The sequence below is a fragment of the Caballeronia sp. DA-9 genome (assembly GCF_051615025.1).
In the GTDB taxonomy this organism is placed as follows: domain Bacteria; phylum Pseudomonadota; class Gammaproteobacteria; order Burkholderiales; family Burkholderiaceae; genus Caballeronia; species Caballeronia sordidicola.
In genome coordinates, this window is the sequence record NZ_CP195132.1 from 626535 (window position 1) to 857220 (window position 230686).

Sequence of the window (230686 nt, forward strand, 5' to 3'; positions counted from 1 at the left end):
ATCGGCTTGATCATCTTGCCGTCCGCGGTCAGCGTATCGTCCTGCGGCTGGAAGATGCTGGTGTAACTCGCATAGACCGAATACTGCGAATTCAGGTCGTACACCAGGCCCGCGTAGCCGGTGAACTTGCCGCTGTTGTTGAGTGAATACGGCGTATAGCCGTCATAGTTGAAGACCGAGTCGGGCGAGAGCTTCGACTGATACCAGGACACGCGCCCGCCCACGATCAGCGACAACGGATCGGTAATCGAGATCTTGGTCTGGCCATAGAAGCCGAACTGGCGTGTGTAGGTGTGCAGCACGTCCGTGTCGGTGGGCAGGTTGAGCCAGTTCGGCAGCGGATAATTGATGTTGCGGACATCGACGGGCTGGATGAAGAAGTCGTCGCCATCCGGGCCGAAGTTCTGCTTGTTCATGTCGTTCATCTTCGCGTAATTCAGCCCGATCACCGCCTGATGCGTGCGGCCGAACAACTGGTACGGGCCCGCCGCGGAAAGATCGAAGTTGTACTTGCTCTCGGCTGCATGGTTGTTGGTCGCGGCCATGTTGCCAATGAACGTCGTCGGATCGATGCCGCCCACAATGTTGGACTGGAGGATCGATGAGCGGTCGTACTGATAGTCGAAGACGGCCTTGGCGCTCCAGCCGCCAGCGAGTTTCTGGTGGACTTCGGCGAACACGTCGGTGCTCGAATAGCGATCCTTGTTCCAGCCGGCGCCGTAATAATGGTCGACAGGCAGGTCGCCGTGCGTGCCGTTCGTATAGACCGGCCACAGCCATGGGTCGCTTGTCGTGCGATCCTGATAGCTGATGCCCGCGCGCACGAGCGTGGTGTCGGTGACATCCGCTTCAATCGTGCCGTACAGCACTTTGCTGCGCGAATGCGTGCTGTCCTGAACGCCGTCGGCGCCAGTGTACGACCCCACCACCCGGCCGCGCAGCGTGCCTGCCGCGTTGAGCGGGCCACCCACGTCGATGGTTGCGCCGTTGTTGCCGCGCGTGCCGCCCGTCAGTTCGGCCGTGGCCGTGAACTCTTTCTGCGCGTGCTTGCGCACCAGGTTGATCGCGCCGCCCGGCGAACCAAAGCCGTTGAACAGGCCCGAAGGACCGGTCAGCAATTCGACGTTTTCATAAAGCGCGAGGTCCGGCGAGAACGTGGTCGCCGACGAAGACATGCTGTTGTTGAAGATCGTGGGCGTACCATCGATCAGAAACGAACCAACGGGGAAGCCGCGCGCATAGTATTGCGTGCGGCTGGAATCGCTCTGGAACACCGTCACGCCCGGAGCATAGTTCATGGCCTCCTTGAGCGAGTCGAAGTGTTGTTCCTGAATACGTTCCTGCGGAATCACGCTGACCGACTGCGGCACCTCGCGCGCTGTCACCGGAATTTTCGAGCCGACTGTCGTCTTCGGATTGAGCGCTTCCGCGACCGGATCGCGCTGCGCCGTCACCGTGACTTTCGGCAGCGTTGCACCATCGCCGCTGGTGTCCTGCGCCGCCGGCTGCGGCGATTGCTGCGTCGTGTCCACTGGCGTGGCCGGCGTTTGCGCGTATGCGTGCCCCGCCATCTCCGACAACACGATGCCGGCAATCGCCACGGTCAGGCGACGCGGCCTCAACGAAAATTTGACTATCCCCGGCACTCTCCGATGCTTCGCCTTCATTGTTCACCACTCCCCTTTGATTTGTCGGTGTGTTTCTTGGCGGAGGCGCCCTGCCCGGTGACTGCACACAAACCCGTCTTGACGCGAGTACCGCGAAACTCGCAAATAATACAGTAAATGCGGATCATTCTCATTCACAATTCGCTGTTTTTTTAACAATTGTTGAAGCATCGATACCGCTGCCATAAGGTCACGACGATGCAGGGACATCGGCGCCGGCCGCCTGGCTGCGTGCTTTCGCGAGCAGTGCGGCGCGGGCTTCGGGCGACATCGCGTCGAGTTTCATGCGTGCTTGCGCCATGCGCTCGAGCGCGCCGGGAGCCGCTTCAGCGCAGCGCAACGCCTCTGCCAGCGCGCGCACGTTCGGATTGGCGAAGACCATTCCGGGCAGCACTTCAACGCGCAAACGCTCGGTGATGCGCGAGACGAACCGGATGACCAGCAGCGAATCGCCGCCGAGCGCGAAGAAATCGTCTGTGACGCCGACTCGCTCGCGCCCGAGCAAATCGGCGGCGACTTGCGCAAGCACGGTCTCGACGCCCGTCTCCGGCGCGATTTCTTCGCCGCCGGTTGCGTCATTGCCGGGCGGCGGCAGCGCGGGCCTGTCGATCTTGCCGTTGGCCAGGCGCGGCATTGTGTCGATGACCATTACGTGCGATGGCACCATCGGCTCCGGCAACGTCTGCTCGAGGGCGCGTCGCAACGTTGCTGCGTCCAGTTTCGCGCCGGCAATGGCGACGATATAGGCAGCAAGCCGCCGCGTCTCCGCGTCTCCGACCGCGATCACGACCGCTTGCGCCACGCCCGGTACGTTGAGACACGCGGCCTCTATCTCGCCGGGTTCTATTCGATAGCCGCGAATCTTCACTTGATCGTCGGCACGTCCGAGCCATAGCAGACCGCCATCGGGCAGCCTTCGCGCAAGATCGCCGGTACAGTAGAAGCGCTCGCCGGATGCCGCGTCCGCGACGAATGCAGTCGTGGCGCGATGGTCCAGATAGCCCGCGCTCAACTGCCTGCCGCCGATGCACAGTTCGCCCGCCGCGCCGACCGGCGTGGGTTCGCCATCGGCGTGAAGGAGGCGTACCACGCAGTTGGCGAGCACGCGCGTCAGCGGCAGGCCGTGCGTGGCATCTGCGTCGGACGAAGCGTGCGCGGGCACTTCATGGATCAACACGCCGATGGTCGTTTCTGTCGGTCCATAGTGGTTGAAGATGCGGACCTCGGGCGCAGCCGCCCGAAGCTTCCGGAGCAGCGCGGGCCGCGCTGCCTCGCCGCCGAGGATGACGGTCGCGGGCACGGCCATGGGTGTATCGCCGAGCAATGCATCCAGATGCGATGGCACGAACTTCACGCAATCGACTCGCCGCGCCGACAGGAATCGCGCGAACGCAGCGGCATCGGCGGTATCCGTTCGCGATGCAACCGCGAGACATCCGCCCGTATAAATAGCGCCATAAAGCGCGGTGTTGCCGAGATCGGCGGCGACCGTCGAGGTCAGCGCGAAGACGCGGCAGCGGTCCAGCGCCGCCGCCTCGCTTACCGACGCCGCGTAGTTGAGCAGCGCGCCGTGCGTGATGGGTACGCCTTTGGGCGCGCCCGTGGAGCCCGATGTAAAGATCGCATACGCGCGGTCGTCCGCCGATATCGGCGGCAACGGTTTATCGCTTATATGATTCGCGCCGTGATCCAGGGCATCGATCACGAGGCGCGGTTTCGCGCTCGCGATGATCGCTTCCCGCCGGGCGTTGGGCCATCCGGGATCGATCGGCAGATATGCGGCGCCAGCGCGCATTGCCGATAACAACGCGAGCACCTGACGGCCCGAGCGCGGCATGGCAATGCCTACAATATCGCCCGCGCAAACGCCTCGTGCGGCCAGATTTCGCGCCCCTGTTTCGATAGCGGCCCACAAGCCGGCGTAATCCAGCATCAGGTCATCGGCGGCAATGGCTGGCGCTTCCGGCGTCTCGCTCGCGTGACGTTCGAGCGCGGCGAGCACGGTTGTGTCGTTGAAGTCGCGGTCGGGACCTCGCCAGGCGATTGATCGCTCGCGTGATGTATCGTTTTCCAGCGGCAAGCGCGCGATGCTCGCGTTCCCGTGCGATGGCAACCGCGTGAGCAAGGTTATGTATTGATCGAGCAGCACGCGCACGGATGCTTCGTCGTAGCGCGATACGTCATACGCCAGCGAAAAATCGATGCGATCCCGGGTCGTATCGGTGCATACGAACATCGCAAGTTCGCACGGGCTGCCCGCGGTGTCGAAGCTCGCGATCTCGCCCACCGGCCACGCTGGCGCGTCGACGCTTTCAAAGCTCGCGCGAAGAAATGGCTTGAATGAACCGGCGTCCGCAGGGCAACATTCCTGCCACTGGCGATGAGCATCGAACACGCCGGACCATTGCGTCAGCACCGATTCGAGCGTTGCATCGCGTTGAAGTTCAAGCGACACAGGCAGCACGCGACGATACGCACCGAGCGCACCCGCGAGCGGCTCGTAGTCGTCGCGGCAATCGTGGACCGCGCCCACAAGCTGGCGGCTCTGGCCGCTGATGCGGGCGAGCAACATCCACCACGCGCATTGCAGCGCGTCGCCGGCATGGTTGCCTTTCGCGCGGCAGAAATCGAACCAGCGCGAGGCGTCTGCGCCGGTGAGTGATGTGCGGACCTTCATGGAATTGCTGGCAGGCTCCGAGACGATCGAACGCCGATAGGGCAACGCCACTGCGTCGTCCGGGTCTGCAGACTCCACGTAGTCGCGCCAATATGCGATGCCACGAGGCCTGTCCTCGTCGTCTTCCAGCGACTCTCGCCATTCGAGCAGTTGTCCGTATTGGAACGGTTCATCATCACGGGCGATAGCATTACCTGTCGCGCGTGTCAGCGCCTCGGCAACGATTGCAGCCAGGCTGGCAGCGTCGAGCCGCAACGGCGATGCCTTGACGGTGAGTCTGGCGTGAATGTCATCCACAGCGTGCCAATGCACCTGCAATGGGACATTGAGCGGTGCGTCGTCGTCGCTCATGCGCCACTCGATGGCTTGCGCTCCGGCGTCACCGTCCTGGAGCCATCGCAAGCCGCGAAAACCCGCGGCGCTTGCGATGCGCGCCGTGAAGATATCGTGACCGTGGCAGGTTTCATCGAACGCCTGACGCAATACGTCCAGCGCAATGGACGCGGGTATCACTATCGCAAGCGACAACGGCGCGCGCTCCGTGACACCGTCGAATTGCAAACGTTGTTCGGCGGATAGCGGACGGCTGTCGCCATCCATCCATGCATTGCTTGCATCAGACATCGGACGCTTCTCCCGCAGAGGCCAGTGCATTCGCCCTTGCCTTTTCCACATTGATTTCGACCACGCGACCCGCGCTGTCGAGCTGATACATCTCGGCCATCGCCACGACGATCCGGCGCGGCTCTTCGTACGGATCGCGCGCATGAGCCGCGAGCATGTTGTCGACCATCAGCACGTCGCGGCGCTGCCAGTCAAAGCGGATCGCACAGCGCTCGTAGGTCTCGCCGAGCAGCTTGACGCTGGCTTCGTCAATGGGCGTGCCGTCGCCGTAGCAGACATTGCGCGGCATGCGCGAGACGCCAACGAGATTGAGCAGGTCGCGGCGCACGGCCGGGTCGAGGAAGTGCGGGTGATGCAACTGGATCTGGTTGAACAGCACGCGCTCGCCGGTGAACGGATGCGTGATGATCGCGGGCGCCCGGGTGCGCGTCTGCAGCACGTCGCCGAACCATTCGAAGGCCACGCCCGAAGCGCGGCAGCGCGCTTCGACCTCGGCCGCGTCGCGGGTCTTGAAGAAGTCCTGCCACGACACATCCAGGTCGGGCGTAAACGTCCGGATATAAAGCAGGCCCTTTGCCGCGAGCTTCTCGGCGAGCGGCGCGGGTAATTCGCGCAGCATGTCGCGCCCGTCGGCGACCGGCGTCGCGCCGCCCGACTTCGACGGCAGTTCGCAGTAGAACCATTGCTTGTACGGCCAGCGTCCCGTGTGCGAGCTTTCGTTGTGGTACAGGATCATTTCGCGTTCGGGATACGGCGTGGATCGATACGTATTGCGGCCGCCCTCCTTCTTCGGCAGGTCGCCATACGCGCCATAGAGCCTCGGCGACATGGCTTCGACAAATGCTTCGAACTGCTGCGGATCGTCGAGCGCAAATCCACGGAACAGGATTGCGCCGTGCTTGCCGAGCAGCGTATCGATCCGCGCGCGATGTGCCCCGGCCCAAGCCGCCGGATCAAGATCGCGGCTCAAGGGTTCGACCAGTGCGGGCAAGCGGTTCCCGGGTTTCAATTCGCCGATGCGGACTTGCGCGCGAGCGCCGGCCGGCTTTCCGTTGGATGCGGCTTCTGGCGAACGGCGCGCGCTGAGCGCCTTGAGTTTGTCGAGCTTGCTTGCGCCAGTGCGGACCGGGGCCGTGCCGCTCTCGCCAGCTTGTATGACCGGGGCCATCACGGTGCCGAGCGCCTTGTCCGGATCGTTCACGAGATTCTCCAGAAGTTGGGTCCACGCAGCCAGATGACGGGCGATGACCACGCGGTCGAACAGCGATGTCGCGAACACCCATTCGCCACGCCAGATGTGCGCGCCGCGATGGATGAACAACGCCATGTCGAACTTGGAATGGTGCGTTGGCACGTCGAGCGTGCGCACGTTGAGGCCATCTAGCGCGAGTGTGTCGGATGGTGTGTTCTGCAACACGAACAAAGCCTGCACCAGCGCGTTGCGCGACGGATCGCGCCGCACGCCCGCTGCTTCGACAATGCGGTCGAACGGCAGCGCCTGATGCGCGAATACATCCAGCACATCGCGTTGACGCCGATGCGCATATTCGCCGAAGCCGATCGTGTCGCTGCTTGCGGGCGAGCGCGAGCGCAGCGGCAGCACGTTGACGAAGAACCCGAGCATCGACTCGAATTCGATGCGGTCGCGGCCCGCAACGTCCGTGCCGAGCAATAGATCGTGCATGCCGGTTGCGCGATGCAGATACAACTCGAAACTCGACAGAAGCGTGGTGTAGGCGGTCACGCCGTGGCGCGCGGCGAACGCGTCGATGCGCTGCGAGAGCAGTTCGGGTAACGCGAACGCAAGCGCGTCGCCTTCCTGCGATGCCACCGCGAGCCGCGGCAGCGCGTCGGTCCATTGCAGCGCGCGCGGCGCTCCGTTCAGGTAATCGCGCCAGAAGGTTCGCTGTTTTTCACCTGAAGGGCCACGCAGTGTTGCGTCCTGCCATGCGGCGTAGTCGGCATATTGCAGCGCCGGTGCAGCAACGGGAGATACCGCGCGATAGCGTTCGGCGAACGCGTTGACGAGCACGCTCATGGACCAGCCATCCGAGATGATGTGATGCGTGGCGAACGTGATCACATGCCGTTCTTCCTCGCGCTGTAAGACAGAGACCGCGAACAGCGGACCTTCGGCAAGCGAGAAACGCGTGTTCTGGCTTTGCGCGATGGCTTCGGTCACGCGGACATCGGCTTGCGCGACCGTCAGCCTGGCAAGGCTTACGAACGAGACATCGACGCGTGCGGCGTCTGCCGGTGCGATGCGTGCATAGGGCACGCCGTCATCGTCGAGATAGGTCGTTCGCAGGATTTCGTGCGTGGCAACCAGTTCGTTGACCGCGCGACGTACGCGCTCGATCGACAGCGGGCCCGCGACTTCCACCGCTGCTGCAATGGTGTACGACGCCGATCCGGGCGCGGCAAGCCGCTCGGTCAGCCACAGGCGATACTGCGCGGGAGACAGCGGCATGCGCGGCTGGCGTCCGACCGCTTGCAATGCGGGCGCGGCATGCGTAACGGTGTTCGCAATGTGCGGCGCTATTAAGGCGACCGTTGGTGCGGTGAAAATCGTACGCAGCGGCGGCGCATCGCCGAATACGGCTCGCAGTCGCGACACGACCTGCATCGCACGCAACGAGTCTCCGCCGAGGGCGAAGAAGTTATCATTGCGGCCGATTTGCTCCACACCGAGCACGTCGCGCCATACTGCCGCCAGCTTCTCTTCGACGTCGCCCTGCGGCGCTTCATACGATGCCTGCGCATACTCGGGTTGCGGCAACGCCTTGCGGTCGATCTTGCCGTTGGGCGTCATCGGCAATGCGTCGAGCATCATCACGACGCTCGGCACCATGTAGTCCGGCAACGCTTGGGCGAGCACGTCGCGCAACTGTTCGCCGGTTACTGCTGTGTCTGCTGTCACGTAGCCGATCAACCGCTGACCACCGCCGCTTCCCTGCGTCGATACCACCGCTTCGCGAACGCCTTCCTGCGCGAGCAACTGCGCTTCGATCTCGCCCAGTTCCACCCGGAAGCCGCGCAGCTTCACCTGATGATCGATCCGCCCCGTATACTCAAGTTGCCCATCTTCACGCCACCGTACGAGATCACCCGTGCGATACATGCGCCCGCCGTTCGTCGCGAACGGATCGGGCACGAAGCGCTCCGCTGTCAACGACGCGCGATTCAGATAACCGCGCGCCAGCAGGTCACCGCCAATCGCCAGTTCGCCGATTGCGCCAGCAGGCATCAGCGCCATGTCGGGAGAAATAACGTACAACGATCGGCCGCCTAACGCAGTGCCGATTGGCACGAGCCCCGGCAAGCCTTCGAGCGCCGCGCTTGAGCCCTCGAACGCGGTCGCGGTGATCGCGGCCTCGGTTGGGCCATACGTATTGAGCAAACGCACCGGCGACAAAGCCGCGCTCTCGCGCCAGCGGCGCAAGCCTTCGAGCGACATCGCTTCGCCCGTTGCATGGACTTCGCGCAAGGTGTGCATCGGTTGATCGCTGTTGGCAAGCGTCTGCACGAGCAGATGCCAGTACGCCGTGGGCAGATCCGCTACCGTAATACCATGCCGGTTCACGCGCGCGACGAACGCCTCGCTGCTCCACAGATCGGGGCCTCGCAGCACCACGGCCGCGCCCACGCACAGCGTTGGAAAGAGCTGTTCGATGAACCCGTCGAAGTTGATGGTGGAAAACTGCAGTACGCGATCGGCGCTCGTCAGTCTGGCGAAATCGATGGAGACCTGGGCATGCCGCGCGAGCGCATCGTGCGAGATTGCGACGCCTTTGGGTTTGCCTGTGGAGCCCGATGTGTAGATCACGTAGGCGAGTTGTTCATCGTGCACACGGATGTGCGGTGCGTGAGATGGGCCATCAGCAGCTTCAATCAGCAGCGTCTTCACCTGCGTAACAGGCAGCTTCGGAAACACATGCGATTGCGTGAGCAGCAACGCAATATCGCTGTCCTCGATCATGTAGGTGAGGCGTTCGGCGGGATATTCCGGATCGAGCGGCACGTATGCACCGCCCGCTTTCAGGATGGCGAGCAGGCCCACGACCATGTCGATGGAACGCTCGACTGCAATACCGACGCGCGTTTCGTTCACCACGCCCAACGCGATCAAACGATGCGCGAGACGGTTTGCACGCGCATCGAGTGTTGCGTAGTCGAGTACTGCATCGTCCAGGATGACCGCTGGCGCATTTGGCGTACGCGCGGCCTGTTCAGCAATCCACTCGTGAACCGCAGCATGACGCTCAACATCGTATGCACGGCCTTGTACTAACAGCGCCAACACATCCCGCGAATCGAGCAACGGCACGGCACCAACCGCTATCGACGTATCTCCGGTCATCGCCTCAAGCAGCGCGACGTAATGCTGCATCCAGCGTTCGACGGACTCCGCCTTGAACAGCGAACGCGCGTAGCTCATCTCGGCTACGAGCCCGTCCGTTTCCGACTCGGTGATGTTGAGCGTCAGTTCGAACTGCGCGTCGCCGTCATCGACTGACAACGCTTCCACTTCCAGCCCCGGCCATTTCGATAACGCGCGGTAGTCGGTCTTCTGATGATTGAACATCACCTGGAACAGCGGCGTGCTCGCGAGGTTGCGCTCGGGACGCAATGCTTCGACCAGCGCTTCGAACGGCAGGTCCTGATGCGCCTGCGCACCGAGGGCGCGTTGCCGCGTCTGCGCGATCAATGCATCGAGCGGCGTGCGTTCATCGAGCGTCGCGCGCAATACCTGCGTGTTGACGAAGAAGCCGATCAACGGCGCAACCTCGGGCCGTTCGCGATTCGCAACCGGCACGCCAACGCGAATATCGCGCTCGCCTGTATGCCGGTAAAGCAGCGCCTGGAACGACGCGAGCAGCACCACGAACGGTGTCGTGCCGCGTGCGGTGGCGAGCGTGCGAACCTTGTCGAGCAGCGGCGCCGGCAGCACCTTGCGCACGCGCGCGGCACGTGAATCGGCCAGTGTCTGGCGCACTGAGTCGGTCGGCAAGGTCATGACCGGATGTTCGTCGCCGAGCGTCTCGCGCCAGTAATTCAGTTGACGCTCGCGTTCGCCGTCCTCGAGCCAGCGGCGCTGCCACACCGCATAGTCGCCGTACTGTACGGGCAGCGCGGCCACGTGTGGCAACGTGCGCGTAATTTGCGCCCGATACAGCTCGACCACTTCATCGAGCAGCAGTTGCACCGACCATCCGTCGGACACAACGTGATGCATCGATACAACCAGCACATGGCATTGCGCAGCTTCATGGACCAGACCCACGCGCAGCAGCGGGCCGCGTTCGAGGTCGAACGGATTGGATGCGAAGTCATCGACCGCGCGTTGTGTCTCTCCCGCTTCGATAAACCGGAACTCCGGCGCAAGCGCCGTGTGCACGATCTGCCGTGGACCTTCGCCGTCGATCTCTCGCAGCGTGGTGCGCAGCGCCTCGTGACGCGCCACGACTTGTGCGAACGCCTGGGCCAGCGCATCGGTGTCGAGTTCGCCACGCAAACGCAACGCACCGGCAATATGATAAGCACGGCTGTCGCGCTGCAAATTCCACAGGAACCACAAGCGTTGCTGCGCGTGAGACATGGGCAGCACGCGCGCGCCGGTGGTGTCGGAAAGCCGCGTGATAGGCGGCACGTCCGGCGCTTCGATGCATGCGCGCGCCAACGCGGCAACGCTCGGATGCGCGAACACCATGCGCGCTGTCACCGGCAGACCCGCGGCCGCCGCTTTCGCCACGACCTGCAGGCTCAGGATCGAATCGCCGCCGAGCGCGAAGAAATGATCGTGGCGACCGATGCGTTGTGCGCCCAATACCTCATGCCAGATGGCAGCAAACGCTGTTTCGACTTCGCCACGCGGCGGCTCGAAAGCCGTGCTCGCTTCGCCGGACGCAGGCAACGCCTTGCGATCGACCTTGCCGTTCGGCGTGAGCGGCAATGCGTCGAGCACGACGATCGCGCCCGGGACCATGTAGTCGGGCAGGACTTTCGCCAACGCGCCGCGTAAGCGCGCGACGTCAGGCACGCCCTCGCCCTGTCCCGTCACGAAACCAACCAGGCGCATGCCGCCCGGGCCTTCACGCGCCACTACGACCGCGGACGCCACGCCTTCGCACGCAAGCAGCGTGGCCTCGATCTCGCCAAGCTCGATACGGAAGCCGCGAATCTTGACCTGCTGGTCGATGCGGCCCAGGTATTCAAGCGAGCCATCGGCACGCCAGCGCACGAGGTCACCTGTGCGATACATCCGCGTACCATCGCCCGCAAACGGGTCTGGCACGAAACGTTCGGCGCTGAGCGCGGCGCGGCGCCAATAACCGCGCGCAAGTCCTTCGCCACCCAGATACAGTTCCCCCGCGACACCGGCCGGCACCGGTTCGCAATCGGCATCAAGCACATAGGCTTGCGTGCGGGCCATCGCGCGGCCGAGCGTGGGCGACGCTGCATCGATCACGGGGCCGAGCATCGACCAGATAGTCGTTTCTGTCGGTCCGTACATGTTCCACAACGTAACGCCGCGCGCGAGCAGCGCCTGAGCCAGATCGGGCGGCAATGCTTCGCCTCCGCACAGGCCCTTGAGCGCAGGCCACGACGCGCCGCTCGCAAGCAGCATGCGCCAGGTTGCGGGCGTCGATTGCAGGACGGTCGCTTGCGAACTGCCCAGCAGCGCCGCCAGCGCAACGCCATCGCGCGTGGTCTCGCGCGGCGCGACGATCAAGGTCGCGCCCACCGTCAGCGGCAGATAAATCTCGAGCGCCGCAATATCGAATGAAAGCGATGTCACAGCCACCCATCGATCGCTCGATGAAAGCCCCGGTTGTTCCGCCGTGCTCGACAGAAAGTTTGCGAGCCCGCCGTGGCGCACCATCACGCCTTTTGGTCTTCCGGTCGAACCCGAGGTGTAGATCACGTAAGCAAGGTGCTCGCTGTCAACAGTAAGCTTGGGCGCATGGGCGGGCAGCGCGGACAGGTCGAGCGCATCCAGATCGATGCTCGCCACATGTGGCGGGACGGGCAGATCGACTGCGCAGGTTGTGAGCACCCAACCGAGTTCGCTGTCGCTGATCATGTACGCAAGCCGCTCAGCCGGATAATCGGGATCGAGCGGTACATAGGCCGCGCCTGTTCGGAGAACGGCGAGCAAGGCCACGACCATGTCCATCGAACGCGTGAGCGCGATGCCGACACGCGTCTCCGGTCTCACGCCCTGCGCCATCAGGTGATGTGCAAGACGATTGGCGCGCGCTTCAAGTTCGGCATAGCTCAGCGAATCGACGCCGAACCTGAGCGCGATGGCATCGGGAGTAAGACGCGCTTGCGCCGAAATGCGTTCGTGCACCGGGGTTGTCTTGTCGCCTTTGGGTTCTCCCCGTCCCATTGTCAGGAGTGCGGTTCGTTCGCGCGCCGGCAACGCGCTTGCCGTTACAACCGGACGCGATGCATCGGTAATGAGACCGCGCAGGATTTCGCCAAAACGCGTCAGCAGTCCAGCCGCCTCGTCTTCGCCGAATGCATCGGTCAGATAGCTCAGGCGCAGCCGCAAGGTATCGCCGTGCAATACGGTCAGCGTCAACGGATAATGCGTTTCCTCCTCGTTGACGTAGTTCGCGAATGCGAGGCCGCCGGGCGCGGACGATTTCAGCACGGCGTCGACCGGGAAGTTTTCGAACACCACGATGTTGTCGAACAGGCGCGCATGTCCGCCCGGCGTCCAGCGCTGGATTTCGGCGAGCGGTGTGTGATCGAATTCACGGGCTGCGAGCGCGCGCTGTTGCATGGCGCGCAACCACTCGGCCACCGGCATGGCCGACGCACGCGTGCTGACCACGGGCAGCGTATTGATGAAGAGACCGATCATTGTTTCGGCGTGCGCCAGTTCGCCCGGACGGCCGGCGACGGTCGCGCCGAATGTGACGGTGTGCTGGCCAGTTTGCTGATGCAGCAACTGTGCCCATGCGCCTTGCACCAGCGTGTTGACGGTGATCCGTTCACGCGTGGCGAACGCGGTCAGCTTCGCGACGAAATCGGTATCGAGCGTTTCAACGCGCTTGCCGAACACGGACGTGGCCGATGTGGGCGCGATTTCGGCGCGTGCAAGCCGCGTTGGTTCATCGACTGCGGCGAGCGCGTCGCGCCAGAACGATTCGCTGCGCCGCGCGTCTTGTGCGTCGAGCCACGCGATGTAGTCGCGAAAACGCCCCCGCGACGCGGGCAAGGTTTCGCCCGCGTAAAGGCGCAGCACTTCGCTCATCAGTTGCGCCGCGCTCCATCCGTCGAGCAGCAAGTGATGGCTGGTCCAGATCAGGTGATGACGGTTCATGCCGGTTCGCGCAAGCACGAATCGTTGCAGCGGGGGACGCGTCAAATCAAAACCGGCTTTTAGCTCACGATTTGCGATGGCGTCCAGCCGGGCATGCGCATCTGCGCATTCGAGCGAGTCGATATGCTCGAACGGCACTGCGGCACGTCGCGATACCCATTGCAGCAAGCCACCACTGCGTTGCAGGAAACCGGTGCGCAAAATGTCGTGGCGAGCGGCGACCACGTGCCAAGCGTCTTCGAAACGCGCGGGATCAAGCCCGTCTATGTCGACGCGCGCCTGATTCATATAGACCGCGGCCTGTGCGTCGAGCATGGTATGGAACACCATGCCCGCCTGCATTGGCGACAATGGATAGACATCTTCAACTTCACGCCACGGCAGCGCAAGCGCTTCGAGTTGCGTGGCATCGAGTCGGGCAAGCGGGAAATCGGATGGCGTTGCGCCGCCTGTGGAACTCAGACATGTGGCGATAACCGCGCGCAGTTCCGTCTCGAAGCGCTCGGCGAGCGCCTGCATGGTCGCCACGTGATGAAGCGCCGCGCTGTAGCTGAAGGCTACAGACAGCCGCCCGTTCGTCACCTTGCAGTCGACGGAAAGCGCGTGCGTCATCGGTGCACCGGCGGCCTGCGTCGCACCAACGGATTCATCGGCCAATGCCCAGCCGTCGCCGGCCGTATCGAATGCGCCGTCGAACTGCCCGAGATAGTTGAATACGACTTGCGCACGTGGTGCGTTGGCCAACGCGGCGCGGTCTTCGTCGCAACCGAGATGACGCAGCAGTCCCGCGCCGATTCCCCGGCGTGGTACGGCGCGCAGTGTTTCCTTGACGCGCTTGATTGCCGATGCGTGGTTGCCTTCCGCGTTGATTGCGACCGGGAAGATGCTGGTGTGCCAGCCTACCGTGCGGCTCAGGTCAACGTCGTCGAATAACGGCTCGCGGCCGTGTCCCTCGATATCGACAAGCACCGCATCCTTGCCCGTCCAGTTGCACAGTGCGCGGCCGAGCGCCGTCAGCAGCAGGTCGTTGACTTGTGTGCGGAATGCGGCGGGGGCATCCTGCAACAGTTGGCGGGTCGAGTCGGCGTCGAGTGAGCGTTCGATGCGCGCGCCATCTCCCGCTGTGCAGGAACCGTTGGGTGCATCGACGGGAGGGTCTGCGGGCGCATCGACCTTGAGCCAGTATGCGAGTTCTGCGCGAGTCTCGCTGGATTGCGCGTGGTCTTTCAGGCGTCGTGCCCAGGTGCCGAACGACGAACCGCGCGGCGCGAGCGGCCGACCCGAATAGGCGCGCCGCAAGTCATCGACTATCACGCGCCACGACACGCCGTCGACCACGAGATGGTGCGCGGTGAGCAGCAGTCGATGACTGCCGTCCGGCAAGTGAACAAGCATCGCGCGCAGCAAAGGACCATTGGCGATACAAAGGCTCGCGTGCGCCGTCTCGCAGAGTGCCGCGAGTAATTCCGGATCGGTAATTTCGCGTTCCCACAGCGTGTCTGTAGCATCGGCGTGTGACCCATGACTTTGCGTCCAGATGCCATCGCGTTCGGTGAAACGCAAACGAAACGCGGGGTGATGCGCGATGACGGCATCGACCGCCGAGCGTAAGCGGGTTATATCGATAACGGGCGGCGTGCGCAGCAAGATCGCCTGATTCCAGTAGTGGCGATCAGGCACGTCCATTTCGAGGAACTCGCGCTGGATAGGCAGCAACGGTATTTCGCCGGCTGGCGCATCGTCGGCTATCGAATGTGTGGTGGCTTTCGTTGCGACTTCGGCAAGCAGCGCCACTGTCTGCGCTTCGAACAATTGCCGCGGCGTGATCGATAAACCAGCCTGACGTAGACGCGCCACGATTTGCAGACTCAGGATGGAATCGCCGCCGAGGGCGAAGAAGTTATCATTGCGGCCGATTTGCTCCACACCGAGCACGTCGCGCCATACTGCCGCCAGCTTCTCTTCGACGTCGCCCTGCGGCGCTTCATACGATGCCTGCGCATACTCGGGTTGCGGCAACGCCTTGCGGTCGATCTTGCCGTTGGGCGTCATCGGCAATGCGTCGAGCATCATCACGACGCTCGGCACCATGTAGTCCGGCAACGCTTGGGCGAGCACGTCGCGCAACTGTTCGCCGGTTACTGCTGTGTCTGCTGTCACGTAGCCGATCAACCGCTGACCACCGCCGCTTCCCTGCGTCGATACCACCGCTTCGCGAACGCCTTCCTGCGCGAGCAACTGCGCTTCGATCTCGCCCAGTTCCACCCGGAAGCCGCGCAGCTTCACCTGATGATCGATCCGCCCCGTATACTCAAGTTGCCCATCTTCACGCCACCGTACGAGATCACCCGTGCGATACATGCGCCCGCCGTTCGTCGCGAACGGATCGGGCACGAAGCGCTCCGCTGTCAACGACGCGCGATTCAGATAACCGCGCGCCAGCAGGTCACCGCCAATCGCCAGTTCGCCGATTGCGCCAGCAGGCATCAGCGCCATGTCGGGAGAAATAACGTACAACGATCGGCCGCCTAACGCAGTGCCGATTGGCACGAGCCCCGGCAAGCCTTCGAGCGCCGCGCTTGAGCCCTCGAACGCGGTCGCGGTGATCGCGGCCTCGGTTGGGCCATACGTATTGAGCAAACGCACCGGCGACAAAGCCGCGCTCTCGCGCCAGCGGCGCAAGCCTTCGAGCGACATCGCTTCGCCCGTTGCATGGACTTCGCGCAAGGTGTGCATCGGTTGATCGCTGTTGGCAAGCGTCTGCACGAGCAGATGCCAGTACGCCGTGGGCAGATCCGCTACCGTAATACCATGCCGGTTCACGCGCGCGACGAACGCCTCGCTGCTCCACAGATCGGGGCCTCGCAGCACCACGGCCGCGCCCACGCACAGCGTTGGAAAGAGCTGTTCGATGAACCCGTCGAAGTTGATGGTGGAAAACTGCAGTACGCGATCGGCGCTCGTCAGTCTGGCGAAATCGATGGAGACCTGGGCATGCCGCGCGAGCGCATCGTGCGAGATTGCGACGCCTTTGGGTTTGCCTGTGGAGCCCGATGTGTAGATCACGTAGGCGAGTTGTTCATCGTGCACACGGATGTGCGGTGCGTGAGATGGGCCATCAGCAGCTTCAATCAGCAGCGTCTTCACCTGCGTAACAGGCAGCTTCGGAAACACATGCGATTGCGTGAGCAGCAACGCAATATCGCTGTCCTCGATCATGTAGGTGAGGCGTTCGGCGGGATATTCCGGATCGAGCGGCACGTATGCACCGCCCGCTTTCAGGATGGCGAGCAGGCCCACGACCATGTCGATGGAACGCTCGACTGCAATACCGACGCGCGTTTCGTTCACCACGCCCAACGCGATCAAACGATGCGCGAGACGGTTTGCACGCGCATCGAGTGTTGCGTAGTCGAGAACTGCATCGTCCAGGATGACCGCTGGCGCATTTGGCGTACGCGCGGCCTGTTCAGCAATCCACTCGTGAACCGGAGCACGATGCTCGACATCGTATGCACGGCCTTGTACTAATAGCGCTGACGCTTCTTCGGCATCGAGCGCAGCGATATCAACCAGTCGTGCAACGTCCCCGGCCAATTCCGTCAACAGGCGAACGAATCGCGAAGCAATGGCTTGCGCCTGATCGTGCCCTACACGCGCGGCATCCACGCTCCACTCCAATGTCAACGCAGGCTGCGTCGACATGGTGAGTGTCAACGGATAATGCGTGCGCTCGAATGCCTGTGCCGACACCACATGCAAGCCGTTTTCGTTGCCGCGCAGGTTTGCATCGACGGGATAATTTTCGAACACGAGCAGTGAATCGAACAACTCGCCGCCCGTGCGCCCGAGCCACTGCTGCACCGAGGATAAAGGCGCATGTTCGTGCTCGCGCAACGCCACGTTTTCAGCCTGCAGCGCGCGCAGCCACTCGCCCGTCTCCATGTGCCGCGGGACAGTGGCGTAAAGCGGCAGGCTATTGATGCACAGGCCAAGCATGCGTTGCGCGCCCGCCAGAGTGGCCGGGCGTCCGGACACCGTGACGCCGAACACCACGCGTTCGCGCCCTGTCGATTGCGCCAGCAACAACGCCCACGCACCTTGCGCCAAGGTGTTGAGCGTCACTTGATGACGTCGTGCAGCGGTTTCCAGCCGTGCCGTGAACGCTGTATCGAGCGTGTGTTCGAAGACAAACGTCCCCTCGGCGCCCGACCGTGCAGCAGGCCCTTCCGTGAGCATGCCGCACGCATCGATATCGCCACCCTGCTTGACCCACCATTCGCGCGATGACGGCTGTGCATCGAGCCACGCTACATAGCGCGCGTACTGCACCGGCGGCGGTAGATCGCACGCTTCGCCGATCAATGTCGCGCGATACCCCTCCATCACCTCGCTCATCAGCAATGCACTGCTCCACCCATCTGTGAGTGCGTGATGTCCGGTCCAGACCAGATCGTGTGCCCCATCGGGACGTGCGAACAGGTTCACGCGCAAGAGCGGTGCACCTTCGATGTCGAAGCCGGCTCGAAGGTCATCGCGCAGCCACTCGGAGAGCGCGGCCTCGTACGCCGCTTCGTCATGTGGAAAATCCTCATGCGTGAAAAACGGCAAACGAGCTTCAGCCAGGACGATCTGCAATGCAGGGCCACCGTGACGCCATTCAAAGCGCGTGCGCAAGACCTGATGCCGCGCCACGGCCGATTGCCACGCGCCCTGCATTGCAACTGCGTCCAGCGGACCCGCGAGCGTGATGCGCTTCTGCGTCACGTACATGCCGACATCGGGTTCGGACAGGCCGTGGAAGATCAGCCCCTGCTGCACGGGCGTAGCCGGATAGATGTCCTCGACCGCTTCGCTCGCGATATCAAGCCGTGCCCATTGATCCGGTGTCAGGCGCGCGAGCGGAAAGTCCGACACACTCATTACACGCGCTGCCGTGATCAAGTAATCGAGCGATGCGCGCAACCGTGCATCGAAACGCGTGACGATCTCATGCGCGAGCGTGTCGTCGATCACGTCGGGATCGTAGTCCCACGAAATCGACAGCGCGCCGTCCTGCACCCGCGCGTTCAGATCGAGCGCGAACGGCGCAGGCGCGGCCGCCGACATCTCGCCGCAATCCTCGCTCGCCAACGTGAACCCGCTGTGTGACGGCAGCGTCTGGTCAAGATTGCCGAAATAGTTGAAGCCGATACATGGGGCCGGCAGCGCGGCTGCCGCCGCGCGCACGGCGGGGTCGCGCGAATGCGCAAGCAGGCCCCATTCGAAGCCCTTGCGAGGAACGGCCCGCACGCGGTCTTTCGTATCGAGCAGATTCCGCGCGATGTCGCGATGCGCTGCAAGGCGCACCGGATGACGCGTCGTGAACCAACCCACTGTGCCGCTCGTATCGAGTTCAACGGGCAGCGACTCGCGGCCGTGGCTTTCCAGAGCGATGAGCAACTCAGCGTCCGGTTCACCCACCGCATAGGTCAACGCGGCAAGCAGCACTTCGTCGAGCGACATGCGGCAAGCACGCCGCGCTTCGTCGGCGAGTTGCTGGGTGGCTTGCGCGCCAAGCGTGCTCGTCAGCGAACGGCGCGGCGCGCCACGCGAAACGCCGCGGAAAGGCGATACCGGATGTCCAATGGCGTCGCGCCATGCATCGAGCGTCCCCGTCACCGTGTCCGACGCAGCATATTCATCAAGCGCCTCGACCCACACGCTCCACGGCGTGCTTGCAGGCAATGTCGCCGCGTCACCGCGCAATGTACCGCCATAGACATGCTGAAGTTCATCGAGCAAGATGCGCCACGACACGCCATCGACTGCGAGATGATGGATCGTCAGCAACAGCCGTACGCCATCGGGCACCTGGAAACAGGCGACACGCATTAGCGGTCCATCACCCAGATGCAAGCTGCGATGCAGGCGCGTCGCCTCACGCGCGAGCGTTGCACGCCAATCCGGATCGCCGCGAAGCTCGAACGTGTCGAGCAACGCATGCGGTTCATGCGCGATCACACGTTGCTGCCATCCTGTAGCAGTGCGCTCGAAGCGCAGACGCAACGCGTCGTGACGTCTCACCAGCGTATCGATTGCACGGCGAAGCGCAGGCACGTCGAGCGACGCCGCGCGCAACAGCACCGCCTGATTCCAGTGTGCCTCGCCCTCTGGATGCCGCGCAAAAAACGTAGCCTGTATGGGCGTAAGCGGCAGCGGATCGTGACGTTCCTCAATCGATGCCGCGCGCACCGGCACAGCCAGTGCAGCAAGGCGCTCGATATCCGGCGCATCGAAAATCTGTCTTGGCGTGAGCTTGAGTCCGGCTTGCGCCGCGTGCGCGATGATGCGCAGGCTCAGAATGGAATCGCCGCCGATCTCGAAGAAATTATCGGTGACGCCGATTGTTTCGCGGCCCAGCACTTGCCGCCATACTGCGAGCAGCGCCGCTTCGTTGGCGGTACGCGGCGCCACGAGTTCGCGGGTCTGCGCGTCCTGCGGTTCGGGCAACGCGTTGCGGTCGGTCTTGCCGTTCGGCATCACCGGCATGGCGTCCAGATGCACGAATACCGAAGGCACCATATGCAAGGGCAACTTGCCTTCGAGTTCACGGCGCAGCGCAACGTCGGCCACGCCCCTTGCATTATCCGCGACGATATAACCAACCAGGCGGCTGCCCTCGCCCGCGCCGCACAGCGCGACCACGGCTTCGCGCACGCCCGTGACCTGACGCAGCACGGCTTCTATTTCTCCGAGTTCGATGCGCAAGCCGCGCAGCTTGACCTGCTGGTCGAGCCGCCCAAGGAAATCGATGCGTCCGTCCGCGCGCCGCCGGCACAGATCGCCCGTGCGATAAAGGCGCGCGCCGTTGTTCGAGAACGGATCGGGAATGAATTTTTCCGCCGTGAGTCCGGGCCGCGCGAGATAGCCACGCGCAAGCGTCTCGCCGCCGATCACGAGTTCGCCGAGCGCATCGACCGGCGCGATCTGGCCGTATGCATCGATCACATGAACTTGGCGCGACGCATAAGGCACGCCAATCGATACCACCGCGCACTCCACGTCCGACGCACGCGTCTCGCGATACATGCAGGCAACGGTGGTTTCGGTTGGACCATAGAGGTTATCGAGGCGAATGTGTGCGAGCGGTCCATCGCGCCACTGGCGCAATGCGTCGCCGGGCAGGCCTTCGCCGCCGACCGTGATCTGGCGCAGCGCCGCCAGCTCTTCCGCCGGCGGCGGATTGCGCAGCCATTGCTGCCAGTACGCCGTGGGAATGCGCGAGAAGGTCACGTGTTCATCGGCGAGATGGCGGCTGGTGGTTGCAAGGTCCCACTGCTGCGCGCCGCGCATTTCCACTTGACCGCCACGGCACAGCGCGGGAAGCATCTCGTGCAGCGCCACATCGAAATTGATGGTCGACGACTGCAGTTGCTTGTCGGCTGAAGTGATTCCATATGTATCGATGAAATCATCGAGGTGCAGGCTCAGGCTGTGGTGACTGATCGCCACGCCCTTCGGACGGCCGGTCGAACCCGACGTGTAGATCACATACGCGAGTTGCTGCGGATGGACTGTTGCGCACACCGGCGCGGTCAAACCGTGGGACGCCATCGCGAGATCATTCGCGATGCCGACTTCGATGACATCGAGGCCTTCGAGCACGTCCGCGAGCGCATGTGCCGTCGCCGTATCGGCGAGCACGCGGCGCACGCCCGCGTCTTCCATCATGTATGCCAGACGGTCGGCGGGATACGCGGGATCGAGCGGCACGAACGCGGCGCCCGCCTTCAACGTGCCGAGCAAGCCCGCAACCAGCGCGCCAGAACGTTCGATGCACAAGCCCACGCGTTCGTCCGCCCGCACGCCGGCCGCGATCAGCCGATGCGCGATGTGGTTGGCGGCTGCATCGAGCGCGCCGTATGTTAGCCGCTCGCCTTCGCAGTGCAGTGCTTCGCGCAGAGCATGCAAGGCGGCCTGCTCGGCGATGCGCTCCATCACCGGACGAAAATCATGTTGCACGATGCCGGTCGTGGTTTCTGCGACAGGCAACCTGATCTCGCCAACATGCAGGGTATCGCGTTCAGCCGCGGCAGCAAGTTGCCCGAGTATCGCGCAATAAGCGTCGCGAAGCTGCGCGACAGTCTCGGCGTCGAGCCGCGAACGCTGGTATTTCCATCGCAACGTCGGCGTGTCGCCGGGAAGCACGGCGAGCACCAACGGGTAATGCGTTTGTTCTATCGTGGAGAAACCGACCAGTGAAAGCGTTGCGTCGTCGCGGCGGATCGCTTCGTCGATAGGGAAATTCTCCAGCGCGAACAGGCTGTCGAAAAGCGCGTCGCCGCTGCGCCCAGACCATTGCTGGAGATGATGCAGCGGCGTTGCCTCGTGCTCGCGCAACGCGCTGGCGTCGTTCTGCAAGGCGCGCAACCACTCGCCAACGGGCATTCCGGCAGGTACATCGACCCATAGCGGCAGGCTGTTGATGAACAACCCGAGCATGCCGTCGATGTTCGCCAGATCGTTTTCCCGGCCCGAGAGCGTGACGCCGAACGATACCTGCTGGCGGTTGCCATAGCGCGACAACAACAGCGCCCACGCGCCCTGCAACACGGTGCCGAACGTCACGCGATAACGCTGCGCCGCGTGGCGCAAGTGCTGCGCGAGCGTGGAGTCGAGCACGTCGTCATACTGGCTCACGGCCGGGCCTTGCGTCGCGGCCGCCATGTTGGGCAAGGGCAAGCTCGCGGTCAACGTGGCGGGGTCGTCGAGCGTGCGCAGTTTCTCGCGCCACCACGGCTGCGAGTCGGGCCGCGCGGCGAGCCAGTCAACATACTCGCGATAAGGCGTCGCAGCCGGCCGTTCCAGCACGCGTCCCTCGACGCTCGCGCGATACGTCTCCAGCACCTCGCCAAAGAGCTGGGTCGCGCTCCATCCATCGAGCAGCACGTGGTGGTCTGTCCAGATCAGGTCGTGGTCGCCGTCGGGCCGTGCAAACACATTGATGCGCAGAAGCGGCGCATGATCGAGATCGAAGCCGCGCGCGAGGTCTTCACTGAGCCACGCGTGCAGCCGCGCGTCGAATGTGGCCTGTGGTCCCGCCGACCAGTCGTGCGCGGTGTACGGTGTATCGATCACACGGCGCACCACTTGCAACGCGTCGCCACCATGTGCCCAGGTGAAATGCGTGCGCAATATCGCGTGACGCGCGATGGCCGCTGCCCACGCAGCGCGCATGGCCGCGTGATCGAGCACGCCGCGCAACGTCAGCCGTTTCTGGTTGACGTACACACCGCGTCCGGTCTGCAGCAGACTATGGAACAGCATGCCGCCCTGCAGGGGCGTTGCCGGATAGATATCCTCGATATCCGCCCACAGCAGATCCACGCCATCGCGACGCAACGCGGCGATATCGAAAGCATTTCGCGTGGACGTTTCTTCGAGCGCGGGCTCGGCAACGGCAGCAAGGGAGGCCACCGTCTGCGCTTCGAACAACTGCCGCGCGGTAATCTTCCAGCCGGCACGGCGCAGTCGCGCCACGACCTGCAGGCTCACGATAGAGTCGCCGCCCAGCGCGAAAAAGTTGTCATGCCGGCCAACGCGCGGTGCTTTGAGCAGCGCGCACCAGATATCGGCCAGCGTTGTTTCGACTTCGCCTTGCGGCGCTTCGTATTCGAGTGCATCAACGGACGGCGCGGGCAGCGCCTTGCGGTCGATCTTGCCGTTGGGCGTGAGCGGGAAGCCATCGAGCGCAATGATCGCGCCGGGCACCATGTAGTCGGGCAACCGCGTGGCAAGCGCTGCACGCAGCGCTTGTGCATTGGGCACGATTTCACCTTCGCCGACCACATACGCAACGAGCCTTTTCCCCGAAGGACCGTCCTGCGCTGCGACGACCGCCTGCGCCACGCCTGTTTGCGCCGCAAGCGCGGTTTCCACTTCCCCCAATTCGATACGATGACCCCGAATCTTCACCTGATGGTCGATACGGCCAAGATATTCAAGGGTGCCATCGTTACGCCAGCGCACCAGATCGCCGGTCCTGTACAACCGCGCGCCATCGGCGGCGAACGGGTTCGGTACGAAGCGCTCGGCGCTCAGCGCCGCACGGCCGAGATAGCCGCGCGCGAGCCCTTCGCCGCCCAGATGCAACTCGCCCGCGACGCCTTGCGGCGTGAGATTGCAAGCGTCGTCGAACACATAGGCGTCGGTGCGCGCGATCACGCGACCCAGCGACAACGCGTCGGCGCTGACGCGTCCGAGCATCGACCAGATGGTCGTTTCTGTCGGACCGTACATGTTCCACAGCGTCACGCCGCGCGCGAGCAGCGCATGAGCGAGATCATGCGGCAAGGCTTCGCCGCCGCACAGTCCCTTGAGCGCGGGCCATGAAGCGTCGCTTTCAACAAGCATGCGCCATGTCGATGGCGTTGCCTGCAAGACAGTCGCGCGTGATCGATCGAGCAGCCGCGCGAGCGCGTTGCCGTCGCCTGCCGTGTCCTTGCCGGCGACGATCAGTTCGGCACCCGCCATCAGTGGGAGATAGATTTCGAGCGCGGCGATATCGAAGGAAAGCGACGTCACGGCGATCCAGCGATCGCTTGCTTCAAGACCCGGCTGGTCTTTCATGCTTGCCAGGAAGTTCGACAGGCCGCCGTGGCGAACCATCACGCCCTTGGGCTTGCCGGTCGAACCCGATGTATAGATGACGTATGCAAGATCATCGGCATGCAGGGTCACGGCAGGCGCGCTCAGTGGTTCGGTCGCGAGATCGATCGAATCGAGATCGATGATTTCCGTGCCTTCGGGGGCTTGCAACGTTTGAGCCGTTGCTCCTTTCGTGAGCAGCAGCGCGATGCCGCTGTCGGCCATCATGAACGCGAGACGATCGGCGGGATATTCCGGATCGAGCGGCACATACGCAGCGCCGCTACGAAGCACCGCAAGCAGCGCGACAATCATTTCGATCGAGCGCTCCGCCGCCACGCCGACGTATGCGCCGGGACCCGCACCAAGCGCGCGCAAGCGGTGCGCGAGGCGATTCGCTGTGGCGTCGAGTTCGGCGTAGGTCAGCGACCTCGTATCACATCGGACGGCTACCTTCGACGGCGTAGCGGCGGCCTGCATGCCTATCGCGTCATGCACGAAATGCGCGGCGAACTCAACACGATCGTTCGCGTTCGCGGGACGGCCGAGCGCGAGCAATGCATCGCGCTCCGCCGTGTCGAAAAGCGCAACGTCGCGGACCGCAAGCTGATCGTTTGCGACGAGGCCATCAATCATCGCTACATAGTGGCGGCCAAAGCGCGCGATGGTGCTGGCATCGAACAGCTCGGTCGCGAATGTCAGCGACGCAGACAACGCGCCATCATGTGTTTCAGTTGTGTCGAGCGACAGTTCGAACTGTGCGCTGCGCGCGCCATTGTCCAGGCGCTGGACGGCCAAGCCCGGCAGTTGCGCGAGCACGCGGTCGTCGGCCTTGTGATGATTGAACATGACCTGAAACAGCGGCGTATGGCTCAGGCTGCGTTCGGGTTGCAGCGCTTCGACCAGGACATCGAACGGCAATTCCTGATACTGCTGCGCGGCAAGCGCCCGCTCGCGCGTGGCGTCGATCAGCGTGGACAGTTTCGTTTCCGGCCTGACGTCCGCGTGCAGGACCTGCGTGTTCACGAAGAAGCCGATCAAACCCACCACCTCGGCGCGTTCGCGGTTACTGACGGGCACGCCGACGCGAATCGCGCGCTGGCCGGTATGCCTGTGCAGCAGCGCCTGGAACGCGGCAAGCAGCACCACGAACGGCGTGGTGCCGTGCGTCTGCGCGTAACTGCGCACGCGCTCGGCAAGCGCAGCAGGCATGTGGATATCGTGGTGCGATGAGCGGTAGTCAGCCACCGCGCGGCGCGGATGATCCGCGGGCAGCGTCAGCACATCGACTTCGTCCCGCAACGCTTCGCGCCAGTAAGCGAGTTGACGCTCGCGCTCGCCTGCGGCGAGCCACTCGCGCTGCCATACGGCGTAATCGGCGTACTGCACCGCAAGCGCGGGCAATGCCGCTTCTTGATTTGCAAGCGCCGCACGATAGCCAGCGACACATTCGTCGAGCACGATATCGATAGACCAGCCGTCGGACACAATATGATGCATCGACATCAGCAGCCAGTGTTCACCGCTGGCGAGTTTCACGACCGCGATGCGCAGCAACGGACCTGCGACGAGGTCGAAGGTGTCGCGCGCAAATGCGTCTGCGAAGGTGTGTGCTTCTTCAATGGACGCCGCTTCGAATTCGCGAAAACCATAAGCCAGCCGAGCGTGGATGACCTGCTCGGCCGTGCCGTCTTCCGTTCTGCGGAACGTGGTGCGCAGCGCCTCATGGCGCGCAACGATGGCGTCGAACGCGGCGCGCAGCGCGGCAATATCGAGTGAACCCTTGAGCCGCAATCCACCGGCAATGTGATACGCGGTGCTCTCGGGCTGCAGGTTCCACAGGAACCACAGCCGCTGCTGCGCATGCGAGAGCGGCAAATGATCGCGAGCTGGAAGTGCAATAAGCGCTGGCGAATTCACTGCATCGCCGTCCGCAAGCGCCTCTGCAAGCGAGGCAATCGTCTGATGCTCGAACAACTGCCGCGGCGCGAGCGCGAGTCCTTCGCGCGAGGCGCGCGCGGCTACCTTGAGAGTGAGAATCGAATCGCCGCCAAGCGAGAAGAAATTATCGTGACGGCCCACGCGCGTTGCTGAAAGCGCATCGCGCCAGATCGTCGCGAGATGGGCCTCCATGCCGTCGAGCGGCGCTTCGTAGGTCTCGGCTTCGAATACCGGCGCGGGCAGCGCGCGCTTGTCGATCTTCCCGTGAGCGGTGAGCGGCAACGCGACCATACGCACGATAGCGCCCGGCACCATGTAGTCGGGCATGGAACGCAACAAGGCCGCGCGCAATGCCGATGGCTGCGCGTCACCGCTGACATGCGCGACCAGGCGCGAGCCCGCGTCACTTTCGTGAACCGTCGCCACGGCCTCGCGCACGCCAGGCTGCGCGAGCAATTGCGCTTCGATCTCGCCAAGCTCGATACGATGCCCGCGAATCTTCACCTGATGATCGATGCGCCCGAAGTAATCGAGTTCACCATCGGCTCGCCAGCGCGCCAGGTCGCCCGTGCGGTACAAACGGCTGCCGTCATGAGCGAAAGGATTGGGCACGAAGCGGCTGGCCGTGAGCGCCGCGCGGCCGAGATAACCGCGTGCGAGGCCCGCGCCTGCCACGTGCAGTTCGCCGGTCACGCCGATGGGCGCGAGTTCGCCATGCGCATCGAGCACATACAGGCCGAGGTCGGCGATCTGCCGCCCTACCGGGCTGCGATCGTTATCCATGTCAGCGTGCGTGATCCGTCGATACGTCACATGCACGGTGGTTTCAGTGATGCCGTACATGTTGACCATGCGCGGTGTCTCGTCGCCGAAGTGCGAGAACCACGGCCGCAGTGTCGCCGGCTCCAGCGCTTCGCCGCCGAATACGACCACGCGCAGCGCGAGGTCATCGGCGCTGAACAATGCGGGTTCCTGCGATAGCTGCCGGAACGCCGATGGCGTCTGATTGAGCACGCTCACTCGCTCGCGGCGCAGCAACGCCAGGAACTCGGCGGGCGCGCGGCTCACGAGATACGGCACGACGACCAGCCGGCCGCCGGAGCACAGCGCGCCGAACATCTCCCAGACCGAGAAATCGAACGCGTACGAGTGGAACAGCGTCCAGGTGTCGTGGGCGCCGAACTTGAAATCGGACGCGGTTGCATCGAGCAGGCGGCCGACGTTGGCGTGCGTGATCAATGCGCCCTTGGGCTGACCGGTCGATCCCGACGTGTAGATCACGTAGGCGAGATTGGCGGCCTTCACCGTGACATCGGGATTGGCGCTGCTTGAGTCCGCATGGAGTGGCGCATCGATATCGAGCACTGCAACGGCGGCCGGCACCGGCAATGTATCGCGCAAGCCGGATTGCGTAAGCAGCAGCGTCATGCCGCTGTCGGCCATCAGAAACGCGAGGCGCTCGGCGGGATAACGCGGGTCGAGCGGTACGTACGCACCGCCGGCCTTGAGGATTGCGAGCGCGCCAATCACCAGTTCGGGCGAGCGCTCGACCGCGAGGCCAACGCGCGTTTCGGCGGTTACGCCGCGTGCAATCAACGTGCTCGCAAGCTGGTTGGCGCGTGCGTTGAGTTCGCCGTAGCTGATTTGCGTACCTTCATGCACGAGCGCAACGGCTTCCGGATCGCGAGCCGCGTGTGCTTCGAATCGGCGATGCAGCGGCAGGCCGCCATCGAAGTGCGCTTGCTGCGCGCTCCATCCGAGCAGCGTGGCGCGCTCCGCTTGCGCGAGCATTGCGACATCGCGAGGGGCACGCCCTGCATCGCCCGAAAGCGCTGTCAGCCATGCGACCAGATGCATGCCGAAACGTGCGACCGTCGCGGCGTCGAACAATGCATCGGCGTAGATGAAGCGCACGTCGAAACCGCGCAATCGCGATTCCTGCACGTCAAGCGTGAGATCGAATTGCGCCGTGGCGGATGGCAGCATATCGGCGCGCGCGCTCAGACCGGGCCAGTCGTTGAGCGAGGCGGCGTCGCCATGCACGTGATTGAACATCACCTGAAACAGCGGTGTTTCATCGAGTGAACGGCTTGGCCGCAAGGCGTCGAGCAGCACGTCGAACGGCAGGTCCTGGCGTGCCTGAGCCTCGGTCGCCGTGCTGCGAACGCGGCGCAGCGCATCGGCGAGCGGCGCGGCGTCGTCGAACGTCATACGCATCACGAGCGTGTTGACAAAGAAGCCGAAGATATCGCCGGTGCCACGATGATGACGGTTCGCCACCGGAATGCCGACGCGCACGTCGTCGCCGCCAGTATGGGCACGCAGCAGCAAACCGAGTGCGGTGAGCAGCAACATGGAAGGCGTGACGCCATGCGCGGAGGCCGCGTTGCGGATAGCAGCGTCGAGGCCGGACGGCAAGTCGATGCGATGATGCGCCGCCGTGCGCGCGCCATGCACGCGGCGCGGACGATCAGTCGTCAATGCGGGCGCTGGTTCGGTGCCGAGCGCGGCGCGCCAATAGTCGAGTTGCGCGGCGTGTTCCGCGGTTTGCAACCATGCGCGCTGCCAGGCCGCGTAATCGGTGTGGCGCAGCGTTATTTCGGGTAACGCGGGTGCACGCTGCGCAAGCCACGCCCGATACAACTCGCCGAGTTCATCGACTAACCGCTGCATCGACCATGCGTCGCAGACAATGTGATGCAGCGCCAGCACGAGTTGATAGCGCGTATCGCCGAGTGTGAGAAGCGCCGCGCGCAGCAGCGGGCCGCGCTGAAGGTCGAACAGCGTGCCGGCGAAACGGCGCGCTTCGTCATTCGCTGCGGCCTCTATGTCAGCGGCGTCGCGCAGATCGCGCCGCACCATTTCGATGGAAACATCCGCATCGATAATCTGGACAGGCTCTCCGTTGGCGTCTTCCGCGAACCGCGTGCGCAGCGCCGGATGGCGTGCGACGAGCGCAGCAAGGCCATGCGCAAGCGCGGCGGAATCGAGCGCGCCGTCGAGCGTGAGCGTGCCAGCCACGTGATAGGCGGTGTCTTTCGGATCGAGACGCCACAGTGTCCAAAGCCGCCTTTGCGCATGGGTCAGCGGCGAGGTGGTATCGAAGGCGGGTTGCCGTTGGACGGCGAGCGGCTCCACGGCGTTCGGACGATTGTCGCCGCGCATCCCGTCGATGCGCGCGGCCGCCTCTGCAAGACGCGGCGCTTCGAACAGATCGCCCACGCCATAAGCGGGCGCCAGCGTTTCGCCGATGCACGCCACCGCGCGCACGGCCTGGATCGAATTGCCGCCGAGCCGGAAGAATTGCGCGTCGCGCGTGGTCACGGTGCAGCCGAGAACGTCTGTCCATATCGCTGCGAGGGCGCGCTCGGTGTCGGTCGCGAGAGCCGATGATTTCACCGGTTCCACGGCATCGGACCGCAACGTCTTCCCTGTTTTAGTTAGTATGCCTTGCGACCAGGTCGCCCAGGCGTCCAGCATTCCCTCCTGCCAGCCGCGCCGCACAGCCGCGCGTTGCAGCTTGCCGCTCGACGTCTTGGGCAGCGCGCCCGGATTGAGCAGGACGACGACCGCCAGCGCCTCGCCGTACATGGGCGACACCAGCGAATCGAGTTCATCGATGATTGCCTGCGGCGGCACGAGCGCTTGGGTGCGGATAGCAATTTCAGCCGCGATGCCAATTCCCTCGCGGCCGTCGATCTCAACTGAGAACGCCGCCACGCGGCCCTTTCGCACGAGATCGAGTTCGGCCTCCACGCGCTGCTCGATATCCTGCGGATAAACATTCAGGCCGCGCACGATGATCATGTCCTTCACGCGTCCCGTGACATACAACTCGCCGTCGATGATCAAGCCAAGGTCGCCGGTGCGCAGCCAGCGCCGCCCAAAACGCTCGACAAACGCGGCATCGGTTGCTGCCGGATTGCGCCAGTAACCGCTCGCAATGCTCGGGCCGCTCACCCATATCTCGCCGGTCCCCCCTCCGACAACCAGCGTGCCGTCTGCTGGCGCAACGATGCGAAGTTCGTGCGATGAAGGCGCGTGACCGCACCCGACCAGCCGCTTGCCGCTGTCGGCAGCATCGGTGTCCGCCGTAGACACCAGACCGCGCCCACGGTCGCCGCCGCTCACCATCAGCGTTGCTTCGGCTAGGCCGTAGCACGGGTAGACCGCGCCCGCATCGAAACCATAGGGTGCAAAGCGCTCGACGAAACCCGACAGTGTGTCGAAGCGCACCGGTTCGGAACCGGAGAACGCCACGCGCCAGCTCGACAGATCGATGTCGCGCAGTTGCGCGTCGCGGATACGCTCGCTGCACAGCCGGAACGAGAAGTCGGGACCGCCGGAAATCGTGCCGCGATGACGGCTGATCGCGGCGAGCCATCGCGCGGGTTGCTCAAGAAAATGATTGGGCGACATCAGCACGAGCGGAATGCCGCTGAAGACCGGTTGCAGCAGCGTGCCGATCATGCCCATGTCATGCGGCAGCGGCAGCCAGCTCACGAACACGTCGTCCGCGCCCACGCCCAGCAGCTCGCGAATCGCGATTTCGTTGGCGATGAGGTTGCCGTGCGTGACCATCACGCCTTTCGGGTTCGAGGTCGACCCCGATGTGTATTGCAGGAAGGCAATGTCGTCATCGTCTAGTGCGATCACGACGTCGCCCTCGTAGCGCAGGCCAGAGTCGACCACGACGATCTGCGGTCGCGAAGGCATGCCCTCGAGCAGCACGCGCACCTTGTCCTCGAAGGCGGCGGTCACGAGCACGAAATCGGCTTCGGCATCTTCCAGGATGAGGCGCAGCCGCGATGCATAGTGTTCGCGTGCGCGATCTGGCGGAAACGCGGGCACGGCCAGCACGCCGGCATAAAGGCAACCGAAAAACGCGGTGAAGTAGTCAACTCCGCTGTCCATCAGCAGCAACGCGCGCGCGCCCTTGTGAACGCCTGCGCCTAGCCGCGCGGCGATCGCGTGAGCGCGCCGGTCGAGTTCGCGGTAGCAATACGGCGTGTCGCCGTTTTCGTCGACGCAGATCAGCGCGACATCGTCAGGACGTGAATGCGCGAGTACCTGCAGGCGCTCGGCCATGTGATTCGGAGTTTGGAACATCGGTATGCCTATCGATCAGTACTTTGGCGCCATGCCTTGAGGCATCGGCAAAATCAATCGCGTCCGCGATCGGAATAGTCGCGCACGACAAGCACGGCGGAATGCGCCGGTTTGTGGCCGCGCTCGCCGGCTCGCGGCCCCTGCGGCGCACCGTGCGCGACGGATGCCGTAACCGCTTCCCCGCCCGTCTGCGCGCGCGCGGGCTCGCGGCGCTGGCGTTTCAGGAACGGGCATTGATCGGCGGCGGGCTGGCTGGCGTCGGCGAGAAAGTACTGCTTCCATTCGAGATTGCCCGCGTCGCCATAGAACCCGAGGTCCGGATGCGGCGGCACGTCGTCCCACTTGCGCAGCCGCTCGCGGACCTGATTGCGCGCCTGCCGTCCGATCACCTTGTTGGTGATGGTGTCGACAAACACCGCGCGCGGCTGGAACAGCAGCACCATGCCGGGCCCGAGATTGCGGCTGTGGCGCCGCGCAAAAGACGGGCATGCGCAGACCACGAACATCTGAATGCCGCCGAACGAAAACTCCCAGGTTTCGTCGGACGGCGGCGGCTGATCGTCGGCGGCGGGGTCCGGATCGACGTCGTGCAGATGTTGCAGCGTCGCCCAGAAGCGGTCGTGATAAGCGTCGTGCGTGAGCGGCTCGGCGTCGGACTCGTAGAAGATCGCAATGTTGTTGCGGCGGAACTCGGGCCGTGACGCCAGCCGCGAAAACGTCGTCATGGTGGCCGCAAGCTGGCGCTCGTCGCGGCCGTTGACGAAGCTATAGAACATCTCGCCACGCCGTTCGGCAATAGTGCCGAAGAAGCACGGATAGTCTGGATGCATCACGTGGCTGCGCAAGGTCTCGTAGCGCGCCGGCAGCCAGGCAGGCAGGTCGACACCGCCAACCTGGTCGCCAAGGATGACGCGGGATTGCCAGGTACTCGGTGCGGCCTGGGCATCGGGGAGATCGGGCTGCATGGACTTCTCCATCGGACTGCGTGTGCCGGGCAAGGCCGGCCGGGGTCGAGGCGTCGCACCGCAGGCGCGCAGGCCCCGGAACTGACGCACATGGATAAATTCGGCATGCTAATCAAGCAGGGAATTTCGATTGCATGCAAGGTATGATGGCCGTTAGCGCAGGCGGGTTGCGGGCGGCCACGCCCCCCGCGCGAGTGTCCAGATCAAGACGCAACCACTGTGGCGGACGTTCGGGAATCGGTGGATGATGCCTGCAGGGCCTCGATCCATTCGTTGGGAATGATCGGCTGGTGATAAGTGCATTCCTCCGATACAACCGTGGAGCCGTGCAGCCGGCCATCGGGAATCAGCACGCTGTCGCCCTGCTTCATCTTGTGCTGCATGCCGAGGTTGCCCCAGAAGATCATGTCGCCCGACTCGATCACGACCAGCCGGTGATCGTTGTGTACATGCGTTGTCGAACACATCTCGCGCGGCTCCACAAAAGTCTCGCGGTCGATCCCCGGGCATTCCGCCTCGATGCGCCCTTCGACGTGCTTCGCATGCGCGACGTAGCTATCGATAGCGGAGAGCCAGCTCAGTTGCTCCCCGAGATCCCAGCGTGCGCGTGCGGCAAGCTTGACGCCGGCGCCCCAGCCCTGACCGACGCGATACAGCCCGTGCGATCCGTATTGATCCTGAACCTGCCCGAGCGCGCGTTCGAAACGCGCGCTGAGTTGACACGCACGCTCTTGTCCGCTTGTGACGCTCTCGCCCTTTGCGACCAGATGCGGACAGGCTTCGGCCAGCGCTTCGGCAAAGGCGATCGATTCCGCCTCGGTCGCGTATGCTGCGCCGAGCAGCGCAAACGCGCGATCCGGACGCGCGGCAAGCGCATACAGCAGGTTGCATTTCGCCAGACTGGTCGGCAGATAGAACTGCCAGTAGGAATGTTCGCGCCGCGTCAGCCCGACGAATTGCGCGACTCGCGCGAGCAATGCGTCGTCGGATGGATGCGAGAGCGCCGGCTCGTCTGCTTGCTCGACAGCGTCGAAGTAACCCGACGCTGCCGCACGCGACACAGCCATCCTGCGCGAAGGCGCGAGGCTCCATCGCTGGATCATGATGAAGCGCAATCCTTCCACCAGATAGTCGTTGCGCACCAGCAGCGCGAACATCTCGTTCCAGAATGCTTTTTCGTCGGCGATCAACGTGGCGAGGCTGGCGACGTAAGCAGCAATGTCGTCACGCCCAGACGCCTCGTTGCCAAGGAACGCGAACGCATAGTGTTCGAGGTAATTCCGGATGCGTGCGCCCAGCACCTGATTGCGTTCGCCATAGAACGCATCGAAACGCGCGAATTCCTCGGCGGTCGCCGCGCGCGGCATACGCGCCACGCCGGCCTCGTTCAGGCTCAGCAGCATGCGCTGCGACGCAAGCGCCGGCAAACGGCTCACTGTTTCCGCGCGCACCGGTTTCTTGAACTGCAGGAATTCGAGGTCTTCGGGCCGCAGCGGACGGCGGTAAAAATCTTCATCGAGTTCGAGTTCCTCGACCACGGCGCTGCGAAAACCATCGTGCGCGGCGAATTGCCGGATCAGGGGAAGCACCTCTTCCCTCTGCTCGAGATAAGGCGAGAAATCGAATAGCAAGGGCGACTTGTCCACGAGATAAACCTCCTTTAAACCGGTGCCGGATTACACGGCGAGTTGCTGTTTCGCGGGAGCTGGCATGCGCTTCGAACTCACCACGTCATAAAGGCTGCCGATGACCAGATCGATCACCGCTTCACGTTGCGTGTTGATGAAAAAATGCCCCGCCTCGATCGATCGCAAGAGAAACGGCCCGGTGGTTTCCCGCGACCACGCGGAAACGTTCAATGGCTTCTGGCTGATCTTGTCCGTCGTGCCCTGGATCGCGAGCAGCGGACAACGCAACGGCACGCGCGCCGGGTATTCGTACGAACCGCACAAGTGAAAATCCGCGCGCAGCACCGGCAGCACTAGCTCCATGAAATCGCGATTCGCGAGCAACTCCTCGGGCATGCCGTTGAGCGCACGAACCTCGGCCAGGAACGTGTCTTCAGGACAGCTAAGCCAATGCAATTCCCGCACGCGCTGCGAAGGCGCGGTGCATGCCGACGCGCCGAACCAGACCGGCTCCACGCCATGTCGCGTTCGCAGCGCGTGCGCGAGTTCAATGCCAATGAGCGCACCCATGCTATGACCGAAGATCGCAAACGGTTGCTCGAGCAGCGGTTGCATATCGTCTACAAGCAGATCGAGTAAGGCATCCCAGCGATGCACCGGCGCCGCCTGATTCCTGATGCCGCGCCCCGGCAAATGCGGGGTGACCAGATTGATCCAGTCCGGCAGGCGCGCCGTCCACTCGCGATAAACCGCCGCGCTGCCGCCCGCATACGGCAGGCAAACGAGGTTTAGCTGCGCGCGCGGATCCCTGCCCTGATCCGCGCCGGATGCGCGATGCCGGTTCATTTCAATGCAGCCGCGGCGATGCCGCGTTGTCAGCGTCCATTGCCTGGCGAAGGCTCAGCGGCCGCATGTCGGTCCAATGCTCTTCGATGTAGGCAAGGCACTCCGCCTTGTTCCCCTTCTTGCCGGCCGCACGCCAGCCACCGGGAATCGCCTTGTAGCTTGGCCAGATCGAATACTGCTCTTCATGATTTAGTACTACTTCAAACTCGGCGTTGTCGTCGTCCCAGCTCATCGTTCACCTCTCCCAAGAAAACCGGATGAAAATCGGGCGCGCAATGCGCCAGAGTGATGCGGCTTGATTCGCCCAATATCACAGCAGCGAATAAGGTCATTCATTTTTGATGAATGAGAATTATTACTATCTGGGGCAGGAAGTTAGGCGTTGCGATTCAACTTGTCAAGGTTTTTACGGAACAGCGCCACCTGATTGCCAATCCGTCAGATGCCCGTCACATAACCCTTCCGCGGGTATTGGCATCGTTGAAAGACGTCTCACAAGCAAGCCCACAAAGGCTTTCCACCGGACTCCCGCGTCATTGATGCGACGAATCGAGCTATCGCGTAAATGAGAATCGTTTATACTTCTACGCGGGTGACGAAAAGCCGTGTTGTGTTGACCGATAGTAGAAAACGAACATGACGAGCGCGTTACCGACGCGTAGCGATGGAGATTGAATAGGTTGGCTGATAAACCATCGCGTGATAACCGACAAACCGGCTAGCGCGCGATTTGATGATTCGTTCAGAGCGCTTGGCGGAATCCGCTCTTTACCTGATTCAATGAGTGGACCGCTGTCATGCCCGCGTTGCAGCGCAAGCCCTGTCCACCGTCCGCACTGAAGCACCGTGCCACTGCGCCGCGCTGTTTTTGCCGCCGCTCGTAGCTCACCTCAAACGTTGCGATGACAAGAATTTTCGGAAGACACCGCCGCTCTGCTGTAGTCGTTACTTTGCTTCTACTGTTCGCCTTGATCGTGTGGGCGGCGTTTTTCCGCACGATCGAGCGTGTCGATACGGTCACGATCCACCGGGCCGACATTGAGGCCAGCGTTGCCGCACTCGGCACGCTGCAACCGCACAGCTATGTGGACGTCGGCGCGCAGGCGTCGGGAGAAATCCGGCGCATTCATGTGCGTCCCGGCGATATAGTGACCAGGGGCCAGTTGCTGGTCGAGATCGATCCGAGCGTGCAGCAAGCCAAGGTCGACGTGGACCGCTCCTCGCTGCTGAGCCTGCGCGCCCAATTGACCGGGCAGCAGGCGCAATATGCGCTTGCTCAGCAGCAATACGACCGGCAGCGGCGCATGTCGCTGGAAGGATCGACGCGCGACGAAGACCTGCAGAGCGCCTACGCCGCGCTTCTTTCGGCGCGTGCGTCGATTGAAAACCTGCGGGCGCAAATTGACGGCGCCCAATCCACGCTCAAGGGCGACGAAGCGCAACTGGGCTACACACGCATTTATGCACCGATGTCCGGCACGGTCGTCACGCTCGACGCCCGCGAGGGACAGACGCTCAACGCGACGTACCAGACGCCGACCATCATGCGGATTGCCGATCTCTCGACCATGACGGTGTGGACCCAGGTGTCCGAAGCCGACGTGCCGCGCGTGAAGGCCGGCATGCCGGTTTATTTCACGACGCTGGGCGCAAGCGAACGCCATTGGAACGCCACGGTCCGGCAGATCCTTCCCGCCCCGCCCAATCCCGCCGTGCCTGCGGACGGCCAGCAAAGCCCCTCGGCCAACGCATCGAGCGCGGGCAAGGTCGTGCTGTACACCGTGTTGTTCGATGTAAAGAACGACAATGCGCAACTCTTGCCGCAAATGAGCGCGCAGGTGTTCTTCGTGGTCGCGAATGCGAAGGACGTGCTGGTCGCGCCGCTGCCTGCCATGACGCCAGTCGATAGTCATCCTGACCTTTTCAAAGCCCAGGTCCTGGTCGATGGAAAGATCGTTTCGCGCACGGTCCACACGGGCGTACGCGATCGCCTGAGCGCCGAGGTGCTGTCGGGACTGAGCGCTGGCGAGCGCCTCGTCACGAGCATCAGCCGCGTTCACGCCGCCGACGGGAGATTCCAGTGGTAGCCGCGCCGCTGATCGAGTTGCGCGCCATCTGGAAGTCGTATGGCGGCCGCGCGGCTGTCGATGGCGGCACGGCAGCGCCTTCGGTTGATGTGCTGCGCGGCGTAAGCCTGCAGATCGCGGCCGGAGAATTCGTTGCGATTGTCGGCGCATCGGGTTCCGGAAAGTCGACGCTGATGCATATTCTCGGCTGCCTCGACAGACCAAGCGCAGGCGAATACCGCTTCGCCGGCAAGGACATCGCGAACTTCAACGCCGACGAACTCGCGTGGTTGCGGCGCGAAGCGTTTGGCTTCGTGTTCCAGGGATATCACCTGATCGCGACAGAAACGGCGCGTGAAAACGTCGAGATTCCTGCCATCTATTCAGGTGTCCCAACGCAGGAACGCGCCGAACGCTCCGTCGCATTGCTGAGCCGGCTCGGGCTTGCAGGACGGCTCGATCATCGGCCCGGGCAATTGTCCGGCGGACAGCAGCAACGGGTATCGATAGGCCGTGCGTTGATGAACGGCGGCCACATCCTGCTCGCCGATGAACCCACGGGCGCACTCGATTCCCGCAGTGGCGCGGAAGTCATGGCGCTGCTGCAGGAACTGGCCGCGGCCGGGCATACGGTCATCCTCATCACGCATGATCGCGAGGTCGCCGCATGCGCGCATCGTGTGATCGAAATCCGCGACGGTGAAATTGTCAGTGACTCGGGCGTAGCTGCAGGCTTGGGCGCTGGCTCACGCACCACAGCGCCCGCGTCGCTGGATGCAGCCGCGTTCATTGCATCCATGGCTGAAGGCGTCGCGCACACGGCGTCGCTCTTCACCGACTCGCGCGAGGCATTGCGCGCCGCGTGGCGCGTGCTGTGGATCAACCGTTTTCGTACCCTGCTGACGCTGCTTGGAATCATTATCGGCGTGGCGTCGGTGATCGTCATGCTCGCCATTGGAGCGGGCACGGAGCGCGAAGTCATTGCAAAGATGGCGAGCTTCGGCACCAACCGCCTGTATGTGACGCCGGGCGGCGACAACACGCGGGGACCGGGCGGCACGCTGTCTACGGCGGACGCGCAGCAAGTGCGCGAAGTGCCCAACGTCACGGCCGCGATGCCCTTTCTGCAAGGACATGTGACGCTCCGGTACAGCAATGTCGATGTTCAGACCACGCTGTGGTCCGTCACCGACGAGGCATCGCGCGTACTGAACTGGAAGCCGAGCCGCGGAACGTTCTTCAGCGCCGACGATGAACGCGATCTCGCTGCCGTTGTGCTGCTTGGCAAGCGCGTCAGCGAAAAGCTGTTTGGCGATGCGGACCCCGTTGGCCACTATGTGCTCGTGAACAACGTGCCTTTCGAAGTCATTGGCGAACTGGAGGAAAAAGGGGCGACATCCGGAGACGCGGACGACGACAACGTCGTGCTCACGCCTTTCTCCACGGGCAGCCGGCGCGTGGTGGGCACGACCAATCTGTCGTGGATATCCGTGCTCATAGACCGGCTCGATCTCGCCGATGAAACCGCAAAGCAGATTGGCGATGTCCTCGCGGCTAGCCACCATATCCGCGACTTCCAGGTCTACAACCGGGCGGCTTCGGTCAAGGCGCAGACGGAAACGCAGAATACGCTCACGGTCATGCTTGGGCTCATCGCCGCCATATCGCTGCTCGTGGGCGGTATCGGCGTCATGAACATCATGCTCATGACGGTCAGGGAACGCACGCGCGAGATTGGTATCCGCATGGCGACAGGCGCGCGGCAACGCGATATCTTGCGGCAGTTCCTGACCGAAGCAACGCTCGTGTCCGGAATTGGCGGCGTGCTGGGCGTGGCCGCCGGCTTGCTGATCGGCGCCGCGCTGATTGCAGCGGACGTGGCCGCCATCTTCTCGGTTCGGGCCATTGCTGGCGCTTTCGCCTGCGCGTTGCTGACCGGCCTCGTGTTCGGCTTCATGCCGGCGCGCAAGGCGGCGCGGCTTGATCCGGTCGTCGCGCTGGCGAGCGAATGACGTCATGAAAAACTGGGCTATCCTCGGCGCGTTGCTGGTGTTGTCGGGTTGCGGTTCAACACCGCCCCGGCAGACGTCAAGCGTGGTTCCTCCTGACGCATGGCGCTATGCATCGGGGCCTGTCCATCGCGATGAGGTCAAGGCCGACTGGTGGCGCAGCTTCGGCAATCCGGAACTCGATACGCTCGTCACACGCGCGGCAGCCGGCAGTTTCGACGTCGCGGCCGCGATCGCGCGGGTCGAGCAAGCCCGGGCGTCGGCGCGGATTGCAGGTGCGGCGCTGCTGCCGACCGTCACCGGTTTCGCCGATGCCAGCCGTCAAGGCGGATTGCTCGTCAACAATACGGGGCAGCAAGGTACAGGCTTCGACCTTGGTCTCGCCGCGAGTTTCGAACTCGACTTCTGGGGACGCAACCACGCCCTTCGCGACGCTGCATCGGCGAATCTGCGTGCTTCGGTTTTCGATCGCGATACGGTCGTCTTGAGCGTCACGTCGGATGTCGCGAACACGTGGTTGCAAACCGTGGCGCTGCGCGAACGCAGCACGATCGCGCAGCAGAATCTGGCGGCAGCGCAGCGGGTGCTGGCCACCATAGAGTCGCAGTTCCGCGCGGGTGCCGCAACCCCGCTCGATCTGGCGCAGCAGCGCGGTCTGGTTGCAACTCAGCGCCGTAACGTTGCGTTGCTGCGTCAGGCGGCCAACGACAGCGAGGCGACGCTTGCCGTGTTGCTAGGCGTGCCGCCGTCGGGTTTTGAACTCGCGACTACATCGCTCGACAATTTGCAGATACCGCGTATCGATGCAGGCGTTCCGTCGGCGTTGTTGACCCGGCGCCCCGATATCGCTTCGGCTGAGGCGCAGCTCGAAGCCGCGAACGCCAATGTCGCAGCTGCCCGCGCCGCAATGCTGCCAAGCGTCACGCTGACCGGTTCCATCGGCTCGGGCAGCGACCGGCTCAGCGGACTTTTCGATCATTCGTTGTACGGCATTGCAGCAGGGCTCGCCGCGCCGGTCTTCAACGCGGGTTCTCTTGCGGCGGGTCGCGATCTGGCTATCGGGCAAAAGGAAGAATTGCTGGCGCGATACCGCCAGGCGATCGTTGCATCATTCGCCGATGTCGAGCGTGCGCTCAACGCAGTGGCCGGCGCGAACGCGCAGCGGGCCGCGCAGGACGAAGCGCTCGCAGAAGCACGGCGTGCGTTCGCGCTCGCGCAAAGCCGCTATCGCGCGGGCTCGGAGACGCTGCTGGTCGTGCTCAATGCACAGCAAACCATCTATGCCGCCGAGGATGACGCGGTACAGGTCCGGCTCGGGCAACTGCAAGCGGCTGTGTCGCTGTATCGGACGCTTGGCGGAGGCTGGCGGGATGGCGATGGCGTGGACGCGGCTCATGGGGTGAGCCAGATCTCGCGTCGGTGATCCTGTGCGGCGGGTCATCGGCGACGCCCTTGTTCGCCTTGAACATGGCGGCGGCCCTCGCCCACGAATCGATCACAAATGAATGGTTTGAGCCTGCTTCAGGGCGAGCCATACCATGCCTTCGCGCAGGCCGTCGAGCACCGCCTCGCGTTCGCTCTTGAAGGTTTGCCAATGGCGAAACCGATGCTTGAACTCGCCGCTCGCGCCGCCATGCTCAACCTGGACGTCGCACGAAAAACCATCCGCGATGGTGACCGTATCCACCGAGACGCTCCAGCCCTCTCCGCTGACCTGACCTTTGAGTGTCATGTTGCCGCTCGCCTCATACCGCGTTGATGACGACCTTCAACGCATGGGTATCGGCGGCTTGACCGAACGTTTCGTAGGCCTTCAGCATGTCGTTGAGACTGAAACGGTGCGTGATCAGCTTGTTGGCTTCCAGCTTGCCGGCACGCACGGTCTTGAGCAGCATCGGCGTGCTGACGGTGTCCACCAGCCGCGTCGTGATCGATATGTTGCGATCCCACAGGCGCTCCAGATGCAGGTCGGCTTTTACGCCATGCACGCCCACGTTGGCGATCGTGCCGCCGGGCGCGATGATCGCTTCGCACATTTCGAAGCTGGCGGGCACGCCGACCGCTTCGATTGCGCAGTCCACGCCCACGCCTTCGGTCAACTTCATGATCTGCTCTACCGCGTCTTCCTGGCTGATATCCACGCACGCAGTCGCGCCGAAGGTCCGCGCAATCTCAAGCCGGTTCGCATCGCGATCGATCATGATGATCTGCGCGGGCGTGTAGAACTGCGCGGTCAGCAATGCGGCGAGCCCGATAGGACCCGACCCCACGATAGCCACCGTGCTGCCCGGCTGCACCCGCCCGTTGAGCACGCCGCACTCGAAGCCGGTAGGAAGAATGTCGGAGAGCATGACGAGGGCTTCTTCATCGGCGTCGGCGGGAATGGGGTACAGGCTCGTCTCGGCGTGCGGTATCCGCACATATTCGGCCTGTGTGCCGTCGATCCGGTTCCCGAGTATCCAGCCACCGGTCGTGCAATGCGAATACATGCCGCGGCGGCAATATTCGCATTTGCCACACGACGTAATGCATGAAATGAGCACGTGATCGCCCGGTTTGAACGTCGATACCGCGGCGCCGACTTCCTCGATCACGCCCACGCCCTCGTGCCCGAGAATCCGGCCGGGTTCGCAGGTCGGAACATCGCCCTTGAGGATATGAAGGTCGGTGCCGCAAATCGTCGTATGAGTGACTTTGACAATGGCGTCGGTTGCTGAAACGAGTTTCGGCACAGGCCGCTCGTCCAGCGATTTCTTGCCGGCTCCGTGGTACACGAGTGCTTTCATCGTCAGGCTCCTGAGGGTGAGTGAACGGTGCGTCCAAGCCAAACTCTATGCGCGCAAGCGGTCTTCCGGTTGACCTGAATCAAGTAATCGATACGGCGTAGCCCTGCATGCGTTGGGCCGCTCCAATTGACTTGCATCAACGTTTCATTCGCCGGACGCTTCATAGTCGTTCAAGCAGCACACTCAGTATTTCGCGGGGAAGCGTGGCTGCTTGCATGACGAATGAAAGGAGCGAACTTGGATATTCGCCGCGAAGGCACTCGAATCGAAACGTCGCCCGAGGCTGCGCCAGACACGCGCGGCCCGGAATCCAGCGCGCGTGTAATCGCGGTGAGAGGCGCGATCGTGGACGTCGTGTTCGAGCATGGCGACCTGCCGCTTATCGACGAATCCCTGACGATTCTCGCGGACCAGGGGCCACCGGTCACAGCCGAGGTCCAGGCGCATCTGGACGAATACACGGTGCGCGCGCTCGCGCTGCAAGCCACGAACGGGCTGCGGCGCGGCACGCCGGTCCTCGCATCGGGCGGTCCGATACAGGTCCCGGTTGGAGAAGCGCTGCTCGGTCGTCTCGTCGATGTCACCGGCACGCCGGGCGATGGCGGAGCACCTTTCGCGAGCGACGTGCCCCGGCGTCCGATTCATCGCCTGCCGCCGTCGTTCGCGTCGCAAAGCGCATCGACGGAAATATTCTGGACGGGCATCAAGGTCATCGACCTGCTGACGCCGCTTGCACAAGGCGGCAAGGCGGCAACGTTCGGTGGCGCAGGCGTCGGCAAGACCGTGCTCGTGATGGAGTTGATTCACGCGATGGTCACGCGCTACGAAGGCATCTCGGTTTTCGCGGGCGTGGGCGAGCGTTCGCGCGAAGGCCACGAGACGCTGCTCGACATGCGCGGTTCAGGAGTCTTGCCGCGTACCGTGCTGGTGTATGGGCAGATGAACGAGCCGCCCGGCGCGCGCTGGCGCGTGCCGCTGACCGCGCTCACCATCGCGGAATATTTTCGCGACGAACGCCGCCAGAACGTCCTGCTCCTGATGGACAACGTGTTCCGGTTCGTCCAGGCGGGCGCCGAAGTGTCGGGCCTGCTCGGACGCCTGCCCTCGCGGGTCGGTTATCAGCCCACGCTTGCGTCCGAGGTCGCCGCGCTGCAGGAGCGCATTGTGTCGGTTGAAGGTGTGTCGGTCACGGCAATCGAAGCGGTCTACGTGCCGGCGGACGATTTCACCGATCCCGCCGTGACGACGATCGCGGCGCATGTGGACAGCATGGTGGTCCTGTCGCGATCGATGGCGGCCGAAGGCATGTACCCGGCCATCGATCCGATCGCATCGGCCTCGATCCTGCTCGATCCCGATTTTGTGGGCGAGGAACATGCCGCGGTCGCTATCGAAGTGCGCAAGGCGATCGAGCATTATCGCGAATTGCAGGATGTCATCTCGCTCCTGGGCGTGGAGGAACTCGGTGTCGATGACCGCCGCATTGTCGGGCGCGCGCGGCGGCTGCAGCGGTTCCTCACCCAGCCGTTCGCCGTGACGGAGGCGTTCACTGGCGTGCCGGGGCGCTCGGTGCCCATTGCCGACACCATTGCCGGTTGCCGCGCGATCCTTGCCGGCGAGTGCGACGACTGGCCGGAAAGCGCGCTCTACATGATCGGTTCGCTCGACGAGGCACGCGCGCATGAAGCCGCAGCCGCGAAGGGACAAGCCGCATCCGCTGCGGGCAAGTCATGAGCGCGACCCTGCACCTGAGCATTGCCACGCCCGCGAGCGTGCTGTTCGACAGCACGCAGGTCGTCGCGCTACGCGCCGAGGACGAAACCGGCAGTTTCGGCATCCTTCCGGGTCACGCGGCGTTCCTGACGGTGCTTATTCCCTGCGTGCTGCGCTGGCATGCCGCGGACGGCGTTTCACATTTTTGTGCGATCAAGAAGGGCGTGCTGCGCGTATCCGCCGGGCACGACGTGACGATCGCGTGCCGCGAAGGCGTGCTCGGAGACTCGCTCGAACTGCTGGAGGCGCAGGTTCGAACAACGCGCGCAGAGCAGCTCGATGCCGTGCGGCGAGCCCGTGTCGATGAAACCCGGCTGCACGCCCAAGCCGTGCGCCAGTTGCTGCATTATCTGCGCCCTTCCACTGAGCCTGCCCGTCATGGAGGGAACACGTCATGACGGAGCGCTTGCGCCAGGATCACGGCAGCGACCCAGACGGCATCACCAGCGCGGTCCGCGAAGCCATGGAATCGGAGCGGCGCGCGCGAGAAACGCCGGAACCATCGCTTGGAAGCCGGCTCGGGCAGATAGGAGTGCTCGGCTGGTTGATCGTCGTGCCGACGCTGCTTGGGCTCACGCTTGGCCACTGGCTCGACCGGCGCTTTCATACCGGCGTGTTCTTCGCGGCACCGCTACTGATGGTGGGCGCGGGCATTGGATTGTGGTGCGCATGGAGATGGATGCATCGGCAGACACTCAAGGACGACGGATCATGACGCCGTATTCAACACTGAGCATGCAAATCCCGGCGGGCCTGGGTATCGGTCTCGTGTATGGATGGGTTCATTTCTGGAGCTTGCGCGGCAACGTGCGCCTGATGACAGGCGGCGCGCCGGTTAAAGCGTTCATGGTGCAGCTCGTGCGCCTTGCATGCGTTGCAGGCGTGTTTTTCCTTCTGACGAGGCTCGGGCCGTGGGCGTTGCTGTCGGGTGCGCTCGCGCTGCTGCCTGCCCGCCTTGCCGTGCTCCGGCAAGTGAAGCGCACATCGGGAGTGTCGCCGTGACCAGCTCGCCGCTTGAAACCCTCGCGCTGTTTCATATTGGACCCGTGGCGGTCTCGCAGCCGGTCGTGACGACGTGGATCATCATGGCGCTGCTGTGGGCGGGTGCTGCCTGTTTCACACGCCGCCTGACGCTCGTGCCGTCGAAGGTGCAGACCGTACTCGAATTGATCGTAGGCACGATCGACCAGCAAATCCGCGACACGATGCAAGCCGATCCGCAGCGGTATCGCGCGCTGGTTGGTACGCTGTTCCTATTCATTCTCGTGAGCAATGCGTCGTCGCTCGTTCCCGGCGTCGAGCCGCCGACCGCGCACATTGAAACCGACGCCGCGCTGGCCTTGATCGTCTTTTGCGCGACGATCTTCCACGGCATTCGCACCCGCGGTCTGGGCCGTTATCTCGCAACGTTTGCCGAGCCTACCTGGATCATGATTCCGCTGAATCTCGTCGAGCAGATCACGCGGACTTTCTCGCTGCTGGTGCGTCTGTTCGGCAACGTAATGAGCGGCGTATTCGTGGTCGGCATCGTGCTGTCCCTCGCGGGATTGCTGGTGCCTATCCCGCTTATGGCGCTCGATCTGCTTACGGGCGCGGTACAGGCCTACATCTTCACCGTGCTCGCGATGGTGTTCATCGGCGCGGCGGTGCTTGAAAACGCTCCCACTCCTTCAACCACGCAAACCGGCCCGCAATAAACACCATGAACAACCTGATTCAGATCGTGAGTATTCTGGCAGCCGCGCTGGCCGTGTCTTTCGGCGCAATAGGACCCGCGCTTGCCGAAGGCCGCGCGGTTGCCGCCGCCATGGACGCGCTCGCGCGCCAGCCGGAATCGGCGGGCACGATATCGCGGACGCTTTTTGTAGGCCTCGCGATGATCGAGACAATGGCGATCTACTGCCTCGTCATCGCGCTGCTGCTGCTGTTCGCCAATCCGTTTGTGAAGTGAAGCAGAAACCATCATGCATATCGACTGGTGGACGCTTGGTTTTCAGACCATCAACGTGCTGGTGCTCGTCTGGCTGCTTGCGCACTTTCTGTTTCGTCCGGTGTCGAAAATCGTGGCCGAGCGCCAGCGCGTGGCTGCCGCCCTGCTGGACGATGCAAGCGCCGCCAAGACCGCCGCGCTCGACGAACAAAAGAAGCTGGTGGAGAAAAACGCCCAGTTCGCCACCGAGCGCGGCCGCCTGATGGAAGCGGCGGCGGCCGAAGCCGCCCAAGTCAAGGCCACGCTGGAAGGCGCCGCACGCGCCGAAGCCGAGCAGATACGCGAGTCCGGAACCGCCGCGCTCGAAGCCGGCCGCGCCCAGGCCGCCGCCGCCAACTCGGACAGGGCGACGCAACTCGCGCTGGATATCACTTCGCGTTTGCTGGACCGCCTGCCTGCTGAAGCGCGGATCACGGGTTTTATCGATGGACTGGCGGCCGAACTGGAAAAACTGCCGGAATCGGCGCGCAGCGAATTGACCGCCAATGACTCGCCGCCCCGCCTGCTCGCGCCGCGCCCGCTGACCGAGGAGGAACTCTCGGCCTGCCATCGGGCGTTTTCCCGCGCGCTTGGCCGCGACCTGAATGTGCTTGTGACGGTCGAGCCCGGCGTGATCGCCGGACTCGAACTGGACGCCGCGCACACCACAGTGCGAAACAGCTTCAGGCACGACCTCGCCCGTCTCAAACTGGAATTCATGGCTCATGACGCCCACGCGACCTGACCCCGACACATCGGCCCCCGGCTGGCTCGCCGAACGCCGCGCCATTGTTTCGCGCACGCGGTTCGCCGCGCAGACCGAGTCGCTTGGGCGCGTAGAGCGCGTGTCCGATGGCATTGCTTCGGTCTCCGGTCTGCCCGACGTCCGCCTTAACGAACTGCTGCGCTTCGAGGGCGGCCGTCTGGGCTTCGCGCTCACGCTCGACGCCGACGCCATCGGCGCGGTGCTGCTTGACGAAGGCGACGCCATTTCAGCGGGCTCGCGCGTCGCAGGAACAGGACAGGTCCTGGAAGTGCCGGTCGGTCCCGGCCTGCTCGGCCGCGTGGTCGATCCGCTCGGCAGGCCGCTTGACCGCGGCGAGCCGGTGCAAGCGGCCACGCACCTGCCTATCGAGCGGCCCGCGCCGGCGATCATCGACCGGGATCTTGTGACGCAACCGGTCGCCACGGGCATTCTGCTGATCGATGCGCTGTTCGCAGTTGGCCGGGGCCAGCGCGAGCTGATCATTGGCGACCGGGCTACCGGCAAGACCTCCGTGGCGGTCGACGCGATCGTCAACCAGAAGCACTCCGACATGATCTGCGTGTACGTGGCGATCGGTCAGCGGGCAACGGCCATACAGCGCGTAATCGATACCGTGCGCCGCCACGGCGCGCCCGAGCGCTGCGTGTTCGTGGTTGCTCCCGCCGCGACGCCTCCAGGCCTGCAATGGGCCGCTCCATTCGCCGGTTTCTCCATTGCCGAGTATTTCCGCGACCGTGGCGAGCACGCGCTCATTGTGATCGACGACCTGAGCAAGCACGCGACGACGCATCGCGAACTTGCGCTGCTGACGCGCGAGCCGCCGGGCCGCGAGGCTTATCCCGGCGACATCTTCTATTTGCACGCGCGCCTGCTGGAGCGGGCGGCAAAGCTGTCCGCTCCAGCAGGCGGCGGCTCGCTCACGGCACTGCCGATTGCGGAAACCGATGCGGGCAATCTCTCGGCGTATATCCCGACCAACCTGATCTCGATCACCGACGGCCAGATCGTGCTCGACTCGGCGCTGTTTGCAGCCAACCAGCGGCCGGCCGTCGATGTTGGAATGAGCGTCAGCCGGGTGGGCGGCAAGGCGCAGTTGCCGGCATTACGCGACGTCTCCGGCCGGTTGCGGCTCGATTACTCGCAGTTCCTGGAACTGGAGATGTTCACCCGCTTCGGCGGCGTGATGGAGCCGCGCGTGAAAGCGCAACTCGTGCGCGGCGAACGCATCCGCGCGCTGATTACGCAACCGCGCGTCACGCCCTTGCGTCCCATCGATGAAATCGCGCTTCTGGCCGCCCTCGCCGACGGCGTATTCGACGCATTGCCCGCATCCACCGTAACGGCTGTTCGGGCGTCTCTCGCCGCGCATCTCGATGGCAACGGCGCGGCGCCCGCAATCGCGCAACTGGCCGCGAACGGCAAGCTCGAAGCGGGTGTGCTCGTGGCGCTTGTCGATGCCGTGCGCAGTCTTGCGACGCGGGTTGCGTCGGAATTTGCCCCGCAAGCTGCCTCGACATGACCGACAAACTCAGTCAGGTCCAGGCGCGAATCGCGAGCGTCCAGAGTCTGGAGTCGGTGGTCGGCGCCATGCGCGGCATTGCGGCGGCGCGTTCTCGCGAAGCCCGCGATCATCTGGCCGGGATCCGGGCATGTGCGCAAATGGTCGGTGCGGCGATTGGCGCGGCGCGGCGCCTCACTGAAAATCATACCTATGCCGAACCCGGCGGGACGCGCGGGGATGTGGCTCTTTTAATTGTGCTGTGCGCGGAACAGGGGTTTGTCGGAACCTTCAACGAGCGGCTGATCGACACGGCGGCCAAGCCGGAAACGGCCGCGCTTCCGGCTACGCGGGCAGAGTATTTTGTGGTTGGAGATCGAGGCGCGGTGATCGCGGCTGAACGCGGATTGTCAGTCGGCTGGTCTGCTTCCATGGTCACGCACGCGGGCGAAGTTCCGCTACTCGCGGATCGCGTAAGCGACGCGTTGTACGAACGTCTGCATGACGGGAACATCGCCAGCGTGGTGTTGATTCACGCGATGCCAAACCCGGCTTCCGGGATTGCCGAGCGCATGCTGCTGCCGTTCGATTACAGCGCTTTCTCGAAGGCATCCGCGGATGAGTCCCCGCTCCTTGCCGTGACGCCCCAGCGGCTCCTGGCGCAGCTTGCGGAAGAGTACGTCTTCGCACAGCTTTGCGAAGCAATCATGCTTTCGTTCGCCGCTGAAAACGAAGCACGCATGCGCGCGATGGCTGCCGCGAGTGAAAACGTCCATGACACGCTCACCACGTTGACGGGCGATTTCCGCCGTCTGCGGCAGGACGAAATCACCTCGGAAATCGTCGAACTGTCGGCGGGAAGTCTTGCGGTGGGCACGCCTTCGCCCGGCCGCGGAAAGAAAACAATGCGCGGCGAATGATATGGATCAAGGGTGCCGATTGTCGTACCCGGCACATTTAACATTCCTGATTGTTTTTCCTCAACGGAGAACGCCATGCCCAGAACAGCACTTGTGACCGGCGGAGTCAGTGGAATCGGATCGGCCACCGCCGTATCGTTAAAAGACGCGGGTTATGCCGTGATCGTCAGCTACTTTGGCAACGACGCCGAAGCAGAGGAGTTTCATGCGAAGACGGCAATCCCCGTATTCAACTGGAACGTGGCCGACTTCGAGGCCACGCAGGCCGCCATAGGCGGGATCGTCGCGACATCGGGTCCAATCGAGATACTGGTCAACAACGCCGGCATCACCCGGGACAGCATGCTGCACAAGATGACGCTCGATCAATGGAGAAGTGTTATCGACGTAGACCTTGGCGGCTGCTTTAACGCGTGCCGCGCCGTCATATCGAGCATGCGCGAACGACGCTTTGGCCGGATCGTGAACATCAGTTCCGTCAACGCCCTTTCCGGACAGTTCGGGCAGACCAACTATGCAGCGGCAAAGGCGGGAATTATCGGATTCACGAAGGCGCTTGCACTAGAAGGCGCCTCGCGCGGCATCACCGCCAACGTGATAGCGCCGGGGTACACCGACACGGGAATGGTGAACCGTCTGCCCGACGAGACGCTGCGGAGTATTGTCGAAAATGTTCCTGCGAAGAGGCTCGCCAGCCCGGAAGAGATCGCCCGAGGCGTGCTCTTCCTTGTGGCCGACGATTCTTCGTTTATCAACGGGGCCACGCTTTCCATCAACGGCGGAAAATATATGGCCTGAGATAGGGCTTGAGTTGCGTTCCGAGGATGTGGGCGAAACCCGCGGGTGCGCGGCGCAGGATTTTCGCTATTTCGTCATGAGGATCGTGGCGAGCGCGGCCGCGCGATTGACAACGCTTGATGCAGATCAACTGGGGGCCGCGCCGCTGGCGCAGCATAAAAACACGCTGCGCGCTGCGTGGCGGTGAATGCTCCATCGGCAAAGCTTTAGAGGAGGTTCCATGCGCTTGACCATCGAACTGAATTCGTTCAAAGACGTCGGCGAGGCTGCGTTCGCCTCCGTTTGGCTCGACACGGCGATGCTGCGCTGGTCGCGTGAAAGCCATGAACTGCTCGACCTTCCGAAATGGGGAATCGTGGTACCGGCCACTGGTGAAACGAGGTTGTGCGACCAATCGGAAACTGCCCCGCATCTGATTGCCTCCCTGGAGCAGCTCGACCTGGACGAACTTGCGAAGTCGCCGCACACGCACGACTGTAACGAGCCGCCTGGACCTCATGACCGGTCGAGAGGCCGTGCATTGCTGCATGGATGCAACGAAACGAAAACGTCCGTGGGCAAATGGAGGATTCTTTTTATCGACCGAGAAACGACGACGGCCGAACACAGCAATTTCGCGGACGATGCTGGTTAAGACTTGGACGTGCATCGATGCAAGACGGCTGCCGCTGTGAACCTTGAGTTCAGAATCGTATCGGCGAAGCATCAACCCAGATGGGAGTCAGCATGCGTATCACCATGCATATCGATACCTTTGACCGCGTCTCTCCTTGCGGCTATGCCATCCTCGAGATCGACAAGGACACCCGGCGCTGGGTCTTGTTGTCCCAGTGCGGCGTGACGCTTCCTCACGAAGGTTCTCTGATTGCGGGACCGAATGGCACCGTGGTTTGCGGTCCTTCAGGCGCACAGCATCTATGCGTGCTCGAGGGCCTTGATACAGCTTCCGCCCACGGCCCGTTCGAAGGCGAGACCGGTGCGGCGATGTGGTACGCGGATCTTGGTATCCAGCCAGTCGCGGGCCATTGGCATGTTGAACTCACCGAGGACTGTGAAGGTCCACTCGGATCGAGCGCCGCGAACAAACCGCGATGAACCGATCGAGGCAGACCGGGGGCAATGCAATGAAATCCGATCTGGACGGTGCGCGCCGTGTGTCAGCATCGCCCGCTTCGCGGCGGCGTATCCTGGCCTTCAACACGCCCATTCGATTTCCTTGACGTGCTCCAGCTTGCGGCTAAGCCGGTCACAGAAAACATCGAGCAGGCGCACACTTGCATGATCCCTCAGGTCATGAGCATCTATCTTGCAACGGGCGACGGGCGACGGGCGACTTGCCGCTCAGCCGAACCATCTGTTCGAATACGGCATTGGCGCCGCTGCCTCCAAGCGTGCACAGAAACGCGACCCGGTGCAGGCGATTCCGATACGCGCCAAGCCACGTGCGTACAGGTGCCGCCACATGATGTGCCCAGACCGGCGTGGCGATCACCACGATCGAATAGGATGCGGGGTCGTGCGCGGCCGCGCCGATCGGGATGGATCGTTCCGCAAGCGCGTCGATCATCGACCGGACAAATCCGGATGGGCCCGAACGGTCGGTACGATCAACGATCTCCTCAATGTCGGCGCCCAGTCGGCCAGCAAGCCGGGTTGCCATCTGCGCGGTCACGCCCGTGCGGGAATAGTAGACCACCAGGATTTTTGCATTCGACATCGTGAACCTCCAATCCGCACTCCCGTTTCAGTTCTCCTGCAGCTCCGGCTAAAGCGCCAATCGACATAACCGGACCCGCAGCGCCAGGCGCGCGGCTCGCGTGCCCGCAACTCAACTGATCTGCAGATGCTTTTGCTCGGAGTGCGCCTTCTTCGACAACGTCAGCGAGAGGACGCCGTCCTGATACTGCGCCGTGGACGCAGTTTCATCTATATCGCTTGCAAGCGAAAACGAACGGCTGATCGCCCCCGAATAGCGCTCCCGGCGAATGATGCGCTCGCCGTCCCTGGACTCCTTGTCACGCTCTACCTTGGCGCTGATCGACACGACGTTGCCGTCGATCTTCACGCTGATATCCTTCTTGTCGACGCCAGGAAGTTCCGCCTTCACCTGATACGCCTGGTCAGTCTCGGAGACGTCGATCTTCATGTCGGCAAGCGGCGCGTCGTCCGTGCTGATCATGCTGCGCAGTGGCCGGAACAAGCCATGGAACATGTCCGAGACCGGCTCGATCGAAAACGGGTCATAACGGGAAAGGTTGCTCATTTTCCTGCTCCTCGATGAAAGTACTACTACACAAGTCCGCCACATCTCGTGCGCCGGAACCGATGAACCGACGCGTCCCTATCAAAACTTTAGGCGCGTGAGACGACGCTCGCTTGACCTGAATCAAGCAATGAAATACTGCGCGGGCTGGCGTGCGCCGCGAGCAATACGGCCAGCGCACATGACGCAAGGCGCGAGGCGACCGAGTCCGCACGGCTCGTCAGCACAACAGGCACGCGAGCGCCGAGCACGATTCCAGCACTCGCTGCGCCGCCCAAAAACTCCAGTTGCTTCGCAAGCATGTTTCCCGCTTCAATATCGGGCACAAGGAGAATGTCCGCGTGTCCGGCCACGGGCGAAACAATGCCTTTCATCAGCGCGGCGCTTTCGGAAATGGCGTTGTCGAAAGCGAGCGGCCCATCGACGGCCGCGCCGGTCAATTGCCCTCGCTCCGCCATCTTCGACAATGCGGCGGCGTCGACGGTCGCGCGCATCCGCGCATTCACCGTCTCTACCGCGCAGAGTATTGCAACGCGCGGCCGGGCGACGCCAAGCACGTGCGCCAGGTCAATGGCGTTTTGCGCGATCGCCGCCTTCTCATCGAGATCGGGCGCGATATTGATCGCGGCATCGGTGATGATGAAAGCCCGTTCGTATGCGGGCGTGTGCATCAGGAAGCAATGTGAAATACGCTTGTCCGTGCGCAGGCCGGAGCCTGGCGCCATGACCGCGCTCATCAGTTCGTCGGTATGCAGGCTGCCCTTCATCAGCGCGCTCACTGTTCCATTCGCCGCGAGTTCCGCGGCACGCGCCGCTGCCGCGTGACTGTGCTCCACATGTTCGATCCGGATGCCGTCGAGCGCGATTGCACTGGCTGCCGCGACGGCCTCGACCCGAGCGCGCGGCGCGACGATCAACGGTTCGATCAAACCCGCCAGTTGCGCGTCGCGCATTGCCACGAGACTGGTCTGGTCGCACGGATGAACAATGGCGATTCGCAGCGCGGCGTGAGCGCGAGCAAGTTCCAGCAACCCGGGACGGCCGGCTGTTGCGCCCGGCAAGATGCCCGGCAAACGAACGCCCGGTTGCGGCACGGCGCCGATGTGATCGTTCATGATTGACGCACGTACGTGCCGGGCGCATCCGGCAGCGCGTCATCCAGCAGGCGCCGGGGCACCGGGACGTCCGACTGCTCGTGCAGCCATTGCGACCAGCGCGGCCACCAGGATCCCTCGGTGGGCTCGGTTTCGTTGAAAAAGGCATGCCGGCTGCGATACGAAGCGCCAGCCGAACGCGTGCCGCATCGATAATGCCGTCCCGCGTGACCCGGCTCGGAGACGATCCCCGCGTTATGGCCGCCGGCCGTCAGCAGGAAGGTCAGCGGATTGTGTGTAAGCAAGTGCAGCTTGTAGACGGAGCGCCACGGAGAAACGTGGTCCTGCTCGGTTCCGACCACGAACATCGGCTGCTCGATGTCTGACAGGGCGACCGGACGTCCATCGACGCAATACCGGCCCTCCGCCAGATCGTTGCGCAGGAAAAGCTGAGTCAGATACTCGCTGTGCATGCGGTAAGGCATGCGCGTGGTGTCGGCGTTCCACGCCATCAGGTCGTTCGGTTTCGAACGGCGTCCGAGCAGGTACTCGCTCATGAGCCGCGACCAGATCAAATCCCGCGCATTGAGCAACTGGAATGCCGCCGCCATTTGGGAACCATCCAGAAAGCCCTGTTCCCACATGAGTGCATCGAGCGTGGCGAGTTCGCTTGCGTCGATAAAAAGCCCGAGTTCTCCAGGTTCGGTGAAATCGGTTTGAGCGGCAAGCAGCGTCACGCTGCGCAACTCATCGGCGCGCGCGTCACGCGCAAGCATTGCCGCGGCGATCGAAAGCAGCGTGCCACCCAGGCAATAGCCGACCGCATGCACCGGCGTGGCGTCGCAGCGCTTTCGGACTTCGGCCAAGGCGTCGAGCACGCCGCGCGATAAATAGTCGTTCAGCGCGAGATCGCGATCTTCCGGGCCCGGATTTCTCCACGAAATCATGAACACCGTAAATCCTTCCGAGACCAGATAACGAACCAGTGAATCGTGCGGGCTCAGGTCGAGAATGTAGTACTTCATGATCCACGAAGGCACGATGAAGACAGGCTCGCGGGCAACCGTGTCAGTGGACGGCGAGTACTGGATCAACTCGCACAGATCGTTTCGATACACCACCTTGCCCGGCGTGATGGCGACGTCGCGCCCAGGCATGAAGGCCTGCGCGCCGGGCTGGCGCTTGCCCGGCGCGCGGGCCAGCATCGCGGTCAGGTCCTCGATCCAGTGTTGACTGCCCGCCACGAAATTGGCTCCGCCGGTTCGAAGGGTTTCCTCGATCACCGCCGGATTGGTCAACACGAAATTGCTTGGCGAGAGCGCGTCCAGCATCTGCCTGAGCCCGAAGCGCACGACGTCTTCGTGATGGCGCTCGACGCCTCTCACGCCAGTCGTTGCGCTTTCACACCATTGCTGCAAGCGGAGAAAACCGTCGCGCCAGACGCAATAGGGCCAGCCATTCCACGAAGCGGCAGCAAAGCGCGGATCGCCGGAAACCGGAAGCGGCGCGGTCGTGTTGTCCTGCGCAAGCTGCGCCGTGAGCTCGATCCATTTGCCCGGGGCCAGCGCAAAGTGCTGCGCCCAGTCGAACACGGCCAGGCACAAGGCAGCGGGCGACAAGCCGCCACTCAGCCGCGCGAGCGCGGCATGGGCCGCACGGTCGAGAGACTCGCGGCTGTCCGGCGCTCGGGAACAATCGGCCACGAATGCTGGCGGTTTGTCGTACGTCGTCGTAATGGGATCGCGTTTCATCGGCTCACGGTATGTACATGCCACTCGGGGCTGCCGCGCGTGCATCCGCATCGGTCGCAGGCGTCTTGCCGGAGGACAAGCGGATCACTGGTGCGGGAAGCCCGGCATCCGGCCGCGCGGGTCATGGCTGCAACGCGCTCAAGCCGCATGACGATCCGATACCGGCGCGGCGGCAGCCGGCTGAGCGCCCGGTGGACTGGTTCGCACATTAGGAAACGCCGCGCCGAAACCGCCCAGCCAGACCGGCGCCGTGGTTAAACCGGAGGATGGCCGCTGAAAGCCGGCGGTCCACATCGATTGCCAGTTTCTGATTGCATCGGAAACGGCTTCGCCCCACGCGCCCTGATTACGCATGGTGACGCCCGCCGCTTCCTGCCAAAGGTTCGCCGTTTTCTGAAGATAGTTCCGCAAGGCATCCTGTGAAGCCGAAGCCAGCTCGCTGATATCTTTTGCATTGGCAAGCGCGTCCCGTTCCCGGTGTATGGCGTCCAGATCGCGTTCGATGCGCTTTTCCTCCAGTCCGCACATCTGCTGCCGGTATTCCCCGGCCACTGTCAGCAAGTGCAATGCGAAACGAAGGTTGTTCCTGCCAAGATCAAACGGATCGATTAAAGGCGCGGACATGGCCAATTCCTCCTGCATGTGTAGGGCGCGCTCGCGCGCCGGCTGTCGGCTTAAATGTATGCGCGACAGCCGGCCGATCCTTGACCTGGGTCAACTCAAGTAGCGGCTCGAACGCCGTCTCGCACGTTTGATCTACGTCAATCCACGGAAAGCGTCGCCCCATAGACTGGGTCTCATGACCTCGCGGGCGGATCGATTCCAGTGCCCGTCTTCCGAGCGATCCATCAACGGAGCCCTTGCCATGAGCTATAAAAGTATCGTTGTCCAACTCGATACAAGCGGGCGTGCCCATTCGCGCCTCGAATATGCGTTGCGGCTCGCCAGACAGTTCGATGCGCACGTCACCGGCGTGTTCGCCATCTTCACGCCCGATCCAAAGTCGTTCCGCGTGATGGAAGGCTCGGCCTACTACTACGAAGCGCACCGCAAGCTGCGTGACGAACGGCATGGCGCGCTCGAGCGCTTGTTTCACGCAGAACTGGTACGGGCCAACTTGTCCGGTCAATGGATCGACTCGCACGAATACGCGAACGACTTCGTCCCGCGCGTTGCCCGCTGTGCCGACCTCGTGATCGCGGGCCAGGATGATCCGAACGATCCCGAGTCGTTCATCTCGGATCATTTTCCTGAAACGCTTGTGATGTCTGCTGGCCGGCCGGTGATACTCATTCCGTACACGGGCGTGTTCACGACGTTCGGCACGAACGTAATGGTTGCCTGGAACGGCAGCCGCGAAGCGACCCGCGCGGTTCATGACGCCCTGCCGCTGCTCAAGCGCGCAAAAAAGACCACCATCGTGACGCTCAATGGACTGAAGGATGAACTCCCCGGCGAGCGGCTTCCCGGCGCCGATATTGCGCTGGTGCTGGCGCGGCACGGCGTGCAAGCCGATGTCCTGGATCTGGATGGCATCGACGACGTGCCGGCCGGCGACGTCCTGCTCTCGCGCTCGACCGACCTTGGTGCGGATCTCTTGGTGATGGGCGCCTACGGCCACGCCCGGTGGAGAGAACTGGTGATGGGCGGTGCAACGCGCACCATGCTGGCTTCCATGACGGTACCGGTCCTGATGTCGCACTGAATTCGAGGAGACCACTCATGTACAAACACATCCTTGTGCCAATCGACGGCAGCGAGACATCGGCTCGCGCATTGGACGCCGCGCTGTTGCTGGCGCGCGAAAACCACGCCGAGCTGAAGCCTGTCTATGTGATCGACGTGCCACCGACCCTGTACGCCGACCCCGCTTCCGATCCGTCGCACGCGCGCGATGTTTTCGTGAGAGAAGGTGCTCGCGTGATTGCAGAGGCCGTTGCCAGGATGCAAGGCGAGAGCGTGCAGGGCTCGCCTCAAGTGCTGGAAGTCGATCCTGTCGGCGACGACATCACACAGCAAATAAGCCGTGCGGCCAAGGCGTTCAACGCCGACCTCGTGGTAATGGGCACGCATGGACGCCGCGGCTGGCGGCGGCTCGTGCTTGGCAGCGTCGCCGAACGGTTCCTGCGCATGTCCAGTTGCCCCGTGCTGCTCGTCCCCTCGCACGCCGGCGAGCAAAAGGCGCCGCACATCCTGAGCGCGCCAGACATTGCCGGAGCATGGCTATGAACTACGCAACCATGCTCGTTCATATCGACGACAGCCTTTGCAGCGACGCGCGAGTTGACTTCGCCGTCGAACTTGCCCGCAAACACAATGCGCACCTGATCGGGCTTTATATCGTATGCCAGGACCTCCTGCGTCCGATGTTCAGGCCGGACGAAAGCCTGGACCTCGCGACCAATGAGAAGCAGGCTGCGCAACGGCTGGCCCGCGCACGCGATTACTTCACGGAGGCGGCGCGCCGCGCGGGAATCGCCTCGGAATGGCGCGCGCCGCCCGGGCCTGCTGTGGAGACCGCGATCCTGCACGCACGGCATGCCGACCTCCTGATTTACGGGCAGCGGGATCCGGCCGATCCGGCCGCTTATATCGCGAGGAATTTTCCGGACGATGTGCTACTGGAAAGCGGCCGGCCAATGATCCTGCTGCCGTACGCTGGAAATACGGAGCGCTTCGCCGGAACGGTGCTGATTGCGTGGGATGGCGGCCCGGCCGCCGCGCGCGCGGTAGCCGACGCCCTTCCCTTCCTCCGGCTTGCGAATTTCGTGGAAATTGCGGTTGTCGAGCAGCACAACCATGAGACCGTCGCGACGGGCATGGAGCTCGCCGCGTACCTCGAAAGACATCGGGTTCGCGCAGGTGTCCTGACCTTGCCCCGCGTGTCGGGCGTCAGCACGGGCGCGACGCTTCTCAACGCGTTGACCGATACTCACTCGGACCTGCTGGTGCTCGGAGCTTATGGTCACGCGAGGGTCCGGGAAATCGTGCTTGGCGGCGTCACCCGGACGATGCTGGAAAGCATGACCACGCCGGTGTTCATGTCGCATTGATTGCCAAAGGGCTTATGCGATCGTTCGATTATCCCGTCCGACAGGCACGCTCCGAAGCGCCCGCAAGCCGGGCGCTTTTTATGCGTTCGCGCGGCTAGTGCTCGCACGCGTCACCGGAAGAATTGTCGCGAACCATGAGCACCGGAACGTGACTCGAACGCAGGATCGTTTCCGCGACACTGCCAAGCAGATGCTGGCGCGCGATCCTGTGCCCGTGCGTGCCCATGGCAATCAGGTCCGCTCCGGCCGTCAGCGCCGCCTGCATGATTGCGGCCGGCACGCTCGCGCCGTGGGCGTCGATGACCCAGATGCGCGCAGGGACCTTGTGGAGCTTGCACAACTGGCGCGCGTGATCGAGACGTTGCCACGCGGCTTTTTGCGCGGCTTCATCGATGGCGTTCGTTTCGGTGATTCCCCGGGACGAATCGATGATGGGAACGGTCGCCACCATCAACGTCGCTTCGCTGGCCCGCGCGAGCCTAAGCGCTTCTTCCAGCGCCCGATGTGCGCTGCGGCTGCCGTCTAGGGCCGCGAGAATTCGTTTGTACACGGCAAGATCCCCCGATGTCATGCGCTTTAGTGTCTGCGCATAGGGCCGGACATCATTTGACTCATATCAAGCGGTGCGATCGGCGCAGGGACACAGGAGCTTGCTGGACTTTGGCGCATCGGGTGTCAAGGATTTGCCGCCATGCCGGGTTGTTCCCGGATCGGAAATTCATGGATTCCGTGCGTAGCTGCGGGTAAGTTTTCCGACTCTCGGGTCTTCAATTGAGGAACTTGGCGGACAGGACGCGAGCACAAAGAACTGCGTACATCGGTGTTGCGTTGCGCAAATTTTATCCGTAAAATCCGCGGTTCTGGAGATGGCATTCCTCCAAACAACCGCCGATCCTTCGGCTGATGATGCCTACGAGTTCCTGGGTGCAGGAGGTCGTAGGCCGTCCGTGCGACGCCCTGTCGCCCAGGTTTGATGTTCTTTCGAACCTGAAAATCATGAAACGTCTCAAGTCTGTCGAACAGATAGCCATGATGCCGTATCTCGCGCGCTGGCTGCTGCTTTCCTCCGTGCTGGGCGCCCTCGCCGGGTCTGCGTCCGCGCTTTTTCTCTTTGCACTGGACCGTACCACTAATACGCGGCTGGATCATCCATGGCTCATTTGGTTACTGCCGGTTGCGGGGTTCCTTACCGGCTGGATCTATCACCGCATTGGCAAGAGCGTCGAAGGTGGCAACAACCTGCTGATCGACGAGATTCACGATCCGCAGAAGATCGTGCCAAAGCGCATGGCGCCGCTCGTGCTGGTGGCCACTGTGGTCACGCACTTGTTCGGCGGCTCCGCGGGCCGCGAGGGCACTGCGGTCCAGATGGGCGGTGCGCTGGCCGACCGGGTCACGCATCTCTTCGATCTGGGTCGCGAGGACCGCCGGATTTTGCTGATGGCCGGCATCGCGGCGGGCTTTTCGTCGGTGTTCGGCACGCCTCTCGCGGGCGCGATCTTCGGCCTCGAGGTGCTTGCGATCGGCCGCCTGCGCTATGACGCGTTGCTCGCGTGTCTCGCGGCTTCAGTCGTGGCAGACGCCGTATGCCGTCTCTGGGGTATTCACCACACGATGTATGCGATCCCTTTCGTGCCGCCTGTCACGGTTCTCGGGTTTGGATCGGCGACCATCGCCGGTATTGCATTCGGTGTTGTGGGGATGCTCTTTGCCGACTCGACGCATGCGTTGTCCGCCCTAATCAAACGCAAGATATCCTATGCGCCCTTCCGGCCTGTCCTTGGCGGCGCGGTGGTCGCGATCCTCGCTACCGTTCTGAACGTTCCGCAGTACCTGGGTCTCGGGATACCGACCATCGTGCAGGCCTTCAACGGTCCGTTGCCGGTCTATGACTTTGCCGGCAAATTCGGTTTCACCGTGGTCACGCTTGCGTCAGGTTTCAAGGGTGGCGAGGTGACTCCGCTTTTCTATATCGGCGCAACACTTGGCAACGCGCTGGGTCACATCCTCGCGTTGCCCATACCTGTGCTTGCGGGGCTTGGCTTTGTCGCCGTGTTCGCTGGCGCGGCGAACACCCCGATCGCGTCGACGGTAATGGCAATCGAACTCTTTGGCCCTCAGATTGGCGTGTATGCGGCTCTCGCGTGCGTGGTCAGCTACCTCTTCTCTGGTCACACGGGAATCTACCGCGCGCAACGGGTCGGCCACGCAAAACATCCGCTCATTCCAGCCGGCATGCGACTGGCAGACATCCCGGCCTGGCGCCGCGCACGCCGCAAGGCCGCGACTGTCGCCGCACAACCCTGAACGCTTCGAAGACCTTACTGCTCAACGTCATGACTCAACTGATTTCGCTTCGCCTTTATTTTCACCATTCCGAAAGGGCTCGTCCGACACGCCTCTGGCATCGCGTATCGCGACCGAGCCTTGCCTCGCAATTACTTCGCCATGCGAAGGAAGCTGGGATCGAGCAGGCACTCCTGCATCGCGTCCATGCGGGATATTTGAAAGGAGACCGCCTGCATCACGAACACATCGAGATTGCGCATCACCGTTTCCCGCATTGCATAGAACTCATTGACCTGGATGCCAAAGTGCGTGATTTCTGGCGCACCCATGGCAAGGGGCTCGACAATGTCCGGGCGATTTTGCTGCCATGCGAATTGCCGGGACACGGGGCTTGATCAACGGCCGCGGAGGCCGAGTCGAAATAAAATCACCGACCACGCCGCGGCTGACAGGGATGTTCACGCTGCTGGCATTAGCGGTGCTGGTAATACAAGCCACGGCTTGGCTACTGTCCGCGCTGGTGAATTCAGCAGTTCAACCGTTGACGATGCATCAGAAGTTACCGATCCGAAGCCATTCAATGGCAGGATGCTCGCCGGGAACGGTTTGCGGTACGACCGCATGGACCAGTCTCAAGCCTTGGGCGGAATTAGCGAACCAGACGACCGCATCCTGCGTTGCACGGTTGGCGAGAACGAACGCCCGGAAACCCGGGCTGTTTCCCCAGTGAAAAGAAGCAACCCTGGAAGGGCTCCAGGCCCCAGCCCAACCCCCACGCTATGTTCAGATCAGGCGGGTTGTGACCGATAAGGTCTTCGGCATCGTCGCCTTGTCGCGTATTGATGCGTGGCAAAAACCATTGATCATGAGTTGCGGATGCCAAGCCCCGGCGAGCCAGTACATGCTGAATAAAGCTGATGTAGTCGGATGCCGTCGTGAGGAGCGACCATGATGCCTGCGCCGTTTGCACGCGACGCTTGGGTACCGGCTGGCCTTCCCACTCGTGGCCCTGCGCGTGGTTGACCGCGAAGCGCTCCTGCCATTCCAGGCTCGAATGATGCATGCCCAACGGCTCGAATATGCGCTCTCGTGCCAACGTTTCCAGCGGGCGTGCGCTTACGGCCTCCATCGCGCGCTGAAGCCACGCAAATGCGCTGCTGCCGTAGCTGAATCGCTCGCCGGGGTTGAAATACGTGCGCAGCGGAGCTGTTTCGCGGACAATATTTGGAAGGCCGCTCGTGTGTGTCAGCACATGAACGGCGGTTATCCGCCGAGCAGTTGGGTCGCCGGGTACGTACTCTCCGCATATGTCGTACAGGGGTCTTTGCAGGTCTAGCAGCCCCTCTTCGGAAAGCTGGAGCGCGATGTACGCGACGAGCGGTTTGGTGAGAGACGCAGCCTCAAAGACGGTCGCCGCATCGACACCGGCGAGATCGTGTGCACCGCGAACGCCGAAGTAACATTCGGTACTGCGCATCCCCGCGCGAAGAGTGGCAAGCGAAACGCCAGGAATCTTGCCGCTGGCAGTCGTTTCTGCGAGAAATCGATTGAGGTCGATCATCGGTCTATGCATCGGCTGGATATGTGCCGGATTGTAGCGGCTGCGACGTGGGTGACGTCATCCGGCGTGGTTCGGCTCAGCTCGGCTATTTGGTACGCACGTATGGTCACCGACATTGCGCTATATCGGCCTAGGGAATAAGCGCGCTGGAGGTAATATGTCGCTCACAAAATTGCAATTGAAGATGAAGGCGACTTGCGAAGGAATCCTTTTTCCAACGAATACCAGCAACCGCAAGGTAAGTTCATGCTCGAACATCTGCAACGCAACGTCCGCAAGTTCGGGACCGATGCAATCATGCATTTTGGAAGACCACTGACAGTCCACCTTATCGAGACCGGCCGATGGCTCGAGAAGCGGGGCAGTTCGCCGGCCCTCGTCGCAGCCGGCGCCTTTCACAGCATCTACGGAACGGAAGAGTTTCGAGTAAGTGCCGTCTCGTTAGAAAGGCGCCCCGAGGTGCGGCAGATTATCGGCAAAGAGGCTGAGGCACTCGTCTATCTTTTCTGCACGGCTGATCGCGGTGCCCTCTTCTCAGGGCAGACGGCCGCACCCTACTCTGTTCCTCTTCCATCCGTTGCGACGCGCGCGAATCTTGATGAGGCGACATTTGCTGCACTTCTCGAACTGGAAGCGGCGAACATCGTTGACAGCGCGTTGCATCAACCGGACGCTCCACCTACTGCGGGGCAATTCTGGTTAGCTCGGTTCGAGTCAGTCAAAACTCGGCTCTCGGACAGCGCCTACGAAACTGCTCGTGATGTCTTGACGAACTGGAACGCGGACATGGTTCGTGAGCGCATGAGAATGGAGGGATGGTCACGCGATGACGAGCAGTAAGGCGTCGGGGTGATGTCAGTTGGCGGCCATGAACCGTCGTTCGCTCACACCGCTGCTGGGACGTCCAAATGTCGGTTCGACTCAGGAACCGGCCATTCAATTCGCCATGCCGATATTTCGCCGGTTGGCCGGAGCAGCCGATCGCCACTTCGGCTGCAGCGCACGAAGAATTGGCGGATAAACGAAAGACTCAGCCGCCGAGTTTCGAGAACGCCCCGAACGTTTGAGACCGACGACTCGCGAATGCGCATCGCAAGAATGAAAGGTACTCGCTCGTCGTTGATGTCACTAGCAACACCGCCACCAAACACGGTTGTCGTAATTCGTCGCGTTCAGATGTCCAGATGCTTGCGATCCAAAGTGTCTCCATCATTTCGATTGTAATTGACTATGCTCAGTACAGGAGTCGGTGAGCCGCCGCCGTCCCTGACCGAAGACGAGGATAATATGGCAAACGATCCGGACGAGGTGGACCATGAAAATCTTCGAAAGCTTGAAAAAATAGCGATCGACAAAGCGTTGGAAACGAAAGAGATCGGCGATATTGAAAAGTCTGTGTCGATCTCAAAAACGATAACTGATCGGAATAAGACGGCTCGTGATTACCGGAATCAGCGCGTCGTCCTCCGGTTTGAATGGTACAAGACATTTGCGTCTGCCATTGTCCCGCTCCTCACGCTTCTGACGCTCGGTTTTACAGTCTGGATTCAAATCAAGCAGTTGAACGAGACCAATATTGCAAATGCAGATGCTGGATGGCGAGATACAGCTCAGAAAGTATTGTCTCAGCTACGACCTTCCGGGACGACCGGCAGGACCGCCGGGATGGTCGACGGCCAATTGACCATTCAGCTACTCCGCCCGTATTTTTCAGATCCGCGCCACGGGACGGAGGCAATGGACATTGGGATGCTTGTAGTTACGCGAACCGGCGACCGAAACGCGATCGAGAACTTTTATGCATTCCCCGATATTAAGGTTACAGACTCGAATGTCAATGTTTTCCTGTTCCGCGCACGTGACTTGGAGTCCCAACTTGCCGCGCTTGACGACGAGAGCCAGCTTCAGACTCTACCTGTTGAAATTGCCCGGAACGCCGACAAATTTCGCGAGGCTCTTTCGTATAACTTAAGGCTCATATGTGGAAAGATAAGTGAATCCCTCCAACCGGTCCCTAGAATAAATTTCCCTGACCATGTCGATGGAATCCATTTTCTCGATTGTAGTTTCGCCAACGTGAATCTGAGAGGCGCGATAATTAAAAAAAGTCACTTCGAGAGAGTTGATTTTCGTGGTGCGGATTTATCTAATGTTCGCGCATTTGAGCAATCTGCTTGGGAGGGAAGCAATTGGTGGGACGCCAAGAGGATAAATGGGCCGCTGCTCTTTTACTTACTTAAAAATTACTTTCCGTATGCCGACGGAAGTAGATCATATTTTCAACAGCCTCCGATTGAAGCGGCATATAAGAACAAGGTGAGGGCGCTTTGTGGCACTGCGCGAGTCGACTGTCCCGATAAATTGCTTCGATTTGGTCCCCAACTTGATTCGCGGCTGAAGCCTATTTTGTCTAATTTGTCGCCGGATGACCTAATTTTCGTTGCGAAAAATGACCTTTCCCCAGGTCGGTATCATGGAATAACTGGAGACGACGGTAAGGAAGAACTGATAGTCGCGAAAGAACTTGTTGCCGCGCACCTCTGTGATGAAGCCCCCGATCTTGATGTACGGGCACATGAGAAAGCTCACAACGACCCTCCCGGATCATGGCTGAGTGAAGTTTCTTGTAACGACGACTACACTGAGATCCGTAGATACCTTCTTACCGCCATCGTGCCGGAATATCTTAGCCGTCTTGCACCAGGTGTTGGCACGTCAGAGGAGGCGGGCGCTGATAAGCCAATACAGATCAAGGCTGCTTTGTCATCCTTTTCATCCAACGGCCTAGCGGTTTTGCTTTCCAACACCGCGTCGACGAGTTGGCCTAAAACGGCGGCTCCAACTATCGAGGAAAGAAAGGGAGTGGGTGAGCTTGCAGCTGCTGGCGTTTGTAGTATAGATTCCCCTAGCGAGATGAGACAAAATGAAGTAGATGCGGGGATTCAAGCGAATACCATTGTTTTTGCCATGACATGTTCTTCGCTATTTAATGACGTTGCAAAGGTTGTTAAAGAACTGGTTATCCCGCAATTGATTAAAGATGCGAAATCGACGTAGAGAAAAGAGCCGCGTAAGGTAAATGCCGCTTTGGCCGATGCCTTGTCCTCGAGTGACGGCCCAGAATGACCGTTCAGCTTTGATACCCGTCCTTGGAATAGCCACGGCTCAAGCGTCAGTGACGTGCCGCGTGCTGCCGACCACCACCGTCGATGAGCAAAGCGCGAATATGCGATTGCATCCAACAGCACCCGGCCACTTGCGGACTCTAGCGAACGCCGTTAGCCGAGCCTTCGAACGTCCGCTTGCCTAAGCACACAATGCCACTGCACAGAAGGATGTAGTGCGGCAGAACCAATCCGTTCTTTCGGAAGGCGACGCATTCATTTACGATATAGCCCACCAGATCTGAAACATGTCAGACCCCGGGGGCGGAATATGCAACAAGCATATAGCTTGGTTAGCGTTAACCAACAGGAATGGCGCGCACTTCTGCGATCAAGCGTCGACTTTCCCAGAGAAGACTTTCAAAGTGTGCTCGACATCGCTTATCGATGGATAGGTCATGTCTATCGTAGATCGTTTGGCATCACTATCCCCGGACGCTTTGCAACTTCCTCAAGAAATGAATACGAGCCACCCGGTCATACCTTTTCTTGGGTGACCATCGACAATCCTGCATCAGAAATAAAAAAATTATTTTCGGCGAAGATACAACACCCAGATCAACGCGAGCCTTCAAGATTTTGGGTGACGGAATTCGAGATTGCAGAGACGAACTCTAAGACTATCTTCGGATTGCGATTAGCCGCCTTTGGTCGCGATGTGGATTCGATTATTCCTGCTGTCCCGAAGCTGTTGAGGCAACTTGCTGAACGAGGTGCTTCGCAAGGGGGTCTCCTGTGCAATTGGAACGGAAAGGTTGCCGCTAACGAGTCAGATGTTCGTTTGCTTGCAGATTTTGTGTCGACCAAGGACCGTGTACTCCCTCTGGTGGTTGTATCGGAAAGGTTAGATGATGACGGCGTATGGCAGCAGTTATTGAACCGCCTCTCAAAGAGGCTTGGAGGCGTAGCGATCATAGTCGGTTTGGATAATTCTGCGACATTCGAGTGGGCTAGATTGTTAGGACCACAACTGCATGTCTTTCAAGGTGCCGTCCGAGTCTACTTGCCAAACACAGGTTCTGAGACATTCGCCCCCTTGCTTCTGCACGGTCGCAGCATTGATGGCCAAACCCTTTCGCCTGAGGACTGGGTAGCTCGGTGGGTTTTTCGGTCTTCGGTAAATTCGCGAGCGTAGGTGGATCGCCATGCGTTTTATCAAACGGCACGGCAGATATTGATGCGTCAAGACCTTAAAGCGCATCTGGAGAGCGCGTCGGCAGCCGAGCAATCAGTAGCCATGGTTGCATATTACGAGAAGGAGCTCGACACGCTGAAAATACAGCTGGATACAGAAAGAGCAGAAAATCGAAACTGGGTTGCAGAAATTGAGAAATTAGAGGAGCAACTAGATGAATTAACCGATGACAAGCGTCGCCTCTTGTATAAATTGAATGTCTCAGGTCGGCAATTCTCCGAAAAAAAGGTTGAAAAAGAGACATCCGTCGTTCCCACGGATCTGGAAGGGGTGCGTGACTGGTACGAGGACTCGGCGATTAATCAACGTCTCTTTATCGCAACCCGCGCTCTTCGAGAAGCCCAGCAAAGCCTTTATCATGATCCAAGCGCAATATATAAAGCTTTGCTATATCTGGCTGATGAGCACCGTGATATGCATCTCCACGGCACGGCTGAATCAAGGGATACTGCGATCGCCAAGCTGCAAGAGATCGGATGGCAGTGCGAAGGAGCCGGCGGGGAAACAACGCTGACGAAAGATCAGTATCGAGTTCTCTTTAATGGCCGTTGGTTGACAACCGAGCTGCACCTAACCAAAGGCGGCGGCAGAGATCCCAGATTTAACGCCCGAATTTATTTCACTTGGGACGATACTTCAGGCATGTGCGTCGTCGGCTGGCTTCCCACACATCTGGAAAATACGCTTACATGATTGCCGCAGTTAAACCCTGTTGCCGAATGGCCGTTTCAGTGTTAGTAACTGCCGTCGCGCTATACGAACAGTAAAAGTCCGCTCAGGGTCGAAAGCGGCCATTGAGGTCGCGCTGGACCAGGTGACCAGTTGGATCAACTACGGTCAAATAATGCCGACTCATTTTGGACGCTGAAAGATTCGTCCGCGTGGACTGGTCTCATCGAGTCACCGGAAACCGTCAACGCACTTCCCATCGCCGCCAGTAAGCAAGCGCCCACCCCATCAACCCCGCACCCGCAGCACCGCGGCTCCGTGCACCCTTGCATCGCGCAGATCGCCGAGTGCACGATTCGCATCGGCAAGCTCGTAGGGTGTCGTCGCCACGTCAAGCTTCGATTCCCCTGCAATGCGCATGAAATCACGGCCGTCCTTGCGTGTCAGATTCGCCACCGATACCACCCGTCGCTCGCCCCAAAGAAGCGCATAGGGAAACGATGGAATATCGCTCATATGAATGCCGCCGCACACCACCGTGCCGCCTTTCGTCACCGCCTGCAACGCCTGCGGAACCAGCGCGCCGACCGGCGCGAACAACAGCGCCGCGTCCAGCGGTTCCGGCGGCAGGTCCGCACTGCTGCCAGCCCAGCACGCCCCCACGCGCAACGCGAGCGCCTGGGCCTCGGTGTCGCCTTCACGGGTAAATGCGTACACCTCGCGCGCTTGATGCCGTGCGACCTGCGTCACCAGATGCGCCGCCGCGCCAAATCCATAAATGCCGATACGCCTTGCATCGGCCGCCATTGCCAACGTGCGATAACCGATCAACCCGGCGCACATGAGCGGCGCCGCTTCGGCATCCGTGTAGCACTCGGGCACATGCAGGCAATACCGGCTGTCGGCCACCACGCGCTCGGCGTATCCGCCATCGAGCGTGTAACCGGTAAAACCGGGCTGATCGCAAAGATTCTCGCGCCCCGAACGGCAAAACGGACACGCTCCGCAGGTCCGGCCGAGCCACGGCACGCCTACCCGATCACCGAGCGCGAAACCGAACACGCCCGCACCGAGCGCCGACACTCTGCCCACAATCTCATGGCCCGGAATCACCGGCCGTTTCGGCTCCGGCAACTCGCTGTCGACCAGATGAAGGTCGGTTCGGCATACGCCGCACACATGGACATCGATAAGCAGTTGCCCCGGTCCCGGCTCCGGATCGGGCACATCCTGCGCTTGCAGCGTCGGAGAGTTTCCGTCAAATACCATCGCGCGCATGTCGCCTCCTCACGTCGGTTTCCACATTCATTGGACACGATGAAGCCCGCTCGCGGTTGATTTGCGTCAATGCTTTTCCGCTCAAGACTGACACGATCAAAGCACGCTCCATCCGACTATGGTGATACAAAATGCCGACGCCTTCAGTTTGGGACATCGACGAAAACCGCCTGGCGCCAGACGCTCCCGCGGAGGCCCGGGCGCGCTTTGCCCTGAACTATGCGGTTCTGGCGCCTTCCAGCCACAACGCGCAACCGTGGCGTTTTATCGCCGATGGCAAGACGATCATCCTGTGCGCCGATCGTACCCGGGCGCTCCCGGTGGTCGACCCATTCGACCGCGAACTCGTCATCAGTTGCGGCGCAGCGCTTTTCAACCTGCGCGTGGCGCTCAGCCATTTCGCGCTCGGTTACGCGATCACGCTTTTTCCTGCCGTCGCCGACCCTGACGTGCTGGCAATCGTGCGTGTGCTGCCTGACGGCGCCCGCGATACCCACGCGGCATCGCTTTTTGACGCCATCCGGAAGCGCGTAACCACACGCGAGGCGTTCCGCGCCGAGGCCATCGCACCGGAGGATCAGGAGCGCCTGCTACTGGCGGCCGACGCGGAAGGCGCGGAAGCAGTCTGCATGGACGAACTGCACCGCCGTGAACAGATCGGAAACCTTGTCGCTGAAGCAGATGGCATCCAGTTTCGCGATCCGCGTTTCCGGCGCGAACTGGCCAGCTGGATTCATTCGCGCCGCGCGGCGGACGGCATGCCAGCCTACGCTCCCGACGTGAACAAACTGCTCGATTTCGCCGTCCCGCTGACAGCATCGATTATTCGCACCTTCGATCTTGGCGAAGGGCTTGCCGCCGCGCACAAATCGCTGGCGTACGGGTCACCGGTCCTCTTATGCATCGGCACCGCGACGGATGACCGCGAAGCGTGGCTCGTCGCCGGACAGGCGCTTGAGCGGGTGTTGCTGACGGGCGTGCAACTCGGGCTGACAGCCTCTTATCTGAATCAGCCCATCGAGGTGGAATCGCTGCGTAACGCGCTGGCCCAGGTCACGGGCATGAGCGCCTATCCGCAACTGCTCTTGCGCATGGGCCGCGGGCCACGTGCCGGGCACTCGCCGCGCCGTGCGCTCTCCGATGTGGTCTCCTGATCTTCGCGGTGCGCGCCGCGTTTGATGCAAGTCAACGGTGCTGCAATCCGAAAGCGCAGCATGGTGTATCGGCGCGAAGGCGCTGCATTCAACGAGACGTCGATGAAACCCCTATTCACGCTCGGCAACACGCTGCTCAAGGGCGTCAGGCCCCGACCCGTGAGTGGCGATGCGTTGCCCAGGATCGCGTTGCCCGCGCCGGGCCGAAGCGGTGGCCGGCCGCTCATGGAAGCTTTCGCGTTGCGCCGCACAAGGCGCGAGTTTGCATCGGCGGAATTGCCCGATGTGTTGCTTGGCGATCTGCTTTGGGCGGCCAATGGCATCAATCGCCCGGACGAGGGCGGCCGCACGGCGCCGTCGGCTCTGGGCGTGCACGAAATCGATATCTATGCTGTTCTAGCGCGCGGCCTCTACCGGTATGAGCCCAGGGCGCACGCGCTTGAGCTGGTCGCGGCGCAGGACCTGCGCGGACTCACGGGCTATCAAGACTTTGCAGGCGAGGCACCGCTTGATCTCGTGTACGTTGCCGATGTCTCACGCATGCGCGAAATTCCAGCGTCTCAACGGGACATCTTTGCAGCGGCGTGCGCCGGCGCGATCGTGCAAAACGTGTACCTCTTCTGCGCGTCGGCCGGACTTTCGGTGGCCGCGCGTGGCTGGTTCAACCGGAGCGTTCTCGCCGAGCATATGCGCCTGTCGCGCGAGCGTCTGCCTGTGCTTGCGCAAACCGTAGGCTATCCCGCTCATCCAGACGCCTGAACCGGGCCGAACTGCGCCTGAGTTGCATCACAACCACGGACGATCAGCCAGCCTAGCCTGTTCGAATGCCCTGATTTCATCCACGAACGATAACGTCGCGCCGACTTCATCAACGCCCTGAAGAAGATTCGTGCGCAGCACTTCGGGCACGTTGAATTGAAAGCGCTCGCCGTTCGGCGCGTTCACTTCGCACCTGGTCAAGTCGACGCCCAAACGAAAGCCCACTATGTCTTCCACCGCTTGCCGCAGCGTCCTGATTTGCGCCTCTTCCAGGACGACTGGCAAGATGCCGTTCCTGCAGCAGTTGTTGAAGAAGATATCGGCGAAACTTGCCGCTATCACTACGCGAATCCCGAATTGATACAGCGCCCAAGGCGCGTGCTCACGGGAACTGCCGCATCCAAAGTTCTTCCCCGTCAGCAGGATCGACGCATTGGCGAAGCGCGGAAAATTGATTGGACAATCCGGATTCGGCGTGCGCCCGGACAAGGGTTTTCCGTAATACCCTTCGTCCAGGAAACGCCACTCGTCAAATACATAGGGCCCAAAACCGGTTCGGGCAATCGACTTCATGTACTGCTTTGGAATGATCGCGTCGGTGTCGATGTTATCCCGGTCCAGCGGGACCACCACGCCGGTATGTTTGGTAAAGGGCGTCATTTATGCGATCTGCGTTCTTGCAATAATGCACGGACATCGGCGAAGCGCCCTTTCAGTGCAGCTGCGGCCGCCATAGGCGGACTCACGAGATGTGACCGGCCGCCAGCGCCCTGCCTGCCCTCGAAATTGCGGTTCGACGTGGATGCAACACGCTCGCCTCGGCCAAGGCGATCTGCATTCATCGCCAGGCACATTGAACAGCCGGCTTCGCGCCACTCGAATCCGGCAGCCAGAAAAATCTCGTGTAGCCCTTCGGCCTCAGCCTGACGTTTAACCGATGTCGATCCCGGCACCGCAAGCGCAAGCCTGATATTGGGGGCAATCCGCCCGCCGACGCTAGCCAGCACCTCTGCCGCGGCACGCAAGTCTTCAATGCGTCCATTGGTGCACGAACCGATGAATATCTTGTCCAGTTCGATTGAAGTCATCGGCGTTCCTGCTTCCAGTCCCATGTAGCGAAGCGCGTTGGCATAGGACGCGCGTTTTGGGTGATCTCCGGTCGATGCGGGATCCGGGATACAGCCCGTCACATCGGTGACCATCTCGGGAGAGGTTCCCCAAGTTACCTGGGGCGAGAGCGCTGTTACGTCGATATGGACTTCCGAGTCGAATACGGCGTCGTGATCCGAATATAGATGCGCCCATTCGCTCTTTGCACGCTCCCAGTCCTCACCCTTCGGTGCCTGGACGCGCGTTGCGCAATAAGCCAGCGTGGTTGCATCCACCGCTATGAGGCCCGCTCTCGCGCCGGCCTCGATCGACATGTTGCACAGGGTCATTCGCCCCTCCATGGACAAGCCGCGAACCACGGGACCCGCGAACTCGATTGCATGACCCGTCGCGCCGTCCGTGCCAATGCGGCCGATGATGGCGAGCGCAACGTCTTTTGCAGTGCAGCCAACGGGCAACACGCCATCGACCGTGATACGCATGCGTTTGCTGCGCCTCGTCACAAGCGTCTGCGTAATGAGGACATGCTCGATCTCGGACGTTCCAACGCCAAATGCCAAGGTGCCGAATGCACCGTGCGTGCTGGTATGAGAGTCGCCGCAGACAATCGTCATGCCTGGCAGGGTGCTTCCAATCTCCGGCGCAACCACGTGAAGAATGCCTTGTCGCGGATGGTTCATGCCGAAGTGTCGAATACCGTTCGCCGCGGCGTTGTCTTCCAGCGCGATGACCTGCGTGCGGGAAGTTGAATCTTCGATGCCCCTCGTGCGGTCCGTCGTGGGCACGTTGTGGTCGGCGACAGCGAGGTTCGCAAGCGGACGCCAGATCGCCCGGCCTTCCATGCGCATCGACTCGAACGCTTGCGGACTTGTGACCTCGTTCACGAGATGGCGATCGACATAGAGCAAGACGGTGCCATCTGGCAGGCTTCGGACAACATGCGCGTCGAATATCTTGTCGTAGAGCGTACTGCCCATTCGAGGCTCCTAATTGCGCGCGGCGTGCGCGCCATGGGAATCGAGGTCTTCAGGCAAGCCAATGTCCCTTGTTTCCGGAAGAAACCAGGGAAGGATCATGCCGATGACGTACACGGAACCGAACACCAGTGCAGCGTGCGAGACACCGCCAAAGGATTTGATCATCGAGCCGGAAAGAATCGGGAAAATCCAGGCAATCAGGCGGGCGGAGTTGAAGACAAAGCTGGTCGCGGTCGACCGCACGGACGCATTGAATAATTCTGCCGGGTAAATGGCAAGCCACGCGAACGTACAACCGAGCGTAAAGAACCCGTTGATTGCCGCGACGGCCAACATGCCTTCCACGGTACTGATCCAGCCATAGGCCAGAATGGTGGTCGCCAGCGAACCCGCGAAGGCCAGAAAGAGAAACCAGCGACGGCCCACGCCATCGATAATGAAGCCGGAAAGCATATAGGCGAGAATGGCGCCCACCGTATAGACAATCGATACCGACGAGATCCAGTGAGCTGCATTGACGACATGTTCCTGTGCCGCCAATTCCGCTGTGCGGGCAGGCAGCCAGCTTGAAACAGCCCACCAGCCCACGATTGTGACGATCGAGAGTATGGTCGTAAGCACAATGCGGCGAACGGACTCGCGCTCGCTGAAAACCTGTTTCAGCGTAAAGGGACGCTTGGCCGAGAGGTTGCTCTCGTCGCTGGAGCCGGTCGCGCTCCACTGCTTGTTGCGCACCGCCTGCTGCCATTGCTCCGATTCATCGACGCCGCGCCGGATATACAGCACGAAGAACGCGGGCAGCGCGCCGACGACAAACATCACGCGCCAGTTATCCGCGCCAAATGGATCGAAGCTCGACAAGGCATACCAGATCACGGCGGCAATGAGCGTTCCCCAGCCAAATCCCGATTGAAGAAATCCAGCACCCTTGGCTCTCGCTTCGCGGGGCCACGTCTCTGCAATGAGCGCAATACCCGTGCTCCATTCGCTGCCCATTGCCAGGCCGGTCAGGAAGCGCAAGACGCACAGGTAAATCAGGTTGCCCGAGAACGCCGTGCACCCTGTCAACAGCGCGTACAACAAGACGGACCACATCATCATCGGTTTGCGCCCGACATAGTCGGCAAGTACCCCGCCGATCAGACCGCCGATTCCCCATCCGAGCAGCGTGATGCCGATCACCAGTCCGGCGTATAGCGGCAATGAAGTCATCTGCCCGGCCGTCAGCACCGAATGCATCAACGCCGGTAAAACCATGATCAGCGCAAGCGCTTCATATCCGTCGAAGATCCACCCAAGAAATGCGCCATTTAGCGTAAGCCAGTGTTTTTTGGTCAAGCGCGCGTACCACTTGTATGACGGCACGGACGGAGAATGGGATTCGTTTACTATGTCGTTCATGACGCTATCTCGATATTATTATCTGGAGCTCCGCCCAGGCGTTCGTTCGCCGTTCCGAAGGCTGCGCGCCTCACGCCACGTGGGACGTCGGCGGAGTACAAGGTGTTTTGGCGAGGCTAGATCATAGTATTGAGAGCTCGCGTCAACCATTGTTTTCTCGCGAAACTAGCCATCGTCATTGGCGATGGGTGGCGCCACTCCATCTTCAAGCCCCTCATGCGCATCGATATAGAGTCCCTTCGGGTTTTTATGGCTGTCGTGGAAGAAGGAAGCATTGCCACGGCCTCGCGGGCGCTCCATCTGGTCGCCTCCGCCGCGAGCAAACGGATCTCGGACCTCGAAAAAGATGCCGGTTCGGCGCTTTTCTACCGCCATAGCCGGGGTGTGCTGCCCACGCCCGCAGGCGATGCGCTTTACGGTCACGCCAGGCAGATTTTTGAGCAATTCAGGCAAATCGATACGCTGTTGAGCGAATATTCCGGCGGTATTCGCGGGCACGTACGGCTGTCGGTCACGTACACGGCCATGGTGCATTACCTGCCAGACGACTTGCGCCGCTTCACGAGCGAACATCCGGAGCTCAAGATCGAGCTGGTCGAAAAGCCCAGCGACGTCGTGGTGCGAATGGTCGAAAACGGAGTAGTCGATTTCGGTATATGCGCTATGCCGGACCCTTCGCTGAGGCTCACCTGTTTGCCATACAGGGTGGATCGGCTGTTCCTTGTGGTGCCGGTTGGTCATCCTTACGCATCGCGCGAATCGATTGGTTTCGAGGAAACGCTCGATCACGACTACGTGGGGATGCAAGAAGGCGCGTCGATCCATACGCTTTGCACCCGCGCGGCCGAAGCAGCCAACAGGCGGCTTAAGCTGCGTATCCAGGTGACGAATTTCGAGGCGGTGCGCAACATGGTCGCCGCCGGCCTGGGAATCGGCATCTTGCCGGAAGTGGGCATACCGGCACACGAAAGGTCACGCCTTGTGAGCGTTCCCCTGGCTGAACCGTGGTCCGACCGGCACTTGAATATAGTGTGCCGCGAACTTGAAAACATGCCCGCGCCTGCCCGCATGATGGTCGAGCAACTGACGCAATCGAACACGCCGAAGCGACTTCTGCAAAGCTGATCGACCCCAGGCCGATCCTGCATGCGCACGCGCGGGCCGTAATCATGACACTCGCAGTTCACAATAGCGCGGCACATGTTTCCGATGCAAAATCCCATCGCTGGCGGCTTGCCGCGCGTCGATCCGCCTTGAATCGAACTGTCTGTTGCCTGGTGGCTTTTTGATGAGGAAACCATACGAACGTATGGTCAAGCCTGGAATCGGCTTCCTGAATCCGCACTGGAACCGCCCTATGATCCCCTCTTGTCGCTACCTGCTTGCGTTCGTCGTGAACGTGGCCCTGCCCGCTGCGGCATACAGGGTCGCGCTCCACTACACAGGTCTCAGCGAGGCCCTGTTGATTTCGATGCTGCCGCTGCTCGCTTGGATGTGCGCCGACTTCGCATATCTCCGGCACTTCGATGCACTCAGCGCACTCGCGCTTGCAGGGCTTGCACTGTCCGTGCTCGCTGTGATCTTCGATCCCACGCAGTGGCTTCGTGTCGCCCGTGCGCCCGTGGTCAGCGGCGCGATAGGCATGCTGTTTCTTGGCTCGCTTGCGTTGCGCCGGCCGCTGGTCTTTTATCTTGCGCGTTCGACTCTCGCGAGAGAACGGCAAGGCCGGGAAGTCGAATTTGAGCAAATGTGGCGCACGCGCCCAGCGCTCGTACGTTCGATACGTCTCATGACCGCCGTGTGGGGCGCAGGGCTTGTAACGGAGAACGCCGCCCGGCTCTGGGTGATCTATCGACTTGCTATCGACGATCCCAAGTTCCTTTCCTCCTGGATCGGCGTTGCCGCATACACCGGCTTATCCGCCTGGACCATCCTGTACAGACGCTACTGCATAAAACGACAGGCCGCAGCTTCAGGCGCAACGTGAGCTTGTCGGGCGTGCTTGTTTGGTGTGCCTTGTTATCCGAATGACGGGCGCGACCGTCGGCGTGCTTACATTCGCTATCCGCGCTTTGATCTGACAAATGAGTGTTGCCGCACCGAACGACTCACGGGCGCCGCTTAAATTGTCGCTACACCGGGTCCGCGCCTCCCGACGGCAGATTGTTTAGTCGGGCGGAGGCGATCTTGAGGCATGATCTTGAGGCGATATGGCACTTGTAAAAATTGCGGCGCATGAGCTTGCTCTCGACAAACCCACGGGCTTTCGAGTCTATTCGGCGGCCGGCAAGCTGTTACTCAGCGAAGGTCATCTTCTGCGCTCGGAGACGCAACTCGAGCGGCTTCTCACGAATGGAGCCTTTCGCGAAGACAACCCCCGAGGGGCAAATCCGGACAAGTCATGCACCGGCCATGCGGCATTGCTGTCGACAGCAAGCCATACCACACCCCGGGCGAATCCTGCGTCCGCAGTCGTGACCTGCTTCCCGGTCATGCCCACCAGCGTGGAAGTGTTCCATCTCAGTCCCTCTGGCAACGCGGACGTGTCGTTTCGCGCGGACTATGTTGGTGCAGTAAAGGACCGCGCTCTTCTTGTAATCGCCCCGGATTCCGCCGCAATGCTGCAACCGGGAGCGGAACTGGAAGCAAAAGTCATTTGCGGGCGAGAGGTTTATTCCTTCCACACCCGGGTGGCCGGACGCGACGCATTGTTTCCCGGCGTAATCAGCCTCGATTATCCGGCCGAGGTCAGGAAGCGCACGATCCGGCAACACCTGCGGCTACAGACGCACATGTCGGCGCGCCTGATCCGGAACGACGTTGTCGCGACTGGATTCGATGCCGAAGTCCTGAACATCGGTGCAAATGGCATCGGCTTCTTTCTTCCCGATACCACGCTTGAACGCGGCGAGCATTTCAAGCTCGCGCTACGCCTGAAGGTGGATCGGCGCAATCATGCACTCATGCTGAACTGCATTGCGCGCAACGTTGCGCCGCTGAAGGGTGGCATGAAGGTCGGCGCAGAGTTCGGAGCGCTTACTGACGACGTGCGGAGCGTGGTGCAGCGCCATATATTCGAACTCGCAACTGGCGCATCCCAGTAACGCTGAACGAAGGCTGCCCGCCAATCTTGCAGCCGTCAAATCCTGGTGGTTTCCCACGTCGACGGATGAGACACGTCATGCACGGTGAGCAGCCGTTTCGAGAGTCCTTGGGAGTGGCGAATGAGCAGGAAGTCTCATTGAAGAGAACGTGTGTTTCGCGACCGTCTGACGTCATCGCGGATAATGCCGTGTCCTGCTCGCAAACCACCAAGGAAGCCGAACACCATGACAACACTGGGCGATTACGAACCGGCCATCGACACCGACTCTCTCTTGTTGAAGTGGATCAGGCGCGCCCGCGAGTCGCAGATGAGCCACTACGACATGGCCAACCTTTTGGGAAAACGCAGCCGCGGGCTCGGTGTGTCGGTCATCGCGATCACGTCGCTGATCGGAACTACCGCCTTCCTCTCGATGATCGCCACGGGCGTCTCGCCCTGGGTAAGAATCGTGATCGGACTGGTCAGCGTGCTTGCGTCGGTAATGGCGTCGCTCCAGACCTTCCTGCGTTATGCGGAACGGGCCGAGCAGCATCGTGCGGCAGGCGCGCGTTATGGCGCCATCAGGCGAAGGCTGGAGGCAATCTACGCGCGAGCACCGGACACACGTGCGGCTCACGACTTCATCGAGATCAGGGAAGAGCTCGACCGCTTGGCGCAAGAGGTCCCGAACGTACCCACGGCCGTGTTCATGAAGACCCAGCGTGACTTGTCGGAAGACGATCGCGGAAGCTCGAGGTGAACGGTCAGCCGGCCGCACTGTTCATCAGCGCGCGCACGTGCACGGTCGTGCCCGCGGCCAGCGCTTCGAGGCTATAACCGCCTTCCAGGATCGAGACGATGCGGCCTTCGCACGCGGTATCGGCAATGCGCACGAGTTCAGTGGTGATCCACTGAAAATCGCTGTCCTCGAGATTCAGGCCCGCAAGCGGATCAAGCCGATGCGCGTCGAAGCCCGCCGAAATAATGATGAGCTGAGGATCGAAATCGCTTATTGCGGGCAGCATCCCGGATTCGATGCGCGCCCGGAAAAGCCCGGAATCGCAGCCGCGCGGCAGCGGGACATTGACAATGTTGTGATCCACGCCTGTTTCCGACGCCGCGCCCGTACCGGGGTACAAGGGCGACTGGTGGCTCGACGCATAGAACAGTTCGGGGCGGTTGAAAAATGCGGCCTGTGTGCCGTTGCCATGATGAACGTCGAAATCGACGACCGCAACGCGTTGGAGTTGATACGTGTCCAGCGCGTACGCTGCGGCGATGGCGGCCTGGTTGAAAATGCAGAAGCCCATCGCCCTCGATGGTTCGGCGTGGTGGCCGCACGGACGTGTCGCGCAGAACGCATTGCGGGCATGCCCGTTCATCACGGCATCGACACCGGCGCACGCCGCGCCGACGCAGCGCATGACGGCTTCCCATGATCCCGGCGACATGATTGTGTCGCCGCCATCCAGCGGTACGTAGCCGTGGCTCGGCGCCATCTCCGCGATTTCATCGACAAATGCCGGATCGTGGATCAGTTGCACGTGTTCCACCGTGCCGAGTGGCGCATCAAGCCACTCAAGCGCTGCAAACTCGGGCGAGCGCAGTGCATGCAATACGGTTTTCAATCGTTCCGGAGACTCCGGATGATGCGGGCCGGGACGATGTTCAAGACAGGCGGGATGGGAAATGATGATCGTGTTGTTCATTGCAAGTCGTACGCCTCACGGATCGCTGCAATTAAACAGGCAAGCTTAAGGCCACGCCGGCCGTCACGATAATCAGAGATTGTTTAGAGGATCATAGGTCATGGCTTATGCATGCGCCCGCGCGTCATTCCTTCGCGTTGGCCTGCATCGTTTCCGCGGGTTTTATTCCGGGCACCGATGTGTCGCTTAAAGCGCTTGCAGCAAGCGGAGTCGACGCAACGGCGCTTGACGCCCCGGCGGTATCGGCCAGTTTTGGCCCACCGCCCCGGTAACTGGCGACCCAGACGAGCGCGGCGACCGTCAGGCCAATCAGTATGGGCACGATCACCACACCGCCGGATTTTCGTCTCATCGATTTCTCCGCAAAAGCGGCCGGGCCTATTCGCCGAAATAGTTGATCACGAGCCGCCGGGCGCCCCACTGCGGCTCCGAAACCCTGATTTCATCGATACGTCTTGCACGGACATCGCTCAACAGCCGGTCCATTCCTTCCACGGAGTCACAACGGTAACCCTCCGTGGAGACGTCGACAACGCGGCCCGAGCCTTTGACGAGATCAGCCCGTATCCGGACGAGTTGAGACATGACCGATTGCAAGCCAGTCACGAATATATACGGTTCATCCATGTGGCGAAACGCGTTCTGGTTCGGGTCTGGCCCCGCCTGCGCGTCTGGAACGGTACCTCACGCAGCGGGCCGCGAGTCCGAACTCGGCATCGCGCTGACATCCGCGCGCAATCCGTGCGCCGTGAGCAGGCGATACAGCGTGACGCGCGAAATGCCCAGTTCCTGCGCGGCGTCGCCAAGACGGCCCCGATGGCGCAGCAATGCAAGTTCAATCGCCTGGCGCTCCGCAGACTCACGCGCTTGTGCAAGCGACACCGGCGCGACTTCCACATATTCGGCGAGTTCCAGATCGCCTGCGCTGATCTGCTGCCCTTCCGACATCACAATGGCGCGACGGATGCGGTTGATCAGCTCGCGCACGTTGCCCGGCCAGCCATAGTTGTGAATAGCAGCGATAGCATCGGGCGCAAAACCACGCAGCCTTCTGCCCGCTTCCTTCCTGAAACGATCCAGCATGTGTTTCGCCAGCAATTCGATGTCCTTGCCCCGCGCCCGCAGCGGCGGTTCATCGAGTTGCAGCACGCACAAACGGTGATACAGGTCGGCACGAAACCGCCCTTCCATCATGGCCGTCTGCATGTCCACGTGCGTGGCCGAGATAATGCGTACATCCACAGGCGTGGAGCCGTGTCCGCCCAGCCGCTCGACCTTGCGCTCCTGCAGGAAACGCAGCAGGCTCGCCTGGCTTTCGAGCGGCAAGTCGCCGATTTCATCGAGGAACAGCGTGCCGCCATTGGCCGCTTCCACGCGGCCGATCTTGCGCTGGTTCGCACCGGTAAAGGCACCGCGCTCGTAACCGAACAGTTCCGATTGCAGGAGATGCGCGGGAATCGCGCCGCAATTGATCGCTACAAACGGCTGGTCGCGCCGTACAGAACGCTCGTGAATGGCGAGCGCAGTCAGTTCCTTGCCCGTTCCGGACTCGCCCGAGATGAAGACCGGAGCGTCGGTCATGGCGACCTTGCGGATAGCGCGGAACAGGCTGAGCATGGCGTCGCAGGAGCCGACCATCTCGCCTTCCGGATGCCCGTCGCGCGCGTCCTTGCGGGCATCGTTTGATACGCTCACTTGCAACGCGGCCATGCCGTATGCGTGTCCGACCGCGTCGACCACGCGCTCGTCCGACGCCGGCAGCGTGATGTAGTCGAAGCAATAGTCGCGAATCAGGCCGCGCACGGTTGCATCTTCCAGGTTTTCGCGATGGCCCACAGCCACCCAGCCCGTCAGCGCATTCGCCAGCACCTCATGTAGATATCGAAGGTCGGCAGGAAACTCGAGCGAGGAAAAGTCCAGAATGCCAGCCGATGGCTGCCTGGGCGCGACTTTCGGCACGGTGCCGGGTTCAAGCACCGCGACTTTCCACGAACGCTCCTGCAGACGCGCCTGCAAAGGCGCACTCAGCGTTCGGCCGACGTAATAAAGTGCTCGTTTTTCCCCGTGCATGGTTTTCTCTCATTGCTTTATTTGTATGAAGCAGTATGCACTTCGAGAGACGGTCCGAACATCCGTGGCAAACGTTAAACCGGTTTTGATTCTTTAGATCAATTTATGGAAGCTGATAAAGGAAGTTGCCGCACGTATTGCCGCTGTTGTCGGCATTGCACGGAAGAAGAGGAAAAAAGTGCGTAAACCAGAGCACGATTTGGCCCCGGAAAAGCAGCAGACGCAAGCTTTTCCGAAGCCATTGAGCGTAATGCGTGACACTTACCGCGCCACAGGCACTGGCGCATTTGCCGCGATTAATCCGTCCTGTTTGAGCAATGCCCACAGATCGGCTGGAACGGGCGCTGCGGCCAGCGCAATGTTTTCGCTGATGCGCCCGGGACGGCTCGCGCCCGGAATGATTCCCGCAACCGCCGGATGCGCGAGCGAAAATTGCAGCGCCACCGCCTTGATATCGACATTGAAGCGCTCGCAAATCCGCTTGATATGCTGCACGCGTTCAATCATCGCGGCCGGCGCCTTTTGATATTCGAAGTGATCGCCGCCCGCAAGCAAGCCTGAGTTATACGGACCGCCAACCACAATACCCAAACCGCGCGCCTCGCATGCCGGCATCAGCTTCGACAACGCCGCTTCATGGTCCAGCAGGGTGTAACGGCCAGCGATCAGGAAACCGTCGGGGTCGGCCTGTTCCATCGCGAGTTCGCAGGGTTCCACACGATTCACGCCCAGGCCCCAGGCCTTGATGACGCCCTCCTCGCGCAGGCGTGTGAGCGCCCTGGCCGCGCCTTTCATGGCGGTATTGAAGACAGATAGCCATTGCTCGCCGTGAAAGTCCTGCGCGGGATCGTGAATCCACACATAGTCAAGGCAATCGGTCTTGAGACGCCGCAAGCTGTCGTCGATGGAACGCAGCGTGCCGTCCTCGCTGTAGTCATAGACGATCTTGTTCGGCAGCCCATGCTCGAACAAACCGCCCTTCTCGCCGAGATCGCGCGCGTTGGGCGCCTCGATTTCATCGAGGATCAGGCGGCCGACCTTGGTTCCAAGCACATATTCGTCGCGCGGATGAGCCTTCAGCGCCTCGCCCAGGCGAATCTCGGCGAGACCTGCGCCGTAGAGCGGCGCGCCGTCGAAGTAGCGAATGCCCGACTGCCATGCAGCCTCGACCGTATCCAGCGCTTCCTGCTCTGGAATCTCGCGGAACATGTTGCCAAGCGGCGCTGTGCCAAAGCCAATACGGTTTGGAATGGTGATGCGCATGATGCGGCTCCTTGTAGTCGATGCATGGATGCATCGGTTCGAAGGTCGCCAGTTTCCCCGCTCCGCTCTCTTTCAAAAACCCCGCGAACGGCAGAAGACTCTTGAGCATGAGTCAAGAATTGCCTTGCGCGGATGGTTCGCGGATTCGTCCTGCTGACTATGCGACGCGATTTCCAGCCAGGAAGGTCGCGCGCGGTATCGGCAAACGATCGGCCATCGCCACCCGTACGAAGTCGGCCCTGAGGCCAACCGCTATGGCGCCGCGATCCGTCAGGCCCGCCGCGTTGGCCGGCGCCGACGACACCGTGCGCATGGCTTGCGGGAGGGTCCAGCCGGCTTTGTCGACGAGATCGAAGACCGCGGTGAGCAAGCTCGACGGCACGTAGTCCGACGACAGGATGTCGAGCAAGCCCGCCTTCGCCATGTCCAGCGCGGAGACATTGCCCGAGTGCGATCCGCCGCGCACGATGTTCGGCGCGCCCATGATGGTGGAAATTCCGCGCTCGCGCGCTGCTTGCGCGGCCACGAGCGTAGTCGGGAATTCAGCGAGCACGATGCCGTCTTCCGCCGCTTCGAGTACGTGTTCTATCGACGTGTCGTCGTGGCTCGCGAGCGGCAGGCCACGCGACTTGCAGCGCGCAACAATTTCCGTCCGATGCAGCCGCGAATAACGCTGCTGGTCGCTCGTGAGTTCGGCGAGCATGGTGCTCGCGTGCTCGTCGGTCCACTTGCCGTGGCGCTCCTGATACTTGCGCCATTGCACGGGGTCATGCCACTGGCGCTGTCCCGGCGTATGGTCCATCACCGAAACGAGCCGCAGCAGAGGATGCGAAACGAGGTTGTCGAACACTTCGAGCACATCGGCGGCCGCGATTTCGCAGCGCAGATGCAGGAAGTGATCGACGCGCAACAGGCCCTGCGCCGCCAGCCGTTCAATAGAGCGCGCGTTGTTGGTCTGCAGCTCCTTGCCGCGCACGCCCACGCCGCCTCGCGAGCCAATGCCGAGCGCATCGAAGACGGTCGTGATGCCTGCGCTCGCCACCTGTGCGTCGTGCACGACAATGGCGGCGTCGGAATTCCACAGCACGCCGGGACGCGGCGCGATATGTTTTTCGATGTTGTCCGTATGCAGTTCAACCAGCCCCGGCAAGAGATAGTCGCCTTCCCAGTCTTGCGCGCCGCTGGCCGAAGTCGTACCCGGCGCGACTTCGGCAATGCGTCCATCGGCAATGCGCACGACGCCTGTGAACTCTTCGTCGCGAGTGACGATTCGCGCGTTCTTGATCAGCATGTCTGCAAGGTTTCCGTAGTCGTTGCCGCCTGTGCGGCGGGCGCGTTGAGTTGGATCAGACGAGTCGCGACGCGTTCACGCGTGTCCTCGTCGTGGAAAATGCCTACGATCGCCGCGCCGCGCTCGCGCGCTTGAACGATGAGATCGGCGACCACTTGCCGGTTCTCGGCGTCGAGCGATGCGGTGGGTTCGTCGAGCAGCAAAAGCGGCTGCTCCGCAATCAGGCCACGAGCAATGTTGATGCGTTGCTGTTCGCCGCCCGAGAACGTGGCCGGCGCGAGCGTCCATAAACGGCGTGCCACGTTCAGGCGTTCGAGCAGGACGCCGGCCCGCTCGCGCGCTTCGTCTTCATCCATGCCGCGAGATACGAGCGGCTCGCTGACGAGATCTATCGATGACACCCGCGGGATCGCGCGCAGGAACTGGCTGACGTAGCCCATGGTCGTGCGGCGCAGGCGGATCACGTCGTGCGGCTCGGCGCCGGTGAGCGACAGATAGCCGGCGGCGCGGCTGTCGTCGCGAATGGCGACCGTGCCGCGCGTCAGCAGATAGTTGCCGTACATGCAGCGCAGCAAGGTGCTCTTGCCGACACCCGAAGGTCCCGACAACACCACGCATTCGCCGCGTTCCACATCGAGCGACACGCCGCCCAGCGCTGCAATGCTCACGCCGCCCTGCTGATGCAGCGTGAACGTTTTTTCGACGCCGCGCGCACGCAGCATCAGCGCGCGGCGTTCGGCGAAGGCGACGTCGTCGGCAAGTTCCTTGAAGCTATTGGCGTTCATTCTAGGCTCTCAGGCTGGCAGCACGGACGCAACCAGCGTCTGCGTATAAGGATGTTGAGGGTCGTCGAGCACCTGATCGGTCAGCCCGCTTTCCACCACGCGCCCGTCCTTCATCACCATCAGGCGGTGCGCGAGCAGGCGCGCCACGCCAATATCGTGCGTTACGATCAGCGCGGCAAGATGAAGCTTGCCTGTCAGCGTTCGAAGCAGGTCAAGCAGGCGCGCCTGCACCGATACATCCAGCCCGGCGGTCGGTTCATCCATGAAAACGAGGCGCGGTCTGGTGACCAAATTGCGCGCGATTTGCAGCCGCTGCTGCATGCCGCCTGAAAATGCGGCAGGCAGTTCATCGATACGCGCGGCATCCAGTTCAACCTGGCTCATCCAGTCCGAAGCCGTTTCGCGAAGCTTGCCGTAATGACGCGCGCCATTCGCCATCAATGGCTCGCCTATGTTCGCTCCCGCCGAGACACCATGACGCAAGCCATCGCGCGCATTCTGATGCACAAAACCCCAGTCGGTACGAGCGAGCTTGCGGCGACGGGGCATGGGCAGCGTGAACAGGTCCAGAAGCTCGTGCTCCGCCGTGCGATACGTCAACGTGCCTTCGTTCGCGGGCGTGCGCAACGCAAGCGCGTTCAGCAAGGTCGATTTTCCCGAACCCGATTCACCGACGATGCATAACACTTCGCCCGGATAGATATCGATGTCCACGCCGGCGCAGCCGCCGCGCCCGTTGTATCGCTTGGTGAGTCCGCGCGCGCTGAGCAAAGGCACTGCAGGAATCGAAATACTCACGCATCCTCCTGTTCGTTTTCAGCGCGGCGTTCCTGACAATAGTCGCTGTCCGAGCAGACGAACATGCGGCGGCCTTCGTCGTCGACGATCATTTCGTCCAGGAAACTTTCGCGCGATCCACACAGCGCGCACGCGTGTTCCCAGTGCTGGATGCTGAACGGATGATCCTCGAAATCAAGGCTCTTGACCTTCGTATAGGGCGGAATGGCGTAGATGCGCCGTTCGCGGCCCGCACCGAAAAGCTGCAGCGCGGGGTTCATGTGCATCTTCGGGTTGTCGAATTTCGGAATCGGCGAAGGCGACGTCAGATAGCGGTCGTTCACCAGCACCGGGTAATCGTAGGTTGTCGCAATGCTGCCGTGCTGCACGATATCCTCGTAGTACTTCACGTTGATCAGGCCATAATCGGCCAGCGCGTGAAGCTTGCGGCACTCGGTCACGCGCGGTTCGAGCCTGTAGAGCGGCTCGGGCATGGGCACCTGATACACGATGATCTGCTGGTCCGTCAGCGGCGTTTCGGGAATGCGGTGACGCGTCTGGATGATCGATGCGTCCACCGTCCGCGTGGTCGTTGCAATACCCGCCGTGCGCGCGAAAAAACGCCGGATGTTGACCGCGTTGGTCGTTTCGTCGGAACCCTGGTCGATCACCTTCAGCGTGTCGCTACGCCCGATGATCGCAGAGGTCACCTGCAATCCGCCTGTTCCCCAACCGTAGGGCAAGGGCATTTCGCGCGACGCGAACGGAACCTGATGCCCCGGGATGGCGACGGCCTTGAGCAATGCACGACGGATCATGCGCTTGGTCTGTTCGTCCAGGTAAGCGAAGTTGTAGCCTTCCGCAATGGCACTTTCCTGCATACGCGCGTTCATGCTGCGTTCTCCTGCTGCTGTTCTTTTTCAAGGCCCGCGCGCAGCCGGCGCAGCAACTCGAGCTCCGACTGGAAGTCTACGTAGTGAGGCAATTTCAGGTGTTGCACGAAGCCCGATGCTTCCACGTTGTCGCTGTGATACAGCACGAACTCGGCATCCTGCGTCGGCGAAGCAACCGTCTCGCCTAACTCGGGCGCGCGCAGTGAACGGTCGACCAGCGCCATTGCCATCGCCTTGCGCTCGGAGTGTCCGAACGCGAGCCCATAACCTTGCGTAAACGTCGGCGGCACGTCGCCGCTGCCGGCGAACTGGTTGATCATCTGGCACTCGGTGACTTCCATGTCGCCAATCTCGATCGAAAATCCCAGTTCCTCGATATCCATTTCCACGGCGACCGTGCCGTTGCGGATCTCGCCCGCGAATGGATGCGTGTGCGCATAACCGCGCTGTGTCGCGTAGCCCATTGCAAGCAGGAAACCTTCGTCGGCGCGCGCAAGATTCTGCAGGCGAACCGGACGATCGACGGGAAACGCCAGCGGTTCGCGCGTGATATCGCCGGGTTCGGAAGCGTCCGCGTGCGCCCTCTCCTGCTCGATCAGACCTTCCTTGTCGAGCATGGCGAGCACGCGCGGCATGGCGTCCTGCACGGGCGCGGCTGCGGCAATTTTCTTGCTGGAACCCGATGCGGCGCCTTCCGCCAGCAGCTTGAAGTCAAGCAGGCGCTGCGTGTAGTCGTAGGTGCCGCCGAGCATCTGGCCACCCGGAATGTCCTTGAATGCCGCCGAGATCCGCCGCTCGACGCACATCTCTTCCGTATCGATGGGAAGCGTGTAGCCGAATCGCGGCAACGTGGTCCGGTAGGCCCGCAGCAGGAAAATCGCTTCGACCAGATCGCCCGCCGCCTGCTTGATCGCGAGCGCGGCGAGTTCTTCGTCGTAGACCGAGCCTTCCGTCATCACGCGCGCAACGGCAAGCCTGAGCTGCTCGCGAATCTGGCTGACGCTGAGTTCGGCGAGGGTTTCATCGCCGCGGCGCTTCTCTGCAAGCAGGTCCCAGGAACGCTCGATCGCGCGTTCGCCACCTTTCACTGCGACGTACATCAGGCCACCTCCACGCGCGTTGTCCGGGGCAAGCCGATTACCGAACCACCGTGCACGAAGTAACAATCGACGCCACACGGGAAGTCGCCCGCAAGCTCCGCGCGCTCGTGCCAGAACGAAGCCGGCACGCCGGCCACGCAGACTCTTTCCGACTCGCGAATGCCGGGACCGCTCCAGGTCGTGGGCGCACCGCTCGTCAGCGAGTCCACGCAGATGAACAACATGGCGGCGGTCTCCGGCGTCTCGGGCTCACCCAGCGAAAATGCGGCGAGCGAGGGCATTGAATGCGCGTTGTCGAGATAAGCGAACACGGCTTCGGAACAATCGCTCGTCACGGGCGCGCCGGTATGAAAGCGCAGCGCGTCGCTCAATGAGCGATGTTCGTGCTGCAGCAGCACGGGCGTGGAGTAATCGGCGAGCGCAAGCAATGCCGCGTAGGCGGCGAGCGGTACGTGCGCCTCCTGCCTGTTCGCCAGATCCGGCACCACGGCGTCCATCGATACGATCTTGCCTGGGCGGGACAATGCATCCAGCAGCGAGCGAAATACGCCCTGGGAGTCATGGATGGTATCGGTGAAACCGGGGGTAAGCGTGGACAGGTCGATGCCGCCCGCACTCGTGTCCCGCGCGCCCGCCAATGAGTTATTGCGTTGCATCAGTCACCTCTCACCATCGTGAAGAATTCAACTTTCGTGGCCGCTGCACGCGCCCGATTGTGCAGGCGGTTTTCGTCGATGCGCGCCGCCAGCGGCGCGATCACTTGTTGCTGCATGCGCGCTTCGAACGCCGGAATTTGCAGCAGCGCGTCCGCAAGCGCGGCCAGTGTGGCGCGCTCCTTGTCGCGTCCCATGTGAACCGCCATGCCGACAACCGCGCGTCCAACGCCCGAGCGAATCCGCAGCGTTGCACGCGTCACGGTCACCTCGCCGAGATTGAACGCGTCGCCCGTACCGCCGACGCGCCCGCGCACCATCGCAAGGCCGATATCCGGCGCGCGCAGCCAGTCGAATTCGGGCGCGCTGTCCGCCCCGAGCGCGGCGTCCATTGCTTGCTTCATGCTGGCGTGCGGCGAGCGCGCCAGGACCGCCAGCCATTCGCGCCGGGTGGCCGGTTGCGCCAGGTCGGACGGCCGCGCATATATGTTCATCGTCAACCTCGTGATTTGAATGCTGCCGTAAAACCCATACCCTACTAGAATAGTCATCTGGTCGTCTAGACGTTTACAGGTACAGACACAAATTGATGCCGTTTGCCGCGCTTTCACATTTCCATCATCGGCGGCGCACTACAATGCCAATGACGATATTCAAACCGACAGGAATGACACCACCATGACATCGAACGAAACGGGGACACCGGGGCTTGCGGTCGAGCGCGGCGCGGGCGTTGCCGTGTGGCGCCAGATCGAACAGATCCTTTCGGCGGAGATTACGGCGAAGAGCTTCGGCGAAGAGGGGCGCCTTCCGAGCGAGGCGGAACTCGCGCGACGTTTCGACGTCAACCGCCACACCGTGCGCCGCGCCATGCTGCGTCTGGCGGCAACGGGTCTCGTGAGCGTCGAGCAGGGACGCGGGACGTTCGTGCAGCCCGGCGCAATCGACTATCAGATTGGACGGCGCACGCGTTTCACCGAAAATCTGCGCCGCAATAACCAGTCGTCGGCGGGTGTGGTGTTGTCGAGCGACAAGGTCAAGGCTGATCCGGTCGCGGCGAAGGCGCTCGGCATTCGCGCCGGCACGCTCGTGTACGAAATCGAGACGCGTCACGACTCCGAGGACGTACCGCTGACCTATGCACGAAGCTGGTATCCGGCCATGCGGTTCGCCGATCTTCCGGCGGTGCTGGCGGGCAAGCAAGGCGTGAGCGCGGCGCTCGCCGAATATGGCGTGACCGATTACACGCGCAAATGGAGCCGTATCGGCTGCGTCTTGCCGAGTTCCGAGGTCGCGCGCCGCTTGCAGATCAATCGGCAACAACCGGTCATGTGGGTCGAAAGCGTCGACGTGGATGAAGCCGGCGTTCCCATCAAATATGGCATCACGCACTTTGCCGCGGACCGTGTGCAATTGCTGGTCGAGGACGGCGTATGAGCGCGTGGACGCCCGATGCACGTATTGCGCTCTACTACGCACCGCCGTCCACGTCCCCTTGGTGGCATGCGGGTTGTGAATGGCTTGGCCGCGACGCTGAAACGGGCGAGGTCATGGAACCGCCGGTTGTTCCCACGCTGGCGCAGCCGGTTGCGTCGCTGACGGCTGCGCCCAGCCAATATGGATGGCATGGCACGCTCGTGCCGCCGTTTCATATCGCCGAGGGTCATGAGGCCGAGGATGTGCTTTCGACTGCACTGGAATGGGCGAAGCGGGTTTCCCCCTTCAGTGTCCCGCTTCAAGCCGTCGAAATGGGACGCTTCGTTGCGCTTCGCGCGGAGCAACCCGCGCACGATGAAGCTATCCGCGACATCGCGGCAAGCGCCCTGCACGCCCTCGCTTCGCTGCGTGCGCGTCCGCCGGCCGAGGATATCGAGCGGCGGCTCGCATCCGGTCTCACTCCAAGGCAACGCGCGCTGTTGCACGAATGGAGTTACCCCTACGTGCTCGATGAATTCCGTTTCCACATGACATTGTCCAACTCCATCGATTCCGCACCGCTGCGCGCCAAGATCAGGTCGTTTTGGCAAGCACGCGGCGAAACGCTCGGGCCGCTGCCTTTTGATGGCGCGGCTCTGTTCGTCCAGGCACATCGGAAAGCGCCCTTCTCTCTCTGGAAGCGCCTGCCGTTCGCTCATGCGGGAGTCCTCGCATGAGCGCCGCTCAAGGCAGATTGATCTACGTGATGGGACCGTCGGGCGCAGGCAAGGACTCGCTGCTCGGCTTCGTGCGGGAACGCATTGGTTCACAGGTGATGTTCGCGCATCGCTACATCACGCGGCCTGTTTCGGAAGGCGAAAACCATGTCGCGCTGACGCACGATGAATTCGCCGCCCGTCTGGCAAGCGGCGTGTTCTCGATGCACTGGGAAAGCCTCGGGCTTCACTATGGCATTGGCGTGGAGATCGATGCGTGGCTCGCGCGCGGCCAACGGGTCGTCGTGAACGGTTCGCGTCAGCACGCGCCTGCCGCGCTCGAACGGTACCCGCACACGCAGTTCGTCCATATCCATGCGAGCCCGGCTGTGCTTGCCGCGCGTCTCGAGCGTCGCGGCCGCGAGGACTCCAGGCAAATGGAAGCGCGTCTCGCGCGCCGTCCGGCGCTTGCATTGCCGGAAGCGGCGCGGGTGACGACCATCGACAATTCGGGCTTGCTGGCCGATGCCGGACAACAACTGCTGGCCGCGATCGATCAATCGCTCAAGCCGGCTTGATATTCGCTTGATACCCGCGTGAAACAAAACCGGCCGGTACACGCTGCGTACCGGCCGGGTTTTTAAAACGTCTTTGACCGTCAGATCACGCGCTCACGAAGCCACGCCGAGCCCAGGTCGATCAGGCTCACGATCACGATCACCATCAGCAACACCGCTGCGGTCTGCGCATAATTGAACGAGCGAATCGCCTCGTACAGCACCACACCAATGCCTCCCGCGCCCACCATGCCGACCACCATGGCCGAGCGCACATTCGATTCGAACCGGTACAACGCGAACGATATCCATAGCGGCATGACCTGCGGCAACACGCCGTAAAGCACTTCATCGAGACTGCTTGCGCCGGTGGCGCGCACGCCTTCGGCAGGACGTGCGTCGATAGCCTCGACCGCTTCCGCGAACAGCTTGGCGAGCACGCCGGTGGTATGCACCCAAAGCGCGAGCACGCCGGCGAACGGCCCAAGCCCGACCGCCACGATGAACAGCATCGCAAAGACCATCTCGTTGATTGCGCGACAGGCGTCCATCACGCGCCGCACGGGCTGGGCAATCCACATCGGCGCAATGTTGTAGGCCGAAAGCAGCCCGCAAGGCACCGCGAAAACCAGCGAGAGCGCCGTGCCCCACACCGCCACGGCAAGCGTCACGATCATCTCGTGAACATACGTGCGCCAGTCGTGAAAGTCCGGCGGGAAAAAATCCCGGCCAAACTGCACCATGTTGCCCGGATCGGCGAAGAGATCGAGCGGACGCATGTCGGCGCTATGCCACGACAGCCCGAGAACGGCTATGAACGCGACCCAGCCGAACATCGAGAGCCAACTGCGCTTGGGTACATGCAGTTCGGGCTTGATGATTCGTGGGCGGGCCTCGGCGCCGTCGAAGGAATAAGCGTCGACAGGATGCTTCACTTCGCCGCCACCGTGTCCAGTTGCGCCAATTTCTGGTCGAGTGCGGCGATCTGCGCTTTCTTGTCTTCATCGGACATATGCGCGTCGTTCCGGATTTGCTCTTTCTTCTGGAACAAGGCCATCTGACGGATGGGAATCAGTTGCGCGTCGGTAGAATCCGCAAAGCCCGACAAGCCCGTGATGGCTTCCATGATCGCCTTCTCGTGCGGATCGGTCTGGGCGTAGTGATCGAAGAAGTTACGCAGCTTGTCCTTCGTCGCTTGCGGCAGGTCACGGCGCCAAACGAGCGGGTCCGAAGGAATCAGCGGCGACTTCCACAATATGCGCACGCGCTGCAGCAGTTCGGGATGCTGTTGCCTCAAGGTCTCCACCATGTCGGTGTTGTTGGTCGCGATGTCCACGCGGTTGTTCACCACGGCCAGCATGTTCGCTTCATGGCTCGATGGCAATACGCTCTTGAAGTCGCTGCGCACCGAGATGCCGTTCTTCGCGAACAGGTAATACGAGGGCACGAGCGTGCCCGACGTGGAGTTCGGATCGCCGAAACCAAGATTGATGTCGTGCGGGTTCTTGAGCACCTGGTCGACGGTCTTCCACTTGCTGTTCACGTTCGTGATCAGCAGCGAGTAGTACCCGGCTTCCCCGCTTTTGTACTTCACCTTCGCGAACACTTCGCCGTTGCCGCGATCCACCGCTTCAATGGCCGACGCATTGCCGAAGTAGCCAATCTGCACCTTATTAAAACGCATGCCTTCGATAATCCCGGCATAGTCGGTGGCGAAGAACGGTTTGACTTCCAGGCCGGTCTGCTTGTTGAGGTCGTCTATCAGCGGCTGCCAGCGCTGCTTGAGCGCTGCGGAATTGTCGGTCGAGATAATCCCGAAGTTGATGGTTTCGGCAAGCGCTGATTGCGAGGCGAAACATGCGGCAAGCGAGGCGGCGCATATCGCGCCGGCCAAGATAAGACGGGTTGATTTCATTGAATGGATCCAGGTTTGGAAAGAAGCAGGAAGTCGTGCAATCAGGAACTTGCCGCCGACGCAAATGCCGCAGAGCGAGCCGACGCGCCTTCGGGCCGCGCTGCAGCGCGCTCCATGGCGCGTTCCATATGACGCGATGCATCGGTAGCGGTGTTGGTATCGTTCAGCAGTTCTTCGGCCGCCGCACCATACAGATCGCGCAGCAGCGCCGGCGTGAGATGCGCGGAAGGGCCGTCATACACCACGCAGCCATTGCGCAGCGCGACCGTCCTTGCGCAATACTTCATCGCGATATCGATCTGATGGAGCGACACCACGACCGTCAGTCCATGGTCTTCGTTCAGCGACTGCAGCAACTCCATCACGCGGCGCGAAGACTCGGGATCGAGCGACGCGATGGGTTCATCAGCGAGGACAATACGCGCTCGCTGAACCAGCGCACGCGCCAGTGCCGCGCGCTGTTGCTGCCCGCCTGACAAGGTGCTGGCGCGTTCATTGACATGGTCGCCAATGCCCATGGCGGAGAGCGAAGCCATCGCCAGTTCCTGCTCGGCGCGGGGAAACCGGCCGACCAACCGCCGCCACAGCGGCACGCGTGACAGCGCGCCGAGCAGCACATTCGTACGGACCGTGAGACGCCCAACGAGATTGAATTGCTGGAACACGAAGGCGACATCGCGGCGAATCCTGCGGACTTCACGCGCCACCTTGCCGTTCTCTTGAATAGGCCGTCCAAGCAGCGTCACATGCGAAGGCGCCGGGTCGGACGCGGTAAATCCCGCAATGTGCCGCAGCAGTGTTGACTTGCCCGAACCGGACGCACCGATCAGCGCGACCATTTCACCTTCAGCGACTCGCAGGTCGATGGAGTCGAGCGCCTTGCGGCCGTTGTTGAACGTCTTGCACAGGCGTTCGATGCGAATTGCATCCATGATGTCCTCACTATGACGCCTGAGATTTGCAGCGTCGTACGGATTCTAGGAATGCAACATGACGACGCGGTGACGCTAGCAAGTCGTCTAGATGAATACACAAGTTCAGGCGCTGAAACACCGCATGGAGACCGTCCAGGACACGTCAGCTTTTCAATATCCATTTAAAAATCTAGAATGGCTCGTCCCTTGCATTTCATCTTGCGGGAGCGCGGCGTGCTCCTGAAGCCCTGACAACGCTGCGCTAGTTCAACATTTGTCTTGAGCGTGCTGGCGCGGCGTAAGACAATCCATTTCGTCTGATGAAATTATGGACATGTGATTTTCAGCTTCGGAAGTTCAAACAAATAAATCGGCCCCGGACACTGCAACCACAGCCGACAGCCTTCACTCGCACGAATGAGACTGCTAAAACCGACCGCCGACATGCTTACATCCCTGCTTCCGCCGCCCGTTACATCCCCGCTTCGCCAGCGTTTTCACCGCCGTTCCATGGAACAGCAAAAGCCGCTCTCCACGGTCACCATGGCTTTTACCGTCGTCGCTTTCCTGATTTTCGTGGTCGCACGCGCTCATGTGACGGGCATCGAGCTGCCGCTCTGGCCACGCCTGATGTGCGCGCTCGCGTTGTCGCTGCTCGTGGCCGCCATTCCCAGAGCGCCCTCCACGTTCGTGTTCGGCCTGATCGGCGCGGCCTACGTGGTCGTGCTGCAGATTGGCGTGATGATCAACGTGACCGGAGTCGAACAGCCGCTCTACTGGATGCTGCCTGCCGGCATGGTCGTGCCCATCTGCGCGGCACCGCTGTGGCTGACGCCACGGCATTTCGTGCTCGGCACGATCGCGTTTTATCTGGCCGGCATCCCGTTTGTGTTCGCGGTGCCGTTTACGCACGACGACTGGGTGTTGTGCGCGATGTGGGTCGCCATTGGCATTCCGACCGCGACGACATTTCATTTCGGCTTCTACTGGTTCCGGCTCAATCACTTTCTGCTGGAAGAAAAGCTCACGGCGCAGGCGGCAACCGATCCATTGACCCAGTTGCTCAACCGCCGCGCGTTTCTGGAGCAAGCCGAGCAGATGCTTGCCAGGCCACGTACCGGCGGCGAGATCGTCAGCGCCATTTTTCTCGACGTCGACCGGTTCAAGTCGCTCAACGATCAATACGGCCACGCGCGAGGCGACGACGCGCTGATGCAGGTCACGCAGGTAATCAAGGACGCAATCCCGCCGGAAGCGATTGCCGGCCGGCTTGGCGGCGAGGAATTCGCCGTGCTTGTTCCTGCTGCCGGACCTCACTACGTAACGGAGCTTGCAGACTCCTTGCGAATTCGCATCGCAGGCATTCTGCGACCGGACGGCTTCCTGACCGCAAGCTTCGGCGTAGCGCATCGACGTGATCACGAGAGCGCCATTTCGCTTCTGGACCGCGCGGACGAAGCGCTGTTGCGGGCAAAACATGCCGGACGCAATCGTGTGTTCGTGGAGCGCGCGTGCAGCGTCGCGCGCGTGCGGGCAACCGCTATTGACGAAGACATCGATACGAACCCGCATGGGGCGAACGATCTCGAAGCCGGGGGAAACACCGTCAGGCAGTGGGGCGCGTTTGAACTTTCCACGCATTTCCAGCCGCTCTACAGCTTGTCGCATCAGAAGCAGGTGGGCTTCGAAGTGCTCTTGCGTGGCCACGATCATGAAGGCAAGCCCGTCGAGCCTGGCGTGCTGTTCGCTCCACAGTCGAACCCCGATGTGACCGAACTTGATTCGCTTACACATCACCTGCACTTCGACAATGCACGCAAGCACCTGCCGCGCGACGCGTGGCTGTTCGTGAACGTCGCGCCCTCTACCTTCATCCAGGCCGGCTACGAGCAGACGCTTTCGAACATGGCGGTCGCAGCGGGACTCAATCCCGGCAGTATCGTGCTCGAGATACTGGAATCAGATGGCGTGAGCGTGGAAGAACTGGCGCTGGCCGCGTGGCGATATAGGGGATGCGGATTTCTGATCGCTGTCGACGACTTCGGCGCGGGCCATTCGAACCTCGACCGCCTGCTGCGAATCCAGCCGGATTTCGTGAAGCTCGACGGCGAATTGATCCGCGCGAAAAGCCGTGCGTCCGATCAGCCGTTGCTCTCGACCATTGTCGCGCTGCTGCATCGCGCGGACATGCTCGTGGTCGTGGAAGGAATCGAGACGACCGAGGAACTCGTGCTCGCGGTCGAATCCAACGTCGACTTCGCTCAAGGGTTCCTGCTCGGCAGACCCAGCGCGAGCATACCGGTCCCGGACGCGGTGATGCGGCGCATCGACCACGCATTCGATGTGATCGCCGAAGGCCGCAGCGCCCGCGCAAGCCGGTTCGACGCGCAATTGTCCCCGTACCTTGCGATGGTGAAGGCAGCGGCGGCGGCGTTATCGAATGGCGCCGCGATTGGCGACGCCATTGCACCCATGACCGCGCTCGCGCTCTGCAAACGCTGTTTCGTGCTCGATCATACGGGCCGTATCGTGGGCCAGGAGTTTGTGGGGCATGCAGCGCCGAATGGCGATTTCAGGCTCGGCCCGTTGCTCGCCACGCAATCGGCGCGCTGGGATCACCGGCCTTACTACTGGAAAGCGGTGGCGAACATGGGGACGGCGGTGTTTTGCCAGCCGTACCTGTCGCTTACGAGCGGCCGCGCTTCGGTGGGCGTGACAATGGCCTTGCTGCGCGACGGCAAGGTGATGGTCGTTGGCAGCGAACTCGACTGGACCTCGCCGCACCTTGCATGGCCGGCGGTTGAGTGAAGGGCGTCGGGAAGAAGACCGCCGCGAAGGCTCATGTGCCTGGCGCATCAGGGCTAACACCCGCCGCCTGGCGATGGTGCCCCGGGCCGCAGGTCTGTATCCTCCGGATATCGTGAAGGGAACGGCTGGAATGAATCCATAACGCCAGCGTCCTTCATTAGGCATTGACAGGGTGAATAACGACACGGTCCCGTTCACCCGAATCCGGCAGATACAGCCGATCCTGGAACGTATTAAAGCAATGACTGACTCGACCCTCAAGCGCTTTTCCGACCCTGAGACTGCAGGGGTGTATCGCGCGATCCACGAGCGCCGCGACATGCGGCATTTCATCGATACCCCCGTCGCGCCCGAACTCATGGCGCGCTTGATCGACGCCGCACATCACGCGCCGAGCGTCGGTTTCATGCAGCCCTGGCGCTTCGTGCGCGTGACCGATCGCAGCATGCGTCTCGCGTTGCACGACATCGTGGAAACGGAGCGCCGGGCAACGGCCGCGGCGCTCGAGGAACGCAGCGATGAATTCATGCGGCTCAAGGTCCAGGGCATCCTGGACTGCGGCGAAGTGCTGGTAGCGGGCTTGATGGAAAACCGGGAGCGGCATATCTTCGGCCGCCGCACCCTGCCGGAAATGGACCTTGCGTCGGTGGCGTGCGCGATCCAGAACATGTGGCTCGCGGCTCGCGCGGAGGGACTTGGGCTGGGCTGGGTATCCCTGTTCGATGTAGCGGCGCTTCAACGCTTGCTGCATATGCCGGCGGATGCCAGGCCGGTCGCGATCCTCTGCATTGGCCATGTGCAGCATTTCTACGACGAACCCATGCTTCAGGCCGAGGGCTGGGCGAAACGCATGCCCACGGCGCGGTGTATCGAGGAAAACCGTTGGCCTAGCGCGGCGGATCGGGAATAGTCCAGCCCGCTCAATGCATCTTCTTGCTCCCGATCAATCGTGCGATGTAATATGACGTCTGATAACGTATGAGCTTGCCGCATACTCAGGTTTTCCAACTCAAACCGCATTCAAGCGATTACGCAAGAGGAAGCCCTCATGACAGCGCCTACGCCCAACCTGTCGCAACCGCCGCAACCGCCCCGCTCGTCCTTGTCGTCGTCCTATCAGTCGCTGCCCAACACGTTTCGTCAGTCGGTCCTGAAACAGGAGACGCAGATCGGCTGCTGGGCGTCGCTCGGCAGCCCGATCACGACCGAGCTGCTTGGCATGCTGGGCTTCGACTGGATCCTGCTCGACGCCGAGCACGCGCCCAATGACGTCCTCACGCTGATTCCACAACTGATGGCGCTGAAAGACAGCCGCAGCGCGCCCGTGGTGCGCCCGCCAGCCAATGAGAGCGTGATCATCAAGCGGCTGCTCGACAGCGGTTTCTTCAACTTCCTGATCCCCTTCGTGGACAGCGCCGCCGACGCCGCCCGCGCGGTTGCGGCCACCCGCTATCCGCCGCAAGGCATTCGCGGGGTCTCGGTGGGTCATCGGGGAAATCGCTACGGCACCGTGCCCGACTACCTCACCACGGCGAACGACAATATTTGCGTCATCGTGCAGATCGAAAGCCGCAAGGCAGTCGAATCAATCGATGAAATCCTGGCGGTCGATGGCGTCGACGCCGTGTTTCTCGGACCATCGGATCTGGCGGCGTCATATGGACATCTCGGCCACGCGAATCACCCAGACGTGCAGCAAGCTATCGCGCACGTGTTCGAGCGCGCCCGTGCCGCCGGCAAGGCAAGCGGCACGCTTGCGCCCGTGCAGGCGGAAGCCGAACGCTACCTCGCGATGGGTTGTCAGGTGATCGCCGTATGCGCGGACATGGGGCTGCTGCGCAACGCGGCACAAGCCGTGCAAAAACATTTCATGCAGAAGTAGCATGACCGCACACCCGCATTTTCCTGGAGGATGACATGCAAAAAGCAGGCTTTATCGGACTTGGCATCATGGGAAAACCCATGGCCGAGAACCTCGTCAAGAACGGCGTCGCGCTCGCGGCGTTCACGCGCAGCGGCGTGCCGGCCGAACTGACTCAGGCCGGCGCGATTGCTTGCGACAACCCCGCCGCGGTCGCCGCGCAAGCCGACGTGCTGTTCATCATGGTGCCCGATACGCCCGACGTGGAGCGCGTCCTGTTCGGCGAGAACGGCGTGGTAGCAGCATTGCGCCAAGGCCAGATCGTGGTCGACATGAGCTCGATCTCGCCCATTGCGACACGCGAGTTCGCGGCCAAGGTCCGCGAGCGCGGCGCGGAGTATCTGGACGCGCCGGTATCGGGCGGCGAAGTGGGCGCGAAGGCGGCGTCGCTGACCATCATGGTGGGCGGATCGCAAGCCACGTTCGATACCGTCAAGCCGCTCTTCGACATGATGGGCAAGAACGTCTCGCTGATTGGCGAAGTGGGCGCGGGACAGGTCTGCAAGCTGGCGAACCAGGTGATCGTGGCGGCGACCATTGAAGCAGTGGGCGAGGCGCTGCTGCTGGCATCGAAGGCGGGCGTGGATGCCGAGAAAGTCCGCCGTGCGCTCATGGGCGGATTTGCGTCGTCGCGCATTCTGGAAGTGCACGGCGAGCGCATGACCAAGCGCACGTTCAACCCGGGCTTTCGCATCGAATTGCATCAGAAGGATTTGAACCTGGCGTTGTCGACCGCGCAATCGCTGGGCGTGTCGCTGCCGAATACCGCGACCTGTCAGGCCTTGTTCAACGCGTGCGCGGCGCATGGCGGCAAGGCATGGGATCACTCGGGCATGGTGCGCGCGCTCGAGTATCTCGCCGATCACGAAATCGGCCAGGACGCCGCCGGCTGATTTTCCGGCGCATAAAAAAGGGCATCGCGTGGTGTTTCGCGGCGCCCTTTTCTACGTCATTCCCGCTCAGCCCTTCGTCACGCTCGCCGGCAAATCGCGGCCGTGGTACTTCTTGTAGATCGTGTTGAGGTTGCCGTTTTTCTGGTTTGTGCTGACCCAGTTGTTGACCCATTCTTTCAGTTTCGGCTCGTCCTTGTTCATTGCAATGCCAAGGTCGAAATCCTTCTGCGCGAATTTCAGTTCGAGGTTGCGGTTCGGGGCGCGCTTGACCATCTCGCTCAAGTTCGACGGCGTGCTGGAGAACAGGTTCACCTGCCCCGTCACCACCGAGGTAATCAGCGTGGCGTCGTCTTCATAACGCTGGATCTGCGCGCCCTTCGCCTGTTGAGTCGTGAGCGTGTCGTTGACGGTGGCGCGCGTCAGGCCAATGGTCTTGCCATCGAGATCAGCGTAGTTCTTGACGTTCTCGCTTTTCGTACCGCCCACGATGATGGTGATGACCGCATAGGGAATCGAGAAATCCACGACCTTCGCGCGTTCCGGCGTGATCGAGAGATCGGCGATCACGAGGTCGGCGCGCTTCGCCTGCAAGGTCGGCACGCGTGCGGCGTTCGTGATCTGCACGAGTTCTAGTTTCACGCCCAGGTCTTTTGCAAGCGCTACAGCGGTATCCACATCCGAGCCCGCGGGTTGCAGGTTGGCATCGGCGAAACTGAAGAGCGGCGTGCCCATTGCAATGGCTACGCGGATCTTGCCCGCCTTCTTGATGTCGTCAAGCTGGTCCGCCATGGCGCTGTGCGCCACGCCTGCGAGCAACAAGGCAGCCACGCAGCCGCGCATGAGGAATCGGTTGGTTTTCAAAGCAGTCTCCATTCTTATGGTCGGTCAAAAGGTTTGTGTGAGGCTGACGCTAAAACTACAGGCCGTTGTTCAGGAACGTGCGCAATTCAGGTGTCTTCGGCGCGTCGAGCATCTCGCCGCTGCCGACTTCCCATACCTTCCCCTGATGCATATAAATGATGCGGTCCGCCACGCGCTTGGCGAACGCCATCTCGTGGGTGACGAGCAGCATGGTCATGCCGCCCTTTGCAAGATCTTCCATCACGCGCAGCACTTCGCCGGTCAGTTGCGGATCGAGCGCGGAAGTCACTTCATCGAACAGCATGACCTTCGGCGACATGGCAAGCGAGCGCGCAATCGCAACCCGCTGCTGCTGGCCGCCAGAAAGCTGCTCCGGATAGGCGCCGGCCTTCTGGCCCAGGCCCACTTGTTCGAGCACGCCCATTGCAACGCGGCGGGCTTCGTCGCGGCTCATCTTCTTCACGTGGCGCAGCGCCAGCATGATGTTTTCTTCAACGGTCAGATGTGCGAACAGGTTGTAGCTCTGGAACACGATGCCCACTTCGCGGCGCAGTTGATGCAGATCGACCTTGGGATCATCCACACGAATGCCGCACACTTCAATGGTGCCGCGATCGATCGTTTCGAGCCTGTCGATACACCTGAGCGCCGTACTTTTTCCCGAGCCGCTCGCGCCGATCACGGCGATCATCTCGCCCTTTTCCACTTCCATTGAAACGCCCTTGAGCACCTGGTTCGAGCCGAAGCTCTTGTAGACCTCTCCGAGCTTAACGATTGCCGACATTGAGCTTTTTCTCCATCGATTGACTCCAGCGCGAGAGCGGATAACACAGCGCGAAATAGAAGACCCCGACCAGCCCGAACACCAGGAACGGCTGAAAAATCGAGTTGTTGATGATCTGGCCGGCGCGCGTCAATTCGACAAAACCGATGACGGATGCAAGCGATGTCATCTTGATGACCTGCACCAGAAAACCGACTGTGGGCGGCAACGCAAGCCGCAGCGCTTGCGGAATGATCACGAGGCGTAAGGTCTGCCAGCGCGTGAGCGACAGGCACTCGGCGGCTTCCCATTGCGGTTTTGGCATGGCGTCTATACACCCGCGCCAGATGTCGCCCAGATACGCGCTCGTGTAGACCATCAACGCGAGACCCGCCGCCACCAGCGCCGGCACTTCGAAGCCATACACCGACAACCCGAAGTAGACGATGAACAGCAGGATCAGCAGCGGAATGCCCTGAATCGCCTCGATATAGACCATCGCCGGACGGCTCAGCCAGCGGCGTTTCGAAATGCGCGCGAGCATCACCCCGAAACCGCCGATACTGCCCAGCACGAAAGCAAGCGCGGACAACACGAGGGTCCACCAGATGGAATGTACGAGATAGAACAAATGTGCCGTGGTGAAGCCGCTGTTCATGCCGCACCTCCGGGAATCACGGTATCGATCCGGCCTTGATCGGGCACGGGTTTGCCCGCCCGTTCGGCGGCCTTGCGCATGACCCGCTTGCGCTTGAACGCCACTTCGCCAACCGCCCACGCCGCGAGCTTGATCAGGAGCGACAGCGCCAGATACAGCAGCGCCACCACGATATACGTCTCGAGCGAGCGGAAGGTATCGGACTGCACGGTATTCGCGGTCGCGGTCAGTTCTTCAGCCGAAATCTGCGAAGCGATAGCGGACGCCTGCATCATCAGCAGGAACTGGCTGGTAAGCGCCGGATAAACCTTTTCGATGGACGGCTGCAGCATCACATGCCACCCGATCCTCCAGCGCGACAACCCAAGACATTCCGCCGCCTCGATCTGGCCGCGCGGCACGGATTCAAGCCCCGCGCGAATGATCTCGGCCGCATAAGCGGCTATGTTGATGATCATGGCGAGCGCCGCCGCAGTGAAGGTCGGCATGCGCACGCCGAAACTGGCGAGCCCGAAATACAGCAGGAAAATCTGCACGAGAAAAGGCGTGTTGCGCACGGCCTCGATATAGATCGAGCACACACGCGACAGAAACGGGTTCTTTCCGCGCTTGGCGAACGCGACCAGCGTGCCGGCAATTACGCCGAAGAAAACCGCTACCGTTGTCATCTTCAGCGTGAGCCACGCGCCTTTGAGGAACACCGGCCAGTACGGAAGCAACGGACTGAAATCGAGATGGAAATTCATCGCAGCAATGTCTTTGGTTGTGACGAACGCGGGTTGTGGCACGCCGCTCGCGCCCGGCTCACGCGTTATTGCGCCGGGCTTGTTTTAGGTCTTCATACGGCAACAACACCCGGGCATGGCGGTTTATTCAAAGGGCCCGGTCGTGGTGAACGCCCCGCCCTGCAATATGGCCACGGCGCTCCCGGGCGCGGGCGCCGGCTGCGCTTCGACCTTCTCGCGGAACGGTTCCGACGAATCCCGCGGGGCAAATCCCAGCTTTCCCGCGTATCTGTTATCCCACCATGTGACCAAGTTGTCGGACATCCCATATACGACAGTATGACCGACGTCCGGCGTAAAAAGACTGCGTTGTAGCAGGTCGAGCAAATCGTCATAGCTCAGCCAGCTTGCCATCATGCGGCGGTCTTTCGGCTCCGGAAAAGCCGAGCCAATGCGAATGCTGACCGTCTCTATGCCATAGCGGTCGAAGTGGAACTGCGCCACGTCTTCGCCGAACGATTTCGACAAGCCGTAATAGCCATCGGGACGCCGCAGCGCGCGTGCATCGATCTTCTCGTCCTGTCGGTAGAACCCCGTGACGTGATTCGAACTGGCAAAAATAATCCGCTTCACGCCGTGCTTGCGAGCCGCTTCGTAAAGGTTGTAGACGCCCTTGATATTGGCTTCCAGCACTTCCTCGAAGGGTCTTTCCACCGATACCCCGCCCAGATGGATCACCGCGTCGCAGCCCTGGACCAGTGCATCGACAGCCTGCTTGTCCGACAGATCGCAAGCGATGACTTCTTCGTTGGAAGCGGCTTCGGGCGGCAGCGCCGCGGCAAGATCGGAGACCCGGATGGTTTGCGCGAAAGACGCCAAGCGCGGGCGGATAACTTTGCCAACGCCGCCGGCGGCGCCGGTCAGCAGCAAGCGGTGGAAAGGACGAAAGGGGCGAATGTTGTCTTGGTCGGCCATGTGAGCCTGTCTCCGTTAAGCGCGGCTGATTGGAACGTGAAGAACTCCGTTGCAATCGCATCAGCCGCCTAAATCGTATCTCATTGTACGTTGTCATATGACTATAGCGTGCATATAATCATCCGCACATGCGTTTGTCAACGATTCGCGAACATTATCCCAATCGAGGTCGCCGTGCTCAGATCGTCCAATGCGCTTTTCGAACCGTCGGGACAGCCTGCTGCGAGGCGAAGTCTGACAACAGAACTCGTCGATGCGATACGCCTTCAGATCGAATCCGCGGAACTGCGGGTGGGTGACCGCCTCGCGACCGAGGCGGAGATGGTCCAGCTCTTCAACGTGAGCCGAACGGTCGTGCGCGAGGCGCTGTCGAAACTGCAGGCGGCAGGACTCGTGGAAACCCGGCATGGGATTGGCACGTTTGTCGCCGAAACTCAGCCGCGATCCCTCTTCCGGCTCGATCCCGAGGATGTGGCGGGTTCCATCGACGCCCTGGCCGTCCTGGAACTTCGGATCAGCCTGGAAACCGAGAGCGCGGGACTGGCGGCGGCCCGATGCGATAAAACGCAGATTGCCGAGATGCGGCAGGCGTTGGTTGAATTTGAGCACAACGTGGGCCAGGCAACCGAGACCATTTCGCCCGATATCCGCTTTCACCTTGCGGTCGCAAACGCGACGGGCAACCGTTATTTCGTGGAGATCCTGACGCACCTCGGCATGCACATGATTCCGCGCACGCGGATCACACGAACGCAGATTCCGCCAGCGCAATACGCCGAATACCTGACGCGCGTGAACCGCGAACACGAGCAGATTTGCGACGCCATAGAACGTGGCGACGCCGACTCGGCGCGTACCGCCATGCGCCTGCATCTGATCAACAGCCGCGAGCGCTTGCGCCGTGCGCAGGAAAATAGCTGAGGGCGCTCAACGCTTGGGCGGCGCGGCCATCGACGCACGTTGAGTGAGCGTCACGGGAAACTCGCGATAGATAGGATAAGACGTCCCATAGCATGTGTTCAGCAGCCAGCGGACGGCGTTCTGCGTGAGGTCGGCCGTTGGAATATGAACCGATGTCAGACCCGGCGCGGAAAACGCGGCCGAGTAGTCGTCGTCGTAACCCACCACCGAGACGTCATGCGGCACCGAAATCCCCGCTTGCTGCAGGCATGACAACGCGCCTATTGCCATTGTGTCGTTGGCGCAGAACAAACCCGTGAAGCGCCTTTTCGAAGCCAGCAGTTGCCGCGCCGATTCATATCCGCCCTCTGGCGAAAAATCGGATTCGATCATCTGCACGTCGTCCCGGCCAATCCCATGGCGCACCAGTTCCTCGAAGAATCCGGCAAGCCGGGCCTGGTTGTCGAAGGCCATGAAAGGCCCCGAAATCACGGCGATCTTCTTGTGCTTGTGTTCAACGAGCGCCTGCGCCGCCAGCGTCCCGCCGCGATGATGATCGGGACAAAACGATGCCTCCGGCATCTGCGCGAAATCGCGGTTGAGGAATACCATTTTCGGATGCATGCGATGCAGCATGATGAGGTCGTCGTCATGCAGGTCATGGCTCGTGACCACAACCCCGTCGCAATCGCGGCCGATCAGGAACTGCACGGCATCCACTGCCTGATCGCGCGGGGAATCGTCGCCGCAGCCCGTTGCCACCACCACATGCCGATGCACCTTGCGCAGTTCGGTATCCGTTTGCTTGAGGATCGTGCCGTAGTACGGACCGTGGAACGACGGCACGAAAATGCCGATCATGCCGAGCGATTGCGTGGACAACGCCCGGCCTATGGATGACGGCCGGAAATTGAGTTCCGCAATCGCCGCCTGCACGCGCGCGAGGGCGGCGGCCGAGACGGGTCCGCGCCCTGAAATGGCGCGCGATGCCGTTGACATGCCTACGCCGGCGAGAACGGCGACGTCCTTCAGGGTTGCCACTTTGACTCCGTGAAATAAGGCTATAACCGGTCGCCGCCGGTTTCATCGAAAAGCGAAATGCGCTCTTTCTGGATCGAAAAACCGGTGATGTCGTCGACCGCCGCCGTCGCGGATTCCTGCGCAATGGAAGCGATCTGGACGCCATGATAATCGAGCCAGATTACCCGGTGGTTGCCCATGGGTTCGACCAGCGACACCGTTCCTTTATGTTCGAACGCGGTATCGATCAGGACATCTTCGGGACGCACGCCGAGCACACATGGCTGGTTTTCGCGCGGGGTCGCGGCGAACACATACGACGAAACGTCGATATCCATATGCTCGTTGCGGAACCGGATGCCGCGTGCATCATCGTGAAGCGTGCCCTTGAGCAAGTTCATTCCCGGCGAGCCGAGGAAGGTCGCAACAAACAGGTTGTTCGGGCGCGCATAGACTTCCGCCGGCGTGCCGATCTGCTGGATCACACCGCCGCGCATCACGGCCATGCGGCTTGCGAGCGTCATGGCTTCCACCTGATCGTGCGTGACGTAGATCATGGTGGCGCCGAGGCGCTTGTGCAGTTGCTTGAGCTCGCGTCTGAGTTCGGTGCGAAGCTTGGCATCGAGATTGGAAAGCGGTTCGTCGAAGAGGAACACATCCGCTTCACGCACGATCGCGCGGCCGATCGCCACACGCTGACGCTGGCCGCCGGATAGCTGCGCAGGCCGGCGCTTGAGCAACGGACCGAGTTGCAGCATCTCGGACGCGCGCGTCACGCGCCGTTCGATTTCGGCCTTGGGCGTGCCCGCTATCCGCAAGCCAAACGACAGGTTGCGCTCCACGTTCATTGTCGGATACAGCGCATACGACTGGAAAACCAGGGCGATGCGGCGATCCTTCGGGTCGGCCCAGGTCATATCCTGGCCGCCGATTTCTATGCTGCCGCCGCTCACGTCGATCAACCCCGCAATGCTGTGTAGCAAGGTCGACTTGCCGCAACCGGACGGTCCAAGCAGCACCAGGAACTCTCCGGGTTCAACCTCCAGATCCAGTGATTCGATGATTGTGTTGGTCCCGAGCCGGATCTCCAGATCGCGGATGGAAACATTCGCCATGGCGTTGGATGCGTTAGACACGTGTGTAGACATGAGCCGCCTTGGACTAACCTTTGACCGCGCCGGAAGCAATGCCGCGCACGAACCAGCGCCCCGACACGAAGTAGATGGCGAGCGGCACCATGGAGGTGAGAATGGTCGCTGCCATATTGACGTTGTAGAGACGCTCGCCCGTTGTCGTATTGATGATGTTGTTGAGCTGCACGGTCATGGGCAGGTTCTTCGTACCCGCGAAGACCAGGCCCAGGATGAAGTCGTTCCAGATGCCCGTGACCTGCATGATGACGGCGACCACGATGATCGGCGTGGACATAGGCACCATCAGTTGCAGGAAGATGCGCCAGAAGCCACCGCCGTCCACGCGCGCCGCCTGGAACAGTTCGTGAGGCAGCGCTGCATAGTAATTGCGAAACAGGAGCGTCATGACGGGCATGCCGAAGATCGTGTGGATCAGCACGATACCGGGCAACGAGCTGAACAGATGCACCGTCGCCAGCACGCGGACCAGCGGATACACCATGACCTGCACTGGAACGAACGCGCCCATCAAGAGGATCGCGAAGAGGGTGCCCGCGCCACGCGGTTTCCAGAACGAAAGCGCGTAACCATTCACCGCGCCCACGAGAATGGACAGGATCGTGCTCGGCACCACGATGCGTACCGAGTTCCAGAATCCGACCTGGATGCCCTTGCAATCGAGTCCTGTACACGCGGACTGCCATGCTTCGCGCCATGCATCGAGCGTGAAATGCACGGGGAACGCGAGAATGTTGCCGAGCCGGATCTCGGTCATCGGCTTGACCGACGTCACGAGCATCACATACAGCGGCAACAGGAAAAACAGTGCCGACGTCAGCAGGAACGCATACACGCCGAGGCGCGCCGGCGTAAAGCGCGGCTTGCGCCGCAACGGCTGGCGTAGCGTATTCATCGTGCATCCCTCAAGCGCAACGCGCGGCTGCGGACATAGAACACGGGCGCAAGGATCGCGAGCACGGTGACGAGCAAGATGATCGACGCGGCCGACGCCAGTCCGAGATTCGCGCGTCCGAACAGATAGTCCATGATGAATTTCGCAGGCACTTCGCTCGCGGTGCCGGGCCCGCCCTGCGTCATTGCGACGACCGCGTCATAGAGCTTGATGACCATTACGAAGAGCAGGATGAACGCGGTCGAAATCGATGCACCCAGCATGGGAATGACAATGCTCACATAAACGCGCCAACGCGGAATGCCGTCGATGCGCGCCGCCTTCCAGATCTCTTCGTCAATGCCGCGCAAGCCCGCGAGCAGCAACGCCATCACGAGCCCCGAGGCTTGCCAGACGGTTGCGATCACGAGCGTATAGACCACCTTGTCCTGATCGACAATCCAGTCGAAGCGCGCATGCGTAAAACCGATCCGGTGCAGCACTTCCTGAATCCCGAGTTGCGGATTCAGGATCCACTGCCAGACAAGACCGGTTGCCACGAACGACATGGCATACGGATATAAAAACACCGTGCGCAACGCGCCCTCGCCCACCACCTTCTGATCAATGAACACCGCCAGCAGCAATCCAATCGCTAGGCACACGACGATAAACAACACGCCATAGATCACGATGTTCTGCAGCGAGAGCATCCACCGGTCGTTATTGAAGAGCCGCAGGTACTGCGAGACACCCGCGAAGCTTGTCGATGCGAACGTGCGCGAGTTGGTGAACGACGTGCGCAAGCTCCACAACATGGTGCCCAGATATGCGAACACGACAGTCAACGCAAGCGGCACGAGCGCAACGTACGCGGCCAAGGGAAACCGCTTCCTGAGCGGTTTCCTTGTAGCGCGCCTCCCGGCCGGGCGCAGCGCTTGGTCGCCAGGCGTCACGGCCATCAGCTTTTCAGTCCGCTGGCGAAGGCCTTTTGTGCATCCTCGACCGACTGGTTCTTGTTCCAGAAGTTGGTGATGACATCCTGCAACGCGCCGTTGATATCCGGCGGCGTCAGCATTTCCGGATTCGGCAATTGCCGCGACTTGTCCTTCATGATCGCAATGCCCATCTTCGCGCACATGTCGAGACTCGAATCGTCGATGTCCGAACGAATCGGAATGGAGCCCTTCTTCGCGCTGAACGCAACCTGCGCGGCCGGCGAAGTCATCACGGTCGCCAGCAGTTTCTGCGCCTTGATTGCATTGGCGTCGTCGGTCTTGGGGAACACGAATGCATCGCCTGCAACCAGATAGGGCGAATGCGGACCAAAGCCCGGGAAGCAGCCGAAGTCCTTGCCCGCCGATTGCTTCGCCGCGACGAACTCGCCCTTCGCCCAGTCGCCCATGATCTGCACGCCGGCCTTGCCGGAGATCACGAGCGCCGTTGCGTCGTTCCAGTTGCGTCCCGGCGAACCCGGATCAACATAGTTATGCAGACGCTTGAACTGCGTCAGCACTTTCTTGAAGGCGTCGGACTTGACCGCGTTCACATCGCGATCGCGATACACCTTCAAATACAGGTCCGGGCCGCCGACATTGGCGAAAACCGCATCGAACGTGATCTTCTCCTGCCATGCCTGACCGCCGAGCGCGAGCGGAATCACGCCAGCCGCTTTCAGCTTGTCGAGATCCGCGATGAATTCATCGTACGTGGCGGGCTCTTTCGCGATGCCGGCTTTCTGGAACGCCGGCTTCGAATAGAAGTACCACGCCGGCATGTGGATATCGACGGGCGCGGCATAGAAATGGCCGTTGGACTTGATGCTCTCGATGATCGATGGCGGGAAGGTCTTGTCCCAGTTCTCCTTGGCGGCGACATCGTCGACGTTGTTGAGCAGCCCCTGGTCGATGATGTCGTGGAACTGCTTGGACGTATTGAACTGCGCGGCGGTCGGCGGATCGCCGCCCATGATGCGGTTGAGCGCTGTCGAACGCGCCTGGTCCGCGCCGGCGACGGCGTTGTCGACCCACAGGCCGCCGGCCTTGTTGTAGGCGTCGGCGAACTGCTTGATGGCGGCGGACTCACCGCCCGAGGTCCACCAGTGGATCACGGTGGCTTTCAGCGGATCGGCGTGCGCCGCGCTGCTGGCCGCGACGGCGGCAATGACGCTGACAACCAGTTTCTTCATGCGGTTCATTGAGTCTCCTCCAGGCTGTCTCGCCCATGTGGTCCAACGGAATCGGCATTGATGCTTCGGTTAGGTCGTTACGCGCGTGCGTTGCGCTCCTCCAGGAACTTCGCGATCAGTTCGGCGCTGCGCTTGAACGTGCGTTCCTGCGTTTCGTAGTTCACATGAATCACGCCGAAACGGCGCTCGTATCCGTAGGCCCATTCGAAGTTGTCCATCAGCGACCAGATGAAATAGCCGCGTACGTCCACGCCCGCCTTGATCGCGCTGTCGACGGCGGCAAGATGGCGCTTGAGAAACGAGATGCGCTGTTCGTCCTCGACACGGCCATCGATCACCTTGTCGTCCGACGCCATGCCGTTCTCCGTGATGTAGATTGGCGGCAGTGATGGATAGGTCTTGTTGAATCCGGTCAGCAGGTCGCGCAGTCCGTCGGGATACACCTCCCAGCCCATTTGCGTGCGCTCGACGCCTTGCAGCGGCACTTCGGTGAAACCATGCGCACCATCGCTTTTGACGTTAGTGCGAAAGTAGTAGTTGATGCCGAGAAAATCCAGCGGCGTGCCGATGGTGTCCATGTCGCCTTCTAGCACCAGCGGTTCCGTACCCGGCCACAATTCGAAGAGATCCTGCGGATACGATTTTTTCAGCAGCGGATCGAGCACCCATGCGTTGTGCTGGACCTCGAACAGATGCGCGGCGTGGGCATCGGCGGCGCTGCCGGTGTCGGCCGAACCTTTCCCCACGTTCGCGACAATGCCCTTCAGCGACCCGGGATCATTCGCGCGCAACACCTCGACCGCACGGCCATGCGCAAGCAGCAGATGATGCATTGCTTGCGTGGCATACCGGCCGTTCGCGAGTCCCGGCGCGTGATGGCCGTTGCCATAGCCAAGGAACGCCGAGCACCATGGTTCGTTGAGCGTGGCCCACGCGTCGACCTGGCCTTCGAATTCGCGGCTCATCAAGTCAGCGTATTGCGCGAAGCGATAAACAATATCGCGATTCAACCAGCCGCCACGGTCTTCCAGATACTGCGGCAGGTCCCAGTGATACAGCGTGACAAAGACCTTGAGGCCCTTCTCCCTCAGTCGCGCGACCAGCCGCTTGTAAAAGTCGATGCCCTTGCGGTTCGGCCGGCCCGCTTCATCCATCACGCGCGGCCATGCAATCGAAAGACGATAACCGTCCACGTTCAGCGCCGATAGCAGATCAAGGTCCGACTCCCAGCGATGATAGTGATCGCAGGCGAGTGCGCCGGTATCGCCCGCGAGCACTTTGCCGGGCGTGGCTGAAAACGTGTCCCAGATCGACGGGAGGCGGCCGTCTTCATTCACGGCCCCTTCGATCTGATACGAAGCGGTTGCGGCGCCCAGGAGGAAATCTCGTCGCCAAAGGGTGGAATCGGCGGGCGGGGAAAACGGATCGCTGGAAACAACGGCTGCGTCGAGTGCCACGGAAACTCCTGTAGATCGGTGGAGTGGAAGCGCTTCCACAAGCGCTTGCGAACGATAGCAGCGCCGATTAAACAGGGACAATCCGGGTTTGTATGGATGCAGGAACAGATGAAGTTGTTGAAGCGCGATGGCCACGAAAAAGCAACCGCTCTCGACGTGCAAGACGCGTCCGGTAACTTCCGCCCTATACCGTGTTTCGCGACCCGACGTGAGCCTCTACCAGCGGCGCGACGCCAGCGGTTGCGCCGCTTGTGCAAGTATGGACACGGGCGTTTCATCCAGGCCGGCTCCGGCACGGCGCCGCCCTTGCTCCGCCTCGTCGGCCAGCCGGCTTGCTTCCCATTCGCGCTGCCATTGCTCGACTTCCTGGCGCCGTTCGATAGCGAGCCGCGCCTCCTCTTCCTCGTCGATCCACGCGGAGAACGTGACAAACGCACGTTCTATGGCTTCATATTGGGCTGCCGCACCGGACACCGTGAACAGCAACCGCTCGCCGTGGCCGGGATGGGTCCAGTAGACCGCGATCTCGTGCCCGGCAGCGACGTGTCCGCTTGCCGTGGATGCAACCGGCAATGCCGGTGCGAAATCGCTCCAGCGCATCATTTCGTCAGTGGTTGCCTTGAACTGCGCCGCGCCGGACGCGATCCGCTTTGGCGCGGCTTTTTCTCTCGCGACGACTCGGACCGGCCAGTCGAAGCTGCCGGAGCGCAAGCGCTGAAACTCGCCGGGGGCATCGCTGGAAATGAATTCCTTCGATACCCGGCTCACATTCAGCGTGCGCGACGACAGCCGCAAATTCAGGTCGATACCGCCGCCAAGCACGCGGATACGGCGCTCGTCGTCGCGGATTTCAGCCACGCATGGCGACGAAACCTGCGACTCGCGCCGGTCGTCCATGTAGCCATGCACCCACAGCGCCGCGAGCACGAGCAACGATACCGCGACTGCAACATCGGTCTGCGGCGCAAGAACGAGCCCGACAAAAAGCATGGCAAGGGCCACGGCGAATGTGCTGATCTTGATGAACCGTCCAAAGACGGTGTCAGCCTGGAAAAAGGCAAACAACCACATGAATTTCCCCGGAGTCTTCTTCTCTTTGTTTTGACTTCACTTCCACGGCCGGCGGGCGCGAATAATGGTTTTGCCCGGACTGCGGAAGGCGCGATGCTTCGCTTGGCGTACATCTGCATACGCTTGCATGTACTCATAAACCGTCAGGAAAACGCTGCGGAAACCCCCGTTACCGCAGCGCCCCTCTCTCTCACACACGGCCCCGCCAGTTTCGGCAATGATGCGCGCAGTGCGTGGCACCGCACACCCATTGCGTCCGCTTTTTCCACCCATTTCGTTCGCGTTCTTCCGGCGTTTTCCAATCCCCGCTCGAGCGCTCAAGGCCTGTCAGGCGTGCAGCGCGCGCACGCGCGCCGCGGTTTCCGCACCGATGCTGCGCGCATTGCGCATCGATCCCGCGTTCGCCGCTGTGCGCAAGCTGGTCACGCTGTTGGCAACACGCCGCGCGCGGGCGTCCGTCGGCGTGCACCCGAAGCGCTCCTTGAATGCGCGATTGAACGTCGATTCGCTCATGAAGCCGACCGCGCATGCAATTGCGCCAATCAAATCGCGGCTGTGCGCTGGAGATTCGAGCCGGCGCATGGCTTCGTCCAGGCGGCGCGCGCGGATGTATTCCGCTACGCCTCCCATCGGCTCGAACAGCGCGTACAACGCCGTGCGCGAGACCTTCAGTGCTTCGCGCAATCGCGCCGGACCCAAACCGGGATCGGCGAGATTGCCTTCTATATAGCTGCGCGCCTGCGCCCGGATCACGGGCGTAAGGCGCGGATCGCCAGATTCTTCACGGCGCTCGGCGCGGCGCAGCACGCACGCAGCCAGGAAGTCGAGCGTGGCTTCGCCGGCCACGCTCGATTCCTCGTCGTCCATGGACGTCGCAACATTCGCGAGACTGCGCATGTGCGAGGCGACCAGCCGTCCGATCGGGTCCGTCGCTTCCCAGGACAAACCGTGCATTTGCAGCAGTCCGCCCGTGCGCCGGTCGATCGCCTGACGCGGAATCATGAGGGTCAGCATGGGCGCGTCGCGCGTCACGCCGATATTTTCGACCGCCAGATCGCGCACGACCACGGAGCCGAGCGAAACCTCGTGCGTGTCGCGTCCGAATGTGGACACCATTCTTCCGTCGAGCAGGCAATGCACGAGGTAATGGTCCACGCCGGAAGTCGCGATCTTGCGCTTCGTGCGCTGATACACGGCTTCGCCGTGGGTAATGTGCGAAGTGAGCAGCATGCCGCCGAGCGCCCAGCTTTCCTGGCTCGCCCGGAACGGCGCGGGAGGATTGGTCGGGCGCTGGATCTCGAACATTGCGTCGAGCCCTTCGCGCCAGATTTCCTCGGCGTCCTTTTCCGCGAACTCGGCGCTGTCGAATTTCAGGACCAGTGGCATCGCTTTACTTTGCCTTTTATAAACTGCGATAAACCGCGCTGATTTAACCGATTACCGGATCTTCCCGTTTATTCATTATCGTTACGCAACCATGCATATAGGGATTAACGGCTTTCATCGATAAAACTTTAGCACGCGTTTAAATCGCGGAACGAACCGTTAATGGCGCCGGAATGCAATCCAGTCAACGCCCCGATAAAACCGGCGACGCCGGCATGCGGTCGAAACTGCGCCGCACCAGATGCCAGCGCACGCGTTCTTGCGATTCGTGATCGAGTTCGGTGAGAAAGCGTGTTTTCCCCGCTATTACCGCGCCGACTGGAACACCATCGCGGAAAAGCACGCGATTACCCGGCATGGCGGGCACCTTTTCTCCCGGCAATAACGTGCCCGCCACATTCAGCGGGTCGACGGCGCTGATCGCGATCATGCTGCCATCGGCGGGACGGTTGCGCATGGTGCGCAAGAGCGGCACGGCTTCGGGCAACGCAAACTGTTCGCCCGGCAAACCGGCGACAAAGCGCCCGCCGCGAATCTCGCCGCGCGCTTCGAGCCGGTGATATACGCGCAGCAGGTCGCGCCACGGCGGCAGCCAGTCTGCTTCGCGTTCGAGCAGACGCCAGAAAACCACGCCGTATCGGCGCAGCAAGGTGGTGGCGACGTGTTCCAGCGCATCGCTCGCGGCTGTTTCCGAGCGGCGCAGCAGCACCCAGCGCCCTGCATCGTCCATTCCGCCGATGAACCGCCCGCCTCGCCGCGGCCTGCGGCTACCGAACGCATTACGCCGCGAAGCCGGCGCGATCAAGGCGCGCAGGCCGGCGAAACTATCGGCGTTCACCAGTCCCATCGATACCAGTTCGCCCAGCGCGGTCTCGAGTTCCGTGTCGAGCAGGCGCACGTCGGTGCGCAGTTCATCGAAGAACATTGCGCCGTGTCTGGTCAGCGCGTCGAACACCAGTTGCGCCCGCGATGAAGGCTCGGCCGTCTGCACCGGCTGCATCAGCGCGTTCCACGCGGGCAGGTTGCGGCGCGGCAGCAGGACAATCGGCGTGGTGCGCACCGGGCCGCCCGAACTTCGTGAGCGCACGCCGGGCCGGCTCCAGACGACCTTGCCGGCGCGGCTCAGGTCGTCGAGCCAGGACATCGAATATTCGCCCAGGCGGGCGGGCAGGATTTCGTCTTCCCACGCGACGGCGGGCGCTTCATAACCTTCAAGTTGCTCGATGACCGACATCAGCGCGTCGTGGCCGTCGGCGTGCGGATCGGCTTTGGAATCCGCGCTCAGGTGCTGCCAGTCGAACTGGAAGCGCATAAAATCCTGCAGCGCGACCGGCTCGATCTCGCGACGCAGACGGCGCACGGTGTATCGATGAATACGCGCCAGCAAATGCCGCTCGCACCATTCTTCCTCGGCCGCGCCCGGCGTGAAGCGCCCACGCATGACGTAGCCTTCGGCTTCGAGCCGCGTGAGCGCCAATGCCACCGGCGAGGCCGGAACCACGAGAGCGCGTGCGATCGCCGGCATGGGCAGTGGCCCGAAACCGCTCAACCGCGCCCGCACGATTTCAACGAGCGCGTCGTCTTCGGTCCAGGTTTCATCGAAACCGGGAAGCGGCTTCAAGTGCGGCTGCATGTGCGCGACCGGATGAATCGCGCGCACGCACGTGAGGCGCTCGACCGGCACCCACAACCCCTCCTCCGGCGTCACCTGCATACGCGTCGCACGGCCCGACTCCGCCAGCGCGCCGAGCCATGTCAGCCAGCCTTCGTTGGTTTGCGCCTCGGCGTCCGTGACGCACGCAAGCGCGGACAACGCCTCATGCATTTCGTCGGCGTTACGCGCGGACGGCCACGCCTCTTCACGCACGCCGGCTATGGCGTCGGCATCGAGCGCGCCCAGGTCGTCGGCCGATTCGGGATCGGACCAGCGGCGCGCCAGCACGGCTTGCGTGCGGCGCTCCTCGATTGGAGCATTGTCGAGAAACGCATACGGACGCGCCGATAAAACCTCCGCCGCCAGCGGCGACGGCGCGGGCAGGTCGCGCGTCACGAGCTTGATATCACCACTTTCGATACGGCGCAGCAACGCAAGCCACGCGTCGCAATCCATGGCTTCGTGCAGGCAGTCGTCAATGGTCTGGTCCACCAGCGGGTGATGCGGCACCTCGCGCTCGCCCACCACGTTTTCAATACACGCCACCTGATCCGGAAACACGGCCGCGAGCAGATCGTCGCTTTTCATGCGCTGCAATTGCGGCGCGACGCGCTTGCCTCCCGCGTATCGAGGCAATGCAAGCGCGTTGGTCGCATTCCAGCGCCAGCGCACGCCAAAAAGCGGCGCGTCGAGCAGCGCCTGGATCAGCACGTGTTCCGCCGTGGCCGAGCGCAGATAACGCCAGACTTCATCGAGCGGAAAACTGTGGCTTCCCGTCAGCGATAAAACGATGGCGTCTTCGGTCGCCGCCGCCTGCAATTCGAAGTTGAAAGTGCGGCAAAAGCGCTTCCTCAGCGCAAGGCCCCAGGCACGGTTGACGCGGCTGCCAAACGGCGTGTGGATGACAAGCTGCGTTCCACCGGAGGCATCGAAGAAACGCTCCATCACGAGCGTGTCCTGTGTCGGCAAGACCGAAAGCGCCGAACGTGCGCGCGCGAGGTATTCGACTATCTGCCGCGCCGCCGGATCTCCCATACCCGTGTTTTCATGGAGCTTCGCGATCGTTTCTTCAACCGTGAATGCGGCAAGCCACGCGTCCACCTGCTGATGCAAGCGCGCAATGGCAGCCGATAGTTCGTTGCTGCGTCCCGGCGCTTCGCCGAGCCAGAACGGAATGTTCGGGGGCTGGCCGTGCGCGTCCTCGACCCGGACACGGCCGCCCTCCACGCGCAGGATCTTGTACGACGCGTTGCCGAGCTGGAACACGTCGCCGGCAAGACTCTCGACCGCAAAATCTTCGTTGACCGTTCCAATCTGCAGGCCTTGTGGTTCAAGCAGGACGGCGAAATCGGCGTTGTCGGGAATCGCGCCGCCGGAGGTCACCGCGGTCAGCCTGCCGCCGCGCCGGCCGCGCAAGGTGCGCGCCACCGCGTCCCTATGCACATACGCGCCGCGCACGCCGGTCCGGCCTGTGTAGCCTTCAGCCAGCATCCGCAACACTGCGTCGTATTGCGCGCGTTCGAGCGCGGCGTATGGCATTGCGCGGCGCACAAGCGCGAACAGCGCGTCTTCGTGCCATTCGCGGCTCGCCACTTCGGCGGCGATCTGCTGCGCAAGGACATCGAGTGGCGCATTCGGAACGTGCAGCGCATCCAGTTCGCCGCGCGCGACGCAATCGAGCAGCGCCGCGCATTCGATCAGATCGTCGCGCGACTCGGGAAACAGCCGCCCTTTTGGCGTGCCGCCGACCTGATGGCCCGAACGCCCCACGCGCTGCAGAAATCCGCCAATCGATCCCGGCGAGCCGAGTTGGCAGACAAGCTCCACGTCGCCAATATCGATACCCAGTTCCAGCGACGCCGTCGCAATCAGCACTTGCAACTCGCCGCGCTTGAGCCGCTGTTCGGCGTCAAGCCGCTGCTCCTTCGCAAGACTGCCGTGATGCGCGGCGACCGCATCACGGCCAAGCCGTTCCGTGAGATGGCGCGCGACGCGCTCGGCCATGCGGCGGGTATTCACGAACACGAGCGTGGTGTTATGCATGGCGACGAGTTCCGCGAGCCGGTCGTAGACCCGCTCGCGCACATCGTTCGACATGATGGCTTCGAGCGGCACGGGCGGAAGTTCAAGCGCGAGATCGCGGTGGCGGACATGACCCACATCGACGATGGCACATGGCCGGTTCCCCGTCAGGAATTGTGCGACGAGTTCTATCGGCTTTTGTGTCGCCGATAACCCGACGCGCACCGGCGTCGCTTGCCGGCTTTCCATGCACAACGCGTCCAGCCGTTCGAGGCTGAGCGAAAGATGCGCGCCGCGTTTGTTCCCGGCGACCGCATGGATTTCATCGACGATCACCGTGCGCACGGTGGACAGCATCGATCGGCCGGAGTCCGAACTCAGCAGCACGTAAAGCGATTCCGGCGTCGTCACCAGAATATGCGGCGGCCGCTTTTTGACCGCGTTGCGCTCCTTCGGCGTGGTATCGCCCGTGCGCACGGCGGCGCGGATTTCAACGGGCGGCAAACCGAGCCGCTCCAGTTCCGCCGAAATCCCGGCGAGCGGTTCCTGCAGGTTCACGCGGATATCGTTGGAGAGCGCCTTCAGCGGCGAGACGTAGACCACGGCGGTCTCATCGGGCAACGGCCGAGCGCGCTCGACGCTCTCATGCACAAGTTGATCGATGGCCGCGAGAAACGCTGTGAGCGTCTTGCCGGAACCCGTAGGCGCTGCAACCAGTGTCGAGCGGCCGGCCTTGAGCAGCGGCCACGCGCGTGCCTGCGCCTCGGTGGGTGCGGCGAAATGCCGGTTGAACCAGTTCGCGACGGCGGGGTGAAAGCCTTCGAGCGGTCCGGAAGACAACGTGTTGGCTGCGGTCATTCCACTAGTTTATGCGTGGCAGGAAAAATGCGTCCGGTTGGGCTGTACGCCGTCAACGTCAAAATGATCGAACCAATCATCCGAACGATCGATTTGCGCATTATCGAGATACGGACTACACTTCATTTTGATCATTTCAATCAAACATATGATCGATTCGAGCATTCGACTCGAGATCGCCCTCACACAGGATCAAAACGGAGACCCGCATGGCCCAGTTACCTATCAAGCGTTCTATCGAGCGCGTTCCCGGCGGCATGATGATCGTGCCCCTGCTGATCGGATCGCTGATCGCGACTTTCCTGCCCGGCATGCCGAAGTTCTTCGGCTCCTTTACCAACGCGCTCTTCACCGGCGCATTGCCCATTCTCGCGGTGTTCTATGTGTGCATGGGCGCGAGCATCGACGTCAAGGCAACGCCGTATCTCATCAAGAAAGGCGGCGCGCTGTTCGCGGCGAAGATTGGCTCGGCGATCGTGGTCGGGATCGTGCTCGGGCATTTCCTGGGCGAACAGCCGGTGTCGTCGGGTATCTTCGCTGGCATTTCGACCCTTGCAGTCGTGGCCGCGATGAACGACACCAATGGCGGCCTGTATATGGCGCTGATGGGCCAATATGGCCGGTCGGAGGACGTGGGCGCGTACACGATCATGTCGCTCGAATCCGGCCCGTTCCTGACGATGGTCACGCTTGGCGTAGCGGGTTTGTCGGCATTTCCGTGGCCCACGCTCGTGGGCAGTATCCTGCCGCTCGCGGTCGGCATGCTGCTTGGTAACCTGGACCGTGAAATGCGCGACTTTCTTTCGCGCGCCGTGCCCGTCATGATTCCGTTCTTCGCGCTGGCGCTCGGTGCAAGTCTCGATCTGCATAAGGTCTGGCAAGCCGGATTGCTCGGCATCGGCCTTGGCCTGGCGGTTGTAGTTGTCACCGGTATTCCGCTCTATTTCACCGATCGCATGACGGGCGGCACCGGCGTGGCAGGCGTCGCGGCGGCGAATACCGCGGGCAACGCGGCGGCCGTTCCGGCGTTGATCGCGGCGGCGAATCCGGTCTATTCCGAGGCCGCAAAAAGCGCCACGCTGCTGGTCGCGGCCTGCGTGGTGGTGACGGCAATCGTGTCGCCCATTCTGACCGCCGCGGTCGCCAAACGCGCCAGCGCCCGTGCCGAGGAGCGCCGCGTCCTCGCCAAAGAGGCCACGCGATGAGCGCACTGAACCCCCGCAGCCTGCTGATCATCGCCGACGACCTTTCCGGCGCCGCCGATTGCGCCATTGCGTTCGCCGGCGCGGGACGGCGCACGATCGTGACGCTGGACGCATCGAGCGCGTTGAAAGCCGGCGCCGACGCAAACCCCATCGACGTGATTGCCGCCGATACCGACACCCGCCGCCTCGCGCCCAAGGTGGCCGCGCGCCGCACCGCCGATGCATTCAGCACGCTGAACGCGCCCGGACGTCGGCTCTACAAGAAGATCGATTCGACCTTGCGCGGCAACTGGGCTGCCGAGGTCGCGGCGCTGCAACCGCGCGCCGGTCTCGCGATTGTCGCGCCCGCGTTTCCCGCGACTGGCCGCACCACGAATCGCGCGCGCGTGCTGGTGCATGGCGAGCCGCTTGAAAGCACCGATACCTGGAAGCTGGAGAACGCCGACCGGCCCGCGAACGTGCAGACCATGCTGGAAGACGCGGGTTTGCGCTGCGATTCGATCAATGTGGACACGCTGCGTGGAGACGCCGATGTGCTGCGCAACCGCATTCGTGCAACGACGAAGGAACGCGTCGAGGCGCTGATCGTCGATGCCCACACTAGCGACGATCTCAAGCGGCTCGCCGAGATCACCTCGCAGCTTGACCATGAGCTTTTCTGGGTCGGATCGGGCGGCTTGGCGCGTGAACTGGCGGCGCTTCCCGCGCTCTTCAGCAACCCGCCGAACCGGCCGCTCGTCCATGAGAAACAGGATGGGGCGATCCTGGTGCTGGTGGGCAGTCTGTCGTCCGTGTCCGAGCGCCAGTGTGCGATGCTGCGCGAACGCGCGGGCGTCGCCGAGCTGATCGTGCCGCCCGCCATATTGCGCGCGGGCGATGCTCACCACGACTGGCGCGAATGGCAAGGGAAGATCGGCGATTTTCTCGTGAAGCGAATCGATCTGCTGGTTCGTATCGGTCGCGACGATGCCTTCGATCCGGCCGAGGGCGCGCATCTGTCCAACGCGTTGGCCGCGCTGGTCGCGCCGCATTTCCAGCACGTCGGCGGCCTGATTGCGACCGGCGGCGAAACCGCCCGCGCGATGCTGAGCGCCACGGGCATCGGCAGTCTCGATCTTCTGGCGGAAGTCGAAGCGGGCGTTGCGGTCGCGCGTCCTTCAGCGCCGCTGCCTTCGCGCCCCGCCATTGTCACCAAGGCTGGCGCATTCGGCAGCGAGCACGCGCTGTTCGGCGCATGGGAACACTTGCGGCGGTTGCCCTCGTCCGCTACGAAAACGGCTACAGCTACAGCTACGATCCCAGCCACGAACACACACTGATTCAAGCGAGCGCGAATCTGAAAGCGCCCCACATACACGGAGCAATACCTTAGATCATGAGCAACTATCTTCCCGTAATCGGCATCACCATGGGCGATGCAACCGGCGTCGGTCCCGAGATCATCGTCAAGAGCCTGACGCATAAAGTGGTCTACGAGCAATGCCGTCCGCTCGTGATCGGCGACGCGCGCCGTCTTGAGCAAGCCAATGAAATCGTTCATGGCAGCGCGAAAATCCGCCGCATCAAGGACGCGACCGAAGCGAAGTACGAACCGGGCACCATCGACTGTATCGACCTGAACCTGATTCCCGACGACTTGCCCTTCGGCCAGTTGTCGCCGATCGCGGGCGACGCCGCGTATCAGTACATCGCGCGTGCGGTACAACTGGCTGAATCGAAGCAGATCGACGCCATCTGCACGGCGCCGCTCAACAAGGAAGCGCTCCACGCAGGCGGCCACAAGTATCCGGGCCACACTGAAATGCTCGCGTACCTGACGGGCGTGAAAGAAGTATCGATGATGCTCGTCGCGCCGCAGTTGCGCGTGATTCACGTGACCACGCATATTGGCATTATCGATGCGATCAAGAAGATCGAGCCGGGCCTCGTGCAGCGCACGATTGAACGCGGCAACGCGACGCTCATCAAGGCGGGTATTGCGAAGCCGCGTATTGGCGTGTGCGGCATCAATCCGCATGCCGGCGAGAATGGTTTGTTCGGCTATGGCGAGGAAGAGGAAAAGATCATTCCCGCTGTGAAAGTGCTGCAGGAACAAGGCCTCGACGTCACCGGTCCGCTTCCTGCCGATACACTTTTTTTCCGCGCCGGCCGTGGCGACTTCGATCTCGTGGTCGCGATGTACCACGATCAGGGACACGGCCCCGTGAAGGTGCTGGGACTCGAAGCCGGCGTGAACGTGACGGTTGGGCTGGAAGTGATCCGGACCTCGGTGGATCACGGCACGGCGTTCGATATCGCGGGCAAGGGCATTGCCGATGAACGCAGCCTGCTCGAAGCCTTGCGCCAGGGCGCGGAACTCGCGACCCGGCGCGGCTGATGGGTTTCAGTCGTGTAACATCGGCGGCCTTGTTCTTCGCATGAGCCCATCACGATGAAAGCCGCCGACCGTCACCGCGCCATCCTCGATCTCGTCCTCACTCGCGACGCCAATGTCGAGCAGTTGAGCGAGGCGCTGGGGGTATCGGAGGCAACGGTGCGGCGCGATCTCACCATGCTCGCGAAGGAGCGGCGGCTGGTGCGCACCTACGGCGGCGCGACGGCGCTGGTCGGCGCGCACGAGCCGGAGGCGTCGCTGGAAGAGCGCAAGTCGGCGCAGCGCGAGCAGAAGGAAGCGATTGCGCAGGCGGCGGCGGTGCATGTTCACGACGGTGACACCGTGTTGCTCGATGGCGGCACGACGTGCGCGGCGCTTGCGCGGCAGTTGAGCGCGCATCGTGATTTGCATGTGGTGACGAACAACCTGCTTGCCGTGATGACGCTGGCGAATGCGCCGGGCGTGAGGATCACGCTGATCGGCGGGGATTTGCGGGCATCGAGCATGAGTACGCTCGGGCCGCTCGCGGAACTGGTGCTGAGCCGCTTGAGCGTGGATGTGGCGTTTCTCGGCGCGGACGGCGTTGCAGCGGATTTTGGCTTGTGCGAGGCGACGGCCGAGCAGGCTTACCTGAAGGATTGCATCATCCGGCGCGCGGCAAAGCTGATCGTTCTCGCCGATGCCGACAAACTCGGGCGCGCGAGGCAACAGCATTGGACACCGCTTGAGCGGGACTGGACGTTGATTACGACCGGGTTGGCAAGGGCGGAGCAGTTGGCGCCGTTCAAGGCGTTGAAGGGGGTTGTCGTGGAAGTGGCGGGGGTGGTGTAACTCTTCCCCGCTGCAACTTTTTGGCTCATGAATTCTCTTCCAACGCTTTTCCGCGGTAATCGCGCCCAATGACAACGAGCGCGATTTCATAGCGGATTTCCCGCATCGCCATCAGGTAGCGGCATGGCAGCGTGTTTTGCGGCCTCACGCGCGGCCTTTGGCAACGGCGGCGGATTCGCGCCACTGCCCTGCAACGTCGCAAGCGGTTTATCGATGAACATTTGGCTTGGCAACCTGAAGCCTTTCAGCGCGAGCAGTTCGAGCGGCCCTTTTCCCACGTCAGTGCGCATGAAATAACTGAGTGGATAAATCAGATTCGCGGGCGCGGCGGTAAGCGGCGGCTGGGTGACAAGGCGATCCAGCGACGCATGGCCGGGCGATTCATCGTCCACAAAACCGCTCCAGTCGTCGGCGCTGCGAGACGTCGGCGGCGACGCGTTATGCGGACTCGCGGCGGCAGCCCTGGCGACGACTTGCACCGGTCGCGTATCCGGCTCGGCCTGCCACGTCAGTTGAAACGTTGCGCCATCAATGGGCTCGACCTTGGCGCGCTCCAGCATTCGAACAAACGCCCAGCGTCCACCAAACTCAAAATTCTTGCTCATGCCCGCCGTTTCGGTTTGCCATTGCAAACGCGTGCCGGCAACCTGCGGATCATTCGAAGGCCATTGCAAACCCTGCCAGCGTTCGCGCTGGTTGTAGTAATGCAGTTTTTGCGCGTCCAGCGTCAATACCGTGTCCGTAATGCCCGGAGTCGGAATCGGCTTGAAATCGAACCGATACTGCGGCTCGCCCTGCGGCATCAAATGCCCCGCGACTCGCTGCAATATATTCACTGCTCTCAGAAATGCCGGATCGAACTGCAGTGTGCCGCCGCGCGAACTGACTTCAACCCATTGATCGCCTTGTAATTCCAGCACCCCTGCAAGTTGCGAACCGAGAAACGAAGCAATCAATCCGCCTTGCGGTCTGATGAACCGCGCGAGTTCGGGGATGGACGCGTCGTTGTCGGTGTTGTCGAACGGATAGCGGCCTGCGAACGACTTGTTCCAGTGGGCAGCGATGGACTGATGCCACGTATCGTTCAAACTGGCTTGCGCGGGTTGCAGGACGATTTGCGTGGCCTGGGCCACGGGACGCACGAACAATGCTTCGCCCATGCCGGACCATTGTGCGCCGAGACTCGCAGAAACGAGTTGCGCGTAGGCCTGAGTATCGGCGAGTTCCGACGCTTTGCCCTGGAACAACGCCTGCGCAAGTTGGCGCGCCTGAAGGTCGGCATCGCCGCCGTTGGTGATTTGCTGGAGCTTTAGACGCAGCGCGATGATGCGATCAAGGTAGCGTTGCAGACTGACATCGCCGGTGGATGCATTGCCCTTGCCGGCCGTGTCGCTCAGCTGCCCGGTAAGCCTGAGCACCGGGCCGAAAGCTGTCGACAACGGCCCGGAACTGTTCGCGACCGCAGCCGTTTCGGCGCCGTCCTTTTTTCCAAACAGGTTTTGCGCCCTGGCGACCAGCGTATCCGATAGCGATGCCTGATGCATGCCCGCGTTAGCTTGATAATCGATCGACTTCATCAAGGCGATGACCGGCGACTGACGCGCGTCGGCAAGTAGTTTCATCTGCTCGATGGCGGCCGGAATGTTCGGCGCCGGCTGCCATTGCAACGCGTTCATAAAGCTCTGCCAGTGCTCGGCATAGTCGTTGAAATATTGCGCGGTGAGGGTCTGCTCAAGCGTGCTGGCTGAAGTCGCGGGCAGCGCATGATCGGTTGTGTTGGCTAAGACCCAGTCACGTCTCACGTCACGGTTCTTCGTCGCTTCGGTAATTGCCGCTGCGACATAACCTTCATAAGCCTGGCGGGTGTAGATGCCCGGCACTGTCGCGTTGGTGCGGATCAATCCGCGTGTGTCGGTGCCCGCGGTGAGCGATGCCAGTGTCTGATCAGGGTATTTGCTGCCGGCACCGGCCAGCACGCTTTGGTAGACCGTGTCTTCCGAATTGCGCACGCCAATGACCGAAAGCAGTGTCTGACGCGACGCGTTCACAAGTTCCGCGCGAGGCTGGATGCGCCACGCATCGTGCGTTTTCAGATGCTGCGCGTAAAAGCCAAGCAAACGTTCCGACATATCCAGCTTCGCACCAATGGAAACGTTCGCGTTCGTGGACCAGTAATGCATGAGTTGCGGCGTGATGAATCCCGCATCGACGCGGCCGGGTTCGGCAAGCATCAAATAGGCTTTCAGGGCTTTGTGGCCATTGGCTGCGGCTGCGTTCCCGGTGTCATCAAGCGTATCGGTTGGCATCTGGCTCAAGTCCACCAGCGTAGCTTCCAGGTTTTGCTGAATCGGTGTCACGAGCAGCGACTTACTCGCATCCGCATACGCCGGCCAAAGCGCGGCGAGAATTGGCGCGTCCTGATTCAAACCGAAGCGCGACCATAACGGCGGCTGATGAGCGATGCGTTCTTCGTATTTGCCAATCCTTTGCTGCAACGCGAGCAAGGCTTGCAGACGCGCCGCGGCATCGGGTGCCGCCTGCAACGTTTTGATGGCCGCTCGCGCTTGTGCTACGTCCCGGCCGTTGGTCATACCCGATAACAGCATGCCTGCCGTCCCTATGCCAATCACACTGAGCGAGATCGTTGAAAACACGGTAACCGGATGGGCGCCCATGCGCTTGCCCCGCTGCTTGCGCGCGGTCGCGGCAATATGTTTCCAAAGCGGAAGATCGGCGGCGGTGAGTACTTCGGGATTGCGCTCTTCAACCGGGTCAGTGGTTAGAGGATAAGGGGCGAAATATGCGCCACTTACCGGTTGATGCCGGGCGCCGCGATTTGCCAATGACGCGATCAATGCAGCCAGCGGCGCGCTGCGTTGATCGAGCCGTTGGGACAGTTTCGCCCCATATTTGTCCTTGCGGTTTCGAATCAGTTGCCCAACGCTTTCGTTACCCGCGCGGCTGCACAACGCGAGCAGCGTCGATTCAATTGAACGCTCATTGGCATCGGCCCGAAACTCACAGCCAATCAGCGCAGTTCTGCCGTCGTTGAATGTGTCGGTTTGCGCCACGTCGAGCAGATAGACCGGTGCGGACCAATGCAGGACTTCGGCAACACGCGTGAGCGTCACGCTGTTCGCGTGCGTGCCCCGACGCGGCAAAGTCGTGCTGGCGTTGCCGTCGAGCGTCAGGATCACGGCATCGACCGGGCGGCGACGGCGCAGCATATAGATCTGCCTGAGCCATGCGTCGTCGGGACGGCCGTCTGAATCGGACGTGTTCAAGAGCAACAATGCGTCGCCGGTGCCTAACCATCCATGCAGGGTCAGTTCCGGCAGGAACCGGTGGACAACGGAAGGGTCGCCGGTGACAAGCAGTCTGGGTTGACGGCGCAGCGCGCGATCGCGCAATGCAAACTTGAGGCTATCGAGTTGGGACGCCTTTTGCTTCGCATTTGAATCCGAGTCGTCCTGGTCGAATTGATCGGGTGCGGCGTCAATGTTCTCAGGCTCCCGTGTCCCTGCGTCATGAGGTCCGGCGATGTGCGTCAGTTCCTCCCAAGCGTCTGCAATGGGACCGTGAAAGCTAATAAGCAGCGCGCAGACAACACTAATCAGCGCGATCCATGCAACCCGCTCCGATACCAGCGACAGCGACGGCGTGCCGCTGAAATACACCGCCGATGCCGCAGCCACGCCGGCCATCACAACTAAGACGGCATATTTCACACTGAAACGGATAGTCATTTAATGATTCACCTGGATTTTTTTTAGGCCCGTCACGGTGCCATGAGGCAATACCCCGAGCACGTCAGCGCGCTTCGTAGGCGAAAGCACGTGAGGTTTGCTTGAGCGTCCATATTTCCGCGCAGACCTGAACCACGACAAGCACGGGAATGGCGGCGATCAATGCAATCTTTAACGGATCGCTCAAGCCATCGGGGAGCAATATGCAGAAGAGGCAAGCGGCGAAGGCGATGATCATTGCCAGAAACGGCCACGAGAAATAATTGATTGCCGGATGCGCGGGCCTTGGCACCGGAGCGGGATTCGACGCCACCAGATTCCACGCAACGCCGCTCGCGTGGGGAACCGCGATGAGTTGCGCGCCCTGCCCGTGCTGAACCATTTCAGCCGCAAGCGCCTGCGCGAGCCAGCGGTTCGCCGGGCCTGCCTTGCCAATTGCAGCATCGATTTTGTGATGCTCAAGGTCTATTCCGGAGTTTTTTACGGCGGCGTCTACTGCGTGGCTGGTGATTTTGTTGAGGTGACTCGTCCAGAAATGGCGCAGTTTCTCGACCGGAGTTTGTTCGGCGCTCAAGAGCGTTTTTAATGCGTGCTCCGCGGTGCTGAAATCGGCGGTGATCGGCCTGAACAAGGATGCTTGCGGTCTGATCTTCGTGCGCGCGGCGAATTTTGCCGTGGTCAAAAGCAAAGCGACGGCTACTTCGGAAAATTTGGGAGCGACGTCGGGTGTATGCAACTGGCACGCGAGGACAATCCGGCACTCGGGCGGCCGTATGGCGAACCACGGACCGGTTAGCGGAGAATCCGTGTCAGGGGCAAGCCAGTGGAACGTGGGGGTGAGTGGTAACTCAAAACGGTCCCACGCAGCGCGCAAATGGACCACGTCGATTTCACGTTCGGTTTGATAGACAATTTCCACTTTGTCCGCGCGTCTCATGCGGGTGAGCGTTGGGAGAAATGGCGTCAGCAGTTGATCGAATACTGCCTGAACGCGCGATCCGGCTTGATGCGTTTGCGGCACTGCCAGGATCATCGTTTTATCCGGATTGTCGGGGAGTTTTCCCTCAAGCTTCAGCATGCGCTCGGCGAGATCGGGTTCTGGTGACAGTACAACGCTATCAACAACCATAATTCGTGTTTGTGCCCACTTGCGCCAGCCTGTGAAGTGTTCGTCGGCGAGGTAGTTCCACCAGAGGACGCGGTTCTGATCCTGAATGTATGCAAAGAACAATGCACCGCACACGCCCAGCCAAAAAAGCCATGGAATCACAATAAGACCAATGAGGAATTCCGGCACCATGACGGGTTGGCTTTTGGGCCAGGTGTAGACGCGCAGCGCGGCTCCGATAGATTGAATAACAATGAAAAGCACCGCGAGTAACCACACCGGCGGCGCGAGCGCATGAGCTTGACGCGGAACGCTGGATAACGACCATTGCCGGTTCATTCGATCGACATGCCCGGGTTACCCGCAATAACAAAGCTTCCACACTGTGTGCGGCAGTGATCAAGCACGAGGTTTTGACCGTGGAAGCTGAAGCCCGGGCCATCTTCAATAATCGGATTGTCACCGTGCTCCGGGCACGAGACGATATCGCCCTTGATGGCGGCTTTACGTCCATTCAGATTAAACGCGGAAGAGGCGGTTTTTACCTGGCCGCCGTGGCTTGTAGGGTCGCCTTCACAGACTGGTTTTTTCATGGGTTCTCTCTCGGTGAATTTGTTATGGGTAGTTGCTAGTTACGGCGTCTTCGGCTGTCCGGCCGAGCGGATAGAGGCATCGCAGGTGAAGTGATCTTGACCCGATGGCGTGCGAAGACCAACAGGAAATGGAGGCGCTTCGTCACCCGTTTCCCACCGTCCTTTCCGTTCATCCAAGTTAGTGAGGTCTACCATCGGGTACAGCGGTCCCTTTCGAACATATGCACCTTTGCTATGCTCTAAATTGACAGCGTCCGCTTTGACAATATATAAGGCGTTTGCTGTCACTGCGATCTTGTACTTTTCGGAATCTTCGGATGGGTGAGAGCTATATTGCTTATAGTCAAGCCACTTAAACGTGCGACCGCTGTCAGTCGAGTATGCAAGTGAGTTAGTACAACCTCGATCACCACATGTAGTATTTTCAGCCGTTGGCAGGACGATATTCAACCCTGATGGGTCATCAACCACTACACGCCCGCGATAATCGGTCGGAGAACCTGTCCAAACTTTTTGGTGAATGCCTAACCGGGTGTCGTTGTAGTAATTGTCGCCATAGCATTTATCGTAATTTTCCAACGAAACGAACCTGTGGTCATCAATGCGATACGTCACCTGTACAGGTGCATCCGGATCTGGTTTATACGAGTATGTGCTCCCGACGTGGCTGTACGCGACTCGCTGAGCCGGGGTCATATCTTCGTAGTCAGTCCGGCATCCCGCAAGCGGGATTGCTGCGATTAGCACGCTCATAACAGTGATACGCGTCATGCCTTTCTCCATTTCTTACGGCGTCTTCGGCTGTCCGGCCGAGCGGATAGAGCCATCGCAGGTAAAGTGATCTTGACCGGACGGAGTGCGAAGACCGGCAGGAAGTATTTTCTTGTTCGCTTCCCATGCGCTATCTGAGCGCAACCCAGACGGGTAAGGCTTGTCCAACTCGATCTGAGAAGTAAGAGGCAGCTTCGTTACGTGCGTGTCATATTGTGATTTATCAGCAATATAAATTGCGTCCTTCGTCACAGCGATCGTGTATTTCTTCGAAGCCTCAGACGGCAGACTCGTGTATTTCAGATAGTCAAGCCACTTAAACGTACGACCACTGTCAGTCGAGTACGCAAAATAGCTGGTGCAACCTCGGTCACCGCAAGACCTATTTTCGGCAGTCGGAAGCACAACATTCATACCGGAGCGATCATCAACTACTACGCGTCCTCGATAGCCTCTCGGGTCTCCTGTCCAGACCTTTTGATGAATCCCCAGCGTGGTGTTGTTGAAGTAGTTGTCACCATAGCAGCGATCATAATTTTCAAGCGTGAAGAACCTGGAATCATCAATTCGGTAAGTCACTTGAATTGCTGCGTTCGGATCTGGTTTGAAGATATAGGACATGCGCGTTCTGGTGTATGCAGAGCGTTGAGCGGCGGTCATATCCTCGTAGTCCGTCTGGCATCCAGCCAGCGTTAAGACTGCGATTAGTAGACTCATAAAAGTAATGCGCTTCATGCCTTTCTCCATTTCTTACGGCGTCTTCGGCTGTCCAGCCGAGCGGATAGAGGCATCGCAGGTGAAGTGATCTTGACCCGATGGCGTGCGAAGACCAACAGGAAATGGAGGCGCTTCGTCACCCGTTTCCCACCGTCCTTTCCGTTCATCCAAGTTAGTGAGGTCTACCATCGGGTACAGCGGTCCCTTTCGAACATATGCACCTTTGCTATGCTCTAAATTGACAGCGTCCGCTTTGACAATATATAAGGCGTTTGCTGTCACTGCGATCTTGTACTTTTCGGAATCTTCGGATGGGTGAGAGCTATATTGCTTATAGTCGAGCCACTTAAACGTGCGGCCGCTGTCAGTCGAGTATGCAAAATAGCTGGTGCAACCTCGGTCGCCGCATGAAGAGTTCTTCGCTGTGGGAACGACCACGTTCACGCCTGATGGGTCGTCGATCACCAAGCGTCCTCGATACCCGGTTGGAACTCCTGTCCAGACCTTCTGATGAATGCCAAGCCGGGTGTCGTTGTAGTAGTTGTCGCCATTGCACCGGTCGTAGTTCTCCAGCGTCATGAACCGATTCTCATCGATCCGATAAGTCACCTGGACTGGCGCGCTAGGGTCCGGTTTATACGAGTAGAGGCTACGTGTCTGGCGGTTATATTCATCGCGTTGGACCGTTGTCATATCTTCGTAGTCAGTCCGACATCCAGCCAGCGTTAAGAGCGCGACTAATAGACTCATAGCAGTAATACGCTTCATGCCCCTCTCCATGTTTGTTGTTCCTGATCGGCTTTCGTTACGACTTCCGCGATCGTCTCGGCGTCGATTGTGGATGGCATCGCCGGAACCGACAGCAAGCCGTCGGCGTAGTACGGATCAGCCATCTGCGTCCAGTCGGCGTCTTGCATCAAGCCATACCAAAACTCTTTTGATATCTCGTAAGCATCACAAAACCCGATCGGCAAATCGTACGCAACAACACGGCTCATAAACGCATGGTGCTTCGGCAACGTGCTGTGATTCGTTGGCATGGGCTGGTATTCAGCGATGCGCTTGTGACGTTCTTGCTCAGTCTCAAGCTCACGGCGCTTGCCAGTGTTCGAATACATGTCTTCTCGTTCCATCCAAAGCTGGCGGTCGTAGATCGAGTCCAGATAGAGATAGCCGTCGTCTTTGTATTGGCCCGTTAAATCTTGCGCCGCCAACATATCCTGATCGCGGCGAGATTCGTCGAAATAAACTTGGCGCACGTCCTCGCCTTTCTTGGTCACAATATCTTTCTGATATGGTTTCGACATCTCTTCCGCCGTGATCGGTTCGGGCACCTTCTCGGCGTTAATCGTCACCTTTTGATTTCGGTTCGGCACCGTCCACAACAGCGTCCCGAGCACGCGACGATTGCCGTTCCAAAAATCATCTGGATTTACGCCCGCCTCGGGATCGGAAATAGGCGGCAGCGATCCGAAACTCCGTACACCGGGATCGTCGCCGCATGCCATGCCGCGTGCGAGCATGCGCTGTTTGACGGTGTCACCCAGTTCGGCAAGTAAGTGATCGTCTACGCCCTGCCAACCGATGCTTTGAAGTGGCGCGGAACCCATCACCCGGTCGTGCGGGTTGAAGTAGACATACAACCGCCCGTGGTTATCCCGCTCAGGCAACCCGTAATGCAGCTTTAAATCCGGGCGCCAAAAGTTCATGTCCTCGCTCGCCCCAACCTGCAATTGCCGCATGAGTTCTTCTGTATAAACCTGCTTGTCCGATTTGATCCGCTGCGCGATAGCCTTGAAGGTGCGTACGCGCGCGCCCGTAGTGGGCCGTTCGTTGCCGCATGTGAGCGAATCGGTGAACTTGTCCTTAAGTGCAAAAGGCGAATTCATCACAATCAACGCATCGGGCGCTCGGGTCTTGCACAGTAGCGTCGCGGCCATTGCAACCATCGTCCCCTGGCTGTGAGACATGATTGTGATGGTGTCGCGTGGAGAGTTTTCGCGGATCTTGTCGATCATGTCGGCAAGGCGCTGCGCAGCGTGAGCACCGTAGGTGCGTGGCGGCGCATCGTGGACTTCACGATCCCATTCCGTGTTGAACGCCTGCAGGTTGATACCCGCGACATGCTTGCGAAACCCCGTCTTGCTCCACATCTGCTGCAAGTTGTTCGTGCCGTTTTGAAAAGGACCGCCTCCCCAGCACCATGGTCCGCGGTCACCCTCTTTTTGCTTCCAGAAGTCAGCACCGCGAACATTGCGCATGGGGATGCGCCATTGTTCTTCTTCACCAGCTTTCGCGCGGTAACCCCAATAGAAGCGGATTACGGGGGAACAATTCGCCTTATCTAAACGTCTTTTTGCAGTTTTGCCTTCAGCGTCAGTCGTCTTGTACTCGTTGGCCTTCAGATCTCCACGATTCAACCGCTTGTTCAACCCATCACATAACGCCGCCTCTGCGTCGTCATACCATTCGCCCTGCGAATTCACCCCGTGCACAAAGATAACAATCCCCGGCAGATGAGGTGGAATAAGTGCCTCAGCGCGCACTTCGAAACTCGCGGGCGTATGAAAGGATTCCCAATACATTCTTCCGAACGCATCAATCTTCATGGGCACCACTCGCGTCGCGTGTTTATGCTGATAGCGCCCGCTTGAGGTATCTGCTTTGGCCGTGTTCGCATCCGCGTTTGTGTCTGGCGGCGTGGGAGACTGCTTTGAATCGTCGTTCATATCAATTTTTCTTGAATTGGGTGAACAGCTTCATGCCTTGCGCAATATCGGCCTTGGAAAGCGACGTTTTGCCCTCGTCGCTGGTAACACCGTCAACGATCTTTCCGTCTGCAAGCTGTATCTTGTAGGGGCGCTTAACGAGTGGACGCCCGGTCACTGTGTCAGTGAGGGTGAACATCTCGTCATGGCGAACATCCACTTGCTCAAACTTCGGCAACGGCAGCGACAACCCGCCCGGACCCACCAGCGTCACCTCGCTAAAATGCAGATACAGCTTGCCCGCGCCGCCCATATGAACGTCGTCGCCGCTAACCTTCACGTATGCCGTGCCGCCCCCGCCCAGAACCACGCCATTGGCCGCGTTCGCGGTGAGCGTGCCTTCGGCGCTCGTGAGGTGCATGTCCTTCGCAGCCACCATTTCAATGGCGTCTGACTGCGCCTGAATCAGCACCTTCCCGCGCGCCGCGAACAGTTTTATGCCGAGCTTGTACGCAAACAAGGACAGCACATCTCCCGCTGCAATCGCCACATTGCGAAGCGCGCTTATGCCAACGCCCACGCTCGACGTCACGTTCACATCTTTACCGGCAGCAACCGACACCCGATCAGGCGTCGTGATGGCAATGCCCGCGGGAGCGGACAGCACCATGACCGCCTGCTTTAATTCCGCGACGCTTTCTTTTAACCACTGGCTTTCGGCCTTCAACGCGGCGATCTCCGCTTTCGCAACCACTGCGGCGTCGGCCAACCCTTGCGCCTGAGCATTGGATACCTGCAACTGCCCCATGGCCGGCGTCATGTCGAGTTGCTTGCCCCGAGCCTTTATCTGCGCGTCGGCGGAAAGCAGCAGCCCCTTGCCCGCGCGCACGCTGCCGTGGTCGTCCGTCCTGAGCTCGAAGCCGCCCCCGCGCTCTTCGCGCGTGGCGTTGACCATGTGGCCCAGCGTCAATTGCGATTTGCCATACTCGGTCGCAATCTTGACGTGCTGCTGCCCGTCCCAATCCTCCATCCGTATCTTGTTGTTGCTCTGCGTTTGAATAACATTGCGCGACATCCACCGGTCCTGATTGTGGATCAGGTCCGACTGAATGCTGTTGTGATGGAACTGCGAAATGAAGAGCTTGTTCGGGTCGCCATCGCGGGCCATGATGACCGCTTCCGTGCCATCGAGCACCGGAAAATGGAAGCCCGTTCGCAGCCCGCCAGCGAACGGTTTTGCCATGCGTAACGGCACGCTTTCGCCGCCGGGATTCCACTCATCGAAATCGAGGTCGAGCCGCACGGGGTAGTGCCCCGCCTTCGTGAGATACGCGTAAGGATATTTATTCGGCGATGTCACACGCGCACTGAGCGCGCCGTGAATCTTCGGCCACTTGCTCTCGTCTATCTTCAACCGGAACCGGCGATCCGATGGAATTGCCGTGTACGAATTGCTATACGCCACGCCTCGCCCGCCCGAGTGCGTGACTTCAATGATCACCTGTCCGCTGGGTGCATCGGGCAAGGGCTCGTCAATGCGTAAAATGCGACCCGGTCGCAGTTCCAGCACATTGCTTTGCCCGTGATACACGACCTGCCACGCAATCGCCGCTTCATGCCGCAACTGTGCTTCCCACCGCGCGCCGTCCTGACTGAGGTGATGGGTGCCGTACACGTACGGCTGACCATAAGTCGTCTCGTCATCGATTGCGACGTTCGCGTCGTCCCTGAAGCGTTCCCATGCAACGAGCGGGTTATAGTCCGCGACGCGCACCGACTGCGGCACCACGTCAGCGTGCGTTTCAAGCGCGAACACAGCTTCAATGCCCGCTTCAAGACCCGCATTCTCACGATACGGCACCTTCAGTTCGGGCGTATAAACGTAGTGATCGATATCGTCACCGAACACAATCACGTCACCGTGCTTGCCTTGCTCGGTGTAAAAATACATTCCTTCCTGCTCACAGATAAGCCGGATGTAGTCGAGATCGGAAATCTGATATTGCAAGCGAAACAGGTGGACCGGATATTTACGTCTCAGCCGGAACACAAACTGATGGTCCATGAACCTGTCGCTCAGCAGAATCGATTCAATGATCTGCGGCCCGCTCCGATGCTGATACACACGGGACCTGTGTAAAAGGCCCAGACGCTTCATCTGCGACGCAACAACAATGGTGTAGAGGAAGAAATCCTTGGTCTTCCTGAGCCGTTTGAACTGCGTGACAATGCCGCAATACACACGCGGCTCTGCGCTGTCCTCGGCGGTGATTGTGAAGTGCCCGTCACGCCCGAGGTAGTCGGCGCGCGAGAGCGAATCAGGATGCGTGCACTCGATCGTGATCTCATAGGGCGAGGCCATGCCCTCACGCGCGGAATACGAGACGACCGAAATATCCTTGGCGTTCGCCGCGCTCGGCACATCAAGGTGGTATGCCTGACGGCCAGTTACGTGTTTCTTGCCCGATCTGTGGAATTCGTCATGTTGAGGTCTCTCTCGCATTTTTTGTGGCCTTGAACTCTCAGGCGAACCGTCCACACAACGTGTGTTGGAGATTCTTTTATTGGAACAATCTGCCTCATCGTTGCAAGATAAGACGTGGTCGTGAATCATCGGCCAACGTTGCGCAAAAGGGCAAGTGGCGACTGGAGAACCGCGAGGAATTCAGATTTATCTGAGAAGTGTTTCGGCAGACGGTGAAGTCTGCATCGGGAAGGCGATAGACAAGCTCATGGCACGCGTTTTACGTGCCGGGCGAAATGGATGCTTGTTTTGATAACTGACGTGCGCCGATCGTGGTCGGTCAGACAGGCTCACTAACCGATAATCCGAAAGGGGCCTCAACGCTTGGCCCGCTCCAGCAACAACTCCCGCTCCCTCGCATTCCTGGTCATCGCCGCGGCCCGCTCGAACTCCGTGCGCGCTTCCTCGAACCGCCCGAGCCTGGCAAGCAAATCCCCTTTCACGCTCGGCAACCAGTGGTAATTCGCCAGCGCTGCATCGCGCTCCAGCCGCTCGACAATTTCCAGCCCCGCCGCCGCGCCGAACGCCATCCCGACCGCCACCGCGCGGTTCAACTCCACCACAGGCGAAGGCGCCACCACCGAAAGTGCATCGTACAAAGCCACGATCTGCGCCCAGTCCGTATCCTCCGCCCGCGGCGCGCGCGCATGGCACGCCGCCAACGCGCCCTGCAACGCATACGGCCCGCGCATTCCATCCAACGCCTCGGAACGTTCCAGCGCCGCCAGCCCGCGCCGGATCAACAACGGGTCCCATCGGCTCCGATCCTGGTCCATCAGCAGGATCGCCCGGCCGCTGGCGTCAGTGCGAGCATGAATCCGCGATGCCTGGATCTCCATCAGCGCGACCAGCCCGTGCACCTCGCTTTCGCCAGGCGCGAGACCGGCCAGTATCCGCCCCAGGCGCAACGCGTCATCGCATAACGATGGCCGCATCCAGTCGTCGCCGGCCGTGGCCGAATAGCCTTCGTTGAAGATCAGGTAAATCACTTCGAGCACGGACGCGAGGCGCGCCGCGCGTGCCTCGGCATTAGGCACTTCGAACGGCACGCGCGCCGCCGATAACGTCCGCTTCGCGCGCACGATGCGCTGCGCAATGGTCGGCTCGGGCTGCAGGAACGCACGCGCGATTTCATCGGTGGTGAGGCCGCCCAGAAGGCGCAAGGTCAACGCCACGCGGGCATCGAGCGACAACACGGGGTGGCATGCGGTGAACACGAGCCGCAACAGGTCGTCGCCTATGTCGTCTTCACGCGCGGCATCGAGCGCATCGACGAAATCCGGCGTGACATGCTCCTCGCGCGCATCCATGTCGAGCCCCAGTTCCTTATGTTTGCGCTCGTGCAACGCATCCTGGCGCAACCGGTCGAGCGCACGATGCTTCGCCGTGGTCATGAGCCACGCGCCCGGATTGTCCGGCACGCCATCAACCGGCCAATGCTCGAGCGCGGCAATCAGCGCGTCCTGCGCGAATTCCTCGGCAAGCGCTACGTCACGCACCATTCGCGTGACCACCGCGATAACCTTCGCCGCCTCCATCCGCCAGACGGCTTCTATCGCGCGATGGGTCGCGTGCTGCGCCCCCTCCTGCCGCGCGCCCGGCGTCTCGCTCACGGAGCGCCCGCGGCGTTCGGGTCCATATGCACGAACTCCCACGTATGGCCGTCGATATCATCGAAACCATGGCTGTACATGAAGCCGTAATCCTGCACGGGACGTGGCGTGCTTCCACCGGCACGCACGGCCTGGGCGACGATCTCATCGACTTCGGCGCGGCTTTCGCACGACAGGCATGTGAGCGCTTCCACATGCGTACTGGCATCGATGATCATTTTCGCCGTGAACCCCTGAAAGAACGGCCGCGTGAGCAGCATGACAAAAATGTTCTCGCCAACGATCATGGCTGCGGCCTGGTCGTTGGTGAAGCGCGGCTCGAAGGTGAAACCCAGTTCGCTGAAAAAAGCCTGCGACTTCTTTAAATCGGTCACCGGCAGGTTCACGTAGATTTGCTTGTGCATTTCAGGTCCTTGCTTGTTCTCGCAATAGGGATGGGCGTTTCAACGCCGGGCCGGCCCAGGTTCACGGAAGCGCTCCGTCGCGTCTCCCGAACCCGGTTCGTCGAGTTCATACAACTGCCGCACTTCTATTTCGCCGAACTCGCGCTCGCCCATCGGCGCGGGAAAGCGGCGCACCCATTCCATGGCTTCTTCGCGCGAACGAACCTGGATCAGCGTGTATCCAGCGATCAGTTCCTTTGTCTCGGCGAAAGGCCCGTCCATCACCGTGCGACAGCCTTTGTCGTAATACACGCGCCAGCCTTTGGCGCTGGGCTGAAAACCGCTTGCATCGAGCAGCACGCCGGCTTTGGCCAGATCTTCGTGATACGCGGCCATCGCCTTGATCAGCGCGTGCCCGGGCGGTGCGCCGGCTTCTGTCTTTTCGGTCGACTTGACCATGATGATGAATCGCATCGCCGCTGTCCTCGTGGTTCAAAGAACGCGAGAACGCGATTGCGCGCCCTCATCCCCACGACGATTCACGATTCACCGAATCGACATTGCCTCGATGACTACGGGTAAACACCCGACCCAGAGCCAAGCGCCGGTCACACCCAGCACGGCGCGATCTTTCTGACCTCGACCTCGCACCACTCCGCTGCCGGGCACGCGGACGCAATCTCGATGGCTTCTTCCTGCGTCTCGCAAGTGAGCATGTAGAAGCCGCCGATCATTTCCTTGGCTTCGGCGAAAGGCCCATCGATCAGGCTCGCCTTGCCGTTGCGCTTCTTGACCCGCACGCCGTCCGATGCCAGCGATTCGCTTGCGACCAGCAGTCCGCGCTCCTTCAGCCCGGCGCCAAACTCGACCATGCGATCGTAGAGAAACCGGCCTTCGGACTCCGTGCGTTCGGCACGCTGACCAACCGGCTCGGCGATGAGCAGCATATAAGGCATGACGTCTCCTGACTAAGTGTTGCGATGAAGGTTTGCGCCGCGGGTTCAAGGTAACAAGTCTGCGACGGGCGTTCAATCCGTTCAATCCATCGATTTACCGGCGGGGAATCGCCCGCTTCGTGGGCAACCCGTTAAGCTGTCGGCCTTTCAACCGCCGCACGCCGCGCTGCGCATTTATTTATTCATGGCTGATCTATCTGTCTATGGCGGGCTCTTTGCCGTCGCGCTCGTCGCGGCGACGCTTTTTCCCCTCCAGTCCGAAGCCTTGCTCGCCGGGCTGCTGATTGCCCACAAGCAACCTGTGTGGATACTCGTGGCGGTTGCAAGCGTCGGGAACGTGGCGGGATCGACGATCAACTGGGCGCTCGGACGTTCTATCGAAAAGCTGCGCGACAAACGCTGGTTCCCGATCAAGCAGCGCGCGCTCGACCGCGCGGAGAACTGGTACAAGCGCTTCGGCCGATGGACGCTGCTGCTCAGTTGGACACCCGTCGTGGGCGACCCGCTGACAATGATCGCCGGCGTGCTGCGCGAGCCGTTGTGGTCGTTCCTGCTGATTGTCGCCATTGCCAAGACGGCACGCTATGCGGTGATCGCCGCGCTGATCGCCCTGTAACGCGGTACGCACCACAGCGAGCCGAACCATCGCGAGAAAACCACGGGGCAGACCGTATTTAAGGCTGCTAATCAACTGTCAAAACATTGCTGCTCTGGTTAACGCTGACATCCAAATCACTCGCTCAAACGTAGTACCTCACACCATCCATTCAAGCTTGATTAAACTGACGAAAGAAATCGATGCTTTAACGTTTGCGCGCCTCAAGCCCTTCTACATACCCTAAACAAAACGGTCTTTTCCCCTTCTATTTGCGGCTTAAACCACAAAACTTTTTGCTAAGGTGCGTTAAGTGGCAAAAACAAATCGGCTTGAAGTAGACTCCCGGCTTACTGGGTAAGCCGTACTGAAACCATTGCTTGCCTATAAGCAACTACAAGTAATAAATACTGGTTTCAACGGCTGCCAAGAACATTAACTTCCTAGTGACCACTACGCCGCATTCTCCCAACATCATGGCTATGACTCTGGACTATCTGCTGGACCGGCAAATTTCTTCGCAATGGCGTGGGGTTCTCGTCGCGCTGGCAGAAGAGTTCGACACGCAGATCGGCCGGGACGAACTGCGCCAGTTGATGCAGCGCGTTGGCCGCCGCTTCGCGGCCGCCCATCCGCTGCCCGCATGCAGCAACACGCCTGAACTGGGCGCTGCATTGAACGCGGTCTGGAACGACGTCGATTGGGGATTCGTGGAAGTGGCCGACGAGCCGGAGTATCTGCGCATTGTCCATTGCTGCCCGCCATTGCTCGCCTTTGGCGCGAATGCGCTGCCGTGGACGCCGGCGTTTCTGGAAGGCGCGTATCAGGAATGGCTAAGCGCGCTTGGCGCTGACGGGCTCGCCGTGGTGCAGGCAGGAGAATTCGACGAAACCGCTGCAGTCGAGTTCAGGCTCGGCCGTTATACAAGCTAGGAAGCGAAATCGGCATCAAGACTTAAGCGGTAGATCAAGCATTACCTATATAGGCGCCAAAAGCGCGACGGTCGCCGGCCAGCGGCCGCGAGGGTAAAGCCCAAGGTAAAACCAGTACGAGGATGCAGCACATGAACCCTTCGCGCGATATTGAAAAGCTGTTCGACCAGTTTGGCGGCGACGCCGGCAACTATCAGGAGATCGGCCGGGAGAACGAGGCGAGCCACGCGCGTACCCGGTGGCCGCTGCTCGCGACGCTCGACCTGTCGCAGCCGTCGATCCCCAACATCGCGCCGAATCGTGAGTCGCTGCTTGCTGCGGCGCAGGACCGCTCCGAGGAACCGCGCAGGAAGCCTTGGGGCGCGCCCGCCGATAGCGCGACGTCCGATGAAGTATCGGCGTCAGGCACGCTGGCAAACGCTTCGGGGAAACCGCCCGTCGCCACGCCCTTCACCCGCGAAACACGTCCGCGCCTCTTCTCGCGCCCGAACCGCAAGACCATTCCCCCGGTCGAGAACGTGGCGTTGCCGGGCTCGCCTGTCGGCGCTGCACGCTTCTCGGCGCTCATCGACGCGGTCGAAGGTGTTTCGAACGTCGATGAAACGCCAGCGGCGCCCACGCAAGCAGCGGCGGCAACCGCAACACCCGCTGCACCCGATCTCATCGCGCGGCTTCAACCGCAGCCTTCTCAGGCTCAGCAGCAGCAACAGCCGCAACATCGGCCGTCGCTGCCACGCTCCCAGCCGCTCTCCACGCCGGAAAAGCTGCCCGGTTTTGCAAGCGTGTTCCAGTCGCAACGGCCGCAACCCGCGGCGAAGCCTTCCCTGCCCCGCGCTCAACCCGCGCAACCTGTTCCCGAGTCCAAGACCCAGTCGATCCTCGGCAAGCTGTTCCGTCCACAAGGCCCGAGCCAGGCAGGAGGCGCACAGCAGACCGGCGCGCCCCATCCCGACTCGCTGCAATCCATGTTCGAGCGTCTGCGCGGACCGGCCGCGGTATCGACGCATGAAGCGCCTGCCGCACACTCGTGGCTCGCGAAACGCACGTCAAGATCATGAAAGTCGTCACCGTGGTGTCCGCCAAGGGCGGCGTGGGTAAAACCACGCTCGCCGCGAACCTGGCCTCGGTGCTCGCCGCGCGCGGGCGTCGCGTGATTGCGCTCGACCTCGATCCGCAGAACGCACTGCGCCTGCACTTCGGCATTCCGCTTGACAGTATCGACGGAATCTCGCGCGCCACGCTTGCCGCCGACGCATGGCAAACCGTGATGTTCGACGGCGTGGACGGCGTCACCGTGCTGCCCTACGGCGCGGTGCTGGAAGACGACCGCCGGCGCTTCGAGGCGTATGTGGACCGTGAGCCGCAATGGCTCGCGCAGTCGCTCGACACGCTCAAGCTCGACACCAACGATATCGTGATCGTCGATACCCCGCCGGGTTCCTCGGTCTACACGCGCACGGCGCTGACCGCCGCGAATTTCGCGCTGAACGTGGTGCTGGCCGACGCCGCGTCTTACGCGGCCATCCCGCAGATGGAACGCATGATCGAGGCGTACGCCACGCCGCGCGCGAACTTCGCGGGCACGGGATACGTGGTGAACCAGGTCGACCAGACGCGCCAGTTGACCAAGGACGTGCTCAAGGTCTTGCGCAACATGCTCGGCGGCAAGATGTTCCCGGGCGTCATTCATCTTGACGAAGGCGTGAGCGAATCGCTCGCTTGCGACACCACCCTGATCCATTACGATCCGCTGAGCCAGGCCACGGCGGATCTTCGCGCATGCGGCGAATGGCTCCTCAATTCAGTCGACGCCATGCCCGTCACGTCGAGGAACGTCGCATGAACAAGCCCCGCGCACGACGCCTGTCGGAAGCCGACGAAATTCCCTCGCGGCTCGAACGCCTGGTCGATTCCGGCATCTGGAGCAGCCGGATCTTCACGGGCCTCCTGACAGTATTCGCCATCGCGACGATGTATTTCGTCTGGACCGTGCCGCTGGTCGCAACCCAGCAGCTGATTTTCGCGTGCTGCTGCTTCGGCTTTGCGATGGCGTTCAGGCGTCTGCGCGGACAATACGCCACGCTCGTGATGATCATGCTGTCGGTGACGGTGACCGGACGCTATATGTTCTGGCGTCTGACGGAGACGACCTACTGGGAACGTCCGCTCGATGCCGCCTGGGGCCTGCTGCTGGTCGCAGCCGAAGTGTATTCGGCGATCGTGCTGATGCTCGGCTACTTCCAGACCGCGTGGCCGCTGCAAAGACGGCCCATGCCGCTGCCGCAAAACCGCGACGAGTGGCCGACCGTCGATGTCTTCATTCCGACCTATAACGAGCCGCTCGGCGTGGTGAAGCCGACCATCTACGCGGCGCTCGCGATGGATTACCCGAAGGACAAGATCTCGATCCATGTCCTCGATGACGGCCGCCGTCCGGACTTCAAGGCGTTCTGCGAGGAAGTCGGCGTGACGTGGACCATCCGCACGCACAACCGGCACGCGAAGGCCGGCAACATCAATGAAGCGCTGAAGATCACGAGCGGCGAATATCTCGCGATCTTCGATTGCGATCACATTCCCACGCGCTCGTTTTTGCAGATCGGCCTTGGCTGGTTCCTGAAGGACAAGCTGTTGTCGTTGCTGCAAACCCCGCACCATTTCTTCTCGCCCGATCCGTTCGAGCGCAATCTCGGCACATTCCGCAAGGTGCCCAACGAAGGCGAACTGTTCTACGGCCTCGTGCAGGACGGCAACGACCTCTGGAATGCAACGTTCTTCTGCGGTTCGTGCGCGCTGCTACGCCGGTCGATGGTCGAGGAGATTGGCGGCATTGCGGTGGAAACGGTGACGGAAGATGCGCACACGGCCTTGAAGCTGCATCGGCTGGGATATACGACCGCGTATCTCGCGATTCCGCAGGCGGCGGGGCTTGCCACGGAAAGTTTGTCGGGGCATATCGGCCAGCGGATTCGCTGGGCGCGTGGCATGACGCAGATTTTCCGTATCGATAACCCGCTGACGGGCAAGGGGCTCAAGCTCGGCCAGCGGCTCTGTTATCTGAACGGCATGATGCACTTCTTCTATGGCATTCCGCGCCTCGTGTTCCTGACCGCGCCGCTGTCGTATCTGTTCTTCGGCGCGCACGTGATCCAGGCGGCGGCGGGCACTATCGCCATCTACGCGCTGCCGCACATGATGCACGCGAGCATCACGAACTCGCGCATGCAGCGCCAGTTCCGCCATTCGTTCTGGGCGGAAGTGTACGAGTCCGTGCTGGCTTCGTACATTACCGCGCCGACCTTGCTCGCGCTGATCAACCCGAAACTCGGCAAGTTCAACGTGACGGCCAAGGGCGGCCAGATCGCGAAGGATTATTTCGACTACAGCATCTCGCGGCCGTACCTGATCCTGCTGGTGCTGAACCTGCTCGGGTTCATAGCGGGACTCGTGAACATCTACATTCACTGGGACGTGACGAGCGAGGTAAACACGGTGCTGCTCAATCTCGCGTGGACCACGTACAACATGCTGATCCTCGGCGCGAGCGTGGCGGCGGCGAGCGAACGCAAGCAAGTGCGCTCGACCCATCGCGTTGAAATGAAGATGCCCGTGATGCTCAAGTTTTCGACGGGCCGCACGCTCGCCTGCGAAACCATGGACTACTCGGAAGGCGGCGTGGGCGTGAAGCTGCCCGGCGACCTGCAGGTGCCGCTGCACGAGAAAGTCACCGTCTCCCTCTTTCGTGGCGATGAAGAATACGCGTTCCCCGCCACGGTCGGTTTCAGTGCTGTCGGCCGCGTTGGACTGCGGTTCTCGGCGCTGACCCGGGAGCAGGAATTCGAGTTCGTGAAGACCACGTTCGCCCGCGCCGATGCCTGGACCCACTGGTCCGAAGGCCGCACGCCGGACGCGCCGCTGCGGGGCTTGCGGCATGTGCTGACGGTGGGCGTGGGCGGTATCGGCGCGTTGTTCGAACATCTTTTCATCGACGCGCGGACGTGGGTGGTCACGCGCGCCCCGGGCGCCAAAAAATTGAAGACTAAAGACTGACATGGGTAAGGGAATCACGATGCCGCGCCTTGATAACGGACGAGGCGAACAAGATCGGGCTGTGCCCGCGCCCTTGCGCTCCCGCCCTATTCCTCGTGCGCTGATGCGCGCGCTTGCTTGCTGGATGGCGTTGCAAACCGCGCTCGCGGTGCCGCTGGCTTCGCTTGCCAATGCTGCGGCGGCCTCCAGTGCGAGAGAAGCCTCCGCTGCAGGGACGCTTGCCGCGCCCGCGCCAACCGCCTCCAATGGCGTGCCGCTTCCCGGTCCTGCCGCACCGTACAACAAGGCAACGATCGACCAGCCGCCGTTCGCCGTGGCCGTGCCTGCATTCGGGCAAGCGGCGTCGGGTGCGGTGGGTGCGTCGGCGGTGCCCGCAGTCCGCTCGCTTGCATCGAAGACGCCGACGACCGCCGAGCCCGGCACGCTGGTTCCAGGCGGACGCCGCCAGACGCTGACCTTTGCCGATCTCGGCGCGCTCGATCCGCTGCAATTGCGCGGCACGGACGGCCAGAACGGCGTGCCGTTTTCCGTGCGCGGCGACGAAGTCGTGACCGGCGCGGTGCTGCATCTGATCTATAGTTATTCGCCTTCGCTGCTACCGTCGATATCGCAACTCAAGGTGCTGGTCAATGGCGAAGTCGCCGCGACCTTGCCCGTGCCGCGCGATCAGGCCGGTATCCTGGTTGCGCGCGATGTGTCCATCGACCCGCGGTTCATCACCGAATTCAACCACCTGAACGTGGAGCTGATCGGCCATTACACGCAGCAGTGTGAGGACCCGTCGAACTCCACGCTGTGGGCCACCGTCAGCAATGCGAGTTCGCTCGACCTGACGTATGCGTCGCTTGAAAGCAAGCCCGATCTCGCCGCACTTCCTGCGCCCTTTTTCGATCGCCGCGATGTCCGCCGTCTCGAATTGCCGTTCGTGTTCGCGCAGAAGCCCACGCCCGCAACGCTCGAAGCTGCGGGCACCGTCGCGTCGTGGCTCGGTTCGCTGGCGGGTTATCGCGGCGCGGTGTTTCCGGCGCAGATCGACAACGTGCCGCTTTCGGGTAATGCCGTGATATTCGCCACGCCCGACCAGCATCCGGCCGGCGTGCAGATGCCGGATATTTCCGGCCCGACCATTGCCGTGCGCGATCGCGAAGGCGGCGCACGCGGACGTCTCCTGCTCGTGATGGGCCGCAACGACGCCGAGCTGAAAACTGCCGCGAAGGCGCTGGGCATTGGCCAAAATTCGTTTTCGGGACCGAGCGTGACGATCACGCAACTGAACGATTTCGCGCCGCGCAAGCCCTACGACGCACCCAACTGGCTGCCGACCGATCGCCCCGTGCGCTTCGGCGAGCTGGCCGAAGCACGCGACCTGACCGTGAGCGGTTACAACGCCGACGCCGTGCGCGTGAACCTGCGCGTGCCGCCCGACTTGTTCATGTGGCAAACGAAAGGCGTGCCGATCGACCTGGGTTATCGATACACCGTGCGTCCCGCGCTCGACCGTTCCACGCTGAACATCAACGTGAACGACGGCTTCGTGCAGTCGCTGCGCATTCCGGCCGTGGCTACGTCGACCTTCGATCTCGGCCGCTATTTCAACCGCGTGCTGCCCGATAAAACCGCTGCCGCGCGCCATCAGATCTACGTGCCGCCGCTGCTGCTCACACCGCGCTCGCAATTGCGCCTGCACTTCTTCTACGACTACCCGAAAACCGGCGAATGCCAGGGCCGCGTCCTCGACAACGTGATTGGCGCCATCGATCCGAACTCGACCATCGACCTGTCGGGCTTTCCGCACTACATGGCGCTGCCCGACCTCGCCGCGTTCGCCAACGGCGGTTTCCCGTTCACGCGGATGGCGGACCTGTCGCAAACGGCGGTCATCATGCCCGACGATCCCAGCTCCGCCGACTACAGCCTGTATCTGCTGGAAATGGGACGCATGGGTGCATCGACGGGATATCCCACGAGCGGCGTGACCGTCGCGCAGGCCGACCAGGTCGACAACCTCGCCGACAAGGACCTGCTGATCCTCGGTTCGCCCGGCCGTCAGCCGCTGTTGCAGCGCTGGTCGAAAAACATGCCCTTCTCGGGCGACGCCGATTCGCGCAATTTCGAAATCACCGACGTCGCTTTCAAGGTCGTCGACTGGTGGCACGGCGAGCACGGAGTGGAGCGCTTGCCGGCGCGCGCCGACCTCACGCTCGTGAGTTCGAACGGCGATGCGCTCATCACCGGTTTCAAGTCGCCGTTGAAGAGCGACCGCAGCGCGGTTGCATTGATCAGCGCGGCGGGACAGTCGGATGCGGACTTGTCCGCGGCCTTGCTCGACAACGACATCCTCCCGGAAATCCAGGGCGCCATGGCCGTGATCCACGGACGCGATGTGACGGTGACATCGAATGGACAGGCGTATTACGTCGGCCGTCTGTCGCCATTCGAATACATGCGATGGGCGTTGTCGTCACATCCGCTCCTGCTTGTCTTGAGCGGCCTGCTCGCTGCCATTATCATCGCGGCACTGTTCTACCGTGCACTGCGCGCGATCGCCGCGCGCCGTTTGAGGGATTGATATGCAGGCTGGTTTCAGGCGTGGATCGAAGACTGCAATCGTGGGGCTGGCGCTGACCGGCCTGGGACTTACTTTTAACGCTCAGGCGTCCGGGACCGCTGCAAGGGAATGCACGGACTGGAGCGCGTACAGGACGTTCGCTTCACGCTTCATTCAACCCGATGGCCACGTGGTCGACTATTCCACGCAGGTGCAGCAGACCACGTCGGAAGGCCAGTCGTATGCCATGTTCTTTGCGCTGGTCGCCGGCGATCGCGCGATGTTCGACCGCCTCCTGAACTGGACCCGCGCGAACCTCGCGGGGAACCAGTTCGATGCGGGCAACATGCGCCTGCCGTCGTGGCAATGGGGCCGTGGACCGGATGGATCGTTCGGCGTGCTCGATCCGAATTCCGCAGCCGACTCCGACGTATGGATCGCCTATGACCTGCTGCAGGCCGGGCGTCTCTGGAACGAGCCGCGTTATACGCGTATGGGCCAGGCGCTCGCCGAACAGATCGTCAGGCATGAAGTGAGGAGCCTTGGCGGCATTGGGCCAATGTTGCTACCGGGTCCGCAAGGTTTCCAGAATGGCGATGTGACACGCCTGAATCCGAGTTATTCGCCGCTGCCGGTGCTGCGCGCCCTGGCTCACGCCATGCCCGATGGCCCCTGGAACAAGCTTGCGGAGAACGGCTACAAGCTGGTTTCGGTAACGTCGCCGCGCGGCTTCGCGCCTGACTGGGCCGCGTACAAAGGCGGCCAGTTCGTAGTCGATCCGCAAAACGGCGATACCGGCAGCTACGACGCAATCCGCGTGTATTTGTGGGCGGGCATGGCATCCAGCGCCGATCCGCTCAGCAAGCCGTGGCTCGCGGCCCTCGGCGGCATGCGCCAGGCGGTCGCGCAGACGGGGATTCCGCCGGAGCGCGTGGCGGTATCGACAGGTGTTGGCAGCGGTGAAGGACCGCTGAGTTACTGGGCGTCGCTTGCGCCCTACTTCAAGGCGCTCGGCGACGAACGCGGCCTGGGACTTGCGCGCACGCATCTGGCCGTGCTCGACGCGCCAATCGGATCGCCAGCCGCCGCAAGCCGCGAGCCGGTTTATTACGACCGGGTGCTGGGCCTGTTCGGCGCTGGATTCATAGAAGGCCGATACCGCTTCGACGAAGCCGGCCGACTCGTTCCGAGTTGGAGAAGCGGATGTTGAAACGGTCCTTGTTGCCACTGACTACGAACGCCGGAGCGCGCGCGATTGCGCTGAGCGTGGCGGCGGGATGCGCCGCGACCGTGCCGTTGACCGCCTTCGCTCAAGCCGCGAGCAGCGCTGCCGGTGCGAATGCCGGTGTGAGCGCCAATGCGCCGCTGACCGTGTTGATCGATCAGGGCCGTTACTGGCAATCACACCGGCGCGGCGACCTCGCCGAGCAGGCGTGGCAGAAGGTGTTGCGTATCGATCCGAAGCAGCCCGATGCGCTCTACGGCATGGGCATCATCCTCGCGGATCGCAAGGACGGCAGCGGCGCGCAGCAATATCTTTCGCGCTTGCGGCAGGTGGCGCCGCAGTATCCGAATATCGATGAACTCGGCCGGCGGCTTGGCGAAACCAGTCCGCGCGACCAGACCGTAAAAGACGCGCGGCGTCTCGCGCAAAGCGGCCAGAGCGCCTCGGCGGTGCAGGAATATCAGCGCGCGTTGAGCGGCAAGCCCGCCACGCCTGAACTCACGCTCGAGTATTACCAGGCGCTCGCCGCCACGCCGCAAGGCTGGGATCAGGCGCGCCAGGGCCTCGCGCAACTCGCGAAAGACAATCCCAACGATCCGCGTTACGCGCTCGCGCTGGCCCAGCATTTGACTTATCGCGACACCACGCGGCGCGACGGCATTGCACGGCTCGCGCAGTTGAGCGGCGACAGCACGGTGGGCGACCAGGCGAAGAAAAGCTGGCGTCAGGCGTTGCTGTGGCTGGGCGCGCGTGCATCGGATGCGCCGTTGTATCAGGCGTATTTGCAGGCCTCGCCGGACGATCCCGCCGTCAAGGCGCGCTACGACTCGATGGTCCAGCAGGACAAGCAGGCGCAGGAACGCTCGCAGGCGAGTGCGGCAACGGACGCACGCGGGCGCGCGGTCGCCGAGGGTTTCGCGGCGCTCGATCGCGGCGATATCGTCACCGGCCGCGCGCGCTTTTCGGCGGTGCTGGCGCAAAGCCCGAACGACGCCGATGCGCTCGGCGGCATGGGCGTCGCTGCGTTGAAGCAGGAAAAATTCGATGAAGCGCGCACCTATCTCGAACGTGCATCGCGCGCAGGAAACCCCGCGCGCTGGAAAGAGGCGCTGAACAGCGCAACGTACTGGAGCTATACGAGCGCGGGTATCGGCGCACGCAGCAACGGGGAAACGGCGAAAGCGAAGTCGATGTTCGAGCGCGCGATTGCATTGAATCCGTCGGACACGACCGCGCAGACCTTGCTCGGCGAAACCTTGCTTGGCAGCGGCGACCCGCGCGGCGCGGAAGAGGCTTACCGGATGGCGCTGCGCCGTCAGGCCGACAACCCCGATGCCATTCGCGGCCTTGTTGGCGCCCTCGCCGCGCAAGGCCGTGGCGAAGAAGCGCTGGTGTTCGCGAACCAGTTGAACGCGGAGCAGCAGGCGAAGGCCGGCGGCATCAACAAGCTGCGCGGCGAGGCGCAAGCGGCGCAGGCCCGCGCGGCGGAAGCCCGCGGCGATTTGGGCGCGGCCCGCAGCCTGTTCGAAGACGCGCTCCTGAACAATCCCGACGATGTCTGGATGCGCCTCGACCTCGCGCGCATTTATGTACGCCAGGGCGCGGTCGGAAACGCGCGCAGCATGATGGACGGCTTGCTCGCGGCGCACCCCGACATGACCGACGCGCTGTACGCAAGCGCCTTGTTGTCCGCCGAGACGCAGGACTGGGCGACGGGTTTATCGCAGCTCGAGCGCATTCCCGTCTCGCAGCGCACGCCGGCGATGACCACGTTGCAGCATCGCCTGTGGGTGCACGTTCAAGCCGATACCGCAAGTCGCATGGCGCGCGCCGGCCAGACGCAGCAGGCCATCTCGATCCTGCAGGCCGCCACGCCGGTTGCACAGAACAGTCCGGAACTGATCGGCGTGCTCGCGACGGCTTACCTTCAGGCAGGCGATACGGGCCGCGCCATGTCGCTCGTTCGCGGCGCGATGGCAAGCGCGCCCACCGATACCGGCCTGCTGCTACAGTATGCCGGCATCCTGACCGCGATTCCCGTGCCGCAAGGACAAACCAGTCCGCAGCAGGACGCCGAGTTGAGCGCCGTGATGCGCAGGCTCGCGGCGTCTGCGCTTACGCCGCAGCAGCGTATCGATTTCAACAACCTGAATGTCGGTATCGTGGTGAAACAGGCCGATACCGTGCGGCAACGCGGCGATCTCGCGGGCGCTTATGACGTAATCGCGCCGTGGCTCGCCGCGACGCCCGATAACGCCGACCTGCAAGCCGCACTGGCGCGTCTCTACACCTCGGCCGGAGACGACAAAAGCGCGCTCGCGAGTTATCGCGCGGCACTGGCGCGCCGTCCCGACGATATCAACCTGCAGGTCGCCACGATCGGCGCCGCGTCGGGCGCGAAGGATTTTTCGTTTGCCGAAGCGACCGCGAACCAGGCGTTGCTCGCCTCGCCTGACGACCCGCGCGTGCTCGCCGCCGCAGGACGCATGTATCACGCTGAAGGCAAGTTGTCGCTGGCGTCGCGATATCTGCAGCAGGCGTTGATCGCGGCGAACACGCCTGTCAGCCGGACGCCGAACGTGCGTCAAGACGGTCAGCCGGCGGTGCCGCGCGGGTGGGAATCGGCGATGCAGCGCATTGGCTCGGCACCGTTGCCGGGCACGAATCCATTTGAAGGCAAGACCGCCGTCGATACCGGCGCCAACCCCGCCGGTACGCCTACAGGTCCACTTGCAGGGCTGTTTTCACGTTCGTCGGATCCAGCGCCGGGATTGCCTGGGTATTCGCAGCAGCAGCCCTATGCTCAACCTCGCACGCAGCAATACTCCCAGCCCTATTCACCGACGCAAAACGTGCCGAACTACTTGCCTCCTCCGCAGCCCGCGTCGTATTCGACACCTTATTTGGCGCCGTCTGTAGCACCCAACGCAGCTCCGTACCCGGCGCCTTATCGCGTACCGGCTAACGGCGCGCGTCCGGCAACGGGCGGCGGATATGGTCCCGATACCTACGGTTCAAGCCAGTCCGGCGCGCCTGCCGCCGCGCCGCTGCAGCCGTATCCGGGACAAGGACCCGCTCAGGACGCCGGGCAATATCAAGCGCAATATCAGCAGCCTTATCAACAGCCTTATGCGCAGCAGGCTTATCCGGCGCAGCAGCCTTACCAGCAACCGTATCAGCAGCCATATCAGCAGCAGGACCCGGCAATGAGCGCCCCGTGGCCCATGTCGCCCGCCGCGCGCGAGGCGCAGACCAACGCGCAGTCACAGCAGCGCGTGTATTCGAGCACATCGACCGCGAGGCCGAAGCGTACAGCCAAGTCGACGCAAGCTGCTTCGCGTCAGGCGACCCAGCGCTACGCGCGTCCCGCCGACGAAACCGACTACACGCAACAGCAGCCTTACGCATATCCGCAGCAGCAACAGCCTCAGCCGTACTACTCGAACCAGCCCTATATTCCTCAGCCGCCGGCGGGCTACGCGCAGGCGTATGTCCCCTCGCCAACGGCGCAGGTCACTCAGCCGGCGCAACAGTCCTATCAGGGCAATATCGCGAACGCCCAGACGCTCGGTGTCGCCGATGAACTCGCGCAGATCAACCGAGCGCAGTCGAGCACGGTGACAGGCGGCGTGGTGTTTCGCAGCCGCACGGGCGAGGACGGACTGTCGAACCTGACCGATATCGAGGCGCCTGTCGAAGGGCGGATTCGTGCGGGCAATGGTCACGTCGTGGTCACGGCGACGCCTGTTACGCTCGATGCCGGCACCGCGCAGGAAACCGCCGATACGCTCAAGCGCTTCGGCTCGGGACTCGGTGCGCGCAACGTCTCGAACCAGTATGGCAACCAGACGGCGAGCGGCGTGGGTTTGTCGGTGGGATATGAAACGAACAGCGTGAAACTCGATGTTGGCACCACGCCGTTGGGCTTTCGCGAGGAAAACATCGTGGGCGGCGCGCAATACAAGGGCGCCGTCACCGACAAGGTCTCGTACTCTGTCGCCGTCGCCCGCCGCGCGGTCACGGACAGCTTGCTGTCGTACGCGGGCGCGCGCGACGCGCAAGCGGGCATCACGTGGGGCGGCGTGACGTCGAACGGCGGACGCTTCGACCTGGGTTGGGATGACGGTACGAATGGCGTATACCTGAACGCCTCGTTCCAGTACTACGACGGCCATAACGTTGCAAGCAACACGGCGGAGAAAGGCGGCGGCGGTTTCTATACGCGCCTTTATTCAGACGCCAACCAGACATTGACCGCAGGCGTGAACACCACGCTCATGCACTACGACAAGAACCTTTCGTTCTTCACATACGGCCAGGGCGGTTATTTCAGCCCGCAACAGTACGTGATCCTGAACTTGCCGGTCGAGTACATGGGGCGCAGCGGCGCGTTCACCTATGACGTGAAGGGGTCGATTGGCGTGCAGCATTATCGGCAGGATGCGTCGGACTATTTTCCGACCAATGGCAACGTTCAACCGGTTGGCAGCAGCGGACTCATAGCCGCGCAGGGCGGAACCTACGGCGGCCAGACGAAGACCGGCGTTTCGTATTCATTCAGCGCCACGGGCGAGTATCAGCTCGCGCCGCAGTTGACGGTGGGCGCTACGGCGTCGCTTGGCAACGCATATCAGTATCGGGAATATCTGGCGGCTGTTTATATCCGCTATAGCTTCACTAAGCAGAATTCCGTGCAGCCGTTCCCGCCTTCGCCACTCAGTTCGCCTTACGTATCGATGTCGAACTAGCAGGGATCATGAAGCCCCCGGAGCGTTGTGAGTCCGGGGCTTCATGTTTTATACCAGCACGTCTCCGCCATCCACCACATAAGTCTGGCCTGTCGCGAAACCGCTTTCCATCAGGAACAGGTACGCCGCGGCGACATCGCGTGCTTCGCCCACGCGGCCTGCCGGCAGATGCTTGCCGGTTTGCGCGTACATGTCCGAGCGATCTGCTTCGGACATGTTCTGCCACAGGTTCGTTGCAATCAATCCCGGCGATACCGCGTTCACGCGCACCGGCGCAAGTTCGACGGCAAGGGCACGCGCCAGCGCTTCCACCGCGCCGCATACGCTTGCCCCAAAGGCCCAGCCGCTACGCGGACGCAGTGCTGCAATGCCGGTCGTCAGCACGATCGAGCCGCCCTTCGCGATATGCGGCGCGCCATGTTTGACAGCGGCGAGCGCGCCCCAATAGCGGATATCGAACGCGCGCCGCGCCTCGGTCAAGTCCGTCTTTGCAACCTCGCCAAGACGCAACGAATCGCCGGCAGTGAACACCAGATGATCGAAGCTGCCGGTTGAGTCGAAGAACGCCTGGACCGCGTGTTCGTCGGTGAGATCCAGTGCACGGCCTTCGGCTTTTGTTCCGAGCGAAGCTGCCGCGGCCTCCACCCGTTGCGCGTTACTCGATGCAATCACGACGTGCGCGCCTTCCTGCACCGCGTACTCCGCGACGGCATGACCAATACCCGATGAACCGCCGAGCACGACGACCTTCTTGCCTTTTAGCCGGATGCCTGCGGTATTCGTTTCACCATGACGCATGGTTTTGGCTCCTTCAATTGAGTGCACGGGCAGTTTTCAAGAGGCTTTTTCGATCAACGATTGCAGCACGGTATCGAGCGGAACGCGGCCACGGCGCACTTCGTTCGTACCGCCTTCGAAGCGGATCCATTCTTCGTTGAAACCATCGAGCATCTGCATGCGCGGCAGCGGATTCTTCATGCCCTGTGAGCGGAACACGTCTTCCCACGTATCACGCGGAACGCCATTCATGCGCACATCGCGTCCAAGCAAACGCGAAAAGCTCGCCGCGATCATGTCAGGGGATACGCGTTGCGGTCCCTCCAGTTCGATGATCCGGCGACCCGTCCATGTCTCGCGTAAGAGGTCGGCCGCGACCCGGCCGATATCGGCGGTGGCGACCATGGGCACGAGTTTGTCGGGCGGCTGGAGGAAGCTTGGCACCCTGCCGGTTTCTCGAGCGGGCACCACGTCCCAGGCGGCGTTTTCGATGAACCATGCAGCGCGCAGGAACGCGACCGGCATGGGCAACGTGCCGAGTTCCTGCTCCATGATCTGTAGCTGATTGAGCAGGTTCGGCTGCGTGGCCTGTGCACCGATGGTCGAAAGCACCACGATCTTTTCCGGCGCGGCTGCAGCGAGTGCGGCGCGCAACGAAGCGATTGTCTTGCGGGCTTCGGGGAAGCCCGGTGCCGGATCGAAGGTCGGCGGCAACAGGACGAATACGCCTTCCGTGCCTTCGAATGCGCGTTGCAGCGCGTGTTCATCGTTCATGTCGGCGAGCGCGACTTCGCAGCCCTCCTTCGCCCACGCCTCCCCTTTGGCTGCATCGCGCACGACGGCGCGGACATTGTGACCCGATGCAAGCAGCAAGCGCGCGACGACCCCGCCGACCTGGCCTGTAATTCCGGTGATGGCAAACATGGTGTTCTCCTCAAGAGTTCCGCAGCAGGTGCTGCGTTGAGAAGAAGTGTGGGATCTCGCCATGTATCTGGCGATGACCTGGCGGTCATTTAATTAATGACACCACGGCATGAATGCGCTGCATCCGGATGCTTTTAAAGCAGACGAAAAAACCGTTCCAGCGCGCGCCGGAACGGTTTTTAAGGGTGCAAGAACAACGCTTACTGGCGCACGCCTTCAGCTTGAATATGCAGTGTCGTCTTCATCTTGAAGCCGTAGGTCTTGCCATAATCCACGCCGAAATCGCCACGATCGAACGTCGCCGTCGACTCCGTACCGCACACTTCCTTCTTCAGCATCGGGTTGGTGAAGCACTTGAACGACTCGATCTTCAGGTTCACCGGCTTCGTCACGCCGTGCAGCGTCAGTTCGCCGATCACTTCCACCGGCACGTCGCCCTTGAACTTCATCGACGTGCCTTTGTACGTTGCCGTCGGGAATTTCTCGGTATCGAAGAATTGCGCGCTCTTCAGTTCGCCGTCGAGCTTCTCGTTGCCAATGTTCACCGAGGTCATGTCGATGGTCGCCTCAAGCGTGCCCTTCTTCGCTTCCCGGTCGATCGTCACCGTGCCGCTGCTTTTGTTGAACTTGCCGCGCCACACCGAGATGCCGCCGAAGTGATCGGTCTCGAAGCTCGGGTACGTATGGCTCGGATCGAGTTGATACGTGACTTCCGCTGCCATTGCGTTAGCCGATGCCGCCACGAACAACGCGCCTGCTGCCGCGATCAAAAGGTTCTTTTTCATGTGTTTTCCTGGATGAATGACGAGTGTTGAAGACCGTTTATTTCTTGAGCGCGACGAGATGGAACTTGATCACGACTTCATCGGCGACAACCGATGTGTCTTTCCACTCGCCCGAGCCCACGTCGAACTGCGTGCGTTTGATGGGCAATGCGCCATCGAAGGTTTGCGTTGCGCCTTGCTGCGTGACGGTGACCGGCACGGTCACGTTCTGCGACTTGCCCTTGATGGTGAGTTTGCCGGCGACGTTGTACTTGTTGCCGCCGGCCGGCGCGATGGAGGTCGAGGCAAACGATGCGCTTGGGAAATGCGCGACATCGAACCAGTCCTTGTCTTGTGCCTGCTTGTTGTAGCTGTCGTCGCCGAGATCGTAGCTTGCGGTATCGATGGTGATGCTGGCGTTGCCGGCAGTGGGCTTGGCGGGATCGAAGTCGAGCGTGGCGGTGAACTTCTTGAACTTGCCATCGACGGGCACGTTCATTTGTTTGGACGTTGCGGTGACGGTGCTTTTGGTTGTATCGACCTGGGCTTGGGCGACGGTCACGAAAAGCGTGACGGCGGCGCCTGCGAGCAGCCATTGGAAACGGGAAGTATGCATAGCGAGTGAAGATGAAGATATCGTTTCGATACGGCATGGTAGGTGAGCTTGTGCGCGACACATAGCCGCGCCAAGACAACACATTGTCCTGCCGGTGAAACTAATCGCGTGCGAACCAGCGCAAGCGTGAACTTGCCCGAGAGCGCTGGTGGCGAAGCGTGTGGATGTAGGGATACGGAGGGGAAGGGTTTCAGCTGACGGTGGTTATGGCGGCAACGGTTCTTTTGAAGTCCCAAGCAGATGAAACTGCGCGCTTGGGACACTTAAGAATTAGCGGTTGAAAGGCGTTTTCTTTGCTTCTGTTTCTATTTCGCCGTTGGAAAAAGAAATGAAGTCCCGCCACGGACAGTGGCTAACAGTGCTAAAAAATCATTAAAAACAAACTGCGAGAAGGCTCAAAAAGCAGGCAACCGAAACCCAACTCTCCCTACGGCTGAACCCCCGCATAAAACCGCGCTGCGGCATCGATCTCCTCGGCGGTCATATTCCTCGCGACATTCCGCATCTGCTCGCTGATATCGTTATGCCGGGTGCCATCGGCAAAAGCCTGCAATTGCCCTTTCGTGTAGGCATAAGGCATCCCTTCGAGCCAGGGCGTTCCGGCTTTATGATCGATCCCGCCATGACATGAAGCGCAAGAGGCGATATTACGCATGGGCGCGCCATGCGCCACAATATCCGGCATGGAAACAGGCGTCTGCGCATTCGATCGCGAAGCAACTGGCTTAGGCAAATAAGCATAATAGGCGCTTAGATCGCGCATTTCCTGATCGCTAAGATTGGCGACCATTGGCGACATGACCGCATTGCGTCGCGCCCCGGACTGAAAGTCAAGCAACTGCTTATAGATCACCGAAGAAAACTGACCAGCGAGATTCGGCGTATTGGCGTCGCTCACGCCCACTGCACCATGACACATCGTGCATCGCAGGGCCAGCGTCGCGCCACGTCCAATGGAAGCGCTGCTCGGTGCGCCAAGCAATTGCGGCGTCATGGCAACAAGACTTGTCTGCGTCAAAGGCACGGGAGTCGCCGCCGAGATGCGCAGCCATTGTTGCGGCACGCCTGCCGCGCTGCAGATCGCATTCCAGACGCCCTGGAACGGCTGATCCTTTTGCGCCGACGGCAACCAGATAAACCCGATGCCGGCAGACAGCAAGACAAGCGCCAGCATGCCGCCTACGGTGACGGTGAACCAGCGATTGCGTAACGAGAAGAGGCGTTCTTCGTTCATCGCTGCGGCCCTCCAATCCGAATTGCGGGCACGGACGTGTCCGAGCGCGACACGAGCGATGCTACCGGATAGCCGTAGTTGAAAAGCGTCAAGCCGATCATCAACGCGAGCCACAAGCCGAAGCTGTTCAATGCGACTGGAATGGTCTTCGATTCATGCACCGCCGCGCTAAAGCGAAACTCTTCCACCACCACACGCGGCCCGCGATGCGCACGAATCAGCACGACGAAAAACATCACCGCCGACACCACCAGGATCAGCCCGCCGATAGTCGATATGATCACCGACATGGCCTGCGCGGCAAGCTCCGGATCGGTGTAATCGAAGAAGGCCATGCGCCGCGGCATGCCGAGAATACCGGTGAAATGCCAGGGAAAAGTCAGCACGATCATGCCGACGAACCACAGCCACAACTGCCAGCGCATCAGCTTGAGTTGAGTCATTGCACGCCCGGTCAGATGCGGCCAGAGATCATAAGCAATCGCAAAATACATGATGACGATCGCGCCTGCGAAGATCAGATGAAAATGGCCCGTGACCCATTGTGTGTTGTGAACGGTCGAATCAAGCTGGTAGCTCATGTTGATGATGCCGCCCGCGCCGCCAAAACCCAGCATCACGAACGAAAACGCGAGCGCAAGCATCATCGGATTTTCCCAGGGCAGCGCCTTGAGCCAGCCAAAAGTGCCGCGCCCACCGCGCAAGCGCGCCGCAATCTCCACCGACGCGCAGATGGTGAACACCGTCAACAAGGTCGGCACTGCAACAAGCGCTGTGAACACCGAATGCATGAACTTGAAGCCGGAGCCCACTTGCGGATCGGCAAAAAGATGGTGAATGCCGATTGGCATGGAAACCACGAGGAACAGGATGAACGAGATGCGCGCCATTGAATCGCTGTAAAGGCGGCCGCCGATTGCACGCGGCATGATCGTGTAATACGCAATGTAGGCCGGCATCAGCCAGAAGTAGACGATGGCGTGCAGCGTCCATGAGAAGAACACACGGGCAAGCCCGGCGTCGATGGTCGTCTTGAAGCCCAATGCCACGGGCAGGATCTGGAACAGGATCTCGATGGCCGCGCCCACGGCGGTCCATCCCCACAAATAAGCGCCCGCAACGCTCGCGAACATGGCGAGTGGCACAGGCACGCCACGATTTTCACGCTTCCACGCGATCAGGTTGACCGACATCAGCGCGACCCAGATCCACGAGCCCACGACCACCAGCACAATGCCGATATAAAAGAACGCGTTGGCGATCATCGGCGGATAGAACGTATAGAGCACGGACGCCAGTCCCATGGCGACCGGGACCATCGCGGTGACAGTGCCAACTGCAACGAGAATGAAACCGGCCCATGCCCAGCGCACGCCGATCAACGTTTTTTTCAGCGAGAGTTCGGTCACCGCGTAGCCGAAACCCATTGCGATCAGCGTGGGAAACACATAGCCCATCGCCGAACCGTGCGCCGTCACGGAGCGGTAATAAAGCTCAGGATTGTGCAGCCAGGGATGCAGCGGACTGCGCACCCACATCTGCCATGCGCCGAGCAGCAACGCGCCGCCGAAGCTGATGAAGCCGAGCCAGAAATGCGCGAGAACGAGTCGCTTGCTATTTAACACAGCTAAGTCTCCGCGAACCGTTAGCGTTTGCCATCTTGAGGAAAGCCGTTTTATCGATGACCTTTACATGCGCCCACATGCCCTGATGCCCGGTGCCGCAGAATTCGTGGCACGGCATCAGATGTTCGGCGGGTTGCGTGAACGTGGTCTTGAAGGTCGAGATATAACCAGGCTCGAGCATTGAATTAATATTGGTATTAGTGATCAGGAAACCATGCACGACATCCGCGCTCGTGGCGCGAAACGTGATGGGGGTATCGGCTGGAATCAGCAGGCATTGCGGCGTGAACGAGTACTGTTGCGCGACGACCCGCACCGTCACCGAGCCATCGGCTTCGACCGCGCTGCCCAGATTGCTCTCGATAAATTCGCCGCTTACATTGAGCGTATCGGGCTGCACGGTTTCAACGCGCGAAGGCGGCATCATTGCCCAATGCAGTCCCGTGAAAACCGTCATGGCGACAAGCACGCACAGGATGATTGCCACGAGCAGCGCCCACTTGCGCTCGATACGCGCGGCGATGTCCGCCGATGCATGCGGCTGGTGTTCATTGCTCATTGGATAACGCCACGCGGCAGGAAGACCAGGAAATAAAACGCGAACCACAAGCCGATCACAATGGCCGTTGCAATGCCGGCAAGCGCAATGGCGCCGTGCGGGCCGTCACGCACGATTTCATCGACGGCGGCATCTTCGTTTTCTGAATCAGTCATGACGTCCTCAATAAAGTGGCGCTGAGCGCAACACGTTGACTTCTTTCGCACTCACCGGCGTGCCGTGATTTCCCCAGGCTGTGCGTATATAAGTAACCACGGCTGCAACTTCCACATCCGAGAGCGATTGCGCGAAAGGCGGCATACCGTAAGGCATGGGGTTTTTCTTCGTGCCGGGCGCATAACCACCATTGAGCACCATGCGGATCGGATTCACCGACGACGTCATCTGGATGGACTGGTTCGCGGCAAGCGGCGGGAAATGCGGCAGCTTGCCCTGCCCTTGCGCCGCGTGACAGACGGCGCATTGCGCGTCGTAGATCTTCTTGCCGAGCGGCGACATGGTGTTCTTTTCTTCAGCGAGGGCCGGCGTAGGCGGCGTGATCTTTTCACCGGCGCGTGATGGCAGCGTCTTCAGGTACACCGCAACCGAACGAATGTCTTCGTCGGTCAGATACTGGAAACTGTCGTACACGACTTCCGCCATGGGACCGTACACGGCGCCCCGGTTCGACACACCCGCCTGCAGCAAATCGGCAATATCTTCGATACTCCAGTCGCCAAGCCCTGCTTCCTTATTCGATGTCAGGGACGGGGCATACCAGTTCTGGATCGGGATCAGGCCGCCTTCGAATCGCCTCGAGGCCGAGTTGCCACCCAATGCATTGATCGCGGTATGGCACATCGTGCAATGACCAAGACCTTCGACCAGATACGCGCCACGGTTCCATTCAACGGACTGCGTGGAATCAGGCTGGTATTCCCCTGCACGGAAATACAGGGTGCGCCAGCCGTACAGCAGGGAGCGCTGGTTGAACGGAAACCGCAACTCATGCGCGCGGTTGGCCTGCTGGATGGGCGGCGTGGACTGGAGATACGCAAAGATCGCATCGGAATCGGCGCGCGTGACCTTGGTATATGACGCGAACGGCATGGCGGGATAAAGCAGCTCGCCGTTGCGCGACTTGCCGGTGTGCATCATGGTGTAGAACTCGTCCGAGGTCCACTTGCCGATACCGCTTTCCTTATCCGACGAAATGTTTGGCGTATAGAGCGTGCCGAATGGTGTTTCCATCGGCCGGCCGCCGCCAAAGAGTTTGCCGGCGGGTACGGTATGGCACGCAACGCAGTCGCCCGCGCGCGCAAGATATTCGCCGCGTGCGACGACTGACGGGTCTGCGGCTTGCGCAGCCGACACGACAACGAACATGCAAAGAAGCATCAGGGCCCGGAAACTGAACACGTCGATTTCCTCGCCTTATGGGTTGGGGACGGTGCCGCAAGCAAGCGGCATCTTGAGCGAACCGGCTGCAACCGGCACAGGGTTAGCGGGCGCCGGCAACGACGCCAGATAGGCTGCTATGGCCGTGATGTCGCGCTCGGCCAGTCTGGTGGTTATGTCATGCATGCAATCGGGCGCAAGCGTTTTACGGGTACCGTAGCGCCACGCGCCCAACTGCGCGCTGATGTAGTCGGCATGCAAACCGAGCAGGCCGGGAATAGCGGGCTCCATGCCGGTAAGCGCCGCACCGTGGCAAGCGGCACATGCGGGAATCTTGCGCGACGGGGCACCGTTATTCACGAGCGACTTGCCAAGCGCCAGCGTCGCCGGGTCGGCGGTGACGGGCGCAAGCACAGGAAATGGCGGCCGCTCGCCGGCAAAATGTTCAGCGATCTGACGTAGATAGGCGTCGGGCAGATAAGCCAATAAATAATTCATTGGCGGGTATTGCCGGCGGCCGTCTCTAAAGGCGAGCAACTGGTTGTAGAGATAACCTGCGGGTTTGCCCGAGAGCCGCGGATAATAATCGTTGCTGGTGCCTTCACCTTGTGCGCCGTGACACGCGGCGCACGCCAGGACACGTGCCTGCATGGTGTCTGGCGCCTTTTCAGCGGGCGGCTCGCCGGCGGCGAATGCACCGACGCTTGAAACTGCGAGCAGCACTAGTGTGATGACGACGCTGCGAATGCCCACCGTTGTGTCCTCTATCGGGTTTTTGTATCTGTAGTCATGTGCTACAGCGAATTCTTATACGACGTACTGTGCTGGCAGTTGGACTTGATTTTGCCAGCCGCGGCGTGCGGCTTGATCGAAGCTTAAAGCACTTAAGCCATTTTGCCGAGCGCCAACATCCACATGACCTGGCGAATTATTAATCAATTGAGTAATGATTCAAAAGCTCGAAACGAGGAGCTTTGACGTTCAATGATCGAGATCAATAAATAACGGAAATTTCATTTCACGTACGCAGTTCCTTAAATTAATTCTTTAGCGAAAACCCAATGGGGCAAGCGCGGGGAACCGCTAGGCACCCGTGGCTTAAGCGATATAGGTATGAGCAAAATCTTTATTTCAACCCTAAGCGCCTGGCGAGCCGGTTAAGGTTGGCCCGATCCAGTTGCAGTTCGCGCGCAGTCGACGCCCAGTTCTGGTTGTTGCGCACAAGCGCATCCTGCAGCACGGCACGTTCAAACGATATGACAGCGCTGCGGAAATCGGCTGCGGCGGCTTCTGGCCTGGTGGCACCGGCAGTAGCACTTTCGTTCCGGGCATCGTCCAGTCCAAGATGGGCGGCGGTCAGTGTAAGAATACGGGGATGCTCGGCTTGCGCCGCGAGCGCTTTCAACGCACTGCGGCCAATCAGATGTTCAAGCTCACGCACATTGCCGGGCCATGCATAGCCGAGCAATGCAGCTTGGGCGTCGCTTGCAAGACGCAGACTCGACAACCCCAGCCGCGAGCGGTTTTCTTCAAGGAAGCTCCCGGCGAGCATCAATACGTCGCGTCCCCGCTCGCGCAATGGCGGCACCCGCAGCGGATACACGCTAAGCCGATGATAAAAATCCGCTCTAAGCCGCCCTGCCTTTACTTCTTCCACGAGATCGCGGTTGGTTGCCGCGATCACGCGGACATCGACGGAATGATCGCGATCGGAACCTATGCGCTGAAGCTGGCCATTCTGCAGGACGCGCAATAGCTTTGCCTGCACGCCAAGCGAAAGTTCGCCGACTTCATCGAGGAAGAGCGTCCCGCCATGAGCAAGCTCGAACTTGCCGCGCCGATCCGCCAACGCACCCGAAAATGCACCCCGTACATGACCAAACAATTCGCTTTCTACCAGCGTGTCGGGCAAAGCCGCGCAATTCAGGCTGATCAGGGGTTTGTTCGCGCGCGGCGACGCCGCGTGAATCGCGTTGGCAACAAGCTCCTTGCCAACGCCCGTCTCCCCGGTGATCAACACGGTCAGGTCGCTCCCAGCAACAATTCCGATCTCCTGCATCATGCGCTTATGCGCCTTGCTGTTGCCAATCATCGTGCGGCGGTTTTGTCCGTGAGCTTGCCTGTACGCTTCAGCGCGCCGGCTTTCCTCCTCACCGGTGCGAGCCAGCGTATCAATGCGTTCCACCACGCTGACAGTGGCCGCGGCGAGGCTCAGGAACGCACTGAGCGACGCCATGTCGATGCCGTCGAAACGCGCCGGATCGAGTGCGTCGAGCGTGAGCAATCCCCACGGCCGTCCGTTGATGACGAGCGGACATCCAAGGCAATCGTGCACTTCGAGATGGCCCGATACCGCCTGGACGAGGCCGTCGTAGGGATCAGGAAGATCGGAGTCCGCAGCAAAGCGCGTCGGCTCGGGATTGGCAAGCAGTTGCACGAAACGCGGGTGATCCGCTACACGAAAGCGCCGCCCGAGCGTATCCACGCTCAACCCTTCAATAGCCAGCGGCACCAGCGTATCGCCTTCCAACCGCAGCAACGCGGCAGCGTCGGCGGGGAATACCGTACGCATGGTGTGCAGCAGGCGCCGGTAACGCTGCGCGTCGGCGAGATCGCGCGACAAATCCTGCATGAGCGGCACTAAGGCATCAAGCAAAAGGCTTGGAGTCAATTTGACTTCGGTACGAGTCTTTTTGACCAGAGTCGATTTAACCATTCAAATTCATAACCCATTGATTCAAATAGGATGAAAGTGTGGCACGAATCGTGGATAAAAAGGTACAGCAATCGCTTAACTCCGCGCAACTCAACCCACGACAAGGAATTCCAACATGCTTTCCGCAGAACACCGTGCCATCGTCAAGGCAACCGTTCCTCTTCTCGAAAGCGGCGGCGAGGCGCTGACCACGCATTTCTATGAGCTATTGATGACTGAGCACCCCGAGGTGCGCCCCTATTTCAACCAGGCCCATCAGGCGAGCGGCGCTCAACCGCGTGCGCTCGCCAACGGCGTGCTCATGTACGCAAAGCACATCGATCGGCTCGATCAATTGGGCGGTCTGGTTTCGCAGATCGTGAACAAGCACGTCGCGCTCAATATCCTGCCGGAACACTATCCGCTCGTTGGCGCATGCCTGCTCCGGTCCATTCGTGAAGTGCTCGGCGCAGAGGTCGCCACGGACGCCGTGATCGAAGCATGGGCCGCCGCTTACGGGCAACTTGCCGACCTGCTGATCGGCCTCGAGGAATCGATGTACGCCGAACGCGAAAACGCACCGGGCGGCTGGCGCGGAACGCGGTTATTCCGGGTCGCGCGCAAGGTCGTGGAGAGCGACGAGATCACGTCGTTCTATTTGCGCCCGGATGACGGCGGGGAATTGCTCGCCTTCCACCCGGGGCAATATATTGGCGTTCGGCTAGTGCTCGACGGCGAAGAACTCCGCCGTAATTATTCGCTATCGGCGGCGGCAAACGGACGTGAATACCGCATCAGCGTAAAGCGCGAGGCCAACGGACGAGTGTCGAATCATCTGCATGCCAATCTCAAGGAGAACGACAGCATTGAACTGCTGGCGCCAGCGGGTGACTTCAAACTCGAACCCGGCGACAAACCGCTCGTGCTGATCACGGGCGGCGTTGGCATCACGCCTGCGCTTGCCATGCTCGAAGCAGCACTAAGCACAGAACGGCACGTGTATTTCATACATGCGGCGCGCCATGGCGGTGTCCACGCATTTCGCGATTTTGTCGATGCACAGGCGGAAAAACATCCGCAATTAAAGCGCTTCTATTGTTATTCCGAGTCACGTGCAGGCGATGCGCCAGCACATGGCACGGGTTATCTGGATGAAGCGCGCCTCGCGAAATGGTTGCCGCAAACGCGCGATGTCGACGCTTATTTTCTAGGTCCGCTGCCATTCATGAAAACGATGAAGCGGACCTTGAGGGCGCTCGGTGTGCCCGAAGCGCAGACTCGTCATGAATTTTTTGGTCCGGCGGCGGCGCTCGAATGAGCGTGCCTGCATGTCGTACCGGGTCTTGTGCTCGCTAGCCGCTTGATGCTCGCTCGGCTCTCGCTTGAGGGGATGTGATCGGCGCTCCAGCCTATCCGCATCCGCTCAAGCGAGCGCCCTTTCGTCGTTCCTGAACACGTTGCCACTTACGAACCTGCATAGATATTGCAGAAACTAACGGGGCCGACACACGTATCATGACCTTGCGTTCCACCCATTGGCATACGCGGTGCGCTCACGCTCGAGCCCGAAGCCACGCCGCCATACGCAGCGGAATTTTGCTGGCGCTTGGCGAACTGGTTTTGAAATGCGGGGCTGATATCCGGATACGATGAATCAGTGACGTACTCCGAACCATTTTGCTGCGCTTCCACGAGTTGCTGACGCACTTCGGCGCGGGTGAGGCCTTGTGCGAATGCACTCGATGAGACGAGGACAGCAGCGGACAAGGCAAACAGGGCAAGCTTCTTCATTTTTCGACTCCAGTTGATTGAAAGAGGCCAACGTGAATTCATGCGGTTGGTACAAGGGCTAACCCCTCTCTCACTGTTTTTATTCCTGGAATTTTCGAAAATATCATGAGTTTGTCTTATGCACGTCACGCGCTTTCGTCGTGCTGACGAGCCGCTTGAATTTCGCGCGGAATTGCAAGCATCGGAAATATATAAGGACTCGCAAAAAAGCCGCTGGAGGGCTTATCCTCCAGCGGCTTAGGACACGCGTGACCTGGCAGAAGTTGTTATAGCGCCTGCACTTGCACCGGCGCTCCCGGCATGCCCGACACTTGCGGAGCGATCACCAGGTAGCGCCGTTTATCCACGGATGTATTGGCGCCAGGCGCGACCACCTGCCTGATCTGGCCAATCGCGTTGACGATAGCGGACCCCGCAGGATTGGTCATGAATCTGGCCAGCGACTCGATCTTGCCGCTGCCGTCGGGGTTGTCGGAGAGTCCGAGTACGTAGGGGGACTTCGGCGTGAGACCGGTTGCGGACGCCTGCAGCACCTGCAGCAATCCCTGGTCAAACAGCGCGACGCTGGTAGGCGCGCTGCCATTCGTATTGCTGCCGCCCACTGCGACCATGCTCAGGTGTGCCGTCTCGCCCGCAAGCCCAAGCGGCTGCGTGTTCTGCGTGCCATCGCCTTCAGGCACTGCATTCGGCACATAGGTGACCGCTTGCGGCGCCTGCCCGATCGGAACCGTTGCAATGACCTTGTTGGTCAGCGTGTCGATTGCCGTGATCGCGTCGGCGTTTTCCAGACCTACATACACACGCGTGCCGTCGCCCGATGGCCAGATGCCATGCGGCAAGTTGCCAACCTCGATGGTGGCGACCTGCGAGAAGTCATCGGTGCGGAACACCTTCACCTGATTCAATCCGCCGACAGTGACATATGCAAACGTGCCGTGAGCGTTATGCACGATGTTCACGTGATTGGTGATGGGACCCGTGTCGATCACCTTGAGCGTAGCGAACGGCGGGCGCGCATCGAAGACCTGCGTCTTGCCGGTGTCCTTGAGCGTGAACCACACCTGCTTGCCATCGGGCGTGGCCGCGATGTTCGGACAGAACGGGCTCGTCTGCGTGACCTTCCCGACAATCGTGTGATCCGCAACCGACACTACGTCGACCTCCGGATTGAACGATGAACACACGTAGCCGTACTTGCCATCGGGCGAGAAAATCTGCATGCCCGGGCCCGCGGGCGTCACAATGCGGGTCTTTTCCTCGTAGGTGTGTCCGTCTAGCACAGACACATAGTTTTCACCGCGCACGGTGACCCAGACTTCATTGCCATCCGGCGTGAAGAACGCTTCGTGCGGCGCGCGCCCGACGTAGGTCACATGCTTGACCGCGTTGGTCTGGGTATCGATGAAAGAAACCGAGTTCGAACCGATCGAGACCACCGCAATCGTCTTGTGATCGGGTGAGAAACCCATGCCGTGCACCAGCACCTGGCCCTTGTATAAAGGGCTGAAATTGCCCGGTGACGGATCACCGAGACGAATCACGCCAACGAGTTTGTTATCGGCCGGGTCCGTTACCGAAACCGTGTTGGAAAACTGCTCGGCGGCGTAGACGCGGTCGTGATGACTGATCGCCACGTCAGGCACCGATGCAAGACCGGGCGCCTGACCTGCAAACGCAAGCGATGAAACCGCGGACAGCACTGCGGAAAATAAATAAGCTCGTTTCATTTCGACTCCTGTTTCATGCGCATGGACGACATGGGCATGGTCATTGTTGTGCTTGAAGATGCTGCGGGAGGAACTGCGTGGGGTGACGCGGGTGAAGACGGTGGTTGCGCCTGATCCGGGGCCGGCGCCGAAGGCGGCAACGGCTGACCGAGCGCGAGCCGCATCGCGATGATTTCCTGCTGTTGTTCAACGACGATTTCCTGCGCGATGCGTCTTAACTGCTCGTTGTGTCCATAGCGCAATTCGGCCTGGGCCATGTCGATGGCGCCCTGATGATGCGGAAGCATCATGCCCACGAAGTCATGGTCGACATCGCCGCTCGGCTTGATCGACATGGCGTCCATCATGCGCGTCATGGCTTCGTCGTTCTCCGCAAGGAACGGAGCTTCAGGGCCTGCATTCGAAGGGCCGGCCGCATGCGCGAGCGAGACACCCATGCCTAGCGACATCGCAACAGGAAAGACCGCGGCAGTAACAAAGCGGGCACGCAAGGCAGTAAGGGAAATGGAAGGCATGGCATGCACCTCGTGAAGGACTTGAAAGGACGGCAATGCCAGCGCTAACCACTCCGCCCCATGCTTTATTCCAGAATATTTTCTTTAAACGATCGGCGCGGAACGCCTGGCGATGAATTCAGCGGAATTCGCCGGAATCTTGTATAAGAATCTGCGGTTGAGGCAAACCAAAAATATCCCCACGACAACTGGAGTTGCAGATGACGACCCTTTCCATAAACGGCGAATCGCACACGGTCGACGCCCCGCCCGACATGCCCTTGCTTTGGGTGCTCCGCGATCTGGTGGGCCTCACAGGCACCAAATTCGGCTGCGGCATAGCGCAGTGCGGCGCGTGCACCGTCCACCTCGACGGCGTCGCCGTACGATCCTGCGTGCTGCCGGTCGCAGCCGTCGGGGCCCGCAAGGTGACGACCATAGAAGCGGTCAGCGCCACGCCCGCCGGCAAGAAAGTGCAGGACGCCTGGGTCGCGCTGGATGTCGTGCAGTGCGGTTACTGTCAGTCGGGTCAGGTGATGTCGGCGGCTTCGCTCATTGCCTCGAACCCCAATCCCTCCGACGCGGATATCGACGCCGCCATGGCCGGCAACATCTGCCGCTGCGGCACCTACAACCGCATTCGCGCCGCGGTCAAGCACGCCGCCAAGGGGGCGTGACATGTCGCGAGGACTGCTCGAAGCACAAAATCGCCGCGCGCCCGATGGCGTGAGCCGGCGTACATTCCTGAAGCTAGGTGTGTCGGTAGGCGCTGCAATAGGCGGCGGCCTGATGCTCGGCTTCAGCGTGCCCGCTGCGAGCCAGGGCGAAGCGCCCAAGGGCAAATCCGTGATTGGCGGCGACGCCAGCGAGACGCCGCAAAGCGGCGTGTTCCAACCCAACGCGTTCATCCAGATCGATGCCAGCGGCAAGGTGACCCTGGTGATTCCCAAGGTGGAAATGGGCCAGGGCATCTACACATCCATCCCCATGCTGATCGCGGAAGAACTCGAGGTGCCGCTGGACAGCGTCGTGATCGATCACGCGCCGCCTGACGAAAAACTCTTCACGGACCCGTTGCTCGGTGGCCAGCTAACCGGCGGCTCGACGTCCATTCGCTACGCATGGGAACCCATGCGCCGCGCCGGTGCAACGGCGCGCGTGCTGCTGATCTCCGCTGCAGCACAACAATGGCAGGTCGATCCGGCGACGTGTCACGCCGAACGCGGCGAAGTGGTGCACGCCGCGACCAGCCGGCGAATCGGCTACGGACAACTGACCGACGCCGCTTCGAAGCTTCCCGCGCCGGAAAAAATAACGCTCAAGGATCCTAAGGATTTCAAGCTGATCGGCACGGCGTACAAGCGCCTCGATTCGCCGGAAAAAGTCGATGGCACGGCGGTATTCGGCCTCGATGTCCGGCTGCCCGGCATGGTGTATGCCGCGATCGTGAACAGCCCGGTGTTCGGCGGCACGCTGGTTTCGGTCGACGACACAAGTGCAAAGAAGATTCCGGGCGTGCGTCAGGTGATTCGTTTCGACAACGGCGTGGCCGTGGTCGGCGATCACACGTGGGCCGCCAAACGCGGCGCGGCGGCGCTCGATCTGAAGTGGAACGAAGGCCGCAGCGCCGGCTTTTCGACGGCGAAGGTCGTTCAGCAACTCGCAGAGGCATCGAAGCGCGATGGCGCGGTCGCCCGCAAGGACGGCGATACGAAGAAAGGCTTCAACGACGCCAAGACGCGCGTCGACGCCATATATCAGCAGCCCTTTCTTGCACACGCCACCATGGAGCCGGTGAACTGCACGGTCTCGGTGCGCGCCGACGGTTGCGACATCTGGGTCGGTACGCAAGTGCCCACGCGCGCCGTCGATACAGCCATGAAGATCACCGGCCTTCCCGCCGACAAGATCACGGTGCACAACCATTTGCTCGGCGGCGGTTTTGGCCGGCGTCTGGAGACTGACTTCATCGCGCAGGCCCTGAAGATCGGCAAGCAAGTCGGCACGCCCGTGAAGGTCACGTACACGCGCGAAGAGGACGTGCAGCACGACATGTATCGCCCGTATTACTACGACGTCATTTCCGCCGGACTCGACGCCAATGGAAAACCGGTCGCGTGGCAGCACCGGATTGTCGGGTCATCGGTCATGGCGCGCTTTGCGCCGCCCGCTTTCAAGAACGGGCTCGATCCGGACGCGGTCGAAGTCTCGGCGCAACTGCCCTACGATTTGCCGAACCAGTTCATCGACTACGTTCGCCAGGAGCCAATGGACATTCCCACCGCGTTCTGGCGCGGCGTGGGTCCAACGCGCGGCACCTTCGTGGTGGAAAGCTTCATCGACGAACTTGCGGCCCAGGCCAAGATCGATCCGGTTAAGTATCGCCATGACCTGCTCGGCAAGACGCCGCGTGCGCAGAACGTGCTCGACGTTGCTGCCCAGAAAGCCGGCTGGGGCAACACGCCGCAGAAGGGCCAGGGACGAGGTGTATCGGTCATGCACGCGTTTGGAAGCTTCTTCGGCATGGTGGTGGACGTCACCGTGAACGGCGACGGCGAGGTCGCCGTCAACCGCGTGGTGTGCGCAGTCGATTGCGGCATGGTTGTGAATCCGAATACCGTTGAAGCACAGATTCAGGGCGGCATTATTTTCGGCATCACGGCGGCGCTCTATAGCGAGATCACAATCAAGGACGGTCGCGTCGAGCAAGCCAATTTCACTGACTACCGCATGCTGCGCATCGACCAGACACCGCCAATCGAGGTGCATATAGTCAAGAGCAGCGAGGCGCCCGGCGGGATCGGCGAACCGGGCACGGCAGCGCTCGCGCCCGCGCTGACCAACGCGATCTACGCCGCTACCGGCAAACGTCTGCGGCAATTGCCCGTGGGCCGTCAACTGCTGAGCGCGTGAGGAAACCCATAATGATCAAACAACTTGTTTCCGCGATCGCTCTCACGCTTGGCGTCCCGCTGCTTTCACTGGCCGCCGCGCCCGCCGACGATGCACTTGTAGCCCGTGGCGCATATCTCGCGAAAGCCGGCGATTGCGTGGCGTGTCATTCCGCGCCCAAGGGCAAGCCGTTCGCGGGCGGCCTGCCCATGAACACGCCCATGGGCAGGATCTACACCACCAACATCACGCCGGACCCGGAGACGGGAATCGGCAAATGGACCGAGGAGGATTTTGAAAAGGCGGTGCGCCAGGGGGTGTCGAAGGACGGACACAACCTGTATCCGGCCATGCCCTACCCGTCCTACGCCAAGGTCCGCGACGACGACGTGAAGGCGTTGTACGCGTACTTCATGAAGGGCGTGGCGCCGGTGAACCAGGCAAATCGTCCATCGGATATTCCGTTTCCGCTGAACATGCGCTGGCCGCTCAAATTCTGGAACATGGTGTTCCTCGATAAAGGCGTCTACCACGACAAGGACGGCCATGACGTGGCGTGGAATCGTGGCGCGTACCTGATTCAGGGACTCGGCCATTGCAGTTCGTGCCATACGCCTCGCGGCATTGCATTCCAGGAGAAGGCGCTCGATGAAAGCGGCAGTGCATGGCTTACGGGCGGCGTGCTCGACGGCTGGTTTGCGTCGAACCTGACTGGCGAGCAAAACGTCGGACTGGGACGCTGGTCCGACGCCGATCTTACCCAGTTCCTGAAGACCGGAGCGAACGCGCACGCAACGGCGTTCGGGTCCATGACCGACGTGATCAACCACAGCACGCAAGGCATGAACGATCAGGATATTGCGGCCATGTCGGCGTATCTCAAGTCGTTGCCGCCAGCGGGCGGCACGCGCGCGCCGGCTTATGCGTACGATCCGAAAGCAACCACGGCATTGCTCGCCCATCCCGCCAACGACGCCGGCGCGAAAGTCTACACCGCGTATTGCATGCATTGCCACGGCGTGGATGGCAAGGCGTTCGCCCCGCTGCTCGCGCCGCTTGCGGGCAATCCGAACCTGCTCGAGAAAGATGCTTCGTCGTTGATCAACGTCACGTTGAACGGCACGCAGGATCTCGTGATCCAGGGCATTCCGGCAGCTTACCCGATGCCGAAATACGCGCCGGTGCTAAGCGATCAGCAAATCGCCGATGTCCTGACGTTCATTCGCGCCGGCTGGAACAATGGCGCGCCGGCGGTTGCGCCAAGCGATGTTGCGAAGCTGCGAAAGTCGACGCAAGCCGCGCAGTAGCCGATAAAAAAACGGCGGCGCACTTTCAGATCCGCCGCCGCTTTTTATTTTTTTAATTACTCCGATGCCACTTTCAACAACACCGGCTGATCCCTGTAAAACGCCGGGTACAGACGCTTGAGGTTTTCGACCTTGGGCAGGTCGTTGATCGCAATATAAGGCGCATCCGGATGCAGCGTCAGGTAATTCTGGTGATACGACTCCGCCGGATAAAAGCCCTTGAGCGCGTCCGTCCTGGTGACAATAGGCGCTGGAAACACATGCGCTTTATCCAGTTGCGCGATATAGCTTTGCGCCACGCGCTTTTGCATGTCGTTGGCCGGAAAGATTGCCGACCGGTATTGCGTGCCGCTATCCGGACCTTGCCGGTTCAACTGGGTCGGATCGTGCGCGACCGAAAAATAGATCCGCAGCAATTGCCCGTAAGTCACCTTGGTTGGATCGTAGGTGATCTGCACCGACTCGGCGTGACCGGTCTGCCCGCCGCTCACGGTGTCGTATTGCGCGGTATTGGCCTGGCCGCCCGCATACCCCGAGACGACTTTCGTCACACCATTGACGTGCTGGAACACGCCCTGCACGCCCCAGAAACAGCCGCCTGCCAGCACGGCAGTTTCCTGATGCGTGGCGCCGACGGGTTCATCGACCACGGGCGGCGCCAGCATGACCGCGGCTTCGGAAGAATGCGCGACGTGCATCGACAAGAACAGGACGGTCGCGCCCAGACTGATTGCACTTAGCAGGCCGACGCCGCGCGAGCGGACAACGCCCAGGGTTTTTTGCTTAGGGACATGCATGATGAGCCTCCGGGTTTCGGAACGCCTTGCGTGCGGCGCAAGCCGCGCGCAAGGCTCCTTTCGGCTTATGTTAGCGCGCCCGGCGAGGCTTGGACGATTGATGACAAAGATGTCATCGAGTGGTCAGAGAAAGGTCCGTAAATCCCGGCGCCAGTCAGGCTGGACTCAACAGATCGGCAAGCGCTATTGCGATGGTTTGGGTCGCCACCTTCAGGTCTTCGAGCGCCACCCGTTCGTCCGCCCGATGTCCGTTCGCCTCGAGCAGCGTGCGCGGCCCCGCGCCATAAATGACGGTCGGGACGCCCGCTTCGCAGTACAGGCGGGCGTCGGTATAGAGCGGCACGCCTTCGGTCGGAATGTCGCGCTGCAGCGTAACCCTCGCTGCGCGCTGCAACGCTTGCGACAGGCGGTCGGCTCCATCGAGCGAACGCAGCGGAGAAGTGACAAGCACTTCCTCGATATCCACGCTGATTCCCGGCAAACCCTCGACCGCAGCCACGATCAACGCCTTAAGCTGATTTAATACATGCTGAGGATTTTCCTCGGGCACCACCCGGCGATCGAGCCGCAACGCGACCTTGTCGGGCACCACATTGGTATTGATGCCGCCCTTGATCAGGCCGACAACCAGCGTGGGATGATCGATGCCCGGCGTATTCGAATGAATATCACGCAACGCAGCGCGATGTGCATACAGCGCATTGAGCACCGCGGTTGCGGCTTCCAGCGCATCATGGCCGGTGTCGGGCCGCGCCGCGTGAGCCGACTTGCCGCGCACGGTGACTTCGAGGTGGATTGCGCCGTTGTGCGCGGTCGTGATCGCGTATGAAAAACCGGCGCATATTGCGTAGTCCGGCTTGACGATACCTTCCCTCAGCAGCCAGCCGGGTCCTATCAGACCACCGGTTTCCTCGTCGTACGTGAAATGCAGTTCGACCGTACCCGCGAGCATCGCGCCGCTATCGATCAAGGCTTTCAGCGCAAACGCATAAGTGGCGAAGTCCGACTTCGATACCGCCGCGCCCCGGCCATACATGAAGCCATCGCGGATTTCCGCGCCGTAGGGCTCCGCGCTCCAGCCATCGCCGGGCGGGACCACATCGCCATGCGCATTCAGCGCAATGACCGGCCCAGCGCCAAAGCGATGACGAATCACCAGGTTCGTTGCACTGATCATGCCGGCGCGGTGAACGTCTTCAGTGGGAACCGCGTGCCGCTCGACATCAAAGCCCATTTGTTCAAGCCATTTTGCAGCCATTTCGGCGTGCTCCGCGCAGTCGCCGGGTGGATTGTCCGAAGGCTTTTGCACAAGCGCGCGAAGGAACGCGATCTCCTGGTCGAACTGGCTGTCGACGTGGGCGAACAAGGTTGCAGCTAGGGTGTCTTGTGTCATGTGCTTGAATCTGGCGTGGGTGTGGAGGCTTGCGGCATGTGTCGTCGAGGCTCGTTCGTTTGAGCAGATCCGATGGCCAATCGAGCCGTAAGCTTAGCGGACTCGAAGCGCGGCCAGCTAAGCCAGGCCGAATTCCTCGCATAACGGAACGCTTCAAACTTCTCTTTGATCAATGCCGCTTTGATCGCACATTATTGCAAAGCCCGGCAGCAATCGCGTTTCTTTTGCAATCAATTAACGGCCATTCTGGGCTAAGCTTTTACCTTCATCAATAGCGTCAATGAGCACTTCAATGAACCACCGAGACAATGCCGCGGCGCTCGACCGCGACGACCCGCTAGGCCCTTTGCGCGAACAGTTTGCGCTGAACGACGGCGTCATCTATCTGGACGGTAATTCGCTTGGCGTGCCGCCGAAAGCGGCGGCATCGCGCGCGGCAGCAATCATTGCGGGCGAATGGGGCGACGGGCTGATCCGCTCGTGGAATACGGCAGGTTGGTTCGCCTGGCCCAAGCGTCTCGGCAATAAGCTCGCCCCGTTGATTGGCGCGGCGGAAGACGAAGTGGTCGTCACCGACACCATTTCGATCAACCTTTTCAAGGTGTTGTCCGCCGCGTTGCGAGTGGCGAACGAGCGCGATCCCAAGCGTCGCGTGATTGTTTCGGAACGCTCGAATTTTCCCACGGACCTCTACATTGCACAGGGTTTGATCGAACAACTGGATCGCGGTTATGAACTGCGCCTGGTCGATCACGCGTCGGAACTCGCGGGCGCTATCGATGAAAACACCGCGCTCGCCATGATCACGCATGTGAACTATCGCACTGGCGCAATGCACGACATGGCGGCGCTCACGCGCGTCATTCACGAGAAAAGCGCGCTTGCCGTCTGGGATCTCGCGCATTCGGCAGGCGCTGTTCCGGTCGACCTCAACGGCGCGAACGCGGATTATGCCGTTGGGTGTACGTATAAATACCTGAATGGCGGACCGGGGTCGCCCGCTTTTATCTGGGTGCCAAAGCACCTTCAAGAGGCGTTCTCGCAACCGCTTTCCGGCTGGTGGGGCCACAAGAAACCGTTCGACATGGTTCCCGAATATCGCCCGGACGACGGCGTCGGCCGCTTTCTATGCGGCACCCAGCCCATCATTTCCATGGGATTGATCGAATGCGGCCTCGACGTTTTCGGGCAGACCAGCATGGCGGCGCTGCGCCGCAAGTCGCTTGCGCTGAGCGATCTTTTTATCGATCTTGTCGAGACGCGATGCCGCGAATTCCCCTTGCAACTCGTCACGCCGCGAGCGCATGCCGAACGCGGATCGCAGGCGAGCTTCGAGCATCCGCGCGGTTATGAAGTCATGCAGGCGCTGATTGCGCGAAACGTGATTGGCGACTATCGCGAGCCGCGCATCCTGCGTTTCGGCTTCACGCCGCTCTATACACGCTACGTAGACGTCTGGGACGCGGTGGAAATCCTTCGCGACGTGCTCGCAACCGAAGCATGGCGGGCACCCGAATACGCCGAACGCGGCGCGGTAACCTGAGCCCGGGAGCACGCGCGATGACTCGATCAGACGACAAGCAATCCGGTACGTGCCCGATGAGCCAGGGCGCATCCGCCGACGCAAACGCAAACCCGCAAGGCTGGCACGACGCCCAACTCGACTTCGCGCATTCCATGAGTTACGGCGACTACCTGTCGCTCGGAACGCTGCTCTCGGCGCAACATCCGTTGTCGCCGGATCACAACGAGATGTTGTTCATCGTGCAGCATCAGACAAGCGAACTGTGGATGAAGCTCGCGCTTTACGAATTGAACGCGGCGCTTGCCGCGGTGCATCGCGACGAACTGCCGCCCGCCTTCAAGATGCTCGCGCGCGTATCGCGAATACTCGATCAGCTTGTGCAGGCGTGGAGCGTGCTCGCGACCATGACGCCTTCCGAATATACCGCCATGCGGCCGTATCTTGGGGCATCGTCCGGGTTCCAGTCGCACCAGTACCGACAGATCGAGTTCCTGCTGGGCAACAAGAATGCGCAGATGCTCAAGGCCCATGCGCATCGGCCGGATGTGTTCGCCGAAGTAAAGGCGACGCTGGAAGCGCCCTCTTTCTACGATGAAGTCATCCGCCTGCTCGCGCGCCGCGGTTTTCCGATTGCGCGGGAAAGGCTTGAACGCGACTGGACGCAGCCCACTCAACCCGACGCGAGCGTGGAAGCCGCATGGCTCGACATTTATCGAAATCCGGGCGAGCACTGGGATCTGTACGAGATGGCGGAAGAACTGGTTGATCTCGAAGATTCATTTCGGCAATGGCGCTTTCGCCACGTGACCACGGTGGAACGCATCATAGGTTTCAAGCAAGGCACCGGTGGTACGAACGGCGCGCCTTATTTGCGCAAGATGCTTGACGTGGTGCTGTTTCCTGAGCTTTGGCATGTCAGGACGGTGCTCTAGCGTCAGCCGGCGTGCGGGTTGCGGGTTTGGGATATTCGGGGGGGCGGCGCGCGCCGGTTCGCCAGCGCGCAGCGCGTTGCGCGACTTTCCCCGATAATGACCCGCATGAAAACACTCCTCCCGACCTTTCACGCGCGGCGCCTGCTGCTCGCGCTGCCCGCGGCACTGCTGCTGGCGTCCTGCGCGACGCCTGACGCGCCCGCATCGGCTTCCCTCGATACCGCCATCGCCGCGCCCTATCGAGGCCAGAAAGCACAGGCTCGCGATGTCTACCGGCATCCAAAGCAAACGCTGGAATTCTTCGGCGTCGCGCCAACGCAAAGCGTGCTGGAGATCGCTCCGGGCGGCGGCTGGTACACGGACATCCTGGGCCCCTATTTAAAGGACCACGGGACCTTGTACGAGGCTGAATACGTTGGCGTGCCCGGCTCGCTGCCGGAAGCCGAGGCCCGCAGCAACGCTGCATTCGAGCAGAAGCTCGCAGCGAACCCGGCGATCTACGGCCACGTCCCTTTCGGCACGTTGCAGTCCGGGCAGTTCACCGGCTTGCCTGCGGGGCTGCAAGTGGATCGCGTGCTGACCTTCCGCAATATCCATAACTGGATAGAAGACGGTCAGATCGACGCCAACCTGCGGGCGTTTTATTCGGTGCTCAAACCCGGCGGCGTGCTTGGCGTGGAAGAACATCGAGCGAAGCCGGGAACGCCGTTGCAACAGATGATCGATACAGGCTACCTCACCGAAGCCTATGTGATCCAGCACGCGCAAGCCGCCGGTTTCAGGCTCGCGGCGAGCAGCGCGATCAACGACAATCCGCGCGATACAAAGGATTATCCCAACGGTGTCTGGTCATTGCCGCCGACGTATCGCGGCGGCGACGTGGATCGCGCGCGCTTTGCGGCTATTGGCGAATCGGATCGCATGACCCTGCGCTTCGTCAAGCCTTGAAGCTGCCAATGTCACGCCGGACCGGAAGGCCCATGCAAAAGCCCGATGCCGTCACAAGACTGACGCCTGCCCGCTTGCGGCAGGCGTTGCTGACGCTCGCCACGATCGTTCTCATTGCGGCCTGTACAACCAAGACCCAGTCCGCTGAACCTCAAGGTGCAGGCATGGCCCATCACACGGCTGACGGTTATCAGAACAATTATTCGCCGCTGCCGCGTGCGTCGCTTTTAAAATGGCAATGGGAGCGCTTGATCAATGGCTTGCCGAAGCCGCCGGCCAATGGCTATCACTTCCCGGTGGATCATCCGGATATTGCATGGATCAAGGCGAACCGCACGGAGACCACGCTGACGTGGATCGGTCACGCAACCGCGTTGTTGCAAATGAATGGTGTGAACATCGTCACCGACCCAATGTTCTCAAAGCGTGCCTCGCCGTTCCAGTTCATCGGGCCCGAACGCAAGGTTCCGCCCGGAATTGCGCTTGCCGACCTGCCGCATGTCGATATCGTCCTGATCTCGCATAATCATTACGATCACCTGGACACCGCGAGCGTAGAGCAGTTGAACAAGCAGGCGGGCGGTCCGCCGCTCTTTCTCGTGCCGATGGGCATCAAGTCATGGATGCACGACAAGGGCGTCGACAACGTGCAGGAACTCGACTGGTGGAACGAGACGCACGCAAGTGGCCTAGATGTGTTTTTCGTTCCCAGCCGCCACTGGTCAGCGCGCGGTCTCGGGGACCGGGCGAAGACGCTTTGGGGCGGCTGGGTCGTCAAGACGCCGGCGGGCAACGCACATCCGTTCTCTTTCTATTTTGCAGGCGACACCGGCTATTCCCCGGACTTCAAGGACATCGGCAATCGCTTCGGCGGTTTTGATCTATCGCTGATTCCGATTGGCGCGTACGCGCCCGAGTGGTTCATGCGCCCGCAGCACGTCAATCCTTTTGAAGCCGTGCAGATCCATCGGGACGTACATTCGAAGAAATCGATAGGCATTCACTGGGGCACCTTCGAGCTAGCCGATGATCCGCTCGACGAAGCGCCGCGGCTGTTGAAGCAGGCGGTCACGGAAGCAGGCTTGCCGGAGGATGCGTTTGTAGTCTTGCATCATGGACAGATGATCAATCTTGGCGATGACGCAAATACCGGAAAAACATCGGCCAGATAAGCTTCACCCGATGTCTAATGCGCTCGCCTGTGATTGAGCGCAATGAACACGGCCATCAGGATCAGGAATGCGAGCACCAGCAAGGTCGCATTGAGCAACACATGCGGATAGCCAAGCTCGCCTACATCGATAAACGGATAAGGATAAAAATCCGACGTGCTGCCGCGCCACAACGTGACGCAAAGATAACCGAGCGGATAGATCAGCCAGAGCAGCGTCTTGTGCAAGGTCAGGTGAAAGCGCGGCACGAATAGCACCCAGTACAATGCGGATAAAACCGGCACCACGGTATGCAGGCACTCGTTCAACACAGCCCGATAACCCGAAGGTGTCCATAGGTATCGAAGCAGGAGGTTGTACGCGAGCCCCACGAACACGATATAAACCACGACCGCCGTGACGACCGGAGGCTTGCGGAAAAAACGTCCGATGGGCGAACCCGCTCTCGCCGCCACGCAGGAAAAGCAGAGGGCAACCGCGAAGATCGTGAGGTTGGTCAGATAGCTGCTCAAGCGTTCGATGCCATCGAATACGCTCAGGCCGCGTGCAAGCATGCGGTGGACGGTGATGTCGGTTTGCGCGGCCAGCGCCAGCCACGCGATGGTCGCTATGCAGGCCGCCAGAAGCAAGGACGCCGTACTCGGCGTATGCAATGGCAACTCGTGCTCCGCTGGCTGCTGATGTGGCAGATCAGGCGGCGAGGATGAGTGCGAGGAAGTGAGCTTCGACATGCCACGATTTTATACGTGGCGAAAATACACTGCTGGCGCGGGAATACTCAGGCTTCGACAGCCCGGCTCAGGATATCTTGAAGAGGTTCTGCGAGCCCCGTACGTAAAGGCTTTCGGCCTTCAGAAGTATGCGCTCGCGATTAAGGTCGAAGGCCGCGAGCACGGCGGATTCGCCCGAACCCATCTGTGGATTGAAGATGGACAGTGCGGCGTTGTCGATCTGGAACGCGATTTCCCGCGAACCGTCATATCCCCAAAAGCACACGCAATGACGCGACGTATCGTACGAACGGCTTGGGTTGGGGAAATTGAGTTTCATACGCCATCGTAGTCTCTTTCACGCAAACGGCGCGACGCCCTTTTTCATAGTGATTACCCTAGCCGCGCATTGTTTTCTGACTTGAGCACATCGATGATCGTGTTAGCCGTACGGATTTTGTAATGAGCAGACACGTCCGCGCTTCAAGTAGACTTTCATCCCACGCATTCGATTGACACCACCACGCCAGCCCTTGTGAAACCTGTCAACTTCCGCCTGACTGCCGCCATTGTCGCGAGCGCCCTCTTTATGCAGAACATGGACGGCACCATTGTTGCAACCGCGTTGCCGTCCATGGCGCGCGATCTTGGTGTCGATCCGGTCCACTTGAGCAGCGCGATCACGGCCTATCTGGTTGCGTTGACCGTCTTCATTCCCGCGAGCGGCTGGGTCGCCGACCGCTTTGGCGCGAAACGCGTCTTCATGTGGGCAATTGCCTTGTTCACGGTGTCTTCCGTCGCATGCGCAGCCGCGGCAAACCTGCCTCAACTGATCGGCGCGCGTATCGTGCAAGGACTCGGTGGCGCAATGATGGTCCCCGTCGGCCGCCTGATCCTGTTTCGCGGCGTCAAGCGCGAAGAACTGCTGCAAGCGACCACATGGCTGACAATGCCTGCGCTCATCGGCCCGTTGATGGGACCTCCGCTAGGCGGGTTTCTGACCGATGCGCTGTCGTGGCGCAGTATCTTCTGGGTCAACGTGCCGGTGGGTATCGTGGGGATTCTTCTGGCGTGGCGTCTGTTGCCCGCCTCGCCCGCCGAGCGTCCGGTGCCGCCCGACCTGCGCGGCATGATGTTGATTGGCGGATCGCTGACGCTTTTCATGATCGGCATTGAATGCGCCGGGCGCGGCGTGCTTCCGCCGTTCGCGGCGCCGGCTTGCATTGCGGCGGGCGTGCTGGTTTTCTGGCTGGCGCTCAGGCATTGCCGGCGAGTGCCGGACCCGGCCGTGGACTTTTCGCTGCTCGCCATTCCGACCTTCCATGCCGCGACCGTTGCAGGAAGCCTCTTTCGCGCAGGCGCGGGCGCATTGCCGTTTCTGGTGCCGCTGACACTGCAAGCCGGGTTCGGTTATAGCGCGTCCGCCAGCGGACTCGTAACCTTCGCGAGCGCATTGGGATCGTTCTGCATGCGGCCGATGACGTCGACCGCCCTGCGGCATTTTTCCGTGCGCACGGTCCTGTGCGCGGGCAGCGTTTCGTTTGCCGCCATGCTGGTCGCGTGCTCCTTCATGTCGCAAAGCTGGCCGGCGATCGCCATCTTCCTGTTGCTGCTGTTCGGCGGATTGTCACGCTCGCTTGGTTTCGCCACCATGGGCGCGCTGGCCTTCGCCGATGTCCCCAAGGACCAGCTTGCATCGGCCACGTCGTTTCAAGGGACCGCGCAGCAGTTGATGAAAGCCGTGGGCGTAACCGTGGCCGCGGGCACGATCCAGGTGACCATGATCCTGTCGCCGGGGACGCATGCCGAGCGCTGGCAACTGGCTGCGGCGTTCATTGTCACGGCACTGGTTGTCCTGGCTTCCTATCCGATGTTCGCCCGCATGCCGCCGGAAGCCGGCGAAGGCATCTCTGCGGCTCGCGGGCGCGGACGCGGCGCCGCGGCAGAGTTGAAGTAATCAATCACGCGCCGATCAGCACGCCCGTCCTGAACGGAATTGCGCCGGTGACGCGGCCAAGCGGCGCGCCCGCTATCACGAAGCGAATCGCGCGACGCATGTAGAAAATGCCATCGTTCTTCGTGGTCAGCGTAGTGACTTCGTCCGTGATTGGATCGACGATATCGAAGACCGGATCGCCCGCCTTCAGATGCGCGCCAACCGCCGCGCGGTGCACCAGCACACCGCTGACAGGCGCAATGAACTGCTCGCTGCCGGCAAGCGGCGTAGCGGGATGATTGAGCGGCGGCAACGCGCGCGCTTTGCCTGCAATCACACCCCGATGCGTCAGGTAATCGAGGATCCCTTCCGCGTCCTGCTCGGCGAACTCGTACGTCACGTCGCGCTGTCCGCGATGCTCGACCGTCAATGCAACATTGGGCGCGGCGAGCGGCGCGGTATCGCCAAGAAGCGCGCGCACTTCGTTCCACAACTGCGTGTGGACTTCATCGAATGACTGGCCGCCCGAGTCGGCTGCGAGCAGCACGCCGCTTGCACCCAAATAACGCGCGAGCGGCTCGACGGCCGGCCAGCTCGCCGGACTCGTGTACAGATGCATGGTCGCTTCGAGCGAGCAATGCAGGTCGATGATCAGATCGGCGTCAGCGGCCATCACCATCATCTCGCGGCGCAGCGACTCGAACTCGTTTTTCGGCTTCACTTCGGCGAGCATCTCGCACACCGCGCGGCGCAGCAAACGGGTATTGGTGTCGGCATCCTGAGTCCATTGCGTGCCGATGCGCTCCATCAACGCGCCCGCTTGCGGCAGCGGAAAACTCCGGTTGAAGTTGTGGCCGCTGTTCAGTTCGAAACGTCCGAGGAACTGTCCGAGCACATGCTGCGAAAGCCCGATCGGATTTGCAACCGGCACCAGGATGACCTCGCCTTGAATGCGCCCCGCGTTTTCCAGTTCGATCAGGCGATGCTTGAGCCGCCACGCGGTGAGCATGGCGGGCGTTTCGTCGGCATGCAGCGACGCCTGCATGTAGACCTTCTGCCCCGCACCCGGCGTGCCGAAGTGAAAGCTGACAAGCTCGCGATGAGTGCCTATGGAAGTGGACACCAGCGGCGTGCGTTGAATATGCATTTGATGCTCCTGCAAAAACCATGAAAGACGGCGCGGTCGGCAGCTTAGCTGCCGCTTAGTTCCCGTACACGTCGAAGTCGAAATACTTGCGCGAAATCTTCTGATAAGTGCCGTCCGCGCGCATGCTCGTTATGGCCTGGTCGATCTTCGCCTTGAGCGCCGTGTCGTCCTTGCGCATGCCTATGCCCGTACCGTGATCGCCCATTTCCAGCGGGCCGCCGACAAACCCGAAGCCCTGGCCTCTGGACGTCTTCAGGAAGCCGTGCTCCGCTTCAACCGACCCGAGCAGCGCCGCGTCGAGACGGCCCGATGTCAGGTCGTTGAAGACGCCTTCCTGACTCTGGTACGCCACGACCTCCGCGCCGGCCGGCTGCCAGTTCTTCTGCGCATACGTCTCGAACTGCGTGCCGCTCTGCACGCCAATGCGCTTGCCGCGCAAACCGTCCGCGCTCACTGTCATGGGTGCGCCGGCTTTAGCGATCAGCCGCGACTTGAACTGGAACAGCTTGGTCGAAAACGCGATCTGCTGCATGCGCTTTTCGGTAATCGCCATCGACGAAATGATTGCGTCGATCTTGCGCGCCTGAAGCGCCGGGATCATGCCGGAGAATTCCATTTCGACCCATTCGCAATGCATCGCAATGCGGCGGCAGATTTCATCGGCGAGATCGACGTCGAAACCGGCCACGTGACCATCAGGCGTCTTTACGTCCATGGGCGGATACGTCGGATCGATGCCAAGCCGCAATACGTTGGCGTCCTTGGCAGAGGCTGGCATGGCGAAGGCCATTGCCGCCGCCATGGCGATCGCGGCGGCGGCGCGCTTGGGGAAGAAAGTTTTCATCGGCGCTCACTTCGTAGGTGATTGCAACGGGTTGTCGGGAAGCTGTCCGAATAGTAAGAGTGCAAAATGCCCTCAAACAGGGCCGATTTACTTATCATGATCACTTTTACATATCACTCGATTCATATCACTTAACCGGGCGGTGCATGTGGAACTGACCTTGACCCAACTTCGCGTGTTTGTCGCGGTCGCGCAAGCCGGCAGCCTGCGCGCAGCGGCACGCCGCCTTGGCATTGCGCAAAGCGGCGTGACGCAGCAATTGAGAAAGCTCGAGATCACCGCTGGCGGCCCGCTGTTCGAGCGCGGGCATCGCGGGGCGCGGCTGACCTCCATTGGCGAGCGGCTGAGAATTCGCGCCGATGTCATTCTCGGCGAATGCGCGAGGACCGAGGAAGAAATGCGTCAGTTGCGCGGCGAACTGACGGGACAGGTCTCGCTTGGCGTCGCGGCCGAGGCCATGATGCGCCTGTTTCCCGCGCTGCTCGCGAGTTTCCGCGAGCGGTGTCCGCGTATCGACGTGCATCTGACGAGCGCAACGTCACGCGTATTGACTGCGTGGGTGCGGGACGGAAGTCTGGATTTCGCGCTGGCGCTGGTGGCGCAGGAGGCCGATATTCACGATCTCGACGCCACCACGTTGTTCGAGTCGCCGGTCGCGGTGATTGCGCGGCGTGATCATCCCCTGGCAAAGGCCAGGTCCCTGCGAGCCTTGCGGCACTGCAACTGGGTCAGCACGCGGCCACGTCATCCGGGCGACGTCGCCAATCGCTTGTCCGTCCTGTTCGACGATGCGGGGTTCGAACCGCCGAACATTGCAGCAACTACAGAAGCCGTATTCGATACCCTGCACTGCGTGGCAAACAGCGATTATTTATCGCTCGAACCCGTGCGCCTCGCCGAACATCCGTTCTTCCGCGAGCATGTATCGGTGGTGCCGATCAAGGAGCGCGTGCCGAGCACACGCGTCTGCCTGCTCAGGCGAGCCGGCGTTCCATTGACACCGGTTGCTCAGGAACTCGCCTCCATGGCGGTATCGTTTGCGCGAATGGTGCCGGGACCGCACAAGAATGCATGATGAAACGCACGCGCTTGTGCGCGGAACCCTCGCGCGAAATATCGCGCGTTTTACCGGCTATCATGTCGATCCGGACGACACCTCCGGCTTTGGGACACTTTCATGACAGACAAGAAATCATCAGACGCCGCGCCACGCGAGACCACGGCCATGCTGCGCCATTGGCACGACACCGCGCCGAACGACCGTCTTGCCCATTTGATGAAGGACGCAACGCGCGCGATGGTGCGGGCCATGCAGTTGCGTCTGGCCGAGCACGCCGTGTCATACGGACACTGGACCTTCTTGCGGATACTGTGGGAAACCGATGGCCTCACGCAACGCGAACTGAGCGCGCAGGCTGGCGTAATGGAACCGACCACGTTCGCCGCCGTGAGGGCAATGGAAGCCATGGGCTTTGTGGAACGTCAGCAAATGCCGGAGAACAAAAAGAACATCCACGTTTTCCTGACCGAACAGGGGCGCGCACTAAAAGAAAAACTCGTGCCGCTCGCGGAAGAAGTGAACGAGATCAGCGTGACGGGCATGAGCGAACGCGATGTCAAGACGGCGCGCAAAGTATTGCTTGCCGTGATCGAAAACCTCGCCGAGGACGAACTCGGCTCAACGAACCCGCGTCGACGGGTGCTGTCGACGCGGGAACTCGGACGGCTGATTGCAGGGCGTGGCGATGTGGTCGAAGACCGGTGATATGACCAGGACGGCCGCAGCGCCCCCCGGCTCTTTAAACCGGCGCCGGATTGCGCTCGGCGAACCCGCTCTGATGCCAATACGGGTACGGCAGCGTAGTTGCGCTGGCCTTGTCCAGAATCGCGATCTGCTCGGCGCTCAACGACCAGCCAATGCTGCCCAGGTTCTCGCGGAACTGCACTTCATCGCGCGCGCCCACGATCACATTCGCCACGGTAGGACGCTGCAGCAGCCAGTTCAGCGCAATCTGCGGCACGCTCTTGCCCGTTTCCTTCGCAACGGCGTCGAGCGCATCGACTACCCCGTAGAGGTATTCGTCGGCAACAGGCGGCCCTTTGTCCGCCGTCACGTGCAAGCGGCTGTTCGCCGGCAGCGGCGTGCCGCGGCGGATCTTGCCGGTTAGGCGTCCCCATCCCAACGGACTCCATACAATCGTGGAAACCTTCTGATCGAGTCCAAGCGGCATCAGTTCATGCTCGAAATCGCGGCCAATCAGCGAGTAATACGCCTGATGCGCCGAATGCCGCGCGAGTCCTTCGCGATCCGATGCCGACAGCGACTTCATCAGGTGCCAGCCGGAAAAATTCGAACAGCCGATCACGCGGATCTTGCCCGCGCGCACGAAGTCATCGAGCGTGCGGAGCGTTTCTTCCACGCGCGTCATCGCGTCGAAACCATGAAGCTGGTAGATGTCGATGTAGTCGGTGTTCAGGCGCTTCAGACTGCCGTTGATGGACTCGGTCAGATGATGCCGGGTCGAGCCGACATCGTTCAAGCCTTCGCCGAAACGGAACGTGCCCTTGGTCGATACGATCACCTGCGAACGCCGTCCGGCAATCGCCTTGCCAAGGATTTCCTCGGCCATGCCGTCCGAATAGATGTCGGCGCTGTCGAACATTGAAACGCCCGCGTCAAGCGCGATATCGACCAGCCGCCGCGCGCCGTCGGCGTCGGTGCTGCCCCACGCCTTGAAAAAATCGTTGCCACCGCCGAACGTGCCGGTGCCGAGGCTTAGCACCGGAACTTTGAATCCTGATTCGCCTAACAAGCGATATTCCATTTCAGTCGCTTCCTTTCCAGTTGAAGGGGAATGAATCCGCCCGGTTCGATAAGACCGTGGCGGGATGATCTGCCATGCCTCGGCTTACTTCGATCCTTCCGGGAAATCCGCGCCAACGGTCGTCTTCTCCCATGTATCGAAGTCATGCTTGAGCAAATCAACCTTCTTGCGCGCGAGTTCCAGCGCAGCCTTGCCGAGCAGCAAGCGCAACGGCGGCGTGTCCGACAACGCCGCGTCAATGATCGCCTGCGCCGCGCGAACCGGGTCGCCCGCCTGATTGCCGCTGCGCGCTTCGGTCTGCTTGCGGCGCTCGCCGGCGGTGGCCGCGTAGGCGTCGATGCGCGTTGCCGATTGCTTGATCGACGGACCCGCCCAGTTCGTGCGGAACGGTCCCGGTTCAACGATCAGCACGTCGATACCCAGCGGCTTGACTTCAATGGCGAGCGACTCGGAGATGCCTTCCACCGCGTACTTGGTGCCGTGGTAATAGCCAGTGGCCGCGAAGCTGGTGATGCCGCCAATCGATGAAATGTTCACGACCAGTCCGCTCTTCTGTTCGCGCATGAGGGGCAGCACGGCTTTGGTCATATCGACAAGACCAAATACATTGGTGTCGAACATCGCGCGCACGGCGTCGTCCTCGCCTTCTTCGATCGCCGCCAGATAACCATAACCGGCGTTGTTCACGAGCGCGTCGACGCGTCCGAATTTTTTCGTCGATTGAGCAACGACATCCGCGATCTGCTTGCGGTCGGTGACGTCGAGTTGCAATGCGAGCGAAGTCTGCGGATAGCCTTCGGTCAGGTCCTTGAGCGTCGATGGATCACGCGCGGTGACTACGGCCCGCCAGCCGCGCTCGAGCACGAGTTTCGCGAGTTCATGGCCAAAACCTGTGGAGCAGCCGGTGATCAGCCATACGGGGTTGTCGCGATTCATCATGGAAAGCTCCTGTTCATGTTGAGGAAAGTGGATTGAATCAATGCGGGGAATTTCGTTGGGGATCGCCGAGCGTGCTAAGCAGCGAATGGTGTCCGGATGATGCGCCGGATGTGCCGCCAGAACCGTGCCCATGCGAAGGCGCCCGGCTAAAGCTTACTCGCGATGCGCGTTTGCAGCACAAGTGGCCGCGAAGCGGCCTGGCCATTATTCGAGCATTGAGTCAAACGGTGGGCAGCAAATACAGAAATATTAAAGCCGCCCAACAATGCATTTACAGGTTTTTGCGTGGGACACGCTCGTTGTTATTCGAGCATTCAAATCCGGCGTTACGTTGCATTCAGGTGCGAGGTTCCAGTTTTCAAAAACATCGAATCGGGGAACAAACGTAATCAGTTCAAGCCCCAACAAGATTATCCGAGGGACAACTGCGCCGCATTAATTCAGTCACCTTTACTACGGACTCCGGTCTATCACTCGCTCCTGCCGCATTATTCCCCCATTGCGGATGGATGCTGGCCGATTATGCCCACTCATTGGGCGGCCTTAACAAACCATGCAAATTTCTCGGTATATGGCTCACCTGTCGGGCATTTTGGCGGATACAAGATATTCGTATCTTCCACGATGCTTATAAAGCGTGCCACTTAATACGGCGCGATTCAAATCAGCAACAAATTCCCGGATCACGATTTGGACGACAAACCAATGGAAATTTTTCCTTGTACGCTGGTATTTGTCGATATGCAGGCGGCTACCAGTCCCAACAGCACAAGTAAAGATCCGCTCTCTTACGCGCGTCAGGCGCTGTGCCTGAACAAAAGCCTGCTGCGTGCCGGCATGCCTCGCCTTACCATTTTCACGAATGCCCGCGATCGTGTTGAGTCGCTTTGCGCCGCCGAGCCTGCCGCGCAGCGCCCGTATGTGGTCGAGTTGATCACAAGCATCGACGTGCCACGGAACACGGAATTTTACGGCGCGCATTTCAAGCTCGACCTGCTTGAGCAAGTAACGGACATGCTCCGGCCGGATACGCTGCTCATGCTGCTGGATTCGGATATCGTTGCAATGCGGCCGCTCGATCAAGCGTTGCTCAAGCGTTGCGCGGACGTGGGCGTAGGCGCGTTCGATATTTCCGATCAGGTATTCCCGGCGTATGGAAGCGACTGCGTGATACAGGATCTGGAAATCGTTGCAGGCACGCATCTGCTCAACCCACGCTGGTTCGGCGGTGAATTCCTGTTGAGCACGCCGGCGTTCCTCAGGACGCTGGTGCCGCGCGCACGTGCCCATTGCGAACGATATCTGGACCAGATCGCGCGCCTTCAACATCACGGCGACGAATCGTTCGTGTCAGCAGCGCTCAACACCCTCGCCGACGAAGGCCAGCAGATCGTGGAACTCGGCGCGTATCAGGCTATAGGCCGGCACTGGACGGGCAATACGCATCGTGATCTGCGATGGTTCCAGCATTGCTCGTTCGTGCATCTGCCGGACGGCAAGGCGCTGATCGAACGCGAGTCGCGTCATGCGGAGTTCGTCCCCAAACGCTTCTGGCGTGCTGTGTCGAAGGCGCACTGGTTGAATCGCGCACGCTTTGGCATCAAGCTCTGCTTCGAGGCAACGTCGGTCGCGCCAAGGCTGCGCAAAATGCTTACACCCGGCAAACACGCGCCGAGTGTAAGCACCGTCACAAAGCCTTCATCCGTGGATACTTTTGCGGCCCAAGCCAGTTCGCATCGCGTCGAAGAAAGCAGCAAGGAGCCGGTCTCCTGAATCCGGCGGCGGTGGCAACCTTCATACCGATTCCCGAATAAATCGTCGGCCACGGCACGCGGGTTGCGCAGGCAATGCAACAACCATTGCCAGGAGGCGCAAATGAGCCAGACATTCAAGGTGAAGGATCACGTGAGCTGGAACACCCCGCAAGGCGAAACCAGCGGACATGTCACGCGTGTGATCAAGGAACATACGAAACTGGATGGGCATGCCGTCAGCGCTACAGCCGATGATCCGAGTTACGAGGTCGAAAGCGAAAAGAGCGGCAAGCGCGCGGTACACAAGGGCGGCGCGCTGCACAAGGTGAAAAGCTGATCCTCTGCTTGCCGGCGTGGACATCTTCAAGCAGCTTCAGGTAGTTTCGAACGCGTAACAGGCATCGCGCTTGCATACGCGTTTCTGCATTTGCCTTGCGGCAAGATCATAATGGCTGTTCAGCCGCTGCCGGCGCCCGCTGGCGCTGTTGCAAGGTAGCGCCCGGTTCTACCCCGTTTGCAGCGTAATCGCAGACCTACAGGAGTGTCGACATGACCCTTGGCTATACCAAACCGCTCTACATCCTTCCGTTCGATCACCGCGCGTCCTACATCAAAGGCATGTTCAACCTGAAAGCGCCGCTGACGGACGAGCAGCATGCGAAGGTATCGGACAGCAAGCAACTGATTTATGAAGGTTTCAAGAACGCATTGTCGCAAGGGGTATCGGCGGATGCGGCGGGCATTCTGGTCGATGAGGAATTCGGCGCCAGCATCCTCGCCGACGCAACCAAGAACCACATCATCACGGCGGTATCGACGGAACAAAGCGGCTCGGACGAATTCCTGTTCGAATACGGTGACGACTTTGAGAAGCATCTCGATTCGGTCAAGCCGACCTTCGCGAAAGCGCTGGTTCGCTATAACCCGGAAGGCGATGCCGAATTGAACAAGCGCCAGACCGCGCGCCTCAAGCAGCTTTCCGACTACTGCACGAAGAAACAAGTGCCTTTCATGTTCGAACTGCTGGTTCCCGCCACGGATGCGCAACTCGAAAAGGTTGGCAAAGACAAGGACGCATACGACCTCAAGCTCCGGCCAACGCTGATGCGCAATGCCATTGAAGCGCTGCAGGATGCGGGCGTCGAGCCGGCGGTGTGGAAGATCGAAGGACTGGACCAGCGCGATGACGCGGTGAAGCTCGTGGAAACTGCTCAACGCGGCGGCCGCACGGACGTGGGCTGCATCATCCTCGGGCGCGGCGCGAGCGACGAGAAGGTCAAGGCGTGGCTCAAGACGGCGGCCAGCGTTCCGGGGTTTATTGGCTTCGCGGTTGGACGCACGAGTTTCTTCGAACCCGTGGCCGATTTCGAAGCGAAAAAGATCAGCCGCGAGGACGCAGCCAAGGAGATTGGCCGGCGCTATCGCGGATGGGTGGATACGTTCGAAAGCGGCCGGCAGGCTTGACGTCCTGAATCAGCGGGCGCGGCCCGGCTCAAGCCGCTGCGCTCGCAACCAGCGAAGCTGCAAGCAACGCTTGTGTGTAGGGATGCGCGGGTGCTTGGAGCACCTGCATGGTCTCCCCTATCTCCACGATCCTTCCCGCCTTCATCACCACGACCCTGTGCGCCATTGCGCGCATCACGGCAAGGTCATGCGTGATGAACAGGTAACTGAGCGTGTATTTTTTCTGCAGGCGCGTGAGCAGGTTGAGCACCTGCTGCTGTATCGATACATCCAGCGCGCTCGTCGGTTCATCGAGCACGAGCAGTTCAGGTTCGACCGCAAGCGCCCTCGCTATGGCAATACGCTGCCGCTGGCCACCCGAAAATTCCTGCGGATAACGCGGCAGGACATCGGTCGGCAAGCCTACTTCGTCAAGTAGTTCCGCGACGCGCCGGCGCCGTGCGGTTGCATCCACCTCTGGCCGATGCAACGCGATCCCTTCGCCCACGATCTGCTCGATGGTCATCCGTGGAGAAAGCGATCCGTACGGGTCCTGGAACACGACCTGCAGCCGCGACGAAATCATCCGCCGCGAGTTTGCCCTCCTGAGCGTGAAGACAGGCTGTCCGTCGATATGAATTCCACCTTGCGCCGGCCGCTGCAAGCCGAGGATCGTTGCAGCCAGCGTGGACTTTCCCGAACCGGATTCGCCTACCACGCCGAGCGTTTCACCCCGGCGCAACGTGATGTCGATATCCTGCAACGCCCTGAACGACGACTGCGTGAAAGCGGAGCGCCAGCCCTTCGCGGGAGCCCTGTAATCGACGGCCAGGTCCTGCACTTCCAGCAAGCGGCGCGCGTTCGGCGCAATGGGCTCGATAGCGCGCCTCGGCTCGCTGTCGAGCAGGCGGCGCGTATAGGGATGCTGCGGATTCGCAAACAATGCGGCCGTTGTGTTGGTTTCGACCAGTACGCCTTTTTCCATGACCGCGACACGTTGCGCGAAACGCTTTACCAGATTCAGGTCATGCGTGATGAGCAGCACCGCCATGCCGCGCTCGGCCGCTTCCTGTTCCTGCAAGCCAATGAGCAAGTCGACGATCTGCTGGCGCACGGTCACATCGAGCGCGGTGGTGGGTTCGTCCGCGAGCAGGAGCCGCGGGCGGCATGCAAGCGCCATTGCGATCATCGCGCGTTGCCGCTGGCCACCGGATAATTGATGTGGATAACTATCTATACGGCGCTCCGGCTCCGGAATCCCCGTGCGCCGCAACAGTTCAATACCGCGTTCGCGCGCCGCATTGGGCCGCATGCCTTCGTGCAGACGCAAGCTCTCCGCAATCTGCTTGCCGATGGTGAACAACGGATTGAGCGCGGTCATTGGTTCCTGGAAGACCATTGCAACGTCGCGGCCGCGAATGCCGCGCATCTGCTGCTCGGTCTTTTGCAGGAGGTCATCGCCGTCCAGCAGGATGCGTCCGGCCTGGCGCGCGTTCTCAACGAGCCCGAGTATCGACAGCGCCGTGACGCTTTTTCCCGATCCCGACTCGCCGACGAGCGCGACCCGTTCGCCCCGTGCAATCGAAAGGTTCAGATCCTGCACGACGGTTTTATCGCCGAAATGGATGGAGAGGTGATCGAGTTGCAACAAGGGCGTGGTCATTTCCGGACGCCTCCAAAGGCGGAGCCGCGCGTGCGCGTATCGAGGGCAGTGCGCAACGCGTCGCCCATGAAGGTCAGCAGCAGCAACGTCACCACCAGCGCGCCGAATGCGGCGCCCGATATCCACCACGCATCGAGATTGTTCTTGCCTTCGGCAAGCAGTTCGCCAAGGCTGGGAGTGGGCGCGGGCACGCCAAGGCCCAGAAAATCCAGGCTAGTCAACGCGAGAATGGCCGCGCTCATGCGAAACGGCAGGAAGGTGATCACGGGCGTAAGGCTGTTGGGCAATACATGCCGCCACATGATCTGCCAGTTGGAAAGACCCATGGTGCGTGCGGCGCGCACGTAGTCGAGCGAGCGGTTGCGCAGGAACTCGGCGCGTACATAGTCCGAGAGCGCAAGCCACCCGAACGCCGACAACAGGATGAAAAGCAGCCACAGGGTGGGCTCGAATATCGACGCAAAGATGATGAGCAGGTACAGGTCCGGCATGGAACTCCATATCTCGATCAGGCGCTGCCCGATCAGGTCGGTGCGCCCGCCGTAGAATCCCTGCACGGCGCCCGCCAGAACGCCCAGCACGACGCCGGAAACCGTCAGCGCCATTGCCATGAGCACGGACAGCCGGAAGCCGTAAAGCAGGCGAGAAAACACGTCGCGGCCGAACTGGTCCGTGCCGATCCAGTTCGCGGCGGACGGCGGCGCTGGGTTGGGCCGCGTCGCGAAGTAATCGACTGTGTCGTAGTGAAAATGGATTGGCGGATAAATCGCGAAATTGCCTTTCGATTCCAGCCGGTCCCGGATATACGGATCCAGATAATTCGTACGCGCCGGAAAGTCGCCGCCGAAGATCTTTTCCGAATAGTCCTTCACCACCGGGAAATAGTAGTGCCCTTCATAGCACACGATCAGCGGTCGGTCGTTCGCAAGCACTTCGCCGAGCAGGCTGATCGCAAACAGCACCGCGAACACGATGCTGCTCCAGTAGCCGAGCCGCTGGGTCTTGAAACGCAGCCATACCCGCCGCCCGGGCGACAGAGAAGGCGTGGGCTCGGGCAGGTTCGGCGGCGGGCTCACGCGCTCACCGGTCCAGCCGGTCGAACTGGATGCGGGGGTCGACGAGGACATAACAGACATCTGCAATGAGCTTGGTCACAAGACCAATCAGGGTGAAGAGGAACAGTGATCCAAGCACGACAGGATAGTCGCGGCGGATCACCGAGTCGTAGGAAAGCTGGCCCATACCGTCGAGGGAAAACAGCGTCTCGATCAGCAGGTTGCCGTTGAGGAACGCGCCCACGAACGCGGCGGGCAGTCCGGTCAGAAGTGGAATCATCGCGTTGCGCAGCACGTGTTTCCACAGCACGTCGCGCTGCGGCGCGCCCTTCGCTCGCGCGGTCAAAACGTATTGCCGCCCGATCTCCTCCAGGAAGGTGTTCTTGGTCAGGATGGTGACGATCGCGAAGTTGCCGACGACCGACGCGGTAACCGGCAACGCGATATGCCACAGGTAGTCGAGCACCTTGCCCGCCATGCTGAGCTGGTCGAAATCATCGGAGGTCAACCCGCGCATGGGGAAGACTTGCCACATGGAGCCGCCGCCAAAAAGCATCAGCAGCAGCACGCCGAGCACGAATCCGGGGATCGCGTACCCGGCAAGGACCAGGATGCTGGTCGCGGTGTCGAAGCGGGAACCGTTGCGTATGGCCTTCGAAATACCCAGCGGCACCGCGATCAGATAGGTCAGCAAGACTGTCCATAGTCCAAGCGTCACGGAAACAGGCAGCTTGGAACGGATCACGGCCCATACGCTCTGGTGCTGATAATACGATTGCCCCAGGTCGAAGCTTGCGTAATTCTTCAACATGCTGAAGTAGCGAACGAGCGGCGGTTTATCGAAGCCGAACTGCTTTTTCAACTGCTCGACCTGCTGCGGGTCCACGCCCTGCCCACCGTGATAACCACCGCCTCCGCCCGCTTCGCCGCCATGGTTCACGCCGTGGCGTAGCTGACTCATGATCTGTTCAACGGGACCGCCCGGCACGAACTGCGTGACCACGAAGGTGAGCGTGACCACGCCAATCAATGTGGGGATCATCAGCAACAGGCGTCTCAGGATATAAGCGGCCATAGGGACTCAATGGGTTGGCGCAGTGCTGGCTGTAGCCACCGGTTTAACGAACCAGTAATCGATCAGCCAGTCTTCGGCGTAGTACGAGTTCGGCAGAACCTTCGGATAACCCATGCGCGCCTTGTAGCCCACGCGCACATTGGGTGCGTAGTATTCCGGCACGATGTAATAGCCGTTGATCAGGACGCGGTCGAGCGCGTGCGTGGCGGTCTGCAAATCAGCGAGCGTGTTGGCCGTGAGCGCGGCGTCGATCATTGCATCGGCGGCTTTCGATCTGACGCCTGGAAAATTCTCCGAGCCCGGTTGAGATGCCGCAGCGCTGCCGAAGCGCCGCGTGAGTTCCCCGCCCGGGATGGTCACCGGCGAATAGACGTACGTGGTCATGTCGAAGTCGAACGCGTCCATGCGCTTGCCATAGAGCGCACTGTCGAGTTCGCGCATCTGCGCCTGAATGCCAAGCGTTTGCAACTGCTGCACGTAAGGCATGATGACGCCGTCCATGCCGGGCTGGTCGTCCATGATTTCAATGGACATGGCCGTGCCGTTCGCGTCGCGCAACGCACCATCGCGATAGTTCCATCCCGCCTCGTTGAGCAGCGCCTGAGCTTCGCGCAAGTTCGCGCGCAGGGAGTGCGGCGGCGTGGTGTCGGGCTGCCTGAGCATCGGGCCGAACACGGCGGCGGGAACCTCCGGACGATACGGCTCAAGCAACGCCAGTTCCTTCGCATCGGGCACGCCCGTAGCGCCGAACGGACTGTCCTGGAAGTAACTGCCGGTGCGCCGGTATTGCCCGTAGAACGTCAGCCGGTTGAGCCATTCGTAGTCGAACGCGAGCGTAAGCGCACGCCTCACGCGAGGATCGGCGAACTGGGGTTTGCGCGTGTTGATGAAAATGCCCTGCATCTGCGCGGGGCCATCGGGAAACAGGCCTCTTCTAAGCGATCCGTTTGCGATGTTCTTGCCGACGTACTTACGCGCCCAGGTACCCGACGAATACTCCACGCGCATATCCGTGTGCCCGGCCTTGAAGTCTTCGAGCGACGTGTAGTGGTCGGTAAAGAGGCGGAATGTAATGCGTTTGAAGCGGTACATGCCGCGTCGCGACGGCAGGTCCGCGGCCCAGTAATCCGGGTTGCGTGCGTAGGTAATCTGCTTGTCGTTCTTGCGTTGCTCGATCAGGTACGCACCGCTTCCAAGCGGCGGGACATTGGCGATCTTGTCGAACGAAGGCCGCGTGCCGTCCGGCTTCATGCCCCATTTCGGCGAGAACACCCAGAGGTCGCCGGCAATCAGCGGTGCATCGCGGCGTGCTTCCCTGAAATCGAAACGCACCGTCAGGCGGTCAAGCACCGTCGCCTTCGCGATGTTGGCGAACTGCGAATTGTAGATGGGCGAAACCTGGTTGCTCGCGAGGGTATCGAAGGAATACTTCACGTCGGCGGCGGTAATCGCATCGCCGTTGGAAAAGCGCGCCTTTGGGTTGATATGGAAGGTCGCCGACTTGCCGTCCGGTGCGACATTGACATCGTCCGCTATCAACGGATATTCCGATGCCAGTTCATCCCAGCTTCGCTGCATCAGCGTGTCGAACATGAGGTTCTTCAGGTCGGGCGCGGGTGCGCCGCGAACCAAGAACGGATTCATGGAATCGTAGCTTTGCAGTTCGTCGTAATTCTGGAAATTCATGTCGCCGTCATTTGGCGCGTCGGGGTCCGCGTAGTCGAAATGCGTGAAGCCAGCCGGATATTTCGGCTCGTCGTATTGCGCAATCGATGGACTCGCAAAAGCACCGTGGACCACCAACACCATGCCAAGCGCGAGCGTCGTGAACGTCCTGCGCCGGACCGCTCTTACCTCCGCTCTTACCTCCGCTCTTACCTCCGCTCTTACCTCATTACTCATCGTCGCTCGCGGTTGTCTTGAACGAGAACTGCACCTCGCCCACGTAAGGCTCGGGATTCTTCTCGCATTTATAGCCCTTGCCTGCCGCGATCACGGCTTCGTTGAAGACGGATGTTGGTGGCGAGACGCGCATGATCTTCACCTCGCTTACCTGGCCGTCAGTGCCAATCGACAAACGCGCCGTTACCGTCGCCGAGATTCCGTCCTGCAGCGCTTTGCGGGGAATCTGCGGTTGCACGGACTGGCAATGGCCGCGGCCGTCCACCACGCCATGCAATCCGGGCGCAGGTGCGGGTGCCGGCGCGGCCGCCGCTGCAACGGGCGCAGCCGGCGTTGTATTGGCAGGCGCTGTTGCAAGTGCCGGCGCGTTCGGCGCGGGAGTGGCCGCAGCCGGAATATTGGCTTCCCTGGGCGCTGGCGCGGGCTTTGCAGGCGGCGGCTTGGGCGTGGGCAGCGGCTTGGGTTTCACTGGCGTCGGCCTGGGTTTCTCCACGGGCGTGGGCGCGGGCGGCGGCTCGATCTTTTGCACCTCCGGCGGTGGAGGCGGCGGCGGTGGAGGCGGCGCCATGGTCACGCGCATCTCCTTGGGCGGCGTTTGCAACGGCGCGAAGCTTACATGTGTGAGGCCGTAGATCATCAGCCCTGTCACGACGATCGCCGCCGCGACGAACATGCCCATCGGCTGATGTCGATGCTGTGCGTGAGCGGACGCCCACAGCGCGCCCTTCAAGGGTTCATGCGAATCGTTCATGACGGGTCTGGACTCAGTGCTTGATGATGTACAGGTCTTCGCTGCGGTAGTGGTCCATCGGATTCTTCGTGGAATAACCACCCACGTAGCTTTTCACGAGGCGCACCAGCGTGTATTGCAGCAGCGGCAACATTGGATAGTCTTCCATTGCAAGCTTGCCGGCTTCTGTTTGCAGTTTCTGCCGCGTGGCGGGATCGGTGGAGTTCGACGCGTCGCGCATCAGGGCGTCGGCTTTCGGGTTGCACGCCTGGTTGTCGTTTTGTTCCGAGCCGCATTGAACCAGCGTGAGGAACGTGCTTGCGTCGTTGTAATCGGCCACCCAGCCGTTGCGCGCGATCTGATAGTCGCCGTCATGGCGCTTTTTCAGCAACACCTTGAATTCCATGGCCTGGATATCGGTGTCGAGTCCGAGCTTGCTCTTCCATTCCGATGCCGCGAAGATAGCCATTTTCTTGTGATATTCGCTGGTGTTCATCGCGAACTGCAGCTTGGTGCCCGGCTTCACGCCCGCTTCGGCCAGCAGTTTTTTAGCTTCCTCCACACGCTTCGCCATGGGCCAGGAAGCCCAGTCGTAGGCGCTGACATCCGCGCCCTTAACGCCTTTCACAATCACGCCATACGCCGGGATCTGCCCGTCGGCCGTGACGCGCTGCGCGAGGATGTCGCGATCGATCACCATGGACAAGGCCTTGCGAACGCGTACGTCCTTCAGCAACGGATCTTTGTTGTTGAACGAGTAATAGCGCAAGCCGAGCATGGGCGCCGCGCGCATCTCGTTCGGATACGCCTGCTTGTAGCGCGCGAACGTTCCCGATGGCAATTGATAAACCCAGTCGTCGCCACCGGACTCGTATTGCTTTACGTCGGTGTTTTCATCTTCTATAGGCAGGTACGTGACCTGATTCAATTGCACGTAGCCCGCGTTCCAGTAATTCGGGTTTTTCGCGAGCACGAGCCGGTTGTTGACTTGCCAATCCTTCAGCATGAACGCGCCGTTGCTAACAAGCTTGCCGGGCTTGGTCCAGTCCTTGCCGTTTTTCTCCATCGCCGCCTTGTTGATGGGCCCGAAGTTCGTGTTCGTCATCAGGTCGGGCAGGAAGGGCACGGGATACGGCGTCTTTATCTGCAACGTATTCGCGTCGATAGCCGTCACGCCCAGCGACGCAACCGGCTTCTTGCCCGCGACAATCTCTGTTCCGTTCAGCAGGAACATGCCGTAGGTGTTCGCATAGGGCGAGGCTGTTTTCGGATCGACGAGCCGCTGGCAGCCGAAGACAAAATCCGCGGCTGTGACCGGTTCGCCGTTGGACCACCGGGCGTTCTTTCGCAGATGAAAGATCCATGTGGTCGGGTCTTTCATCTCCCACGTCTCGGCGACGCCGGGCACCGTTTCGCCATCGGAGCGAACGGCGGTCAGGCCTTCGAAGAGATCACGCGTGACGGTATTGGCCGGCACGGATTCGGCTACGTTAGGATCGAGCGTCTCGACTTCGCTACCGTTGTTGCGCACCAGTTCCTGCTTCGCGGCGAGTTGCGTGCCGGGTGGGATGACGGCCGCGTTTGAAAGGCTGGGAGCGCTCGCGGCGCTGAACAGACAGGTTACGAGCAAAACAGGCAAGCCGCGCAAAGAACGATTCGATGAAACGAAAAACATCAGGAAACTCCCGGAATACATGACTTTCCGCCAACAGCCATCGGCGGTTACAGCGGCCCTCGACATGCCTTGCACGATCACAAGACATGTCGAAGTTCAGGGTTGTGTACAGACCGTTATTCGTCGTCGCTGCCTGGCGCGGTCTTGAACGAGAACGTCACCTCGCCCACATAGGCCTCGGCATTCTTCTCGCACTTGTACGCCTTGGCGGCGGTCGTGACGGCGTCATTGAACACCGAAGTCGGCGGCGTGGTCCTGACGATCTTCACGGCGCCCACGCTGCCATCCGGATTGATCGTGAGATGTGCGACCACGTCCGCCGAGATGCCGTCCTGGAGCGCCTTGCGCGGAATCTGCGGCTGCACTGACTGGCAATGCCCTCGGCCATCGACCACGCCGTGCAATGCAGGCGGTGCAACGGGCGCGGCGCCCGTTGCCGCCACAGGCGGACTGGGCGGCGAACTGGACGGCGTAGTCGCCACGGCGGGCGCATTGGCGGACGGGTTCGCGGCAGCCGGAATCTGCGCTTCCTTAGGCGCCGCCGACGGCTTCGCCGGCGGCGGCCTGGGCGTGGGTAACGGCTTCGGCTCGACCTTCTTCGGCAGCGGCTTTTGCGGCGTGGGAGCCGGTGGAGGCTCGAGCTTCTTCACCTCGGGCGGCGGCGGTGGCGGAGGCGGCGGAGGCGCCATGCGAACCCGCAGCTCCTTGGGCGGCGGCGGTGCATCGGGCGTGAAGTTCACATGCGAAAGACCGGCAATCAGCAACAGCTCGACCAGCAGCGCGGCGCCGACCGCGACTTTCATCGATACCTTGCCGTCTTTCGCCGCACCCCTGGACGCCCACAGCGCCCCGTCCAGAGGCACGCGAGGCGTGCTGACCAGATGTACGGGAACGTTCATGTCGAAGGATTCGTCGCCAGTGCCACGGAACTGATGCCGGCGGCGCGCACCAGGTCCATGACGTGAATGATGTTCTTGTAGCTCGTGCCTTCGTCGCCGGAGATGGCGACATCGACCTTCTTCGAATCACCCACGAGGCCCTTCAAATGCGCGGTGAGTTCGTCGGGCGTGATGGGCTTCGCGTCGAGATAAAGCTCGTCGGTCTTCGTCACGCCGATCGATACCTTGATGGTCTGCTGCAACGCTTCAGCGGTGCTGGATTGCGGCAGGTCCAGCTTGATGCCCGCGCCCTGGATCATCTTGAGCGTGGCGAGCATGAAGAAGACCAGCAGGAACATCATGATGTCGATCATCGGGATGATCTCGATGCGTGCCTTCTCTTCCGCGCCCAGATAGTGACTGCGGTGATTTCTACTCATCTCAAACCTCTTCTGTTTCCAAACGGCACCCGGTCAATGCATGCCCTTCATACGGCCAGTGAAGCACTCTCATGCGGCACACGCTTGCCGCAATCTCATGCTGCGATCTCGGGGCGCACATCCGCGTTGCGGCGAACCGGCGCAGAGAAGCGCGAGACCAGCAACGACTTGATCAGGTCGAACTGATTGACCGTCATGCGGATACGTTTGTTGAAGTAGTTGAGAAAGATCACGCAGATGATGGCAATGACAAGACCGCATGCCGTAGCGGTAAGCGCATGTCCAATACCGCCCGTCACGCCGTTGGGGTTTGCCGTGCCGCTCGCGCCCAACACGTTGAACGATTCCACCATGCCGATGATCGTGCCAAGCAGTCCGAGCAGCGGCCCGAGCGTGACGGCGGTATCGAGCACCCAGAGGTTACGGTCGAGGCGCGGCATCTGGAACATGATCGCCTCTTCCACTTCGCGCTCCACCACCGCTTCGTCGCGCCCATTGACCTTCATTGCGGTCTTCACGAGTTCGGCCTGCACGGTCGAGTCGTAGTGCTTGACGAGCTTCGCGGCATCTTCCGGATGATTGGCCTTCAGCAGCTTCAGATCATGCTCGATGGTCTTGCCTGCGCGCACCGCTCTGGCGAAGAACACCATGCGCTCGATGATGACGGCCATGCCCAGCAGGAAAATGACGCCAAGGAGGGGAATGAGGCCCATCGACTGGACCGAATAATTAATGAGGGTATTCAGCACTGCGGACTCCGGTTAGGACAAACGACGCTAATCATTTTTTAGATGACGGTAGTTCTTTGAGCGGGCAGCTTCGTTTCGACGCCGCTCGTAAAAGCGCGACCTTCTAAGCAACGGCTATGCCAGGAGATACGCCAGCCTTTTACCGGCGATGGGCCAAATGCCTATTACGCGTTGATCTTACGGCGAATTTTAGTTTGTTGACCGATCCTGTTTTCGCGAACTTTTTTTGCAGTCGTTGCCGTACTGCCAATATCGCATAGATGGAGGCCTGATAATCCCGTCAAAGCCGACCAGTGAAATAAGAAAACCCATCCTTTGTGCACCAAATGATTACTCTGGTGCTTATGAAAGAATTTCGTAATGAATATGCGGAAGGTATCTTTTTGATTATCGTCCGCTTCATATGCTCCTAAACCCTAGGACTTCTGGATAGACGCAATCCCTCCATGGCAAAGAGTTTCATCGAGGGTATTACAAAAGCGCATTGATTATGTTTATACTGTGCACACCCGCCGTGATAACCCCAAAATCGGCTTTCAAAGCGTAATGCACAACGCGATGCATTAGCTCCCTTTCAAGGTGCAAGTTTTGCACCACTATATTTAGACGAATCACTCTAAATCACGCTATTTACAACATTATTCCAAAATAATAAATGGTAATGAGCGTTAAATCGATCGTTTCTCGTTATCCACTAAACAACAATTCTCAATAAAAATAAAACGCATTTATTTCAAATCCTTACTGCATAAATAAATAGCTGTATCCAGCTTTTCCGCTTATCCCTTTTCCCAAATTGGCATAACTCGTGCTCTTGGTGCTGCCGCTTATCAACGGCGCCTTTCAACACGATTGAGATTGCGCCTTGACTGACGATGCTCAAACAACGCATTCAGCGTTTTAAACGCGCCCCGCAATAAAAAGCGTTGAAAAGCATCGCGTGACCGGTTCGTGCAACACACACGTCCCGGCCGGGTTGGTTCGATCAAATATGCTCACTGACAAGAGGGAGAGCACGTGAAACAGAAGAGATTGGTAACGGCGATCAAGGGCATCATTGGCGCCGAACTCGTGCTGAGCGCCGCATTCATTCCGATGGCGCACGCACAGACCGCAGACCCAAGCGGCACCGGTGGCGCTTCGGGTACGACTTCCGCGACCACGGCCGCGCCTGCTGCATCCACGCCGGCAACGGCTCCGACCAAACTTGAAAAAGTGGAAGTCACGGGGTCGCTGATCCGCACATCGGACAAGGTAGGCAACACAGAAGTCCAGACTGTGACAGCCAAGGAGATCGAACAAAGCGGATACACCACCGTGGCCGATTTCCTGCGCGGCGTGTCGGCGAACTCGGCGAGCAGCTGGTCGCAATCGACCATGAACAGCACGGCTCCGGGCGGCGCGGGCATTGCACTGCGCGGTCTCTCGGAGAAGTACACGCTGGTTCTGGTCGACGGCCAGCGCGTCGCGAACTACGCGCAAGCGGTCAACTTCACCGACACCTTCTTCGACATCAACACGATCCCGCTGAACACCATCGACCGGATCGAGATCGTGAAGACCGGCGCGGTATCGCAATACGGCTCCGACGCCATTGCGGGCGTGGTCAACATCATCACGAAGAAAAACTTCCAGGGTTTCCAGATCGACAGCCAGCTCGGCAAGGCCCAGCACCCCGGCGACGCGCAAGGCAGCTTCAGCGTGCTCGGCGGCTTCGGCAATCTCAACACGGACCGTTTCAACGTCACGGGTTCGGCAAGCTGGTATCGCGATTCGGGCTCGACACTCGCCGACCGCGATATGACGAGCAGCCAGGACTTCACGCGCTTCGGCGGCACCAACGCGCCAGCAGGCAACAACCAGCAAAGCTTCTGGACCGCGCCGGACGGCACCAACGTCCCGCTCAATCCGTGCCCGCCGAACACCACGACGGGCCGCACGGGCGGCACCACGTGTACCTACAACACGGCCCACGACTACTCGCTGGTTCCTTCGACCACGCGGCTGAACGCCAAGGTGCGCGGCACGTTCAAGATCAACGACGACATGCAGGCGTATGCCGAGTTCTGGGGCAGCCGCGACGAGACCGTGCAGTACGGCGGCCTGCAGTCGGCGAGCAGCTTGTCGAACGTGTACAACCCGGCGACCAACAGCATCTCGCCGCTCAACCGCACTGTGCCGGGTGGCAATCCGTTCAACCCGTTCGGCGTCGATACCCCGATCAACTACACCTTCCCGACCGCCGGCGTTGGCGTGGATACGGTCTCGACCTTCTGGAAGGCATCGACGGGGATCAAGGGATCGTTCACCACACCGAAGCTTGGCGACTGGGACTGGTCGGTAGACGCGGGCCATTCGCAAAGCACGGTGGACAGCCACTTCTACAACTCGCTGGATGTGGCGGGCTGGCAGAACGTGCTGCAAAACGGCACGTACAACTTCCTGAACCCGGGCTCGACGCCCAACGGCCTGGACGGCGTATTCAGGGACGACTTCCAGCAAGCCATCACGAAGCTCGATACGGTCAGCGCGAAAACGTCGACGTCGAACCTCTTCACGCTGCCCACGGGCAACGTGGGCCTGGGTCTTGGCACCGAGTTCCGGCATGAGAGCTCGATCATCAACCCGCGCACCTATTCGTCGCTGGGTATCGTGTCGCCGGCGCAGATCCAGACGGTGGACGGCTCGCGCAACGTGGCGGCCGTGTTCTACCAGGTCGAGATTCCGATCATCCGCGCGCTGACGTTCACCCAATCGGGCCGCTATGACCACTACAGCGACTTTGGCGGCGCGTTCTCGCCGAGCTTCGCATTGCGTTATCAGCCGGTGCAGGCATTCACGACCTATGCGTCGTTCAGCCGTGGTTTCCGTGCGCCGACACTGGTCGAAAACGCACAGGCGTCGTACACGGGACACCAGAACCTGACCGACCCGTTTGATCCGCGCGGCCCGACCAAGGCGTTCACGACCGAGTTCACGAACGGCAATCCGAACCTTCAGCCTGAGCACACGAAGAACTACAACATCGGCTTCCAGTTGTCGCCGGATGCAACAACCGACATTGGCGCGGGCTTCTACAAGGTGCGCATTGACGGTGTAATCGGCACGCCGGATCCGGTGGCGGTACTCGCCGCGAACGATCCGACCCAGGTGATCCGCAACCCGGACGGCACGCTGCGCTATATCAACTCGCAGTTCATCAACCTGGGCTCGCTCGATACAGACGGCTTCGACTTCAACTGGCGCAAGACGGTCGGCACGCCGGTGGGTTCGTTCACGCTGTCCGGTGACTGGGCCTATGTGTGGCATTTCAAGCTTCACAGCCCGGGCGCGGCGACGGCGGATTTCGCCGGCAACAATCTGGCGCTGAACCAGCCGTTCGGTGCGTCGAATCCGCGCTGGAAGGGCAACACGGACCTGACCTGGGACTATCGCAAGTTCACGACCACGCTGACATGGCAATACACCGGTCCGTACACGAACGCGATTGCGGATATCAACGGGGACACGCCCCTGTCGGTGGCTTCATATAGCCAGTTCAACCTGTTCACGAGCTATCACGGCTTCAAGAACTGGACCATCTACGCAGGCATCAACAACCTGTTCGATAAAAAGCCTCCGTTCGACACCGAATGGACCTCGGGCGCGGACCTGACGGGCTACGACCAGTCGCTCTACACGAACGTGGGACGCTTCTTCCAGGTCGGCGCGACGTACCGGTTCAAGTAAGCCTCTTCAAGCAACATGGCCGGATCTGTCCGGGGCACGGAACGCTTTCGTGTCCCGGACAGTGCGTTTACAGGGCTGCTTTACAGACGGATTTTCTTCGAGTTCCTCAAAGCCAAACATTCGGATACCGAACCAGATTGCGAACGAGCCGCTGTTATCGGCCAGATCAATGTCACTATCCGCCACGAAATGTGCGCAAGCCCACATAGACCACGATGCAGCGAGAAGAAAGTGTCGCCGATGCGCGTCAATGCGGCCTACAAAACATACCGGGGTACTAACTTCTGAACTAATTGCACTATTCTTATATGAACAATCCGGCTCGCCTGATCGTGACGTGGGCCGGCACAAACATCTGCCCAGAGGGCTTCGGCATGAGCCTGTTATCTTTTCGCGCGCCCGTCCTGTATGCGACGTGTCATCGCTGCGGCAATGCGCTGACTCACGGCGAAGATGAATGCCCGCATTGCGGCACGAACCAGTCGCGTGCCCTGCGCACGCTGGGTACGCCCAGCTCGGTCGACTATGGGGCAAACGTGGTGCTGATGCCCGGCCGCATGCTTGTACCCTATCCGAGCGTGCCCGACGAGCTCGATACCAAGATGAACATCGCGCGTGAAAGAAAGCGCGTGTTGAAGCGCGTGGCGTTCTATCTGGCAAGCGGCGGAATGCTTGCGCTCGCGCTAGGGCTGGCTCATGCACCGGCGCTGAGGTCGCCTGCCGTGCAGCGGCTGGCCGCGCTGCCGGAGCCCGCGGCACGCAAGGCTGTGATTGTTCCTGTTGCTCCTGAGAGTCACGCGGACGTTGGCGTGCCAGCCAGCGCAACGGTGTTCGCCGCCGCGAGTTCGACGGGCACGCAGCAGCCATTGCCCGCGCCTGCGCCGCAAGCGATTGCCGCTGAGAAGCCGGCGCCGGTCAAGCCTGCCATCCCCACTACTACGGTTTCGACCGAGGCCACGACGCATGCAGTGAAGACAACGCCGAATCAGTCAAGCCAGCCTGTTGCGCCGGTTATCGCGAAGCAGGCGGTTCCTGAGAAACCTGTGGCCACAACGCCGCCCATCGCGACAGCAGCAAAATCCATTGCACCGTCGGCGGTTGCGGACACAACAACAGCCAAGACCACAGACGCAAGTCCGCCCATATACGAAACAGCCGCCAGGTATTCACTGGCTACGCTCGCAACAGTGGAAGCGCATGCGCGTGCGTTCAACGACACGGTCGCGGACAACTACAACACGTTGCTGGCGTTGGTTGCATCGACGATCCATCCGGATCCGGCTTCCGATACCACGCTCGCAAGCAAGCCAGATATCGCGACACCGCCAGACACTACACGTCCGCCAGGCAAACCGGCTGACGTTGCAATAGCTGCTGCTCCCGCGCCGCAAATCGCATCGACGAAAACCGTGGCGGCGCCCGTTGTCAACGTGCCGGACATCCCCTCACCCAAGGCCGCCGCCACGATCGCGGCCGTGCTCGCCCCGAGCCCGACCGCTACCGCGGACGTTCCCATTGCGAGCCACGCGCCGCAGCCCTCCGCGCTGACTGAAAACGGTTTGCCGCGCATGTCGATGACCCCCATCTCACCGGCAATGACCGCCGAGCGGCCGCCAGCGGGCAGCCCCGGCGAGACGCTCTACATTGCGCGGCTGGCGCTGCTCACGAACGACCTGAGCGCCGCGCGCAAGAACCTCGCGGAGGTTCCATCGACACTTTCGGACGACGTTGAAGCGAAACGCATTCGTGACGAGCTGGCCCAGCGAGAAAGCGCGCGCGACGCAGCCATGCAGCGTGCCCGGGCCTGCGACGCCGCGTCTTCCTGGCGCTGCGCGCGCCGTTATGCGAAGGAAGCAATTGCAATCGATACAAGCTATCCGGATTCGCGCGTCCTGCTCAAGCGAGTGAATTTCAAGGCGGCGCAAGCGAAGAAAGCCGCCGACGCAGCCGCGCTGCTGGCGGCGAACAATGCCGCGCATCCGCTCGTGCATACCGCGCCGATCCGCGAGGCGGTCGCCATGCCGGCTGTCCCGCGCGCGACAATACCGAGTGCAAACCTGCAGAGCACATACACGGCAGCGGCAGCGCCATCGGCTTCGTCGTCATCGGCCGGCAACAACGCACCGCATCTGTTCGCCGCGCCCGCCGTGCGCGCTCCGCACGAAGCGCATGTCATCCATGACGCGCGTGAAACGCGGCCTGTTGTCGAGACACGCGAGCCGGTTATCGTGCCGCCGCCTGCGAAGACACCGGAGCCGGATACGTCCGAGTCACGCGTGTTTGGCGGCGGCGTGCCGATCCGCCCACCGGGCCGGGGAGAAGCGCACTGAGCATCGATCCGGACGTACGCGACGTACGCTAGCTCGCCGGTATCGTGACGATCGGCGTCTTGGCGTCCTGATTGGATTCGGCCAGCGCCATCAGCATCTGCACCACGGTGAACGCGTACTTCGAATCGAAATCCCTCCGGTCGATCCAGTATTGCGAAGGTCCGTACTGGATATCGATGTACGCATCCTCGGGCGGCTTCTGCCCGACATGGACAATGATCGTGGGACGCGTCTCCACCCCGATCAAGCCAATGGTCGGCTTCGTCGACCCATGCGCCACCAGTTCTTCCGGCACGTCGACCTGCGCTCCGAGGTCCGTGAGAATGCCGAGCACGGAACGTGTGACCATTGGAATGCGTTCGCCGCGCTGGGCCGATTGCCCATAGACGACCTCATACGTCTTCGTCTTCGGTGACAACTTCAACAGGTTGCGCACCAGCATCAGGTCCTTCGACGTCTCGGCGTTCTCACCGCTCGTAGTCGCGCCCAGCGTGATGTACACGCGGCTCACATGGTCCTCGTCGCGCGTCTCGACGTTAAGCTGACCCGCAAGCTGAAGCCGCCGGAACGCCTGGATCAGTTCGAAGAAACCCACGCTGCCGTTCGCGTTAGGACCGCCCATCGCGTTCGCGTTCTGTAAGCCGCCCATGGATTGCGCGGTGATCCGCAACAGCAAGTCGATGGGAATCGCGCTTTCGGCCAGCGGCAGCACGAGCGCCGGCGCAAGCGGACGGATATAAGCCGTTGCAAAGGCTTGTCCGGTTGTCGGCGTGAAGGTGAAGGTCGGATGGTTCGAGTAGGAAACGCTGCCCGTTGCAGCGGCGAAGTTCTGCGTGGTGTCGCCAGCGCTGAACGTGGAACCTGCGGTGGCATCGAACGTGTAGGCGGCGATGATCTGGCTGACGCTCAGGAACGCCGGCGAATCGGCGAAGCGGATGCCTACGAGCGCCGCGAGTATCTCGCGCTTTTTCGCTTCGCCCAACGCTCTTGCGTAATCGACCTGATCGGCCTTGAGCCGTTTGGGACCGATGGCGGAACAACCACCGGCAGTAATGCAGACACACAACATGGCGGAAAGGAGCGCTTTTCGTCTCATTCAGCTTGGGGCCCTGGTCAATGCGGGCAGCACCGCGCCGCCCGGCGAACCGGTGGGCGGCCGCAAATTCTGTTCCCCGACGCCGGTTTCCTCTGCACAATCCGGATGAATTCACCCTGCTATTGTGGCGTCGATGGCGTCGTCGCGTTGTTCGGGCTGGCCGAACCTGTCGCCCCGGAGCCGTACGTAGCCTTCTCTGCACGCTGGATATCGTTCGGATAATCCGATTCATTGGCCGCCGGCTTGTAGCCGTGCGCTTCGAGATTCTTCAGGTCCGCTTTCTCCGAGGCACGCGTCGGCGGCGAGTTATTCGGCTGCGCGGTTTGCGCCTGCGCGGATGACGCAAATGCAATTGTCATCGTCACGACTACAAAACCGGTACGTGCAGAATGAAATTTCGACATGGCGGCCTCTCGACTTTGAACACGACAGCGCACTACGCTTGTGCGTGCTATTGCCCCGATTGACCATGCTCCGCATTCACCTTGCTCTGAGCTTTCTGAATGTCCTGCGGATAATCGTTGCGATCCGCACTTGGGTTGTAGCCGTTCTTCTCCAGTTCGCCCAGCTCCGCCGAATTCTTCGCGCGTGCGGCTTTTCTGTCGGCCTTACGCTGGGCTTTCTGCGCTTGCTTTGACATCGGTTGCGCAGCCGATGCCGCGTCCGCACTTTGAGCGAAGGAATCAGGCGTTGCGCCCACGATTATTCCAAGCGACGCCAGCAAGGTGATCGATGCAATCCGGGCTCGTGACATGACACACTCCTCTTTAGGAAACCCGCCGCCGCGCCGGATCTTTTTCGTGTGCTGGCTGGGCACACGCTAGGAATCCAGTCGTGCGGCCGCACGCCTGACAAGCTCGGTGCGAATTGCGCGGCCTTTCTCGCCGCGTTTCCACACCAGGTCCACAACAGCCTTAGGCGCTGTATCGGGCGTGCCTGAATTGAAGGGCGGCGCGGGCACATATTCCAGTTGAAGCTGGATGGCCTGGGCTTCCGTCTCGCCAATCAAGCCGGTCAATAGCGTCAGCGCAAAATCGATGCCCGCCGTCACGCCGCCTCCGGTCATCAAGTTACCGTCCTGAACGACACGCTCTTTGACCGGAATTGCCCCGAACTGCTCCAGCAAGTGATGAAACGCCCAATGCGTGGTTGCGCGGCGTCCGTGCAGCAAACCGGCCGCGCCAAGGACAAGCGCGCCCGTGCAGACGGACGTCATGAAGCGCACGCCAGCCGCTTGCTGCTTGATGAAATCGAGTGCGGCAGCGTCTTCCATCAATTCATTGACGCCCAAGCCGCCCGGCACGCACAACACGTCGAGCTGCGGGCAATCGCTGTAAATAATCGTCGGCGTCAACAACAGGCCGCTGCTCGACTTCACGGGATCGAGCGTCCCGGCAATCAGGTGGACCGTTGCGCCTGGAACGGACGCGAAGACATCGTGAGGACCGGTCAGATCGAGTTGCTGCACGTTGGGGAAAACAAGAAAGCCGATATGCAATGCCATGGGATAAACCTCGTGAAGAGTGAACGCGCGAACTGGACGCACTGACGATACCCCGCTACCCTTTGGCGTGATTACCAATTAACCCTCGTTTTACGCCACTTTCCAGGCCGCCAACATGAAAAAGACGCCACGCGGTATCGATATTTACGCGTTTCCCGACGTCCAGCTTCTTGATGTTGCCGGTCCCTTGCAGGTCTTTGCGTCGGCCAATGAACTCTCGCTCGCTGCGGGAAGCCGCGCGCCATACGTGCCGCGCGTCATTGCAGCCGTTTCCGGCGAGATCCGGAGCACGGCGGGACTCGGCCTCGTTGCGCATCCATTGCCGCTGGCGAGTGAGACAGCCGATACGTTGATCATCGCGGGCGGCCGCGGTGTCCATGCAGCGTCGAGGGAAACCGCGCAGGTGGCGTGGATCAGGGAGCGGGCCCAGCGCTGCCGCAGGGTGGCGTCGGTATGCACGGGCGCGTTCCTGCTCGCTGCGGCCGGTCTGCTCGATAAACGCCGCGCCGTCACACACTGGGCGCACTGCGAGCAGCTCGGCGAGCGCTATCCGGCTGTCAATGTGGACCCTGCCCCCATCTTCATTCGCGACGGCACGGTATGGACGTCGGCGGGGGTGACGGCAGGTATCGACCTCGCGCTCGCGCTGGTCGAGGACGATCTCGGCCGCGCGCTCGCGCTGGAAGTCGCCCGCGAACTCGTGGTTTTTCTCAAGCGCCCAGGCGGCCAGGCACAGTTCAGCGCGACGTTATCGCTGCAAAAAGCGGGAGACCGTTTTGGCGAACTGCACGCGTGGATCGCGGAAAACATGGCGTCGGACCTGTCCGTCGCGACGCTCGCCGAGCGCGCCGGCATGAGCGAGCGCAGTTTCGTGCGGCACTATCGGGCGCAAACCGGCGTCACGCCCGCGCGCGCTATCGAACAACTGCGGCTCGAAGCGGCGCGGCGTCTTCTCGGCGATACCGCATTTCCGATCAAACGTGTGGCGGCGCGCTGTGGATTTGGATCGGAGGAAACCATGCGACGCGGTTTTTTGCGCTCGACCGGCGTCACGCCGCAAGCATATCGTGAACGATTTTCCGCCAACGGAGGCGAGCCGGACGTGCAGCCATAAATAGTGGCAGTGCAGCAATGCAAATTTGCCCCGAATTTCGAGTTGTTGCGCCATGCGAAGGATTTGATATTTCGAGATAATGCTGCATTGCATCGTCTCGAACCCACATTCTCCGCTCAATGTCCATTATCGATATCCCCGACAATTCCGCAGGAAGCCCGCTCGACCGTGTCATCGCGCCTTTTGGAGCCGGTCCGGCGGAGGTCGCGCTGGCGGTCGGCGGACTGGCGATCGGCACGGGCGAATTCGCTTCCATGACCATCCTGCCGATCATCGCGCATGGACTCGATACGTCGCTGCCCACCATGGGCCACATCATCAGCGCCTATGCGCTCGGTGTCGTGATCGGCGCGCCGCTCATCACCATTTTCTTCGCCAAGATTCCGCGCCGCGCGATGCTGATCGGCCTGATGCTGATGTTCGCATTCGGCAACTTGCTGAGCGCGCTTGCGCCCAATTACACGCTGCTGCTGATCGCGCGTTTTATTTCAGGCGTGCCGCACGGCGCGTATTTCGGCGTGGCCGCGCTGACAGCGGCGTCGCTGGTGCCGCCCGACCGGCGCGCGCGGGCGGTCGGGCGCGTGATGCTGGGACTGACCATCGCGAATATTTTCGGCGTGCCGCTTGCAACCTGGCTTGGTCAATGGCTCGGCTGGCGCGCGGATTTCCTGCTGGTCGGCACGCTCGGTATCCTTACGATGATCGGCGTGCGCGTCTTTCTTCCACCCATCCACGCCGGGGGCGCAACGCCCCGGCGCGAACTCGGCGTGTTCCGCCGCGCGCAGGTCTGGTTGACGCTTTCGGTCATCGCGGTCGGTTTCGGCGGCTTGTTCGCGGTCTATACGTACATCACGCCAACGCTCTTGAACGTGACCCACGTCGCGCCGTGGCGCGTGCCGCTGCTGCTCGGCGCGCTTGGGGTCGGCATGACGGCGGGCAGCCTGATAGGCGGCGTACTCGCCGACAAATCCCGGCTGTGGACCATTTTCGGCATGCTGATCTGGAACGCGGCGGCGCTGGCGGCATTCGCGTATTCATCGGCAAACGAATGGACCGCCACGCTCAATCTCTTCGCAATGGGGCTCGGCATTGCCGTGGTCCCGGCCGTGCAAACACGCCTGATGGACGTGGCCGGCGATGCGCAAACCGTAGCGGCCGCGCTCAATCACTCAGCCTTCAACATTGCGAACGCGCTGGGCGCATGGGCTGGCGGCGTGGTCGTGGCGCTCGGTTTCGGCCTTGAGGCAACTGGCTGGACGGGCGCGCTTCTCGCGTGCGGCGGAATCGTGTTGCTGGGGGTTTCGGTTGGGGTCGAACGGCGCGCTATGGCGCCGCGTCCGCGCACGGCAAGCGCGTAAGCCGAAATAAGCGCCGAATAAATCAGGGCGGTATTCAACTCCTTTCGCACGTCGCATAATGCGGTGTTTTTTGCTGGCCGGACAATCGGCCCGCTATGATGCCCTACGGCGCTCCTAAAGCCGGAAGCCGCATTGCCGTTATTACAATCAGGCCTGGCACTATTCGAGGTTGCTGCCAAAGCACCCGCCGCGCCCGCCACGCCGATTTGTATACGCCGACGTCGAACAAAAAGTGAGTGAGGAGCCGCAACGCCGTCGGCTCGGAGCGCTGATGAACGTCTATACCGTGAAGCCGGCCACGCCTGTGGCGGATGCAAGCCGCGACGACACCGCCGCGGGTTTTGCGCGCCCCGCCGCCAATGCGCCGAGGCGCGTGAATACGGATACGTGCATCGATTCGTTATTGCGCAATGCCGCCACGCTCATCGACACAACCTGTTGGGCGTGGTATCAGCCCGGCACCGGCATGCATCTCGCGGCCCAGGGTTCTCTTGACGATGGCTGGCCGGCCATCCTTCCCGCTGACGACTTTCACGCCTTTTGCACGACACACCGTCTGTGCCTGTGGCCAACCGGGAGCGGCGAAAACATCCTCGGCTGGCTGCTCGCGCCGGCGGCGCATGCCGCGAACCGCACGCTCGCCGACTTTGCGCGCAGTCTTGGCGAAGCGCTCCAGACAGACGCACTGGCGCGCGCGCAGAACACGCAGCGCGTGCTCTACGAGATCGCTTATCTCGCGAGTTCGGTTCGCGACCGCTCAGAATTCCTGCTCGGCGTGCATCGGCAGCTTGCCACGCTGATCGATGCCGAGAATTTCTATCTCGCGCTCTACAACCCGTCGAACAACGAGATTACGTATCCGTATTACGTCGATGTCATCGACACTTGCGCGCTCGACCCCGCCGCCTATGACACGCTCGATTCGTCGTGCCTGTCGCTCACCGGCCAGGTCCTGACCACGGGCCAGCCGCTGCTGATCGACGCGGCGGGCATTGCCGCGGCCGAGCACGAAGGCCGCTTCTATTGCGTGGGCGACCGGCCCGAATTCTGGATGGGCGCGCCGCTCAAGAACGCATCCGACGAAGTGTTCGGCATGATCGCGATGCAGGTCTACGACGTGGCGCGCATCTTTAGCGTGGAAGACCGCGCGCTCTTCCTGGTGGTCGCGCGTCATGTGGCAATGGCGCTCGACCGCATCCTGCATCGGGCGGATCTTGAAGAAACCGTGTCGCGCCGGACCGCTGAGCTGTCCGAGGTGAATCGCGCGCTGCGCCTTGAAATAGCGGAACGAAAGCGCGCTGAGCACTTGCAAGGCGCGCTGTTCCAGATCGCCGAACTGTCGAGCCGGCATGGCGACATGCTGGAATTTTTCCGCAGCCTTCACGGCATTGTCGGCGAGTTGCTGTATGCGCGGAATTTCTTTGTCGCGCTTGTGGACAACGCGACGCAGAGCGTGTCGTTCCCCTATTACGTCGACGAACTGCTGAACGATTATCCGGCTCCGCGGCGTGGCCGGCGCGGCCTCACCGAGTACGTGATCCGCAAGCGCCGGCCCTGCCTGATCGATCTCGCCGAGGCAACGCGGCTGGTGGAAACGGGCGAGATGGAAAGCTCGGGCGAGAGCATCAAGCTGCGCTCGTGGCTCGGCATTCCGCTTTTCGACGGAGACGAAGTACGCGGCGTGCTCGCGGTGCAAAGCTATTCGTCGCAAGTGCGATATTCGCAGCGCGATCAGGAACTGCTGACTTTCGTATCGCGCCATATCGATACCGCGCTGTCACGCCGCAGCGCCGCCGAAGCGCTGCACGTGGCCAATCTGGAACTCGAACAGCGCGTGCAGAACCGCACGCGCGAACTCGACGAAGCCAACGCGCGCCTGCAGCACGAGAACTCGCACGACGCGCTGACGGGCCTGCCTAACCGCAGCCACATGCTGCAGCGGCTGCAGGAAGCGTGGCGCGATCATCATGCCGACGGGGAACAACTGGCGGTGATGTTTATTGACCTGGACCGTTTCAAGGTTGTGAACGACAGCCTTGGCCATCATTTCGGCGACATGCTGCTGGTGCAGGCCGCGAGCCGGCTGAGAAACTGCCTGCGCGACACCGACCTGCTCGCGCGCCTGGGCGGCGACGAGTTCGCCGTGCTCTCTCCGGGGGCGTCGCTCGACACCGCGGTCGATATTGCCGAGAGCATTCTCGCCGCGTTCGACCTGCCGTTTCATATTGACGACCACGTGGTGTTTTCTTCGTGCAGCATTGGCATCGTGAGTCCGGACGAGCAGTTTCATAAAGAGCCGGCCGATCTTCTGCGCGACGCCGATACCGCGATGTATCGCGTGAAAAATGGCGGACGTGACAGCTTCGTGGTCTTCAACCATGAGCTTCGGCGCGAGGTATCGGATCAGGTCGAGCGCGAAGGGGCGCTGCGCAATGCGCTCAAGCGCGACGACGAACTCGTGCCGTATTTCCAGCCTATTGTCAGCGCGAGGTCGGGTCAGCTCGTTGCGCTCGAAGCATTGATCCGATGGCGTCAGCCCGATGGCAGCGTGATTGCGCCGGGTGAATTCCTGCCGGCCGTGGAAGGCTTGCGCCTGATCGGGCGGCTCGATCTGTACATGCTGACACGGGTCGCGATCATCCTCGCGCAGCCCGGGCACGCGGACTGGCCGCCGGTCCATGTGAACTGCTCGAGCTACAGCATGACCCGCGCGGAATTCGCCGACGACGTCCTCGCGCTGCTTGCGCGCCATGGCGTGGCGCCCTCGCGCATCTGCCTGGAACTCACGGAAGGCGCGCTCGTCGCCGAGCCCGATCTCGCGAGACGATCAATGCAGCGTCTCGCCGATCACGGCATGTCGGTCGTGCTCGATGACTTCGGCGCGGGATTTTCGTCGCTGAGTTACGTGCATCAATATCGCTTCAGCGGCCTGAAGATAGACCGCTCGTTTATCTTCGAGCTGACCACGAGTCCACGCAGCCGCGCGATCGTCCGGGCCATCGTGAGGATGGCGGAGTCGCTGGACCTCACCGTGGTGGCCGAAGGCGTGGAAGACGCCGCGACGCTCGCCGTGCTGCGCGAAATGGGTGCGGCGCAGGCGCAGGGTTATTACTTCTCGCCGCCCATCCCGCTCGAAGCGCTCCTTCTCAGCAAGCTCGCGCCCCGCCTGCAGATGCTGGCGCAAGATCCCTGAGCCAACGCTGCCGGCTTGCGCCAGTTCGCCTATGCTGTGAACTGAACCGGCAAGACGCGAGGTATCTCTCATGCGCCCCCCTTTCGCCGACGCGCGGCGTCGACGGCTGCTGCTGTTCGCCGCGAGCGGCACGTTGCTTCCCTTCGCTCTTCCGCCTGCCTTCGCACAGGCAACTGCCATGAACAAGCGCGCGATTCCATCGACCGGAGAAATGCTGCCCGTGGTCGGCTGCGGCACCTGGCGCACCTTCGACGTAGGCAGCGATCCCGCCGCACAGGCGCGGCTCGCCGAAGTGCTGCAAATACTCTTCGACAATGGCGGCTCGGTCATCGATTCGTCGCCCATGTATGGATCTTCAGAAGCCGTCGCGGGGTCGGTGTTGACGCGCATCGGCGGACACAAGCGCGCGTTCGTGGCAACCAAGGTCTGGACCGAAGGGCGCGATGCCGGCATTGCGCAAATGGAGACGTCGCTGCGTCTTTGGCAGCAGCCGCGCATCGACCTGATGCAGATCCACAACCTGCTCGACTGGCGCACGCAACTCTCCACCCTGCGCGACTGGAAAGCGCGCGGACTGATCCGTTATATCGGCGTGACGCACTATAAGTCGAGCGCATTCAGCGAAGTGGAAGCGGTCATGCGCTCCGAGAAAATCGATTTCGTGCAGATCAACTACGCCGCCGATGACCGTGCAGCCGAAGACACCTTGCTGCCTCTGGCTAAAGAACGGGGCATTGCTGTGATCGTGAACCAGCCGTTTGGCGGCGGCGGCCTGCTTGGGCGGCTGAAGGGAAAACCCTTGCCCGATTGGAGCCGGGAAATCGGCTGTGCGACATGGGCGCAACTTCTGCTCAAGTACGTGCTCGCGCATCCGGCGGTGACATGCGTTATTCCCGGAACCGGGCGGCCCGACTATATGCGCGATAACGTGCGCGCCGGATTCGGTAGGTATCCCGATGAATCCACGAGGAAGCTCATTGTAGAAAGCGTAGCCTGATGTGCAGCACGCCGGCAACGTTCCAGCCTCGGAGTTACCCCATTTGCGCCGGACGGCACATTTCGTCGACGGCTTCGCACGCATCCAATACCACTTGAGCGAGTTCCACGAGTTCGGTTTCAGCCGTCGATGTAGCGTCGGCAAGCGATACGACTGCAGCGTCGAGTTCCGCGGCGGTGCCAGCCTCGTTTGAAAAATAAGTCAAAGGCAAGCTCGCCAGGGCTTCGGCGTTCGCCGACGCTTCGTCAGTCAGCGCGCACAAACGCACGAGGTTCTCGCATAACAGCTCGAGCGCTTGCGTCGCGCATGCATGCAAAGCGGCGTCACCTGCGGGATCGTCCGCCATGGCGTCAAGCACGCCCCGCGACCTCTCCACTTCTCGTGCAAGCGCATAACTCCGGTCGCGCGCCGCGCCAAGGCGTTGCGCGTAGTCGGCAAGCAGCGAGACCTGCTGCGCCATATTCGTTGCCATCATCTTCTCATGCCCTCTCTGCTCGCCCGGCAGGCGCGCCGTGCCAGACACGTGCCTGTGCGGCCGAGCCATTGCATTGTTTTATGGTAAGTGGCGCCTGAACGCTCCACCAACAACGCCTTTACGGCATGTAAGGGATAAGCTTTAACGAATTCTTCATATATTCGTGCGCAAACAAACGCAGCCCGGGCGCAAACGTTTGATGCTTGGTCGCGGTCGTTCAAGGCATTCGGCATGCATCATGATTTGCCATTCCCGACACGCCGAGAACGCCGTGAAACTATCGCCTGCGATTGCGTTTTCCGGATTCGACGCGTGCTTGCCGTAACTGATTTCTTTGGCAACTGGAACAGTTTCTGCCAACGCGCCGTCCGGGCAGTCTTTCCTTATCGATTATTCCGGCAAGCGGTCGAGCGAGCTTGGCTCATGCATTGGACAGCCATTGAATTTACCGCGAAAATCCGACGACATTTCATAAGCGGGCTTGCGCGAGCGCTGCACGCCGCCTATTGGCCGATGCGCGCTCAGGCCATGCCATGGGCTGAAGGCGAGACCGTCGTCGACTGCGGCGGACCGGGCGTCGGTCCACGCGGGTTGCGGCGCCACGCGAATGCGTGCTACTGGCACGAAGGGGCTCTCTTCTTCTGACCATTGCTTCGATGCATCCTCGACCGGCATCTTCCCGATGTCGGTTGCAAGTTGCACACGCACCTCCCACTCGCCGCCTGTCGTGGCAAAGAATGTGTTGACCGCTTCACGCAAGCCATTGGGTTTGTCGTCGAGATCGACGGGTGCATCTTTCAGCGCCACGAGTTCCGGCGATACCGGAACAACCGCGATCTTTCCATAGTAAGAGCCGTACAGAAGCGGCACCACGGTCGTGTAAGTTTCGCCGAGCAGGTTCGTTTTCGGATGGCCGCCCAGGCTCTTCAAGGTGCCGCTCTCACCACCCAAAGCTTCGACTGCAGCTTCTGTTCCGCGCAACACCGCCGATAACGCCTGCTTCACGCCGGGCGCTTTGTCGGTTGTCTTCGCCAGCGCCTTGAGCGTGGTGAGAAAGGCCTTTGGCGTTGCTGCCGTGAAAGCGAGCGCGTTTTGCATGACGAAGTCCTGAGTCGACTGGCCTTCTGCGCCAGGCAACCGCTCTCCTTCCACGCCGATGATTTTTATTGCGAGGCCGCGCGGTGTCGAGACTTTGTCATCGAGGATATCGCCGGGGTTGGTCGAGAAGCGCATCACTACAGGAAAGGTGCCCGCCTTGGCGAACGCGCCTTGTGCGAGTTCAGGTGGCAGCCCTTCCGGCACCGTCAGTTCGCCTTGCAACAAGCCATGACTCTTCGCATGAACGCTGCGCACTGCATGACCATAATCGGCAGATGTGGTTTCGATGATGCCGCGCAATGTCTTGACCAACTCTTCGGTTGTCTCGCCTTCATCAGCGGGGATCTGCTCGAAAGTGGAATCGAACAGGAGAGGACGGACAGCGAGGGGCGTCGACATGGTGGGGCTCCGATGAATTTATAGGATGTGCACCGGCCAATCAACGCAATCACTGTTCCCGAATTTCGCTTGGACCGGCGCATCCGAACACCCATCTTTTGTCCAACACATTTATTACTGAATTATTACGTCGGGGAAGTTATTTCCTTTATTTAATAATTCCTACACGTGTAATTTCTATCCTCTCTTCCAGTTCATTTCGTGTCATGCGCCAGCGCATGACAACGTTTGCCTATGGTCCAGAGGACGCTCGTGTTTAACAGACCCGTTACCACCGGCCGGATGCTTGGCGCGCTGTTTGTTTGCACGATGCTTGCCGCCTGCGGCGATCACGATTCGCCGTCTTCATCTGCGCAGTCCGCCGCTGCCGTATCTCCTTCACAGCAAACCGAGACACCCGCGCCCGCTTCAGCGGGTTCGTCGGATATCCAGAACTGGGCATTGCAGCAGACACAGCCATCCGCGGCTGTCTCGAGCATTGCCCCGCCCAAAGAATCACCCGCTTCGCCTGCGTCCGACCCCCTGCTGCCTCCCGTGATTCACGAGGCGGAGTGATATCGAAGTACGACCCGCAACCTCGCTCACAACACTCTCCTCTCCACGACTGATCAAGACCATGACCTTAAAAAGCCGACGTGACTTCCTCAGGGCTGCCGTACAGGCAGCCGGTTCCGCCACAGCAATGGGCGTCGTGCCCGCAGGCATACGCAACGCACTCGCCATTCCCGCAAACAATGTCCACGGCAGCATCCAGGACGTCGAGCACATTGTCGTGCTGATGCAGGAAAATCGCTCGTTCGATCATTACTTCGGCACGCTGCAAGGCGTGCGCGGTTTCGGCGATACGCGTGCCGTCAAGCTGCCCAATGGCAAGCCTGTCTTCAATCAACCACTGGCCACGGGTCTTGGCGAAGTGCTGCCGTTCCGTCCCAGCGCGCCGGATCTCGGCAACCAGTTCATCCAGGACTTGCCCCATGACTGGACCTCAGGCAAAGGCGCTTATCACGATGGCCGCTACGACCAGTGGGTGCCGTACAAAGGCACGACCACCATGGCGTATCTGACGCGTGAAGACATTCCGTTTCACTATCAGCTAGCCGATGCTTTCACGATCTGCGACGCGTACCATTGCTCGATCAACTCATCGACAGACCCGAACCGGTATTACATGTGGACCGGCTGGATTGGCAACGACGGCAACGGCGGCGGACCCGTGGTCGACAACGCAGAGCTTGGCTACGGCTGGTCTTCCTATCCGGAAGTGCTGGAGAAAGCGAACATCTCCTGGAAGATCTATCAGGATGCAGGCACGGGACTCGATGCAAATGGCTCGTGGGGCTGGACCAACGATCCGTACATTGGCAACTATGGCGACAACGCGCTGCTTTACCTGAACCAGTATCGCAACGCGCAGCCCGGCAGCGCCCTGTATCAGAAGGCACGCACCGGCACGAACGCGCAAGGGGGCGACGGTTATTTCGACATCCTCAAGCGCGACGTGCAGAACAACGCGTTGCCGCAAGTCTCGTGGATCGTGGCGCCTGAAGCGTTTTCGGAACATCCGAACTGGCCGGCAAACTACGGCGCGTGGTATGTCGATCAGGTACTGCAGATCCTTACGTCGAATCCGGAGGTTTGGAGCAAGACGGTGTTGCTCATCAACTATGACGAGAACGATGGCTTCTTCGATCACGTCGTGCCGCCGTTCCCCGCCAACATCTGCCACTAATGGCAAGTCCACGGTCAGTATCGTCAACGAAATCTTCCCGGGTAGTTCGACATATCAGAGCGGCGCGTATGGGCTCGGAACCCGGGTGCCGATGCTCGTGGTCTCGCCCTGGTCGAAAGGCGGTTTCGTGTGTTCGGAAGTTTTCGATCACACCTCGGTGATTCAGTTCATCGAAAAGCGTTTTGGCTCGCGCCCGAACGTACTCGAATCGAATATCACGCCGTGGCGCCGGGCAATCTGCGGCGACCTGACATCGGCGTTCAATTTCAAGAACCCGAACGCAGCCGTTCCGTCGCTCCCTGATACCAGTTCTTACGCTCCTGTTCAGAAGGTTCGTCATCCCGACTATGTTCCGGTTCCGCCCGCCGTTCAGGCCGTGCCGAAACAGGAACCCGGCGTGCGGCAAGCACGTGCGCTGCCTTATGAGCTGTTCGTTCATGCGCACGCAGGCACCACGAATGGCGTCACCTTCGATTTCATCAATACCGGTAGCGTTGGTGCGACGTTTCTGGTCTTTACCGCCAACAGCGCGGTCGCTCCAAGTTGCTATACGGTCGAAGCCGGAAAGCGACTGCGCGACGATTTGCCGTTGGGACTTTCAAATGCCTACGATTATGTGATTCACGGGCCTAATGGTTTTCTGCGGCGTTTTGCCGGGAAGGCCGTCGAGCAGCATTGGTGGAGCGACAATCAGGCAATCGCCGAAGTCGTGGAAGGTTACGATGTTGCTAATGGCAATCTTCAGTTGCGGTTGAAGAATCTTGGAACCGGGCGGTGTAATTTCATCATCAAAAGCGCTTACGAGACCGGAGCGACCATCAAGCAGCCCATTCGCGGTGGTGGGACCGAGACGGTGTATCTCGACTTGCGTGAATCGTTTGGATGGTATGACGTCGCTATTACCATCGATACCGATAGCTCGTTTCATCGGCGTTTTGCCGGGCATGTGGAGACCGGGAAGAGCAGCATGACCGATCCTGCGCTGGGCAGCTAGGGCCTTTTTTCGGGGACGTTGCCAAGAGGTTGTGGCGTCGCCCGATGTTTTTTTGGGCAGCAGCTCTGCGTTTATGCCGGGTTGCTGCTTTTTTGGTTTTCGCGCATTTCTTGCTTATTGTTTTATTGAGCACTGTTAGCCACTGTCCGTGGCGGGACTTCATTTCTTTTTCCAACGGCGAAAAAGAAACGAAGCAAAGAAAACGCCTTCCAACCGCCAATTCTTAAGGAGACCAAGCGTGCAATTACATCTGCTTGGGACTTCAAAAGAACCGTTGCCGCCATAACCACCAACACCTGAAACCCTTCCCCTCCGTATTCCTACATCCACACGCTTCGCCACCAGCGTTCTCGGGCAAGCTCTCGCGCTCTATCGTTTTTTCCCCTCACGTTCCGGTGTAGCCTGCCGGTCGAGCCGAGTTTGATTGCGCCACGGCCGCGTTTTTTGACACCACGTATAACGGCGCTTCCGTCAAATTCAGCGACACCACTCCGTTGCTGTAAGCAACACTGGATGCATTGCCCATCCAGTCAAGTGCCTGTACCGTGCCGCTCGTTCCCGGCGCATCTACCGTGAGCACGTAGCCCACACTATAGGTCTGGCTGAAACCCGCACTTGCGCTCCATACCGCATTGTTGTGCGTCCATAACGCCGTCACCACATCGCCCGTCCCCCGCTGTTGGAACGCGTACGCGTAGACGCCCGGCGGCGTGCCCGTTACGGGTCCAAGCGTAGTGGTGCCGTCAAACACACGCGTCATCGCCGCGACCGCCAGCGCCGCTGGCTTCGGGCTCACGTTGCTCGCACCAAATGAGCCCTGCGCATTGGACAAATCGAAGAACGTGCCATATCCCGTCTCGCCCGGATAATCCGCGCCGTAAAACACGTAGGTCTGGTCCGCACCCTCACCCAGCAAAATAATATGAGTCCGCGCCACGATTGCACCCTGCGCAAACAATACATTCGCGCTTGGATAGTCAGTGCCGTACGACGTTCCAAGGTCGTAGCTGATGCCGGTTTCAGTGACATACAACTTCATGCCCGGACGGTAATCCGCCTGCATTTCCTGCCGCAAATTGCGCATCTCGTTCATGAGCGCATTCGCAGCGTTGGCCGGATCAGGGTCGGTCGCAAAACGCTCCGGCGGATGCGACGGCGATGTGCCCGCGTCGTAGTATCCATGCGTGGCTATGCCATCCAGATACCGCGCAAGACCAAGCGGCGCCATGGTCTTCAGACGCTGCGTGGTCAGCGACGGAAAAGCCCCCGTCGGCCCCATCACAACAGCATTGGGATCCGTCGCGTGAAGTCCCGTGTAAGCGAGCCTGTACAGCGCCACGAAATCCGCATTCGATCCCAACCACGTCTGGTCCGGCTCCCACGTGACCTGATAGTAGTTGCCGGTCATCGCCGGAAAATACTTCTCGCGCATTGATTCGGTTTCCGAACCAACCTGACTCATGTATGCCTGGTAACCCGCCTGATCGGTCGGCAAATACGAACTGTCATTGAATGCTGCAGTCGGACTGTCCCATCCCGGAATGCCGTCCAGACGCACCAGCCGCATGATCTCGCCCGCGGCATAACCGGTATCGGTGGTCGTGGCCGTGGCGGCAAAACTGTTGGGGCCGTTCGGCTCGGTGCTGGACAACTGCCGGTCGTCGATCGTGGAACTTATCCCCAGCGCGCGAAGCATCGCCGTCCAGCCGTTGAAACCCTGCATGCCGAACCGGTGCTGCTCCTGATGAGCATAGGTGGGCGCGGGCAGGCTCGACGTCACGTCAGGCAATACGCCAAAGGTCGCGAAACCCGTCGGGCGCGTTCCCGATGCCTGAACACTTCCACCCGCCTTCGCCAATGTCGCCGACACAGCGAAATACCCCGCCACGGTCGACGTGCAACTGAGCACCGTCGTACTGCCACCCGATGGCGCCGCAAAACCGCCGCTCGCCACCGTCTTGCCCAGTGCGTCGCTCACGTTCCAGGCAAGCGTATCGGCAGCCGGCGGATTCGTGGAGATCGCAAGCTGGAAGGTCGAACCCGACGCGAACATACGTGTTCCGTCGGCGCTGGATGTGTCGGCCGAAATCAATCCACCAACCGACGATGACGCGCTTGTGACCGGCGACGCACACGTCATGCGCAACGGCGCATTCGTCACGGTGGACGAAGAAGCCGCTGCCGGCGTTGCACCCGTCGTTGCACCCGTCGTTGAGCCAGCCGTTGCGCCCGCAGTACCCGCCGTTCCCGACGCGCTGTCTGAGGTCCCACCTGATGTACCACCCGAGGCTGTCGCGGAGGTGCCGGAAGCAGTCGGCGAGGGGTTGCCACTTGCGGCAGTGGCCGCGCTGCCATTGGCGGCGTCGCCGGAACCGCCTCCGCCACACGCCGCCAAGGTCAGCAAAACTAAACAAATTGAAGAGCTGAATAATGCGGTTTTTTTCATTTGAATGATCGCCTGGTCGTAGCGATGAAACAGCATCGGGCGCAGCAGTGCTGCCAAGTACCCTGGAGGAACTCGGCGAAGAATTTGCATCAGGAGAAATAGACCGGCAGAAATGGGTATCGCGATTAATACACTTACACGATAAATGACCCACACCACACTTATGCGATCCGAATGGATGTTACATAGACGAAACGTTTTGAACCAGCAAAAAAGACGTAACATGTTGTAACGTCTGACTAATAATCGGTAAAAATTAAATCATCAGAATAATGTTTTATCGACTTTGAGTGGGTGGACAGGGATTGCGATATGGCGATGTTTCCAGCTCATTAATTAATCAGACAAAACAGGATTTTCAGCGTGTCAAAATTGAACCATTTTTTAGCGGTCAAACCGAGCTGGGAGCGCCGTGACCGTGACTTGCGTCCGCACCCATGTTTCCGCGGCTCGAGTCCATTGTTTATTTTCAGAAATTCGCGATCCGCATATAAATCGGCGATCAAGTTCCGCGTGAAAAAGGCCATCGCCAATTCCTGCGTAGTGTTCGCCCGAATTAACGGAGCGATTTCTTGAAACTTGAGCTTTTCCTTTCATGCAATGCTTCCAACTTCAGCCCACCAGGCATGCCGGCTTATTAATCCTGAAAGGAGCCTTTTTAATACGCAGCGCTGCCCATGCCCCGACCGGCGTCGAAACGGCCATGCTGTTGCGAGGGCCAAGCACGAACGCGGAAAATCCCGGCGGGCCGCGACGCCGTCCGTTCTGACCGTGCTTATCCGCGTTGCCTTTATAATCCGCCATGATTCCAATTTCCTGCCTCTCCGCCCGCCGCCGTCTTCGCGATTCCCGCGAAGTCCTTTTCTATGCGGCGGTCTCATGAAAACGCCAAAAAGACTGTTGCCACTACTGGAAGAAGGACTGATTGACGAAGTCATCGGCCAGTTGATGAGCGGCAAGGAAGCGACCGTGTACGTAGTGCGAAGCGGCGACTCCACGCGCTGCGCGAAGGTCTACAAGGACGCGAAGCAGCGTAGCTTCCGCCAGGCGGCGTCGTATCGCGAAGGACGCTCGGTGAAGAACAGCCGGCAAGCACGCGCAATGGAAAAAGGCACGCGCTACGGCCGCCAGATGCAGGAGGAAGCGTGGCAGAACGCGGAGGTCGATGCGTTATTCAGGCTCGCCAATGCGGGCGTTCGCGTGCCGCAGCCGTACATCTGCACTGACGGCGTGCTGTTGATGGAACTCGTGGTGGACGCCCAGGGTGACGTTGCGCCGCGTCTGAACGACGTCGATATGAGCCACGACCGCGCGCTCGAATTGCACGACGCGCTGCTGCGTGAAGTCGTGCGCATGCTGTGCGCGGGCATGATCCACGGCGACCTGTCGGAATACAACATCCTGCTTGCATCCGATGGCCCGGTGATCATCGACCTGCCGCAGGCCGTGGACGCCGCCGGCAACAACAAAGCGGCCGCCATGCTGCAACGCGACGTCGATAACCTCGCGACTTACTTCGGCCAGTTCGCGCCGGAGTTGCTGAAAACAAGCTACGGCAAGGAAATGTGGGCGCTATACGAAGCGGGATTGCTGAGCGTGGATACAAAGCTCACAGGCCACGTCGAAGCCGATACCACCCCGGTCGATCTCGAAGCCGTGATGCAGGAAATCGAGGACATCCGGCTGGAAGAAGAAGCACGCATTCGCCGCGAGCAGGAACTCGGCAGCTAGATCCCGCTAGCGGCTGCGTTCGAGCGCATCCGCCAGGCCGGACAATACCGGCCCGCATTGCGCTTCGACCTTGAATTGCAGAAGCGCATCCGCCCGGGTGCGCCCCAGATTGACCGCCGCGATCGGCTTGCCGGCACGCACCGCCCACTCGCAAAACCGGAAGCCCGAATACACCATCAGCGACGAGCCGATCACAAGCATTGCATCGGCCTGGTCGAGCGCAGCCGCGGCCGCATCCACGCGCGTACGTGGCACGCCCTCGCCAAAAAACACCACGTCCGGTTTCAGCATTCCGCCACAGCGCAGGCAGGGTGGCGCATGGAATGCGTTGAAATCGTAGCCTTCGAGTTGCGCATCGCCGTCCGCCACAGGCAACGCAGCCAGTCCAACAAAGCCCGGATTATCGGCAATGAGCCGCTGCTGGAGCGCGGCGCGCGGGGTTTCATCGCCGCACTCCATGCAGCGAACGCGGCCGATGTTGCCGTGCAGTTCGATCACATCCGTATTGCCCGCGCTCGTATGCAGTCCGTCGACGTTTTGCGTAACGAGCCGCTGAAAGACGCCAAGGCGCTCCAGCCGCGCCACCGCCAGATGCGCCGCATTTGGCGCAGCGCCTGCGACCATGGGCCAGCCGATCATGCTGCGTGCCCAATAGCGTTTGCGCGAAAATTCGGAGCCGATAAAATCCTTCAGCAAGATCGGCGCGCGCCCGGTGCGCTGCCCTTCTTCGTCGCGATAACAAGGTATTCCGGATTCCGTACTAATTCCCGCACCGGACAATACGAACAGCCGCGGATATCGTTCGATGAATTCATGAAGCGGATCTGGGAGCGCGACAAGCGCGCTGGTCTGGGCAGGGTTCATTGCTGAAATGGTAATGGCTTTACGTTTTGTCTGCTCGCGGCGAACAACGGTGTTTTCTATTCCGCCTGCCTGGAAAGCCGAGTTCCCGAGGCGAGACCGATCGACACACGCAGCCCTCTTTGCGTTAGCCTTGCGTTAACTGCGGCGAACACGCGAGGTTTGCCGTGTTTCCCCAAGCGCTTTTTTGTCCGATGGCAAAATATTTCCTCGTGAAATACAACTCAAAAAACTGAAACAGTGTCCCTATCCAGGCCCGCTAATCGAAACAAACCAGGTGCCGCGTTTTGCACCACGTTATTCACCGGCGCTTTATGTGCGGCGCTGACGTTCCCGACTTCCGCTTCCGCCCAGGAACTGAACGTTCTGGCCGGACCACTGATCAGCCGGGGCGAGAACTCCTATTCGTGGGAAGGGAGCTATCGCGAAGGCCTCGGGCGCTATGCGGCATGGAGTTTCTCGTGGATCAACGAGGGACACATTCCCGACCATCATCGCGATGGGCAAACGGTGCAACTCTGGGCCCGCCTGCCACTCTGGCGCGACCGGTTCGAGCTATCGGCGGGAGCGGGACCGTATCGATACTTCGACACCACCGCCGCGCGCGCCGGTAACACCTATTCGAATACGCATGGCTGGGGCGCGGTGTGGAGCGCGCGCGCGGCGTATTACTTCGACCGCCGCTGGATCGCGCAAATGCAGGTGAATCACGTGCAGGCGTTCGGCGGTCCGGACACGACCGCGCTTCTGTTCGGCGTGGGTTATCAACTCGATGCAAACGGCGAACCCGGCCCGCGTCAAAGGCCAACGCCGCGAACGTCGGACGTTACCGGCAACGAACTGACGGTCATGCTCGGCAAGACGATCCTGAACAGCTATGACTCGGAGTCGTCCGTGGCGGAAAGCGTGGAGTATCGGCGCGGCCTGACACGTTACATCGACATGAGCGCGTCGTACATTCATGAAGGCGGCCACATTCAGTCCCGGCGCGACGGCATTGCGCTGCAACTGTGGGCTACCCGCGCGTTTTTCAACGACCGGTTCACGCTCGGCGTGGGAGCGGGTCCGTATATCGCGATCACGCAGAACGACGATCTGCCCGATAACCGTACCGGCGACGGGCGGGTTTCCGGGCTGGTATCGATGTCGGCGAGTTACCGGTTCGGGAAAAACTGGCTGACCCGGCTCACCTGGAATCGGGTCGTCACGCGTTATGACCGGGACACCGACCTGATCGAAGCGGGCGTGGGCTGGCGGTTTTAGCGCTCATGCCCTGGCCGGTTTCGGGAACAACGGATACGCGACCAGTGCGCACGCGGCCGCGACCAGCCAGACCAATCCCCACGATCCCGCCGAAAGCACATGCGGAATCGACAAAGGCGTGACGAACAATCCAACGTACACAGCCGTGTTCGTCATGCCGAGCGCGGTTCCCGCGCGCTCCTTGCCGCTCAGTGTGGCGAGTTCGGTATAGGCCACGCCGTGCCAGGCCGACACGCAAATACCGGCGAACACGATCAACCCGATCAGCCACGCGGCCGGCAGTCCATATTGAGTCCCCGCCGCCAGCACCACGAACGACGCCACCGCGATTAGTGTCGACACCTTCGTATAGGCGCGCCGGTTGCCGTGTTTGTCCGTGAAACGGCCGCTCCAGACACGCATGATCATGGCGCCGAGCTGGAGGGCGACCATCGTGGCGGTAATGCCGCGCAGGCCGGCGTGTGCGAAATCGTGCAGGAAAACCGTGGCGAAGGTCAGCACGGAAAACTGCGGAATGCACAGGATACCGATGCCAAGCACCATGCGCCAGATCATCGCGTCGCGCAGCGGACTGACGCCGGCGGCAACCGGCACGCGCACGCCGGGAACGAGGTTCGCGGGCGTGTCGGCCGTGTCGGTGGTTTCGGGCGGCTCGTGAAGCCAGCGCCACGCGAGCCACCCCGACGCCGAGCACATGACTGCCAGCGCGCCATACACGAGCCTGAAACCGCCAGTGGAAGCGAGCCACGGCAGGATCAGCGCGCCAATTCCACCGCCCAGCGGGACGGCGGTCTGGCGGATGCTCATCGCGAGGCCGCGCTCGCCTTCCTGGAACCAGCGCATGATCGCGCGTCCGCTCGATCCGTTGACGCTTCCGCCGAGCAGCCCGACGCCGCACATCGATAAAACCAGCCACGACAATGCAGGCACCGACGCCGCCGATGGCGCCACGAACAGCATCATGGCGAACAGTGCGGCGGCCGTCGTGGCCAGTCCGCTCAGCAGGATCGGCCGGTCGCCCCAGCGGTCGGTCGCGACGCCCCACGGCAATTCCGATAACGCCACGCCGAGTCCCATTGCGCCAAGTGCCAGCCCGAGCGCCGCATTGCCCAGGTGATAGTCAGCCCGCAGCCACACGGCCGTGGTCGGAATGCCCGCGATCGCCGCCGAAAAACTGACGTTCGCCGCCACGCCGACGCCGAGCACTTTCCACCTGTGCGACGCGTTCAGGCCGCGCCGAGTCCCAGCGGTCAGGGGAACTGCACATCGGGTTTCCATGGGTCGAGCTTCCGTTTTTGCGATTGATGGACTCAGTGTGCCGCACCGCGATGATCCTGAATATCAAGTAATATCGCATCGATACTTCCATAAAACAGGACGATCCGCCATGTCACAGACCAATTTCGATATCGCGTCGCTGCGTACGTTTGTTGTCGGCATGGAACTCGGAAGTTTTGCGAAGGCGGCGGACCGGGTCGGACGCTCGACTTCGGCGGTCAGCGCGCAGATCAAGAAGCTCGAAGAACAGGCGGGCGCGCCGTTGTTCAAGAAGGCGGGCCGCAACCTCGCGCTGACCGATGCCGGCGAAACCATGCTGCGCTTCGCGCGCCGTCTGCTCGATCTCAACGACGAAGCCGCCGTCGCCGTGCGCGGCCCGGATCTGGAGGGCTGGATCAGGCTCGGCCTGCAGGAGGATTTCGGCGAGGTCATGCTCCCGGACGTGCTCGGCCGGTTTTCGCGCGCACACCCGAAAGTGCGCATCGAGGCGCGCGTGGCGCGCAATACGGAACTGCTGGAACGCATCGATTCGAACGAACTCGACCTCGCGCTGATCTGGGGCGACGCGGCATTGGCGGCGCGCGAAATTCGCGTGGGCGTGCAGCACGAACTGATCGCCGAGCCCCGGATGTGCTGGATCGGTTCGTCCACCCTGCCCTGGAATCCGGAGGCCGGCGAGCCGCTGCCGCTGGTCGCGTTCGATCGCGCGTGCCTCTTTTTCAGCGCGGCCACCGCCGAACTCGATCGCGCGAACATACGCTGGCGCGTCGCGTTCACAAGCCCGAGCCTGTCCGGTTTATGGGCCGCCGCAGCGGCGGGTCTCGGGCTGACCGTGCGCACGCAATATGGCCTGCCGCGAGCGGTGTGCGCGCTCGACGCACACGCTGCCGGGCTGCCGGAACTGCCGTCGTTGCCGCTTTCGCTGATGCGGGCATCGGCGAGTTGCACGCCGCCCGTGGAGCGCCTTGCATCGATCATTCTCGAATCCGTGCGTGGCGGGTCGGCCTCGTTCGAACGCATGGCCGCCTGAGCGCCTGCCTGGCGCGCTCGTTTTCGACGGCCCGCTTTTTGCTGAATCCGTCGTGAACCACAGACGGGAGTGCAATATGGCCGGTTCCATGCAGCATGCAGCGAAGCTGGACGATATTCCCGAGGACCGCGGCATAAGAGTCACGCTGTCCGAAACCCCAATCCTCCTGGTCAGGCAAGGCGGCGACGTCCATGCTTTTTCCGCGGATTGTCCGCATGCGGGCGCGCCGCTCGAAAAAGGCGCCGTGTGCAATGGCCGCATTGTGTGCCCGTGGCACAAGGGCACTTTTGCCGTCGCGGATGGCGGGTTGATCGAACCACCGGCGCTGATCGGCTTGAAACGATATCCGGTCGCGATTGAAAACGGCGACGTGCTCGTCTCGCCGGAAGCAGAGGAACCGCCCACGCGCGTCTCAGCCGCCGATACGCGCACGATGGCGATCATCGGCGCAGGCGCGGCCGGCGCTGCGGCCTGTACCGCACTGCGGGAGTCGGGCTTCGATGGCCGCATTGTGCTGATTGGACCCGAGCACGGCGAACCCTACGATCGAACCGCGCTGAGCAAATTCGTGACTGCAGGCGACATGCCGCCCAACGAAGTGCCGCCGCTGCTCCCGGAAGGTTTCGCCACGAAGCAACGCATAGAGCGCGTCGAAGCCCAGGCGGTCAAACTCGATGCAGCCGATAAACGCATCGACCTGCCCAGCGAACTCTCGCTGCACTATGACGCCGCGCTGATCTGCACGGGCGGCATTCCCAAGCCCATGGACGTGCCCGGCGCGAACTTGCGCCGCGTGCATCTGCTGCGCTCGCGCGACGACGCCGCAATGCTCGTCGCCTCTTTCGATGGCGCGAAAAACGCGGTCATTGCCGGTGCGAGTTTTATCGGACTGGAGGTGGCGTCTTCGCTCAGGAAACGAGGCCTGAGCGTGACTGTAATTGCGCCGGGAAAGATTGCGCTCGCTTCGCAATTCGGCGACGAACTCGGCCGGATGTTCCAGACGCTCCATGAAAAAAATGGCGTTGTGTTCCGCATGGAATCGAAGGTCAAAGCATTTATCGGCGACGATACTGTCAACGAGGTCGAACTCGACAGCGGAGAAAAGATTGCGGCGGATGTTGTAATCGTTGGAACCGGCATAAAGCCGGCGACGGACTTCCTGCAAGGCGTCACGCTGGCGGATGACGGCGGCATTCCCGTCGATACCGCCATGCGCGCCGCGCACGGACTTTACGCCGCCGGAGACGTCGCGCAATTCCCTTTGCCACGCGCGGACCAGCACCTGCGTATCGAACACTGGCGCGTCGCCCAGCAACACGCACGCGTGGCCGCGCTGAACATGGCGGGCGGCGACGAGCACTACACCGGCGTGCCGTACTTCTGGACCTATCACTTCGGCAAGCGCTTCGAATACCTCGGCCACGCAAGCGAGCACGACGATGTCGTGATCGACGGCGACCTTGGATCACAGGTTTTCATCGCTTATATGATGAAGGATGGCAACCTGGCTGCGGTTGTCGCGTGCGAGCGCGAAGCATCTACCGCGAGGCTCGCCGAAGCCATGCGTTCCACGCTGACGCTCGAAGAAGCGCGCCGCGCCGCTGGCGAAGGCTGACAGCACCATGACGACCAAGCCCATCGGCATGTTCCCGGATCAGCAGCCCGAGCAACTCGACCAATGCCGCCGATGCATGCTCTGGGAAGCCGCGACCCAGGGAGTGCCGGGAATAGGCCCGCATCGCGCACCCCTGATGATGGTCGGCGAGCAACCCGGCGATCAGGAGGATCTGCAAGGCAAGCCGTTTGTAGGACCGGCCGGCGCGCTTCTCGACAACGCGCTTCGGGAAGCCGGCGTAAAGCGCTCGCAGGTCTATGTGACCAACGCGGTGAAACATTTCAAATGGGAGCCGCGAGGCAAGCGCCGGATGCATAAGACCCCGGCGCAACGCGAGGTGGATGCATGTCATTACTGGATTGAACGCGAGCTTGCGGAACATGATCCCAGGGTCATCGTGGCGCTGGGCGCGACCGCCTTGAAGTCCGTGCTGCAGAAGTCGACCGTGAAACTCCAGGCGTCGATGGGCGAGGCGATAGAGTATGACGGACGTCTGGTCATCGCGACGTTTCATCCGTCGTATGCACTTCGTGCACCGGATGCCGAGACACGCGACAGCGCATTTCGCGCGATCGTGGAGGCGTTGAGACAGGCTCATCGTCTGATCGACAAGCACAGCAAATAGTGGAGGAAACACCATGGCAGCAGCAGCGAAAACCAGCGGCAAACGCAACACGTCCCGGCAAAAACATGCCCGCGCCAAACCGGCGGCAACGGGTTCGAAACGCTGGTCGCATCATGTGATGGAAACAAGCGACGCAATGGACATCAAGAAGGACATCTTCAAGGAAGGCAACGCGCAGGAAATAGCCGACTCGCTGAAGAAGTCGTCCACGCGCAGCAACCGGCGCAAGGGCACGCCGTTCCAGTCGGCCATGTCGATGCTGAATTTCTATATCAATCGCGCGGGGCGCAACTTGCCGAAATCACGACGCACCGTACTCGATAACGCAAAAAAACGCCTGCGCGAAGCGTTCGGGCGAAAACCGTGAGGCTTCGCGGCTTGACGGAACGTAAGTTGCTAAATGGCTTGGCTGCTTTCACGAGCCGATGGCCACCGATGTATGAGTCATTCAAGGAGATGTCATGCCTGAAAACACCGAACTCAACCCCGGCGATGAAGCTGCTCCCGGCACGCCGGGCACTGGCGAGAACATCTGCCCGGCTTGCAACGGTTCCGGCAAGAAGGACGGCGGAAAGTGCGAAACGTGCGCGGGCACGGGTAAGGTCGTGGAAGGAATCGGCGGTGCGTGACCCGCAAAACACGCGCGACGCGGCGGCGCCAAGCGCGGTGAAAATCTGATGGCCCGGCGCGCTGCATCGACGGATGAACTGTTTGCCGTGGCCGAAGCCACCTTGATCGGTCTTTACAACGCAGGCGTACTCTCTCCCGCCGTCCTGGAGCGCGTGATCGCGGGCTTTGCGGACAGCTCGATCGACTGGCATTCAAGGCCCACGCGCAATAGCGTGGATGGCAAGTCGCTGCATGAAGTCGTCGCCATTACGATGATGCCAGGGCGCGCCATCCGCAATCCATTGAAGGAGTTCTTTGCGGTCATCGGGCACGTTGGAAGCAGTAGCGTAACGGCTCCGGACGAGCAGGAAAAACCGGAAGAATCCGCCGACGACGAACCTGACGATGACCTCATGAACCAGCTTGCCGGAATGAGCAGCAAGAGCGGCGCCGGGCGCAAGAGAGCCGCGAAAACCACCCGCAAGTCAGCGCCGTCCCCCGGTTTCAATCCCCTTTTCCACGCCGCGCCGCCGGGCCGCTCCCGCAAGTCATAGCATTGTCTTTGACCCATGTCATGGTGCAATGACAACGCAATCCCGCTACACACGGCACAATATGCAAGACCTGACCGGCGACCCGCATGTGCGAACCGGCACGCATCACCGGCCGAGCCAGAGTGACACCGCACCATCTTTCAACGGATATCAACGGACACGACATGGACACACAGGCAACCTCCAGTACCCCGCGCCTTTCCCCCGACGAATTACGCAAGATCGATGCATATTGGCGCGCCTGCAATTATTTATCGGTGGGCATGATTTATTTGCGCGCCAATCCGCTTTTGCGCGAACCGCTGAAAACCGAGCACATCAAGCGGCGTCTTCTCGGACACTGGGGTTCGGATCCGGGCCAGTCCTTTACCTGGGTCCATCTCAACCGGCTGATCATCAAGGAAGACCTGAATGTAATGTTCGTTTCGGGCCCGGGTCATGGCGCGCCTGCGACATTGTCGAACTCGTATCTCGAAGGCTACTACTCCGAGGTTTATCCGGATCGCAGCGCGGACGAAACCGGCATGCTGCGCCTGTTCAGGCTGTTTTCGTCGCCGGGAGGAATCGGGTCGCATTGCACGCCCGAAACCCCAGGATCGATTCACGAAGGCGGCGAACTGGGCTACAGCCTTTCGCATGGCTTTGGCGCGGCTTTCGATAACCCCGACCTGATCGTGGCCGTGATGGTCGGCGACGGCGAAGCGGAAACGGGACCGCTTGCAACGTCTTGGCATTCGAATAAATTCCTCAATCCCATAGAAGACGGCGCGGTTCTTCCCATCCTGCACTTGAACGGCTACAAGATCGCGAACCCGACCATCCTCGCGCGCATTCCGCAGGAGGAGCTCGAAGCGCTGATGACGGGTTACGGTTACAAACCCCACTTCGTATCGGGCTCGGACCCGGCGACCATGCATGAACTCATGGCGAAGACGCTGGAAACCTGCATCGGCGAGATCCGCGCCATTCAGGCGCATGCGCGTTCCACCGGCGACACCACGCGTCCGCGCTGGCCCATGATCGTGCTGCGCTCGCCGAAGGGCTGGACCGGTCCGAAGGAAGTGGACGGTCACAAGGTCGAGGATTTCTGGCGCGCGCATCAGGTGCCCGTGCTCGATCCCGCGACCAGCGCGAAAAGCCTGAAGGTGGTGGAAGCGTGGATGCGCAGCTACAAGCCGGAAGAACTGTTCGATGAAAACGGCACGCTCATTGAAGAGTTGCGCGAGATGGCGCCGAAGGGCGATCGCCGCATCAGCGCGAATCCGCATGCCAATGGCGGCAGGCTGCGCCGTTCGCTGGACCTGCCGGATATCCGCGACTACGCCTACAAGGTCAAGGACCCCGGCGACACGTATCAGTCGACAACGGCCGTGCTCGCCACGTGGCTGCGCGACGTCATCAAGCGCAACATGCACACGTTCAAGCTGTTCGGCCCCGATGAAACCGCAAGCAATAAGCTCGACGGCGTGTATGAGGCATCGGGCAAGCGCTGGATTGCGGAGTTCAAGCCGGAGGACAGCGACGGCGGCGCTTTGTCGACCGATGGCCGCGTGATGGAAATGCTGAGCGAACACACGCTCGAAGGCTGGTTCGAAGGCTACGTGCTCACCGGCCGGCACGGTCTCTTTGCAACCTACGAAGCGTTCGTGCATGTGATCGATTCC

Annotated in this window: 183 protein-coding genes, 1 pseudogene and 1 riboswitch (2 of these 185 only partly in view); of the genes and pseudogenes, 82 read left to right on the forward strand and 102 right to left on the reverse strand. The window is 61.3% G+C overall.

All coding sequences use genetic code 11. The features are described from left to right. From ACRWA7_RS09130 to ACRWA7_RS09160, 7 genes are all read right to left on the reverse strand, one after another. On the reverse strand, positions 1–1667 hold the 5' portion of the coding sequence (locus ACRWA7_RS09130) for a TonB-dependent siderophore receptor (RefSeq protein WP_438392380.1). The gene continues 580 nt to the left of window position 1, outside the view; only the first 1667 of its 2247 coding nucleotides appear in the window; its start codon is at positions 1665–1667; the stop codon falls past the left edge of the window. Positions 1668–1857: 190 nt separating this feature from the next. Next, positions 1858–4968, reverse strand: a complete 3111-nt coding sequence (locus ACRWA7_RS09135) for a non-ribosomal peptide synthetase (protein ID WP_438392381.1) — start codon at positions 4966–4968, stop codon at positions 1858–1860. Next, complete coding sequence (locus ACRWA7_RS09140; RefSeq protein WP_438392383.1) at positions 4961–30982, reverse strand: non-ribosomal peptide synthase/polyketide synthase; 26022 nt, start codon at positions 30980–30982, stop codon at positions 4961–4963. Before ACRWA7_RS09140 ends, ACRWA7_RS09135 begins: the two co-directional genes overlap by 8 nt. A 53-nt stretch (positions 30983–31035) precedes the next feature. Then, the gene (locus tag ACRWA7_RS09145; protein ID WP_438392384.1) at positions 31036–31947 is read right to left on the reverse strand and encodes a YqcI/YcgG family protein; all 912 of its coding nucleotides are present in this window, start codon (positions 31945–31947) and stop codon (positions 31036–31038) included. A gap of 203 nt (positions 31948–32150) precedes the next feature. Further along, positions 32151–33593: a peptide synthetase gene (locus ACRWA7_RS09150; RefSeq protein WP_438392385.1), complete on the reverse strand. Its 1443-nt coding sequence runs from the start codon at positions 33591–33593 to the stop codon at positions 32151–32153. 30 nt (positions 33594–33623) lie between these two features. Continuing rightward, positions 33624–34421 carry a thioesterase II family protein gene (locus ACRWA7_RS09155; RefSeq protein WP_438392386.1) on the reverse strand — a complete coding sequence of 266 codons (798 nt, stop codon included), beginning with the start codon at positions 34419–34421 and terminating at the stop codon, positions 33624–33626. Between the two features lies 1 nt (position 34422). After that, complete coding sequence (locus tag ACRWA7_RS09160; RefSeq protein ID WP_438392388.1) at positions 34423–34653, reverse strand: MbtH family protein; 231 nt, start codon at positions 34651–34653, stop codon at positions 34423–34425. A 670-nt stretch (positions 34654–35323) separates the two neighbouring features. Here ACRWA7_RS09160 and ACRWA7_RS09165 point away from each other — a divergent pair. From ACRWA7_RS09165 to ACRWA7_RS09175, 3 genes are read left to right on the forward strand one after another with little or no spacing between them, the layout of a single operon-like run. After that, positions 35324–36508 carry an efflux RND transporter periplasmic adaptor subunit gene (locus ACRWA7_RS09165; protein ID WP_438392389.1) on the forward strand — a complete coding sequence of 395 codons (1185 nt, stop codon included), beginning with the start codon at positions 35324–35326 and terminating at the stop codon, positions 36506–36508. Further along, positions 36502–38499: a MacB family efflux pump subunit gene (locus tag ACRWA7_RS09170; protein ID WP_438392390.1), complete on the forward strand. Its 1998-nt coding sequence runs from the start codon at positions 36502–36504 to the stop codon at positions 38497–38499. Before ACRWA7_RS09165 ends, ACRWA7_RS09170 begins: the two co-directional genes overlap by 7 nt. Positions 38500–38503: 4 nt before the next feature. After that, complete coding sequence (locus ACRWA7_RS09175; protein ID WP_438392391.1) at positions 38504–39919, forward strand: efflux transporter outer membrane subunit; 1416 nt, start codon at positions 38504–38506, stop codon at positions 39917–39919. Positions 39920–39991: 72 nt separating this feature from the next. Here ACRWA7_RS09175 and ACRWA7_RS09180 read toward each other — a convergent pair whose 3' ends face one another. Beyond that, positions 39992–40228, reverse strand: coding sequence for a UDP-glucose 4-epimerase (locus ACRWA7_RS09180; protein WP_438392392.1), 237 nt, complete (start codon positions 40226–40228; stop codon positions 39992–39994). 13 nt (positions 40229–40241) lie between these two features. Beyond that, the gene (locus ACRWA7_RS09185) at positions 40242–41282 is read right to left on the reverse strand and encodes a zinc-dependent alcohol dehydrogenase family protein (RefSeq protein WP_438392393.1); all 1041 of its coding nucleotides are present in this window, start codon (positions 41280–41282) and stop codon (positions 40242–40244) included. Between the two features lie 264 nt (positions 41283–41546). Here ACRWA7_RS09185 and atpD point away from each other — a divergent pair, with 264 nt between their 5' ends. The 12 genes from atpD to ACRWA7_RS09245 all read left to right on the forward strand — a co-directional run bounded on the left by atpD (position 41547) and on the right by ACRWA7_RS09245 (position 50101). Then, the gene (gene atpD / locus ACRWA7_RS09190; RefSeq protein ID WP_438392730.1) at positions 41547–43016 is read left to right on the forward strand and encodes a F0F1 ATP synthase subunit beta; all 1470 of its coding nucleotides are present in this window, start codon (positions 41547–41549) and stop codon (positions 43014–43016) included. Beyond that, the gene (locus tag ACRWA7_RS09195) at positions 43013–43453 is read left to right on the forward strand and encodes a F0F1 ATP synthase subunit epsilon (protein WP_438392394.1); all 441 of its coding nucleotides are present in this window, start codon (positions 43013–43015) and stop codon (positions 43451–43453) included. Before atpD ends, ACRWA7_RS09195 begins: the two co-directional genes overlap by 4 nt. Further along, a complete protein-coding gene (locus tag ACRWA7_RS09200; RefSeq protein WP_438392395.1) occupies positions 43450–43770 on the forward strand; it encodes an AtpZ/AtpI family protein in 321 nt (106 codons plus the stop codon). The genes ACRWA7_RS09195 and ACRWA7_RS09200 overlap by 4 nt, the downstream gene beginning before the upstream one ends. Then, positions 43767–44057 (forward strand): N-ATPase subunit AtpR, encoded by a 291-nt coding sequence (locus tag ACRWA7_RS09205; protein WP_438392396.1) that lies wholly within the window; start codon positions 43767–43769, stop codon positions 44055–44057. Before ACRWA7_RS09200 ends, ACRWA7_RS09205 begins: the two co-directional genes overlap by 4 nt. Then, positions 44054–44752 (forward strand): F0F1 ATP synthase subunit A, encoded by a 699-nt coding sequence (locus ACRWA7_RS09210; protein WP_438392397.1) that lies wholly within the window; start codon positions 44054–44056, stop codon positions 44750–44752. The genes ACRWA7_RS09205 and ACRWA7_RS09210 overlap by 4 nt, the downstream gene beginning before the upstream one ends. Positions 44753–44757: 5 nt before the next feature. After that, complete coding sequence (locus tag ACRWA7_RS09215; protein WP_060858574.1) at positions 44758–45006, forward strand: F0F1 ATP synthase subunit C; 249 nt, start codon at positions 44758–44760, stop codon at positions 45004–45006. 13 nt (positions 45007–45019) lie between these two features. Next, a complete protein-coding gene (locus tag ACRWA7_RS09220; RefSeq protein ID WP_438392398.1) occupies positions 45020–45769 on the forward strand; it encodes a F0F1 ATP synthase subunit delta in 750 nt (249 codons plus the stop codon). Beyond that, a complete protein-coding gene (locus ACRWA7_RS09225) occupies positions 45750–47309 on the forward strand; it encodes a F0F1 ATP synthase subunit alpha (protein ID WP_438392399.1) in 1560 nt (519 codons plus the stop codon). The genes ACRWA7_RS09220 and ACRWA7_RS09225 overlap by 20 nt, the downstream gene beginning before the upstream one ends. Further along, entirely contained in the window at positions 47306–48208 is a 903-nt protein-coding gene (locus ACRWA7_RS09230; protein WP_438392400.1) for a F0F1 ATP synthase subunit gamma, read from the forward strand. Before ACRWA7_RS09225 ends, ACRWA7_RS09230 begins: the two co-directional genes overlap by 4 nt. 75 nt (positions 48209–48283) lie before the next feature. After that, entirely contained in the window at positions 48284–49006 is a 723-nt protein-coding gene (locus ACRWA7_RS09235; protein ID WP_438392401.1) for a 3-oxoacyl-ACP reductase, read from the forward strand. Between the two features lie 220 nt (positions 49007–49226). Then, positions 49227–49640, forward strand: a complete 414-nt coding sequence (locus ACRWA7_RS09240) for a DUF3564 family protein (protein WP_438392402.1) — start codon at positions 49227–49229, stop codon at positions 49638–49640. 92 nt (positions 49641–49732) lie between these two features. Beyond that, positions 49733–50101 carry a DUF3564 family protein gene (locus ACRWA7_RS09245; RefSeq protein ID WP_438392403.1) on the forward strand — a complete coding sequence of 123 codons (369 nt, stop codon included), beginning with the start codon at positions 49733–49735 and terminating at the stop codon, positions 50099–50101. 196 nt (positions 50102–50297) lie between these two features. Here the strand turns inward: ACRWA7_RS09245 and ACRWA7_RS09250 are convergent, their stop codons facing one another. From ACRWA7_RS09250 to ACRWA7_RS09270, 5 genes are all read right to left on the reverse strand, one after another. Beyond that, positions 50298–50723 carry a flavodoxin family protein gene (locus ACRWA7_RS09250; RefSeq protein WP_438392404.1) on the reverse strand — a complete coding sequence of 142 codons (426 nt, stop codon included), beginning with the start codon at positions 50721–50723 and terminating at the stop codon, positions 50298–50300. A 111-nt stretch (positions 50724–50834) separates the two neighbouring features. Further along, positions 50835–51269 (reverse strand): Hsp20/alpha crystallin family protein, encoded by a 435-nt coding sequence (locus tag ACRWA7_RS09255; RefSeq protein ID WP_060858565.1) that lies wholly within the window; start codon positions 51267–51269, stop codon positions 50835–50837. Positions 51270–51358: 89 nt separating this feature from the next. Next, positions 51359–52384, reverse strand: coding sequence for a bifunctional enoyl-CoA hydratase/phosphate acetyltransferase (locus tag ACRWA7_RS09260; RefSeq protein ID WP_438392405.1), 1026 nt, complete (start codon positions 52382–52384; stop codon positions 51359–51361). After that, a complete protein-coding gene (locus tag ACRWA7_RS09265; RefSeq protein ID WP_438392406.1) occupies positions 52381–54114 on the reverse strand; it encodes a PHA/PHB synthase family protein in 1734 nt (577 codons plus the stop codon). The genes ACRWA7_RS09260 and ACRWA7_RS09265 overlap by 4 nt, the downstream gene beginning before the upstream one ends. A 138-nt stretch (positions 54115–54252) precedes the next feature. Further along, positions 54253–54738 (reverse strand): hypothetical protein, encoded by a 486-nt coding sequence (locus ACRWA7_RS09270; protein WP_438392407.1) that lies wholly within the window; start codon positions 54736–54738, stop codon positions 54253–54255. A gap of 241 nt (positions 54739–54979) precedes the next feature. Between ACRWA7_RS09270 and ACRWA7_RS09275 the strand changes: the two genes are divergently transcribed. The 3 genes from ACRWA7_RS09275 to ACRWA7_RS09285 are packed head-to-tail and all read left to right on the forward strand — an operon-like array spanning position 54980 to position 57167. After that, positions 54980–55819, forward strand: coding sequence for a universal stress protein (locus ACRWA7_RS09275; protein WP_438392408.1), 840 nt, complete (start codon positions 54980–54982; stop codon positions 55817–55819). Between the two features lie 17 nt (positions 55820–55836). Further along, complete coding sequence (locus ACRWA7_RS09280) at positions 55837–56343, forward strand: universal stress protein (RefSeq protein WP_060858560.1); 507 nt, start codon at positions 55837–55839, stop codon at positions 56341–56343. Then, positions 56340–57167, forward strand: coding sequence for a universal stress protein (locus ACRWA7_RS09285; RefSeq protein WP_438392409.1), 828 nt, complete (start codon positions 56340–56342; stop codon positions 57165–57167). The genes ACRWA7_RS09280 and ACRWA7_RS09285 overlap by 4 nt, the downstream gene beginning before the upstream one ends. A 94-nt stretch (positions 57168–57261) precedes the next feature. Here the strand turns inward: ACRWA7_RS09285 and ACRWA7_RS09290 are convergent, their stop codons facing one another. Continuing rightward, positions 57262–57717 carry a universal stress protein gene (locus tag ACRWA7_RS09290; protein WP_438392410.1) on the reverse strand — a complete coding sequence of 152 codons (456 nt, stop codon included), beginning with the start codon at positions 57715–57717 and terminating at the stop codon, positions 57262–57264. A 303-nt stretch (positions 57718–58020) separates the two neighbouring features. Continuing rightward, positions 58021–58087, forward strand: a riboswitch (Fluoride riboswitch). A 76-nt stretch (positions 58088–58163) separates the two neighbouring features. On the opposite strand from ACRWA7_RS09290, the gene ACRWA7_RS09295 reads away from it, so the two are divergent. Together ACRWA7_RS09295 and ACRWA7_RS09300 are read left to right on the forward strand one after the other, a co-directional pair. Further along, positions 58164–59474: a voltage-gated chloride channel family protein gene (locus ACRWA7_RS09295; protein WP_438392412.1), complete on the forward strand. Its 1311-nt coding sequence runs from the start codon at positions 58164–58166 to the stop codon at positions 59472–59474. Between the two features lie 29 nt (positions 59475–59503). Beyond that, on the forward strand, positions 59504–59851 hold the full coding sequence (locus tag ACRWA7_RS09300) for a DUF190 domain-containing protein (protein WP_438392413.1): 348 nt from the start codon (positions 59504–59506) through the stop codon (positions 59849–59851). Between the two features lie 254 nt (positions 59852–60105). Here the strand turns inward: ACRWA7_RS09300 and ACRWA7_RS09305 are convergent, their stop codons facing one another. After that, positions 60106–61017: a serine hydrolase domain-containing protein gene (locus tag ACRWA7_RS09305; RefSeq protein WP_438392414.1), complete on the reverse strand. Its 912-nt coding sequence runs from the start codon at positions 61015–61017 to the stop codon at positions 60106–60108. A gap of 246 nt (positions 61018–61263) precedes the next feature. Here ACRWA7_RS09305 and ACRWA7_RS09310 point away from each other — a divergent pair, with 246 nt between their 5' ends. The 4 genes from ACRWA7_RS09310 (at position 61264) to ACRWA7_RS09325 (ending at position 66069) form a co-directional block, all read left to right on the forward strand. Beyond that, on the forward strand, positions 61264–61857 hold the full coding sequence (locus ACRWA7_RS09310; protein WP_438392415.1) for a DUF6817 domain-containing protein: 594 nt from the start codon (positions 61264–61266) through the stop codon (positions 61855–61857). 447 nt (positions 61858–62304) lie between these two features. Further along, positions 62305–64074 carry a pentapeptide repeat-containing protein gene (locus tag ACRWA7_RS09315; RefSeq protein ID WP_438392416.1) on the forward strand — a complete coding sequence of 590 codons (1770 nt, stop codon included), beginning with the start codon at positions 62305–62307 and terminating at the stop codon, positions 64072–64074. Between the two features lie 378 nt (positions 64075–64452). Beyond that, a complete protein-coding gene (locus tag ACRWA7_RS09320) occupies positions 64453–65316 on the forward strand; it encodes a hypothetical protein (RefSeq protein WP_438392417.1) in 864 nt (287 codons plus the stop codon). Next, positions 65317–66069 (forward strand): hypothetical protein, encoded by a 753-nt coding sequence (locus ACRWA7_RS09325; RefSeq protein ID WP_438392418.1) that lies wholly within the window; start codon positions 65317–65319, stop codon positions 66067–66069. A gap of 264 nt (positions 66070–66333) precedes the next feature. Here ACRWA7_RS09325 and ACRWA7_RS09330 read toward each other — a convergent pair whose 3' ends face one another. Further along, positions 66334–67323 carry a zinc-dependent alcohol dehydrogenase family protein gene (locus ACRWA7_RS09330; RefSeq protein WP_438392419.1) on the reverse strand — a complete coding sequence of 330 codons (990 nt, stop codon included), beginning with the start codon at positions 67321–67323 and terminating at the stop codon, positions 66334–66336. A 131-nt stretch (positions 67324–67454) separates the two neighbouring features. Here ACRWA7_RS09330 and ACRWA7_RS09335 point away from each other — a divergent pair, with 131 nt between their 5' ends. Together ACRWA7_RS09335 and ACRWA7_RS09340 are read left to right on the forward strand one after the other, a co-directional pair. Beyond that, the gene (locus ACRWA7_RS09335) at positions 67455–68477 is read left to right on the forward strand and encodes an Acg family FMN-binding oxidoreductase (protein ID WP_438392420.1); all 1023 of its coding nucleotides are present in this window, start codon (positions 67455–67457) and stop codon (positions 68475–68477) included. A gap of 102 nt (positions 68478–68579) precedes the next feature. Further along, positions 68580–69236, forward strand: a complete 657-nt coding sequence (locus ACRWA7_RS09340; protein ID WP_438392421.1) for a SagB/ThcOx family dehydrogenase — start codon at positions 68580–68582, stop codon at positions 69234–69236. Positions 69237–69263: 27 nt separating this feature from the next. Here the strand turns inward: ACRWA7_RS09340 and leuD are convergent, their stop codons facing one another. The 3 genes from leuD to ACRWA7_RS09355 are packed head-to-tail and all read right to left on the reverse strand — an operon-like array spanning position 69264 to position 72724. Next, on the reverse strand, positions 69264–69896 hold the full coding sequence (leuD, locus tag ACRWA7_RS09345; protein ID WP_438392422.1) for a 3-isopropylmalate dehydratase small subunit: 633 nt from the start codon (positions 69894–69896) through the stop codon (positions 69264–69266). After that, on the reverse strand, positions 69893–71323 hold the full coding sequence (gene leuC, locus ACRWA7_RS09350) for a 3-isopropylmalate dehydratase large subunit (protein ID WP_438392423.1): 1431 nt from the start codon (positions 71321–71323) through the stop codon (positions 69893–69895). The genes leuD and leuC overlap by 4 nt, the downstream gene beginning before the upstream one ends. Before the next feature lie 9 nt (positions 71324–71332). Continuing rightward, the gene (locus ACRWA7_RS09355; RefSeq protein ID WP_438392424.1) at positions 71333–72724 is read right to left on the reverse strand and encodes an MFS transporter; all 1392 of its coding nucleotides are present in this window, start codon (positions 72722–72724) and stop codon (positions 71333–71335) included. A gap of 216 nt (positions 72725–72940) precedes the next feature. On the opposite strand from ACRWA7_RS09355, the gene ACRWA7_RS09360 reads away from it, so the two are divergent. The 4 genes from ACRWA7_RS09360 to ACRWA7_RS09375 all read left to right on the forward strand — a co-directional run bounded on the left by ACRWA7_RS09360 (position 72941) and on the right by ACRWA7_RS09375 (position 76569). Continuing rightward, a complete protein-coding gene (locus ACRWA7_RS09360) occupies positions 72941–73849 on the forward strand; it encodes a LysR family transcriptional regulator (protein WP_438392425.1) in 909 nt (302 codons plus the stop codon). A 232-nt stretch (positions 73850–74081) separates the two neighbouring features. Continuing rightward, the gene (locus ACRWA7_RS09365) at positions 74082–74711 is read left to right on the forward strand and encodes a VC0807 family protein (RefSeq protein WP_438392426.1); all 630 of its coding nucleotides are present in this window, start codon (positions 74082–74084) and stop codon (positions 74709–74711) included. Between the two features lie 223 nt (positions 74712–74934). Then, entirely contained in the window at positions 74935–75828 is an 894-nt protein-coding gene (locus ACRWA7_RS09370; RefSeq protein ID WP_438392427.1) for a PilZ domain-containing protein, read from the forward strand. A 225-nt stretch (positions 75829–76053) separates the two neighbouring features. Next, positions 76054–76569 (forward strand): SLATT domain-containing protein, encoded by a 516-nt coding sequence (locus ACRWA7_RS09375; protein ID WP_438392428.1) that lies wholly within the window; start codon positions 76054–76056, stop codon positions 76567–76569. Between the two features lie 4 nt (positions 76570–76573). On the opposite strand, the gene ACRWA7_RS09380 is transcribed toward ACRWA7_RS09375, so the two are convergent. From ACRWA7_RS09380 to phnG, 12 genes are all read right to left on the reverse strand, one after another. After that, on the reverse strand, positions 76574–77518 hold the full coding sequence (locus ACRWA7_RS09380) for a histone deacetylase family protein (RefSeq protein ID WP_438392429.1): 945 nt from the start codon (positions 77516–77518) through the stop codon (positions 76574–76576). 124 nt (positions 77519–77642) lie between these two features. Further along, a complete protein-coding gene (locus tag ACRWA7_RS09385; RefSeq protein WP_060858675.1) occupies positions 77643–77870 on the reverse strand; it encodes a hypothetical protein in 228 nt (75 codons plus the stop codon). A 26-nt stretch (positions 77871–77896) separates the two neighbouring features. After that, entirely contained in the window at positions 77897–78103 is a 207-nt protein-coding gene (locus tag ACRWA7_RS09390; protein WP_157766721.1) for a hypothetical protein, read from the reverse strand. A 99-nt stretch (positions 78104–78202) separates the two neighbouring features. Further along, positions 78203–79588: a sigma 54-interacting transcriptional regulator gene (locus ACRWA7_RS09395; protein WP_438392430.1), complete on the reverse strand. Its 1386-nt coding sequence runs from the start codon at positions 79586–79588 to the stop codon at positions 78203–78205. A 261-nt stretch (positions 79589–79849) separates the two neighbouring features. Then, positions 79850–80851 (reverse strand): aldo/keto reductase, encoded by a 1002-nt coding sequence (locus tag ACRWA7_RS09400; protein WP_438392431.1) that lies wholly within the window; start codon positions 80849–80851, stop codon positions 79850–79852. Between the two features lie 157 nt (positions 80852–81008). Next, a complete protein-coding gene (locus ACRWA7_RS09405; RefSeq protein WP_438392432.1) occupies positions 81009–82142 on the reverse strand; it encodes an alpha-D-ribose 1-methylphosphonate 5-triphosphate diphosphatase in 1134 nt (377 codons plus the stop codon). Beyond that, on the reverse strand, positions 82136–82927 hold the full coding sequence (phnL, locus tag ACRWA7_RS09410; protein ID WP_438392433.1) for a phosphonate C-P lyase system protein PhnL: 792 nt from the start codon (positions 82925–82927) through the stop codon (positions 82136–82138). The genes ACRWA7_RS09405 and phnL overlap by 7 nt, the downstream gene beginning before the upstream one ends. A gap of 9 nt (positions 82928–82936) precedes the next feature. Next, a complete protein-coding gene (gene phnK / locus ACRWA7_RS09415) occupies positions 82937–83713 on the reverse strand; it encodes a phosphonate C-P lyase system protein PhnK (RefSeq protein ID WP_438392732.1) in 777 nt (258 codons plus the stop codon). An 8-nt stretch (positions 83714–83721) separates the two neighbouring features. Further along, positions 83722–84597, reverse strand: coding sequence for an alpha-D-ribose 1-methylphosphonate 5-phosphate C-P-lyase PhnJ (locus ACRWA7_RS09420; RefSeq protein WP_438392434.1), 876 nt, complete (start codon positions 84595–84597; stop codon positions 83722–83724). Then, on the reverse strand, positions 84594–85697 hold the full coding sequence (locus ACRWA7_RS09425) for a carbon-phosphorus lyase complex subunit PhnI (RefSeq protein WP_438392435.1): 1104 nt from the start codon (positions 85695–85697) through the stop codon (positions 84594–84596). The genes ACRWA7_RS09420 and ACRWA7_RS09425 overlap by 4 nt, the downstream gene beginning before the upstream one ends. Continuing rightward, positions 85697–86353 carry a phosphonate C-P lyase system protein PhnH gene (gene phnH / locus ACRWA7_RS09430; RefSeq protein ID WP_438392436.1) on the reverse strand — a complete coding sequence of 219 codons (657 nt, stop codon included), beginning with the start codon at positions 86351–86353 and terminating at the stop codon, positions 85697–85699. Before phnH ends, ACRWA7_RS09425 begins: the two co-directional genes overlap by 1 nt. Further along, positions 86353–86844, reverse strand: coding sequence for a phosphonate C-P lyase system protein PhnG (phnG, locus tag ACRWA7_RS09435; RefSeq protein ID WP_438392437.1), 492 nt, complete (start codon positions 86842–86844; stop codon positions 86353–86355). The genes phnH and phnG overlap by 1 nt, the downstream gene beginning before the upstream one ends. 184 nt (positions 86845–87028) lie before the next feature. On the opposite strand from phnG, the gene phnF reads away from it, so the two are divergent. From phnF to phnN, 3 genes are read left to right on the forward strand one after another with little or no spacing between them, the layout of a single operon-like run. Further along, on the forward strand, positions 87029–87787 hold the full coding sequence (phnF, locus tag ACRWA7_RS09440) for a phosphonate metabolism transcriptional regulator PhnF (RefSeq protein WP_060858664.1): 759 nt from the start codon (positions 87029–87031) through the stop codon (positions 87785–87787). Beyond that, positions 87784–88503, forward strand: coding sequence for a DUF1045 domain-containing protein (locus ACRWA7_RS09445; RefSeq protein WP_438392438.1), 720 nt, complete (start codon positions 87784–87786; stop codon positions 88501–88503). The genes phnF and ACRWA7_RS09445 overlap by 4 nt, the downstream gene beginning before the upstream one ends. Further along, a complete protein-coding gene (phnN, locus tag ACRWA7_RS09450) occupies positions 88500–89060 on the forward strand; it encodes a phosphonate metabolism protein/1,5-bisphosphokinase (PRPP-forming) PhnN (RefSeq protein WP_438392439.1) in 561 nt (186 codons plus the stop codon). Before ACRWA7_RS09445 ends, phnN begins: the two co-directional genes overlap by 4 nt. Before the next feature lie 80 nt (positions 89061–89140). Here phnN and phnE read toward each other — a convergent pair whose 3' ends face one another. The 3 genes from phnE to phnC form a co-directional block, all read right to left on the reverse strand. Next, on the reverse strand, positions 89141–89875 hold the full coding sequence (gene phnE / locus ACRWA7_RS09455; protein WP_099050613.1) for a phosphonate ABC transporter, permease protein PhnE: 735 nt from the start codon (positions 89873–89875) through the stop codon (positions 89141–89143). Between the two features lie 95 nt (positions 89876–89970). After that, positions 89971–90954, reverse strand: coding sequence for a phosphonate ABC transporter substrate-binding protein (gene phnD / locus ACRWA7_RS09460; protein ID WP_438392440.1), 984 nt, complete (start codon positions 90952–90954; stop codon positions 89971–89973). A gap of 41 nt (positions 90955–90995) precedes the next feature. Beyond that, positions 90996–91886 carry a phosphonate ABC transporter ATP-binding protein gene (gene phnC / locus ACRWA7_RS09465; RefSeq protein ID WP_438392441.1) on the reverse strand — a complete coding sequence of 297 codons (891 nt, stop codon included), beginning with the start codon at positions 91884–91886 and terminating at the stop codon, positions 90996–90998. A gap of 426 nt (positions 91887–92312) precedes the next feature. Between phnC and ACRWA7_RS09470 the strand changes: the two genes are divergently transcribed. The 4 genes from ACRWA7_RS09470 to ACRWA7_RS09485 all read left to right on the forward strand — a co-directional run bounded on the left by ACRWA7_RS09470 (position 92313) and on the right by ACRWA7_RS09485 (position 97490). Beyond that, the gene (locus ACRWA7_RS09470; RefSeq protein ID WP_438392442.1) at positions 92313–94676 is read left to right on the forward strand and encodes an EAL domain-containing protein; all 2364 of its coding nucleotides are present in this window, start codon (positions 92313–92315) and stop codon (positions 94674–94676) included. Positions 94677–94917: 241 nt separating this feature from the next. Then, positions 94918–95586, forward strand: coding sequence for a 5,6-dimethylbenzimidazole synthase (bluB, locus tag ACRWA7_RS09475; RefSeq protein ID WP_438392443.1), 669 nt, complete (start codon positions 94918–94920; stop codon positions 95584–95586). Between the two features lie 138 nt (positions 95587–95724). After that, positions 95725–96558 (forward strand): 2-dehydro-3-deoxyglucarate aldolase, encoded by an 834-nt coding sequence (gene garL / locus ACRWA7_RS09480; RefSeq protein WP_438392444.1) that lies wholly within the window; start codon positions 95725–95727, stop codon positions 96556–96558. Positions 96559–96593: 35 nt separating this feature from the next. Further along, positions 96594–97490, forward strand: a complete 897-nt coding sequence (locus ACRWA7_RS09485; protein ID WP_438392445.1) for a 2-hydroxy-3-oxopropionate reductase — start codon at positions 96594–96596, stop codon at positions 97488–97490. Positions 97491–97556: 66 nt separating this feature from the next. Here ACRWA7_RS09485 and ACRWA7_RS09490 read toward each other — a convergent pair whose 3' ends face one another. The 5 genes from ACRWA7_RS09490 to ACRWA7_RS09510 all read right to left on the reverse strand — a co-directional run bounded on the left by ACRWA7_RS09490 (position 97557) and on the right by ACRWA7_RS09510 (position 101472). Beyond that, positions 97557–98330: a transporter substrate-binding domain-containing protein gene (locus ACRWA7_RS09490; protein ID WP_099050612.1), complete on the reverse strand. Its 774-nt coding sequence runs from the start codon at positions 98328–98330 to the stop codon at positions 97557–97559. Between the two features lie 76 nt (positions 98331–98406). Continuing rightward, positions 98407–99135, reverse strand: coding sequence for an amino acid ABC transporter ATP-binding protein (locus ACRWA7_RS09495; protein WP_438392446.1), 729 nt, complete (start codon positions 99133–99135; stop codon positions 98407–98409). Then, complete coding sequence (locus tag ACRWA7_RS09500) at positions 99119–99772, reverse strand: amino acid ABC transporter permease (RefSeq protein ID WP_060858653.1); 654 nt, start codon at positions 99770–99772, stop codon at positions 99119–99121. The genes ACRWA7_RS09495 and ACRWA7_RS09500 overlap by 17 nt, the downstream gene beginning before the upstream one ends. Further along, positions 99769–100518: an amino acid ABC transporter permease gene (locus ACRWA7_RS09505; protein WP_438392447.1), complete on the reverse strand. Its 750-nt coding sequence runs from the start codon at positions 100516–100518 to the stop codon at positions 99769–99771. The genes ACRWA7_RS09500 and ACRWA7_RS09505 overlap by 4 nt, the downstream gene beginning before the upstream one ends. Before the next feature lie 123 nt (positions 100519–100641). Continuing rightward, entirely contained in the window at positions 100642–101472 is an 831-nt protein-coding gene (locus ACRWA7_RS09510) for an NAD-dependent epimerase/dehydratase family protein (RefSeq protein WP_438392448.1), read from the reverse strand. Positions 101473–101646: 174 nt separating this feature from the next. On the opposite strand from ACRWA7_RS09510, the gene ACRWA7_RS09515 reads away from it, so the two are divergent. Beyond that, positions 101647–102393, forward strand: a complete 747-nt coding sequence (locus tag ACRWA7_RS09515) for a FadR/GntR family transcriptional regulator (protein WP_438392449.1) — start codon at positions 101647–101649, stop codon at positions 102391–102393. Positions 102394–102399: 6 nt separating this feature from the next. Here the strand turns inward: ACRWA7_RS09515 and ACRWA7_RS09520 are convergent, their stop codons facing one another. The 9 genes from ACRWA7_RS09520 to ACRWA7_RS09560 form a co-directional block, all read right to left on the reverse strand. Beyond that, positions 102400–103413 carry a LacI family DNA-binding transcriptional regulator gene (locus ACRWA7_RS09520; RefSeq protein ID WP_438392450.1) on the reverse strand — a complete coding sequence of 338 codons (1014 nt, stop codon included), beginning with the start codon at positions 103411–103413 and terminating at the stop codon, positions 102400–102402. A gap of 20 nt (positions 103414–103433) precedes the next feature. Next, entirely contained in the window at positions 103434–104540 is a 1107-nt protein-coding gene (locus ACRWA7_RS09525; protein WP_438392451.1) for an ABC transporter ATP-binding protein, read from the reverse strand. Between the two features lie 13 nt (positions 104541–104553). Further along, complete coding sequence (locus ACRWA7_RS09530) at positions 104554–105438, reverse strand: carbohydrate ABC transporter permease (protein WP_438392452.1); 885 nt, start codon at positions 105436–105438, stop codon at positions 104554–104556. Beyond that, complete coding sequence (locus ACRWA7_RS09535) at positions 105435–106379, reverse strand: carbohydrate ABC transporter permease (RefSeq protein WP_438392453.1); 945 nt, start codon at positions 106377–106379, stop codon at positions 105435–105437. Before ACRWA7_RS09535 ends, ACRWA7_RS09530 begins: the two co-directional genes overlap by 4 nt. Beyond that, positions 106379–107614: an ABC transporter substrate-binding protein gene (locus ACRWA7_RS09540; protein ID WP_438392454.1), complete on the reverse strand. Its 1236-nt coding sequence runs from the start codon at positions 107612–107614 to the stop codon at positions 106379–106381. Before ACRWA7_RS09540 ends, ACRWA7_RS09535 begins: the two co-directional genes overlap by 1 nt. Before the next feature lie 68 nt (positions 107615–107682). Next, positions 107683–109062, reverse strand: a complete 1380-nt coding sequence (locus ACRWA7_RS09545; protein WP_438392455.1) for a GH1 family beta-glucosidase — start codon at positions 109060–109062, stop codon at positions 107683–107685. Between the two features lie 216 nt (positions 109063–109278). Then, on the reverse strand, positions 109279–110133 hold the full coding sequence (locus tag ACRWA7_RS09550) for a hypothetical protein (protein ID WP_438392456.1): 855 nt from the start codon (positions 110131–110133) through the stop codon (positions 109279–109281). 327 nt (positions 110134–110460) lie between these two features. Further along, the gene (locus tag ACRWA7_RS09555) at positions 110461–111519 is read right to left on the reverse strand and encodes a helix-turn-helix domain-containing protein (RefSeq protein ID WP_438392457.1); all 1059 of its coding nucleotides are present in this window, start codon (positions 111517–111519) and stop codon (positions 110461–110463) included. A 184-nt stretch (positions 111520–111703) separates the two neighbouring features. After that, positions 111704–116053: a DEAD/DEAH box helicase gene (locus ACRWA7_RS09560; protein WP_438392458.1), complete on the reverse strand. Its 4350-nt coding sequence runs from the start codon at positions 116051–116053 to the stop codon at positions 111704–111706. A gap of 209 nt (positions 116054–116262) precedes the next feature. Between ACRWA7_RS09560 and ACRWA7_RS09565 the strand changes: the two genes are divergently transcribed. From ACRWA7_RS09565 to ACRWA7_RS09580, 4 genes are read left to right on the forward strand one after another with little or no spacing between them, the layout of a single operon-like run. Continuing rightward, positions 116263–117258: a 2-keto-3-deoxygluconate permease gene (locus ACRWA7_RS09565; protein ID WP_060858642.1), complete on the forward strand. Its 996-nt coding sequence runs from the start codon at positions 116263–116265 to the stop codon at positions 117256–117258. Continuing rightward, positions 117255–118577, forward strand: a complete 1323-nt coding sequence (locus ACRWA7_RS09570) for a four-carbon acid sugar kinase family protein (protein WP_438392459.1) — start codon at positions 117255–117257, stop codon at positions 118575–118577. Before ACRWA7_RS09565 ends, ACRWA7_RS09570 begins: the two co-directional genes overlap by 4 nt. 56 nt (positions 118578–118633) lie before the next feature. Then, positions 118634–119635 carry a 4-hydroxythreonine-4-phosphate dehydrogenase PdxA gene (pdxA, locus tag ACRWA7_RS09575; protein ID WP_438392460.1) on the forward strand — a complete coding sequence of 334 codons (1002 nt, stop codon included), beginning with the start codon at positions 118634–118636 and terminating at the stop codon, positions 119633–119635. 54 nt (positions 119636–119689) lie between these two features. Further along, positions 119690–120463: a DeoR/GlpR family DNA-binding transcription regulator gene (locus tag ACRWA7_RS09580; RefSeq protein ID WP_438392461.1), complete on the forward strand. Its 774-nt coding sequence runs from the start codon at positions 119690–119692 to the stop codon at positions 120461–120463. Positions 120464–120549: 86 nt separating this feature from the next. Here ACRWA7_RS09580 and ACRWA7_RS09585 read toward each other — a convergent pair whose 3' ends face one another. The 12 genes from ACRWA7_RS09585 to ACRWA7_RS09640 form a co-directional block, all read right to left on the reverse strand. Then, complete coding sequence (locus ACRWA7_RS09585) at positions 120550–124209, reverse strand: ImcF-related family protein (protein WP_438392462.1); 3660 nt, start codon at positions 124207–124209, stop codon at positions 120550–120552. A gap of 64 nt (positions 124210–124273) precedes the next feature. After that, positions 124274–125656 (reverse strand): hypothetical protein, encoded by a 1383-nt coding sequence (locus tag ACRWA7_RS09590; RefSeq protein WP_438392463.1) that lies wholly within the window; start codon positions 125654–125656, stop codon positions 124274–124276. Next, a complete protein-coding gene (locus ACRWA7_RS09595) occupies positions 125653–125910 on the reverse strand; it encodes a PAAR domain-containing protein (RefSeq protein ID WP_438392464.1) in 258 nt (85 codons plus the stop codon). Before ACRWA7_RS09595 ends, ACRWA7_RS09590 begins: the two co-directional genes overlap by 4 nt. Positions 125911–125949: 39 nt before the next feature. Continuing rightward, positions 125950–126681: a T6SS immunity protein Tli3 family protein gene (locus ACRWA7_RS09600; protein WP_438392465.1), complete on the reverse strand. Its 732-nt coding sequence runs from the start codon at positions 126679–126681 to the stop codon at positions 125950–125952. A 15-nt stretch (positions 126682–126696) separates the two neighbouring features. Continuing rightward, positions 126697–127416 carry a T6SS immunity protein Tli3 family protein gene (locus tag ACRWA7_RS09605; RefSeq protein WP_438392466.1) on the reverse strand — a complete coding sequence of 240 codons (720 nt, stop codon included), beginning with the start codon at positions 127414–127416 and terminating at the stop codon, positions 126697–126699. A 15-nt stretch (positions 127417–127431) separates the two neighbouring features. Further along, on the reverse strand, positions 127432–128166 hold the full coding sequence (locus ACRWA7_RS09610; protein ID WP_438392467.1) for a T6SS immunity protein Tli3 family protein: 735 nt from the start codon (positions 128164–128166) through the stop codon (positions 127432–127434). Next, positions 128163–130127 carry a T6SS effector phospholipase Tle3 domain-containing protein gene (locus tag ACRWA7_RS09615; RefSeq protein WP_438392468.1) on the reverse strand — a complete coding sequence of 655 codons (1965 nt, stop codon included), beginning with the start codon at positions 130125–130127 and terminating at the stop codon, positions 128163–128165. The genes ACRWA7_RS09610 and ACRWA7_RS09615 overlap by 4 nt, the downstream gene beginning before the upstream one ends. Position 130128: 1 nt before the next feature. Beyond that, entirely contained in the window at positions 130129–132609 is a 2481-nt protein-coding gene (locus tag ACRWA7_RS09620) for a type VI secretion system Vgr family protein (RefSeq protein WP_438392469.1), read from the reverse strand. Positions 132610–132947: 338 nt separating this feature from the next. Continuing rightward, complete coding sequence (locus tag ACRWA7_RS09625; RefSeq protein WP_438392735.1) at positions 132948–134168, reverse strand: RNA polymerase sigma factor; 1221 nt, start codon at positions 134166–134168, stop codon at positions 132948–132950. Between the two features lie 71 nt (positions 134169–134239). Continuing rightward, a complete protein-coding gene (locus ACRWA7_RS09630; RefSeq protein WP_438392470.1) occupies positions 134240–134647 on the reverse strand; it encodes a VOC family protein in 408 nt (135 codons plus the stop codon). Positions 134648–134686: 39 nt separating this feature from the next. Then, positions 134687–135100 (reverse strand): YciI family protein, encoded by a 414-nt coding sequence (locus ACRWA7_RS09635; RefSeq protein ID WP_438392471.1) that lies wholly within the window; start codon positions 135098–135100, stop codon positions 134687–134689. Positions 135101–135234: 134 nt separating this feature from the next. After that, positions 135235–135582 carry a YciI family protein gene (locus ACRWA7_RS09640; protein WP_438392472.1) on the reverse strand — a complete coding sequence of 116 codons (348 nt, stop codon included), beginning with the start codon at positions 135580–135582 and terminating at the stop codon, positions 135235–135237. A 184-nt stretch (positions 135583–135766) separates the two neighbouring features. On the opposite strand from ACRWA7_RS09640, the gene ACRWA7_RS09645 reads away from it, so the two are divergent. From ACRWA7_RS09645 to ACRWA7_RS09680, 8 genes are all read left to right on the forward strand, one after another. Further along, positions 135767–136198, forward strand: a complete 432-nt coding sequence (locus ACRWA7_RS09645) for a YqaA family protein (RefSeq protein ID WP_060858634.1) — start codon at positions 135767–135769, stop codon at positions 136196–136198. Between the two features lie 455 nt (positions 136199–136653). Continuing rightward, positions 136654–137109 carry a cellulose biosynthesis protein BcsD gene (gene bcsD / locus ACRWA7_RS09650; RefSeq protein WP_060858633.1) on the forward strand — a complete coding sequence of 152 codons (456 nt, stop codon included), beginning with the start codon at positions 136654–136656 and terminating at the stop codon, positions 137107–137109. A 131-nt stretch (positions 137110–137240) separates the two neighbouring features. After that, the gene (gene bcsP, locus ACRWA7_RS09655; protein WP_438392473.1) at positions 137241–138167 is read left to right on the forward strand and encodes a cellulose biosynthesis protein BcsP; all 927 of its coding nucleotides are present in this window, start codon (positions 137241–137243) and stop codon (positions 138165–138167) included. Beyond that, positions 138164–138952, forward strand: a complete 789-nt coding sequence (gene bcsQ, locus ACRWA7_RS09660; protein ID WP_060858631.1) for a cellulose biosynthesis protein BcsQ — start codon at positions 138164–138166, stop codon at positions 138950–138952. The genes bcsP and bcsQ overlap by 4 nt, the downstream gene beginning before the upstream one ends. Beyond that, a complete protein-coding gene (gene bcsA, locus ACRWA7_RS09665; RefSeq protein WP_438392474.1) occupies positions 138949–141159 on the forward strand; it encodes a UDP-forming cellulose synthase catalytic subunit in 2211 nt (736 codons plus the stop codon). Before bcsQ ends, bcsA begins: the two co-directional genes overlap by 4 nt. A gap of 1 nt (position 141160) precedes the next feature. After that, positions 141161–143728: a cellulose biosynthesis cyclic di-GMP-binding regulatory protein BcsB gene (bcsB, locus tag ACRWA7_RS09670; RefSeq protein ID WP_438392475.1), complete on the forward strand. Its 2568-nt coding sequence runs from the start codon at positions 141161–141163 to the stop codon at positions 143726–143728. 1 nt (position 143729) lies between these two features. After that, positions 143730–144917 carry a cellulose synthase complex periplasmic endoglucanase BcsZ gene (gene bcsZ, locus ACRWA7_RS09675; RefSeq protein ID WP_438392476.1) on the forward strand — a complete coding sequence of 396 codons (1188 nt, stop codon included), beginning with the start codon at positions 143730–143732 and terminating at the stop codon, positions 144915–144917. After that, a complete protein-coding gene (locus ACRWA7_RS09680; protein ID WP_438392477.1) occupies positions 144911–149680 on the forward strand; it encodes a cellulose synthase subunit BcsC-related outer membrane protein in 4770 nt (1589 codons plus the stop codon). The genes bcsZ and ACRWA7_RS09680 overlap by 7 nt, the downstream gene beginning before the upstream one ends. A gap of 48 nt (positions 149681–149728) precedes the next feature. On the opposite strand, the gene ACRWA7_RS09685 is transcribed toward ACRWA7_RS09680, so the two are convergent. The 11 genes from ACRWA7_RS09685 to norR form a co-directional block, all read right to left on the reverse strand. Continuing rightward, positions 149729–150478 (reverse strand): SDR family oxidoreductase, encoded by a 750-nt coding sequence (locus ACRWA7_RS09685; protein WP_438392478.1) that lies wholly within the window; start codon positions 150476–150478, stop codon positions 149729–149731. Positions 150479–150514: 36 nt separating this feature from the next. Then, positions 150515–151381: an NmrA family NAD(P)-binding protein gene (locus ACRWA7_RS09690; protein ID WP_438392479.1), complete on the reverse strand. Its 867-nt coding sequence runs from the start codon at positions 151379–151381 to the stop codon at positions 150515–150517. 200 nt (positions 151382–151581) lie between these two features. Then, positions 151582–152166, reverse strand: coding sequence for a YceI family protein (locus ACRWA7_RS09695; RefSeq protein WP_438392480.1), 585 nt, complete (start codon positions 152164–152166; stop codon positions 151582–151584). 37 nt (positions 152167–152203) lie between these two features. Further along, on the reverse strand, positions 152204–152761 hold the full coding sequence (locus tag ACRWA7_RS09700) for a YceI family protein (RefSeq protein ID WP_438392481.1): 558 nt from the start codon (positions 152759–152761) through the stop codon (positions 152204–152206). A gap of 427 nt (positions 152762–153188) precedes the next feature. Then, on the reverse strand, positions 153189–153995 hold the full coding sequence (locus ACRWA7_RS09705) for a c-type cytochrome (RefSeq protein ID WP_438392482.1): 807 nt from the start codon (positions 153993–153995) through the stop codon (positions 153189–153191). Beyond that, positions 153992–155620, reverse strand: a complete 1629-nt coding sequence (locus ACRWA7_RS09710) for a b(o/a)3-type cytochrome-c oxidase subunit 1 (protein WP_060856576.1) — start codon at positions 155618–155620, stop codon at positions 153992–153994. Before ACRWA7_RS09710 ends, ACRWA7_RS09705 begins: the two co-directional genes overlap by 4 nt. Continuing rightward, positions 155610–156179: a cytochrome C oxidase subunit II gene (locus tag ACRWA7_RS09715; RefSeq protein WP_060856577.1), complete on the reverse strand. Its 570-nt coding sequence runs from the start codon at positions 156177–156179 to the stop codon at positions 155610–155612. Before ACRWA7_RS09715 ends, ACRWA7_RS09710 begins: the two co-directional genes overlap by 11 nt. Next, the gene (locus tag ACRWA7_RS09720; protein ID WP_099050552.1) at positions 156176–156334 is read right to left on the reverse strand and encodes a hypothetical protein; all 159 of its coding nucleotides are present in this window, start codon (positions 156332–156334) and stop codon (positions 156176–156178) included. The genes ACRWA7_RS09715 and ACRWA7_RS09720 overlap by 4 nt, the downstream gene beginning before the upstream one ends. 7 nt (positions 156335–156341) lie before the next feature. Further along, a complete protein-coding gene (locus ACRWA7_RS09725) occupies positions 156342–157556 on the reverse strand; it encodes a c-type cytochrome (protein ID WP_438392736.1) in 1215 nt (404 codons plus the stop codon). Between the two features lie 36 nt (positions 157557–157592). Continuing rightward, a complete protein-coding gene (locus tag ACRWA7_RS09730) occupies positions 157593–158207 on the reverse strand; it encodes a c-type cytochrome (protein WP_438392737.1) in 615 nt (204 codons plus the stop codon). Positions 158208–158682: 475 nt separating this feature from the next. After that, positions 158683–160272: a nitric oxide reductase transcriptional regulator NorR gene (gene norR, locus ACRWA7_RS09735; protein WP_438392483.1), complete on the reverse strand. Its 1590-nt coding sequence runs from the start codon at positions 160270–160272 to the stop codon at positions 158683–158685. 115 nt (positions 160273–160387) lie between these two features. On the opposite strand from norR, the gene hmpA reads away from it, so the two are divergent. Then, a complete protein-coding gene (gene hmpA, locus ACRWA7_RS09740) occupies positions 160388–161569 on the forward strand; it encodes an NO-inducible flavohemoprotein (protein WP_438392484.1) in 1182 nt (393 codons plus the stop codon). A 146-nt stretch (positions 161570–161715) separates the two neighbouring features. Here hmpA and ACRWA7_RS09745 read toward each other — a convergent pair whose 3' ends face one another. The 3 genes from ACRWA7_RS09745 to ACRWA7_RS09755 form a co-directional block, all read right to left on the reverse strand. After that, entirely contained in the window at positions 161716–162042 is a 327-nt protein-coding gene (locus ACRWA7_RS09745; RefSeq protein WP_063493227.1) for a DUF4148 domain-containing protein, read from the reverse strand. A 266-nt stretch (positions 162043–162308) separates the two neighbouring features. Continuing rightward, a complete protein-coding gene (locus ACRWA7_RS09750) occupies positions 162309–163769 on the reverse strand; it encodes a YncE family protein (protein WP_438392485.1) in 1461 nt (486 codons plus the stop codon). Continuing rightward, positions 163766–164284: a DUF305 domain-containing protein gene (locus tag ACRWA7_RS09755; protein ID WP_438392486.1), complete on the reverse strand. Its 519-nt coding sequence runs from the start codon at positions 164282–164284 to the stop codon at positions 163766–163768. The genes ACRWA7_RS09750 and ACRWA7_RS09755 overlap by 4 nt, the downstream gene beginning before the upstream one ends. Before the next feature lie 200 nt (positions 164285–164484). Between ACRWA7_RS09755 and ACRWA7_RS09760 the strand changes: the two genes are divergently transcribed. From ACRWA7_RS09760 to ACRWA7_RS09770, 3 genes are read left to right on the forward strand one after another with little or no spacing between them, the layout of a single operon-like run. Next, positions 164485–164940: a (2Fe-2S)-binding protein gene (locus ACRWA7_RS09760; protein WP_060856583.1), complete on the forward strand. Its 456-nt coding sequence runs from the start codon at positions 164485–164487 to the stop codon at positions 164938–164940. A 1-nt stretch (position 164941) separates the two neighbouring features. Continuing rightward, positions 164942–167176: a molybdopterin cofactor-binding domain-containing protein gene (locus tag ACRWA7_RS09765; RefSeq protein ID WP_438392487.1), complete on the forward strand. Its 2235-nt coding sequence runs from the start codon at positions 164942–164944 to the stop codon at positions 167174–167176. A gap of 11 nt (positions 167177–167187) precedes the next feature. Then, on the forward strand, positions 167188–168462 hold the full coding sequence (locus tag ACRWA7_RS09770; protein ID WP_438392488.1) for a c-type cytochrome: 1275 nt from the start codon (positions 167188–167190) through the stop codon (positions 168460–168462). A 56-nt stretch (positions 168463–168518) separates the two neighbouring features. Here ACRWA7_RS09770 and msrA read toward each other — a convergent pair whose 3' ends face one another. Together msrA and ACRWA7_RS09780 are read right to left on the reverse strand one after the other, a co-directional pair. After that, positions 168519–169259, reverse strand: a complete 741-nt coding sequence (gene msrA / locus ACRWA7_RS09775) for a peptide-methionine (S)-S-oxide reductase MsrA (protein WP_060856586.1) — start codon at positions 169257–169259, stop codon at positions 168519–168521. Positions 169260–169413: 154 nt separating this feature from the next. After that, positions 169414–170652, reverse strand: coding sequence for an ArgE/DapE family deacylase (locus tag ACRWA7_RS09780; RefSeq protein WP_438392489.1), 1239 nt, complete (start codon positions 170650–170652; stop codon positions 169414–169416). Between the two features lie 292 nt (positions 170653–170944). Here ACRWA7_RS09780 and kynU point away from each other — a divergent pair, with 292 nt between their 5' ends. The 4 genes from kynU (at position 170945) to ACRWA7_RS09800 (ending at position 175229) form a co-directional block, all read left to right on the forward strand. Then, on the forward strand, positions 170945–172195 hold the full coding sequence (kynU, locus tag ACRWA7_RS09785) for a kynureninase (protein WP_438392490.1): 1251 nt from the start codon (positions 170945–170947) through the stop codon (positions 172193–172195). 56 nt (positions 172196–172251) lie between these two features. Continuing rightward, positions 172252–173109, forward strand: a complete 858-nt coding sequence (kynA, locus tag ACRWA7_RS09790; protein WP_438392739.1) for a tryptophan 2,3-dioxygenase — start codon at positions 172252–172254, stop codon at positions 173107–173109. Positions 173110–173214: 105 nt separating this feature from the next. Continuing rightward, positions 173215–174057 (forward strand): class I SAM-dependent methyltransferase, encoded by an 843-nt coding sequence (locus tag ACRWA7_RS09795; RefSeq protein ID WP_438392491.1) that lies wholly within the window; start codon positions 173215–173217, stop codon positions 174055–174057. 164 nt (positions 174058–174221) lie between these two features. After that, positions 174222–175229 carry an MBL fold metallo-hydrolase gene (locus ACRWA7_RS09800; protein ID WP_438392741.1) on the forward strand — a complete coding sequence of 336 codons (1008 nt, stop codon included), beginning with the start codon at positions 174222–174224 and terminating at the stop codon, positions 175227–175229. Between the two features lie 14 nt (positions 175230–175243). Here ACRWA7_RS09800 and ACRWA7_RS09805 read toward each other — a convergent pair whose 3' ends face one another. Together ACRWA7_RS09805 and ACRWA7_RS09810 are read right to left on the reverse strand one after the other, a co-directional pair. Beyond that, on the reverse strand, positions 175244–175960 hold the full coding sequence (locus tag ACRWA7_RS09805; RefSeq protein ID WP_438392492.1) for a Pr6Pr family membrane protein: 717 nt from the start codon (positions 175958–175960) through the stop codon (positions 175244–175246). A gap of 67 nt (positions 175961–176027) precedes the next feature. Beyond that, positions 176028–176279: a DUF1488 domain-containing protein gene (locus ACRWA7_RS09810; protein WP_060856591.1), complete on the reverse strand. Its 252-nt coding sequence runs from the start codon at positions 176277–176279 to the stop codon at positions 176028–176030. A gap of 195 nt (positions 176280–176474) precedes the next feature. On the opposite strand from ACRWA7_RS09810, the gene ACRWA7_RS09815 reads away from it, so the two are divergent. Continuing rightward, positions 176475–177896 carry an MFS transporter gene (locus tag ACRWA7_RS09815; RefSeq protein ID WP_438392493.1) on the forward strand — a complete coding sequence of 474 codons (1422 nt, stop codon included), beginning with the start codon at positions 176475–176477 and terminating at the stop codon, positions 177894–177896. 4 nt (positions 177897–177900) lie between these two features. On the opposite strand, the gene ACRWA7_RS09820 is transcribed toward ACRWA7_RS09815, so the two are convergent. Both ACRWA7_RS09820 and ACRWA7_RS09825 read right to left on the reverse strand, forming a co-directional pair. After that, entirely contained in the window at positions 177901–179022 is a 1122-nt protein-coding gene (locus ACRWA7_RS09820) for a succinylglutamate desuccinylase/aspartoacylase family protein (RefSeq protein WP_438392494.1), read from the reverse strand. Between the two features lie 55 nt (positions 179023–179077). Beyond that, positions 179078–179866 carry a transporter substrate-binding domain-containing protein gene (locus ACRWA7_RS09825; protein ID WP_438392495.1) on the reverse strand — a complete coding sequence of 263 codons (789 nt, stop codon included), beginning with the start codon at positions 179864–179866 and terminating at the stop codon, positions 179078–179080. Positions 179867–180026: 160 nt separating this feature from the next. Between ACRWA7_RS09825 and ACRWA7_RS09830 the strand changes: the two genes are divergently transcribed. Next, the gene (locus ACRWA7_RS09830) at positions 180027–180941 is read left to right on the forward strand and encodes a LysR substrate-binding domain-containing protein (protein ID WP_438392496.1); all 915 of its coding nucleotides are present in this window, start codon (positions 180027–180029) and stop codon (positions 180939–180941) included. Between the two features lie 102 nt (positions 180942–181043). Beyond that, positions 181044–181631 carry a MarR family winged helix-turn-helix transcriptional regulator gene (locus tag ACRWA7_RS09835; protein WP_060856595.1) on the forward strand — a complete coding sequence of 196 codons (588 nt, stop codon included), beginning with the start codon at positions 181044–181046 and terminating at the stop codon, positions 181629–181631. A gap of 34 nt (positions 181632–181665) precedes the next feature. On the opposite strand, the gene ACRWA7_RS09840 is transcribed toward ACRWA7_RS09835, so the two are convergent. The 3 genes from ACRWA7_RS09840 to ACRWA7_RS09850 all read right to left on the reverse strand — a co-directional run bounded on the left by ACRWA7_RS09840 (position 181666) and on the right by ACRWA7_RS09850 (position 184635). Next, a complete protein-coding gene (locus ACRWA7_RS09840) occupies positions 181666–182691 on the reverse strand; it encodes an aldo/keto reductase (RefSeq protein WP_438392497.1) in 1026 nt (341 codons plus the stop codon). 84 nt (positions 182692–182775) lie between these two features. Next, a complete protein-coding gene (locus ACRWA7_RS09845; RefSeq protein ID WP_438392498.1) occupies positions 182776–183630 on the reverse strand; it encodes an oxidoreductase in 855 nt (284 codons plus the stop codon). A gap of 576 nt (positions 183631–184206) precedes the next feature. Continuing rightward, positions 184207–184635, reverse strand: coding sequence for a hypothetical protein (locus ACRWA7_RS09850; protein ID WP_157766643.1), 429 nt, complete (start codon positions 184633–184635; stop codon positions 184207–184209). Between the two features lie 9 nt (positions 184636–184644). On the opposite strand from ACRWA7_RS09850, the gene ACRWA7_RS09855 reads away from it, so the two are divergent. The 3 genes from ACRWA7_RS09855 to ACRWA7_RS09865 all read left to right on the forward strand — a co-directional run bounded on the left by ACRWA7_RS09855 (position 184645) and on the right by ACRWA7_RS09865 (position 186848). Further along, complete coding sequence (locus ACRWA7_RS09855; protein ID WP_438392499.1) at positions 184645–185403, forward strand: hypothetical protein; 759 nt, start codon at positions 184645–184647, stop codon at positions 185401–185403. 102 nt (positions 185404–185505) lie between these two features. Then, positions 185506–185721, forward strand: a complete 216-nt coding sequence (locus ACRWA7_RS09860) for a DUF2945 domain-containing protein (RefSeq protein ID WP_438392500.1) — start codon at positions 185506–185508, stop codon at positions 185719–185721. Positions 185722–185933: 212 nt separating this feature from the next. Then, positions 185934–186848: a 2-deoxy-5-keto-D-gluconate 6-phosphate aldolase domain-containing protein gene (locus ACRWA7_RS09865; protein WP_060856598.1), complete on the forward strand. Its 915-nt coding sequence runs from the start codon at positions 185934–185936 to the stop codon at positions 186846–186848. A gap of 28 nt (positions 186849–186876) precedes the next feature. On the opposite strand, the gene ACRWA7_RS09870 is transcribed toward ACRWA7_RS09865, so the two are convergent. From ACRWA7_RS09870 to ACRWA7_RS09910, 9 genes are all read right to left on the reverse strand, one after another. Beyond that, positions 186877–188490 carry an ABC transporter ATP-binding protein gene (locus ACRWA7_RS09870; RefSeq protein WP_438392501.1) on the reverse strand — a complete coding sequence of 538 codons (1614 nt, stop codon included), beginning with the start codon at positions 188488–188490 and terminating at the stop codon, positions 186877–186879. Continuing rightward, positions 188487–189617, reverse strand: a complete 1131-nt coding sequence (locus ACRWA7_RS09875; RefSeq protein ID WP_438392502.1) for an ABC transporter permease — start codon at positions 189615–189617, stop codon at positions 188487–188489. Before ACRWA7_RS09875 ends, ACRWA7_RS09870 begins: the two co-directional genes overlap by 4 nt. Then, positions 189571–190620: a microcin C ABC transporter permease YejB gene (locus tag ACRWA7_RS09880; RefSeq protein WP_060856601.1), complete on the reverse strand. Its 1050-nt coding sequence runs from the start codon at positions 190618–190620 to the stop codon at positions 189571–189573. Before ACRWA7_RS09880 ends, ACRWA7_RS09875 begins: the two co-directional genes overlap by 47 nt. A 6-nt stretch (positions 190621–190626) precedes the next feature. Further along, positions 190627–192429, reverse strand: coding sequence for an extracellular solute-binding protein (locus tag ACRWA7_RS09885; RefSeq protein ID WP_438392743.1), 1803 nt, complete (start codon positions 192427–192429; stop codon positions 190627–190629). An 85-nt stretch (positions 192430–192514) separates the two neighbouring features. Then, on the reverse strand, positions 192515–193273 hold the full coding sequence (locus tag ACRWA7_RS09890) for a TonB family protein (protein WP_438392503.1): 759 nt from the start codon (positions 193271–193273) through the stop codon (positions 192515–192517). A gap of 13 nt (positions 193274–193286) precedes the next feature. Further along, positions 193287–194927 (reverse strand): peptide ABC transporter substrate-binding protein, encoded by a 1641-nt coding sequence (locus tag ACRWA7_RS09895; RefSeq protein ID WP_438392504.1) that lies wholly within the window; start codon positions 194925–194927, stop codon positions 193287–193289. A 116-nt stretch (positions 194928–195043) separates the two neighbouring features. Further along, positions 195044–195826: an energy transducer TonB gene (locus tag ACRWA7_RS09900; protein WP_438392505.1), complete on the reverse strand. Its 783-nt coding sequence runs from the start codon at positions 195824–195826 to the stop codon at positions 195044–195046. Beyond that, positions 195823–196245 carry an ExbD/TolR family protein gene (locus tag ACRWA7_RS09905; RefSeq protein WP_060856605.1) on the reverse strand — a complete coding sequence of 141 codons (423 nt, stop codon included), beginning with the start codon at positions 196243–196245 and terminating at the stop codon, positions 195823–195825. The genes ACRWA7_RS09900 and ACRWA7_RS09905 overlap by 4 nt, the downstream gene beginning before the upstream one ends. A gap of 95 nt (positions 196246–196340) precedes the next feature. Further along, complete coding sequence (locus tag ACRWA7_RS09910; RefSeq protein WP_060856606.1) at positions 196341–196994, reverse strand: MotA/TolQ/ExbB proton channel family protein; 654 nt, start codon at positions 196992–196994, stop codon at positions 196341–196343. Positions 196995–198011: 1017 nt separating this feature from the next. On the opposite strand from ACRWA7_RS09910, the gene ACRWA7_RS09915 reads away from it, so the two are divergent. Next, complete coding sequence (locus ACRWA7_RS09915; protein WP_438392506.1) at positions 198012–200723, forward strand: TonB-dependent receptor domain-containing protein; 2712 nt, start codon at positions 198012–198014, stop codon at positions 200721–200723. Between the two features lie 308 nt (positions 200724–201031). Beyond that, positions 201032–203053, forward strand: a complete 2022-nt coding sequence (locus ACRWA7_RS09920; protein ID WP_438392507.1) for a hypothetical protein — start codon at positions 201032–201034, stop codon at positions 203051–203053. 28 nt (positions 203054–203081) lie between these two features. On the opposite strand, the gene ACRWA7_RS09925 is transcribed toward ACRWA7_RS09920, so the two are convergent. The 4 genes from ACRWA7_RS09925 to ACRWA7_RS09940 form a co-directional block, all read right to left on the reverse strand. Next, positions 203082–204149 carry a hypothetical protein gene (locus tag ACRWA7_RS09925; protein WP_438392508.1) on the reverse strand — a complete coding sequence of 356 codons (1068 nt, stop codon included), beginning with the start codon at positions 204147–204149 and terminating at the stop codon, positions 203082–203084. A 119-nt stretch (positions 204150–204268) separates the two neighbouring features. After that, on the reverse strand, positions 204269–204553 hold the full coding sequence (locus tag ACRWA7_RS09930) for a DUF4148 domain-containing protein (RefSeq protein ID WP_438392509.1): 285 nt from the start codon (positions 204551–204553) through the stop codon (positions 204269–204271). A 47-nt stretch (positions 204554–204600) separates the two neighbouring features. Continuing rightward, the gene (locus tag ACRWA7_RS09935) at positions 204601–204903 is read right to left on the reverse strand and encodes a DUF4148 domain-containing protein (RefSeq protein WP_060856611.1); all 303 of its coding nucleotides are present in this window, start codon (positions 204901–204903) and stop codon (positions 204601–204603) included. Positions 204904–204969: 66 nt separating this feature from the next. Next, positions 204970–205653, reverse strand: coding sequence for a DJ-1/PfpI family protein (locus tag ACRWA7_RS09940; protein WP_438392510.1), 684 nt, complete (start codon positions 205651–205653; stop codon positions 204970–204972). Between the two features lie 115 nt (positions 205654–205768). On the opposite strand from ACRWA7_RS09940, the gene ACRWA7_RS09945 reads away from it, so the two are divergent. From ACRWA7_RS09945 to ACRWA7_RS09960, 4 genes are all read left to right on the forward strand, one after another. Beyond that, entirely contained in the window at positions 205769–206767 is a 999-nt protein-coding gene (locus ACRWA7_RS09945; protein WP_060856613.1) for a GlxA family transcriptional regulator, read from the forward strand. Between the two features lie 119 nt (positions 206768–206886). After that, positions 206887–208125 carry an MFS transporter gene (locus tag ACRWA7_RS09950; RefSeq protein WP_082850519.1) on the forward strand — a complete coding sequence of 413 codons (1239 nt, stop codon included), beginning with the start codon at positions 206887–206889 and terminating at the stop codon, positions 208123–208125. Positions 208126–208396: 271 nt separating this feature from the next. Further along, a complete protein-coding gene (locus ACRWA7_RS09955; protein ID WP_438392511.1) occupies positions 208397–211318 on the forward strand; it encodes a sensor domain-containing phosphodiesterase in 2922 nt (973 codons plus the stop codon). Between the two features lie 70 nt (positions 211319–211388). Then, entirely contained in the window at positions 211389–212315 is a 927-nt protein-coding gene (locus ACRWA7_RS09960; RefSeq protein WP_438392512.1) for an aldo/keto reductase, read from the forward strand. A gap of 34 nt (positions 212316–212349) precedes the next feature. On the opposite strand, the gene ACRWA7_RS09965 is transcribed toward ACRWA7_RS09960, so the two are convergent. Together ACRWA7_RS09965 and ACRWA7_RS09970 are read right to left on the reverse strand one after the other, a co-directional pair. Further along, complete coding sequence (locus tag ACRWA7_RS09965) at positions 212350–212787, reverse strand: hypothetical protein (protein WP_438392513.1); 438 nt, start codon at positions 212785–212787, stop codon at positions 212350–212352. A 393-nt stretch (positions 212788–213180) separates the two neighbouring features. After that, complete coding sequence (locus tag ACRWA7_RS09970; RefSeq protein ID WP_438392514.1) at positions 213181–214287, reverse strand: catalase family protein; 1107 nt, start codon at positions 214285–214287, stop codon at positions 213181–213183. A 252-nt stretch (positions 214288–214539) separates the two neighbouring features. On the opposite strand from ACRWA7_RS09970, the gene ACRWA7_RS09975 reads away from it, so the two are divergent. Together ACRWA7_RS09975 and ACRWA7_RS09980 are read left to right on the forward strand one after the other, a co-directional pair. After that, a complete protein-coding gene (locus ACRWA7_RS09975) occupies positions 214540–214842 on the forward strand; it encodes a hypothetical protein (RefSeq protein WP_438392515.1) in 303 nt (100 codons plus the stop codon). Between the two features lie 61 nt (positions 214843–214903). Further along, positions 214904–217010: pseudogene (locus tag ACRWA7_RS09980) on the forward strand (phosphocholine-specific phospholipase C). A 385-nt stretch (positions 217011–217395) separates the two neighbouring features. Here ACRWA7_RS09980 and ACRWA7_RS09985 read toward each other — a convergent pair. Further along, a complete protein-coding gene (locus ACRWA7_RS09985; protein WP_438392516.1) occupies positions 217396–219063 on the reverse strand; it encodes a hypothetical protein in 1668 nt (555 codons plus the stop codon). Positions 219064–219085: 22 nt separating this feature from the next. Between ACRWA7_RS09985 and ACRWA7_RS09990 the strand changes: the two genes are divergently transcribed. Together ACRWA7_RS09990 and ACRWA7_RS09995 are read left to right on the forward strand one after the other, a co-directional pair. Next, on the forward strand, positions 219086–219460 hold the full coding sequence (locus ACRWA7_RS09990) for a hypothetical protein (RefSeq protein WP_438392517.1): 375 nt from the start codon (positions 219086–219088) through the stop codon (positions 219458–219460). An 875-nt stretch (positions 219461–220335) separates the two neighbouring features. Continuing rightward, entirely contained in the window at positions 220336–221187 is an 852-nt protein-coding gene (locus ACRWA7_RS09995; RefSeq protein WP_438392518.1) for a PA4780 family RIO1-like protein kinase, read from the forward strand. 6 nt (positions 221188–221193) lie between these two features. Here the strand turns inward: ACRWA7_RS09995 and ACRWA7_RS10000 are convergent, their stop codons facing one another. After that, positions 221194–222051: an NAD-dependent protein deacetylase gene (locus ACRWA7_RS10000; RefSeq protein WP_438392519.1), complete on the reverse strand. Its 858-nt coding sequence runs from the start codon at positions 222049–222051 to the stop codon at positions 221194–221196. A 237-nt stretch (positions 222052–222288) separates the two neighbouring features. Here ACRWA7_RS10000 and ACRWA7_RS10005 point away from each other — a divergent pair, with 237 nt between their 5' ends. Further along, entirely contained in the window at positions 222289–223311 is a 1023-nt protein-coding gene (locus tag ACRWA7_RS10005; RefSeq protein WP_060856624.1) for a hypothetical protein, read from the forward strand. A 3-nt stretch (positions 223312–223314) separates the two neighbouring features. Here ACRWA7_RS10005 and ACRWA7_RS10010 read toward each other — a convergent pair whose 3' ends face one another. Next, positions 223315–224589: an MFS transporter gene (locus ACRWA7_RS10010; protein WP_438392521.1), complete on the reverse strand. Its 1275-nt coding sequence runs from the start codon at positions 224587–224589 to the stop codon at positions 223315–223317. Between the two features lie 109 nt (positions 224590–224698). Here ACRWA7_RS10010 and ACRWA7_RS10015 point away from each other — a divergent pair, with 109 nt between their 5' ends. The 7 genes from ACRWA7_RS10015 to ACRWA7_RS10045 form a co-directional block, all read left to right on the forward strand. Continuing rightward, entirely contained in the window at positions 224699–225619 is a 921-nt protein-coding gene (locus ACRWA7_RS10015) for a LysR substrate-binding domain-containing protein (protein WP_438392522.1), read from the forward strand. Between the two features lie 76 nt (positions 225620–225695). Further along, complete coding sequence (locus ACRWA7_RS10020) at positions 225696–227234, forward strand: FAD-dependent oxidoreductase (RefSeq protein WP_438392523.1); 1539 nt, start codon at positions 225696–225698, stop codon at positions 227232–227234. A gap of 7 nt (positions 227235–227241) precedes the next feature. After that, positions 227242–227859 carry a UdgX family uracil-DNA binding protein gene (locus ACRWA7_RS10025; protein ID WP_438392524.1) on the forward strand — a complete coding sequence of 206 codons (618 nt, stop codon included), beginning with the start codon at positions 227242–227244 and terminating at the stop codon, positions 227857–227859. A gap of 13 nt (positions 227860–227872) precedes the next feature. Then, positions 227873–228226 (forward strand): DUF3175 domain-containing protein, encoded by a 354-nt coding sequence (locus ACRWA7_RS10030; protein ID WP_060856628.1) that lies wholly within the window; start codon positions 227873–227875, stop codon positions 228224–228226. Between the two features lie 94 nt (positions 228227–228320). After that, entirely contained in the window at positions 228321–228488 is a 168-nt protein-coding gene (locus ACRWA7_RS10035) for a hypothetical protein (RefSeq protein WP_167353924.1), read from the forward strand. A 48-nt stretch (positions 228489–228536) separates the two neighbouring features. Further along, positions 228537–229022 carry a hypothetical protein gene (locus ACRWA7_RS10040; RefSeq protein ID WP_438392525.1) on the forward strand — a complete coding sequence of 162 codons (486 nt, stop codon included), beginning with the start codon at positions 228537–228539 and terminating at the stop codon, positions 229020–229022. Positions 229023–229186: 164 nt separating this feature from the next. Continuing rightward, positions 229187–230686: the 5' portion of a phosphoketolase family protein gene (locus ACRWA7_RS10045; protein ID WP_060856746.1), read on the forward strand. 888 nt of this gene lie beyond the right edge of the window; the window shows 1500 of its 2388 coding nt (coding positions 1–1500); its start codon is at positions 229187–229189; its stop codon lies off the right edge, out of view.

Bases quoted from the DNA above. Each gene is read 5' to 3' on its own strand.
- ACRWA7_RS09805 (WP_438392492.1), bottom strand. From the start codon at position 175,960: ATGTCGAAGCTCACTTCCTCGCACTCATCCTCGCCGCCTGATCTGCCA.
- msrA (WP_060856586.1), bottom strand. From the start codon at position 169,259: ATGCATGTCCCTAAGCAAAAAACCCTGGGCGTTGTCCGCTCGCGCGGC.
- ACRWA7_RS09600 (WP_438392465.1), bottom strand. From the start codon at position 126,681: ATGACGCGTATCACTGTTATGAGCGTGCTAATCGCAGCAATCCCGCTT.
- ACRWA7_RS09405 (WP_438392432.1), bottom strand. From the start codon at position 82,142: ATGCTGATCAAGAACGCGCGAATCGTCACTCGCGACGAAGAGTTCACA.
- ACRWA7_RS09645 (WP_060858634.1), top strand. From the start codon at position 135,767: ATGGCTGATCTATCTGTCTATGGCGGGCTCTTTGCCGTCGCGCTCGTC.
- ACRWA7_RS09845 (WP_438392498.1), bottom strand. From the start codon at position 183,630: ATGATGAATCGCGACAACCCCGTATGGCTGATCACCGGCTGCTCCACA.
- ACRWA7_RS09640 (WP_438392472.1), bottom strand. From the start codon at position 135,582: ATGCCTTATATGCTGCTCATCGCCGAGCCGGTTGGTCAGCGTGCCGAA.
- ACRWA7_RS09925 (WP_438392508.1), bottom strand. From the start codon at position 204,149: ATGAGACGAAAAGCGCTCCTTTCCGCCATGTTGTGTGTCTGCATTACT.
- ACRWA7_RS09715 (WP_060856577.1), bottom strand. From the start codon at position 156,179: ATGAGCAATGAACACCAGCCGCATGCATCGGCGGACATCGCCGCGCGT.
- ACRWA7_RS10020 (WP_438392523.1), top strand. From the start codon at position 225,696: ATGGCCGGTTCCATGCAGCATGCAGCGAAGCTGGACGATATTCCCGAG.
- ACRWA7_RS09720 (WP_099050552.1), bottom strand. From the start codon at position 156,334: ATGACTGATTCAGAAAACGAAGATGCCGCCGTCGATGAAATCGTGCGT.
- ACRWA7_RS09995 (WP_438392518.1), top strand. From the start codon at position 220,336: ATGAAAACGCCAAAAAGACTGTTGCCACTACTGGAAGAAGGACTGATT.
- ACRWA7_RS09485 (WP_438392445.1), top strand. From the start codon at position 96,594: ATGCAAAAAGCAGGCTTTATCGGACTTGGCATCATGGGAAAACCCATG.
- bcsD (WP_060858633.1), top strand. From the start codon at position 136,654: ATGGCTATGACTCTGGACTATCTGCTGGACCGGCAAATTTCTTCGCAA.
- ACRWA7_RS09550 (WP_438392456.1), bottom strand. From the start codon at position 110,133: ATGTGGTTGTTTGCCTTTTTCCAGGCTGACACCGTCTTTGGACGGTTC.
- ACRWA7_RS09255 (WP_060858565.1), bottom strand. From the start codon at position 51,269: ATGAGCAACCTTTCCCGTTATGACCCGTTTTCGATCGAGCCGGTCTCG.
- ACRWA7_RS09310 (WP_438392415.1), top strand. From the start codon at position 61,264: ATGCTCGAACATCTGCAACGCAACGTCCGCAAGTTCGGGACCGATGCA.
- ACRWA7_RS09280 (WP_060858560.1), top strand. From the start codon at position 55,837: ATGTACAAACACATCCTTGTGCCAATCGACGGCAGCGAGACATCGGCT.
- ACRWA7_RS09865 (WP_060856598.1), top strand. From the start codon at position 185,934: ATGACCCTTGGCTATACCAAACCGCTCTACATCCTTCCGTTCGATCAC.
- ACRWA7_RS09385 (WP_060858675.1), bottom strand. From the start codon at position 77,870: ATGAGACGAAAATCCGGCGGTGTGGTGATCGTGCCCATACTGATTGGC.
- ACRWA7_RS09315 (WP_438392416.1), top strand. From the start codon at position 62,305: ATGGCAAACGATCCGGACGAGGTGGACCATGAAAATCTTCGAAAGCTT.
- phnH (WP_438392436.1), bottom strand. From the start codon at position 86,353: ATGCAACGCAATAACTCATTGGCGGGCGCGCGGGACACGAGTGCGGGC.
- kynU (WP_438392490.1), top strand. From the start codon at position 170,945: ATGAACCACCGAGACAATGCCGCGGCGCTCGACCGCGACGACCCGCTA.
- ACRWA7_RS09885 (WP_438392743.1), bottom strand. From the start codon at position 192,429: ATGGTGTTGGTGGTCCACGGTGCTTTTGCGAGTCCATCGATTGCGCAA.
- ACRWA7_RS09680 (WP_438392477.1), top strand. From the start codon at position 144,911: ATGTTGAAACGGTCCTTGTTGCCACTGACTACGAACGCCGGAGCGCGC.
- ACRWA7_RS09510 (WP_438392448.1), bottom strand. From the start codon at position 101,472: ATGGCCGACCAAGACAACATTCGCCCCTTTCGTCCTTTCCACCGCTTG.
- ACRWA7_RS09570 (WP_438392459.1), top strand. From the start codon at position 117,255: ATGAGCGCACTGAACCCCCGCAGCCTGCTGATCATCGCCGACGACCTT.
- ACRWA7_RS09595 (WP_438392464.1), bottom strand. From the start codon at position 125,910: ATGAAAAAACCAGTCTGTGAAGGCGACCCTACAAGCCACGGCGGCCAG.
- ACRWA7_RS09730 (WP_438392737.1), bottom strand. From the start codon at position 158,207: ATGCAGGCACGTGTCCTGGCGTGCGCCGCGTGTCACGGCGCACAAGGT.
- bcsZ (WP_438392476.1), top strand. From the start codon at position 143,730: ATGCAGGCTGGTTTCAGGCGTGGATCGAAGACTGCAATCGTGGGGCTG.
- ACRWA7_RS09370 (WP_438392427.1), top strand. From the start codon at position 74,935: ATGGCACTTGTAAAAATTGCGGCGCATGAGCTTGCTCTCGACAAACCC.
- ACRWA7_RS09555 (WP_438392457.1), bottom strand. From the start codon at position 111,519: ATGCCACTGGTCCTGAAATTCGACAGCGCCGAGTTCGCGGAAAAGGAC.
- ACRWA7_RS09960 (WP_438392512.1), top strand. From the start codon at position 211,389: ATGCGCCCCCCTTTCGCCGACGCGCGGCGTCGACGGCTGCTGCTGTTC.
- ACRWA7_RS09335 (WP_438392420.1), top strand. From the start codon at position 67,455: ATGCCGACGCCTTCAGTTTGGGACATCGACGAAAACCGCCTGGCGCCA.
- bcsP (WP_438392473.1), top strand. From the start codon at position 137,241: ATGAACCCTTCGCGCGATATTGAAAAGCTGTTCGACCAGTTTGGCGGC.
- ACRWA7_RS09725 (WP_438392736.1), bottom strand. From the start codon at position 157,556: ATGCTTCTTTGCATGTTCGTTGTCGTGTCGGCTGCGCAAGCCGCAGAC.
- ACRWA7_RS09630 (WP_438392470.1), bottom strand. From the start codon at position 134,647: ATGCACAAGCAAATCTACGTGAACCTGCCGGTGACCGATTTAAAGAAG.
- ACRWA7_RS09920 (WP_438392507.1), top strand. From the start codon at position 201,032: ATGAACAATCCGGCTCGCCTGATCGTGACGTGGGCCGGCACAAACATC.
- ACRWA7_RS09810 (WP_060856591.1), bottom strand. From the start codon at position 176,279: ATGAAACTCAATTTCCCCAACCCAAGCCGTTCGTACGATACGTCGCGT.
- ACRWA7_RS09530 (WP_438392452.1), bottom strand. From the start codon at position 105,438: ATGAATACGCTACGCCAGCCGTTGCGGCGCAAGCCGCGCTTTACGCCG.
- ACRWA7_RS09635 (WP_438392471.1), bottom strand. From the start codon at position 135,100: ATGCGATTCATCATCATGGTCAAGTCGACCGAAAAGACAGAAGCCGGC.
- ACRWA7_RS09295 (WP_438392412.1), top strand. From the start codon at position 58,164: ATGAAACGTCTCAAGTCTGTCGAACAGATAGCCATGATGCCGTATCTC.
- phnG (WP_438392437.1), bottom strand. From the start codon at position 86,844: ATGAACATATATGCGCGGCCGTCCGACCTGGCGCAACCGGCCACCCGG.
- ACRWA7_RS09705 (WP_438392482.1), bottom strand. From the start codon at position 153,995: ATGAACGAAGAACGCCTCTTCTCGTTACGCAATCGCTGGTTCACCGTC.
- ACRWA7_RS09695 (WP_438392480.1), bottom strand. From the start codon at position 152,166: ATGAAAAAGAACCTTTTGATCGCGGCAGCAGGCGCGTTGTTCGTGGCG.
- ACRWA7_RS09700 (WP_438392481.1), bottom strand. From the start codon at position 152,761: ATGCATACTTCCCGTTTCCAATGGCTGCTCGCAGGCGCCGCCGTCACG.
- ACRWA7_RS09900 (WP_438392505.1), bottom strand. From the start codon at position 195,826: ATGAACGTTCCCGTACATCTGGTCAGCACGCCTCGCGTGCCTCTGGAC.
- ACRWA7_RS09560 (WP_438392458.1), bottom strand. From the start codon at position 116,053: ATGACCGCAGCCAACACGTTGTCTTCCGGACCGCTCGAAGGCTTTCAC.
- ACRWA7_RS09420 (WP_438392434.1), bottom strand. From the start codon at position 84,597: ATGAACGCGCGTATGCAGGAAAGTGCCATTGCGGAAGGCTACAACTTC.
- ACRWA7_RS09175 (WP_438392391.1), top strand. From the start codon at position 38,504: ATGAAAAACTGGGCTATCCTCGGCGCGTTGCTGGTGTTGTCGGGTTGC.
- ACRWA7_RS09965 (WP_438392513.1), bottom strand. From the start codon at position 212,787: ATGGCAACGAATATGGCGCAGCAGGTCTCGCTGCTTGCCGACTACGCG.
- ACRWA7_RS09490 (WP_099050612.1), bottom strand. From the start codon at position 98,330: ATGCGCGGCTGCGTGGCTGCCTTGTTGCTCGCAGGCGTGGCGCACAGC.
- ACRWA7_RS09860 (WP_438392500.1), top strand. From the start codon at position 185,506: ATGAGCCAGACATTCAAGGTGAAGGATCACGTGAGCTGGAACACCCCG.
- ACRWA7_RS09620 (WP_438392469.1), bottom strand. From the start codon at position 132,609: ATGCGAGAGAGACCTCAACATGACGAATTCCACAGATCGGGCAAGAAA.
- ACRWA7_RS09360 (WP_438392425.1), top strand. From the start codon at position 72,941: ATGCGCATCGATATAGAGTCCCTTCGGGTTTTTATGGCTGTCGTGGAA.
- ACRWA7_RS09390 (WP_157766721.1), bottom strand. From the start codon at position 78,103: ATGTCTCAACTCGTCCGGATACGGGCTGATCTCGTCAAAGGCTCGGGC.
- ACRWA7_RS09270 (WP_438392407.1), bottom strand. From the start codon at position 54,738: ATGTCCGCGCCTTTAATCGATCCGTTTGATCTTGGCAGGAACAACCTT.
- ACRWA7_RS09835 (WP_060856595.1), top strand. From the start codon at position 181,044: ATGACAGACAAGAAATCATCAGACGCCGCGCCACGCGAGACCACGGCC.
- garL (WP_438392444.1), top strand. From the start codon at position 95,725: ATGACAGCGCCTACGCCCAACCTGTCGCAACCGCCGCAACCGCCCCGC.
- ACRWA7_RS10000 (WP_438392519.1), bottom strand. From the start codon at position 222,051: ATGAACCCTGCCCAGACCAGCGCGCTTGTCGCGCTCCCAGATCCGCTT.
- ACRWA7_RS09215 (WP_060858574.1), top strand. From the start codon at position 44,758: ATGAACAACCTGATTCAGATCGTGAGTATTCTGGCAGCCGCGCTGGCC.
- ACRWA7_RS09800 (WP_438392741.1), top strand. From the start codon at position 174,222: ATGGCCCATCACACGGCTGACGGTTATCAGAACAATTATTCGCCGCTG.
- ACRWA7_RS09230 (WP_438392400.1), top strand. From the start codon at position 47,306: ATGACCGACAAACTCAGTCAGGTCCAGGCGCGAATCGCGAGCGTCCAG.
- ACRWA7_RS10025 (WP_438392524.1), top strand. From the start codon at position 227,242: ATGACGACCAAGCCCATCGGCATGTTCCCGGATCAGCAGCCCGAGCAA.
- ACRWA7_RS09200 (WP_438392395.1), top strand. From the start codon at position 43,450: ATGACGGAGCGCTTGCGCCAGGATCACGGCAGCGACCCAGACGGCATC.
- ACRWA7_RS10010 (WP_438392521.1), bottom strand. From the start codon at position 224,589: ATGGAAACCCGATGTGCAGTTCCCCTGACCGCTGGGACTCGGCGCGGC.
- ACRWA7_RS09870 (WP_438392501.1), bottom strand. From the start codon at position 188,490: ATGACCACGCCCTTGTTGCAACTCGATCACCTCTCCATCCATTTCGGC.
- ACRWA7_RS09580 (WP_438392461.1), top strand. From the start codon at position 119,690: ATGAAAGCCGCCGACCGTCACCGCGCCATCCTCGATCTCGTCCTCACT.
- ACRWA7_RS09745 (WP_063493227.1), bottom strand. From the start codon at position 162,042: ATGAAGAAGCTTGCCCTGTTTGCCTTGTCCGCTGCTGTCCTCGTCTCA.
- kynA (WP_438392739.1), top strand. From the start codon at position 172,252: ATGAGCCAGGGCGCATCCGCCGACGCAAACGCAAACCCGCAAGGCTGG.
- ACRWA7_RS09905 (WP_060856605.1), bottom strand. From the start codon at position 196,245: ATGAGTAGAAATCACCGCAGTCACTATCTGGGCGCGGAAGAGAAGGCA.
- hmpA (WP_438392484.1), top strand. From the start codon at position 160,388: ATGCTTTCCGCAGAACACCGTGCCATCGTCAAGGCAACCGTTCCTCTT.
- phnE (WP_099050613.1), bottom strand. From the start codon at position 89,875: ATGTTCGGCTGGGTCGCGTTCATAGCCGTTCTCGGGCTGTCGTGGCAT.
- ACRWA7_RS09890 (WP_438392503.1), bottom strand. From the start codon at position 193,273: ATGAACGATTCGCATGAACCCTTGAAGGGCGCGCTGTGGGCGTCCGCT.
- ACRWA7_RS09220 (WP_438392398.1), top strand. From the start codon at position 45,020: ATGCATATCGACTGGTGGACGCTTGGTTTTCAGACCATCAACGTGCTG.
- phnN (WP_438392439.1), top strand. From the start codon at position 88,500: ATGAGCGCCGCTCAAGGCAGATTGATCTACGTGATGGGACCGTCGGGC.
- ACRWA7_RS09880 (WP_060856601.1), bottom strand. From the start codon at position 190,620: ATGGCCGCTTATATCCTGAGACGCCTGTTGCTGATGATCCCCACATTG.
- ACRWA7_RS09380 (WP_438392429.1), bottom strand. From the start codon at position 77,518: ATGAACAACACGATCATCATTTCCCATCCCGCCTGTCTTGAACATCGT.
- ACRWA7_RS09935 (WP_060856611.1), bottom strand. From the start codon at position 204,903: ATGTCACGAGCCCGGATTGCATCGATCACCTTGCTGGCGTCGCTTGGA.
- ACRWA7_RS09970 (WP_438392514.1), bottom strand. From the start codon at position 214,287: ATGTCGACGCCCCTCGCTGTCCGTCCTCTCCTGTTCGATTCCACTTTC.
- ACRWA7_RS09245 (WP_438392403.1), top strand. From the start codon at position 49,733: ATGCGTATCACCATGCATATCGATACCTTTGACCGCGTCTCTCCTTGC.
- phnF (WP_060858664.1), top strand. From the start codon at position 87,029: ATGACATCGAACGAAACGGGGACACCGGGGCTTGCGGTCGAGCGCGGC.
- ACRWA7_RS09235 (WP_438392401.1), top strand. From the start codon at position 48,284: ATGCCCAGAACAGCACTTGTGACCGGCGGAGTCAGTGGAATCGGATCG.
- ACRWA7_RS09425 (WP_438392435.1), bottom strand. From the start codon at position 85,697: ATGTACGTCGCAGTGAAAGGTGGCGAACGCGCGATCGAGCGTTCCTGG.
- ACRWA7_RS09535 (WP_438392453.1), bottom strand. From the start codon at position 106,379: ATGGCCGTGACGCCTGGCGACCAAGCGCTGCGCCCGGCCGGGAGGCGC.
- ACRWA7_RS09950 (WP_082850519.1), top strand. From the start codon at position 206,887: ATGTCCATTATCGATATCCCCGACAATTCCGCAGGAAGCCCGCTCGAC.
- ACRWA7_RS09525 (WP_438392451.1), bottom strand. From the start codon at position 104,540: ATGTCTACACACGTGTCTAACGCATCCAACGCCATGGCGAATGTTTCC.
- ACRWA7_RS09685 (WP_438392478.1), bottom strand. From the start codon at position 150,478: ATGCGTCATGGTGAAACGAATACCGCAGGCATCCGGCTAAAAGGCAAG.
- ACRWA7_RS09590 (WP_438392463.1), bottom strand. From the start codon at position 125,656: ATGAACCGGCAATGGTCGTTATCCAGCGTTCCGCGTCAAGCTCATGCG.
- ACRWA7_RS09340 (WP_438392421.1), top strand. From the start codon at position 68,580: ATGAAACCCCTATTCACGCTCGGCAACACGCTGCTCAAGGGCGTCAGG.
- ACRWA7_RS09500 (WP_060858653.1), bottom strand. From the start codon at position 99,772: ATGAACAGCGGCTTCACCACGGCACATTTGTTCTATCTCGTACATTCC.
- ACRWA7_RS09820 (WP_438392494.1), bottom strand. From the start codon at position 179,022: ATGCATATTCAACGCACGCCGCTGGTGTCCACTTCCATAGGCACTCAT.
- ACRWA7_RS09955 (WP_438392511.1), top strand. From the start codon at position 208,397: ATGAACGTCTATACCGTGAAGCCGGCCACGCCTGTGGCGGATGCAAGC.
- ACRWA7_RS09225 (WP_438392399.1), top strand. From the start codon at position 45,750: ATGACGCCCACGCGACCTGACCCCGACACATCGGCCCCCGGCTGGCTC.
- ACRWA7_RS09140 (WP_438392383.1), bottom strand. From the start codon at position 30,982: ATGTTCCAAACTCCGAATCACATGGCCGAGCGCCTGCAGGTACTCGCG.
- ACRWA7_RS09495 (WP_438392446.1), bottom strand. From the start codon at position 99,135: ATGTCGGCAATCGTTAAGCTCGGAGAGGTCTACAAGAGCTTCGGCTCG.
- ACRWA7_RS09180 (WP_438392392.1), bottom strand. From the start codon at position 40,228: ATGACACTCAAAGGTCAGGTCAGCGGAGAGGGCTGGAGCGTCTCGGTG.
- ACRWA7_RS09765 (WP_438392487.1), top strand. From the start codon at position 164,942: ATGTCGCGAGGACTGCTCGAAGCACAAAATCGCCGCGCGCCCGATGGC.
- phnL (WP_438392433.1), bottom strand. From the start codon at position 82,927: ATGAACGCCAATAGCTTCAAGGAACTTGCCGACGACGTCGCCTTCGCC.
- phnC (WP_438392441.1), bottom strand. From the start codon at position 91,886: ATGGATGCAATTCGCATCGAACGCCTGTGCAAGACGTTCAACAACGGC.
- ACRWA7_RS09135 (WP_438392381.1), bottom strand. From the start codon at position 4,968: ATGTCTGATGCAAGCAATGCATGGATGGATGGCGACAGCCGTCCGCTA.
- ACRWA7_RS09250 (WP_438392404.1), bottom strand. From the start codon at position 50,723: ATGTCGAATGCAAAAATCCTGGTGGTCTACTATTCCCGCACGGGCGTG.
- ACRWA7_RS09825 (WP_438392495.1), bottom strand. From the start codon at position 179,866: ATGAAAACTTTCTTCCCCAAGCGCGCCGCCGCCGCGATCGCCATGGCG.
- ACRWA7_RS09305 (WP_438392414.1), bottom strand. From the start codon at position 61,017: ATGATCGACCTCAATCGATTTCTCGCAGAAACGACTGCCAGCGGCAAG.
- ACRWA7_RS09875 (WP_438392502.1), bottom strand. From the start codon at position 189,617: ATGTCCTCGTCGACCCCCGCATCCAGTTCGACCGGCTGGACCGGTGAG.
- ACRWA7_RS09300 (WP_438392413.1), top strand. From the start codon at position 59,504: ATGACTCAACTGATTTCGCTTCGCCTTTATTTTCACCATTCCGAAAGG.
- ACRWA7_RS09565 (WP_060858642.1), top strand. From the start codon at position 116,263: ATGGCCCAGTTACCTATCAAGCGTTCTATCGAGCGCGTTCCCGGCGGC.
- pdxA (WP_438392460.1), top strand. From the start codon at position 118,634: ATGAGCAACTATCTTCCCGTAATCGGCATCACCATGGGCGATGCAACC.
- ACRWA7_RS09505 (WP_438392447.1), bottom strand. From the start codon at position 100,518: ATGAATTTCCATCTCGATTTCAGTCCGTTGCTTCCGTACTGGCCGGTG.
- ACRWA7_RS09945 (WP_060856613.1), top strand. From the start codon at position 205,769: ATGAAAAAGACGCCACGCGGTATCGATATTTACGCGTTTCCCGACGTC.
- ACRWA7_RS09320 (WP_438392417.1), top strand. From the start codon at position 64,453: ATGCAACAAGCATATAGCTTGGTTAGCGTTAACCAACAGGAATGGCGC.
- leuD (WP_438392422.1), bottom strand. From the start codon at position 69,896: ATGACGCCCTTTACCAAACATACCGGCGTGGTGGTCCCGCTGGACCGG.
- ACRWA7_RS09690 (WP_438392479.1), bottom strand. From the start codon at position 151,381: ATGTTTGCCATCACCGGAATTACAGGCCAGGTCGGCGGGGTCGTCGCG.
- ACRWA7_RS10015 (WP_438392522.1), top strand. From the start codon at position 224,699: ATGTCACAGACCAATTTCGATATCGCGTCGCTGCGTACGTTTGTTGTC.
- ACRWA7_RS09940 (WP_438392510.1), bottom strand. From the start codon at position 205,653: ATGGCATTGCATATCGGCTTTCTTGTTTTCCCCAACGTGCAGCAACTC.
- bcsB (WP_438392475.1), top strand. From the start codon at position 141,161: ATGGGTAAGGGAATCACGATGCCGCGCCTTGATAACGGACGAGGCGAA.
- ACRWA7_RS10040 (WP_438392525.1), top strand. From the start codon at position 228,537: ATGGCCCGGCGCGCTGCATCGACGGATGAACTGTTTGCCGTGGCCGAA.
- ACRWA7_RS09195 (WP_438392394.1), top strand. From the start codon at position 43,013: ATGAGCGCGACCCTGCACCTGAGCATTGCCACGCCCGCGAGCGTGCTG.
- ACRWA7_RS10035 (WP_167353924.1), top strand. From the start codon at position 228,321: ATGCCTGAAAACACCGAACTCAACCCCGGCGATGAAGCTGCTCCCGGC.
- ACRWA7_RS09265 (WP_438392406.1), bottom strand. From the start codon at position 54,114: ATGAAACGCGATCCCATTACGACGACGTACGACAAACCGCCAGCATTC.
- ACRWA7_RS09985 (WP_438392516.1), bottom strand. From the start codon at position 219,063: ATGTTCGCGTCGGGTTCGACCTTCCAGCTTGCGATCTCCACGAATCCG.
- bcsQ (WP_060858631.1), top strand. From the start codon at position 138,164: ATGAAAGTCGTCACCGTGGTGTCCGCCAAGGGCGGCGTGGGTAAAACC.
- ACRWA7_RS09375 (WP_438392428.1), top strand. From the start codon at position 76,054: ATGACAACACTGGGCGATTACGAACCGGCCATCGACACCGACTCTCTC.
- ACRWA7_RS09155 (WP_438392386.1), bottom strand. From the start codon at position 34,421: ATGAACCGGCATCGCGCATCCGGCGCGGATCAGGGCAGGGATCCGCGC.
- ACRWA7_RS09165 (WP_438392389.1), top strand. From the start codon at position 35,324: ATGACAAGAATTTTCGGAAGACACCGCCGCTCTGCTGTAGTCGTTACT.
- ACRWA7_RS10030 (WP_060856628.1), top strand. From the start codon at position 227,873: ATGGCAGCAGCAGCGAAAACCAGCGGCAAACGCAACACGTCCCGGCAA.
- ACRWA7_RS09445 (WP_438392438.1), top strand. From the start codon at position 87,784: ATGAGCGCGTGGACGCCCGATGCACGTATTGCGCTCTACTACGCACCG.
- ACRWA7_RS09930 (WP_438392509.1), bottom strand. From the start codon at position 204,553: ATGTCGAAATTTCATTCTGCACGTACCGGTTTTGTAGTCGTGACGATG.
- ACRWA7_RS09840 (WP_438392497.1), bottom strand. From the start codon at position 182,691: ATGGAATATCGCTTGTTAGGCGAATCAGGATTCAAAGTTCCGGTGCTA.
- ACRWA7_RS09185 (WP_438392393.1), bottom strand. From the start codon at position 41,282: ATGAAAGCACTCGTGTACCACGGAGCCGGCAAGAAATCGCTGGACGAG.
- ACRWA7_RS09605 (WP_438392466.1), bottom strand. From the start codon at position 127,416: ATGAAGCGCATTACTTTTATGAGTCTACTAATCGCAGTCTTAACGCTG.
- bcsA (WP_438392474.1), top strand. From the start codon at position 138,949: ATGAACAAGCCCCGCGCACGACGCCTGTCGGAAGCCGACGAAATTCCC.
- ACRWA7_RS09585 (WP_438392462.1), bottom strand. From the start codon at position 124,209: ATGACTATCCGTTTCAGTGTGAAATATGCCGTCTTAGTTGTGATGGCC.
- ACRWA7_RS09395 (WP_438392430.1), bottom strand. From the start codon at position 79,588: ATGCACGGGGAAAAACGAGCACTTTATTACGTCGGCCGAACGCTGAGT.
- ACRWA7_RS09770 (WP_438392488.1), top strand. From the start codon at position 167,188: ATGATCAAACAACTTGTTTCCGCGATCGCTCTCACGCTTGGCGTCCCG.
- ACRWA7_RS09240 (WP_438392402.1), top strand. From the start codon at position 49,227: ATGCGCTTGACCATCGAACTGAATTCGTTCAAAGACGTCGGCGAGGCT.
- ACRWA7_RS09260 (WP_438392405.1), bottom strand. From the start codon at position 52,384: ATGAACGATCACATCGGCGCCGTGCCGCAACCGGGCGTTCGTTTGCCG.
- ACRWA7_RS09275 (WP_438392408.1), top strand. From the start codon at position 54,980: ATGAGCTATAAAAGTATCGTTGTCCAACTCGATACAAGCGGGCGTGCC.
- ACRWA7_RS09365 (WP_438392426.1), top strand. From the start codon at position 74,082: ATGATCCCCTCTTGTCGCTACCTGCTTGCGTTCGTCGTGAACGTGGCC.
- ACRWA7_RS09205 (WP_438392396.1), top strand. From the start codon at position 43,767: ATGACGCCGTATTCAACACTGAGCATGCAAATCCCGGCGGGCCTGGGT.
- ACRWA7_RS09755 (WP_438392486.1), bottom strand. From the start codon at position 164,284: ATGCCTTCCATTTCCCTTACTGCCTTGCGTGCCCGCTTTGTTACTGCC.
- ACRWA7_RS09855 (WP_438392499.1), top strand. From the start codon at position 184,645: ATGCTCCGGCCGGATACGCTGCTCATGCTGCTGGATTCGGATATCGTT.
- ACRWA7_RS09400 (WP_438392431.1), bottom strand. From the start codon at position 80,851: ATGCGCATCACCATTCCAAACCGTATTGGCTTTGGCACAGCGCCGCTT.
- ACRWA7_RS09330 (WP_438392419.1), bottom strand. From the start codon at position 67,323: ATGCGCGCGATGGTATTTGACGGAAACTCTCCGACGCTGCAAGCGCAG.
- phnD (WP_438392440.1), bottom strand. From the start codon at position 90,954: ATGAAATCAACCCGTCTTATCTTGGCCGGCGCGATATGCGCCGCCTCG.
- ACRWA7_RS09610 (WP_438392467.1), bottom strand. From the start codon at position 128,166: ATGAAGCGTATTACTGCTATGAGTCTATTAGTCGCGCTCTTAACGCTG.
- leuC (WP_438392423.1), bottom strand. From the start codon at position 71,323: ATGGGCAGTACGCTCTACGACAAGATATTCGACGCGCATGTTGTCCGA.
- ACRWA7_RS09795 (WP_438392491.1), top strand. From the start codon at position 173,215: ATGAAAACACTCCTCCCGACCTTTCACGCGCGGCGCCTGCTGCTCGCG.
- ACRWA7_RS09540 (WP_438392454.1), bottom strand. From the start codon at position 107,614: ATGAACCGCATGAAGAAACTGGTTGTCAGCGTCATTGCCGCCGTCGCG.
- ACRWA7_RS09780 (WP_438392489.1), bottom strand. From the start codon at position 170,652: ATGACACAAGACACCCTAGCTGCAACCTTGTTCGCCCACGTCGACAGC.
- ACRWA7_RS09625 (WP_438392735.1), bottom strand. From the start codon at position 134,168: ATGGAGGCGGCGAAGGTTATCGCGGTGGTCACGCGAATGGTGCGTGAC.
- ACRWA7_RS09160 (WP_438392388.1), bottom strand. From the start codon at position 34,653: ATGAGCTGGGACGACGACAACGCCGAGTTTGAAGTAGTACTAAATCAT.
- ACRWA7_RS09355 (WP_438392424.1), bottom strand. From the start codon at position 72,724: ATGAACGACATAGTAAACGAATCCCATTCTCCGTCCGTGCCGTCATAC.
- ACRWA7_RS09285 (WP_438392409.1), top strand. From the start codon at position 56,340: ATGAACTACGCAACCATGCTCGTTCATATCGACGACAGCCTTTGCAGC.
- ACRWA7_RS09470 (WP_438392442.1), top strand. From the start codon at position 92,313: ATGCTTACATCCCTGCTTCCGCCGCCCGTTACATCCCCGCTTCGCCAG.
- bluB (WP_438392443.1), top strand. From the start codon at position 94,918: ATGACTGACTCGACCCTCAAGCGCTTTTCCGACCCTGAGACTGCAGGG.
- ACRWA7_RS09750 (WP_438392485.1), bottom strand. From the start codon at position 163,769: ATGAAACGAGCTTATTTATTTTCCGCAGTGCTGTCCGCGGTTTCATCG.
- ACRWA7_RS09145 (WP_438392384.1), bottom strand. From the start codon at position 31,947: ATGCAGCCCGATCTCCCCGATGCCCAGGCCGCACCGAGTACCTGGCAA.
- norR (WP_438392483.1), bottom strand. From the start codon at position 160,272: ATGGTTAAATCGACTCTGGTCAAAAAGACTCGTACCGAAGTCAAATTG.
- ACRWA7_RS09895 (WP_438392504.1), bottom strand. From the start codon at position 194,927: ATGTTTTTCGTTTCATCGAATCGTTCTTTGCGCGGCTTGCCTGTTTTG.
- ACRWA7_RS09760 (WP_060856583.1), top strand. From the start codon at position 164,485: ATGACGACCCTTTCCATAAACGGCGAATCGCACACGGTCGACGCCCCG.
- ACRWA7_RS09615 (WP_438392468.1), bottom strand. From the start codon at position 130,127: ATGAACGACGATTCAAAGCAGTCTCCCACGCCGCCAGACACAAACGCG.